Annotated in this window: 206 protein-coding genes and 11 pseudogenes (1 of these 217 only partly in view); 112 read left to right on the top strand and 105 right to left on the bottom strand. The window is 61.7% G+C overall.

Features of this window, described 5'->3' with window-relative positions; all coding sequences use genetic code 11:
* Positions 1–110 carry the beginning of a trypsin-like peptidase domain-containing protein gene (locus QFZ91_RS01375; RefSeq protein WP_429565964.1) on the bottom strand. The gene continues 1,390 nt to the left of window position 1, outside the view, so only the first 110 of its 1,500 coding nucleotides appear in the window; the start codon lies at positions 108–110; the stop codon falls past the left edge of the window.
* A 284-nt stretch (positions 111–394) separates the two neighbouring features.
* On the bottom strand, positions 395–1,306 hold the full coding sequence (locus QFZ91_RS01370) for a sterol desaturase family protein (protein ID WP_429565963.1): 912 nt from the start codon (positions 1,304–1,306) through the stop codon (positions 395–397).
* Positions 1,307–1,691: 385 nt separating this feature from the next.
* On the opposite strand from QFZ91_RS01370, the gene QFZ91_RS01365 reads away from it, so the two are divergent.
* Together QFZ91_RS01365 and QFZ91_RS01360 are read left to right on the top strand one after the other, a co-directional pair.
* The gene (locus QFZ91_RS01365) at positions 1,692–2,522 is read left to right on the top strand and encodes a 3-keto-5-aminohexanoate cleavage protein (protein ID WP_429566627.1); all 831 of its coding nucleotides are present in this window, start codon (positions 1,692–1,694) and stop codon (positions 2,520–2,522) included.
* A 204-nt stretch (positions 2,523–2,726) separates the two neighbouring features.
* Complete coding sequence (locus QFZ91_RS01360; RefSeq protein WP_368599236.1) at positions 2,727–3,635, top strand: LysR family transcriptional regulator; 909 nt, start codon at positions 2,727–2,729, stop codon at positions 3,633–3,635.
* Between the two features lie 39 nt (positions 3,636–3,674).
* Here QFZ91_RS01360 and QFZ91_RS01355 read toward each other — a convergent pair whose 3' ends face one another.
* The 4 genes from QFZ91_RS01355 to QFZ91_RS01340 form a co-directional block, all read right to left on the bottom strand.
* Positions 3,675–3,989 carry a four-helix bundle copper-binding protein gene (locus QFZ91_RS01355; RefSeq protein ID WP_429565962.1) on the bottom strand — a complete coding sequence of 105 codons (315 nt, stop codon included), beginning with the start codon at positions 3,987–3,989 and terminating at the stop codon, positions 3,675–3,677.
* 137 nt (positions 3,990–4,126) lie between these two features.
* Complete coding sequence (locus QFZ91_RS01350) at positions 4,127–4,273, bottom strand: hypothetical protein (protein WP_176122769.1); 147 nt, start codon at positions 4,271–4,273, stop codon at positions 4,127–4,129.
* Positions 4,274–4,371: 98 nt separating this feature from the next.
* A complete protein-coding gene (locus QFZ91_RS01345) occupies positions 4,372–4,632 on the bottom strand; it encodes a hypothetical protein (protein ID WP_429565961.1) in 261 nt (86 codons plus the stop codon).
* A gap of 397 nt (positions 4,633–5,029) precedes the next feature.
* Positions 5,030–7,321, bottom strand: coding sequence for an FdhF/YdeP family oxidoreductase (locus tag QFZ91_RS01340; RefSeq protein WP_429565960.1), 2,292 nt, complete (start codon positions 7,319–7,321; stop codon positions 5,030–5,032).
* 168 nt (positions 7,322–7,489) lie between these two features.
* Here QFZ91_RS01340 and QFZ91_RS01335 point away from each other — a divergent pair, with 168 nt between their 5' ends.
* Positions 7,490–7,915, top strand: coding sequence for a CBS domain-containing protein (locus QFZ91_RS01335; protein WP_429565959.1), 426 nt, complete (start codon positions 7,490–7,492; stop codon positions 7,913–7,915).
* 62 nt (positions 7,916–7,977) lie between these two features.
* Here QFZ91_RS01335 and QFZ91_RS01330 read toward each other — a convergent pair whose 3' ends face one another.
* The 11 genes from QFZ91_RS01330 to QFZ91_RS01280 all read right to left on the bottom strand — a co-directional run bounded on the left by QFZ91_RS01330 (position 7,978) and on the right by QFZ91_RS01280 (position 15,864).
* Positions 7,978–8,220, bottom strand: coding sequence for a hypothetical protein (locus QFZ91_RS01330; RefSeq protein ID WP_176365457.1), 243 nt, complete (start codon positions 8,218–8,220; stop codon positions 7,978–7,980).
* 55 nt (positions 8,221–8,275) lie between these two features.
* Entirely contained in the window at positions 8,276–8,767 is a 492-nt protein-coding gene (locus QFZ91_RS01325; protein WP_176365456.1) for an Hsp20/alpha crystallin family protein, read from the bottom strand.
* 216 nt (positions 8,768–8,983) lie between these two features.
* Complete coding sequence (locus tag QFZ91_RS01320) at positions 8,984–9,316, bottom strand: Rieske (2Fe-2S) protein (RefSeq protein ID WP_429565958.1); 333 nt, start codon at positions 9,314–9,316, stop codon at positions 8,984–8,986.
* Position 9,317: 1 nt separating this feature from the next.
* Positions 9,318–9,674, bottom strand: coding sequence for an SUF system Fe-S cluster assembly protein (locus QFZ91_RS01315; protein WP_429565957.1), 357 nt, complete (start codon positions 9,672–9,674; stop codon positions 9,318–9,320).
* A 26-nt stretch (positions 9,675–9,700) separates the two neighbouring features.
* The gene (sufU, locus tag QFZ91_RS01310; protein WP_429565956.1) at positions 9,701–10,150 is read right to left on the bottom strand and encodes a Fe-S cluster assembly sulfur transfer protein SufU; all 450 of its coding nucleotides are present in this window, start codon (positions 10,148–10,150) and stop codon (positions 9,701–9,703) included.
* Positions 10,147–11,400 carry a SufS family cysteine desulfurase gene (locus tag QFZ91_RS01305; RefSeq protein ID WP_429565955.1) on the bottom strand — a complete coding sequence of 418 codons (1,254 nt, stop codon included), beginning with the start codon at positions 11,398–11,400 and terminating at the stop codon, positions 10,147–10,149. Before QFZ91_RS01305 ends, sufU begins: the two co-directional genes overlap by 4 nt.
* Complete coding sequence (sufD, locus tag QFZ91_RS01300) at positions 11,397–12,722, bottom strand: Fe-S cluster assembly protein SufD (RefSeq protein ID WP_429565954.1); 1,326 nt, start codon at positions 12,720–12,722, stop codon at positions 11,397–11,399. Before sufD ends, QFZ91_RS01305 begins: the two co-directional genes overlap by 4 nt.
* A 52-nt stretch (positions 12,723–12,774) precedes the next feature.
* Positions 12,775–13,548, bottom strand: coding sequence for a Fe-S cluster assembly ATPase SufC (gene sufC / locus QFZ91_RS01295; RefSeq protein ID WP_429565953.1), 774 nt, complete (start codon positions 13,546–13,548; stop codon positions 12,775–12,777).
* A gap of 14 nt (positions 13,549–13,562) precedes the next feature.
* Positions 13,563–15,011 carry a Fe-S cluster assembly protein SufB gene (sufB, locus tag QFZ91_RS01290; RefSeq protein WP_429565952.1) on the bottom strand — a complete coding sequence of 483 codons (1,449 nt, stop codon included), beginning with the start codon at positions 15,009–15,011 and terminating at the stop codon, positions 13,563–13,565.
* A gap of 107 nt (positions 15,012–15,118) precedes the next feature.
* A complete protein-coding gene (locus tag QFZ91_RS01285) occupies positions 15,119–15,271 on the bottom strand; it encodes a hypothetical protein (protein ID WP_176380499.1) in 153 nt (50 codons plus the stop codon).
* A 275-nt stretch (positions 15,272–15,546) separates the two neighbouring features.
* Positions 15,547–15,864: a hypothetical protein gene (locus tag QFZ91_RS01280; RefSeq protein WP_429565951.1), complete on the bottom strand. Its 318-nt coding sequence runs from the start codon at positions 15,862–15,864 to the stop codon at positions 15,547–15,549.
* A 593-nt stretch (positions 15,865–16,457) separates the two neighbouring features.
* Between QFZ91_RS01280 and QFZ91_RS01275 the strand changes: the two genes are divergently transcribed.
* The 3 genes from QFZ91_RS01275 to QFZ91_RS01265 all read left to right on the top strand — a co-directional run bounded on the left by QFZ91_RS01275 (position 16,458) and on the right by QFZ91_RS01265 (position 20,008).
* Entirely contained in the window at positions 16,458–17,600 is a 1,143-nt protein-coding gene (locus tag QFZ91_RS01275) for a porin (RefSeq protein ID WP_429565950.1), read from the top strand.
* 12 nt (positions 17,601–17,612) lie between these two features.
* Entirely contained in the window at positions 17,613–19,340 is a 1,728-nt protein-coding gene (locus QFZ91_RS01270) for a tannase/feruloyl esterase family alpha/beta hydrolase (protein ID WP_429565949.1), read from the top strand.
* 152 nt (positions 19,341–19,492) lie between these two features.
* Entirely contained in the window at positions 19,493–20,008 is a 516-nt protein-coding gene (locus tag QFZ91_RS01265; RefSeq protein ID WP_429565948.1) for a hypothetical protein, read from the top strand.
* Between the two features lie 267 nt (positions 20,009–20,275).
* Here QFZ91_RS01265 and hmpA read toward each other — a convergent pair whose 3' ends face one another.
* Positions 20,276–21,490 (bottom strand): NO-inducible flavohemoprotein, encoded by a 1,215-nt coding sequence (gene hmpA / locus QFZ91_RS01260; RefSeq protein ID WP_429565947.1) that lies wholly within the window; start codon positions 21,488–21,490, stop codon positions 20,276–20,278.
* A 79-nt stretch (positions 21,491–21,569) separates the two neighbouring features.
* Entirely contained in the window at positions 21,570–21,776 is a 207-nt protein-coding gene (locus QFZ91_RS01255; protein WP_176380435.1) for a hypothetical protein, read from the bottom strand.
* Positions 21,777–21,871: 95 nt separating this feature from the next.
* Between QFZ91_RS01255 and QFZ91_RS01250 the strand changes: the two genes are divergently transcribed.
* Positions 21,872–22,756: a manganese catalase family protein gene (locus QFZ91_RS01250; RefSeq protein WP_176380494.1), complete on the top strand. Its 885-nt coding sequence runs from the start codon at positions 21,872–21,874 to the stop codon at positions 22,754–22,756.
* Positions 22,757–22,783: 27 nt separating this feature from the next.
* On the opposite strand, the gene QFZ91_RS01245 is transcribed toward QFZ91_RS01250, so the two are convergent.
* Positions 22,784–23,047 (bottom strand): hypothetical protein, encoded by a 264-nt coding sequence (locus QFZ91_RS01245; protein ID WP_429565946.1) that lies wholly within the window; start codon positions 23,045–23,047, stop codon positions 22,784–22,786.
* Positions 23,048–23,322: 275 nt separating this feature from the next.
* On the opposite strand from QFZ91_RS01245, the gene QFZ91_RS01240 reads away from it, so the two are divergent.
* The 4 genes from QFZ91_RS01240 to QFZ91_RS01225 all read left to right on the top strand — a co-directional run bounded on the left by QFZ91_RS01240 (position 23,323) and on the right by QFZ91_RS01225 (position 24,917).
* A complete protein-coding gene (locus QFZ91_RS01240; protein WP_368599217.1) occupies positions 23,323–23,520 on the top strand; it encodes a hypothetical protein in 198 nt (65 codons plus the stop codon).
* 86 nt (positions 23,521–23,606) lie between these two features.
* Entirely contained in the window at positions 23,607–23,864 is a 258-nt protein-coding gene (locus tag QFZ91_RS01235; protein ID WP_429565945.1) for a hypothetical protein, read from the top strand.
* A gap of 49 nt (positions 23,865–23,913) precedes the next feature.
* Positions 23,914–24,231 carry a hypothetical protein gene (locus QFZ91_RS01230; RefSeq protein WP_429565944.1) on the top strand — a complete coding sequence of 106 codons (318 nt, stop codon included), beginning with the start codon at positions 23,914–23,916 and terminating at the stop codon, positions 24,229–24,231.
* A gap of 86 nt (positions 24,232–24,317) precedes the next feature.
* A complete protein-coding gene (locus QFZ91_RS01225) occupies positions 24,318–24,917 on the top strand; it encodes a hemerythrin domain-containing protein (RefSeq protein WP_368599214.1) in 600 nt (199 codons plus the stop codon).
* A gap of 31 nt (positions 24,918–24,948) precedes the next feature.
* On the opposite strand, the gene QFZ91_RS01220 is transcribed toward QFZ91_RS01225, so the two are convergent.
* Both QFZ91_RS01220 and QFZ91_RS01215 read right to left on the bottom strand, forming a co-directional pair.
* Positions 24,949–25,236, bottom strand: a complete 288-nt coding sequence (locus QFZ91_RS01220) for a hypothetical protein (protein WP_176380489.1) — start codon at positions 25,234–25,236, stop codon at positions 24,949–24,951.
* A 101-nt stretch (positions 25,237–25,337) separates the two neighbouring features.
* Positions 25,338–27,155, bottom strand: a complete 1,818-nt coding sequence (locus QFZ91_RS01215; protein ID WP_429565943.1) for an HAD hydrolase family protein — start codon at positions 27,153–27,155, stop codon at positions 25,338–25,340.
* 138 nt (positions 27,156–27,293) lie between these two features.
* Between QFZ91_RS01215 and QFZ91_RS01210 the strand changes: the two genes are divergently transcribed.
* From QFZ91_RS01210 to QFZ91_RS01200, 3 genes are read left to right on the top strand one after another with little or no spacing between them, the layout of a single operon-like run.
* Positions 27,294–28,730 (top strand): cytochrome ubiquinol oxidase subunit I, encoded by a 1,437-nt coding sequence (locus tag QFZ91_RS01210; protein ID WP_429565942.1) that lies wholly within the window; start codon positions 27,294–27,296, stop codon positions 28,728–28,730.
* Positions 28,711–29,727 (top strand): cytochrome d ubiquinol oxidase subunit II, encoded by a 1,017-nt coding sequence (gene cydB / locus QFZ91_RS01205; protein WP_176380486.1) that lies wholly within the window; start codon positions 28,711–28,713, stop codon positions 29,725–29,727. Before QFZ91_RS01210 ends, cydB begins: the two co-directional genes overlap by 20 nt.
* Position 29,728: 1 nt before the next feature.
* Entirely contained in the window at positions 29,729–29,836 is a 108-nt protein-coding gene (locus QFZ91_RS01200; protein ID WP_176122794.1) for a DUF2474 family protein, read from the top strand.
* A 51-nt stretch (positions 29,837–29,887) separates the two neighbouring features.
* On the opposite strand, the pseudogene QFZ91_RS01195 reads toward QFZ91_RS01200, so the two are convergent.
* The 4 genes and pseudogenes from QFZ91_RS01195 to QFZ91_RS01180 all read right to left on the bottom strand — a co-directional run.
* A pseudogene (locus tag QFZ91_RS01195) lies at positions 29,888–30,373 on the bottom strand (membrane-bound PQQ-dependent dehydrogenase, glucose/quinate/shikimate family); the annotation flags it as partial.
* 137 nt (positions 30,374–30,510) lie between these two features.
* Positions 30,511–30,693 carry a hypothetical protein gene (locus tag QFZ91_RS01190; RefSeq protein WP_429565941.1) on the bottom strand — a complete coding sequence of 61 codons (183 nt, stop codon included), beginning with the start codon at positions 30,691–30,693 and terminating at the stop codon, positions 30,511–30,513.
* Complete coding sequence (locus tag QFZ91_RS01185) at positions 30,686–30,907, bottom strand: DUF2795 domain-containing protein (protein ID WP_176380485.1); 222 nt, start codon at positions 30,905–30,907, stop codon at positions 30,686–30,688. Before QFZ91_RS01185 ends, QFZ91_RS01190 begins: the two co-directional genes overlap by 8 nt.
* Positions 30,908–31,312: 405 nt before the next feature.
* Positions 31,313–32,344, bottom strand: coding sequence for a glycosyltransferase family 4 protein (locus tag QFZ91_RS01180; protein ID WP_429565940.1), 1,032 nt, complete (start codon positions 32,342–32,344; stop codon positions 31,313–31,315).
* Between the two features lie 161 nt (positions 32,345–32,505).
* Here QFZ91_RS01180 and QFZ91_RS01175 point away from each other — a divergent pair, with 161 nt between their 5' ends.
* Positions 32,506–33,048 carry a DUF4142 domain-containing protein gene (locus tag QFZ91_RS01175; RefSeq protein ID WP_429565939.1) on the top strand — a complete coding sequence of 181 codons (543 nt, stop codon included), beginning with the start codon at positions 32,506–32,508 and terminating at the stop codon, positions 33,046–33,048.
* Positions 33,049–33,100: 52 nt separating this feature from the next.
* Here QFZ91_RS01175 and QFZ91_RS01170 read toward each other — a convergent pair whose 3' ends face one another.
* Entirely contained in the window at positions 33,101–34,087 is a 987-nt protein-coding gene (locus QFZ91_RS01170; RefSeq protein WP_429565938.1) for a hypothetical protein, read from the bottom strand.
* Between the two features lie 340 nt (positions 34,088–34,427).
* Here QFZ91_RS01170 and QFZ91_RS01165 point away from each other — a divergent pair, with 340 nt between their 5' ends.
* The 3 genes from QFZ91_RS01165 (at position 34,428) to QFZ91_RS01155 (ending at position 37,421) form a co-directional block, all read left to right on the top strand.
* The gene (locus QFZ91_RS01165; protein WP_429565937.1) at positions 34,428–34,832 is read left to right on the top strand and encodes a DUF427 domain-containing protein; all 405 of its coding nucleotides are present in this window, start codon (positions 34,428–34,430) and stop codon (positions 34,830–34,832) included.
* A 330-nt stretch (positions 34,833–35,162) separates the two neighbouring features.
* On the top strand, positions 35,163–36,845 hold the full coding sequence (locus tag QFZ91_RS01160; RefSeq protein ID WP_429565936.1) for an alkaline phosphatase family protein: 1,683 nt from the start codon (positions 35,163–35,165) through the stop codon (positions 36,843–36,845).
* 189 nt (positions 36,846–37,034) lie between these two features.
* Entirely contained in the window at positions 37,035–37,421 is a 387-nt protein-coding gene (locus QFZ91_RS01155) for an MAPEG family protein (RefSeq protein WP_429565935.1), read from the top strand.
* 160 nt (positions 37,422–37,581) lie between these two features.
* Here the strand turns inward: QFZ91_RS01155 and QFZ91_RS01150 are convergent, their stop codons facing one another.
* Positions 37,582–37,740, bottom strand: coding sequence for a hypothetical protein (locus QFZ91_RS01150; protein ID WP_429565934.1), 159 nt, complete (start codon positions 37,738–37,740; stop codon positions 37,582–37,584).
* A 740-nt stretch (positions 37,741–38,480) separates the two neighbouring features.
* On the opposite strand from QFZ91_RS01150, the gene QFZ91_RS01145 reads away from it, so the two are divergent.
* On the top strand, positions 38,481–39,518 hold the full coding sequence (locus QFZ91_RS01145) for a glycosyltransferase family 2 protein (RefSeq protein WP_429565933.1): 1,038 nt from the start codon (positions 38,481–38,483) through the stop codon (positions 39,516–39,518).
* A gap of 146 nt (positions 39,519–39,664) precedes the next feature.
* On the opposite strand, the gene QFZ91_RS01140 is transcribed toward QFZ91_RS01145, so the two are convergent.
* Entirely contained in the window at positions 39,665–40,330 is a 666-nt protein-coding gene (locus tag QFZ91_RS01140; protein ID WP_429565932.1) for a class I SAM-dependent methyltransferase, read from the bottom strand.
* Positions 40,331–40,426: 96 nt separating this feature from the next.
* Entirely contained in the window at positions 40,427–41,869 is a 1,443-nt protein-coding gene (locus QFZ91_RS01135; protein WP_429565931.1) for a N,N-dimethylformamidase beta subunit family domain-containing protein, read from the bottom strand.
* A 617-nt stretch (positions 41,870–42,486) separates the two neighbouring features.
* Between QFZ91_RS01135 and QFZ91_RS01130 the strand changes: the two genes are divergently transcribed.
* The 3 genes and pseudogenes from QFZ91_RS01130 to QFZ91_RS01120 all read left to right on the top strand — a co-directional run bounded on the left by QFZ91_RS01130 (position 42,487) and on the right by QFZ91_RS01120 (position 47,556).
* Complete coding sequence (locus tag QFZ91_RS01130) at positions 42,487–44,874, top strand: filamentous hemagglutinin N-terminal domain-containing protein (protein ID WP_429565930.1); 2,388 nt, start codon at positions 42,487–42,489, stop codon at positions 44,872–44,874.
* 120 nt (positions 44,875–44,994) lie between these two features.
* Positions 44,995–45,219: pseudogene (locus tag QFZ91_RS01125) on the top strand (IS6 family transposase); the annotation flags it as partial.
* Positions 45,220–46,014: 795 nt separating this feature from the next.
* Positions 46,015–47,556, top strand: a complete 1,542-nt coding sequence (locus tag QFZ91_RS01120) for a phospholipase C (RefSeq protein ID WP_429565929.1) — start codon at positions 46,015–46,017, stop codon at positions 47,554–47,556.
* An 82-nt stretch (positions 47,557–47,638) separates the two neighbouring features.
* Here QFZ91_RS01120 and QFZ91_RS01115 read toward each other — a convergent pair whose 3' ends face one another.
* Both QFZ91_RS01115 and QFZ91_RS01110 read right to left on the bottom strand, forming a co-directional pair.
* The gene (locus tag QFZ91_RS01115) at positions 47,639–47,809 is read right to left on the bottom strand and encodes a hypothetical protein (RefSeq protein ID WP_429565928.1); all 171 of its coding nucleotides are present in this window, start codon (positions 47,807–47,809) and stop codon (positions 47,639–47,641) included.
* Positions 47,810–48,140: 331 nt separating this feature from the next.
* Complete coding sequence (locus QFZ91_RS01110; RefSeq protein ID WP_429565927.1) at positions 48,141–48,758, bottom strand: hypothetical protein; 618 nt, start codon at positions 48,756–48,758, stop codon at positions 48,141–48,143.
* A gap of 510 nt (positions 48,759–49,268) precedes the next feature.
* Between QFZ91_RS01110 and QFZ91_RS01105 the strand changes: the two are divergent.
* From QFZ91_RS01105 to tatA, 3 genes and pseudogenes are all read left to right on the top strand, one after another.
* Positions 49,269–49,628 (top strand): annotated as a pseudogene (locus QFZ91_RS01105) (integrase core domain-containing protein); the annotation flags it as partial.
* A gap of 659 nt (positions 49,629–50,287) precedes the next feature.
* Entirely contained in the window at positions 50,288–52,573 is a 2,286-nt protein-coding gene (locus QFZ91_RS01100) for a hypothetical protein (protein WP_429565926.1), read from the top strand.
* A 388-nt stretch (positions 52,574–52,961) separates the two neighbouring features.
* Positions 52,962–53,174 (top strand): Sec-independent protein translocase subunit TatA, encoded by a 213-nt coding sequence (gene tatA / locus QFZ91_RS01095; protein ID WP_429565925.1) that lies wholly within the window; start codon positions 52,962–52,964, stop codon positions 53,172–53,174.
* A gap of 1,354 nt (positions 53,175–54,528) precedes the next feature.
* On the opposite strand, the gene QFZ91_RS01090 is transcribed toward tatA, so the two are convergent.
* Entirely contained in the window at positions 54,529–54,888 is a 360-nt protein-coding gene (locus QFZ91_RS01090; RefSeq protein ID WP_429565924.1) for a hypothetical protein, read from the bottom strand.
* Positions 54,889–54,981: 93 nt separating this feature from the next.
* Here QFZ91_RS01090 and QFZ91_RS01085 point away from each other — a divergent pair, with 93 nt between their 5' ends.
* Both QFZ91_RS01085 and QFZ91_RS01080 read left to right on the top strand, forming a co-directional pair.
* The gene (locus tag QFZ91_RS01085) at positions 54,982–55,314 is read left to right on the top strand and encodes a hypothetical protein (RefSeq protein ID WP_429565923.1); all 333 of its coding nucleotides are present in this window, start codon (positions 54,982–54,984) and stop codon (positions 55,312–55,314) included.
* 812 nt (positions 55,315–56,126) lie between these two features.
* Positions 56,127–56,315: an MbcA/ParS/Xre antitoxin family protein gene (locus tag QFZ91_RS01080; RefSeq protein ID WP_429565922.1), complete on the top strand. Its 189-nt coding sequence runs from the start codon at positions 56,127–56,129 to the stop codon at positions 56,313–56,315.
* A 178-nt stretch (positions 56,316–56,493) separates the two neighbouring features.
* Here the strand turns inward: QFZ91_RS01080 and QFZ91_RS01075 are convergent, their stop codons facing one another.
* Complete coding sequence (locus tag QFZ91_RS01075; protein ID WP_429565921.1) at positions 56,494–57,453, bottom strand: LysR substrate-binding domain-containing protein; 960 nt, start codon at positions 57,451–57,453, stop codon at positions 56,494–56,496.
* An 80-nt stretch (positions 57,454–57,533) separates the two neighbouring features.
* Here QFZ91_RS01075 and QFZ91_RS01070 point away from each other — a divergent pair, with 80 nt between their 5' ends.
* Together QFZ91_RS01070 and QFZ91_RS01065 are read left to right on the top strand one after the other, a co-directional pair.
* Positions 57,534–57,932, top strand: a complete 399-nt coding sequence (locus QFZ91_RS01070) for a nuclear transport factor 2 family protein (protein ID WP_429565920.1) — start codon at positions 57,534–57,536, stop codon at positions 57,930–57,932.
* Positions 57,933–58,182: 250 nt separating this feature from the next.
* Positions 58,183–58,808 (top strand): annotated as a pseudogene (locus QFZ91_RS01065) (tyrosine-type recombinase/integrase).
* Between the two features lie 101 nt (positions 58,809–58,909).
* On the opposite strand, the pseudogene QFZ91_RS01060 reads toward QFZ91_RS01065, so the two are convergent.
* A pseudogene (locus QFZ91_RS01060) lies at positions 58,910–60,017 on the bottom strand (IS30 family transposase).
* 241 nt (positions 60,018–60,258) lie between these two features.
* On the opposite strand from QFZ91_RS01060, the gene QFZ91_RS01055 reads away from it, so the two are divergent.
* The 5 genes from QFZ91_RS01055 to QFZ91_RS01035 all read left to right on the top strand — a co-directional run bounded on the left by QFZ91_RS01055 (position 60,259) and on the right by QFZ91_RS01035 (position 64,432).
* Entirely contained in the window at positions 60,259–61,263 is a 1,005-nt protein-coding gene (locus tag QFZ91_RS01055; protein WP_429565919.1) for a dienelactone hydrolase family protein, read from the top strand.
* A 401-nt stretch (positions 61,264–61,664) separates the two neighbouring features.
* Positions 61,665–62,648 (top strand): ABC transporter substrate-binding protein, encoded by a 984-nt coding sequence (locus tag QFZ91_RS01050; RefSeq protein ID WP_429565918.1) that lies wholly within the window; start codon positions 61,665–61,667, stop codon positions 62,646–62,648.
* A gap of 747 nt (positions 62,649–63,395) precedes the next feature.
* Positions 63,396–63,596: a DUF2905 domain-containing protein gene (locus tag QFZ91_RS01045; RefSeq protein ID WP_429565917.1), complete on the top strand. Its 201-nt coding sequence runs from the start codon at positions 63,396–63,398 to the stop codon at positions 63,594–63,596.
* Between the two features lie 138 nt (positions 63,597–63,734).
* Positions 63,735–64,079, top strand: a complete 345-nt coding sequence (locus tag QFZ91_RS01040; RefSeq protein WP_429565916.1) for a response regulator — start codon at positions 63,735–63,737, stop codon at positions 64,077–64,079.
* 20 nt (positions 64,080–64,099) lie between these two features.
* The gene (locus QFZ91_RS01035) at positions 64,100–64,432 is read left to right on the top strand and encodes a response regulator transcription factor (RefSeq protein ID WP_429565915.1); all 333 of its coding nucleotides are present in this window, start codon (positions 64,100–64,102) and stop codon (positions 64,430–64,432) included.
* Positions 64,433–64,453: 21 nt separating this feature from the next.
* On the opposite strand, the gene QFZ91_RS01030 is transcribed toward QFZ91_RS01035, so the two are convergent.
* Both QFZ91_RS01030 and QFZ91_RS01025 read right to left on the bottom strand, forming a co-directional pair.
* Positions 64,454–66,580, bottom strand: coding sequence for an ATP-binding response regulator (locus QFZ91_RS01030; RefSeq protein WP_429565914.1), 2,127 nt, complete (start codon positions 66,578–66,580; stop codon positions 64,454–64,456).
* 235 nt (positions 66,581–66,815) lie between these two features.
* Positions 66,816–68,759, bottom strand: a complete 1,944-nt coding sequence (locus QFZ91_RS01025) for an ATP-binding response regulator (RefSeq protein ID WP_429565913.1) — start codon at positions 68,757–68,759, stop codon at positions 66,816–66,818.
* 1,003 nt (positions 68,760–69,762) lie between these two features.
* On the opposite strand from QFZ91_RS01025, the gene QFZ91_RS01020 reads away from it, so the two are divergent.
* Positions 69,763–70,020 carry a hypothetical protein gene (locus tag QFZ91_RS01020; protein ID WP_429565912.1) on the top strand — a complete coding sequence of 86 codons (258 nt, stop codon included), beginning with the start codon at positions 69,763–69,765 and terminating at the stop codon, positions 70,018–70,020.
* 256 nt (positions 70,021–70,276) lie between these two features.
* Complete coding sequence (locus tag QFZ91_RS01015; protein ID WP_429565911.1) at positions 70,277–70,843, top strand: hypothetical protein; 567 nt, start codon at positions 70,277–70,279, stop codon at positions 70,841–70,843.
* Positions 70,844–71,084: 241 nt separating this feature from the next.
* On the opposite strand, the gene QFZ91_RS01010 is transcribed toward QFZ91_RS01015, so the two are convergent.
* Together QFZ91_RS01010 and QFZ91_RS01005 are read right to left on the bottom strand one after the other, a co-directional pair.
* Entirely contained in the window at positions 71,085–71,366 is a 282-nt protein-coding gene (locus QFZ91_RS01010) for a hypothetical protein (protein WP_429565910.1), read from the bottom strand.
* Between the two features lie 308 nt (positions 71,367–71,674).
* Positions 71,675–71,884, bottom strand: coding sequence for a hypothetical protein (locus tag QFZ91_RS01005; protein WP_429565909.1), 210 nt, complete (start codon positions 71,882–71,884; stop codon positions 71,675–71,677).
* Between the two features lie 804 nt (positions 71,885–72,688).
* Here QFZ91_RS01005 and QFZ91_RS01000 point away from each other — a divergent pair.
* Positions 72,689–73,824, top strand: a protein-coding gene (locus tag QFZ91_RS01000) for an IS3 family transposase (protein WP_429566626.1) whose coding sequence is annotated in 2 segments (ribosomal slippage) — positions 72,689–72,953 and positions 72,953–73,824 — 1,137 coding nt in all. Because the reading frame shifts where the segments join, the coding sequence is not laid out codon by codon here.
* A gap of 124 nt (positions 73,825–73,948) precedes the next feature.
* Here QFZ91_RS01000 and QFZ91_RS00995 read toward each other — a convergent pair.
* Positions 73,949–74,614, bottom strand: coding sequence for a site-specific integrase (locus QFZ91_RS00995; RefSeq protein WP_429565908.1), 666 nt, complete (start codon positions 74,612–74,614; stop codon positions 73,949–73,951).
* Positions 74,615–75,345: 731 nt separating this feature from the next.
* On the opposite strand from QFZ91_RS00995, the gene QFZ91_RS00990 reads away from it, so the two are divergent.
* The 4 genes from QFZ91_RS00990 to QFZ91_RS00975 all read left to right on the top strand — a co-directional run bounded on the left by QFZ91_RS00990 (position 75,346) and on the right by QFZ91_RS00975 (position 77,105).
* A complete protein-coding gene (locus tag QFZ91_RS00990) occupies positions 75,346–75,681 on the top strand; it encodes an ArsR/SmtB family transcription factor (RefSeq protein WP_176111653.1) in 336 nt (111 codons plus the stop codon).
* On the top strand, positions 75,674–76,153 hold the full coding sequence (locus QFZ91_RS00985) for an SRPBCC family protein (protein WP_176380470.1): 480 nt from the start codon (positions 75,674–75,676) through the stop codon (positions 76,151–76,153). The genes QFZ91_RS00990 and QFZ91_RS00985 overlap by 8 nt, the downstream gene beginning before the upstream one ends.
* A gap of 117 nt (positions 76,154–76,270) precedes the next feature.
* Entirely contained in the window at positions 76,271–76,699 is a 429-nt protein-coding gene (locus QFZ91_RS00980) for a VOC family protein (protein ID WP_429565907.1), read from the top strand.
* Between the two features lie 157 nt (positions 76,700–76,856).
* The gene (locus tag QFZ91_RS00975; RefSeq protein ID WP_176121607.1) at positions 76,857–77,105 is read left to right on the top strand and encodes a hypothetical protein; all 249 of its coding nucleotides are present in this window, start codon (positions 76,857–76,859) and stop codon (positions 77,103–77,105) included.
* Between the two features lie 29 nt (positions 77,106–77,134).
* Here QFZ91_RS00975 and QFZ91_RS00970 read toward each other — a convergent pair whose 3' ends face one another.
* The 5 genes from QFZ91_RS00970 to QFZ91_RS00950 all read right to left on the bottom strand — a co-directional run bounded on the left by QFZ91_RS00970 (position 77,135) and on the right by QFZ91_RS00950 (position 79,742).
* Positions 77,135–77,419: a hypothetical protein gene (locus QFZ91_RS00970; protein WP_176380468.1), complete on the bottom strand. Its 285-nt coding sequence runs from the start codon at positions 77,417–77,419 to the stop codon at positions 77,135–77,137.
* 144 nt (positions 77,420–77,563) lie between these two features.
* Entirely contained in the window at positions 77,564–77,890 is a 327-nt protein-coding gene (locus tag QFZ91_RS00965; RefSeq protein WP_429565906.1) for a DUF190 domain-containing protein, read from the bottom strand.
* 365 nt (positions 77,891–78,255) lie between these two features.
* Positions 78,256–78,927: a 4-carboxy-4-hydroxy-2-oxoadipate aldolase/oxaloacetate decarboxylase gene (locus QFZ91_RS00960; RefSeq protein ID WP_429565905.1), complete on the bottom strand. Its 672-nt coding sequence runs from the start codon at positions 78,925–78,927 to the stop codon at positions 78,256–78,258.
* Between the two features lie 23 nt (positions 78,928–78,950).
* Positions 78,951–79,541, bottom strand: a complete 591-nt coding sequence (locus QFZ91_RS00955) for an RraA family protein (protein ID WP_429566625.1) — start codon at positions 79,539–79,541, stop codon at positions 78,951–78,953.
* A gap of 15 nt (positions 79,542–79,556) precedes the next feature.
* Positions 79,557–79,742, bottom strand: coding sequence for a hypothetical protein (locus QFZ91_RS00950; protein ID WP_429565904.1), 186 nt, complete (start codon positions 79,740–79,742; stop codon positions 79,557–79,559).
* On the opposite strand from QFZ91_RS00950, the gene QFZ91_RS00945 reads away from it, so the two are divergent.
* The 3 genes from QFZ91_RS00945 to QFZ91_RS00935 all read left to right on the top strand — a co-directional run bounded on the left by QFZ91_RS00945 (position 79,704) and on the right by QFZ91_RS00935 (position 81,516).
* Entirely contained in the window at positions 79,704–80,012 is a 309-nt protein-coding gene (locus QFZ91_RS00945; RefSeq protein WP_176380439.1) for a hypothetical protein, read from the top strand. The two genes, QFZ91_RS00950 and QFZ91_RS00945, sit on opposite strands and share 39 nt — an antisense overlap.
* Positions 79,958–80,089: a hypothetical protein gene (locus QFZ91_RS00940; protein WP_429565903.1), complete on the top strand. Its 132-nt coding sequence runs from the start codon at positions 79,958–79,960 to the stop codon at positions 80,087–80,089. The genes QFZ91_RS00945 and QFZ91_RS00940 overlap by 55 nt, the downstream gene beginning before the upstream one ends.
* Positions 80,090–80,151: 62 nt before the next feature.
* Positions 80,152–81,516 carry a GLUG motif-containing protein gene (locus QFZ91_RS00935; protein WP_429565902.1) on the top strand — a complete coding sequence of 455 codons (1,365 nt, stop codon included), beginning with the start codon at positions 80,152–80,154 and terminating at the stop codon, positions 81,514–81,516.
* Positions 81,517–81,814: 298 nt separating this feature from the next.
* Here QFZ91_RS00935 and QFZ91_RS00930 read toward each other — a convergent pair whose 3' ends face one another.
* Positions 81,815–82,237, bottom strand: coding sequence for a DUF3224 domain-containing protein (locus QFZ91_RS00930; protein ID WP_429565901.1), 423 nt, complete (start codon positions 82,235–82,237; stop codon positions 81,815–81,817).
* 571 nt (positions 82,238–82,808) lie between these two features.
* Here QFZ91_RS00930 and QFZ91_RS00925 point away from each other — a divergent pair.
* Positions 82,809–82,991 (top strand): hypothetical protein, encoded by a 183-nt coding sequence (locus QFZ91_RS00925; protein WP_429565900.1) that lies wholly within the window; start codon positions 82,809–82,811, stop codon positions 82,989–82,991.
* 503 nt (positions 82,992–83,494) lie between these two features.
* Here the strand turns inward: QFZ91_RS00925 and QFZ91_RS00920 are convergent.
* The 4 genes and pseudogenes from QFZ91_RS00920 to QFZ91_RS00905 form a co-directional block, all read right to left on the bottom strand.
* Positions 83,495–84,460: an alpha/beta fold hydrolase gene (locus QFZ91_RS00920; RefSeq protein ID WP_429565899.1), complete on the bottom strand. Its 966-nt coding sequence runs from the start codon at positions 84,458–84,460 to the stop codon at positions 83,495–83,497.
* A gap of 81 nt (positions 84,461–84,541) precedes the next feature.
* Complete coding sequence (locus tag QFZ91_RS00915) at positions 84,542–84,943, bottom strand: muconolactone Delta-isomerase family protein (RefSeq protein ID WP_429565898.1); 402 nt, start codon at positions 84,941–84,943, stop codon at positions 84,542–84,544.
* A gap of 94 nt (positions 84,944–85,037) precedes the next feature.
* Positions 85,038–85,514, bottom strand: coding sequence for a hypothetical protein (locus QFZ91_RS00910; RefSeq protein ID WP_429565897.1), 477 nt, complete (start codon positions 85,512–85,514; stop codon positions 85,038–85,040).
* Between the two features lie 80 nt (positions 85,515–85,594).
* Positions 85,595–85,684 (bottom strand): annotated as a pseudogene (locus tag QFZ91_RS00905) (Tautomerase enzyme); the annotation flags it as partial.
* Between the two features lie 54 nt (positions 85,685–85,738).
* On the opposite strand from QFZ91_RS00905, the gene QFZ91_RS00900 reads away from it, so the two are divergent.
* From QFZ91_RS00900 to QFZ91_RS00890, 3 genes are all read left to right on the top strand, one after another.
* The gene (locus QFZ91_RS00900) at positions 85,739–86,464 is read left to right on the top strand and encodes a DJ-1/PfpI family protein (protein WP_429565896.1); all 726 of its coding nucleotides are present in this window, start codon (positions 85,739–85,741) and stop codon (positions 86,462–86,464) included.
* A complete protein-coding gene (locus QFZ91_RS00895) occupies positions 86,412–86,531 on the top strand; it encodes a hypothetical protein (RefSeq protein WP_429566624.1) in 120 nt (39 codons plus the stop codon). The genes QFZ91_RS00900 and QFZ91_RS00895 overlap by 53 nt, the downstream gene beginning before the upstream one ends.
* Positions 86,532–86,796: 265 nt before the next feature.
* Positions 86,797–88,155 carry an alpha/beta fold hydrolase gene (locus QFZ91_RS00890; protein WP_429565895.1) on the top strand — a complete coding sequence of 453 codons (1,359 nt, stop codon included), beginning with the start codon at positions 86,797–86,799 and terminating at the stop codon, positions 88,153–88,155.
* A gap of 145 nt (positions 88,156–88,300) precedes the next feature.
* Here the strand turns inward: QFZ91_RS00890 and QFZ91_RS00885 are convergent, their stop codons facing one another.
* On the bottom strand, positions 88,301–90,328 hold the full coding sequence (locus QFZ91_RS00885) for an alkaline phosphatase family protein (RefSeq protein WP_429565894.1): 2,028 nt from the start codon (positions 90,326–90,328) through the stop codon (positions 88,301–88,303).
* A gap of 600 nt (positions 90,329–90,928) precedes the next feature.
* Here QFZ91_RS00885 and phnF point away from each other — a divergent pair.
* The 18 genes from phnF (at position 90,929) to QFZ91_RS00795 (ending at position 106,436) form a co-directional block, all read left to right on the top strand.
* A complete protein-coding gene (phnF, locus tag QFZ91_RS00880) occupies positions 90,929–91,660 on the top strand; it encodes a phosphonate metabolism transcriptional regulator PhnF (RefSeq protein ID WP_429565893.1) in 732 nt (243 codons plus the stop codon).
* Positions 91,661–91,778: 118 nt separating this feature from the next.
* The gene (gene phnG / locus QFZ91_RS00875) at positions 91,779–92,255 is read left to right on the top strand and encodes a phosphonate C-P lyase system protein PhnG (protein ID WP_429565892.1); all 477 of its coding nucleotides are present in this window, start codon (positions 91,779–91,781) and stop codon (positions 92,253–92,255) included.
* A complete protein-coding gene (gene phnH / locus QFZ91_RS00870; protein WP_429565891.1) occupies positions 92,248–92,823 on the top strand; it encodes a phosphonate C-P lyase system protein PhnH in 576 nt (191 codons plus the stop codon). The genes phnG and phnH overlap by 8 nt, the downstream gene beginning before the upstream one ends.
* Positions 92,823–93,953 (top strand): carbon-phosphorus lyase complex subunit PhnI, encoded by a 1,131-nt coding sequence (locus QFZ91_RS00865; protein ID WP_176378577.1) that lies wholly within the window; start codon positions 92,823–92,825, stop codon positions 93,951–93,953. Before phnH ends, QFZ91_RS00865 begins: the two co-directional genes overlap by 1 nt.
* On the top strand, positions 93,950–94,870 hold the full coding sequence (locus tag QFZ91_RS00860; protein WP_429565890.1) for an alpha-D-ribose 1-methylphosphonate 5-phosphate C-P-lyase PhnJ: 921 nt from the start codon (positions 93,950–93,952) through the stop codon (positions 94,868–94,870). Before QFZ91_RS00865 ends, QFZ91_RS00860 begins: the two co-directional genes overlap by 4 nt.
* Entirely contained in the window at positions 94,867–95,697 is an 831-nt protein-coding gene (locus QFZ91_RS00855; RefSeq protein WP_429565889.1) for an ATP-binding cassette domain-containing protein, read from the top strand. Before QFZ91_RS00860 ends, QFZ91_RS00855 begins: the two co-directional genes overlap by 4 nt.
* A 9-nt stretch (positions 95,698–95,706) precedes the next feature.
* Complete coding sequence (gene phnL, locus QFZ91_RS00850; RefSeq protein WP_429565888.1) at positions 95,707–96,429, top strand: phosphonate C-P lyase system protein PhnL; 723 nt, start codon at positions 95,707–95,709, stop codon at positions 96,427–96,429.
* On the top strand, positions 96,426–97,580 hold the full coding sequence (locus QFZ91_RS00845; RefSeq protein WP_429565887.1) for an alpha-D-ribose 1-methylphosphonate 5-triphosphate diphosphatase: 1,155 nt from the start codon (positions 96,426–96,428) through the stop codon (positions 97,578–97,580). Before phnL ends, QFZ91_RS00845 begins: the two co-directional genes overlap by 4 nt.
* 10 nt (positions 97,581–97,590) lie before the next feature.
* On the top strand, positions 97,591–98,148 hold the full coding sequence (gene phnN / locus QFZ91_RS00840) for a phosphonate metabolism protein/1,5-bisphosphokinase (PRPP-forming) PhnN (protein WP_429565886.1): 558 nt from the start codon (positions 97,591–97,593) through the stop codon (positions 98,146–98,148).
* Positions 98,145–98,954, top strand: a complete 810-nt coding sequence (gene phnP / locus QFZ91_RS00835; RefSeq protein WP_429565885.1) for a phosphonate metabolism protein PhnP — start codon at positions 98,145–98,147, stop codon at positions 98,952–98,954. The genes phnN and phnP overlap by 4 nt, the downstream gene beginning before the upstream one ends.
* 90 nt (positions 98,955–99,044) lie before the next feature.
* Positions 99,045–100,490: an MFS transporter gene (locus tag QFZ91_RS00830; RefSeq protein ID WP_176378570.1), complete on the top strand. Its 1,446-nt coding sequence runs from the start codon at positions 99,045–99,047 to the stop codon at positions 100,488–100,490.
* Positions 100,491–100,883: 393 nt separating this feature from the next.
* Positions 100,884–101,411 carry a Na+/H+ antiporter subunit E gene (locus QFZ91_RS00825; protein ID WP_429565884.1) on the top strand — a complete coding sequence of 176 codons (528 nt, stop codon included), beginning with the start codon at positions 100,884–100,886 and terminating at the stop codon, positions 101,409–101,411.
* On the top strand, positions 101,404–101,664 hold the full coding sequence (locus tag QFZ91_RS00820; protein WP_176378568.1) for a monovalent cation/H+ antiporter complex subunit F: 261 nt from the start codon (positions 101,404–101,406) through the stop codon (positions 101,662–101,664). Before QFZ91_RS00825 ends, QFZ91_RS00820 begins: the two co-directional genes overlap by 8 nt.
* A gap of 3 nt (positions 101,665–101,667) precedes the next feature.
* On the top strand, positions 101,668–101,910 hold the full coding sequence (locus QFZ91_RS00815) for a hydrogenase subunit MbhD domain-containing protein (RefSeq protein ID WP_018433708.1): 243 nt from the start codon (positions 101,668–101,670) through the stop codon (positions 101,908–101,910).
* 3 nt (positions 101,911–101,913) lie between these two features.
* On the top strand, positions 101,914–102,258 hold the full coding sequence (mnhG, locus tag QFZ91_RS00810) for a monovalent cation/H(+) antiporter subunit G (RefSeq protein WP_176111604.1): 345 nt from the start codon (positions 101,914–101,916) through the stop codon (positions 102,256–102,258).
* Entirely contained in the window at positions 102,255–102,956 is a 702-nt protein-coding gene (locus QFZ91_RS00805; RefSeq protein WP_429565883.1) for a Na(+)/H(+) antiporter subunit B, read from the top strand. Before mnhG ends, QFZ91_RS00805 begins: the two co-directional genes overlap by 4 nt.
* A gap of 16 nt (positions 102,957–102,972) precedes the next feature.
* Positions 102,973–103,347, top strand: a complete 375-nt coding sequence (locus QFZ91_RS00800) for a sodium:proton antiporter (RefSeq protein ID WP_013093972.1) — start codon at positions 102,973–102,975, stop codon at positions 103,345–103,347.
* Entirely contained in the window at positions 103,341–106,436 is a 3,096-nt protein-coding gene (locus tag QFZ91_RS00795) for a complex I subunit 5 family protein (RefSeq protein WP_429565882.1), read from the top strand. Before QFZ91_RS00800 ends, QFZ91_RS00795 begins: the two co-directional genes overlap by 7 nt.
* Positions 106,437–106,529: 93 nt before the next feature.
* Here the strand turns inward: QFZ91_RS00795 and QFZ91_RS00790 are convergent, their stop codons facing one another.
* From QFZ91_RS00790 to QFZ91_RS00770, 5 genes and pseudogenes are all read right to left on the bottom strand, one after another.
* Positions 106,530–107,207, bottom strand: a complete 678-nt coding sequence (locus QFZ91_RS00790) for a hypothetical protein (protein ID WP_429566623.1) — start codon at positions 107,205–107,207, stop codon at positions 106,530–106,532.
* Between the two features lie 33 nt (positions 107,208–107,240).
* Positions 107,241–108,672: pseudogene (locus QFZ91_RS00785) on the bottom strand (cytochrome-c peroxidase).
* A gap of 106 nt (positions 108,673–108,778) precedes the next feature.
* Positions 108,779–111,175 carry an alkaline phosphatase family protein gene (locus tag QFZ91_RS00780; protein ID WP_429565881.1) on the bottom strand — a complete coding sequence of 799 codons (2,397 nt, stop codon included), beginning with the start codon at positions 111,173–111,175 and terminating at the stop codon, positions 108,779–108,781.
* A 432-nt stretch (positions 111,176–111,607) separates the two neighbouring features.
* Entirely contained in the window at positions 111,608–112,282 is a 675-nt protein-coding gene (locus tag QFZ91_RS00775) for a PQQ-binding-like beta-propeller repeat protein (RefSeq protein WP_176121558.1), read from the bottom strand.
* A gap of 14 nt (positions 112,283–112,296) precedes the next feature.
* Positions 112,297–113,526 (bottom strand): helix-turn-helix domain-containing protein, encoded by a 1,230-nt coding sequence (locus QFZ91_RS00770; protein ID WP_176121557.1) that lies wholly within the window; start codon positions 113,524–113,526, stop codon positions 112,297–112,299.
* Positions 113,527–113,693: 167 nt separating this feature from the next.
* On the opposite strand from QFZ91_RS00770, the gene QFZ91_RS00765 reads away from it, so the two are divergent.
* The 3 genes from QFZ91_RS00765 (at position 113,694) to QFZ91_RS00755 (ending at position 115,753) form a co-directional block, all read left to right on the top strand.
* Positions 113,694–114,455 (top strand): DUF899 domain-containing protein, encoded by a 762-nt coding sequence (locus QFZ91_RS00765; RefSeq protein ID WP_429565880.1) that lies wholly within the window; start codon positions 113,694–113,696, stop codon positions 114,453–114,455.
* The gene (locus QFZ91_RS00760; RefSeq protein WP_429565879.1) at positions 114,455–115,288 is read left to right on the top strand and encodes a DUF2182 domain-containing protein; all 834 of its coding nucleotides are present in this window, start codon (positions 114,455–114,457) and stop codon (positions 115,286–115,288) included. Before QFZ91_RS00765 ends, QFZ91_RS00760 begins: the two co-directional genes overlap by 1 nt.
* A 198-nt stretch (positions 115,289–115,486) precedes the next feature.
* A complete protein-coding gene (locus QFZ91_RS00755) occupies positions 115,487–115,753 on the top strand; it encodes a DUF4148 domain-containing protein (RefSeq protein WP_176111596.1) in 267 nt (88 codons plus the stop codon).
* 153 nt (positions 115,754–115,906) lie between these two features.
* Here QFZ91_RS00755 and QFZ91_RS00750 read toward each other — a convergent pair whose 3' ends face one another.
* From QFZ91_RS00750 to QFZ91_RS00695, 12 genes and pseudogenes are all read right to left on the bottom strand, one after another.
* The gene (locus tag QFZ91_RS00750; RefSeq protein WP_018433696.1) at positions 115,907–117,349 is read right to left on the bottom strand and encodes an aldehyde dehydrogenase family protein; all 1,443 of its coding nucleotides are present in this window, start codon (positions 117,347–117,349) and stop codon (positions 115,907–115,909) included.
* 39 nt (positions 117,350–117,388) lie between these two features.
* Positions 117,389–118,576, bottom strand: a complete 1,188-nt coding sequence (locus QFZ91_RS00745; RefSeq protein WP_176378559.1) for a fumarylacetoacetate hydrolase family protein — start codon at positions 118,574–118,576, stop codon at positions 117,389–117,391.
* Between the two features lie 84 nt (positions 118,577–118,660).
* Positions 118,661–120,446, bottom strand: a pseudogene (locus QFZ91_RS00740) (IlvD/Edd family dehydratase).
* Positions 120,447–120,488: 42 nt separating this feature from the next.
* Entirely contained in the window at positions 120,489–121,895 is a 1,407-nt protein-coding gene (locus tag QFZ91_RS00735) for an MFS transporter (RefSeq protein WP_176378557.1), read from the bottom strand.
* Positions 121,896–122,074: 179 nt separating this feature from the next.
* Entirely contained in the window at positions 122,075–123,070 is a 996-nt protein-coding gene (locus tag QFZ91_RS00730) for a LacI family DNA-binding transcriptional regulator (RefSeq protein WP_429565878.1), read from the bottom strand.
* Positions 123,071–123,226: 156 nt separating this feature from the next.
* The gene (locus QFZ91_RS00725; RefSeq protein WP_429565877.1) at positions 123,227–124,111 is read right to left on the bottom strand and encodes an SMP-30/gluconolactonase/LRE family protein; all 885 of its coding nucleotides are present in this window, start codon (positions 124,109–124,111) and stop codon (positions 123,227–123,229) included.
* A complete protein-coding gene (locus QFZ91_RS00720; protein ID WP_429565876.1) occupies positions 124,108–124,875 on the bottom strand; it encodes an SDR family NAD(P)-dependent oxidoreductase in 768 nt (255 codons plus the stop codon). The genes QFZ91_RS00725 and QFZ91_RS00720 overlap by 4 nt, the downstream gene beginning before the upstream one ends.
* Positions 124,876–124,940: 65 nt before the next feature.
* A complete protein-coding gene (locus QFZ91_RS00715) occupies positions 124,941–127,346 on the bottom strand; it encodes a glycoside hydrolase family 3 N-terminal domain-containing protein (protein WP_429565875.1) in 2,406 nt (801 codons plus the stop codon).
* Positions 127,347–127,627: 281 nt separating this feature from the next.
* The gene (locus QFZ91_RS00710) at positions 127,628–128,758 is read right to left on the bottom strand and encodes an ABC transporter ATP-binding protein (protein ID WP_368718126.1); all 1,131 of its coding nucleotides are present in this window, start codon (positions 128,756–128,758) and stop codon (positions 127,628–127,630) included.
* Between the two features lie 69 nt (positions 128,759–128,827).
* Positions 128,828–129,658 carry a carbohydrate ABC transporter permease gene (locus QFZ91_RS00705; protein WP_429565874.1) on the bottom strand — a complete coding sequence of 277 codons (831 nt, stop codon included), beginning with the start codon at positions 129,656–129,658 and terminating at the stop codon, positions 128,828–128,830.
* Between the two features lie 3 nt (positions 129,659–129,661).
* Positions 129,662–130,579, bottom strand: a complete 918-nt coding sequence (locus QFZ91_RS00700; RefSeq protein WP_368367179.1) for a carbohydrate ABC transporter permease — start codon at positions 130,577–130,579, stop codon at positions 129,662–129,664.
* Between the two features lie 63 nt (positions 130,580–130,642).
* Positions 130,643–131,938 carry an extracellular solute-binding protein gene (locus QFZ91_RS00695; protein WP_176365350.1) on the bottom strand — a complete coding sequence of 432 codons (1,296 nt, stop codon included), beginning with the start codon at positions 131,936–131,938 and terminating at the stop codon, positions 130,643–130,645.
* A 245-nt stretch (positions 131,939–132,183) separates the two neighbouring features.
* Here QFZ91_RS00695 and QFZ91_RS00690 point away from each other — a divergent pair, with 245 nt between their 5' ends.
* Positions 132,184–133,260 carry a LacI family DNA-binding transcriptional regulator gene (locus tag QFZ91_RS00690; protein WP_368367178.1) on the top strand — a complete coding sequence of 359 codons (1,077 nt, stop codon included), beginning with the start codon at positions 132,184–132,186 and terminating at the stop codon, positions 133,258–133,260.
* On the opposite strand, the gene QFZ91_RS00685 is transcribed toward QFZ91_RS00690, so the two are convergent.
* The 10 genes and pseudogenes from QFZ91_RS00685 to QFZ91_RS00640 all read right to left on the bottom strand — a co-directional run bounded on the left by QFZ91_RS00685 (position 133,239) and on the right by QFZ91_RS00640 (position 143,228).
* Positions 133,239–133,628: a type II toxin-antitoxin system VapC family toxin gene (locus QFZ91_RS00685; RefSeq protein WP_429565873.1), complete on the bottom strand. Its 390-nt coding sequence runs from the start codon at positions 133,626–133,628 to the stop codon at positions 133,239–133,241. The genes QFZ91_RS00690 and QFZ91_RS00685 overlap by 22 nt on opposite strands.
* Positions 133,628–133,858, bottom strand: a complete 231-nt coding sequence (locus QFZ91_RS00680) for a type II toxin-antitoxin system Phd/YefM family antitoxin (protein ID WP_368716858.1) — start codon at positions 133,856–133,858, stop codon at positions 133,628–133,630. Before QFZ91_RS00680 ends, QFZ91_RS00685 begins: the two co-directional genes overlap by 1 nt.
* An 859-nt stretch (positions 133,859–134,717) precedes the next feature.
* Positions 134,718–135,848 carry an ABC transporter ATP-binding protein gene (locus tag QFZ91_RS00675; RefSeq protein WP_176378549.1) on the bottom strand — a complete coding sequence of 377 codons (1,131 nt, stop codon included), beginning with the start codon at positions 135,846–135,848 and terminating at the stop codon, positions 134,718–134,720.
* A 115-nt stretch (positions 135,849–135,963) separates the two neighbouring features.
* Entirely contained in the window at positions 135,964–137,301 is a 1,338-nt protein-coding gene (locus QFZ91_RS00670; protein ID WP_429442586.1) for a GH1 family beta-glucosidase, read from the bottom strand.
* 58 nt (positions 137,302–137,359) lie between these two features.
* Positions 137,360–138,190 carry a carbohydrate ABC transporter permease gene (locus QFZ91_RS00665; protein ID WP_184227006.1) on the bottom strand — a complete coding sequence of 277 codons (831 nt, stop codon included), beginning with the start codon at positions 138,188–138,190 and terminating at the stop codon, positions 137,360–137,362.
* A complete protein-coding gene (locus QFZ91_RS00660) occupies positions 138,187–139,221 on the bottom strand; it encodes a carbohydrate ABC transporter permease (RefSeq protein WP_176121538.1) in 1,035 nt (344 codons plus the stop codon). Before QFZ91_RS00660 ends, QFZ91_RS00665 begins: the two co-directional genes overlap by 4 nt.
* Positions 139,222–139,353: 132 nt before the next feature.
* Positions 139,354–140,202 carry an ABC transporter substrate-binding protein gene (locus QFZ91_RS00655; protein ID WP_429565872.1) on the bottom strand — a complete coding sequence of 283 codons (849 nt, stop codon included), beginning with the start codon at positions 140,200–140,202 and terminating at the stop codon, positions 139,354–139,356.
* Between the two features lie 145 nt (positions 140,203–140,347).
* Positions 140,348–140,602 (bottom strand): annotated as a pseudogene (locus QFZ91_RS00650) (sugar ABC transporter substrate-binding protein); the annotation flags it as partial.
* Between the two features lie 188 nt (positions 140,603–140,790).
* On the bottom strand, positions 140,791–141,882 hold the full coding sequence (locus tag QFZ91_RS00645) for a LacI family DNA-binding transcriptional regulator (protein ID WP_429565871.1): 1,092 nt from the start codon (positions 141,880–141,882) through the stop codon (positions 140,791–140,793).
* A 191-nt stretch (positions 141,883–142,073) separates the two neighbouring features.
* Positions 142,074–143,228: a porin gene (locus tag QFZ91_RS00640; RefSeq protein ID WP_176111578.1), complete on the bottom strand. Its 1,155-nt coding sequence runs from the start codon at positions 143,226–143,228 to the stop codon at positions 142,074–142,076.
* 846 nt (positions 143,229–144,074) lie between these two features.
* On the opposite strand from QFZ91_RS00640, the gene QFZ91_RS00635 reads away from it, so the two are divergent.
* A complete protein-coding gene (locus tag QFZ91_RS00635; protein ID WP_176121534.1) occupies positions 144,075–144,383 on the top strand; it encodes a BON domain-containing protein in 309 nt (102 codons plus the stop codon).
* Between the two features lie 366 nt (positions 144,384–144,749).
* The gene (locus tag QFZ91_RS00630) at positions 144,750–145,913 is read left to right on the top strand and encodes an endo-1,4-beta-xylanase (RefSeq protein WP_429565870.1); all 1,164 of its coding nucleotides are present in this window, start codon (positions 144,750–144,752) and stop codon (positions 145,911–145,913) included.
* Between the two features lie 40 nt (positions 145,914–145,953).
* Here the strand turns inward: QFZ91_RS00630 and QFZ91_RS00625 are convergent, their stop codons facing one another.
* From QFZ91_RS00625 to QFZ91_RS00615, 3 genes are all read right to left on the bottom strand, one after another.
* Positions 145,954–147,519 (bottom strand): alpha/beta hydrolase, encoded by a 1,566-nt coding sequence (locus QFZ91_RS00625; protein ID WP_429565869.1) that lies wholly within the window; start codon positions 147,517–147,519, stop codon positions 145,954–145,956.
* A gap of 352 nt (positions 147,520–147,871) precedes the next feature.
* Positions 147,872–148,087 (bottom strand): hypothetical protein, encoded by a 216-nt coding sequence (locus tag QFZ91_RS00620; protein WP_429565868.1) that lies wholly within the window; start codon positions 148,085–148,087, stop codon positions 147,872–147,874.
* 11 nt (positions 148,088–148,098) lie between these two features.
* Positions 148,099–148,476 (bottom strand): hypothetical protein, encoded by a 378-nt coding sequence (locus tag QFZ91_RS00615; protein ID WP_176121532.1) that lies wholly within the window; start codon positions 148,474–148,476, stop codon positions 148,099–148,101.
* Positions 148,477–149,399: 923 nt separating this feature from the next.
* Here QFZ91_RS00615 and QFZ91_RS00610 point away from each other — a divergent pair.
* Both QFZ91_RS00610 and QFZ91_RS00605 read left to right on the top strand, forming a co-directional pair.
* Complete coding sequence (locus QFZ91_RS00610) at positions 149,400–149,876, top strand: helix-turn-helix transcriptional regulator (protein WP_429565867.1); 477 nt, start codon at positions 149,400–149,402, stop codon at positions 149,874–149,876.
* 2 nt (positions 149,877–149,878) lie between these two features.
* On the top strand, positions 149,879–151,204 hold the full coding sequence (locus QFZ91_RS00605) for a type II toxin-antitoxin system HipA family toxin (RefSeq protein ID WP_429565866.1): 1,326 nt from the start codon (positions 149,879–149,881) through the stop codon (positions 151,202–151,204).
* A gap of 42 nt (positions 151,205–151,246) precedes the next feature.
* On the opposite strand, the gene QFZ91_RS00600 is transcribed toward QFZ91_RS00605, so the two are convergent.
* The gene (locus QFZ91_RS00600) at positions 151,247–151,924 is read right to left on the bottom strand and encodes a FadR/GntR family transcriptional regulator (protein ID WP_429565865.1); all 678 of its coding nucleotides are present in this window, start codon (positions 151,922–151,924) and stop codon (positions 151,247–151,249) included.
* A gap of 222 nt (positions 151,925–152,146) precedes the next feature.
* On the opposite strand from QFZ91_RS00600, the gene QFZ91_RS00595 reads away from it, so the two are divergent.
* The 4 genes from QFZ91_RS00595 (at position 152,147) to QFZ91_RS00580 (ending at position 157,284) form a co-directional block, all read left to right on the top strand.
* A complete protein-coding gene (locus QFZ91_RS00595) occupies positions 152,147–153,931 on the top strand; it encodes a gamma-glutamyltransferase family protein (RefSeq protein WP_429565864.1) in 1,785 nt (594 codons plus the stop codon).
* A 68-nt stretch (positions 153,932–153,999) separates the two neighbouring features.
* Complete coding sequence (locus tag QFZ91_RS00590) at positions 154,000–155,427, top strand: MFS transporter (protein ID WP_429565863.1); 1,428 nt, start codon at positions 154,000–154,002, stop codon at positions 155,425–155,427.
* A gap of 40 nt (positions 155,428–155,467) precedes the next feature.
* Entirely contained in the window at positions 155,468–156,031 is a 564-nt protein-coding gene (locus tag QFZ91_RS00585; RefSeq protein ID WP_429565862.1) for a GAF domain-containing protein, read from the top strand.
* Positions 156,028–157,284 carry an MFS transporter gene (locus tag QFZ91_RS00580; RefSeq protein ID WP_429565861.1) on the top strand — a complete coding sequence of 419 codons (1,257 nt, stop codon included), beginning with the start codon at positions 156,028–156,030 and terminating at the stop codon, positions 157,282–157,284. Before QFZ91_RS00585 ends, QFZ91_RS00580 begins: the two co-directional genes overlap by 4 nt.
* Positions 157,285–157,355: 71 nt before the next feature.
* On the opposite strand, the gene QFZ91_RS00575 is transcribed toward QFZ91_RS00580, so the two are convergent.
* The 7 genes and pseudogenes from QFZ91_RS00575 to QFZ91_RS00545 form a co-directional block, all read right to left on the bottom strand.
* Positions 157,356–157,691, bottom strand: a complete 336-nt coding sequence (locus QFZ91_RS00575; protein WP_176111564.1) for an RcnB family protein — start codon at positions 157,689–157,691, stop codon at positions 157,356–157,358.
* A gap of 236 nt (positions 157,692–157,927) precedes the next feature.
* On the bottom strand, positions 157,928–159,118 hold the full coding sequence (locus tag QFZ91_RS00570; RefSeq protein WP_373685699.1) for an arginine deiminase: 1,191 nt from the start codon (positions 159,116–159,118) through the stop codon (positions 157,928–157,930).
* A gap of 119 nt (positions 159,119–159,237) precedes the next feature.
* Positions 159,238–160,660 (bottom strand): annotated as a pseudogene (locus QFZ91_RS00565) (basic amino acid/polyamine antiporter).
* A 377-nt stretch (positions 160,661–161,037) separates the two neighbouring features.
* Positions 161,038–162,381, bottom strand: a complete 1,344-nt coding sequence (locus QFZ91_RS00560; RefSeq protein WP_429565860.1) for an ATP-binding protein — start codon at positions 162,379–162,381, stop codon at positions 161,038–161,040.
* On the bottom strand, positions 162,378–163,118 hold the full coding sequence (locus tag QFZ91_RS00555; RefSeq protein WP_429565859.1) for a response regulator: 741 nt from the start codon (positions 163,116–163,118) through the stop codon (positions 162,378–162,380). Before QFZ91_RS00555 ends, QFZ91_RS00560 begins: the two co-directional genes overlap by 4 nt.
* 7 nt (positions 163,119–163,125) lie before the next feature.
* The gene (locus QFZ91_RS00550) at positions 163,126–163,248 is read right to left on the bottom strand and encodes a hypothetical protein (RefSeq protein WP_429565858.1); all 123 of its coding nucleotides are present in this window, start codon (positions 163,246–163,248) and stop codon (positions 163,126–163,128) included.
* The gene (locus QFZ91_RS00545) at positions 163,245–163,616 is read right to left on the bottom strand and encodes a GFA family protein (RefSeq protein ID WP_429565857.1); all 372 of its coding nucleotides are present in this window, start codon (positions 163,614–163,616) and stop codon (positions 163,245–163,247) included. The genes QFZ91_RS00550 and QFZ91_RS00545 overlap by 4 nt, the downstream gene beginning before the upstream one ends.
* Before the next feature lie 562 nt (positions 163,617–164,178).
* On the opposite strand from QFZ91_RS00545, the gene QFZ91_RS00540 reads away from it, so the two are divergent.
* Positions 164,179–165,222 (top strand): patatin-like phospholipase family protein, encoded by a 1,044-nt coding sequence (locus QFZ91_RS00540; protein WP_429565856.1) that lies wholly within the window; start codon positions 164,179–164,181, stop codon positions 165,220–165,222.
* Between the two features lie 2 nt (positions 165,223–165,224).
* A complete protein-coding gene (locus tag QFZ91_RS00535; RefSeq protein WP_429565855.1) occupies positions 165,225–166,721 on the top strand; it encodes a GntP family permease in 1,497 nt (498 codons plus the stop codon).
* A gap of 125 nt (positions 166,722–166,846) precedes the next feature.
* On the opposite strand, the gene QFZ91_RS00530 is transcribed toward QFZ91_RS00535, so the two are convergent.
* Positions 166,847–168,250 (bottom strand): replication initiation protein, encoded by a 1,404-nt coding sequence (locus QFZ91_RS00530; RefSeq protein ID WP_176121653.1) that lies wholly within the window; start codon positions 168,248–168,250, stop codon positions 166,847–166,849.
* Positions 168,251–169,297: 1,047 nt separating this feature from the next.
* On the opposite strand from QFZ91_RS00530, the gene QFZ91_RS00525 reads away from it, so the two are divergent.
* Together QFZ91_RS00525 and QFZ91_RS00520 are read left to right on the top strand one after the other, a co-directional pair.
* On the top strand, positions 169,298–170,509 hold the full coding sequence (locus tag QFZ91_RS00525) for a ParA family protein (RefSeq protein ID WP_429565854.1): 1,212 nt from the start codon (positions 169,298–169,300) through the stop codon (positions 170,507–170,509).
* Positions 170,506–171,480: a ParB/RepB/Spo0J family partition protein gene (locus QFZ91_RS00520; protein ID WP_176121516.1), complete on the top strand. Its 975-nt coding sequence runs from the start codon at positions 170,506–170,508 to the stop codon at positions 171,478–171,480. The genes QFZ91_RS00525 and QFZ91_RS00520 overlap by 4 nt, the downstream gene beginning before the upstream one ends.
* A gap of 602 nt (positions 171,481–172,082) precedes the next feature.
* On the opposite strand, the gene QFZ91_RS00515 is transcribed toward QFZ91_RS00520, so the two are convergent.
* From QFZ91_RS00515 to QFZ91_RS00500, 4 genes are all read right to left on the bottom strand, one after another.
* Entirely contained in the window at positions 172,083–172,220 is a 138-nt protein-coding gene (locus tag QFZ91_RS00515) for a hypothetical protein (protein ID WP_429565853.1), read from the bottom strand.
* Between the two features lie 235 nt (positions 172,221–172,455).
* Positions 172,456–172,614: a hypothetical protein gene (locus QFZ91_RS00510; RefSeq protein ID WP_429565852.1), complete on the bottom strand. Its 159-nt coding sequence runs from the start codon at positions 172,612–172,614 to the stop codon at positions 172,456–172,458.
* A gap of 1,055 nt (positions 172,615–173,669) precedes the next feature.
* Positions 173,670–173,954, bottom strand: a complete 285-nt coding sequence (locus QFZ91_RS00505) for a hypothetical protein (RefSeq protein WP_429565851.1) — start codon at positions 173,952–173,954, stop codon at positions 173,670–173,672.
* A gap of 11 nt (positions 173,955–173,965) precedes the next feature.
* Entirely contained in the window at positions 173,966–174,109 is a 144-nt protein-coding gene (locus tag QFZ91_RS00500; protein ID WP_429565850.1) for a hypothetical protein, read from the bottom strand.
* A gap of 155 nt (positions 174,110–174,264) precedes the next feature.
* On the opposite strand from QFZ91_RS00500, the gene QFZ91_RS00495 reads away from it, so the two are divergent.
* From QFZ91_RS00495 to QFZ91_RS00470, 6 genes are all read left to right on the top strand, one after another.
* Entirely contained in the window at positions 174,265–174,441 is a 177-nt protein-coding gene (locus QFZ91_RS00495; protein ID WP_429565849.1) for a hypothetical protein, read from the top strand.
* 841 nt (positions 174,442–175,282) lie between these two features.
* Positions 175,283–176,413: an efflux RND transporter periplasmic adaptor subunit gene (locus tag QFZ91_RS00490; protein ID WP_429565848.1), complete on the top strand. Its 1,131-nt coding sequence runs from the start codon at positions 175,283–175,285 to the stop codon at positions 176,411–176,413.
* On the top strand, positions 176,410–179,469 hold the full coding sequence (locus tag QFZ91_RS00485; RefSeq protein WP_429565847.1) for an efflux RND transporter permease subunit: 3,060 nt from the start codon (positions 176,410–176,412) through the stop codon (positions 179,467–179,469). The genes QFZ91_RS00490 and QFZ91_RS00485 overlap by 4 nt, the downstream gene beginning before the upstream one ends.
* Positions 179,466–180,968: an efflux transporter outer membrane subunit gene (locus QFZ91_RS00480; RefSeq protein WP_429565846.1), complete on the top strand. Its 1,503-nt coding sequence runs from the start codon at positions 179,466–179,468 to the stop codon at positions 180,966–180,968. The genes QFZ91_RS00485 and QFZ91_RS00480 overlap by 4 nt, the downstream gene beginning before the upstream one ends.
* A gap of 146 nt (positions 180,969–181,114) precedes the next feature.
* Positions 181,115–182,551, top strand: coding sequence for a basic amino acid/polyamine antiporter (locus QFZ91_RS00475; protein WP_429565845.1), 1,437 nt, complete (start codon positions 181,115–181,117; stop codon positions 182,549–182,551).
* Positions 182,552–182,619: 68 nt separating this feature from the next.
* A complete protein-coding gene (locus QFZ91_RS00470; RefSeq protein ID WP_429565844.1) occupies positions 182,620–184,047 on the top strand; it encodes a basic amino acid/polyamine antiporter in 1,428 nt (475 codons plus the stop codon).
* A 69-nt stretch (positions 184,048–184,116) separates the two neighbouring features.
* Here the strand turns inward: QFZ91_RS00470 and QFZ91_RS00465 are convergent, their stop codons facing one another.
* On the bottom strand, positions 184,117–185,013 hold the full coding sequence (locus tag QFZ91_RS00465) for a LysR substrate-binding domain-containing protein (protein WP_176111546.1): 897 nt from the start codon (positions 185,011–185,013) through the stop codon (positions 184,117–184,119).
* A gap of 154 nt (positions 185,014–185,167) precedes the next feature.
* On the opposite strand from QFZ91_RS00465, the gene QFZ91_RS00460 reads away from it, so the two are divergent.
* The 21 genes and pseudogenes from QFZ91_RS00460 to QFZ91_RS00360 all read left to right on the top strand — a co-directional run bounded on the left by QFZ91_RS00460 (position 185,168) and on the right by QFZ91_RS00360 (position 214,503).
* The gene (locus tag QFZ91_RS00460; protein ID WP_429565843.1) at positions 185,168–186,349 is read left to right on the top strand and encodes a M20 aminoacylase family protein; all 1,182 of its coding nucleotides are present in this window, start codon (positions 185,168–185,170) and stop codon (positions 186,347–186,349) included.
* A 77-nt stretch (positions 186,350–186,426) separates the two neighbouring features.
* A complete protein-coding gene (locus QFZ91_RS00455) occupies positions 186,427–187,614 on the top strand; it encodes a porin (protein WP_429565842.1) in 1,188 nt (395 codons plus the stop codon).
* A gap of 31 nt (positions 187,615–187,645) precedes the next feature.
* Complete coding sequence (locus QFZ91_RS00450) at positions 187,646–187,834, top strand: hypothetical protein (RefSeq protein WP_429565841.1); 189 nt, start codon at positions 187,646–187,648, stop codon at positions 187,832–187,834.
* A gap of 51 nt (positions 187,835–187,885) precedes the next feature.
* Positions 187,886–188,275, top strand: coding sequence for a BON domain-containing protein (locus QFZ91_RS00445; protein WP_429565840.1), 390 nt, complete (start codon positions 187,886–187,888; stop codon positions 188,273–188,275).
* 527 nt (positions 188,276–188,802) lie between these two features.
* Positions 188,803–189,453 carry a response regulator gene (locus QFZ91_RS00440; protein WP_429565839.1) on the top strand — a complete coding sequence of 217 codons (651 nt, stop codon included), beginning with the start codon at positions 188,803–188,805 and terminating at the stop codon, positions 189,451–189,453.
* 254 nt (positions 189,454–189,707) lie between these two features.
* Positions 189,708–190,244 (top strand): fimbrial protein, encoded by a 537-nt coding sequence (locus QFZ91_RS00435; protein WP_429556145.1) that lies wholly within the window; start codon positions 189,708–189,710, stop codon positions 190,242–190,244.
* Between the two features lie 100 nt (positions 190,245–190,344).
* Positions 190,345–191,109, top strand: a complete 765-nt coding sequence (locus tag QFZ91_RS00430; protein WP_429565838.1) for a fimbria/pilus periplasmic chaperone — start codon at positions 190,345–190,347, stop codon at positions 191,107–191,109.
* A 12-nt stretch (positions 191,110–191,121) separates the two neighbouring features.
* A complete protein-coding gene (locus QFZ91_RS00425) occupies positions 191,122–193,962 on the top strand; it encodes a fimbria/pilus outer membrane usher protein (RefSeq protein WP_429565837.1) in 2,841 nt (946 codons plus the stop codon).
* A gap of 12 nt (positions 193,963–193,974) precedes the next feature.
* Positions 193,975–194,595, top strand: coding sequence for a fimbrial protein (locus QFZ91_RS00420; RefSeq protein ID WP_429565836.1), 621 nt, complete (start codon positions 193,975–193,977; stop codon positions 194,593–194,595).
* A gap of 24 nt (positions 194,596–194,619) precedes the next feature.
* Complete coding sequence (locus QFZ91_RS00415) at positions 194,620–195,309, top strand: DotU family type IV/VI secretion system protein (RefSeq protein ID WP_429565835.1); 690 nt, start codon at positions 194,620–194,622, stop codon at positions 195,307–195,309.
* Positions 195,306–196,991 carry an OmpA family protein gene (locus QFZ91_RS00410; RefSeq protein ID WP_429565834.1) on the top strand — a complete coding sequence of 562 codons (1,686 nt, stop codon included), beginning with the start codon at positions 195,306–195,308 and terminating at the stop codon, positions 196,989–196,991. The genes QFZ91_RS00415 and QFZ91_RS00410 overlap by 4 nt, the downstream gene beginning before the upstream one ends.
* A gap of 209 nt (positions 196,992–197,200) precedes the next feature.
* The gene (gene tssB / locus QFZ91_RS00405) at positions 197,201–197,734 is read left to right on the top strand and encodes a type VI secretion system contractile sheath small subunit (RefSeq protein WP_176378512.1); all 534 of its coding nucleotides are present in this window, start codon (positions 197,201–197,203) and stop codon (positions 197,732–197,734) included.
* A gap of 46 nt (positions 197,735–197,780) precedes the next feature.
* Positions 197,781–199,283 carry a type VI secretion system contractile sheath large subunit gene (gene tssC, locus QFZ91_RS00400; protein ID WP_176121500.1) on the top strand — a complete coding sequence of 501 codons (1,503 nt, stop codon included), beginning with the start codon at positions 197,781–197,783 and terminating at the stop codon, positions 199,281–199,283.
* 108 nt (positions 199,284–199,391) lie between these two features.
* Positions 199,392–199,874, top strand: a complete 483-nt coding sequence (locus QFZ91_RS00395; protein WP_176111536.1) for an Hcp family type VI secretion system effector — start codon at positions 199,392–199,394, stop codon at positions 199,872–199,874.
* Between the two features lie 141 nt (positions 199,875–200,015).
* On the top strand, positions 200,016–200,561 hold the full coding sequence (tssJ, locus tag QFZ91_RS00390) for a type VI secretion system lipoprotein TssJ (protein ID WP_429565833.1): 546 nt from the start codon (positions 200,016–200,018) through the stop codon (positions 200,559–200,561).
* A gap of 5 nt (positions 200,562–200,566) precedes the next feature.
* A complete protein-coding gene (tssK, locus tag QFZ91_RS00385) occupies positions 200,567–201,916 on the top strand; it encodes a type VI secretion system baseplate subunit TssK (RefSeq protein ID WP_429565832.1) in 1,350 nt (449 codons plus the stop codon).
* Entirely contained in the window at positions 201,913–203,247 is a 1,335-nt protein-coding gene (tssL, locus tag QFZ91_RS00380; protein WP_429565831.1) for a type VI secretion system protein TssL, long form, read from the top strand. The genes tssK and tssL overlap by 4 nt, the downstream gene beginning before the upstream one ends.
* Before the next feature lie 13 nt (positions 203,248–203,260).
* The gene (gene tssM / locus QFZ91_RS00375; RefSeq protein WP_429565830.1) at positions 203,261–207,226 is read left to right on the top strand and encodes a type VI secretion system membrane subunit TssM; all 3,966 of its coding nucleotides are present in this window, start codon (positions 203,261–203,263) and stop codon (positions 207,224–207,226) included.
* A 33-nt stretch (positions 207,227–207,259) separates the two neighbouring features.
* Positions 207,260–209,479, top strand: a pseudogene (locus QFZ91_RS00370) (type VI secretion system Vgr family protein); the annotation flags it as partial.
* Between the two features lie 1,306 nt (positions 209,480–210,785).
* On the top strand, positions 210,786–211,052 hold the full coding sequence (locus QFZ91_RS00365; protein WP_176111993.1) for a PAAR domain-containing protein: 267 nt from the start codon (positions 210,786–210,788) through the stop codon (positions 211,050–211,052).
* 145 nt (positions 211,053–211,197) lie between these two features.
* Complete coding sequence (locus tag QFZ91_RS00360; protein WP_429566622.1) at positions 211,198–214,503, top strand: RHS repeat-associated core domain-containing protein; 3,306 nt, start codon at positions 211,198–211,200, stop codon at positions 214,501–214,503.
* On the opposite strand, the gene QFZ91_RS00355 is transcribed toward QFZ91_RS00360, so the two are convergent.
* The 8 genes from QFZ91_RS00355 to QFZ91_RS00320 are packed head-to-tail and all read right to left on the bottom strand — an operon-like array spanning position 214,408 to position 222,985.
* A complete protein-coding gene (locus QFZ91_RS00355; RefSeq protein ID WP_429565829.1) occupies positions 214,408–215,811 on the bottom strand; it encodes a GlcNAc-transferase family protein in 1,404 nt (467 codons plus the stop codon). The two genes, QFZ91_RS00360 and QFZ91_RS00355, sit on opposite strands and share 96 nt — an antisense overlap.
* Before the next feature lie 40 nt (positions 215,812–215,851).
* Positions 215,852–216,952 (bottom strand): fimbrial protein, encoded by a 1,101-nt coding sequence (locus tag QFZ91_RS00350; protein ID WP_429565828.1) that lies wholly within the window; start codon positions 216,950–216,952, stop codon positions 215,852–215,854.
* Positions 216,936–218,006, bottom strand: coding sequence for an ImpA family type VI secretion system protein (locus QFZ91_RS00345; protein ID WP_429565827.1), 1,071 nt, complete (start codon positions 218,004–218,006; stop codon positions 216,936–216,938). The genes QFZ91_RS00350 and QFZ91_RS00345 overlap by 17 nt, the downstream gene beginning before the upstream one ends.
* Positions 218,003–219,070 carry a type VI secretion system baseplate subunit TssG gene (gene tssG, locus QFZ91_RS00340; protein WP_429565826.1) on the bottom strand — a complete coding sequence of 356 codons (1,068 nt, stop codon included), beginning with the start codon at positions 219,068–219,070 and terminating at the stop codon, positions 218,003–218,005. The genes QFZ91_RS00345 and tssG overlap by 4 nt, the downstream gene beginning before the upstream one ends.
* 2 nt (positions 219,071–219,072) lie before the next feature.
* Entirely contained in the window at positions 219,073–220,953 is a 1,881-nt protein-coding gene (tssF, locus tag QFZ91_RS00335) for a type VI secretion system baseplate subunit TssF (RefSeq protein ID WP_429565825.1), read from the bottom strand.
* Position 220,954: 1 nt separating this feature from the next.
* Positions 220,955–221,473, bottom strand: coding sequence for a type VI secretion system baseplate subunit TssE (gene tssE / locus QFZ91_RS00330; RefSeq protein ID WP_429565824.1), 519 nt, complete (start codon positions 221,471–221,473; stop codon positions 220,955–220,957).
* Positions 221,470–222,306 carry a type VI secretion system accessory protein TagJ gene (locus tag QFZ91_RS00325; protein ID WP_429565823.1) on the bottom strand — a complete coding sequence of 279 codons (837 nt, stop codon included), beginning with the start codon at positions 222,304–222,306 and terminating at the stop codon, positions 221,470–221,472. The genes tssE and QFZ91_RS00325 overlap by 4 nt, the downstream gene beginning before the upstream one ends.
* On the bottom strand, positions 222,290–222,985 hold the full coding sequence (locus QFZ91_RS00320; protein WP_429565822.1) for a TagK domain-containing protein: 696 nt from the start codon (positions 222,983–222,985) through the stop codon (positions 222,290–222,292). The genes QFZ91_RS00325 and QFZ91_RS00320 overlap by 17 nt, the downstream gene beginning before the upstream one ends.
* Before the next feature lie 484 nt (positions 222,986–223,469).
* Between QFZ91_RS00320 and tssH the strand changes: the two genes are divergently transcribed.
* Positions 223,470–226,160, top strand: a complete 2,691-nt coding sequence (gene tssH / locus QFZ91_RS00315) for a type VI secretion system ATPase TssH (RefSeq protein WP_429565821.1) — start codon at positions 223,470–223,472, stop codon at positions 226,158–226,160.
* Between the two features lie 14 nt (positions 226,161–226,174).
* Here tssH and QFZ91_RS00310 read toward each other — a convergent pair whose 3' ends face one another.
* The gene (locus QFZ91_RS00310; protein WP_429565820.1) at positions 226,175–226,348 is read right to left on the bottom strand and encodes a hypothetical protein; all 174 of its coding nucleotides are present in this window, start codon (positions 226,346–226,348) and stop codon (positions 226,175–226,177) included.
* A 239-nt stretch (positions 226,349–226,587) separates the two neighbouring features.
* On the opposite strand from QFZ91_RS00310, the gene QFZ91_RS00305 reads away from it, so the two are divergent.
* Together QFZ91_RS00305 and QFZ91_RS00300 are read left to right on the top strand one after the other, a co-directional pair.
* The gene (locus tag QFZ91_RS00305; protein WP_176111522.1) at positions 226,588–226,971 is read left to right on the top strand and encodes a PLDc N-terminal domain-containing protein; all 384 of its coding nucleotides are present in this window, start codon (positions 226,588–226,590) and stop codon (positions 226,969–226,971) included.
* Positions 226,972–227,087: 116 nt separating this feature from the next.
* Complete coding sequence (locus QFZ91_RS00300; RefSeq protein WP_429565819.1) at positions 227,088–227,642, top strand: hypothetical protein; 555 nt, start codon at positions 227,088–227,090, stop codon at positions 227,640–227,642.
* Between the two features lie 8 nt (positions 227,643–227,650).
* Here the strand turns inward: QFZ91_RS00300 and QFZ91_RS00295 are convergent, their stop codons facing one another.
* A complete protein-coding gene (locus QFZ91_RS00295) occupies positions 227,651–229,237 on the bottom strand; it encodes a phospholipase D family protein (protein ID WP_429565818.1) in 1,587 nt (528 codons plus the stop codon).
* Positions 229,238–229,527: the final 290 nt, after the last annotated feature.

The raw sequence follows: 229,527 nt of genomic DNA, 5'->3' as shown, positions 1-229,527 counted from the left end.
GAGGCGTTGTCGGCGGCGAGCGCAGCTGGCAAGAGGCACGGACAGCCGCCCAGAAGTCCAGCTACCACCGCAGCATGGAGCAAGGTGCGATTCAAGGTCCGGCGGAACACGGCGCCTCCGAGGCGGTCGTCATCGCAGCGTATCGAAGTCTGAAGCGACCAAGGCTAACAGCGATGGCGAACAGGACAGACGCTGATGAAATAATTCTATGCCTCTGGCGGCGCTTCGGTGTGACACGGCTCACCACGAAAGCAAAATCACCCAGTTCTGGCGCGCCAGAATATAGAGAATGACGTGGATGGCCGAGACAGCTCGATACAACCCAGACCAGCTACGGATTTCGCGAGTCGCTTGACCACGGACCGGTGCAATTTCGTACTTCCTGACTAAAAGCTTAGCCGTTGACCGCTCCCGCCGCGCCGGGTTGTTTGCTCTTGCGGCGCAGTTCTTCCGTCGTTTCGCCTCCGCCGTGCGGCAGCCAGCCCGGCGGCTGGATCACGTGATTGATCGCGATCCACGGGCTCTTCGCGTTGACCATATCGCGAATCAGCGTGGCCCAGTGCTCGAACTCGACGACGAGCGGGTTGCGCGACGTGGTCGGCGTCACGAGACCGTACCGACACGGTTCGTCAGCGCGTTCTTCCACGTAGGTGCCGAACAGCCGGTCAAAGATGATCAGCACGCCACCATAGTTCGCGTCCAGATAATCGACGTTCGATGCATGGTGCACACGGTGGTGTGACGGCGTATTGAACAGATATTCGAACCAGCCCAGCTTGGGAATGTACGTGGTATGCAACCAGCCCTGGTACATGAGATTGAGGAACAACGTGAGCAGCACGACCTCGGGCTTGATCCCCAGCCATACGAGCGGCGCGAAGAACAGCGTCGAGCCAGTCAGTTTGCCGGTCAGGCCGAGACGATAGGCCGTTGAAAGCGTCAACTGGTTCGGCGAATGGTGCACGGCATGCGTGGCCCAGAAGAAGCGCACGCGATGCGACGCACGGTGATACCAGTAGTAGCAGAACTCCATTCCGATGAAAAGCGCGAACACCATGAGCGCGCTATTGATGCCGACCGTAAAGATGCGATGGTCGTAGACGAAGCTGAAAACTGGCGTCGCGACCGAGATCGGCAGCAGCGACATCAGCCTGCGCGCGGCCAGGTCGAACAGTGAGATCCACACCTCGTGCCAGGCAAATGGTGAGGACGCACTCTTCCTGCGGCTCAGCACGACTGCTTCGATCAGCGAAACGACAACGACGACGCCGGTGACGACAAGAAGAAGATTTGTGAAGGATTCCATGACGATGCCATATCGGGTGGTGGCGGGAGGTATCGTCTGCGGTGGTGAGGGGTCAGTGCATCGCATCGATACGCGCACTTTAGACAGGGTTCGCGTGACTGGCTACGCAAAAGGTATTTCACCGCGTGTCATGGGATCACTATTCACGGGTCGCGGCGAACAAGGCGATGTGCCGCCGCTTCGCCCTCGTTGACTTCGAGAGCATCCTACCGAATTATTTCAACAAACTTACATCGTGACTGCGCGATTATCGGCAATACGGCACGCGTAGCCTTCCCGAATCTTTTATTCACAGACGCGAGCCTGTCCCCTTCCCCGGCAATATAAGTTGCACCCTTTTGAACTAGACTTGGAAAATGGAAAATCGGGAACGGGAGTGTTGGCCATGAGTGAACCGTGCATCATCTCCGTTGCGATCACTGGCTCAGTTCCGCGCAAGAAGGACAACCCGGCTGTGCCGATCACGATCTCCGAGCAGATCGAAAGCACCCAGGAAGCGTACGAAGCCGGGGCATCCCTCGTTCATCTGCACGTGCGCGACGAACAGGAGAACTCGAGTTCCGACCGATCGAGTTTCGCCGCACTTCAGGACGGCATCCGCAAGCACTGCCCTGACATCATCATTCAGTTTTCGACAGGCGGTCGTGGCCGTTCGTTCGAGCAACGCGGCGCGATGCTCGACCTGCGCCCGGATATGGCGTCGCTCGCAACAGGCTCCGTCAATTTCCCGACTACTGTCTATGAAAATCCGCCGGACTTCGTGCGCGCGCTTGCGCAAACGATGCTCGACTACGATGTCAAACCGGAAATCGAAGTCTTCGATCTGGCGATGTTGTACAGCACGGCAGATCTCGTCCAGCAGGGGCTGCTGAAGTCTCCTGTGCACGTTCAATTCGTGATGGGTGTAAAGAACGCGCTGCCTGCGCGCCGCGAGATTCTCGAGTTCGAGGTCCAGCAACTCAAGACGCTATTGCCGGATGCAACATGGACCGCCGCTGGTATCGGACGGCATCAGTTGGAGGTCAATCATTGGACTCTTGAAATGGGCGGGCACTGCCGCACCGGTCTCGAAGACAATGTGCGCTGGGACAAGGACACGCTGGCAAAGAGCAACGCGCAACTCGTTGCACGGGTGGCCGCTTTGTGTGATGAATACGGCCGGCCGGTGGCAAGTGCGGCCAAAGCGCGCGAAATTCTCGATCTTCCCTCGAGATAGGCCGACTGGGCGGGCCACTCGCTCCCGTCCGGCGTCCGCGTGAGGGACGCCTGAATGCGCTACTCAACCCGACCGGGGCTCCGAGCCGTAGGTATTCGCTCAATGCTCCCGGCGTCGGCTGTCGCTACCTTTCCAGGTTTGGCAGCCCGACCGCATAATCGCGCTACGATACGCGTCGCACTTTGTCGAATCTCATACCCCCTCATGCTCGAACGCTTTCATCTCACCCTGATCCGCGAAGTGGACCGGCAGGGCTCGCTCACGGCGGCAGCCGGTGCGCTGCATCTGACGCAATCAGCGTTGAGCCATACCGTCAGGAAGCTCGAGCAGCAGCTCGGCACACCGGTCTGGGACCGTGACGGCCGCAACCTGCGCCTCACCCAGGCAGGCCAGTATCTGCTGTCGCTCGCCGACCGGCTGCTGCCGCAGTTTGAGCATGCCGAAGCGCGCATGAAGCAATACGCGAACGGCGAGCGCGGCACACTGCGCATCGGCATGGAATGTCATCCGTGTTACCAGTGGCTGCTGAAGGTCGTGTCGCCGTACCTCGCGCGCTGGCCCGATGTCGATGTCGACGTCAAGCAGCGCTTCCAGTTCGGCGGCATCGGCGCGCTGTTCGGCTACGACATCGACGTGCTCGTCACGCCTGATCCGCTGAAGCGGCCCGGCCTCAGCTTCGAACCCGTGTTCGACTACGAGCAGGTGCTGGTGGTGGCCGACGGGCATCGGCTGGCCAACGCGCGTTACGTGGAGCCCGAACAGCTCGTCGATGAAACGCTGATCACCTATCCGGTCGACACCGACCGCCTCGACATCTACAACCTGTTCCTGCGCCCCGCCGACGTCGCCCCGCGCCGTCACAAGACGATCGAGACCACCGACATCATGCTGCAGATGGTCGCAAGCAAGCGCGGCGTGGCCGCGCTGCCGCGCTGGCTCGCCGAGGAATACGCCGACCGTATGCCGGTGGTCAGCGTGAAGCTTGGCAAGGCCGGCATCGCCAAGCAAATTTTTCTCGGCACGCGCGATGCGGATGCGTCGCTCGACTATCTGGCTTCGTTCGTCGAGTTCGCACGCAAGTCGAACTGGAAGGGCTCGAAGCCGCGGCGCTAAAGGTTGCATCTCGCGGGTCACACGCGGACCCGCGTTCCGTCATAGCGCGCGGCACGCTTCCGCGCAACGGCGACACGCATCGCTGCAATCCTGGCAATGCTGCGCCGGATGACGCGCGCATTCGTCGCCGCAGACATCGCACAGGCGCGCGCAGAGGTCGCAGAAATCGCGCATGAACTGCGTGTCGCGCGCGAGGGCCTCCGAAGTCAAGCGGCACAGCGACGCGCAATCCATGTCGAGCCGGATGCATTTTTCCATTTCATCGAGATGCCGCTCAGCGATGCACGCGGAGTAACACCGGGTACAGGCGCTCGCGCAACGGTCGAGCGCGTCGATACAGTCCTGGGGGGTCATTGCGGTTCCTTGGCAGCCTCGTCGCGCAGTAGAACAGCAATCACCATGCCGTCTCGCGGTCACACCGTGCGACGCGTGAGCAGTTCGCCGATCGCGCGCGGCGGATTGATGGTGCGGCGAGTCCGCGGCTGCGCGCGTCAACCGTCCTCGCCCACTTCCTGCGGCTCGGGCAGATCGGGGAGGTCTTCGGTGGTTGGCGGCTCCGGTTCGCCCGGCATGTTCGGCAGGTCCGTGTCGTCGTCGTTGGCGGGCGTCTGTTGCACGGAATGCTGCGTTGCGCTCATGGTCTGCTCCTTCAGGTTTCGTTCGATATGCCTGTCAGTGAGCATGCGGCAGACCCGCGACCACAATCGGCCAGGGACGCCGATGCGGCGCATGTGCGTCATGGGATCGGCATCGGGCGATTGGTTGCCGCTCTGTCCCGAGCGCCGTTTTCGAGTGTCAGCAGGCGGCCTATGAGCTCGCCCTTGAGCTGATGCAGCAGCGACAGCTCCCGGCGAGTCGTGTCGAGCGCATCGCGCAGCAGGGGCTCGTTGCTCCGGGCGAGGCTTCCTTCCATTTTGGCCAGCGCGGATGTTCGCACCCTGATCTCGGTGCTTACGTTGATCATTTCCGCCAGCACATCTTCAATCCGTTCCGTCATCGTCTCCCCCAACCTTCGGGTTATTTACCTTCGCATTCGACGCGTAAGCCTCCTTCGAGCGGTGCTCCGTGAAAAAAGGCGATCACCCGACATTGCGACGTGATCGCCATTAAGCGTTTCTGGAGAAACGCTGTCCCCGAATCCGTAGGGGACGTCGCAGTATACGAACACTATGTGGCGTCGTGCCATGTCCTTAAGTGACGGGTAACGGACAATCTGCGTGCCCGACATCCGTCCGCAACTCATGAGTTATCAACACCCGATGCGTATGTCCGCGCGCCGCTGGGGCGACTATCATAAAAGTGGGCACGCGCTTATCATGCCCTTCACGCGCTGCCCGGGTGTAATTCAGCGGCCGGCACAGGTAACGATGCCGGCCTTTTTGTGTCAGCGCCGTTCACCGCGTGGCCGCCAGCACGCGCACTGGAATCGATTTGGCCCCCGGCACCTTGCTCTCTTTCGCGTAGTGCCACAGCGGCAGCAGCGGATTGCATTCCGGGTAATAGCCGCCGATGCATCCCTGCGGCACATCGAACGGCACCACGCTCAGCCCGTCGACGCGGCGCTCGACGCCGTCGTCCGCGATCGTCTCGAGGCCGATGCGGTCACCGTGCGCGAGCCCGCGCTTCTCCATGTCGGCGGGATTCATCAGGATCACCATGCGCGAACCCTTGATGCCTCTGAAGCGGTCATCGAGGCCATAAATGGTCGTGTTGAACTGGCTGTCGCTGCGCAGGGTCATCAAGCGCAGCGAATCGGGCTCACGCTCGGGCATGTCAGGATCTTCGCCGATCGAAGTCGGCACCATGAACTCGGCCTTGCCGCTCTTGGTCTTCCACTTGCGCTCGCGCGCGGGCAGCGGCCGTATCACGCCGCCGGGTGTCCACATGCGTGACTCGAAATCATCGAACATCTCGGGCCACGTCTTCGCCATTTCCAGCCGTACCCGCGAATAGTCGTCGCGCCATGCATCCCAGTCGACGCTGGAGCGCTCGCCGAGGGTCGCCTTCGCGATGCCCGCGACGATGAACGGCTCCGAGCGGATCGTCGGCGCGGCCGGTTCGACCATGCCATGCGAGCCATGAAAGTGCGCCGTGCTGTCTTCCATCGATACCGCTTGCGCGCCGCCCGCCTGCCGGTCGATCTCGATGCGGCTCAGGCACGGCAGCAGATACGAGCGCTGGCCGTGCACAAGGTGGCTGCGATTGAGCTTGGTCGCCACATTGACGGTCAGCCCGAGCGCGGCCCACGCCGGTTCGGTGCGCCCCCGGTCGGGCACCGAGCGCACGAGGTTGCCGCCGAGGTTGATCATCGCGTTGACCTTGCCATCGAGCATCGCCTCGAAGGCCTCGACGATGTTCATGCCTTTCTCGCGCGGCGGCTCGAACGAAAACTGTTTAGCCAACTGATCGAGGGGCGCGAGTTCCGGCTTTTCGGTGATGCCGACCGTGCGCTGACCCTGCACGTTCGAATGGCCGCGCACCGGCGAGGGCCCCGCGCCCGGCTTGCCGACATTGCCGCGCAGCAGCAGCAGATTGCACAGCATGCGCACGTTTTGCACGCCCATCCGATGCTGCGTGAGACCCATGCCATAGTGGATCATCACCGCGTTCGCCTTCATGTATTCGTCGGCGGCCGCTTCGAGCGCGGCGCGCGGCAAGCCGCTCACGCGTTCGATGTCGTCCCAGCTCGCCGCGCGCGCGTACTGCGCGAACTGCTCGTAGCCGTTCGTATGCTCGCGGATGAAATCGACATCGACGACGCGCGCGCCGCCCGTACTGACCGCGCGATCGTCCGCTTCGATCACGAGTTTGCACATGCCGAGGATCGCGGCGGTATCGCCACCCGTCTTCACCTGATGGTATTGCGTGCTGATCTGCGTATCGGTGGGTGTGAGCATGTCGACCGGTGACTGCGGATTTGCGAAATGCAGCAGCCCCGGTTCGCGCAAAGGATTGAACGTGATGATCGGCACGCCGCGTTTACGCGCGTCCTGCAACTGATGCAGCATGCGCGGGCTATTCGTACCGACGTTCTGGCCGAAGAAGAACATCAGGTCGGTCTTCTCGAAGTCGTCGAGCGAGACCGTGCCGACGCCAACGCCAATCGCTTCCTTGAGCCCGACGCTGGTGCTCTCGTGGCACATGTTCGAGCTGTCGGGCAGATTGTTGGTGCCGTACATGCGCGCGAAAAGCTGCAGCATGTACGAGGTTTCCAGCGATGCACGGCCCGACGTGTAGAACACCACGCTGGCCGGGTCGAGCGTGCGCAGCTCGGCGCCGATCGCATCGAATGCCTGCTGCCACGACACCGGCACGTACCGGTCGGTAGACGGGTCGTAGCGCAGCGGCTCGGTGAGCCGCCCCGCTTCCTCGAGATCGTGATCGTGCCACTTCGCAAGCTCGCTGACAGTGTGGACCTCGAAGAAATCCGGCGTTACGCGTTTGGCCGTCAGATCCCACGCAGTGGCTTTCGCGCCGCTTTCGCAGAACTCGAACGTATGCGGATCGGCCGGCTTCGCCCACGAGCAGCTGACACACATGAAACCGTCGGGCTTGTTCTGATGCATCAGAACCTGGCTATCCTTCAGCGGTGCTTTTTCCCGAAGCAGGATCGTCGCGACCGCCTTGACGGAACCCCATCCACCCGATGCGTAGGGATATGCAGCGCTTTTGGCTTCATTGCTCATGAGTGCCCCCGTCTGGTCAAAAATGTCACGTCATGATGGGTTAGCACGTCACGTTCCTGGCTGCGGCATCGGGGGGTACGGTGATTGCTGCGCCGCTGATTGCGGTGATGAAAGACCGGTTCGACAGGCTGTCGCCAGACAGCATCGGCCCACTGGAAGGAGAAGATCATGACAACTGTTGCAGAAGTGATGACACGCAATCCAGCGTCCATCGGACCCCGCCTGACCATACGAGAAGCTGCACAATTGATGACCGAACTGAATGTCGGTGTGCTACCCGTTTGCGAGGACGGCGAGGTGGTGGGCATGCTGACTGACCGGGATATCGTGACGCGCGCGGTAGCGCTAGGAGCGTCGCCCGAGGAAACGATAGAAGGAATCGTCAGTGGTGAACCGAGCTGCTGCTACGAAGACGACGACGTCCAGGCCGTCAAGGACAGGATGGCGGACGCGCAAGTCCGCCGGATTCCCGTCGTGGATCAAAGCGACCACCTGATCGGAATCCTTTCCCTCGGGGACCTTGCCACGCGCTCCGACGACGAAATTTCTTCTACGCTGGGGGCGATTTCAACGCCTTGCGAACCGGAGCGCTAAAGCAGCTATACGCGCCGCGAATTCAACAGCCAGGCATTCGACGGGTGCCGGCGTCGCCTGATCTATCCCCGGCGCACGTAGTGATCGGACACAACGTGGCGCCCGTCGATCCATGCAATCGCGAGTTCCGTCGCCTGGACGTGGGCGTCGTTCGGCTCCGCGAAATCGCCGTCGACGCCCAACGTCCGCGTTTCGCCTGTCGGGTCGGTCACGATGGCTGCCGCCCTATAGCGATCGCTGTCCGCGGGAGTGACGACTGAGCGGATCAGCAAACCTCGGTACTTGGTAACTTGATCGGTTTTCATAGAGCCTCCGCCGAATACTGTCGCGCGGGCCGCGGATGCGGCCCGTATGCTGCGATCAGCCATTAACCGGAATACGCCGCACATGGCTCTGCGCGTCGGGTCGTTTTGCAACAGTTACTGTGAGCACGCCATTGCGAAAGTCGGCCGTGACCTTATCAGGGTCTGCATCCGGACTGAGCTGTACGGAGCGCTGGAAAGTGCCCTGCCAACGCTCGCTATACACCGCGCCGGCCGACGATCCCTTCTTTTCACCGCGGATGGTGAGAACGTCCTTGTTCAGCGACACATCGACGTCCTTCTGTTCCAGTCCGGGCAGTTCAGCTACGACCTTGATCTCCTTGTCGGTTTCGCTGAGTTCGATGTTCGGCCAGCCAAAAGACGGCCCAAACGATGAGCCGAGACGCGCCGGCAGCTCAAATCCCCGGAAAAAGTCGTCGAACAGACGGTTCATTTCGCGATGCAGCGCGAACATGGGGTGATCGTCGCGTTGATGAGCGCTCGGAAGATTGCTGTCGCGATTCCACGGAATAAGGTTTCTGAAGTCCATCTTTCACCTCCGTCACTAGCAGGCGAGCGAGCCACGGCATGCCGCCTGTCCGTGCTCCTTGCCTATACGCACGAATAATCGAAAACGGACCCGCGGCATTGGCCCGGCCCACACGGTTGACGTAGCAAACGGCATATGCCGACAATCTGACGCGGCCTCGCCCGGCCTCGAGTTCAGCAACGCTCATACCCTGGCAAGCGCTATTGCTGAATGCTTTCACGAAGCGCTGTCCTCCTCGCGCGCGTCGCGCACCTGCAGGACTCCAGCCTCGATGCGCACCGGAAACACCGCCACGTCTTCGTAGGCCGGCGGAGCCAGCACCTTGCCGGTCCTGATACAAAAACGGGCGCCATGACGAGGACATACCACCTCGTCATCCTCGACGGGACCGCCCGTCAGGATGCCGCCGTCGTGCGGACAGGTATCTTCGATCGCGTAGCAGACGCCATCAAGATTGAACACCGCCACCTGTGTGCCGTCCACGTCGACGCTGCGCACCGAACCAGGCGGGAAATCCGTCATCGCCGCGACATCGACCCAGTTTGTCATGTCAAAGCATTCCCAATTGCAGACGGGCGGCTTCCGACATCCGCTCTTTCGTCCACGGCGGTTCCCACACCAGCTCGACTCGTACCGTATTGACGCCCGCCACCGAATAGACGACATCTTCGATCGTCGCCGGAAAGGTCTGCGAGACCGGACAGCCCGGCGCCGTTAGCGTCATGCGTATGGACACGTTGCCCGTATCGCCGTCGACTTCCAGGCCGTACACCAGCCCCAGATCGTAGATGTTCACGGGAATCTCCGGGTCGAACACCGTACGCAACGCGTCGATCACACGCGAGCGCAGGTCGCCGTCGCCGGACTCCGGCCCATCTGCCCGTTTCAGCCAGTCGAATGCGCTCATCCTGTTCACCTCACTACCTCCACTAATCATTCCGTCGAGATGGTGCCGCACACGTCATGCAACGCTGCATGGAGCGTATGCCATGCGAGCGTCGCGCACTTCACGCGCGCCGGAAATTCCCGCACACCCGAGAACACCGCGAGCTTGCCGAGGTGCGAAGACGCGTCCGCCGGCGGCGCCGTCATCATCATGTCGTGAAACGCCCCGAAGAGCGCCTCCATTTCCGATTCCGTGCGCCCCTTGAGCGCTTCGGTCATCAGCGATGCCGATGCGATGGCGATTGCACAGCCGACTCCCTCGAACCCAACGTCCGCCACGACGCCATTCTCGATGCGCAGATACAGCGTGATGCGATCTCCGCACAACGGGTTATAGCCCTCCGCCTTGTGATTGGCATCCGGCAGCCGGTGACGGTTTCTCGGTCTCCGGTAGTGGTCGAAAATCACTTCCTGGTACAGGTCGCGCAGACTGCTCATTGCCCAAATACCTCCTGGACGTGCGCCATTGCCTTGACGAGCGCGTCCACGTCGGCTCGCGTGTTGTACAGCGCGAATGACGCGCGCACGGTTGCCGGCACGCCGAAGCGCTGCATGACGGGCATCGCGCAATGATGGCCGGCGCGCACCGCGACGCCGTACTGATCGAGAATCGTACCGACGTCGTGTGCATGCACGTGGTCGAGCACGAACGACAGAATGGCTGCCTTTTCGGTTGCGGTACCGATCAGCCGCAGATGTGGTATCGCACGCATTGCATCGGTCGCATACGCGAGCAGCGCGGCCTCATGTGCGCCGATCGTTTCGCGGCCGATTGCATTCACATAGTCGAGCGCCACCGCGAGCGCAATCGCCCCGCTAATGTCCGGTGTGCCCGCCTCGAACTTCCAGGGAATGGCGTTATAAATGGTCTTGTCGAACGTCACCGAGCGGATCATGTCGCCACCGCCCTGCCACGGCGGCATCGCTTCCAGTCTGTCCGCCTTGGCGTACAGCACGCCGATTCCCGTCGGTCCATAAGCCTTGTGCCCGGAGAACGCATAGAAATCGCAATCGAGCGCGCGCACGTCGACAGGCAGATGTGCAACCGCCTGCGCGCCGTCGATCAGGACAGGCACGTCGCGCGCGTGCGCGGCCTCGATCATCCGCGCGACCGGGTTGATCGTACCGAGCGCGTTCGATACATGCGTGATCGCCACGATGCGCGTGCGCTCGGCGATCATCTGCCGGTAGGCATCGACATCGAGCGCGCCGCTGTCATCGATCGGCACGACCTTCAACACCGCGCCCGTCTGCTCGCATACGAGTTGCCACGGCACGATGTTCGAGTGATGTTCCATCGCGCTGATCAGGATCTCGTCGCCGGGCTTCGCAAGAGGACGCACATAGCTCTGCGCAACCAGGTTGATCGCTTCCGTCGTGCCGCGCACGTAGACGATTTCCTCCGCGCGCGCCGCATTGATGAAGCGCGCAATTCGTTCGCGCGCACCTTCGTACGCGTCCGTGGCGCGCTGCGACAACTCGTGCACGCCGCGATGTACGTTCGCATTTGCATGCTCGTAGTAGTCGCGCTGCGCGTCGATCACGGCCGAAGGTTTCTGGGTAGTCGCGCCGTTGTCGAGATACACCAGTGGATTGCCGTGTATGAGCTCGCGAAAAATCGGGAAGTCGCTTCGCCAACGCGCCACCGTGTCTTCGTCCGGGATCATCACAGGTTCGATCGGTTTCATACCAGTCCCCGAATGCGCTCACCTTCCGGCGTGCGCGCGAGCAGCATTTGCGTCAGTCGGTCGCGCACCGCCTCGATACGCACGTGCTCCAGACTGCTGCGCGCAAACGCCCAGATGAGCAAAGCCCGCGCCACGCGCTCGTCGATGCCGCGTGAGCGCAGATAGAACAACTGGTTCTCGTCAAGCTGGCCAACGGTTGCGCCATGCGTGCACTTGACGTCGTCGGCATGGATCTCCAGTTGCGGCTTCGTGTCGATCTGCGCATCGCGCGACAACAGAAGATTGAAGTTCGACTGATGCGTGTCGGTCTGCTGCGCGTGACGATGCACGATCACGTTGCCGTTGAAGACGCCATGTGACGCACCGTCGAGCACCCCGCGGTAGTGCTCGCGGCTCGTTCCGCGCGGTTTCTCGTGATCGATGCGCGTGTGATGATCGACATGCTGCCTCGCGCTCGCGATATACAGCCCGTTCAGTTCGGCGCGGGCATCGGCGGCCTGCAGCCGGGTGTCGATCTGCGTACGCGAGAGTGCCCCACCGAATGCGAACGAGTGCGACGTGAAGCGGCTCGCCCGCTGTTGCGAGACGTCGACATGCGCAATATGGAACGCGCTGCGTGCTTCATGGTGGACGCGGCAATGCTGCACATCGGCCTCGTCGCCCGCCACGATCCTCGTGACGGAATTGACCAGATACGCGTCGTCGGAGAAACCGGCAAACTGCTCGACGATCGAGCACCGCGAGCGCCTATCCGCCAGTACCGTGTTGAACGGATGTATCGCGAGGCCGGCTTCGTCGGTCAGGAACAGCATGACGAGCGGCGCATCGATCGCACAGTCCGGCGGCAGCAGGACCACGTAACCGTCGCTCAGGAACGCCGTGTTCAGGGCCGCGAAGCCATCGGGCGCTGCCTGATGCGCAATGACGGCTTTCAGCCGCTCCGGTATCTCACGAATGGCACGTGTGAGACTGCCGACAAATGCGCCGTCCGGCAAAGGCGGCATGCGCGACAGCTTCGGCATATGGCGGCCGTTGACGAACACGAGCCGACCCGCGGTCCCGTAGGGCACGAGATCGTCGACGATGCGCTCCATATCCAGGTCGTCGCTGCGCCGCGACGTGAAATGCCATGCCCGCTTCGCGATGGTCGCCACATTCGTGTACTTCCAGTCTTCCAGCCGAGTTGTGGGAAAGCCAAGCCCTTCGAATTTTTCGAACGCCTGGCGCCTCGCGCTGCGCAACCACGGAAGTTCCGCGCCGGGCAGCGTACTCGACAGGGTCTGGAAAGCCTGATGGAGGTACTCGAGCGTCGGTTCACTCATTTGACGTCTACTCCTCGCGATATCACGTATGACCGCCTCGTTTTAGTACGGGCTAGGTGGCCCCAGAATTCGGCCCATTCGGCGCATCGGCATCGAGCCATCCATAACCCTTGCGCTCCAGTTCAAGTGCCAGCTCGCGCGTTCCGGATTTCGCAATACGCCCCTTTGAAAGCACGTGCACGCAATCAGGCACGACGTATTCGAGCAAGCGCTGGTAGTGCGTCACCAGGACGATTGCGCGGTCCGCATCGCGCATCTGATTGACGCCTCGCGCAACCACTTGCAACGCATCGATATCGAGCCCCGAATCGGTTTCGTCGAGAATCGCGAGGCGCGGCTCCAGCACCGCCATCTGCAGCACCTCGTTGCGCTTTTTCTCACCCCCTGAAAACCCTTCGTTGACCGCGCGATGCAGCAGGCTTTCGTCCATCTGCATGAGCGCCATTTTCTCCTTCACCAGTTGCAGGAATTCCATTGCATCCAGTTCGGGGTCGCCGCGGTGCGTGCGCTGTGCATTCAACGCGGCCTTCAGCAGATACACGTTGCTGACACCCGGTATTTCGACAGGATATTGAAACGCGAGAAAAAGCCCTTCGCGTGCACGCTCTTCCGGCGCGAGCGAGAGCAGGTCACGGCCCCCATACTGCACGCTGCCACCTGTTACGCGGTAATGCTGGTGGCCCGCCAGCACGTTGGCAAGGGTGCTCTTGCCCGAACCGTTCGGGCCCATGATGGCGTGCACCTCGCCAGCGTTCACACACAGATCGACCCCGCGCAGAATCGGCTTGCCTTCTACTTCAACGCTCAGTTTGCTGATTTCTAGCATGACCGTTGTCCCTGTCAGCCCGTGCTGCCTTCAAGACTTACGCCGAGCAGCTTTTGTGCTTCGACGGCGAACTCCATGGGCAGCTCCTTGAGGACCTCCCTGCAAAATCCGTTGACGATCATCGACACCGCTTCTTCCTCCGAAAGCCCTCGCTGTCGGCAATAGAAGAGCTGGTCCTCGCCGATGCGCGACGTCGATGCCTCGTGCTCGACCTTCGCGGTCGGGTTTTTCACCTCGATATAGGGAACCGTGAGTGCACTGCAGCGATCGCCGAGCAGCAGCGAATCGCACTGTGTGTAGTTGCGCGCGTCCTCCGCCGAGCGGGCAATTTTCACGAGCCCACGATAGGCGTTCCTGCCGTGGCCGGCGGAAATGCCCTTCGACAGGATCGTGCTGCGCGTATTGCGACCCAGATGCGTCATCTTCGTGCCGGTGTCGGCCTGCTGATAGTTGTTGGTGAGCGCCACCGAATAGAATTCGCCGACTGCGTTGTCGCCTTGCAGGATCACGCTCGGGTATTTCCACGTGATGGCGGAGCCTGTTTCGACCTGAGTCCACGAAATCTTCGAGTCCGCTTCACGGCAATCGCCACGCTTGGTCACGAAGTTATAGATGCCGCCGCGCCCGTGCGCATCGCCCGGATACCAGTTCTGCACCGTCGAGTAGCGGATTTGCGCACCCTCCAGCGCGACCAGTTCCACCACTGCAGCATGCAACTGGTTCTCGTCACGCATCGGCGCGGTACAACCCTCCAGATAACTGACGTAGGCTCCCTTGTCCGCGATGATCAGCGTTCGCTCGAACTGTCCCGTGTTCTGCGCGTTGATGCGGAAATACGTCGAAAGTTCGATCGGGCAACGCACGCCGGGTGGGATATAGCAGAACGACCCGTCGCTAAAAACCGCGGAGTTCAGCGCAGCGAAAAAGTTGTCGGTATGCGGCACCACTGAGCCGAGGTATTGCCGCACCAGTTCAGGATGGCTCTGCACCGCTTCCGAAAACGGACAGAACACGATGCCGAGCGCGCCAAGCTTCTCACGAAACGTCGTCGCGACAGACACGCTGTCGAACACCGCATCCACCGCGACGCCCGCGAGCATCTCGCGCTCCTCCAGCGGAACGCCGAGTTTCTCGTACGTGCGCAGCAGTTCCGGATCGACATCCTGCAGACTCTTCGGGCGATCCTTCGGAGCAATCGGCGCCGAATAATACGCAATGTCCTGATAGTCGATAGGCGGGTGCTCAACCGATGCCCAATGCGGTTCGTTCATCGTGAGCCAGTGCCGGTAGGCCGAGAGGCGCCAGGCGAGCATGAAGTCGGGTTCATTCTTCTTTGCTGAAATCAGGCGGATGACATCTTCAGACACACCGCGCGGCAACGTATCCGACTTTACATCGGTCACGAATCCGTGCCGGTATTCGCTCCGGATCAGCTCGTCGATTCTCGATACACTTGAACTCATGCAGACCTCCGCTTTCAGCGTTGCGGCGGCCGGATCGTGCGCTTGGGGCGATCACGGAATCACGTGTGCGTAGCCGCTGGCGGGCTGTCTAGACGGCTCCAATTGCGTCAAACAGCGTGATCCGCCTGGCGACTGCCGTAGCCAATAGCGGATAGCCGTGCATCGGCGAGGCTGCCAATACTCTCCACGGTGTCCGGATCGCGTGCCATTGTGATCGTGATCACCGTGACATAGTCGGCAAGCGTGCTCATGCGCAACATGATTAAGCCTCCGCGAACCGTACCTGTCTGGTCTGGTTTCACATTCAACCCTAGCACCGCGCCGCCGCTGATAAAAGAAAGACATCACTGCGCGTGTACGTTCTCGCTGCTGTCGTCAACTCGGCCTTGTCGCGGCTTGCGTCGAGGTATGACGATTGCCGAGCTTGAACTCCCGCGAAGGTGTCTTCTGATCTTTGACACCAGAGAAGCGTAGTGCGCCGGACCATAGCGTAGTCGAATGCCGGTGCTCGGACCGGATCACGCGTCGAGGCGAATTACCGGGAACAACGTTCCAAAACAGCTACTGCCCTGTGGGTCGCTTCGACGATTTCCACGCACTCTGCGTGACGACGGGTCTGCTCGATCGCTGAACACTCACCGGCGCGGCTCACTTGCGCCAGATCGGCGCGAGCTTTTTCCAGCGCCGCCGACGGTGACCCATTGTCTGCAATCAGCTTCGCCAGATCGAAGACCGTGCCGGAAGACAGTTCCACGTATGCCGGGCAAGCAGCGCTGGCGGCGCCGCTGTACACCCAGAACCCCGCAATGGCAAATACGACGCGTCGTGCGACGCTAGTAGTCAAATTACTCATGGCAGCATCCTTTGCTCCTTACTGGGCCCAAGCCGATTCGTGTGTTGTTTGTATAACTCCAGCGTCCACGAAACGGCCTGCAAAAATACCCGCGTCAGTGCCGAAATTCCCCGCAAGCCTGCGCCCTCACTTCCAACCTGGCGCTCCATGGCCGCCGCATCCTGCATTCCCGCTCCAACTCTACGAGATGGAAGATGCGCGCTACCAACGGACTAAAAGCTTACTCGGACGCAGGGTTGTGCGGGTCGATCGGGGCGCTGGAATGTTGCGGTGACGCCCGACGTGGCGGTGCGATGGGTTTGGCGCTTAGGGGTTCGCGCCGGAATGTAAGACACCGTCGAACTAGGGGAATCTACCGAATACTTCGCGCTTGCGTTGTCAGGGTACCTGATATCAAATACGGAACATCATGACGGACGGACGGGCGCGTTTTTCAGGACGCGCTTAATTTTAAACATAATATCAGCCTACCTGATATTTAATTGCCACGCTCAGGCCGCTGCGCCGGCTCGGAGCGAAAGACCAGGTCGTACCCAAGATCCACAACCGCAGCTCAACAAAAAAAAGTAAACAACAGGTCCGGAGATATCACCATGCAATTGAAGTCGACTCACGTCCTCATGTTCGGTGCGCTCTGCGCGCTGAGCGCAGGAGCCTCGGCGCAATCGAGCGTCACGTTGTACGGCATCGTTGACACAGGGATCGAGTATGTCTCGCACGCGAACGCGAAGGGCGACAGCGTCGTTCGCATGCCATCCGTTACCGGAGAGTTCCCATCGCGCTGGGGGCTGCGTGGCAACGAAGATTTAGGCGGCGGCTACAGCGCTGTGTTCACTCTCGAAAGCGGCTTCAACCTGCGCGATGGCAGTTCCGGACAGGGCGGCAGGCTGTTTGGACGCCAGGCGTTCATCGGCGTGAAGAGCCCGTATGGGACGCTCGCGTTCGGCCGTCAGTACACGATGACCTATCTCGCGGTCCAGGGCGCCGACATCATCGGTCCGGACATTTACGGCATGGGCTCGCTGGATGCCTATGTGCCCAACGCGCGCACCGACAACTCGATCACCTATCTCGGTTCGTACAAAGGCTTTACGTTGGGCGTGGGTTATTCATTCGGACGGGACGCTGCGGGTACCGGCAACTCGCCGGGACAGGGAACCTGTACCGGCTCCGTTCCAGGCCACGCCACGGAATGCCGCGACTGGTCCGCAATGCTCAAGTACGACTCGCAATATTTCGGCGCTGCCGCGTCGTACGAGGAGCAACGAGGCGGCGCGACAGCAGCCGCCAACTTCTTCGACGGTGTCGCGCCGACACCGCTGATCAACGCCGCGGACAAGGACGCCCGCACGCAACTGAGCGCCTATGCGCAGTACGCAGGCGCGAAGATCGGCGCAGGCTGGATTGGGCGCCGCGTAGTGACCCAGTCGCCGGCCGTACCCAATATCCGTTCGGACCTGTTCTTCCTCGGCGCTTCGTACATGGTCACGCCTGCATTCCTCCTCGATGGCGAAGTGTTTCGCATCATCAATAGCGACCACGATACCCGCGCCACGATGGGAACGTTACGCACCACCTATCTGCTGAGCAAGCGTTCGTCGGTCTACGCGCAGGCAGCGTATCTGGCGAACAGTGCGAAGGCGCGCTATTCGGTCAGCGGCGGCGGTGGCGGGACCACGCCGGGCGCGGGCATGGGTCAAACGGGCGTGATGGTCGGCATCAAACACATGTTCTGATACGGGTCGAAAATGAAACGAACTTCAATTGCTGTGTGCGTATCGGCCGTGTCCGCGATGCTGGCGGCCTGCGGCGGCGGTTCCGACTCCCTCTCCACCAGTGCGACGCAATTGCCTCGGCTCTCCGCCGCACAACCCGCGACGCTGTCGGGAGACTGCGCCGCGCTCGCCGCCAGGTTGACGTTTGCCAACACGACCTTCACCTCCGTCACCGACGTGCCGGCCGGAACGCTCACGGTGGCGGGAAAGTCCGTCCCCGAACATTGCGTGATCGAAGGAAAAATGAATCAACGCACGAGCGCCGTTGACGGCCGGACTTATGCGATCGGTTTTGAAATGCGGCTGCCAATTGCGTGGAATGGCCGCTTTTTCTATCAGGCCAACGGTGGTCTCGACGGCAATGTGACGCCGGCGACGGGAGTGCTCAGTGGCGGGGGCCCGCTGAACAACGCGCTGAACATGGGCTTCGCCGTGATCAGTTCGGATGCAGGTCATTCCGGGTCGCAAAACCCGTTGTTCGGTCTCGATCCCCAGGCGCGTCTCGACTATGGCTATAACGCCGTCGCTACGCTCACGCCGATGGCCAAGCAGGTGATCAGGTTGGCCTATGGCAAGGGCCCCGACCGCAGCTACTTCGAAGGCTGCTCGAACGGCGGCCGTCATGCGATGGTGGCGGCAGCCAGATCTTTCGCGGACTACGACGGCATCATTGCGGGTGACCCCGGCTTTCATTTGCCAAAGGCGGCGATCGGGGAGTTGTGGAGCGCGCAACAGCTCGCTACCGTCGCGACCGCGACGACCTCGTCGGGCATTGCCGATATCACCACCGGCTTGACGACCACTGAAAGGCAGCTGATCGCATCGAAGATCATCGCGAAGTGTGATTCGCTCGATGGTGTGGCGGACGGAATGGTCCAGGACATCAAAGCGTGCCAGGCGAACTTCAATCTGGCCACCGACGTACCGACGTGTTCGAGCAATGGGCGCGACGGCAGCTGTCTTACGGCGGCTCAAAAGCAGGCGGTTGGAAACATTTTCTCCGGGGCGAAAAATAGCGCCGGCACGGCGCTCTATGCGAGCTTTCCGTATGACGTCGGTATCAACGGATCAGGCTGGGCCGCGTGGAAGCAAGGCAATTCCATCAGCCTTGATCCGGCCGCGGCAGCCTTCGTATTCACGTCGCCGCCGCAAAGCGCTTCGATCCTCGGTTCGATGGGTGCCTACGGTCTGAACTTCAGCATGGACAATGATGCGCCGAAGATCTTCGCCACCAGCGGGGTCTATTCCGAGTCTTCGTGGTCATTCATGACCCCGCCGAACGAGACCGATCTGAGCGGTCTGCGCAGCCGGGGCGCGAAGTTGATCGTCTATCACGGAACGAGCGATCCGGTGTTCTCGTCGAACGATACGACCGACTGGTATCAGCGCCTATCGACGGCTAGTGGCGGAGACGCAAGCAATTTCGCGCGGCTCTTCACGGTAGCGGGGATGAACCACTGCAGCGGCGGTCCGACGGCCGATCAGTTCGACATGCTGACGCCCATGGTGGCATGGGTCGAGCAAGGGCAAGCACCGAACCAGGTCATCGCAACGGCTCGCGACACCAGCAACGCGATTCCGAATAGCGAAGTGCCGACTAGCTGGGGTGCCGGGCGCACGCGTCCGCTGTGCGCCTATCCGAAGGTGGCCCGCTACACGAGTGGAGACGTGAACTCGGCGAGTAGTTTCACTTGCAGCTAAGGCACTGACTCTGACCTGGCGAGGGAATCGGCGCAGTTGGCCCCGGCCGATGCGCTGCCCCGTCCCTGCGGAACGCGCGATGCTACTCCTTGCGCATACCTCTGTCCGCGATCATCGGGCGTGCGTTTGCGCGCCCGCACTGGAGCGCTGCCATGAAAATGCGCGAGTACAAAATCGGTACGCCGTGGTATCAGGCCATCCGTGCGACGCTACGCCGGGCCGTCCCATCGGGGCTGTTGTCCGGGTGCCTGTCGGCGGCGACAGCCTCGGCGGCATCCGCGGACGCATCGGGCAGCCCGCTCGCGCCGATCAATGCGGTCACCCACTCCATGTGGCCGCAACGCGCGTTGCGCGAGCGCGGCTTCAGCTTCCGCCATACGGTGACCGGCTTCGCGATCCATCAGGCGGCCGCCATCTTCTGGGCATTCCTGTTCGAGCAACTCGTTGACCGGATGGCCGGCCCTGTCCCGTCACGACGGCCCGGGGCCGCCGCGCTAGCCGCCGCCGCGACGGTGGCAAGCGCGTATGTGGTCGACTACAAGGTGGTGCCCAACCGGCTCACGCCGGGATTCGAGGCGCACCTGTCGCGTCGCTCGCTCGGCAACGTCTACCTGGTGCTCGGCGCCGGCCTGCTCGCGGCCGCGCTGCTGCGGCGGCCGGATCGATGAAGGCTGCGCGCGCAAAAAAAGCGACCAGCCTTTGACCGGCATGGTCGCCACAAGCGCATTTGAGAACGCTGTCCCCACGAGTCCAAGCGGAGGACAAATCGAGTATAGGAAACAGGTCCGCACCGCAGTCTGTCCGTAAGTCCTGCGTCGCGGACAGTTCTCTACGCGAAACGCGTCGCGCACCATCATGCCGCACTCCCCGTCTTGGTAACTCCATTCCCGCTTGACGCTTCCGCGGCAGCCGTTGCGCGGCACTCGCCGCATGCGTCATTCAGCGAACAGATCCGGTCCGAACACCTCGTAGTGAATCTTCGACTCGTGAATGTCCAGGTTTTTCAATGCGTCGTGCTGTAGCCGCATGAATGGAACCGGACCGCAGATGTAGTAGTCGGCGTCGGGCAACAGGATCTCCTCGCGCAGCTTGCCGAGGTCGATGAAACCGGCGTTGTCGTAGTCGCGGCCCTGCACGTCGGTATCGAGCGGCGCGTCATAAAACACGATCGCGCGGAAATTCGGCTGGGTGGCGGCGGTCTGCTGCAGACGGTCGCGCATCGCGTGCACCGCGCCGTTGCGTGCACCATGAATGAACACCACGCGCCGCTGCGGGTCCTGAATCGCGCGCTTCAACATGCTGACCATCGGCGTCAGACCGACGCCGCCGCTGATCAGCACGATCGGCGTCTTCGCATGGACATCGATGTAGAACGTGCCGTATGGCGCTGCCAGCTTCACCTCGTCGCCGACGTTCACATGATCGTGCAGCAGCGAGGACACATAGCCCGCCGGCCGCCCGGCCTCGCCGCTCTCGCGCTTGACCGAGATCCGATAGCTATGCCCATTCGGCACGTCGGACAAACTGTATTGCCGGATCTGCTGCAGGCCGAGCGCGGGCACATCGACGGCAATGCCGATGTACTGTCCGGGCTCGAAGTTGGCGACCGGCTGTCCATCCGTCGGTTCGAGGATGAACGACGTGATCACGCTGCTCTCGGGCCGCTTCTCCTTGACGACGAACGTGCGCCATCCGGTCCAGCCGCCTAGCTGCGCCGCGCGCGTTTCGCGCAATTCGGACTCCATGCCCATCAGCACGTCCGCGAGATTGCCGTATGCCTGCGCCCACGCGGAGATGATGTCGTCGGTCGCGGCGTCGCCGAGCACGTCCTTGATCGCGCCGAGCAGATGTTCGCCGACGATCGGATAGTGCTCCGCTTTCACGTCGAGGCTCGCGTGCTTGTTGGCGATATTGCGCAGCACCGCGGCGAGACTGCCGGGGTCCTCGATGTTCTCGGCGTACGCGTACACGGCGCGCGCGAGCGCTTCCTGCTGCTGCCCCTGCTCCTGATGCGCCATGTTGAAAACGTTTTTCAGTTCGGGATGCGCTTCGAAGAGCCGTCTATAGAAACGTTGAATGATCGTATAGCCGTGCGCGGCCAGAACCGGGGCCGTCGCTTTTACGATGTCCTTGGTTTTCTGCGTCAGCATTTCTTTCCTCCTGCAGTAGGACGACTGGTTACCTCGCTCGTGCGCGTAGCAGCGCGACTATCTGAGTCGAGTGCCTCGCTCACATGCAAGTTCCTGGGGCATTCGCCCGCTGCTTCAAGCCTATCCAGGCGACCATGCTGCTCAAACCGATGCCGGCTGTCCATATGCCGAAGGCCACGGACACGCCGATGACGCACAGCGTGCGCACGAGGTAGGCGATATCGGCCGCCGCGCACGCCATCGCGTCGGCTGACGACGCGATGCGAGCCGGCCAGGAACGCGGCATGCGCAGACGGATTCGCGCCGTCCAGCCGCGACGGCGCTCCGCATGCGTGGCACGGCGGATGGAAGACCCAAGTGCCAACTCCAATGGAGGTCACGATGTTCATGCACAACAAACGGCTGCAATACACGGTTCGCGTCGGCACGACCAATCCCGGGCTCGCGAATCTGATGCTGGAGCAGTTCGGCGGGCCGCAAGGCGAACTGGCCGCCGCAATGCGCTACTTCACGCAGGCCGTTGCGGAAGAAGACCCCGGGCGCAAGGACATGCTGTTCGACATCGCCACCGAAGAGCTGAGCCATCTCGAGATCATCGGCTCGATCGTCGCGATGTTGAATCGCGGCGCGAAGGGGGAACTCGCCGAAGCGGTCGAACAGCAAGCCGAGCTGTATCGCAAGCTCAACGGCGCGGGCAACGACAGTCACCTTACCCAGGTGCTATATGGCGGCGGACCGCCGCTGACGAACTCCGGCGGCGTCCCGTGGAGTGCCGCGTACATCGACACGATCGGCGAGCCGACCGCGGACCTGCGCTCGAACATCGCCGCCGAAGCGCGCGCGAAGATCATCTATGAACGGCTGATCAACGTGACCGACGATGCCGGCGTGCGCGAGGCGCTGGGCTTTCTGATGACCCGCGAAGTCGCGCATCAGAAGTCGTTCGAGAAGGCGCTGTATGCGATCACGCCGAGTTTCCCGCCGGGCAAGCTGCCGCCGAGACAGGAATTCGCGAGCGTCTACTACAAGATGTCGCACGACGGAGCGGTGATCAACACACCGTGGAACAGTGGCACCGGTCTCACGATACGGACCGGTGAACCGGCGGTGGATGGCGGCGACGGCAGTGCGTCGGTGGGACTCGAAGCGCAACAGGAAACCGCCGTGACTGCGATGGCCACGCGTCTGCGCTCCGACCCGTCGAGCGATCCGACGACCGGTGCCGAAATAGGCAGCGAAGTCCCGCGCAGCAACGAGGGCGGGTGATCGCTCAAGGCGCTGCCGCGGGTATCGTCAAGGTCCGAAAAACGTGTTGCAGAACTTGCCGGCCACGTTGCAGGCCGGTTGACCCGAAGGCTGCGCGGTGCCGGGTTCGGGCGGCGTCGCGCACGCGGCCGTCGCGGCGATCGCGAATGTCATGACGAGCGCTGTGCGCAGCGCCGCCGCGGGACGGTTTTTCGCAGCGCGCGCCGCGTCGCGGTTCGGATTGCACCTCGCGGAATTTTCGCGCTCCCGCGCATCGATGGCGCGAGGGCAGCCTCGTCGGACGTCAGGCATTGCGCCCTCCTTCAACCGCCATTCACATTGACTACACTACGCCAAATCGGTCGCGAAAGGGTTTCTTCGAATTCGCGCGAAGGCGGGGCCGCGCGTCCCAGCATGGCTGTCCGAAATGTCAGAGTTTCGGACATACGCCTCTGTGCACCTTCTTGCGGTTGCCGGCGTATGCTGATTCCGGCGTTTTCCGACACGTCGACAGACCGGTACGACTTACTGTCCGATAACGCGAAAAACGTAGGTTCCGTGAAAAATTGACCGCTCCAGGAAAGACCATGCTGAGCCCTCATGAATTTGCGGTTTTGATGCTGGTGAAGGCATCGCCGGAGTACACCGATATAGAGCGCGAAGAATTCAACGCGCTGCTCGAGCGCCAACTAGTCGCGCTCGAAAGCACACCGTCAGGCGCGCATCGTCCGCGCGTGACGAACCACGGCGAATCGTTGCTCCAGACTCTGATGCGAAAACGTTGAGGCGGTACAGGCGCGCCGAGCGAGCGACGCGGTATGGTCGAAACGCTGACTCACGACAACGACTAACAACAAATCGGAGAGAACCTGTGAATGCCGCGCGTAACTATAACGACGCCGCCAACGAACTGAAGCACATCAGCACGATGGTCCAGCGCCTCGAACAACTCGTTAAACGCGACCGCCTCGACTGGCAGGGCACGGTAGTTGCAACGCCCGCTTACTGGCGCGCGCGCATCGAGGCCACTGCCGAGCTGCCGCCGGCGCTGCAACCGCAAGCGCGCCTGCTGCTAGCGCGGCTCGCCACGCTCGAAGCACACAGCGAGCGCCGTGGCCGTCGCGCATGATCGGCGCGCACCGGCGCGATCACACACTTACGCGACGAAGGACATGATGATGCGGACCTACGAATACCACGGGTTCACGATCGAGGTGACCGTCGAGGCGGATTTCACATTGCGCCCCGCCGGGCGCGCGGCGGTACGCACGCGCTATGCGGCGGTGGTTCACATCTATCAGGCGGGTGCCGCGGTTGCCACCTTCTCGCCGCTGCGCTTCGACATTGCCGGCGGACGGCCATTCGACACCGAGGCCGATGCGTTGATGGGCGGTTATAGCGCGGCGCGCCGAATGGTCGACGACCTGTTCGCCCATGCGGCGGATGCCGCGGACTCCGCGTTGAGCGCCCTTGCGAGCAGTAAAGAGCTCCGCTAGCGGGCGCCGGCATCCGATGGACCGATCGTCGGCATCGGGAATGGCGCATGCGGTATCCGCGAGCACCCGTTCCGTGGAGAAACGCCATGTCCAATGACGCCTCATCGTTGTCGCCGTCGATTACGTCGATGATCCGCCTCGACCATATGCACGTGCTCGCCGCTTCGCACCGATACCATGCGTCCACGCCGTGGTGGCGAAAACGCGCGATCGTCAATGGCGTGTGCGATGCGCTTGAAATCCACGCGCAACTGGAGGAAGAAATTTTCTACCCGGCGCTAGACCGCGCGCTGGGCAACGACGAGACACTGACGAAAAGTCGTTCCGAGCACAACGAGATGCGCGCGACGATCGCAAAGCTGCGTGCAATGGGCCCCGAAAACGCCGCGTACGACGGGCTGTTTCTTCAACTGATCCGCGAAGTCGCCCATCACGTCGCCGACGAGGAAACCATCCTGCTGCCCGACGCCGAGCGCGTGCTGAAAAACGAACTGCAGTCGCTCGGCGCCGCGATGACGCGCCGCCGGATGCAGCTGCTCGGAGAGCGTCCGATGAACATTGCGATGAATGCGGCGGGCACGTTTCCGATCGCCACGCTGCTACTGGGATCGACCTTATTGCTCGCGTTGCGGCGCAGCCTGCCGAGGTCGCGTCGCGCGGCACGGACGCAGCGTCAATATGAATAGCGGATGCGCGAACGACCGGCGCAAGCGGGCATCAACGATTCGCGCCGGGCGCCGCCGGCGTCCGCGCGCGCCGCTGTTTCGTCTTGTCGAGCGTGCCCGGGTCGACGAGCGTGGCCGCGACGCGGCGCGCATTCTCGGCCGCGATGTCCTGCGCGTCGCCCCACGACACGTGGCCACACGTCCCGCGTCGCTCGAAGACCGTGCCATGTCCGCCGCCCCGCTCGGTCACGAGCACGATCCATTGGAAAGCACCTTCCGAATCTCTGATGACGGTCCAGCTTACGAGGAAGTCGGCCATCTCTATCGCCTGCACACGCATGTTCGGCTCCTTCGGTCCGTTGCATCGGACCGTTTTGAGCGGAGATGCGCATTGCGCGTGCCTGGCGCGGGCCGCGCGCGCGTCGCGTTGCAATCCCCGCCTCACGGCCGCTGATCCGTGTCGGACCGACGCGAGTCGGGCTCGTCGCGACTTTGCGGCGAGCCTGTCAACACCGCGGGCAGCGAAGGATTCTCCGGTTGGGTGTAACGCGCGTGGATCGCCGCGCGGATGCGCGCGAGGCTTTGCGCGGCATCGAGCGCGCTGTCCTGCTCGATGCCGCGTGCTTCGTCGGCCAGGTCCGCGTCGCCGATCTGCTGTTCGAACCAGCGCGAATAGTCGCCACGCTGGCGATGAAACTGCCATGTCGCCGCATCGACACCCTCGGCAATCTCGACGAACAGCACGAGGTTGTGCGCGCGCAGGTTCAGCGCGTTGTGCTCGCCGCGAAAGTAAAAGCTGCGCTCGGGAATCAGCAGCCCCTCAGCGTACTTGCGACGATGCCGGCGCTTTTCCTTGCGACCGGGCCCGAGCCGCACGAGCTGCGGCGGCGCGGCGGCGCTGACGCGCCATGACAGCGCGTCGCCTTTGGCCAGTTGCGCCCCGTCGCCGCTCGACGCTGGCGGCTCACGTCCACTTGCCGCAGCAAAGCGCTGCAAGGCCGCATGCGCGCCGTCGCCCATCGCGAGCACCGTGCCGACCTGCTGCAGCAACACCGGCGATAACTGCTCCGGCGACACGGTGACCGCGAGCGCCGTTTCCAGCGCATCCGGAATCGCCTGGTTCGCGCCGGCCCATTGCGCGGGAAACACGTGATGCGCCTCTTCGAACACCAGCCAGTGCGGCCGCCCGGTGCGCGTGCGCAGACGCTGCACCTGCAACAGCAGATTCGCGCAGAACAGCGGCCGATCCGACGGCGGCACCCGCAGCAGATTGAGCGCGATGGCGGGCCGCGCCGGACGGCGCAGCAACTGCATCGCCTCGTCGATCGACGGTGCATTGCCCGCATCGCCGAGCACGAAGGTCGCATCGTCATTGTCATAGTCGCCTTCAGGATCGACGATGCACATCTGGCAGCCCGCGCCCGCGAGCCGTTCGAGCAGGCCCGCCGTCGCGGTGGACTTGCCGCAGCCCGATTCACCGACGAGCAGCACGACGCTGCCGTACGCGGGCAACGACAGCGGCTCGCTGTCCGGCGCATCACAACGAGGGCCGAGCACGATGCGATTGCGCGGCGACGCGTCGGCGATGCTGCGCAAATCGTCGGCAACGAGTGCGTCGATTAGTTCGGCGACGCCCGCGCCCGCGACGCCGCCCGTCACGATATCGGCGTGCTTCTTCAACTCCGGCAACGCGTTCGCGACAGCCGCCGCGAGGCCGCACGCGTCGAGCAGCGCATGGTCGTTTTCCGCGTCGCCGATACCGGCCACGTTCAGCGGCGACAGTTCGAGATCGGCGAGCGCGGCGCTCAGACCGCTCGCCTTCGACACGCCCGGCGCCACGATCATCACCGCGTCGCCGTTGAAGATGATCCGCAACTCCAGCCCAAGGTCGCGAATCACATCGAGCGCGACATGCTCATGGGGCTTCATCGTCGCGACCAACGTCTGGCTGACGCTGAAAGCGTTGGGTGCGCGCCGCCGTAACTCCGCGACGAAATTCTCCGGCGGTGCGGGTGCGAGCAGACGGCGCGCGCCATCGGCCGGGCAGTACAGCACGCCGCCATTTTCCGCGACCACGCGCGAAAACAGCTCGATGCGCGGGCAGATCGCGAGCAGGTCGTCGAGCTCCCGTCCGCTGACGAGGATCGCGTGACGGCCCGACGCGCGCAGGCGTTCGAGTGCGGCCCACGTCGAATCGGCGACCTGGCCGTCGCTGGCGAGCGTGTTGTCGTAGTCGGTTGCGAGCGCAAAAAATCGCATGGTGCACGACTCCTTCGATCGATTTATGCGTGCGCTCAGCAAGCGCTGTACCCCGTGACCCGCGCCCAACGGTATGGTGCTTGCTGCGGGTCGTGTCGAAGCGGCGGAGCCGCCGCCAGCCTGCCCCGAGGAACCCTGATGTCCATGCCCATCGATGCCGTGACCCTCGCGCGAATGCAATTCGGCTTCACGATTGCTTTCCACATCATCTTTCCGGCGCTGTCGATCGGTCTCGCGAGCTACCTCGCCGTGCTCGAAGGCGCATGGCTCGTCACCCACAAGCCCGTATATCTCGCCGTCTACCGCTACTGGCTGACGATCTTCGCGGTCGTGTTCGGCATCGGCGTCGTGTCGGGGCTCGTGATGTCGTATCAGTTCGGCACCAACTGGGCGGGCTTTGCGTTTCGCGCGGGTCCGATCGTCGGGCCGCTGATGGGCTACGAAGTGTTGACCGCTTTCTTTCTCGAGTCGGGCTTTCTCGGCGTGATGCTGTTCGGCATGAAACGCGTCGGCCCGCGTCTGCACTTTCTCGCGACCGTGCTCGTCGCAATCGGCACGCTAATGAGCGCGTTCTGGATTCTCGCCGTGAATTCATGGATGCAGACGCCGCAGGGCTATGCGATCGTCGACGGACGCTTCTTTCCGGCCGACTGGTTGCGCATCATCTTCAATCCGTCATTTCCGTTCCGGCTCGTACACATGGTGCTGGCCGCATATCTGAGCGTCGCGTTCCTCGTCGGTGCGGTCGGCGCCTGGCATCTGCTCGGCGATTCGCGCAATGTCTGCGCGCGCCTGATGGTGTCGATGGCGCTATGGATGGCCTGCATCGTCGCGCCGATCCAGATGGTGGTCGGCGACCAGCACGGTATCGACACGCTCAAGCACCAGCCGGCCAAAATCGCTGCGCTCGAAGGCGACTGGCTCGCGCGTCCCGGTCAGCCGTTGATTCTGTTCGGGTTCCCGAACATGCGCACGGAGACGACCGACTATGCGCTCGAAATACCGCATCTCGGCGCGCTGATTCTGACGCACACCTGGGACGGCTCGATCGCCGGCCTCAAATCGTTCCCGCCGTCCGAGCGCCCGTTCTCGCCGGTCGTGTTCTGGGCATTTCGCCTGATGGTCGGACTCGGCGTCCTGATGGCGCTGCTCGGACTGGGCAGTCTCGCGTTGCGCTATCGAAGGACCCTGTACGAAGCGCGCTGGATGCAGCGGATCATGGTCGCGATGGGGCCGGCTGGTCTGATCGCGTTGCTGTGCGGCTGGACCGTCACCGAAGTCGGCCGGCAGCCGTACACGGTGTACGGTCTGCTGCGGACGGCCGACAGTGTGTCACCGATCGCCGCGCCCGGCGTCGCGGTATCGCTCGCGAGCTTCGGCGTGGTGTACGCGATCGTGTTCGGCGCGGCCGTGGTCTTTCTGTTCCGGCTGATGGCGGCGACGCCCACGCTCGACACGCCCGGCCCCGCGAAGGACAAGCCGCATCGCAGCGCCGGCATCACACCGGGCCCAGCACAGGCACCGTCCGTCCCATCAACTCCGGGGAGTCACGCCGATGACGACAGGAACGTTTGATCTCGCTTTGGTATGGGCCGCGATCCTCGCGTTCGCGGTGCTCGCATACGTGCTGCTCGACGGCTTCGATCTCGGCGTCGGCATCCTGTTCGCGGTCGAGCACCACCGCGACGACCGCGACGTGATGGTGAATTCGATCGCACCGGTATGGGACGGCAACGAGACGTGGCTCGTGCTCGGCGGCGGCGGCTTGTTCGCGGTGTTTCCGCTGGCCTACGGCGTGATTCTGCCGGCGCTCTATCCGCCGATCATCGCGATGCTGCTCGCGCTGGTGTTCCGCGGCGTCGCTTTCGAATTCCGCTTTCGCGCGATAGGTCGCGGCCGCGCATGGTGGGACGCCGCGTTCTTCGGCGGCTCGGCGCTCGCGGCGCTGTGCCAGGGGCTCGTGCTCGGCGGCCTGCTGCAAGGTATCGAGGTCTCGGGGTTCTCGTATGTGGGCGGCTGGTGGGACTGGCTGACCGGCTTCACGATCCTGTGCGGTCTCGCGGTGATGGCCGGTTACACGCTGCTCGGCTCGTGCTGGCTGATCTGGCGCACCGAAGGTCCGTTGCACGAGCGTTGCCGGCGACACGCGCGCACGATGGCCGTCGCCGTGCTCGCGCTGATCGTGGTGGTCACGCTATGGACGCCGATGCTGCCCAACTCGCTGACGGCGCGCTGGTTCCGCTGGCCGGACCTGCTGTTCACCGCCTGGGTACCGGTGCTGGTCGTGCTGCTGGCCTTCGGATTTTTCCGCAGCCTGTCTGCGCGCCGCCATCTGTTGCCGCTGCTGTTTGCGTACGGAATCTTCGTGCTGTGCTACGCGGGGCTCCTGATCAGTCTTTATCCGAACCTCGTGCCACCGTCGATTTCGTTCCGCGCGGCGGCAGCGCCGCATGCGAGCCTGCTGTTTCTGCTGGTCGGCGCCGCGATCACGGTGCCGATGATTCTCGGCTATACCGTGTATGCATACTCGGTGTTCAAGGGAAAGATGCGCGCGGGCGAGGGGTACCACTGACATGTGGCGCCGCCTTGCGTGGTTCGCCGGCCTGTGGCTCGCCGGCGTCGTCGCGGTCGCGACGGTAGCGGGCGTATTGAAGCTTCTGCTGCGCGCGGCCACGCATTGAGCGTGGCGCGCGCTTGCAGTGTGCGCTTGCAGTGTGATTACCGCGGCGCGACTACGGCAACGTATAGGCGACCACGGAGTCGCCCTGCTTCGTGCCGAGCGAGCCATGTCCGCCCGCTACCACCAGCACGTACTGCTTGCCGTTGCTGTCGGCAAAGGTCATCGGCGTGGCCTGGCCGCCGGCCGGCAGACGCGCTTGCCACAGTCGCGCGCCGGTGCGCACGTCATAGGCGCGCAGGTAGTAGTCGAGCGTGCCGGACAGGAACGCGACGCCGCCGCCGGTGGTGATCATGCCGCCGAGGCTCGGCACGCCGAGCGGCATCGGAATCGGCAGCGGCGCGCTATCGCGGATCGTGCCGTTCTTGTGCTCCCAGACGATATGCCCCTGGCGCAGATCCACGGCGGCCACGTAGCCCCAGGGCGGCGATTGACACGGAATGCCGAGCGGCGAAAGGAACGCGTTCAGTTTGAAGCCGTATGGCGTGCCGAGCGCGAGCTTGATGCCGCTTGTTTCGCTGCCCTTCTGTTCGCCGCTGTTCAGGTAGACCATGCCGAGCTTCTCATCGACCGAGAACACCGACCACATGTTCGGCGAGTTACCCACGTAGATCTGGCCCGATGCAATCGGCAGCGTCTTGTCCGGATTGCCAGCGTCCCAGTTCCATACGAGATGACCTAGTACCACGAGCCGCCGAGCATCGCGAGCCGGATACCGCCGATCGAGAGCAGCACGCCAATGACGACGAAGACGACGCCCGGCACCGCGAGCGCGGCCGGGAGCCGCGCCGCACGCGGGGACCGGGTCGCGGGTGAGCCTTGACCTGGCGGGGGCGGCGATGAAGTTTGCGGGTTATTCATTGCCCACGCCCTTCGAGACGTCGGCGGGGCTCTGATACTGCTGGTCGGGCAGATCCTGGAGCCGTTGCAGCACGTCGTCATCGGCGCCATTGGCTTTCGCGGTTTCGATGAGGCTGTCCTTGTCGGCGGGATAGGAAGCGCCCTTCAGCGCTTTCTGCACGTCGATGAACGGGTTCAGCGGGCGCTCGCCCGTGGTCGAACGGGAGTTGGTCATTTCGTTCCCCTGATGGGTTGCGTGGAAGGAAGGTCAAGTGCTGGCCGGGGGGGGCGCGTCACGGCGGCGCCGAGCCCGGTGCTTGCACGTCCGGCGTGTCGCGTACCGGCTGCTGCTCCGGCTGTACATCCGTGCCGGGCATCGCTTCGGGCACGCGCGGATGCTCGTGCCTTCGCATCCGGCGTGCCTGTAGGACGCCGGGCTGCGCGCTGCGATGCGCGCTAACGGTCTGCCCGACTCGTGCTCGCCGATCGCGATACGCTCGGGCCGCTGCGCGCGTGCACCCAGCGGCCGCGTGACCCGTGGATCTGTCCCATGCTCCGCAGCCGTCAGAGCCGATGGCGTTGGTCAAGAATGGCGCGCCGCGTTAGAAAAAATCCACGCTCGCGCAGGCGTCGTTGCGCTTCAACGCTTCGGCGCCAACAGCTTCCGGTACACCTCGATGTACTCGTCGGCCATGCGTGCCGCGGTGAAGCGCCGCTCGAAGGCTTCGCGACAGCGCGCGCGGTCCAGTTCGTCGATCCGGTTCACCGCATCGACGGCCTCGTCGACACTATCGACGATGAAGCCGGTCACGCCGTCGTCGATGATCTCGCGGACCGAGCCGCGGTCGAATGCGATCACCGGTGTGCCCGCCGCCAGCGCCTCGACCAGCACGAGCCCGAACGGCTCGGGCCAGTCGATCGGAAACAGTAGCGCTCGCGCGGCGCCGATGAAGCGATCCTTGTCACGACCACCGAGTTCGCCGCGATAGCACACATGCGGTTGCCGCATCAGCGACGCGACCTCGTGCTCGTAGTAGACGCGATCGCCGTCGTCGATCTTGGCCGCGATTTCGAGCCGCGCGTTCGCCCGGCGCGCGATCTCGATCGCGAGATCGGGTCGCTTGGTCGGCGCGATGCGGCCGACGAATGCCAGGTAGTCGGACGGCGTGCGGCTGAAGGTGTGAAGGTCGCGCGGCAGGCCGTGATGGACGGTGCGCTGCCACGCGAGTCGCGGCAGCGGCGCGCGCTGCGCGTCGGAGATCGATACCAGCGGCACGTCGCAAAACTCGCGGTACAGCGCCTCCAGACCGGGGATGTCGAGCCGCCAATGCAGCGTCGTCACGTGCGCGCAGCCGAGCCGCCTGCCGAACGGGAAACTCGTGTAGTCGGTATGGAAGTGCACGATGTCGAAGTCGGCCGAACGTTGCACGACCCGTTCCAGCATCGCGACATGAAACGCCTGCGGGTCGGCAGTGTTCTCGAGCTCGCGCAGCGGCCGCGGATAGACGGACACGAGATGCGCGCGCGTCAGCGAGTCGCCGCTCGCGAACAGCGTGACCTCATGGCCGAGTTCGACCAGCGCCTCGGTCAGCCACGACACGACGCGCTCGGTGCCGCCATAGGCGACGGGCGGCACGCGCTCGTAGAGCGTCGACACTTGCGCGATGCGCATGCGAGCCTCCGTCGTTCTTCCGCCGTGCAGACCTCCGTCGTCGAGCATCCACCATTCCCGACGCGCGGTGGACGATGGTATGGCGCTTGCGGGTTGTCGATCGAAGCGTGTCATCCGTCCCGCTTCGATTCATCCCGTTCCACTTCGTAGAGGAGAAAAACATGAAGCGCGTTACCGCCATTGCCGCACTTTGCTGTGGGCTTGCCGCTATCCCTCATATCGCCGGCGCGCAAACCGAGGCCGCCTCGACCACGAGCGCCAATCCGCTGCCTCAGGCCGACAAGGACTTCGTGCAGGCGGCGAGCATGTCGTCGTCGACCGAAATCGACGCGGCCAAGCTCGCGACGAAGAACTCCAGCGACAAGGATGTGAAATCGTTCGCGCATCACATGATGCTCGACCACACGAAGCTCACGATGCAACTGAAGATGGCTGCGCCACACGGCGTCGCGGTGCCCAAGGACAATTCCGACACCGCGGTGCTGGACTCGCTGAAGGGCCTGCATGGCAAGGAATTCGATCAGGCGTATATCCAGAAGGTCGGCTTGCAGGGACACGAGGACGCGCTCGGCGCATTCAAGAAAGAAATCTCGGATGGCCAGAACGCTGATCTGAAGAAGGCCGCGCAAAAAGCGCTGCCGACCATCGAGGAACACTACAAGATGGCGCAGGATCTCGCGACGAAGAAGGGGGTGACGAAGTAGCGCCGCAGGCAGGTACCCGCGCCGTTCGTGTAGTCCGGTAAAGCAGTCCGCGCTAGAAACTCATCGCGAATCCGAACGACACGCCGTGCACGTTGCGACCGAACACGTAGCGCACGATCGCGCGCGTGCGAGTAACGATGACGGGATACCTGCTGCTATCCAGTTCGAGGCCGACTCCCAGCGACGTGAGGTCGTTGAAACCCAGCACCCCGGCGCTGTCGCCGAAATAGTGCGAGTAAGCGGCTTCGAGCACATATCGGACTGGCCGGTCCAGCGCGTGCCAGCCGGTGGGCGCGCGCCAGCGTGTCCATAGGCTCACTTGCTGTGCGGTGGCCGAGCCCTGAACGGCTTGCGATGAACCGCCGAAACTGCGCAGGTAAATATCGGTCGCCCGCAATTCGGCGTCGATTTCGTAGTTTTCGCGGTAGTGCTCGTAGTCGAGCATCAGGGAGCCGCCATAGCCGTAGGCATCTAGCGAGCCGCTCTCGAGGAACTGCAGGTTGCTGTCGGTGACGTGATTGAACAGCGTCTGCCCCACCTTCAGGTCACTCGACACGCGCCCGATCGTACCGTTCAGGATCGGACGGAATGCCAATTCGTCGGTGATGCGGAAATCCCAGCCCAGGCCGACCGTGCCGCTGAAAGTGTTCCACCTGGTGGGCACCGCGCGCTGCTGGGCGCCATCCGTGGCGATGAAAACCGGATCATAGCGGCTGTAGGCCAGCGTACCTTCCATGTACAACGGAAACGACCTGCCGAGCGTGAAGCCGCCGCCGAATTGCGTCTGCCCGAAGCCGGGATTACCGGTCAGGCCGTTATTGACCGACAGATTGCTGGTCGTGACATCCGGGACCGTCGTGTAGCTCATGATCGCGAGTACAGCGTCCGCGTGCTGCTTTACATTGCCGCCAATCACGGTATTGCTCGACAATTGCCCCGGCACGACCTGCGCGTGCGAGGCGCAGGACAGCAGGCTCAAAGGCACAGCGGCACCGGCGCCCCATGCGCGAAGTGACCAACGCTTCCGAAGTCCCGGCATAGTCAAACAACCTCGCCATTTGTCGACGACGAGATTGCAGACTGACTTGCAGGCTCACTTGCACGCTCAGCAACGGCGTATCCAACCAGCATCATGCACTCCTGTCAGTCGGCCAATGTGTTCGTCTTCCGCGAAGTCGCGATTCCGCTGCACTGAAACAGGTGCACGCAGTCGATGCGACTCCGGCGGGCGTTGCGCCGCTCACAGCACCTGGAAGGTCTGCGCTAGTATGTATAGAAATACCCGAAGTGAAGTTGTACGGCAATACGGGCATATCTTCAGTCGCTTGCCTTGGCGCTCGGGCAAGCGACACCACCCACTTCCCCCACGGAGCATCGTTATGTCCACCCATTCGGTCCCGAACGACAAACCCGTCAAGATCCCCGGCCCGGACCATCCGATCACGATCGAGCAGCACCGCGCACGCGTGATCGTGATGGCTGGCGGCCAGGTGATCGCCGATACACACGATGCGTTGACGCTGCGCGAGGCCCGCTATCCGGCCGTGCTGTACATCCCCCGCAAGGACGTGGACATGAGCCGGCTCGAACGCACGGCGCACGCGACTTATTGTCCATACAAAGGCGATTGTGCCTACTTCTCGATTCCATCGGCCGGCGAGCGCGGCACCAACGCGGTGTGGACCTACGAGCATCCTTACGACGCCGTCGCGTCGATCCGCGAACACCTCGCGTTCTACCCCGACCGCGTGGATTCCATCACGCAGGAGCCGGTCGCTCATTAGGCGGACTCGCGCGGGTTATTTGCCCGGCAATCCGGCGCGGCGTGGCGGTCCCTGTTCCGCCACGCCCTCGCGGCATTTGACCACCGACCGACGAAGCGGCACGGACTGCGATAACCCGTGCCGTTTTTTATGCTTGACGACTCGCGCGGATCACGCGCGGAATCGAAGCCGATTCACAGCGCCCGCGCGTCGAACGGATCACACCGACCTTAACAAGACCTTAAGACTTCAGTATCGCCAAATAAAAAAACCAAGGTCACGTAAATGACTTTTTTACGGTTCAAATTCGTCCCGCTTTACCCAAATTCGTTGTCAAGCAAAGGACGAGACATGAAACCGATTACGAAATGGAAGCGTAAGCAAAGCGCAATGTGCGCCGCCGTCGCACTGCTCGCCGGGCTATACTCGGCAGTCGCGACCGCCGGCGACGATCACGATCACGGCCGCGATCACGAGCGCGATCGCGCGTCGGTCAAGCATGTGCTGCTGATCAGCTTCGACGGTCTGCATGAGCAGGACGTCGCGCGTTGCATCGGCGCGAACACCTGCCCCAACCTGGCGCTGCTCGCGAAGTCAGGCACCACGTACACGAACGCGCATACACCGGGACTGTCGGATTCGTTTCCGGGCCTCGCCGCACTCGTGACCGGCGGCTCGCCGAAGTCCGCGGGCCTGTTCTACGACGTCTCCTACGACCGCACGCTCTATGCGCCGTCCGATACCAGTTGCACGGGCCCGACCGGCTGGAATGTCGTGTTCGATGAAACGACCGGCATCGACGGCGAGAACGGCGGCGCGCTGATCCATCTCGACGGCGGCGGCGCGTTCAATCCGCAGGCGATTCCGCATGCGCTCGTCAATGGCGTCTGCACGCCCGTCTATCCGCACAACTATCTGAAGACCAACACGGTCTTCGAAGTGATCAAGGGCAACGTGAACGGCGCGCGCACCGCGTGGGCCGATAAACACGCGTGGGGCTACGACTGGCTCAACGGACCGTCCGGCACGGGTGTCGACGATCTTGCGCGCACCGAAATAAATTCGATCGATCCGGATACCAATACCAACTATCTCGACACGTACACGCACACGGAGAAGTTCGACAACTACCATGTGCAATCGCTGATCCATGAAATCGATGGCAAGGATTCGACTGGTCAAAAGAACGTCGCGGTGCCGACCGTGTTCGGCGCCAACTTCCAGACGCTGAGCGTCGCGCAGAAGGCCACGGTCGTGTCGGGCGGCGGCTATCTGGATGCGAGTTTCACGCCGGGTCCGCAGGTGGCCGGTGCGATTGCGTATATCGACGACGCGTTAGGACGCATCGTGTCCGAACTGAAGCAACGCAATCTCTATTCGTCGACGGCGATCATCGTGACCGCGAAGCATGGCCAGTCGCCGACCGATCATTCGAAGCTGGTGAAGAACGGCGATACGCTGACCAAGCTGCTAGAAGCCAACAACTATCTGGATTCGGGCGGCGCTTTTGGGCAAAACGCTACGACGAGCGGCAACCTGAACGATGGCACCGGGCTCGTCGGCACCGGCATGGTGCAGACCGACGACGTCGGTCTGATCTGGCTGCGCGATCAAAGCCAGACGGCCGCGGTCGTGAAGACGCTGAAAGACAATCTGAGCTGCAACGCGCCGGGGATTTGCGCGGACGGTCCACAGGCGTACATCCTGTCCGGCCCGCAACTGGCGAACCGGTTCGGCGATCCGTCGCGCGGCCGCACACCCGACATCATCGTTCAGCCGAACCCGGGCGTCATCTATACGTCGAGCAAGTCGAAGGACGAGGAGCATGGCGGCAACGCGCCCGACGACAGCCATCTCGGTCTCGTGATGTACGTGCCTCATGCGCATCATGCCGGGAAGGTCAACGACGAGCGAGTGCTGACCACGCAGGTCGCACCGACGATCTTGCGTCTGCTCGATCTGAAGCCTGAGCTGCTACATTCGGTCGCGATTGAAGGAACGCGTCCGCTGCCGGAGTTCGATCGCGAAGACTGAGTGCTTGCTGTAGTCGACGTATTCGAGTAGCGAGCTGCGCCGCGATCGGTGTTGGAACGATCGTGGCGCGGTCGTTTTTGCCGGGGTCCAGCCGCGCGGACCTCGCGTGCCGGCGCGTGCGAGAATGGGAGCCGCCTGATTTTCGCTAAACAGGCGTGCGTCGATCGCCTGACAAGGAGCCGCGCTGCCATGAACAACATTGCTCTCGGATGCGTAGCGGTGCTGGGGCTGCTGTTATTCGGCCTCGGCTTGTCGGTATCGATGCTGCGTTTTCGCGAGCGTACCACTGCGGGCTGTGCCGAGGATCCGGCCGACCTGCTGCACAAGCTGGTTCGGGCGCATGGCAACACAGCGGAATACGCGCCGTTTCTGGCGGTGCTATTTCTCTTTCTGGGCGCGAGATCGCCGTCCACGGTGACGGTGTCGCTGATGGTCATCGCGACCTTGTGCCGGTGCTTGCTCGTCGTAGGGCTTGTCGGGTTTCCGACGATGGCGAAGCCCAACCCTTTGCGCTTCGTCGGTGCGATTGGGACTTATGGCGCAGGGATTGCATTGTGTGTGGCGTTGATGCGCTGAGTCACGGTCCGGACCGACGCCCGCAATCAAAGGCCCGCAGCCAGTTCGTCGCGCCAACTCGTAATCGGGCGCCGGCTCACGCTTTTGCTAGTCCCTTTCAACACTTCGAATTCTGTGCTTCCGTCGGTTCGCGTGAACCGGATATCGAATATCTGCGCGCCTATCTTGAGGTTCGCAAGGTCAGCGTGTCGATCCAGGGGGGCAGCACCGGGTCGACATACAGTTGCCTGCGCGGCGCGTCGGGCTGAACACCCAGGATCGCATACACGAGCGAAAAAATCGATCCCGCGGCCCATGCCTGCGGCACATTTGCGCCCATGTACTGCACCGGAAAGCTCGCCTCCGTGCGCTGGAGGCCTGCAAATAGCTCGGGTAACCGGTTCAGCGGGAAATAGCCGCCTGCATCGCAGATGTCTTTCGCGATTCGTCCTGCCTAGCAGTTGAAGTGACAGCTGCCGGAACATGCGATCGGTCGGCTCATGCTTTCGAAACCGCAGCCGCTCGATCAGTGCCACGATCCATTCGGTGTAGTTCTTAGGCGGGTTTTTCGACAGAATCAACCCGAATGGGACGTTCGCTGTTGCGTTTCAACTGCCACTTACACTACTTACATATGGAAAGTGGCGCTTCACTCCGCTTCTGCGTTAAATTGGCTTCGACCTGTTTTGCATATGTTCAGGCCGCGCCAGGACGGTCAGATTTCATCTGACCTGCGTGTAAAACCGCCGTGGTGTTGGCAGGATCTCACAGGATTCCTCGGCCTGTTCATTGCCATCTGCAGTGCTGACACACCTATCCAGGACAAACCCGCACCATTCGATCGTTATCTGTGGGGGCGCGCACCGAGACCACCAAATATCTGTCGACTCAGCGGGGCTTTGCCTCTATTACTTGGGTTGTCCGACTGCGAGGGCATCGTCGCAGGCAACCCGTCGATCTGGAAAATCTCCACCCTCGCTTTGGGGTGCGATACGGCATCGCCCGCGCTATTTCCGCCTATCCCGACTTCAGCAGAACGCTGTCCGACAATCTTTGCAAACTTGTGTCAGAACCATGACTATGAGCTTAAAGGGCAAAAATCTCGCATCGGCGCCACTTCAAAGCAGTTTCGACGACAAGGAGCCAGCCACCGCGAATCGTACGAGCATTTCCGCGTTGGCACCTTCTGTCACTGTCGTGATGGCCAACTTCAATGGAGAGAACTGGATCGGAGAGGCGATCAGGTCGGTCCAGAGACAGAGCCTCGCGGATTGGGAACTGATCGTTGTTGATGATGCGTCAACCGACGCCAGCACTGAGATTGTCCGCGCCGCTGCTGCTAACGACCCACGTATCGTTCTCCTCACATCTTCTTCCAACGCGGGGCCCTCGGTCGCGCGCAACCGTGCGCTGGCATGTGCGCGAGGACGCTGGATCACGATCCTCGACAGTGATGATGTGTTTGCGGACGGACGCCTTCAGTCGATGCTTGCAAGGGCCGAATCGGACGGCGCGGGCATTGTAGCGGACGACTTGCTCATCATGAGCGAAAGCGGCTCGCTGACCGGGTATTCGCTGCTTGGCCTGCGGACCGCGAGGACCGTCGATGCCGTTGCGCTTGTCAAAGCGCCGCAACTCGGCTATCTGCAGCCCATGATCAGAACCGAACTGCTGTCCGAGCTTCGGTATGACGAGCGGGTTCGCTCCGCCGAAGACTTCGATCTTTTGTTGCGCATGTTGGTCAGGCACGAAGCGGAAATGGTCGTCTATCCGGCTATGGGTTACCACTATCGCAGACGTGATGACTCGCTTTCCACAGACAAGTCAGCGGATCGACGGGCGCTTCGAGGCATGCTCGAAGCAAACGCGCGTTTCCGCGCATCGCACGCGCTCTCAGGAAGATTAGCCCACGCGTGCGCGCATCGGCAGCGAACCCTCGAAACCCAGCTTCGCTGGGTCGATGTCACCGAGGCAGTTCGTGAAAGGCGTTTCGCACAAGCCTTTCGGCACACAATGCATCACCCTTGGGTCCTCAGTTGCGCCGCGCGATTCCTTGCGAAGCATTTTCACTTTCTCGTACTCAGAAACAAACGCCGCGCCGTGACATTGGGACTTTGAGCTGAGACGCGACGGATGCCGGCACGTCCGCAACGGAGGGTGCGGGCGTCCTTTGGGGCGCGGGCGATGCCTGCGATTTTCCAGAACAGCGTGGCTCGAGGCGGCCGCTCAGGGGCGGCATTTGATCAGATGCATGCGTGCAAAATTTACCGCAACTTCAGCACGGCCACGTCCCATTTGAACCGCGTCGACGCGTGTGTGATACGGACACGATCGAGTTCGTCGAAGGCCGCCTTCAACCTGTTCCACGTCCGTATTCCGTCGTCGTGATACCAGATACTGACGATCAATAGCCCACCGGGCGCGAGATAGCGCGCGAGTCGACGAATCTGTTCCTCCGGTTCTTCCAGGTAATAAAGCATCTCGTTGAAGACGATGACGTCGAATACCTGCGAAGGCTCGAAGGTAGCGGCATCGGCGACGGCGAACTCCGCTCCATCGATATTCGCCTGGCGGGCCTGCTCAATGGCGACTTCGGAAAGATCGACGCCGAAATAGCTAGAAATCGAGGCGCCCGAAAGCCAACTTGCAAGAACGCCAGCGCCGCATCCAACGTCGAGCACTCGCGCGGCGGGTTTCAGGTGCTTGCAATACCCGGCGATCACGCTATAGCGGGCAATCTCCTGCGTCGTCCCCAGATAATCCCAGGTGCCCGAGCCGTACGCCTGATTCCACGTCGCATCCGAGATTGAGACGCTGTGAGCCGGCAGTATCCTGGCCCTGATCGCCGGGGGGACAAACCTTTTAACAGGCCACTTTATGGCTTTACCGAGGAATCCGTACACTCCTCTTCTATCTGTCGGATCAAGCATGGTCGGCTCTCATGTCAAACCAACTGACGCTACGTGGCTTCTTCAGGCCAGCACCCGATATCCCCGCGCGACTTCAGGTGCGCGGCAGAATCGTCATTAAGCCTGTGCTGTAACGGACTGTCTGTCGCGATTGCTCGGATTGGCCAGCAAGCGTTCGAAGACGTTGCTGGTGATACGGTCGACGACAGCATGACTTTCGGCGTGCGGATCCATGAGGACGCGAGCCCAATCTGTCGTGCCTGCGTTGAAGACGATGCCCGGCTGAACTCCTCTTCCAGCCGCCCGCTGCAGCACGCCAAATACGCCGCGTCCGCCGACGTCCCATCCGTTCAGCGCGCTTGTCATGCCAAGCACGTGGAAACCATTGGGGTGCGGCGGCAAGCCGTCTACTTCGTAGCCCACCAGACGATCTTCGGCACCAAAAATGTCTCCGTTGTTCAACTCCGTACCGGCGAGCGCCCAGTGACTCGCGTCCTCGACCCGGAATCCGGTTGCTGGGCGCTCGCGCCGGATCCAACCACCACGCAGTAGACGCCATTCTCCCCACCAGCCGCCGCCATAACCATAACTGAGCCCGATCAGGTCGCTTTCGTCGTGACCGGGCCAATTTTCCGCGAGGCGAGTCACGCGCACATCGGGAGCATGAGGGCTGCCGCGCGAAAATTCGATTGGCCGATAGCAGGTGTTTCCACTAAAGATCGCGTAGTGTCCGCCGTTTGCAATGAAGCCGGCCATCCTGTCACGCATGCGCCTGCTCCAGTATTCATGATGACCCACGCTAAGCACGCAGCGATACTGGGTTAGATCAAGCCGGTCACCATCATCGAGATCGAGGTCGGAGTAGAAGTCGCAAGCAATGTTCTTCGCCTGCAGCCAGCGCACGAACTTCGCGTCCCAGTGTGGGAACTGTTGGCGCGGGGACCGAGGTTCATAGGGGTCGGCAGGCTCGCCGAACTGCGCCCCGAAGCCGCCACCTGGTCTTAGCAGGGTCACGGTCGTGACAGGTTTCTTACGTCGAACGGGATCGTGATAAAAACCGCCGCCGCCGATCGAGTTGTACGCTTGATACGTCGCGACAGGCACGATGTAAGCGACCGACGCCGATGGTCGCGGAGGGCGCGCGACCAACATTGCCATACTTCTGCTGTCCGGCGGCAGCCCGTATAGAGGCTCATGCGCGGCGCAGTTGCGCCCCAGCGGGCGCACGGGCTCGCCGTTGGCGCGCACCTCGTAAGCCACCGCGACATACACCCCCGACGTCGCATCGGCTCGATCGAAGCGAAACCGGAAGCTCGGCCACCGCCATGCAGCGTCGCAACGCGTTGCGGTTCGTCCGCGCGGCGAAGTCAGCACCCATTGGCCACTCACGCTGTCGCAATCCATCGCGCCGCGGTCCTCTACAAGGATGCCGCAGTGGAACTCGAGCGCTTCTCCGATGCCTTGCCGGTAGATTGCAACAGAAAAGCGGCGCCCTGGCTCGACGGCGAGTTCGAAAATGCCGCCGGCATCGTAGGCGGGCGCGAGCGGATATAACCTCATCGATCACTTTCTCCGATCTTTGACGAAGCTGCACGTGGACGAGATGGCGGGTCATAGTGGCAACCATGTGCCGCACCGGGCAATTTGACGCGGGGTTACTCACTGCGATGTGAATGCTTTGGGCGCCCTTTGGGTCTGTTCGGAATTGGCAAAATGATACCTCCCGCGCTCCGCTTTCAATTACACGGTATGCGACATAAGATACGCGGTATGCGCCGAGTGACCTCGAAATGCTTGATCACCGGGCTGTTCAACGCCATCAAGCGACATTCGCCCCTCCCGTTAGACGGACGTTCAGACGTCGGCACCGCATTGCAAATGGTCCTTGGCCTTTGGGACACGAATGCCGGTATCGTCCGTCGCCATAGACTGTCCACAGCACGTATCACAGTCGACTGCAGTTTCGCGTTGATTTCGTAAAAGCATCCGGAGATGCCGCTACGCGCCAGGCGCCCACGAGCGCACAGAATAAAAGGCGAAGAAGGCACAAAACGCAGAGATATCGGCATACATTTGCGACGCCAGCGGCTATCCTTCAGACGCTGCGACTAACGCGTTTCCGGTCGGCTCTGCTGGTCGTCGGCAGCCATTCCGCGTCTCCCGCGGAAAGGGGGGCTATGTCACGTCCAAAACGGCCCGCGCGACGCGCACTGCATCGTCGGCAGTCAATCGCACGCATCTGGCTCGTCATCGGTATTTCAGTTACCGGGCTGTGCTTTGCACATGCGACGCTCGCGGCGGGCGCCCTTCCACAAGGCGGCGCTTACGTGGCCGGCACCGGCACGATAGCAAGCCAGGGGAACGGCCTCGTGGTTACCCAACCGGGTTCGACGCGTGGCGTGATCGAATGGAACAGTTTTTCCATCGGCAGGAACAACAGCGTGGCGTTCGACAACGGCTCGGGCGCGACGCTGAACCGCGTGAAGGGCGGCTCGCCCTCAGCCATCTTCGGCAGGCTCAGTGCAACGGGCAGCCTGTATGTGATCAATCCGCAGGGCATCGTCGTGGGACCCTCGGGCGTGATCAGCACCGGTGGCCGCTTCGTCGCGTCAACCCTTGATGTCTGCGACGACGCGTTCATGCAGGGCGGTGGCTCCATTACGCTGTCGGGCGACGCGGACGCAAGCGTGATCAACCTCGGCAAGATCAGTTCGAGCGGCGGCGATGTGTTCCTGATCGCGCGGGGCGCCGTCATCAACGCCGGCAATATCTCAGCACCCAACGGCACGGCCGAACTGGCTGCAGGCGAACAGGTGCTATTACAGGACTCGGGCAGCAGCAAACAGGTGTTCGTGCAGACGGGCAGTCAGGGCACCGTGATCAACAGAGGGCACATAAACGCCGCGCAGGTCAGCCTGCAGGCAGCCGACGGCAACGTCTACGCCCTCGCGGGCGGCGGCACGCGTATCCGTGCGACGGGCACGGCGAATCGTGACGGCCACGTGTGGCTCGTCGCCGATGGCGGCCGTGTCGAGCAGTATGGCAAGATCGCCGCGAGCAACGCGGATGGCAGCGGCGGAACGGTCGACACGCAAGCGGCACAACTGGCCTTCGGCAAGCACGCAGCCGTTCACGCGGGCCAATGGAACCTGCTGACGCCTACTTTCACGATCGATGACGCCGCCGCGCGCACCTTGCAGCGCAGCCTGAACGCGGGCACGTCGATCGATGTCACGACGACAGGCGCGAACGGCGCAACGGGCGATCTGGGCGTCGCTTCGAGCCTGGGCTGGAGCGGTCCGGCTTCGCTCACGCTCGCCGCGTATCACGACGTGTCGGTGGCGACGGGCACGACCATCGCGAACTCCGGTGCGGGCAACCTGACGTTGCGCGGCGACGCAGCCGGCATCGACAACGGTGGCAGCGTTAACAACAACGGGACGATCGACTGGTCGCGCAGCACGGGCATCGTGAGTGCATTGCATGACATAGCTGGTGGATACTTACCGGGAAACATTCTCTCAAACAGCACATGGTCTGCCGCTCCAGACAGTGGTCTGGTGACGCAAGTTACCGCCTATGCGCTGGTGAATACCGTCTCCGATCTGGGCGCAGTTAACTTCAACCCTTCAGGCAACTACACGCTCGGCAGGAACATCGACGCCACGCCCCCGCCCGGTGAATTCAGTTCGACCGTGGCTTCGTTCTCGGGCCAGTTTGATGGCATGGGACACACGATTTCGAATCTTTGGTTATCTGAATCGCTTTTCGGGGACATCGGGTCTTCGGGCGTCGTTCGGAACCTCAACATTCAGGGCACTGCCAACTTGCCCAAGTCTGACGCCTGGGCGGGCTTTCTCGCAGACAGGAACGACGGCACGATCGCATCCGTGCATTCAAGCGGCAGAGTTACTTCAATCGGCCGTCTTTCAACTGGAGGACTTGTGGGCTTGAACTTCGACGGCACGATCACGCGTTCGTCAAGCACCGCCGACGTTTCGTCTGATTCAGCGACGGGAGGCCTGGTCGGAACAAACAGCTTCGGCGTAATCCGGCAATCGTTCGCATCGGGCGATGTCACCTCGACCCATCTTCAAGGAGCGGGCGGTCTGGTCGGCTACAATTTTGGCGTTATTACAGAGTCTTATGCGACTGGAACAGTTCATGTGCAGCCGCAATGTGACACCGTCAATGCGTGCGGGGGTGGGTTAGTTGGCGGGACTTCAGGCACGATCAGTCAGTCGTTCGCAACCAGCAAGATTGACGAGCCATCCGGACCTGCGGGCGGGCCGGGCGGCATCGCGGATTACAACGCAAATTACATCGCGTCTTCCCCGGGGACCATCACAAACGATGTCTACTGGGATACGCAAACGACAGGCGCGCCAGTCGGCGTCCGCACCACGATCCTAGGCGCGAACCTGGGTAACGCTCAAGGCTTGACTACTATGCAGATGAGCACGCCGTCCAGCTTCGGTTCGACATACAACTTTGGCCCAGGCGGTGTTTGGGCGATGCCCGTTGGAGCGACGCATCCGATATTGCAGTGGCAACTGGCGCAATGAGACGGGCTGCTATCCACAACCATCAGCGAACAGTCATCCTGTTGCATTGTGGCGGTAGTGGGTCAACCAGCAGCCGCGCCACGACTGCCTATCGGGTCAGTCAAGGTCGAAGACGAGTTCAACCGGGCAGAGAACAGCCATCAACCCACGCGGGAGCGCGAGCGGCGCATGCCAGGCTTTCGCGACCCGAAGCGTACGCAGGCCTTCCTGTCGAGCTTTGGTCCGATCCGGCAGCACTTCGCACTGGAACCACATGGGTTGCGCGCTTTTCTCTACCTCGCGGCCCGGTTCGTCGCGTGGCGCGAATTTACCAATGTCACCCAGACTCCGTCGAATGTCTTCTGAGCCGCAGTGCGTTATGGATCACCATCAACGACGTCGATCAAGTTGACAGTGCCGATCGAACCAGTCGAGCGTCTGGGGAAAATACTACTTGAGCGCGCTGCGCTTCCTGGACCACGTCACGCTCAAACGCGGGTGGTCGGTCGATGAACTCCCGATAGCACGCCGACGCCACGCAGACTCCCGGTCATCCCCCAGGACGAGATCACTCAGTTCCTTGAAGCGGTCCGTAGCGTCAAGCATCGCACCGTACTGATCGCTGCCTACGCGGCCGGCCTTCGCATTTCGGAAGCCACCCGGCCGAAGTTCGGCGATATCGACAGCAGTACCAACTCCTCCCGACAAACTGTCGAGATGGACGACATCGAGCGCGTGGCCTCGATCGGAATCTGAGCAGCTATTCGGCAGCCATTCGCGGGGTTAGCCTGCGCACCTCATTTGATGAAAAGCATAGTTTTCCTACGCAATCGCTGACGAGCGATGCAACGAGTGCGCGCCGGCCACGGTGCAGCCGCTTCACGAACGCCGGTAGAGATACGTCCTACCCGAAACGTGGAACCGCAATGGTTAGACGAGGATTGATCTGACGTTTGACTGCCACCGCGCCACGCTGTGAATGCTGGGTACGCAAAAATATTGAAGCAGCGTCACCAAAATGCCATTCCGCCTGATTACGCTGACTTGAGCCTCTCACGCTGGTTCCATCGCAGTTTCGCAAGCTGACTGCCGTGTCGTCCTCAACAAATCGCTTGATGGGTCAATCCTGTCGAATGGCAATGAATCTGAAAGAGTCCGAAAATGGAAACGCCGAAACCAAATCGAATTGCCCTTGCCGCACTGTTGGTAACTGCGGTGAGCAGTGGACTGCTGCTCTCGACACCCGCCCGTTCCGATAGTGAATCCTCCACCAGAACGCCTATCAAGCACATCGTCGTGATCTTTCAGGAGAACGTCTCCTTCGATCACTACTTCGGCACCTATCCGCACGCGAAACCAAACAGGGACGGCACGCGCTACTTTGGCAACCCGAAGGAAGATACGCCAAGGCCAAATACGCTATTGAGCGCGGGCTTGCTGACCAACAATCCCAACGGCCAGAATCCGTTCCGGATTGACCGCAGCGTACCCGTGACCTGCGATCAAGATCACGGCTACAGCGACGAACAGTTCGCGTTTCACGGTGGATTGATGGATCGCTTCCTCACGCACAGTTGCAACGATGCGATACTCGGTCCGAACAGCACACTGGGCTACTACGACGGCAACACCGTCACCGCGCTGTGGAACTATGCGCAGCATTACGCGATGAGTGATAACTCGTTCGGAACGAGTTTCGGTCCGTCAACGCCCGGTCTTCTCAACCTCGTGGCCGGCACGACTTACATGGGAACGATCACCAACAACATTCTGACGAGCGGCAACATTGCCAATGGCGGCACCAGCGGAGCGGTCATTGGCGATCCGGATCCGGCCGGTGACAAGTGCTCCGATCCCAAGCGCACTCAGATCACGATGTCAGATGAGAATATTGGCGATCGGTTGAATTCCGCTGGTCTTACCTGGGGCGCGTTCATGGGAGGCTTCGACAACTGCGCGGCGACCCATAACAACGTCGCCGGCGCCAGTGTCGTCGACTATATCCCCCATCATGCGTTTTTCCAGTATTGGAAGAGCACGCAGAATCCGCAGCACCTGCCACCGAGTTCCGATGCCGCGATTGGCAAGTTGGATCAGGCCAATCATCAATACGATTTGAATCGGTTCTACACAGCGATCGCGCATCACAACCTGCCGGCGGTGAGCTTCCTCAAAGCACGAGCGTTCCAGGACGGCCACGCCGGATATTCGGATCCGCTGGACGAACAGATGTTTGTCGTCGATGTGATCAACGCTCTCATGCATTCACCGGAGTGGCGTGAGACCGCGGTCATCGTCGCCTACGACGACTCGGATGGATGGTATGACCATGTGATGGGCCCCATCGTGTTCCAGTCCAACGTGCTGGATGACCAGCTTCTCCCGCCCGGAAACTGCGGTCAGCCAAAGGCCAACGATCCTGCAAGCGGTACCCAGAACGGGCGCTGCGGCTACGGCCCCCGGCTGCCGCTGCTGGTGATATCGCCGTGGGCCAGGACCAACTACATCGACCATCAGGTGACCGACCAGTCTTCGATCATTCGTTTCGTCGAACACAACTGGAACCTGCAGCCTATCGGCGGCGGTTCCGCGGATGCGGTTGCGGGGTCGTTGAACGGGTTCTTCGATTTTGACCATGGTCCGCGTGCGGGACGTCTGATTCTCGACGACCGCACGGGCCAGATCGCTTCGTTCGATCAGTAACTGCGGCTATGCGTGCGGGCGGCATCAGTCCTCGCACGCATCTCGGCGGCTCAATCATCATCCGCCTGAACAAAGGTCCTGACTATAAGCCGGCATCGGACGATTCGAACCTCTCGATTTTATTGCCAGCGAAGACAAGGTGGTCGGCCTTCTTGCGCGGCGCTTCGGCCTGCCGCTCGCGCCAGCGCCGCACGAACGAGCTGACACGGCCATCGCTGCCGGCATAGCCCTGTTCACGGATTGCCTCGAACATGAAGCGCGCCGTGCGCCGGTCACGCTTCGGTCGATGACTGTCCGCCCGGAGCCAACCCGTCAATTGCGCAGCCCAGTCATCGATGACACTGGGACTGGTGCGCTTCGGATACTTTGGATTCCCGTGGACTGCATAGAAACCGCTAGGTCAGAGACGACAGCAAGCACGGTCATTCCTGATCCGCCATCCCAATTTTGTGGCCACGCTTATTTCATCTATCGCGCGCAGCAACTCCTTTAACGCGAGTGGCTTCTTGAGACGTAGATCGCCAGGCCCGCGCTCGACTTGGACGACCGCATGGCGTTGCGTGCGGCGCTATTTCAGGGTCGAGCTAAAAAGGCGGCAAGCTCAATCGTCCTGCTGGCGCCGAACCGACAACCACGTCCCCGCCGGACAACGGAGCCAATAGCCGCTCCACACGCGGCCGCGCCACCGCCAACGCCATCCCGATCCCACCCACCAGCCCCACCCCGTACAAGGCTAGAAAGGCCGTATAGGACATCGCCGGGGCGATAAGGCGCGCCACGCCTACAAAAGACGCATAGAGCCACGACACCGAACTGATGGCCCCCAACAAGACGCATATCGTCGCCGCCCGACGTGGGCGACGCTGCGGTGTGGTCAGCATCGGAAACGCGACTCGATGCAGCAGCAAGCCGTTCGCCGTCAGCAGGCATACCACTGTCAGCTTTGCAGCCAGCTTCGGCTTGGAGACCAGCACAGCCATATGTAAGCCGGTGCCAAGCAGGATCATAGCGACGCCCGTTATCCAGAGCAGGCCGAGCAACCCTGCAATGGTACGTCCGGTGGCTTCCAGTCTGACGGCATCAATGCGCCGAGCTGTGAGCAGCGCCACGTCTTCCCGCAACACGCGCGCGATGGCGAAGGCGAAGACGAGGGTGTGGCTATATAACAAGAGCTGGCGAGCGGTGATGGTAAGCATGCTCATGACGGGCCTCACTTCCTTATGAGGGTTTCGCGGACCGACTCCTGGCCGGCGGTCGGTGATCGTTTTTTGAGGCGCGTGGCCTTCCAATTTCCGACCAGAGCCCACTGTGCCGACGATTGCATTTAACGGCTTGCCGACTCGACCGTTCTAATCGTCAGTCCGGCTGGTGAGCGTCGCGGCTACTGCTCGACAAAGCTTCGGGAATCTGGCCAGCTGCTCCCCGTATGATTTTCCGGCAGTTGCGGGCGCTTCGTTGCGGACACAACGAAGTCAACAGTTTTGCGAACTTGCTCACGGCAGGGTCTCTCATAGGTCCTGTCATTTTTTGATAGTGCAAGGAAGATGATAGATGGGCCATATGTTTTTGGTACGCACGTTGGGGAAAAAACCTGTTGTGTTGTTTGTGTTGTGTTGGAAAACGAACATAACGAGGACAAGTAAAAAACGGTTCTAGAGCTACGCGAGGAGGTTGTCTTCGCAATCTTTTCATTCAACAACAGCATATCTGTCCCGCTGCTGCGTGTGCTGACCGATCGCGGCACGGAATACTGTGGCAATCCCGAGCATCACGAATATGAGCTGTAGCTGGCCGTGGAGGATATCGATCACACTCGTACCAAGGCCAAGTCGCCGCAGGCCAACGGGATCGTCGAACGGCTGCACAAAACCATGCTCAACGAGTTCTATCGTGTGGCCTTCCGAAAGAAGATCTGCGAATCGATAGACGTGTTGCAGACTGATCTTGATGCGTGGCTCGACCAGTACAACAATGAACGTGAACATCAGGGACGATGGTGTTACGGCAAGGCCCCGATGCGCACCTTTCTCGATTCACTGCAACTCGCCAGGGAGAAACTCATTCCCCATTGATCGCGTCTTTTCTATCGGCCCAGACTACCTGTCAGATCGAGTTTCAGCTAACACACTTCAGCTATGGGATTCGTGAAACAGGGGCAAGGTCACTTTCGGCTCTGAACGCTCCCCAAGATCATTGGAAAGATAAGGAATTGGAAGCGTCGCAGCCGCAGAGCAGGCAGGACCGCCCCGTGGAACAGTGCTCATCGTCCACCACCCTCTGGACGTTCGTCGCTTCCGATTCGCAGACCGCGAAAAAAGTAACCTGCGGGCGCCTTTTTGTCGGAAAGATCAACCTATTTTCCGCCGTGCTCTAACCTCCGGCCCACTTCCTGCCGACATCCAGTAGTATCTCTTACCTGATGAGACGCTCGAAAAGGTAAGAATTACCTAATCACTGTCGCTTATTCCCTTTTTGCGAATTCGCTCGCTGACTGCGCAAAGGCAGGTCAAGTGAGGATCGCTCCGGTAATCGAAATCCCTCCGACAAGCAGTTCGATAGAAAACGCGGCGCCTTGATGAACGCCTGGGAGCCGTCGTCCGATCGTATTGCAGCGGTTTGATAAGCATACCGAATTAAAAGGTGCAACCACTTTCTGGCGCACGTCAGACCCGTGTGACTCGAGTGCTTACCAACTGAATTTGGCCGGGTCTTCCGGCTGCGGATTATTTCTGTGATCAATCGACGACGATTTCTCGGCTGCCTGACGGCAGCTGCAAGCAGCTATGTACTGGTGGCGTGCGGTGGCGGGAGCAACAGCGACGCCACTGCGCCTGGCAGCAACAGCAGTGCGGCCAAGGCAAACGCCAGCGTATCCACCTCACCTAACGGCACGACAACCCCGCCGGCAGCGTCCATTGTCGACGCCTCCGGCATCGTGTGGACGACCTCGAACGGGTATATCTACAGGAACGGGACCAAAGACCCCTACTCGTACAACGTCACAATGCTGCTGTGGTACAACGGCAGCGTCTTCCAGCAGAACACGAGCGGGGATTATTATGTGTGGCTTGGGACGGGGTGGACAAACTCTGTCGATCCGCGCCTCATTGCGGCCAACGGTACGACTTCTGCCAACGGCACGACAACCCCGCCGGCGTCCGCCATTGTCGACGCCAGCGGCAGTGTTTGGATGACCGCCAACGGGTATATCTACAGGAACGGGACCAAAGACCCCTACTCGTACAACGTCGTGATGCTGCTGTGGTACAACGGCAGCGTCTACCAGCAGAACACGAGCGGAGATTTCTATCAGTGGATTGGGTCGGGATGGACACCGGCTTCCAATCCCTGCCTCGGGGGCACTTCGGCCAACGGCACGACAACCCCGCCTGCGGCGTCCATTGTCGACGCCAGCGGCATCGTGTGGATGACCTCCAACGGGTATATCTACAGGAACGGGATCAAAGACCCCTACTCGTACAACGTCGCGTTGCTGCTGTGGTACAACGGCAGCGTCTACCAGCAGAACACGGGCGGGGATTTCTACAAATGGCTTGGGACGGGCTGGACACCCGCTGTCGATCCGCGGGTCGGGGGTAATATTTCGGCCAACGGCACGACAACCCCGCCGGCGACGTCCATTATCGACGCCTCCGGCATCGTGTGGACGACCTCCAACGGGTATATCTACAGGAACGGGACCAAAGACCCCTACTCGTACAACGTCACAATGCTGCTGTGGTACAACGGCAGCGTGTACCAGGAAAACACGAGCGGCAATTTCTATCAGTGGCTTGGGTCGGGATGGACGTCCTGTATCGATCCGCGCCTTGGCGGCACTTCGGCAGACGGCACGACGATTCCGTCCGCCGCCTACATCATCGACAAGTCCAGCAACATCTGGACGCTTTCGAACGGCTATATCTACAAGAACAAGGTCAAGGATCCGTCCTCCTCCAACGTGAGCCTGCTGTTGTGGTATGGCGGCATGATCTACCAGTCGGGGACGGGCGGGCAGTTCTCTGTCCTGACATGGAACGGCAACTGGTTACCGTGTACGGACCCGCGTATCGCCGCGGCGGCGACGCCGGGCGCGTTCTACGGCATCAACGGGCACTACGATTATACGTTTACGCCCGCGCAGGTCGTCGGCGCGCTGCGTGCGCTAGGATGCACGACGTATCGCGTCGGCGTTTTCAATACGCCGACCCAGATAAACGCGTTGGTAGCCCTGGCAAGCGCTTTCAAGTCCGCCGGACTGACGCTTTTCCCGCTCGTCGAATACGGGCTCCGTGACACAAACAACAACCTGTACACGAGTGAATCGGCGGCCTATCAGGCTTCATTCTCAGGGGCTGCGGCGATTGCCACGGCGCTGGCGCCGTATGGCGTCACGATGTACGAATGTGGCAATGAACTGACCCGCGACGGGGCGATCATCCTGAATTCGGCAACAGCCGGAACAGGCAGGGGCGACTTCAACAACGCGAACTGGCCGATCATGCGCGGCGCGATGCGCGGCATGATCGATGGCATCAAATCCGTGCAGCCGAACGCCAAGTGCGGTATCAACTTCTGCGTGGCGGACGTCGCCGCTTCCGACATGCTCTGGGATGGCCTGCAGCCGGATGGAACGAGCGGTTACCCTAAGGTTCGCTGGGACATCACGACGTGGCACAACTACCAGCCTTATGGCGATATCTTCGATGTAGGCTCGGACGGTGCCGGTCCAGGCTTCAACCTGCCGATCTACTGCAAGGCGCGCTATGGAGTGCCGTTCATCATCTCCGAATGGAACGCCGCCCCCGAAGATACCGAAGCGTTCCGCGCGACCTACGTCAGTCAGCAGCTCGGCGAATTCTATGCGGCGCGCAAGACGTCTGCGGTTCAGTCAGTGATGTACTACGACTTGACGAGTGGTGACCAGACGTTCGGCATCGTCTCGAACAGTCTGGTACCGATCCAGCCGACTTACGGTGCGTTCCAGAGCTTCGTCGCAGCGAATCCTGACACCTGAGCCGATGCGGACGCCAGAGTCGGTATTCGCGATCGTCCCGGCACTAGCATGTCTCGATATGCCGAATGTGCGTGAACGCTAGCGTTTTCACACCTGGCTTCTGCGTTTGAGAAGGTCCGCAATTGCGTCGGCAGCGAACGCTTCGAACGCTGCGAACGCAAATCACGGCTGGGACGACCGGAGCTTTCTTGAGTCTGCGGGTGACACGCATTGGTGGCGGCACATTGGTGGCGGCAATCACGGTTTCGATTGCGCAATTGGCTCAATGAGACGGGATCGCTTCGGAGTTTGACAATGGGGGCTACACCGGAACCCGCTACTAATTTCCGGGACGTGCGGAAAAGCTGCGCGTCATCGTTCAACGTTTTTCTAGTTCTAGAGGTTTGATATGGGAAGTCTCAGCATCGGTCATTGGCTAATCGTTCTGGCCATTATTGCGCTTGTTTTCGGCACCAAGAAATTACGTACCGCCGGTTCCGACCTGGGCGGTGCCTTCAAAGCATTCAAGGAAGGCATGGGTGGTGGGTCACCGTCGACCACTAATGCAGCCGCAGCCCAGCCGACGATTGATGTTCAGGCGAAGGATGTAGTCGCGAAGTAACGGACCCGCCACATTAGCATCCAGGGCCACCGCCTCCGGGTTATAGAAATTCGCTCGTTTCTGCGGTGTGCTCGGTACAAGCCCCGATCTCGCCGATATCCTGCCAGGCGGCCGCGCCCAGATCGTCCCACTCAATGTGAACAATAACGAGCCTGCGGTGCCGGCTCCAAAGGCAGTTGATGGTTGAGAGTGTGAGTTCGGCGATGCAGGTAGCAGGCGTCCGGCCGCTCGATAGCTCCACCGTCGGCAATCCGCCACATTGCTGACCTAAAATCCAGCCCGCTCCAATGTCGGCTCTGGCGTGCAATAGCCATCGCATCTCTCCCTGCCCGCAACCCTCGATAAGAGAACGTGACGCCCGCATAACGCTGACCCTAATGTTTCTCGCCCGCGAAGCGCCCAGCCAAGTCTCGACAGATTCCGTCATTAGCGCTCGGAACTTGAGGCATGTTGCGAGTTGGTACCCATGTGCCCCTCAGGGTGCGCCCCGCGATTTGTCGTGGCAGGGCCGTCACCTCACTGGAACCATAGTTGCACCCGGTAAGACCGTCAGTGTTCAGAGTCGGTGACAGCCAAATCCATCACTGATATACCGTTATGAGAGAATCTTCTCCCTGGATTTCGGTTCGGACTTCTTTAACGATTCTGCAGGTGCTTTCCTTATAAAATAGCGACGCGCTGCCTCGTTACTCAAATCTTGCGACGATGCTGCGGGGTATTCCCGTTGGACAACGTTTGCAAGCGACGAAGCCAGTTCCTGGGGTACTCCAAGCAGCATGAGTCGTGACACAGCATCAATCGCCGACTTCACGCATGTGTACGTCGATATCACCACGCGGAGACCGACGACTATCACCGACAGCTTCAAGACGGCGCTCGATAGGCTTCGATCGTACGCCAGCTGAAATACGTCCATCGCATGGATTTCTGGTCGCATGCTCGGAACGACCCCTTCGGAAACGCGGCGACTTCGTGCGGACTTCATTCGGGACGTGGATTACATGGCAATCGCACCGCAGGCCGTGCAGATGACTTCTTGTTCGGCGCGTCGCGTGACCTATCGCTCCATCAGTATTCCTCTATTATCTGGCCGCATTCCTCGACAGCGTCAACGTCCAGCATCGCGCCACTGCAGACTTCGCGGTTTCTGTTTTAAAAGCCCGCGTAGACGGCCTGTCTTCGATCCACATCATCCATTGGAGCGCCGACCATTTCCGCCGCGTTGTGCCGACGCAAGACCACTCGCTCGACAATCCGACATGCGCCGCAATTTTAGGTTCATCGCCGTAATTGCCCGACAGTTGTTTGACTAACCGCTCGGCAAAGCCCCGATACTTCTCCCACGGAATGGTCGTCACCGGCCGACCAGGCCCCGGCGTGCCAGTTCGCCGGCCAGGTCGTCGGACAGGTTTACCACCGCCTCAATCGGGCAGCGCAAGTCCTTGCGTCTCTTTCGAACGTCAGCATTCGCCAGTTTAGACAAGTCTTCCACATCATCGCGGTAAGTCGCGTATTCCCGGCTCCTGTAAGCCCTTTCCAACGCTGGGTAATTAACGACCTTTCCGTTCGGAAATTCCTTTTCAAAAGCAATTTTAAAAAGTTCCGCAACATGGCGTTTTACACCAGCAGTTAAATTATGTATTGCCTCGGCGTCGCTTTCGGGGTCGATGGTAAAGACGTCAGGGGCAATCGTGCGAAGCCAACTAAGCAGCATCGTCCAATCCGTGCTATCGCGCGAATCCGGTTCTAGCCTCAGAACTTTTCCAAGTAACCGGTGCCTGTCCTCTTGGGGGCGCGCGTTAAGCTTATGCAGCAGACTAAAGTTTGCGATATAGACAGCCGGGACCGGGACGGCGATTTGCCGCCGTGGCAGATCTATGAAGAATTGTTTGAAGCGGACGATGTCGTCTACCTTGAGTTCGAGGGTGTGAAAGTCGACATCACGATGATCGACGGGCCCTACCAGCGGGCAGTCCGGCTAGAGTTGCCCTCCGGGACTTCGCGGCAGCTTGGCATCCTGCCTCCTGACTGGAAACGTGACACGAAGTGGTCCGATCCTGACGCGATCCAGCGCGGCATCGAGCAGCTGTGGCGCCTGTCGCAGAAGAAGACCGACGAGGGCGGGTCGGAGGAGCCATGAGCACAAAAGTCACAATCGAGCATCAAGAGCGGGAGGACGGCGCGCCCGGCTGGCACTTGTATGAGGAGCTCCTGGACGCCGAGGACTTCGTGTAATTGGAGCTCGACGGTGTGCAACTCGACGTTGGCGTCGGCCGCGGCGGCTCGCTGGCCGGGTCTCCAGTCGACACGGTGCTGCTACGGTTGCCGACAGCTACAGCGGTGCGGCTCGGCTTACTGCCGCGTGGGTGGCCACGTAGAGCTACATGTAAGGTGACAACATGAGCTTGGAAACCGGTTTGTGATACCTCCTCGTCGCATTGAGATCTGAGCGCCGTCGGGCAACGACGTCCTTGTGGAGGTGACGACAATGAGTGGTACGAGAAGGTGTCGCTTGCCTGAGGCGGCGGCTTTGGTTCGGTGTTCGTGACGGCAACGAGTTGAGCCTGGACTTGTGCCAGCACTGCGTCAAGGAGACCCTTGGCGAGTGGATCAAGGTCGTAGACCCGGAGCTCGGCTCGCGCGAAGAATTTGACGAGCCCAAGGCAAGCAACGAATTCGTCGGAACGCATCGATTGCCCCTGTCGCCAGAGGCGTTCGGAGCGTTCCGCGTAGCCCTGAACGCGCCGCGGTGCCTAACGAGCGACTGGTTCGCCTGATGAGGAGCTGTTTCCCGGCCTGGGAACAAAAGAATGGAGTGTCGGTGTCGCGAGAGGACAGCGAGACGGCGCACCTGTTGCGCTCGCCCGCTAACGCGGAGCGTCTTGAGCGATCCATCACGGCACTGGCTGGCGCCGTGAGATTGCCAGTCACCTGGCGCGCCGGCTCGCGCAGGTGCTGAGGCTCGTGTGGCAATCCGACAGGGACGCCGCTGCGTGGCTCACGACCGAGCATCCTGAGCTGGGTGGACGCACGCCGCTCGAGGCAGCGAGGTCAGAATCGGGCGCGCGGCGTGTCGAGCAGATCCTCCTCCGGATTTTTTTGGCATCCCCGGCTAAGTTGTCGTCATCCCATTTTCAGTAACTTTCTGGAGCCTCCCGTCATCGGACCGGGTTCGGCCATGAACTGACGTTTGCCCGGCGCTTCGCTCGGACAGTCAAAAGGCCGCTACGCATCGACAAACGTGCATTCGATGACGCCCTTTTTACTGCTGTTTCTTCGCTCTGTTGGCGCCGGTGGAGTTGAGCGACTTGGCGCGCGCTTATCGGCCCGGTATCGACGGGTCCTCTTGCGCGAGCTGCGTCAAGACGTCAGCGAGTGTGCGAATCTTGATTTGTCCGGCTCGTTGCGAGGGAAAGACGAGGAAGTAGCCCAGACCGTTTTGCGCAACCTCATTGAACGGCATGACGAGTGCCCCCGCCTCGAGGCGTTCCTTCGCCATCCGAGGGTCGCCAATAGCAACGCCAAGTCCCTGTGCGGCGGCGGTGAGCGTTAATTCGAGGGTATCAAAGACGAGCCCACCTTCGGTGTCGACGTGGGTCGCTCCGACACGATCGAGCCAGCATCGCCACTCGCCGCGGTCCTGTCCCGGATGGAGCAAATTGACGCGAACAAGGTCCGCTACGGATTTCAGCGACGCGGCCAGTTCGCTCGTACACATCGGCGTCAGGCGCTCCTGAAACAACGGTATCGCGTTCATACCCGTCCAATGTCCGGCTCCACGCACAACGATGGCGTCGACGTCGGGCGTAGTGAAATTGGGCGCATCGTCTGCCGATGTATAGATGCGCAACTCTGTCCCGGGCAGCGCGAGATTGATCACTGACAGCCGCGGCAGCAACCACCGAATCGCAAATGTGGACGGTAGCCGCACGGTGAGAACAGACGCGGACTGTGCAAGAACGTCTGCGTGTCGAACCAGTTGTGTGAGCAGGTTCACGGCCACCGTCAACAGAGCATGTCCTTCTGCTGTCAGCGTCAGCCCTGAGACGTGGCGCACGAACAGCGCACATCGATAGTGGGCTTCCAGCTGCTGGACCTGGCGGCTCACCGCACCCTGCGTTCGACACAGATGATCAGCGGCCTTGCTGATACTGCCAAGTTCTGCCGCAGCGACGAACGCCTGGTACGCAGACAGTGGAGGCAAAGCGCGCGTGAGGTCTGCCAGAGGATATGCACGATTCGCATACCCGGTTTGCGAATTTTTCGATTGTTCGGTCATCGCTGCGTCGCTATCGTGGCTGCGTCAGATCGGCTGCCTTAGTGCGGGCAGATCTTTCAACAAACCTTCGGAGAACGATTGTGGATTCATCATCGGGAGCACTATACACGCGGCAGATTCGCACCTACCTGAGCGAACTGGAGCGCGGCGATGTCGCTGCAATCTGCGCCTTGTTCGCCGCGGACGCACAGATATTCTCGCCTTTTCTCGGCTGGATGCACCCCGCGCCCTTCTTTTCAAAGGTTGATGCAGCATCGGGAGACAGCCGGATCACACTCATCGATATCTGCGTCAGCACGACGGGTGCCCGACGCGCGACCGGTTATTTCGTCTACGACTGGGGGCTGAAAGACGGCTCTGCGGTGAAATTTGAGTGTGTTGACGTATTCGAGTTCGACGAAAGCGGCCGCATCAAGCAGATGATCATCGTTTACGACACGCATCCTGTTCGCAACACAGTTGGCGACAAATACGCGTAGCGGCGGCGGGACGGATCTTTGCCGCGCATGGAGTCGTTAAATGACGCGCCCGTCGTAATCTCCGCTAGCAAAGCCAGCGTCGTCGCTGGAGCCACCGGGATGCGTCCATGGACATTGAAGGAGGAATGTCCGCTTCACTTCCAGATGCGCCAATGATGTTCGTCACGCCGACGGTCCGCTCCGGGTCGGGTTATGCCCGGCGGCGCCTGGGTGCAGACTGATTCTCCAGTCCTTCGAAAGGAGAATCGTCATGGAAGCCACCATCAACCCGGGCGTCGGCGGTGTACCGTGGAACAAGGACAAGCTGACGGGGCAGAAGCCGCCACTGAAGCTGAGGGAGATTTGGGGAATCCGTATCCGCCTGCAGCTTGCTGGAAGAGCGCGCGAGCTCGCGCTGTTCAACCTCGCGATCGACAGCAAGTTGAGAGCGTGCGATCTAACGAAATTGCGAGTGAGGGATATCTGTCTTGGCTCACGTGTGGCACCAAGGGCGACCGTAATGCAGCAGAAGACCAGCGGCCGGTCCAGTTTGAAATCACTGAACAGACCCGGGAGAGCGCCGCTGCGTGGATTCGAGAGGCGGGACTGTCGTCGAGTGACTATCTCTTCCCAAGCCGCATTCACGGCTCAGCCCATCTTTCGACGCGCCAATACGCACGCCTTGTCCATCGCTGGATACGGTCGATCGGGCTCGACGAAACAGCTTACGGAAAGCATTCAATGCGTCGAACGAAAGCGTCGATGATTTACCGGCGCACAAAGAACCTGCGGGCGATACAGTTGCTGCTCGGCCACGCAAAACTGGTGAGTACCGTTCGCTACCTTGGCATTGAGGTCGACGACGCTCTCGAGATGGCCGAACAGACAGAGGTTTGAACGACAGGCGGCCGGACGGCACTCGGGCGCTGTCCGGCCACTACCGGCCACTCGCCAGCACGTTCGGATGGACGCTCAAAGATCCGCTTTACTTTGCGGATTCAACCGGTCGACGCAACGGTTTGATGAAATCGTTCGGCCGGTGTGTCGAAGTTTAGTGTTTTTCGGGGACGCTCATTGAGCCGCCTTGCCACGGCATTGAGCCTGGCCTGTGAATAGGAAGCGAGATCGATACCTTTCGGGAAGTATTGCCTCAGAAGCCCATTCGTGTTTTCGTTCGAGCCACGTTGCCAGGGATGCTGCGGATCGCAGAAGTAGACTTTGATGTCGGTCGCCACGGTGAAGCGCTTGTGGCCAGCCATTTCTTTGCCCCGATCCCAGGTCAGGGATTTGTACAGCTCCTGAGGCAGCTTGCCCGCATGCTTTATCAGAGCGTTGACGACGGTCTCTGTATCCTTGCTGGCGATCTTCACCAGCATGACGTAGCGGGTCTGGCGCTCGACGAGAGTAGCAATCTGGCTGTTCGCGCTGCCAAACAGCAAATCGCCTTCCCAATGTCCCGGTATCGCACGGTCTTCAGCTGTCGCGGGGCGTTCGCTGATCGATACGGTGTCGCAGATTCTGCCGTGGTCGTCCGTCTTCATGGTGTGATGACGTGAACGACGCATTGCTCGCGTTCGTCGCAAATGCTCCAGCAATTCCTTTTTTAGCGCACCGCGGGCCTGTATATAAAGGCTCCGGTAGATCGTCTCGTGCGACACCTGATAGTCCTTGTTGACCGCGTAAGAGTGCTTGAGCCAGCCGGCAATCTGTTCGGGCGACCACTGCAACTGGAGTTTATCCGCCACGACGCGGGCGAGCTCCAGATTCCTGACGAGCTTGCATTCCTTCGGGCGACGGGCACGATCCCAGGCAAGCGCATCGGCGTGGTTTGCCCGATAGCCTGGAGATCCGCTATTTCGCCGGATTTCCCTGCTGATGGTTGACGGTGCCCGTCCAAGCCTGCTGGCCACCGAACGGATCGAGTCCCCGGCTACCCAGTGAGCGTGAAATCTCCTCGCGCTCGGCCAACGTCAACGCCAGTCTGGAACGACGTCGTAGTGCCGGCCGTATTCCACCTGTCTGCGCCAGGATTCCCTGGTGTTGCGTCGACCGGTTGAATCCGCATTTTAGTGAACGGCCATCTCCAGTTGAACATGCTCGCCACACCCCTCGGCCCGGATAGTCACGCTGCGCGGTCCGACCACGCCGAAGATGTCGGTTTGCCTGTCACAGCCTGTTGCTGTCGAACCCTGTTAGCGGCGACCGGTGGACGTTGACCAACAACTGCTCAGTAACTGAGACGGCCGTACGACAAGAGCAGTTTGGCGGTCAGGGATCCTCTGTCTAGAATACCTGGGAGCCGACGCTGCGAACTTTCGCGCGATGTGAAGTTGAAGAAGGGGGCGCCATGAAGGCGGCAATTACTGGCTTCGTTGCCCAATTTGCTTTCCTATTTGCGCTCGCGTGTCTGTCGAGAGCCGGACTGGCGCAAGTGGTTCGGACCGAGGTCATTCCGGTCCCGTCTGTCACGATGACGGATCAGGAATTCCTGAACGGTCTCGAGGACGGGCGACCGGTCACGATCGCGGGCGAACTTCGACTTCCCAAGGCCGGGGTCGAGCGACTACCGCTAGTGCTCCTGCTGCACGGTTCAGGCGGAATTGGCAGTTCGGTGACCGACTGGGAGCAGGATCTACTCGCAATGGGCGTCGCCACTTTCGTCTTGGATAGCTTCTCCGGACGCGGCATCATCAACACAAACAACGATCAGGCTCAGTTGCCTCGTCTGGCGCAAGCCGAGGACGCCTACCGCGCGCTCGCAATTCTTTCGAAACACCCCAGGATCGACCCGGCAAGGATCATGGTCATGGGATTTTCGCGAGGCGGTCAAAATGCACTCTATGCAAGCTTGAAGCGGTTCCAACGATTGCATGCCTCACCCGGGACAGAATTCGCGGCCTATGTTGCGTTCTATCCAGACTGCACCTACACGTATCGTGAAGATAACGAGCTGGTTGTGAAACCAGTAAGAATATTCCAGGGCAGCGCAGACGACTACAACCCAGTTGCTCCATGCCGCGCATACGTAGAACGACTAACGGCAAAAGGTAACGATGTTCAGTTGACCGAGTACCCAAGGGCCAATCATGTCTTCGACTCGGTTGCTCTCAGGCAGCCGGTTCAGCTTCCGCAGGCACAAACGACTAGAAATTGCAGGACGATCGAGCTGGAGAATGGGCTGCTGGTCAACGCCCGGACGAGGGAGCCCTTTACATACAATGACCCTTGTGTCGAGCGCGGGGTGACGACGGCGTACGACGAACAGGCGGCAAGGGAGGCGAAGCAAGCTGTTCACGAGATAGTGATGACAGTGCTAAAGCCCAGCGTTGCCGCTTCAACGGCCCACCCGTGATATTGGGGCACGCCCCGGTCTGGGATGCGGCGGCGGCTTCCTTTAAAGGGATGACTGTTGTACCGCTCAAAGCTGTCGCACAGAAAGCGCCAAAGCGCCGAGTTCTACATCCCTAGCGGGGTCGACTAGAGCCGACCGCATCGGGCGGCAGTCGGCCAGCTAGAGACATTCGACCGGACGTACAGGCGGACGTTCGAACGTCGGCTCTTCTTCGGCTACGGGCGCTCGCCAGTCGAGTCGGGCGCGCCGCACATGCGCTTGCGCTGGACTTCGGGTTCGGGCGAAGATGCGTCGAGACCGGACATTGACTCAAGCTCGGTTTGGCCCAGCCGACGAACACGCGTTCGGTTTCTATCGGGGCCAGCGACGGCGGTTCTTAAAACAAATGGCATGCAATCCGAATGATGGTGCTGGCGATGTCTATCTTGGCTCGAAGCTGTCGTGTGATCGCGCTCGTCACCGCGCTCTCCGTTAGTCAAGGCACGGCTCAGAACATTCCGATGATGGCCTGGGTCGCCAACGTTAACGCAAGTCCAGATCGGCTCGCCATCTTCAAGAAAGAGCTTACGGTTCTTGGCTATGGCGAGGGCCGCAACATCAACATCGAATACCGAACTGCTACATTGGATGACGACTATGCACCAATCATGGCCGGGCTAGTCGCCTCCAAGGTCGACATTATCGTCGCAACCAACGCGCCTGCTGCTGTCGCGGCACGGAAGGCGACACACTCCATTCCGATCGTGATGGCCGCCGTGAACGATCCTGTCGGCCTGGGCTTGGTCAAGAGCCTGGAACGCCCCGGCACGAATGTGACGGGTACCACTATGTATGCTCCGCATTTGATCGGTGAACGGCTGCGAACGTTGCGGAAAGTCGTTCCGGGCTTGCACAGACTGGCGATGCTTACGAATGGCAACAACGCAAGTAATCAGGCTCAGTTTGCGATCCTGTACGCAGAGGCGCAGGCGGTCGGAATCGCGGTGCTGCAGCTTGACGTTCGTGCGCCGTCGGACGTCGAACCGGCGTTCCGGAACGCGGCAAAATTTGGTGCGGACGGGCTCCTGAATGCCGTTGATAGCTTCATCAACTCGCAACGTTTTGCGATAGCGACCCTCGCGGAGCAGTATAAGTTGCCATGCGTCTACACCGATCGTGAATATGTGCTGGCCGGAGGTCTCATGGCGATTGGTCCCGGTCATCAAGAAGGGTTCCGTGGCGCCGCCGACTATGTCGACAAGATTCTGCGGGGCGCGAACCCGGCAGAATTGCCCATCGCGCTGACGAAGTCAGTTGCATTCAGCGTAAGTCGTAAAGCTCTCGATCAAAGCGGCCTCAGATTGCCGAATGATGTCCGGGACCGTGTCAATGACTGGTTGGACTAAGGCGCAGTTCTGTATATGGCGTCACCAGACGGTAGGTCTACTTTCGAAAATCGTCGCCGCTCAACTGAACGGCGTTGGGTGTAGAGCCGTCGGTCACACGCTACTGGATGTCTAATTATGGGATCACCCGATCGGCTCACGAGCGACCGCCCGCCGACCACGCGGTGATTCCGCCGGTACTGACCGCAATGGTGCGAAAGCCGTCGGCGAACGGGTCGATTACCCAGAGTCAGGCCAGTACGGTACGAGATGCTCTGTAGCGCGGACGGCTTCGAGCGCATGCCCTTCAGGCTGCGAATGCATTGTGCCGCACCGCTTCCACCGCATCGGCCCTATGTGGATGGCTCAGTGCGGCAAAACGAGTTCTGGAAACATCCTAATCTTGCGGGCGCTTCCTTTCGATCTGGTGAACGACAAGCTGATTGGTTATGGAGAAATCAAACTTACGTTCGAGGTCGAGCAAGACGTCATCCTTGCACGGCTTAAGCCGCCTCACGAACTCACGGGTCTAAGCCTCCGCAGAGGCCGATGACTTGTCCTCCTAGCGACGGCACGGAATGACCGTTCCACTCCGATACCTACCCTTAGGACAGAGACTGCTCGACCGGCTGCAACGGGTCGTCAAGAGTCTGTCGTGCCGCAAGGGATCAGATAGTCGTCGGAGGGTGCGCCCGCGCAGCGGCTCTGGCAGGCGCGGCTGGGTGGGCCTATGATGACCGCATCGGCTACCGTGCGTGACCGCGCCCCATGAACCGTTTCCTAATCGTTGTTGGCATTCTTTGCATTCTTGTCGGCCTCGGATGGCATTGGCTCGCCCGCATCCCGTTCGGCCGGCTGCCGGGCGACGTTCATATCGTTCAAGATGGATTCAATTTCTACTTCCCGATCGTCACGTGCGTCGTGATTTCGGCTGTGGTCTCCGTGCTGTTGTGGTTGTTGCGGCGTTGAGCGCGGTACGCGTCGGAGCTCGCTACGAATTTCGACGGTCGGAGAATGCCAGTGTTCAAGTTAGCTATCAAGCGGTGCCGCGCACCGACATAGCCCGCGATCGATTGTTTTCTCTGAGATATTGAGGGGGAAGCGGCCATGAAAATTCTATGGGTCGATGACCACGAAATTCTTTGCGTTGCTCTTTCCGAATATGTCCAAACACACGCATCGGAGTTGAGCGTAGCCCCAATCGAAGTCACACCCGTATTCACGCTTGCCAGCGCGCTTGAAGAATTAAGCAAGGCACCTCCCCCAGACCTCGTATTCCTGGATCTCAATCTGGACGGTGAGAACCGTGGCGTCACGACACTTGAACATTTCCAGGCTGGCAATCCATGCAATGTTCCCGTGGTCATCTGCACGGGACTCGCTCCTGGAAACGATGATGAAGTTGAAATCTTGCGGATGTGCGTGACTACGCTGCTCGAGGAATCATTTTGAAGGGAGGCGAGCACAAAAAAATGTTCATTGGACTGAGCAGGATTTTAGAAGGTGAACTCTGGATTCCGGAAGAGGTCTTGATGCGTTTTGCCTGCCCGACACAAGCGCCATCGGTTATCCGGAATCAGCATCATCTTGGACTCTCCCCACGAGAGTGGGACGTGGCGCGTCGCATTGCAGGTGGCCTCTCAGGAAAACAGATCGCAAGAGAGCTTAATGTCTCCGAGGGACATGTCCGACAGGTTTCCTGTGTTATTTACAACAAACTTCAGGTCGGAAACCGCGTTGAAGCTGCACTTAAAGTCAGTGCAGAGCTGGCCGGTCGAAGTGGGCCAGCTAGGGGACTGCCGTGAAGATCTCGGTGACCCGACGCCTTACGTTCCACCGCCATCACTTGCACACCCGCCTTCGATCGATGTTTTTGGCTTATGTTTTGCCAGCAAGGTCAATAAGGTCTGTTCCGAGACCGGTTTCGACAAAAGTTTCATGCCACTGGCGGCTACTTTTTTGAGCACAGCCGACGACGTGTCCCCCGACCACAGGACCGCAGGGATCGAAGCGTCGGTAGCAGCGCGGACTGCCGCAATCGCGGCAATACCGTCCTCGTTTTTCAGCCGGTAGTCAGAAAGGATGAAGTGCGGACCACTTGCCAAAGCTTCGATACGCAGCTGCTCGATGACGTCGGATGATGATTCTCCCGCCACGACGTAGCAACCATGCTCGATCAGGCGCATCGATATTTCGATTCTCAGGTCGCTATTATCCTCGATGATCGCCACTACCATATCGGTCAAGTCCACGTCGCAGTTTTCAACCGCTTGAACCTCGAACAACCCTGGCGGTATGCGTCCTGCGAAGGGGACAGTAACCGAAAAGCGCGATCCCCGCCCTGGTGTCGAGTCCACGTCCAGTTCGTGACCAAGAAGGTTCGCGAGACCCTGAACGATGGCCAGGCCCAGACCGAATCCCTTTTCGCGATCCCTCTCGGGATTATCGACCTGTACGTAGCTTTTGAAGATATCCCGCTGTCTATCTTCAGGGATACCGATCCCGTTGTCCCAGACGCTTATCTTTACGAGGTTGCCACGCCTTTGACAACCCACCAGAATATGCCCCTTCTTTCCTCCCTGTTCGGAAGGCGTGTAGCGGACCGCATTGCTCACCATGTTCCGGACGATCCGGTCCAACGCATGCCGATCCGTATAGGTCAGATAGGGCCGGCTATGGACTTTTAACTTCAGCCCCTTCACCCGGGCCAGTGGCTGCATATCGGCAACTATGCCGTGCAAAAGGGAGGGCAGCACCACCTCCTGAATTTCTACGCTCCAAGTGCCGGACTCGAGGCGGCAGATATCCAGTGTGCCGTTAATCATCCCTTCCATCGCATCCACTTGCCTTTGCGCGATCGAGACGTCTTCGGCCAGCCTGGTTGATTCAATGTTCCGCTCGATATAGTTCAACTTCAAGCCGAGCGTTGTGAGTGGCTGGCGTAAATCATGGCTTATCGCGGCGATAAGCTGGTTCTTCTCCGCCTTTGCCGCTTCCGCCCGCGATCGCGCCTCCTTGAGAATAAGCTCTTTTACACATGCGCGCTTCTGGTTATGACAAAGCACCCATGCGATGAAACAATAGCCAATCAGTTGAGCCGTAAGCAACTCAAGCACAGCTGGCCGTTTAAGTAACAGGGTTTCTGCCAGGCTAAATCCGAATGGAATAGTGCCGAGCACGAGTGAACCTAAGGTTGCACGAAGACTCGGAGCGAGCAGCAGCACGGTAAATACATGGCAGATCAGCGTCAGCCTCAGGAAGAAGACCCTGCGAAAAATAATATGACTATCAGCGACCCAGGGCGGGAGAATGGGTGGCAGTGACTCTATCCCAAAGCTACCGGCGGCCCACCACAACGATGTCAGTATGACCAACGCAGCCCATGCCCAGTGCATCAGCTCAACCGCGTTGACGCCAGCGTGCTTTGGAAACGCCATTGTCTTTTTCAGTAAATATATTGCCATGGGAGCGGCTATCCCCCACAGTCCGAAGGTCCAGACGACACGGAACAAGAGATAGACGTCCGACGTCTTGATCCAATATCCAAATTTCAAGACGATCAGGCTTGTGAACAGCATTAACGCCATCCAATATACCGCTCGACGCGACAGGGATTCCAATAACTCGCGGTTGACAAGGAGATTCTGCTCGGTACTGAGTGCCGCAACCGGTTCCCGAACAAGATTCACAAATTGAACGAATGTGCGGCGCTCGATTTTGTGAGCCGTTTTGCCTGCGCTCAGTGACGGTCTGACCCCGGGCTTTTCGTCCGCGGCGCAATCACCTCGTGTTCGAGTACAGGACGCCATAGAAGGCCTCCGAGCATCAGCTCCAGCATGCGCTCCATTGTGCAACCGGTCCGCCAGCAAGTCGACGGACAGGCGTTCCGGTACATGCCGAACAAAAGTTCGTGGTGCACGCCAGGCGAACCACGCTCTTGCGACTTCCATCATTGCAGCAGACGATCCGGTCCCGTCCGGATGCACTCCAGATGGCACCCCGCCCGGCTTGCCTGGAGCGCCAACTTGATTACCTGCACCTCCTGTTCGTTGTGGCCATGCACATCGAACCTTCGTCGGTACCTGCACCAGGGAAGATCAGGAAGCGCTGGCCGGCATAAGGGGACCAGATAGGGCACTGTCGTGAAGAATTCTGCTCACTCACCACTCTATGTTCCTGCCATCACCTTCACCTGCCTTCGGTCGATGTCTTTTTTGGCCTATGTTTTGCCAGCAAGGTCAGTAAGGTCTGTTCCGAGACCGGTTTCGACAAAAGTTTCATGCCACTGGCGGCTACTTTTTTGAGCACAGCCGACGACGTGTCCCCCGACCACAGGACCGCAGGGATCGAAGCGTCGGTAGCAGCGCGGACTGCCGCAATCGCGGCAATACCGTCCTCGTTTTTCAGCCGGTAGTCAGAAAGGATGAAGTGCGGACCACTTGCCAAAGCTTCGATACGCAGCTGCTCGATGACGTCGGATGATGATTCTCCCGCCACGACGTAGCAGCCATGCTCGATCAGGCGCATCGATATTTCGGTTCTCAGGTCGCTATTGTCCTCGATGATTGCCACTACCATATCGGTCAAGTCCACGTCGCCGTTTTCAACCGTGTGAACCTCGAACAACCCTGGCGGTATGCGTCCTGCGAAGGGGACAGTAACCGAAAAGCGCGATCCCCGCCCTGGTGTCGAGTCCACGTCCAGTTCATGACCAAGAAGGTTCGCGAGACCCTGAACGATGGACAGACCCAGACCGAATCCCTTTTCGCGATCCCTCTCGGGATTATCGACCTGTACGTAGCTTTTGAAGATATCCCGCTGTCTATCTTCAGGGATACCGATCCCGTTGTCCCAGACGCTTATCTTTACGAGGTTGCCACGCCTTTGACAACCCACCAGAATATGCCCCTTCTTTCCTCCCTGTTCGGAAGGCGTGTAGCGGACCGCATTGCTCACCATGTTCCGGACGATCCGGTCCAACGCATGCCGATCCGTATGGGTCAGATAGGGCCGGCTATGGACTTTTAACTTTAGCCCCTTCACCTGGGCCAGTGGCTGCATATCGGCAACTATGCCGTGCAAAAGGGAGGGCAGCACCACCTCCTGAATTTCTACGCTCCAAGTGCCGGACTCGAGGCGGCAGATATCCAGTGTGCCGTTAATCATTCCTTCCATCGCATCCACTTGCCTTTGCGCGATCGAGACGTCTTCGGCCAGCCTGGTTGATTCAATGTTCCGCTCGATATAGTTCAACTTCAAGCCGAGCGTTGTGAGTGGCTGGCGTATATCATGGCTTATCGCGGCGATAAATTGGTTCTTCTCCGCCGTTGCCGCTTCGGCCTGCGATCGCGCCTCCTCGAGAATAAGCTCTTTTACGCATGCGCGCTTCTGATTGTAACAAAGCACCCACGCGATGAGACAATAGCCAATTAGCTGACCAATATACCAGTCAAACATTCCTGGCCGTTTAATTAACAGAATCTCTCCCACGCTAAACCCGAATGCGATAGCGCCGAGCACGAGTGAACCTAAAGTTGCACGAAGACTAGGTGCGAGCAGCAGCACAGTAAAGGTATCGCTGATTAGCGTCAGTTCCAGGAAGCCATACCTGCCGGAACCAACACCACTATACTGGAATTGGGGGGGGATTAATCCAAAGCTACCGGCGGCCCACCACAACGATGTCAGCATGATCAATGCAGCCCATGCCCAGTGCATCCGCTCGACCGCGTTGTCGCCAGCGTGCTTTGGCAGCGCCATGGTCCTTGTCAGTAAATATAATGCCGTGGGAGCGGCCAAGCCCCACAGTCCGAAGATCCAGGCGGTACGGAACAAAAGATAAACATGTGGCGTCCTGAGCCAATATCCATGTTTGAGCTCGAACAAGCTTCCGAACAACACTAACGCCATCCAATATACCGCTCGACGCGACAGTGATTCCAATAACTCGCGTTTGACAAGGAGATTCTGCTCGGTACTGAGTGCCGCAACCGGTTCCCGAACAAGATTCAAAAGTTCAACGAATCTGCGGCGCCCGATTTCGTGAGCAGTTTTGCCTGCGCTCAGTGATGTGCTGACCCCGGTCTTTTCGTCCGCGGCAGAAACACCTTGTGTTTGATTGCAGGACGCCACCGTAGGCCTCCCAAGATCTGCCGCAGCATGCGTTCCATTGTGCTACCGGGCCCCCAGCAAGTCGATGGACAAATGTTCCGTTACCTCCCGAACAAATGTTCATGGTCCCCGCAGGGTCAACCCCCTTGAGATTTGTGGCGGCTGTGCCGGGGAGCTGGGTAGAAGACGGTCAGAGCTGACACAATCGAGGGTAAGTTTGGGGCCGGTGCGCGGCGCCACGCAGTACCAGCAACTTGTCCTGGCCTCGAGCACGGCTCGCCCATCGCGCGACATTCGGCACTCGCAGCGTTTTTGTCGCGTCGACCTTTATCCGTTACCGGCGTGTGCCTGTAGTCCTAGGAAGTAACTGTAACGAATAGTCGCAAAGCGACACCGAACATTTGTTCGCCCATTAACGAGCATTTGATACCGAACACCAAATAATCGATATAGCTACAACTGACAAGGTTACACGGCGGAATAATGCAGCATAATTCCACACAACGAGGGCGTAATTCACCGCGCGATAATTCGAATTTTTCTCTTCTGGCATGCCTATTACGAGTACCACACTATTATCGAACGGTGGGGAACACGCAGTGCATACACGCGCACTGCCGGTTTTCCGAACAATCGCGGGTTAATCGAGGCGCGCCTGGTGGCTGGCGTCGGTTCCGCACGTTTGTCTGCCCGGCCCAGCCGATTGGCGACCACTGGTACGAAGACTTCCCACTCCCCACCCCAACCAATTTGATGGCTTCTGACCATGCCGCCGCCATCCAGGCGTCTGCGGCCCTACACGGACAAGGAGGTTGTGATGAGGCTCAGACGGTTTGTGCTCGCCGTGCTCGTGGGAGCAGGCGTTCTGATCGGTGGCGTCGTTTCGGCTTTTGCCTACCAGCCCCTGCCGATTGACGACCACTGGAACGAACCTCCCGACCGATGTGATTTCTTCTTGTCCCCCGGCCAACTTAAGAATCCTTGACAGCAAGGTTCGGACCGAAACATTTTGGGAGTACGTGACATGAAAACGCTTCGTATCGCGGCGACCTGCGCGGTCGTCCTCATCGTTGGTCATGCATCAGCGCAAGAAGACAAAACTGTTCCCCAAGATATAACACCTCCCGCCGCACAGGACGTCGGCGGCACGCCGCAGATGTCCGGTACCGCCTCGGGTTCTCCAATGAGGATCACACATCAGCAGGTCTACGACGAGATGGTCCGTGCCGAGAAATCCGGAGAAATGGCCAGGCTGCAAGGGGATCTGTACCACGGTAACTGATGCCGAGGGCACGTGTACGCAGCGGGGAGGCCAGTGCGATTGCCGTCATGGCAAACCCGTGCCCTCGGGTTGATGGTGGCATCGCGCGCGACGAAACCTCAATCAACGGGAAGCAGTGTCTGCCGACACCGGGAGCAATAGCCGCCTGGCGGAGCATTCACTATCACAACGTTGATCCCTGCAACGGCAGTGAGGCCACGAAACGGACGCAGAGGCCCTTTAACACTTTCGTTATTCCGATTTAGGGAACAAGGAGATGAACATGTCTGACTGTTTCTTCAATAAGGGAGTGGCAGCCGCGATTGCATTGCTGTCACTGAGCACCCTGGCCCACGCTGGGGATCACGACGGGTGCACAATCGCGACTCTGAAAGGCGCATACGGCGGCGAACTTCACGCGGAGCAGCTGGGAATCCTCACAGGGGCCGCACCAAATCAGGTACTCCATCGCTATGTCCCTCCCGTTCTTATCGACAACGTTTCCTTGGCGACATTTGACGGCGCCGGAACAGGCACGCAGGAGGACTTTACTGTACTCAACGGGGTAGCGGCCGGCGATTCTTTCGCTAAGGAAACTCTCTCCTACACTCTGAATGCGGATTGTACCGGTGAGCTGCGCGTCGCTTTTCCGAACGGCAATACGCTGACGCAAAAATTCGTCGTCGCCGACAACGGTAAGGAATTTTTCAGTGTCACGAGCACTCAGCATGTCGCGAGTGGCGGGGCTCCCGCGCACGATGGGACCCCTTGCGACCAGGGTTGCGACGTAGCCATCCAGGCAAGTCGTCATTCTGTCAGAGTCAGTCAGGACCGCGGTCACTGATTTCTCCTTTTATCAGGCTGTCGCAGCGTTTGCCGTTAACTCGCTGACCTCTCAGCGGCCCCGTAAGCGCTCGGCTGCTGGGTCTATTGAGCCAACGCGGGGTCGTTTCACTTTGCGCGCCAAAACAACCTGAGCTTGACCACTACACCACATGACAGACCCCGGCCCGAGAGAGTCGCCTAGCTGCGGTACTCTCCGGCTATTAGATATGCCATAGAAAAATGCCGGCAAAGATACGCGCTCAGATCCTGTAGCCAGCAGCGTTCATTAAATTTATAAGATTTGGAATTTCGCGCGGAGTTTTAAATTTTCGCTCGAGCGCCCGGCGGACTGGCGTTTTTTTATCGGAATTTTCAATTCCGTACTTGTACGTGTCGAGCGTCACTGTCAAACAATAGTTGTAAACCGCCTTAGCCGCCATGTTGAATGCCGCTTCCCGCATTTGCCTCAATGCAAAGATCTCATCCTTTATGCTATAAAGGTCGATCGTGGATCGCTTTCGCAAGGCCAGCAGTTGTTCCATATCCACATCAGCGCCCTTTGAGGTCCCAATGTAGGGTCCCAATAATTCTTTGTAGGAGCGGTGGGAAAGCAGGACAAATGACAGGTAATATATATATTGCAGATAGTATTGGCCAATTCTCGCGGGAGATCGCTCAAATCCCCATAAAGTCCTTGAACCATTTCGGCTGCGGATTTCAGTGCCGCTTGACTTAGATTGTTCATATCAAGCTCCTCGAATTTTATGTTAATTATCGACTAGGTCACGTAGCTTCTCCAGATGCAGCGGACCCTGCATTAGCGGGAACGTCGGGCGCCCGCGGCCTTCGTTCAAATTTGGGAAAGCCCGATCTCAAACGCTTCTTGGGCATATTTCTGATGCTGGAATTTCTCTCGCTCAATGGCTGCCAGTATCTCGTACCGAGAAAAACTCACCTCGTTATTTTTCTGAGACATTGCGTAGTGCATGCCTAGCCCACAATATCCCTCGAGCGTGCCTTCCATCCGTTGCCCCGGGAAACTCGCGAGCAAATCGCGCATAGAGTTCAGCGATTGAATAACCCGCCACGCAAGTTGCCAATAATAAGGTGCGCAGGACAAATCCGGTTTTATTCATTTTATCCCCGATAAATGCTTGAGAAGATCACGAGCGATTTCTTCTGAATCGTTACGTTTGCCGGACAAAATCTCTCGTCCAGCGGGATTTTTCTGAGAAAGAATCACGCAAGCTATAGGCCACCTCGTATCTGTCGGCCACGCGTCGCGCTATATGAACCCTTGGAGGTCGATCGCCCCTGACGAAAGAGCAAGAAATGTTTCACTATCGAATCATATTTGACAGACGGAGAACGTTTGCGCGCGGACTTCCGAAACGATCAAGGAGTCGTCGAGCTCGATCGGCGTGCACGACGGAGAAAAGTGCTTTCGCTCTTTTCATCTGCAAAAAGCGTTGCAAATCTGATTCGTTTCGCACCGCTTACAGGCTTCGGTGTAATGGACGTGGAGCTGACAACTAAGATCAGGGGCATTCGCTGGCGGATGGCTGTTGACGCTTGGAATCGGCCAGTGAAGTGACGCAGGGCCGAGTGGCCGGATCGGGTCGGCTGCGGAAGTTCGCCCATCAGGGCGACGCGCCCTGCATCTTCTGCCCATGGATTTCCGCGTTCGGCAATAAGCGGTCCGTGGCACGAACTTTCACGCGGACATTCGAACGGCGGCCTCGGCCAGACAACGGCCGCCGGCGCGACCACATCGAACAGAGGTGGCCGCGCAAATTCGGACAGTCGGGCAAGTGGAACGCTCGGGGCTTGAGCCAGGCATAATGCCGGCAAAGGAACCTTGAAGATGACGAAGAGAACCCGACGGACGCACTCAGCCGCGTTCAAAGCGAAAGTGGCGATGGCGGCGGTCAAGGGTGAGCGGACGCTAGCTGAACTGGCGCAGCAGTTTGATGTGCACCCGAACCAGATCACCGAATGGAAGCGGCAGTTGCAGGAACGTGCCGCCGACGTGTTTGGCGCAGGCGGCACGGCGTCGAGCGAGCCGCAAGTCGATTTGAAGGAGCTACATGCGAAGATCGGCCAGCTCACGCTGGAGAACGATTTTTTAAGCGGCGCGCTCAACAAAGCGGGATTGCTGAGCGCAAAGCGATGATCGATCGTACGCATGCATTGCCGGTCTCGCAGCAGGCGCGACTCGTTGGTATCGCAAGATCGAGCGTGTATTACCGGGCGCAACCGGTGAGCGAGGCAGACCAGTTGCTGATGCGCCGGATCGATGAACTGCACATGGAGTTTCCGTTTGCCGGAGCGCGGAGGCTGGCGCGACTGCTGCGTCGCGAGGGACACGAAATTGGCCGCAGGCGCGTGCGCACGCTGATGAAGCGCATGGGTGTCGAGGCGCTGTACTGCAAGCCGAACACGAGCCGACGCAATGCGCAGCACAAGATCTGGCCGTATCTGCTGCGGGGCATGACGATCAATCGGGCAAACCAGGTCTGGGCACTGGATACGAGTTATATCCCGATGGCGCGCGGCTTCGTGTATCTGACCGCCGTGGTGGACTGGGCCAGCCGGAAGGTACTGGCCCACCGCGTAGCGATCACGATGGAGGCGATACACGCTGTCGAGGCGTTGGAAGAAGCGTTCGCGAAGTACGGGCAACCGGAGATCGTCAATACAGACCAGGGCAGCCAGTTCACCGCGACAGGGTTCACCGAGGCCGCGCTTAGCCGGGGCATCAGCTTGTCCATGGACGGCAAAGGTGCCTGGCGAGACAACGTCTTCGTCGAGCGCGTGTGGCGAAGCGTGAAATATGAAGAGGTGTATCTGAAAGCCTATGAATCGGTCGGCCACGCCCGGCGCTCAATCGGCAATTACATCAATCTGTACAACCAGAGACGACCTCATTCGAGTCTGGAAGACCGCACGCCGGATGAGGCATACTTCGCGACGCTGTCTGCAATCAAATTGGCAGCATGACCGCCCCGGACATTCCACTTAAAAATCTCAGAAGACTGTCCGAACAAGTGAGGCCACCTCTCACGATGCGTTCGTGTCCGGGCGCAGAGATGCATCGTCGCTTTAGCGAAGGGATACCGAAAGGCTAACGAGGCACATCCACGCCTGTAAGCAAGGCATCCAGGTCGTCTCGCGCTGCCTGCAATTCTTGGGCCGCAACCGTCAGCCGAGCTATGTGCGGCGCGGCCGGTGTTCCTTCTTGCGACTTTCGGAAATGAGCTTTTAAGGCGAGCGACGCGGACTGCGCCTCCTGTGCAGCAATTGCCAATCGCTCGACCGCCTTTGCTTCTGCAACAAGGTTCTTCGCGGTTGATGGGGCGCTGCGGGCGGTTGACCGGACAAACTCGTGACCGAGGAACTCCTGCACTTCCGCCAGCGAGTACCGACCACACGTCAGTGCGCTTCGTACAAAGGTATTGCGCAAGACGCCCGCGCCGCCTCGCTGCGCTTCTACGTTGGCGTCTTTGAGCCAGCCGGATACTCGCCGATACAGCGCTGATGGACAAAGAGCGTTGCCTTTGCGCGTGGCGGGGCAAAGCAGCGGACCGGGGATAGAAAGACTTACGCGCTCCATAAGCCACTGATCCAGCCATTCTCTCCATGGCCCGTCCGGAAGCACGCGCGTGGTGTGTGCGCGATGCGGACCTTCCGGTACAACTCGCACGACGTAACGACGTTCATCGAAGCAACTCACTGGCAGTTGGATCAATTCGTTCGCCCGCAAGCCGGCGCCAAGAAGAAGTGCGGCCATCGCTCGGTCACGCCCTCCCTTCCATCCTTCTCACGCAGCCTGCTAGTCAACGCGTCGCGCTCAGCCCCTTCCAGCCATGCCGGAGGCGGGACGTCGGGCGGGCTCTCCTTGGCGATTTCGAGCGAAAGCGGATTTGTTTGTATCAGTCGGCATGACAAGAGATACCGGTATACCTTGTCTAGCAGTTGGCGGTAACGACGACGCGAAACTGGTTCAAGGACGTGCGTGTCGAAGAACCCGGTGGCGTCCATGGGCGTCGCCTCCAACACGTTTAGTCGGCGGTCCGCCAAATGCCGGACCCAAATTGCAAAAATTGAGGTGTATGCCTCCTGCGACGATTTGCGGAACTGCCGTTCAGGGGCGCGCTGACCATCGAGCCAAGAAACAAATGTTTTCTCTGGCTCCTGAACCCAGTTGGCAAGCCTATCCTCTTGGCGCAATCGATATGCACTTTTTATCGGGTTACCAGGTAAAGCATAAGTCGTCGCGCGTCCTGAAGGCGAGCAAAACGCTGGTTCGCTGCGTAAAAGCAAGGATCACTTTTGAAACATGCTGGATAGAGAGAAAAATTATCGTTAGGCCCGACTGACTTAATTGTTCTCCGACCGACTTAATTGTTTCCGTTCAGTTGTGCGCTCATATGGGACCTACGAGGCTTCCTCACTCTCCTTGACATGCAAGCAATCTCTTGCCTATAGTAAATGCAACAGATTACTTGCCTATAGCCGTTCATGGCCGAGCTCCCCGACGACACAGACCTGTTATTCAAAGCCCTCGCCGATCCGAGCCGGCGCAAGCTGCTCGACGTGCTGCATGCGCACGACGGCCAGACCCTGAACGACCTGTGCGAGCACCTCGACATGACGCGGCAAGGCGTGACGCAGCATCTGGGCCTGCTGGAAGCGGCGAACCTCGTCGTGACGGTGCGCAGCGGGCGCGAGAAATTGCACTTCCTCAATCCAGTGCCGCTGCAGCAGATCTACGAGCGCTGGATTGCCAAGTTCGAAAAACCGCGCCTGAAGGCGCTCTCTTCCCTGAAACGACGCCTGGAGAAAGGCAATGACTAGATCCACATTCGTCTACGTGACCTATATCCGCACCACGCCGGAACAGTTGTGGTCGGCGCTCACCGACGCGGAGTTCATCAAGCAGTACTGGTTCGGCATGCACTGCGATAGCGAATGGACAGCGGGCTCGTCGTGGAAACTCGTGTCGAGCGCGGGGGAGACTTTCGACGCGGGCGAGATCATCGAGGCTGTGCCGCCGCGGCGCCTCGTGATTCGCTGGCGGCATCAAAAACGGCCCGAGCTGCAGGCCGAAGGCGATTCGCGCTGCACGATGGAGCTCGAACCGAGCGGAACGGCGGTCAAGCTGACGCTCACGCATACGATCGAGCGCGATCAGTCGAAGTTCATCGAGGCGGTGTCGGGCGGCTGGCCGAAGATCATGTCCAACCTCAAATCGCTGCTGGAAACCGGCTCGATTGCGTTGCAGGAGGCTTATCCAGCCAATGGCGGCAATCATGCCGGGAAGGCATGAAGCGGGGGCACACTGAAGCGCGGCAGGCATTGCTTGATCGCAGGCTCGAAAGCCGTCCGTCCGCGAAATCGCGCTGATAGAATCGTCTGCTACCCCCGCCCGTCTCAGGAAACCAGCATGGAAATCCAACCCTACCTGTTCTTCAATGGCCGTTGTGAGGAAGCCATTGCGTTCTATCGTTCGGCGCTCGGCGCGCAGGAGTTGCTGAAGCTGCGCGCGAAAGACGCGCCGCCTGATCCCGCTCGCCCGGTCGCACCCGAACACGCCGACAAGATCATGCACGCGACGCTCGCCATCGGTAACACACACGTGCTGATGTCGGATGGCGATTGCCGCGGCGGCGATACCGTGCATGCGGGCTTCAGCCTGTCGGTCACCGCCGACGACCAGGCGTCCGGCGAGAAATATTTCAACGCGCTGGCGGATGGCGGACAGGTCACGATGCCGTTTCAGCAGACCTTCTGGACCAGCGGCTTCGGTACGTTGATCGACCGCTTCGGCGTGCCGTGGATGGTCAACGTGCGGCACGAGGAGCCCGCGGCATAGCCTTTGAAGCGGGCCTTCGTTGAGTCACCTGCTGCGCGCGGTTCCGCGTCCCGTTCTATTCAGGCGAAACCGGGACGAAATCGATAAGAGCAGGAGCCTCCGAGCGCGTGGAACGGCGCATGCTGCCCCGAAAGTGAACCAGCCAGGAGAACCGTCGATGCAGGAAGTTCATCTCCACCGCGGCTTCACCATCACCGTTCTCGTCGAGGACGACCCGGCCGGCGGTTCGTCGATCACCACGCGAATCGATCGCACTGGTACCGACGCTCGCGACCTCGAAGACTGGACCGCTCCGCGGCATGCGCGCTCCGCGCTGCGCGGCAAGCCTGCGATCGGCGAGGCCGTCGACAATGCTCAGCGCGCGATCGACTCCGCATTGGGCGACCCCGATCCGTTGGACGAATAGTTCTGCGATGCGCCGGGCCTGAGCGACGCCTACTGCGTCGCGGACGCCCCGCTCGCCGGCGTGCTGTGGACCGCCGCGGCGTGGCTCGCGGCGGGCGATGCGCTCGCTGCCGCGCCCGCCTCGCCGTTCGCACGCTTCGCCGCGTCGCTATCGCCGGGTGTGCCACGCGGGCTCGCCGAATTGCTCATCACGCCGCTGCTCATCTGGCCCGTCGAGATGCGGCCGTTCTCGGCCGACCGCTTGCAGCCGGATGCGCCCGCCATCAACGCAATGGCCGATAGCGCGATCAGCATGTTTGTCGCAACTTGTCGCATGATTCGCTCTCCCTGGGATGACTCGGCTCCAGTAGCGAAGCATTCGACATGCCCATCGCAGCCCTGTGCGGCTGGATACCCGCGCGCATACACGGACCAGGTCGAGAAAACGAGGTTCGGGACTTGCCATCGAGAGCGGGGCTTTCAGGCCCCGTCGTCCTCTCCGACGACGCCGAACTCGGCCGTCGTTTTCACGTAGAACAGATGCAAACCCTCAGCGCGCAGACGATCGAACAGCCGATCGGCTTCGTCGCTCGTCACCGCCATCACGACGGACAACGGTTGATCGGCAAGCTCGAAGAAGCGCGCGGAGTGAATGCGGTGATGATGGCCGATGCCTTCGCAAGCCGGAATCACGGTCGCGCCGCGCAGGCCGAGTTCGCTCGCGAGACGCACGAGCCAGTCGGCAAGCGGCTTGCCATGATGGCTGCGCCCCTGCTGGGTGAAGAACGTGATCTGAAAGCCTTGCATGTCAGTGCCTCCCCAATGCGGGTCGGGCCGGACAAGCGCCGGTTGCAGCCGATTCGCCATACCGGCTCGCCACATCATGGCTCAGGAAGGTCATGAGAACAGTTTAGATGTCGGGCCGCGCGAGTGCCAGGTCGAAGCTGGCCACGTGCCGCGCGGCCCCGGCTCACTGACCGTACACGTCGAAATCGGTGCCGGCAAAGAAACCTGGCTTGACGCCGCCAAACCTTATTTATTGGCCTGCTCAAGACCACGTCTAGAAACGTCGCGACGTCCCATTGACGCGCCCATCAAAAACAAATTGCCGTTCAGTCGCTTAACTGAACGGCATTACCGCTTCGGCGGGTTTTCTTTTTCCAGTTACGGGATCACTGATCCCAGCCGAAAATGGCGAGCGTGGATTCCCCTTCCCGGATGCGACGCATCTGATCTGCTTCCCTGGCCTCACGAGCTTGGGCAGCGGCAATCACTTCAGCAACACGGGCTACCGGAATCGCGACCACACCGTCTTCATCAGCGACGATAAGATCACCGGCTTCAACCGTGACATCGTCGAAGCGGGTCGGCGCATTGATCCAGCCACGGGCCCCGAAGTCCTTGCCCGTGCCCCGGATGCACAGGCCACGCGCATAGACCGGGAAACCCATTTCTGCGAGCAACCGCTGGTCGCGTACACAGCCATTGATCACGAGGCCGCCGAGACCGCGCGCAAGAGCCGCAGTGGACATGACCTCCCCCCAGTAGCCATACTCATAGGCGTCCCCCACGGACACAACCAGAACGTCTCCCGGGTCGGCTGCATAGATCGCACGATGCAGCCACAGGTTGTCGCCGCCCGGTGCGTGAATGGTGACCGCAGGTCCGCAGATCCTGAATCCGGGGGCCACGGGTTTGATCGCGGGGGGCATGACCCCGATCTTGCCAGCTGCTTCGTGGAGCGTCGCGGCAGGAAGACCAGAGGCCTGCGCCAGAAGATCCGGGCTCGGACGCCTGATATCGAGCCAGGTGGTCGTCTTCGGACTGAAACGGGGCTCGCTCATACCTGGTCTCCGCTGCGACGCGTCTATAACTGGTGATACTGGAACTGGGCGCGAGCGTCATCGAGGCGCATGCCGGTCGCGACCGCTTCGCGAATCGATTTTTCGGCGGCTTCGATTTCTTCGGCAGCGGCAAGCACGCGTTCTTCGTGTTCCTTCGGAATCGAGATCACACCGTCTGCGTCACCGCGCAGCAGATCGCCAGGCGCGACACGCACATTTCCTCTCGTGACCGGTACGTTTGTGCCCTCTACCTGCACGCGATCCTTGCCCGTGCGCATCCAGTTGTCTTTGGAGAACACCGGATAGCCGAGCGACAGGCATAGATGGACGTCGCGGTTGATGCCGTCGATCACTGTGCCCGCGATGCAGCGACGATGCGCGATTTCGGTCAGGATATCGCCCCATACCGTCGCATCTTCACGGCCGCCGTTGTCGAGCACGATGACCGATCCCGAAGGCACATCGTCGATGAAATCACCGACCGAACCAGCGGGCGAACCAGCCGGACCGTAGAGTACGGTGAACGCACGGCCGGCCATACGAAACAACGGGTCACGCGGTTTGATCTTGTAACACTGGCCGACCAGGCCCAGACGATCGAGTGCATCGCTCAGCGTCGCGGTTTCGAGTTATGCCGCGCGCTCGACATTCTTGTCGACTTCGATTTCAGACATGATCAATCCTTGAGCATGAATTCGTAGATATTCTTTGGTGCGATCCTGGAGCGGCTCCTCACTGGCTCGAACTTGCACACGAACCACGGAGGAATCCTTACCATGAGCACCAAAAGCGCCGCATATATCGCGAGGATCCACGAACATCTCATTCGCCGGGCCGACGGGCTGTCGACAGCCCAGATGCATGCGGACGTCGCGCGCGGCGTACTGGAGGACGACCCGGTGACGCTGCGTTTCTGCCGACGCACGATGGGCCGCCCGTGCGGGCCTTCACCACGTCTTGCGCCGAGGCCGCGCGGGCCTATTCGCAAGCGGCGCGCTGAGATGGAGGCGCAGTCCTGGATGCCGTTGGTGTGCGGCGTCACGACGTGCGCGGCTTTGCGATGGGTGTTGCTTCCCACGCCATAAGTACCGCCAGGGCGTTTGGGATCACTCTTGACGCCTTGACGCAATTTGCCGTCGGATCTTGTCGACGCGCAACATGAGTCCCGCCGCGTACCAGTCGCAAAAGTCCTGCCAGGAAGGTGCAATGCGCTGAGAAATCGGCATGCACCCGCGACGCCAACTGCTATTCTTCATATGCTGCGCGACGATCCGCGACACAGGTTCTGGCAACCTTACGCTGCGCGCGGACGCGACGGGCATCGATAACGGCGGCAGCGTGACGAACGGCGGCACGATCGACTGGTCGAAGAGCACCGGGACGGTCAGCGCGCTATACGACATGAACGGCACCTACACGCCGGGGACACTGCTCGCCAACACGACCTGGACGGCGCCGTCCGACAGCGGACTGATCACTCAGATTACCGGCTACCAGCTCGTCAATTCACTTGCGGATCTGGAAAACATTTCGCTCGATCTCGCCAGCAACTACGCGCTCGGCAAGGACATCGACATCAGCACGCCACGTTGCTGCGGCACAGGCGTTTATGTGCCGATCGGAACTGGCGCCGCGCCGTTCGCCGGACAGTTCGACGGCTTGGGCCACACGATCTCGAATCTGAATGCGTGGCAGAGTGTTCCCGCCACGGGCGATCCGGCGAATCCCGAGGCAGCCAGTGGTCTATTCGGTGTGGTCGGCGCGACGGGCGTCGTTCGCAACGTCAGCGTGAGCGGCTTCGTGAGCATCAGCGGCTATGGCTCCTTCGGCATCCTGGCCGGCGTCAACGACGGCCAGATCGTGCGCGCCCAGACGAGTGGCAGCCTTTCCTTATCTGAACCTTTCGTTTCGATCGATGCGATGAGCGGCGGTCTCGTGGGCTCGAATTACGGCACGATCACACGCTCGTGCAGCGACGCGGCGATGGTGAGCGAGGGCGTGTTGGGCGGCCTCGTCGGATACAACTTCAGCACCGGCGTAATCCGGCAGTCGTATGAATCGCAAAGCCCGGACATCCCGCCGTCGTTTGGGCCGGGCACCGTGAATTCCGCGGCTCACGGTCTGGGCGCCGGCGGTCTGGTCGGCACAAACGACGGTCTGATCACGCAGTCATATGCGACCGGCTCCGTTACGTATGCGCCCGACTACTGCGGTGGTGGTGGCGGCTTCCCCTGCTTTGGGTCGGGGAGCGCGGCGCTCGTTCAAAGCAACACCGGCACGATCGAGCAATCTTTCGCGACCGGCACAGTCACCCAAATGGTCCTGGCCGGTCGTGGCCCCCCGCCGTTCGGCCTGGCGCTAAGCAACACCGGCACGATCGCCAACGACGTCTACTGGGACACGCAGACAACCGGGGCCACGGTCGGCGTGGGCACGGGTACTCCGGTGCCGATCGCGAATGGACTCACCACTGCTCAGATGAGCGTGCCATCCAGTTTCGGCCCGACGTTCGACTTCGGCTCAACCGGCGTCTGGGCACTCCCGGCCGGCGCGACCCATCCGGTACTGCGTTGGCAACTCGGTCCTTGAGGGGAACGATCATCGCGGGGGACAAACAACCGAAGGGTATGGCTTCACGGAGTGACCCGAGGTACGCAGAGGTAGCCTTGGCTGAGGCGCTTAAGTCCAAGGGCTTATGCGACCGTTGTATCGCTACTGAACTGGAGCCACACGCAGGCCGGCCCGGGCTCGAATTGCGGCCGCCACCGAGTGTCCGAGTCCACAGACCGTCGATAGCCAGTGGATTGCCGAACTCATACTTCAACCGATCGACGAACCCGCCGTCATTGTCGAGGTGGGAAGAAACGTCTCTTTTGCATGCTCGGAATCATTCGAACCAGTAATCCAGCTGCGCCTCGGATCGTTCCCCGAACGTGCCCGCAAATCCGCCGACGCCGCACAACAGCGCAAGATCGCCTGTCCCCGATCCGGGAACAACGAACCATGTCGCCTTAATCTTGCCGTTCTCGACGATTCCGGACCCTTGAAGCACGAAGCTACCATTGCGCCCGCCCAGCTTTGCGCGAACCCTCTGCACGCTGACCATACTTGCGGATCGATCGTCGCGTCGAACCTGCAATGCGCGAACATGCGAGTCACCTTCAATGTCCCCAGAAAATGTTTCGTCAATGTTGATCTCTACCAAGGCGGGTTTCGCGGATTGATCGTAGGGCGTGGCCTCCAATGCTCGTACAGCGACTTTTGCCGAGGCACGCGTGCGCGGCGCCGCGTGGGGCCCTGCGGGAGCCATATTGGCCTCCTTCGCCGGCCGAGGGCCAGCCGACGGCGATGTGCCGAGACAGGCGATCAACGACGATGCAATAGCTCGGAAGCTAATCATATTTCTCCCTGCAATACAGATGATTGCGTCTCCGACCACAAGGTCAGCGCTCCGATCTACCCGGGGTTTGCAAACCCGTCAATGGATCAGCTTCACGCGTTGACCGGGCGCGTCGCGGTCACCTTCCAGCCCGCGCAATCATCGTGCCGAGGCGCCGGCGATCGACACTCAAATCCACGTGGCCCGACGGCGCGACGATTCATTTGATGGTATCCATCCACTTCCGACGAGACGAAGAACTTGACCGGGAAATGAAAGCTCGCACCCCGTACGGACAGTCAAAGGGCATGAAAGCAGCCCGTCGGCCCTGCGGGATTTCGCAACAGAACTGCGGTCCAGCCTCAAACGAGGCGCCGGAAGTCCGGCCAGCCTTAATTCTCAACCCTAACGACGCGGACGCTGGGAAACGGCCTTTGCTCCTCTTTCTCCGCCATGCTGTGGCACGCTTGCCGGCCGCCCAGTTGCCGCGCGGAGGGGAACCATGAAGCCCTCGATCGACACCAGGCTCGAGACGTCCTTGAACCTCGAGAGCGCGCACGTTTGCTTTGAAAAGGGCGGCCTCCTCTTCCTCGTGGGCCTCGAACACAAGGTCTGGCGTGTATTCGGCAAGGTCCCTGACATCCTGGACGTCGAAATTTCCACATCAGTCACCAGTTCGCGGTAAGGGAGGTGGTCGGCCGGTCGCAATCGCGGGCGATGCCACGCACATCCATTCGCCCGTGGCCGCGCGGGGTGATGAACCTTGGCATCGAGGACGCCTGGGTCTTCGCGCACTGCGCAGCCGACTTTCTGGCGAACCAGCCTGGGCGCCCCGAGGACCACGGGAGGCTTCACCACGCCGTACATGTAGGTCGTGAGCCCCACCAGGCTCCTGACGGAACTCGTGCGCGGACGGCCGAACCTCGCCGGCCTTCTGCGCGACAACCTGATACCGGGGCTCACGAAGTTCGGTTTGTCGGCGCACGCCTTGGTGGCGTTGCTGACCGGGCTCGATTCCGACGTGCGCCTGCACCGAGCGGCTTGGAAATGGGAGAACTGGATGGCGAACCATAAGCGGACGCCTTTGTTCTCTCGAGCAAGTCGCAGCCATGGTCGAACGAGCCTTGCAGGTGGCTGAGTTTGAATCACGGCAAACGAGGTATGGCGGTGTCGGAAACCTCGCCCTGGTCACACAGGATTGCTGCCCGCGCTGAACGCAGCCCGAACTTCGTTCACCGTCTGTTCAGGCGCTTGCAGATGCGGAAAGTGGCCGAGTCCAGGGAGGACCAAAAGCTTCAGACCGCTACGGTCGGCGTACTCGACGCCCATTTCCTTCCTGATATAGATATCCTGCTCACCCCATACCACCTTCACAGGGACCTTCAGCTTTGCCATATTGGCTTCGAAGTAGTCCTGGTCGCGGGTAAAGGATGAGTAGTAGTGGAAGAAGGCGTCTGCCGACGTGACATCACCGCCCCAGCCTTTCGCAATATCGTCCCTGAACTCCTGAGGCAACGCGTAGCGCTCCTCTGCCGACATGCCGCGGAAGAATGTGTTTGCCAGAATTTCGTCACGGTTCCTGTTCATCGCGGCACGCACGGCGTCGGACGAAGCCTTTGACTTCAGGCCCTGCAGGCTATCGTACATATACTGTGGGCGGTTGAATGGGGCAAAGTCGCCCACAATGATCTGCCTGGCGATATCGGGTTGCTCCAATGCCGCCAGCAGCGCGGGCAGGGCCCCGATATCGGTTGCATAGATCACCAGCTTCGAACTGTCGATGCCAGACGCCCGGATATAGTCTGCCAGCACGTTGGCATAATCCTTCGGCGCGTAAGCAAAGCGATCGGCGCCTGGACGCGAAGACTGTCCGTAGCCCGGCCAGTCGAACGCATGCACCTCGTAGTCGCTGGACAGGGATTCGGCAATCGGCTTCCAGGCATACATCGTCTCCGGGAAGCCGTGCAGGAACAGCACCGTACCTTTTGGATGCGCAGGCCGATAGACCATATGACGCAGCCTGATGTCCGGATTGACGTGCACCTCGCCGACTTCAAGCTTCGGCGCCGAGGATGACGTCGGCACAATCTTAGGTGCGGAAACGCTCAAAGCTACTGCGGAGAAGACTGTCGCCTTCGTTACAAGTTTGAACATGATCGTAGCTCTCGTTCAGTGCGAAATTCCATGGCGCGCCGAAAAGCGGCGGCGCAGCAACCCTGTAAGCCCCACCGCTTACTACTGGGGCGAAGGCGGATTCAAGAGCTTGCCCAACGGCTTCAGTGGACCCATTGGGAGCAGTGAGAATGTCATCAAATGCGCTTTCCCCAATGGAAGTGCCTCGAGCACTTCATGTGCTTGACTCACGTCGGTAACGTTCAAAATGAACGCCACCCCAGCCCGGTCCTGCAGTGAATACCACTGTTCAATCTTGCCCTCGAGGTAGAGTTGCGCCGTCTCGCGGGCTTCGGACGGAAGAATGTCTTGGACAAGCTGCATGTCCGTGCCCGGCGGAAAAGTACCAATCGCCAATATCTTCGTGGTCGGCGTGGCTGGCATCGGAGTGGTGTGGGCCATGGAAACTCCAGCAGAAGCGATCAGCACAGTGGCTGTCGTCAAGTTAAGAAGAAGCCGTTTCATCGCACGGCCTCGAACACCGTCGGTGAGTGCGGTTTCAGCCGTTCGATCACACCGGTCGTGCGATAGCGTTCGCGTACGCCATCAGGAGCATCTGTCATCGAGAAGTCGCTCCGGTGCAACCGTCCTCGCGTGAGGCCGGGCCCGATACCGTATTGAGTGCCGCTGCTTCCGGTCCGCTCAGGTAGCGATCGCGGAAGCGCTCATCGACGCGCTCCCACATCAGTTTCGAAAACAGCAGCACCGCGTTGAGCGGGCGATGACTGATGACCACGGACTCCGTCTCGCCGTGCTCGTTCATGTGCGCGACGACCACCGTCTCGATCGGCATGCCCTGGATCTGCGAGCGATAGGACTCCATATACAAACCATCGCCAATCGCGCCCTTGTAGCTGTGCTGTTGGAATTCGTAGAGCGAGACCGCGTGTTTGATGACGGAGAGAATATCGGCCCGTCCTTCGATCGGACGCTTCAGCACGGAGGCCTCGAGCGTCGCGTTTTCAGTGAGGTTCGTCAGCCAGAGCGGCGGACCGCCTGCGGGCGCCATTACGGGGGCTGTGTCGTTGAATTTCATGCCGGAACTCCCGTTACGATTTGCGCGCGATGCCTGCGCTGGTGGCCTCGAGCGTGAAGCGAGGCGGCGTCGCGCGAGCTGATGAGAATGTCGGTCGGTTCCTTGACGAGTCGGGCTTCGGCCTCAGGCGTCAAGGCGTCCTCGGGCCACAGTGCGTCGATCATCGGCATGTTGCTGCTCCTGTTTCAGTTGATCGGATGTGGCCATGATCGGGGTTTACTGGCGTGGCCAGAAGTGGCAGCATCGCCATTATTCGAGGAATTTCAGACACGCGTATGGCTATCGTCCGCATCTGGGTCTATGACGGAATCCTCGCGTCCGGCGTCGCGGGGCCTGTTGACGTCTTCAGCGCCGCTAATCAGTTCCATGCGCGCAGGACTGCAGCGGGCACGACGTCCGCACCCATGTTAGTGTGGCGCGTGGAATCGCTCGACGGGCGTCCCGTTACGGCTGCATCGGGTCAAACCATTCAGGTCGACGGAAAGATCGACCCACGCAAACGCGCGGACGCCGTTCTGCTGACAGCACCGTTTTTCTCGAACATCGACGAGTTCATCGGGCGCCGCGAACGGTTGAACGAGCTGTCTTCCGCACTGCGGCGCCAACGCAAGGCAGGCGCTGTTCTGGCGGCTTATTGCACGGCGAATTACCTGCTCGCCGAGGCCGGCCTGCTGGATGGCCGCGCCGCAACGACGCACTGGGCGAGAGCGTCGGACCTCGCGCGCCGCTATCCGCGTGTCGAAGTTCGCGCAAACGAACTTCTAATCGCGCAAGACGGCATCATCTCGGGAGGCTCCGTGACCTCGTACCTGAATCTCGCGGTGCGGCTCGTCGAAACATTCGCCAGCGCGCCCAATCGGGCTCGAGGCGGTGAGTCAACGTGTCGGTTATGGCGATATCAGCACATTTCGACAATTGTTCAAGCGCAAGACTGGATTGTCCCCGAGTGAATATCGAATGCGGTCTTCGCGTGGCCTGAAGAACATCTTAGCCGATCCGGACAGCAAAAGCGGCTGAGGCTCCGCTACATCGCCCCCCCCCCCGTCGTCACGCCCCTCCCTCTCGCCCAGGTCTTTCTTTGTATCCCAACGTATCTGCAAACAGACTGGATACTCGCGCTTACACACATCCAGCTCCCGGGACACAAACGCGATACGTTCATCCGGTCAAATACGCCCGTCGCGAGCCGAACGCCGGGCCGCGAACCGCACGCATGACTTCGTGAAGCTGTACGTCGCAGACTTCACTCGTAACGCGCTGATCAAGGCAGGAGATCGATTCCATGTCAAAACACACCCCACAATCCGCATCGCGTCGACACTTCGTCGGTGTGGCCGCCGCGGCGCTCGCCGCAGGCTCGCTGAGCCGCCTCGCATTCGCAGATACGAACCCGGAGGTCGGCAAAATCGTGGAACCCGCGAACGGCGACAGGTCCGCAATTCGTCCGCTCCACGTTCATGTTCCCGACTCGCAGCTCGTCGACATGCGGCGTCGCATCAAGGCCACGCGCTGGCCGGATCGCGAGACGGTGTCCGACGAATCGCAGGGTATTCAGCTCGCCACCATTCAGGGGCTCGCGCAATACTGGGCGACCGGCTATGACTGGCGCAAATGCGAGGCGCGGCTGAATTCGTATCCGCAGTTTGTCACCGAGATCGATGGACTCGATATCCATTTCATCCATGTGCGATCGAAGCACGACAACGCGATGCCATTGATCGTGACGCACGGCTGGCCCGGCTCGGTGATCGAACAGTTCAAGATCATCGATCCGCTCGCCAATCCGACTGCGTATGGCGCGCCGGCTTCGGACGCCTTTCATCTCGTGATTCCATCATTGCCCGGTTATGGTTTTTCAGCGAGACCAACCACAACGGGCTGGGGTCCGGAGCGCACCGCCCGCGCGTGGGTCACGTTGATGAAGCGGCTCGGATATCAGCGTTTTGCATCCCAGGGCGGCGATCTCGGCGGCATTGTGACGAACATCATGGCTAAACAGGCGCCGCCCGAACTGATGGGGATTCACGTGAACTTTCCTGCTTCCGTTCCCGCAGAGGTTCTGAAGTCGCTGGCCGCGGGCGACGCGATGCCTGCCGGCTTATCGGACGAGGAGCAGCACGCGTATGAACAGTTGAGCGCCAACTTCAAGAAGAAGCGCGGCTACGCATTCGAAATGGGCACACGCCCACAGACGCTGTACGGACTCGCCGACTCGCCGGTCGCGCTGGCATCGTGGCTGCTCGATCATGGCGATGGTTACGGCCAGCCCGCTGCGGCGTTGAGCGCTGCCGTGCTCGGTCATCCCGTCAACGGTCATTCCGCAGGCGCGCTAACCCGTGACGACGTGCTCGACGACATCACACTCTATTGGCTCACCAATACGGGGGTTTCGGCGGCTCGCTTCTATTGGGAATCGCACGCGAACTTCTTCCTCGCGGCAGACGTCAATGTGCCCGCCGCTGTGAGCGCGTTTCCGGGAGAGAACTACCAGGCGCCGAAGAGTTGGACCGAAAAGGCATATCACAACCTGATTTACTTCAACAAGCCCGAAACGGGCGGGCACTTTGCGGCGTGGGAAGAACCGATGATTTTCGCGAACGAAGTGCGCACGGGGTTAAGGTCCTTGCGCGCCCAAGTTTGAAGCGCTCTGACGAATGCGCCGGCGGCTCAGCGGTCGCTAGCAGCATCGCCTCAATAGTCCGCTCGCCCTGCGGATGAAACCGCCGCGCCGGGAGTGCGCGGCGGTTCCAGGTGGTGGTGCCCAGCGTACCTCGTACAGAACACGGTCAGAAAGGCCACCATCCCTTACCGCCGCTGCGATCGTCATCGCTGTCCGGCCTGCCGTGGTCATGATCGTGATCGTCGGATTCCCGCTTGAAATCGAACAGATCGAACAGGTCACCGATCGCAGGCGCATTCACCGGCACGTATGGGTTATGGCTGCGTTGGATCGGATTTGGCAGGTTGTCACGACTACGACCGGTGATCGGCGGCAACCCCCAGTTGCGCTCAATGAATTTGACGAGTGAAGCGTGATCGGAGTAGCTGTGGGAAATGCGTCCTCCGGTCGAGTATTTCGATACTGCGATCATCGGGATGCGCGAACCATCGCCAAAATAGTCAATGGGTTGAACATAGCCTGAATCGTAGTAGCCGCCGCCCTCGTCGGTGGTGATCAGGATCGCCGTCGTGGCCCATAGCTCCGGGTCGCTCTTTACCGCATCGACCAGTTTCCTCACGAACGCCTCGTAAAGTCCAAACTTCGACGATGTCGGATGTCCATCAAGCAAGCCGCCCGGCTTTACAAACGATACAGCTGGCAGATTGCCCGCGCCGATGTCCGCATACAGGTCCGGCAAATCTGCAAGATGCGTGTCCCGCACCTGCTGGTTCGTCATGATCGACGTCTCGTACAGGAACGGATTGCAGATGTTGCAGTAGACGCTTTTCGTCGGATCCTTGATGAAGCTCTGCCAGCCTTCCCCGTAATACTTCCAGGGGATGTTGCGATCAAGCAGCGTGTCCCCGATGGTGCGCACCGGTGACGGCGGGATCGTGAAAGGCGACTTCGACCTGTCGAGTTCCGTGCCGTCGCCGTTATATCCAGGGTTGTAATTGTTCAGCAGGTAATAGTGCTTTGGCGCGCAGTTCGCCTTGGGGTCGTAGGGCAACGATTCGAGGTATCGAAGGATCGCGCCGACGCCCGGCTGGCCCGGGTCCGAACAGTTGCTATAGCTGCCGCCTGAGTAACCATCCTGGGTGTACCAGTTGTTGGTGCCGGCCAACGGATCGGGATTTTCAATCTGATCCGAAGGTGGCGTTGCCGCGTTGCCGTTGCCGTCGGTGTAGTAGTACGCATCAGCGGCGCCGATCATGATGCTGTTGGCCCCCGTACCGCCCATCACCGGTTGGTGATAGTTGTCGCTCATCGCGTACTGCCGCGCCAGTTGCGTGAAGTACGGCATGTCGCCATTGTTCACGTTGTAAAAGCCGAGCGCATTCGAGCCTTCACCGGTGGTCTGATCGCTAAAAGGCGTCGGTCGCGGCTTACCGTTGCTGCCCGCGCCGATGGTAGTTTCAACCCACGCAAACAGGTCGCCCAGACAGCCACTCGGATTCTCGCGGCTCGCATGCGCGACGGCACAGTCCGCTTGCTGCCAGGCTTGATAGAAGCGGTGCACCGGACCACCCATGTACGCATCATAGAGCGGAGGCTGCAACAGGTACGGACCGTTCAGCAACGCATTGTAGTTGGCCACCCGCGAATCCTCTGCATGCGCCGGCAGCCCTGTCGCGCCGGTCAACAGTTGATCGATGTCGGACGCTTCGAGCGCCGTCCCCTCGGCCTGCGCGGCCGCATCGTGAGTCGCGAATGGTGGCGGGCTCGCATCGCTCGCCGCAGTCGGCGCCCCGCCGGTGTTGGGCGCCGGCAGCGTCCCGTACGGCGTTTTATTCGACGGGGCCAGCGCGAATTTGGCCGGCCCAATCAATTGCGCTTGATATTGCTGCGCCTTCGCGAAGTGTGGCCCAGGGGAGCCATCCGCATTGACGATGCCGCGCGACAGCAGGTTCCACACTGATTGGCCTTGCGGGGGTTGATAGGTGCCGAAAACGTGGTCAAACGTTCGGTTTTCGCCGACAACAATGATCACGTGCTTGATCGGCGTCAGTGTTCGGGACGTTCGATCGTTGTCTGCCGCAGATACGCCGGCGGGCAACGTAGCGAACGCTAACGCGGCCACTCCCGCGAAAGCTGCGATAGAAAGTCGTACGCATGCCTTATTGCATCGTTGTGACAGTTGGGACCTCACCATTTGTCGTCTCCTTACCGTTGATTACAACGGTAAGACCTTAGGGCCGTTCCATGAAGCTGGAGAGTCGTTGGCATTACAGACGGCTGTCGTCGTGCGCGCGAACCCGTTGGACAAAGGTCCAGACGACGGCTCGGTATTACAATCGTTCCGTGGCTTTTCGACACGGACGATCGAAGAGACTCCGCCCTCCGCGGTTGTTGCAAGGTCCCCGAGCGCGATGATGCCTACGACATGGCTTTTGGTCGGGAATCGCATAGTGCACATAGCAGACAATAAAGACGGCGAGCAATCCAGCGCTGAACGACATGGCCGTAATCATTTGACCTTCCTCTCCTGCAATACTCGCGATTTCGGATTGCCACTCGCTAGCCTAGAGCACGCCTGGTTTTCAAGCCGGTTGCAGCGGGCGCGTCGGCCATGAGGTGATCGTCAATATCGATCCTGACGACTGACGGTGCAAGGCGCGACCGTTATCGCGCAAAGCCCGACTAACGCGGAATTCGAAGCGTCAGTCGACTTCCGAGAACCTGCTCCCCGCATCACATCTCTGTCACATACCCTTTGTAGGATTCGGTTATCCACTTATCTAGATAACCGCATATGAGCTTGTACGCTGTCAATCGAGAGCAGGGCGAATCCTTGTATGCCCAGATCGCACGACAACTGGAACAGGAAATCGCCAACGTCTACGCACCTGGCGACTACCTGCCATCCGAGGGCGAACTCGCGTCACGTTTTGGGGTGAACCGGCACACGCTCCGTCGTGCCATCGACGAGTTGGTCGAGGCCGGCCTGGTGGAGCGCCGTCATGGCCGCGGCATCCTTGTGCTCGATAACCAGATCGACTACCAGATCGGCAAAACCACCCGCTTTACCGAAACCCTGAACGCTCAGGGTTTGCTGGCCGGAAACCGCATCCTGCGCAAGCAGACCTTGCCTGCCAGTGTGCGCGTTGCCGAACGCCTGGCCATCCTGGAAGGCGAGCCCGTGCATTGGCTGGAAACGTTACGAAGCGTGGACGGCAAGCCGATGTGCCTCATTTCGCATTTTTTGCCAGCACAACCCTTCGCCGATCTGCTGGTCCGTTATCAAGGCGACTCCCTTCACGCTTTTCTGAACGCAGAGTATGGCTGCCAGCTCCGTCGCGTCGATAGCGCCGTCACGGCAGTGCTACCTCAAGGTGACGACGCGCGAATCCTTGGCATGCCGCAAAACCGGCCAGTGTTGCGGGTCAAGAGCGTGAACTTGGATGAGCGCGACAACAAGCCGGTCGAGTATGTGATTACCCGGTTCCGCGCAGACCGCGTCCAGTTGCGCATTCCGCTGCTGTAAAGGGTCTCGGGTCATCCCTGAGCGAAAGGCCGCGGCCTTCGGGCCGCATGAATCGGCTAAGAAATCTAACTACTTCACAAAGCTTCTAGAGCTATATGTATATTCAGAAGGACAACTCATGAACGCGATAGCGTCGCAGCCCGCTCGCGGGGACTGGATGCGCTACTGGACGAACGTGCCGGCACAGCGCATTCGCGCACTCGCGCGTCAATTCGGTGAGCAATTTCAGGTGGAAGACCTGGAAATCCCGCAATCGGGCCTCGCCTTGGTGCCACTCACCGACGCTGCGATGGGCGAGACTTACTACCTCGGTGAGATTCCGGTCGCAAAGGCGCATGTGCGCCTGACCGACCCACAAGGCGGCACCGCCGAAGGCGCGGCGATCGTCATGGATGACCGCACGAGCCTGATTCGCGCACTCGCGGTTCTCGACGCGGTAACGGCTGCCGCCTGGCCTGGGCATGATGCGGCCGTGGAACTTCTTCGTGAAGGCAAACAGATCGTCGAGGCAACCGCGGCCGATCGCAAGAAGCTGCTGGCGGCAACGCGCGTGGACTTCGCGTTGCTCGCCGCGCAGGAGGACGATGATGAATGAGCTGCAGACGCATATCGTCTCGCATCCGGCCGACTGGACACCACTGGTTCAGCAGCGCGCATTTCGCCGCATCGTGGATGCGTTTTCCTATCCCGGGCGAATTAACGAACTCCAGACTCAGGCTACGCATGTGCTGCCACTCGTGCTTGCGACGCTGGCCGATCCCGCAACCACACTGGCCGATCCCGGCGAACTGGTAGCTGCGGCGGACCGTCAGCGGCTCGGTGCGAAGTCCGCCAGCGCGGATCAGGCCCAATTCGTCGTGATGCCGGGCAGTCAACTACCCGCTGTCGAGCCTGCTTTCGGCACGCTCGACAGCCCGGAAAGCGGCGCAACACTCGTACTGGTGGTCGATGAGATCAAGCAAGGTGGCGAGCTCGTCCTCAGCGGTCCAGGCATTCAAAGCAGCGTTTCGCTGCAGGTGTCGGGAGTCGACCCGCAGTGGTGGAAGTTGCGCAAGCAATGGAACAGCGGCTTCCCGCTTGGCGTCGATCTGGTACTGCTGGACGAGCGCAGCGTAGTCGCACTGCCCCGCACGATCAAAGCTGCCATCGAAGGAGGCCGGTAATGGGTTATGTGGCTATCAAGGGCGGCGGCCGGGCGATCGAGGGCGCAGAGCGTGTCGTCGACGCGTTGCGTACGGCCGAGGGCGAGCACGGCACGCCGCTGACCCTGCAGACGATCGAACATCAGCTTCGTTCGCTGACCTCGCGAGTGGTTTCGGAAGGCGGGTTGTATCACCCGCGCCTCGCCGCGCTCGCTATCAAGCAGATGCAGGGCGATACGCTCGAAGCAGCGTTCGCACTGCGAGCCTATCGTTCGACCAAGCCTCGACTGCTCGAGGCGCCCGTACAGCACACGGGCGAAATGCGCGTGATCCGCCGTATCTCCAGCGCGTTCAAGGACATTCCTGGCGGCCAGATGCTCGGTCCGACCAACGACTACGCGCTGCGCCTGATGCGCCTCGACCTCGCCAACGAATCACCCGAAGCGTTCCGCTCCGTTGCACGCACGTTTCTCGACTCGATCGACGAAAGCGATCTGCCCGACACCTTCCCGAAGGTCGTGGATGCACTGCGCGCCGAAGGACTGCTCCCGGCGCTGCAGCCGTCACGCATCGAGCCTTTCGATGTCACGCGCGATCCGCTGATCTTCCCGGTTCCGCGTTCCGCCGCCCTCGCGACGATGGCGCGCGCCGAAACCGGCTCGCTGCTCGCGATCGCTTACTCGAACATGCGCGGCTATGGCGATGTCCACCCGACTGTGGCCGAACTGCGTGTCGGCTATGTGCCGGTGCGGCTTCCCCATCCGGTCACGGGCGAACTCGTCGAGGCCGGCGAGGTGCTGATGACCGAGTGCGAGATGGTCGCGATGTACGAAGACGACGACAGCGGCGGCCCACCCGTCTTCACCCTCGGCTATGGCGCGTGTTTCGGCCACAACGAAGTCAAGGCGATCTCGATGGCCGTGCTTGATCGTTCGCTGCAGAACGGCATGCGAAACGGTCCGACCAATCCGTCGGAGGACCCCGAGTTCGTGTTACTGCATATCGACGGCGTCGATTCGATGGGTTTCGCGAGCCACTACAAGATGCCGCATTACGTCACATTCCAGTCGGACATGGACCGGCTGCGCACGACCCAGCAAAAGGCTGCGGACAAGCAGACCGAACAGGATGCACAAGGAGTCGAGCTATGAACGACCTCTACGAACTGCCGCTCGACGAAGCAGGTTACAACTTTGGCTTCCTCGATGAATACGCGAAGCGTGAGATCCGCCGCGCGGTGATTAAAGCGATCTGCGTTCCCGGCTACCAGACGCCGTACGCCTCTCGTGAAATGCCGATGGGCCGTGGTTTCGGTACGGGCGGTCTGCAGCTCACGCTGTCCCTCGTCGGTCCGGACGACACGCTCAAGGTGATCGACCAAGGCTCCGACGACTCGGTCAACGCGGTCAATCTGCGTCACTTCGTCGAACTCACCTGCGAGGGTGTACAGACCACCGAGCACACCAGTGAAGCCACGCTGATCCAGTCGCGCCACCGGATTCCCGAAGTCGCGTTGACCGAAGAGCAGATTCTCGTCCTGCAGGTGCCGTATCCCGATCCGCTGGTCGTCGTGGAACCGTCCGAGGCGCGCCGCAAGACGATGCACGGCGAAGGCGACTACTCGCGTCTGCTGACCAAGCTGTACGAAGACATCGTGCAGTTCGATGAAATCACTATCTCGCATCGCTATCCGACGCGTATCAACGGTCATTACGTGATCGACCCGAGTCCGATTCCGCGCTACGACGTGCCGCAGCTGCACATGTCGGCCGCGCTCGTGCTGCTTGGTGCGGGACGCGAAAAGAAGATTTATGCGGTGCCGCCCTATACCCGCGCGGACCCGCTCGCGTTCGACGACGTGCCGTTCCGCACCGAGGACTTCCACGACGAGCACGGCAATCGCCGCGCCTGCGTGCGCTGCGGCTCGATCGACAGTTTTCTCGACGAGATCATCGGCGAGGACGGCGACAAGTCGTACCAATGTTCGGATTCGGACTACTGCAACGACTATCGCAACGGCCGCACTCATCAGACGGCCAACGCAACGAACGAAGGAGCAGTCCAGTGAGCCCCATTCTTCAAGTGCGCGGCTTGACCAAGATTCACGGCACAGGCTGCGAGCGCTGCATAGAAAGCACCGGCCCGGAACAGGACACCAACATCTGCCCGCATTGCGGTTCGGTGGTGGCTGCCCACGACGTCAGCTTCGACCTGCGGCCCGGCGAGATTCTCGGGATCATGGGTGAGTCGGGGTCGGGCAAGTCGACCGTCGTCAAAACACTGTACTTCGATGAGAAGCCGACCGCGGGCACCGCGCGCTTCTTCGATGAAGACGATGACTGGGACCTGTTCGCAGCGAATGCCGCCGCACAGCGCTGGCTGCGCAATCATCGCTTCGGCATGGTGTACCAGAACCCGCACCTCGGCTTGAACTTCAACGTGTCGGCCGGCGGCAACATCGCCGAGCGCCTGTTGATGAACGACGTGACGCTGTTCGGCGAGATCCGGGAGCGCGCACGCGATCTGCTCTCGCGCACCGAGGTATTGCCCGAGCGTATGGACGAGTCGCCGAAGAAGTTTTCGGGCGGCATGCAACAGCGCGTGCAGATCGCGAAGGCACTCGCGACCCGTCCGCCTCTGCTGTTTCTCGATGAAGTGACGACCGGTCTCGATCTCTCGGTGCAGGCGCGCATCCTCGATCTGATCCTCGAGATCCAGCAGGAACTCGGCACGGCGATGATCGCCGTCACGCACGATCTCGGCGTGATCCGCTTGCTGGCGGGCCGCACGATCGTGATGAAGTACGGCCGCATCATCGAGTCGGGACTGACCGACCAGATTCTCGAAGACCCGCAGCATGCGTACACGCAGCGGCTTGTGGCCTCCGCTCTCTGAGGTAAACCAATGTCCGCGATCCTGACCGTTAAAAATCTGAGCAAGCACTTTGCGCTGCACGATCAGCGCAAGACCATCCCGTCCTGCGCGAACGTCTCGTTTGCCGTCGAGCCGGGCCGCCTGTCCGCGCTGATCGGCCCGACCGGTGCCGGCAAATCGTCGGTGCTCAAATGCATCTACCGTACTTACCTGGCGAGCGCCGGGAGCCTGCTGTTCCGCACCGCAGCCGGTGAGACGGTCGATCTCGCGCAGGCGTCCGAGCACGAAGTGCTCGCGCTGCGCAAAGACGAGATTGGCTTCGTCACGCAATTCCTGCACTGCCTGCCGCGCAAGGCCGCCGTCGATGTCGTGGCCGAGCCGCTGCTCGTGCGCGGCGCCGCGCGTGCCGAAGCGCGCGACAACGCGCGTGGAATGCTCGATGCGCTGCACGTGCCCGAGCGTCTTTGGGAAGTGCCCCCTGCGACCTTCTCGGGTGGTGAAAAGCAGCGCGTCAACCTGGCGCGGGGCCTCGTCGCTCGCCCGCGCCTGTTGCTCCTCGACGAACCGACCGCAAGCCTCGATCCGCGCACCACCGACAAGGTTGTGGAGATCCTGCAAGGGATCAAGGCCGAAGGTGTGGCGATGCTCGCCATCTTCCACCACCCGGACCTGGTAGAGCGCCTTGCCGACCAGGTGATCGAACTGGCACCGCCGGTTGTCCACTCCCCTGTTTCGGAAGCGATCACGCAATGAGCCGCCAACTCCTGACGAACGCAACCGTCGTTCTCGCTGACGAAGTGCGTGAAAAGCTCGCCGTACTCATCGAGGACGGCAAAATCGCGGCACTCGACCCAGAGCACACCGCCGGAGCGACCGTGGTCGACCTGCAAGAACATACGCTGATCCCAGGTATGATCGACCTGCACTGCGACTCGCTTGAAAAAGAGGTGGAGCCTCGTCCCGGCGTGTATTTCCCGATCGACTTCGCTTGCGCGCAGGCAGACAAGCGCAATGCGTCTGCGGGCATCACCACGGTATTTCATGCGCTGTCTTTCGCGAACCGCGAGTTCGGCGTACGCAACAACGAAACGGCAGCCGAGCTCGGCCGCTCGATCCACGCCTGGCAGGCGCATGCGCTGATCGACAACAGATTCCATGCACGCTTCGAGGTGACCGACGTCACCGCCCCTCCGGTTCTGTCGTCGTTGATGGACGAAGGTGTGATCGACCTGATCTCGTTCATGGATCACAGCCCGGGTCAGGGTCAGTTTCGCGACGTGGAGTCGTTCCGCAAATACCTTGCGAACGCCTACAAGGCCGACGATGCCACGCTCGACGAGATCATGAAGCAGAAGGCAGAGGCAGCCAGAGGCGCGATCGAACGCATGCAGCAACTGGCTGCGCTGGCGCGCGCCAAGGGTGTCGCAATTGCAAGCCACGACGACGATTCGGCCGCCAAGGTCGACGTGGTACGCGATCTCGGTGCGACGATCTCGGAATTCCCGATCAACCTAGAAACGGCCCAGGCCGCGCGCAGCAGCGGCATAGCCACGCTGTTCGGCGCGCCGAACATTCTGCGCGGCAAGTCGCAGTCGGGCAACATGCGTGCGCTCGATGCCGTGCTGGCAGGCGTCGCGGACTGCCTGTGCGGCGACTACTCGCCTGCCTCGTTGCTGCCAGCCACGTTCAAGCTGCCAGAGGTCGCGGACGTTTCGCTCGCGCACGCCGTCGCGCTCGTGACGCGCAATCCCGCACGGGCAGCCGGGCTAAACGACCGCGGCGAGATCGCGGTCGGACAGCGCGCCGATCTGGTCGCAGTCCAGCGGATAGGTGGGTTGCCGCATGCGGACCAGGTGTGGTCTCGCGGCAAGCTCGTGCTCGGCGCGAGCCGCGTGCATCACTGAGGCCGCTTCCATGTCAGGCAATCTGGTCTACGTAAGCGGTCCTTCCGGCAGCGGCAAGGACAGCCTGCTGCGCTATGCGCGCGAGCAGTTGTCCGGCCACGCCGGGATCTGCTTTGCTCATCGCTACATCACGCGCGCAGCGGACGCCGGTAGCGAGAATTACGTCGCGCTGAGTCCCGAAGAGTTCGCGGCGCGCAGCAACTCGGACCTGTTCGCGCTGAACTGGGCGAGCAATGGGCTGCAATACGGTATCGGGGCCGAGATCGACCATTGGCTGGATAAAGGGTTGACCGTCGTGATGAACGGGTCGCGCGAATACCTGCCGCATGCACGCACGCGCTACCCCCGCCTCGTGCCGGTGGAAATTGCAGTGCCGCAAGCGGTACTGCGTGAACGCCTTCTGGCGCGCGGTCGCGAAACGGTCGAGCAGGTGGAGCAGCGCCTGCAGCGCAACCATTTGCTCGAGCAGCGCTCCGGCAAAGTGGAGCTCATCCGCAATGACGGCGATCTCGAACAGGCGGGAGAGGCACTGGTTTCGCTGATTCTCCGCTGCGCGGAGCCATCATGATGCGCGTTACCTTCCTCGGCACCGGCGCGGCAGGCGGCGTACCGCTCTACGGCTGCAACTGCCCCGCATGTACGCGAGCGCGAGCCTTACCCGCTTGCGTTCGTCGCCCCTGCAGCGCGTTGATCGAAACGGACACGACCCGCGTTCTGCTCGATGCCGGACTGATGGACCTATCCGAGCGTTTTCCCGCTGGAAGTTTCGACGCGATCGTACTCACGCACTTCCATCCAGACCACGTGCAAGGGTTGTTCCATCTGCGCTGGGGCGTCGGGAAATCCATCCCGACCTGGGCTCCGCCAGACAGCAACGGTTGCGCCGATCTGTATCGCAACCCGGGCCTGCTCGCATTTAATCAGGCAGAGAAATTCGGCACGTTCGATCTCGGTGACCTGCGTTTCACGGCGCTGCCGCTGATCCATTCCAAACCAACGTTCGGCTATGCGATCGAAGGGCCGGCCGGAGAACGATTCGCCTATCTGACCGACACGATCGGCTTGCCGCCTTCCACGCTGGAGTGGCTGCAGGGATGGGGGGCGTTTTCGCTGGCTCTCGACTGTTCGTTCCCGCCAAAGGCTCAACCGGGCAACCACAACGACTGGAATACCGCTTGTGCGCTGATCGAGCAGCTGCGGCCAGTACGTACATGGATGACACATGCATCCCATACGTTCGATACGTGGCTACTTGAGCAATCAGAAGACGTCATGCCAGAAGGCGTTTTGATCGCGCGGGACGGCATGGCTCACGTGCTTCCCCGTGATTTTCGGACTGCACAGACGTCCGAGGGGGCCGCCATGGCCAGCTAATCCGCGCGGCATGAATCGCATGTGTCTTCAAGATGTCACTTTACTTAGTACGACGAATATCGCAACGAATCAGGAAAGGAACATATCGACATGACTTCCCGAACCACCATCAAGACCGACGCCTTAACCCGGCTCGATCACATGCCGTGGACCCGCTTCCACACCTTGCTGACGGTCGCGCTGGGAGTGGGCTGGACGCTCGACTCTTTTGAAACCAATATCATCGGTAGCGTGTTCGGCACGATCAAGGCGCTTTGGCACCTCGACGCGGCCCAAAGCTCACTGGCCGTAAGCGTGTGGGTGCTCGGCATTCTGGTCGGCGCGGTCGCGTTTGGCTACCTGGCGGATCGCTTCGGCCGCAAACGCCTGTTCCTGGCTACGCTCCTCTGGTATGCCGCGTTCAGCGTGGCAACCATCTTCGCGTGGGATTACCACTCCTTCCTCGTGTTCCGCGCGCTCACCGCGCTCGCCGTGGGCGGCGAATACTCCGCCGTGACGGCCACCATGGGTGAATTCATTCCGCGCCGCAATCGCGGACGTACCGACGCGCTGATCCTGTCGGGTTTTCCCCTCGGTGCCGTACTGTCCGCCGTTGTTTCGTACTACGCGCTGAATCTCCTGCCGCCCGACATCGCGTGGCGCGTAGGTTTCGGCCTGGGTACCACGATGGCCCTGATTTTCTTCTGGATTCGCCGCGTCATTCCCGAATCGCCGCGCTGGCTTCTGCAGCAAGGGCGCGTGACCGAAGCTGAAGCAATCGTCGATGAAATTGCCGCGTATGCAAAGGGTGCCGGGATCAGCGCGGCAACCGAAGCGCAGAAACGCTATGAGCCCACCGTGATCGTGCCTGCACACCCGACGTTCTGGCGCAACGTGAGTGAGCTGGTTGGCCGCTATCGCGGACCGTGCGGCCTTGCCAGTGCTTTGAACTTCTCGCAAGCCGTCGTTGTGTATGGCGTACTGTCGTTGATGGCGCTCGTCATTCTGCCGTACATGAAAGTGCCTGCTGCTGCAATGCCGATCTACTACATTTACGGCAACGTAGCGGCTTTGCTCGGTGGCTTCCTGGCATCGCGTGTGCTCGAGTCGTGGGGGCGTCGCTCGTCGCTGTTCACAAGCTACACGTTCACTGTGCTCGCTATTCTGGTGGTGTACTTTGCGCAAACGCTGCCTTCCATGGTGGTCGGCTATTGCCTGATCCAGTTTGGCGTCACGTGGGGCTATATCTCGGCTTACGTGGTTTCGTCTGAGATCCTGCCGACGCGGTTGCGCGCGTCGGGTTTGGGCGTGTCCGTTGCTTTCGGTCGAGTGGGCGCAATGATTACGCCGCTACTGTTGACCAGCGCCTTCAGCACGACGGGTACCCCTTCCGCACCGTTGCTCGTACTGCTGGCGCTTGCGCTGCCCGGTCCGGTTGCCGCCGCGATCTGGTGGGTCAAGGGACGCGAAACCCGGAATATTTCGCTGGAGGAAGGTAGCGATGATGCGTTGACGGAAGCCGCACCGCAGCATAATTTCCGAACGCGCGAAGCGTAGACGCCTGGAAAGTCAAAGGGCTGCGGAGAAATCTCTGCAGCCTTTTTTTCATTCTGGTTTCGGAATGGCCACCGTCGAGTCGTGCCCCGATACGAAGGAGGTACTTGCATGAGTGCACGGCATGCCCAAGGGCATCAGTACAGATTTCATTTGCAAATCCGTTTTGCAGCGCGCCCCGCACCAGACCATATCTGTTTGCAAACATGGAATTGCGGGGAAAGACGAATATTCATACAAAACAGTCACTTAGCGAGATAGGTCGGGACGGGTATTGTTTGCACACATCCATCTATCGCGGTTTTTTCAATCAACGAGTGCTGATCGGCGTCGGGTTTGATTTGCCATAAATTGTCACTTAGAATTTTCCGCAAGGCCTCCTTAGGAACCGATGACATGCCTTCGAACAACGGAAAACCGGTGTCGTCGTTCGTTCCTCGGGGAATGCCCGGCCTCTGGGTCATCCTGTTCGTCATCTGGATGGTCGCGAATGCATCGCTCGCGGTCGAACCCGCTCTTGTCGGTCTCGTCATTACCTTGGTCGTCGCGCGTGTCTTCGTATCGTCGAGCGAAGCATGGCGGCGCCTACGTCTAACGCCAGCCGCGCCGTATCACTTCGCCGCGTATAGCGTGACTTTCATCGTCGAGCTCGTACGCGCCAATCTGAATGTGATGGCGCTGGTGTACTCGCCGCGTATCGACATCAAGCCCGGCATCGTCAAGGTTCGCACCCGCCTCCAAACACCACTCGGCCGTCTCGCGCTCGCCAATTCGATTGCGCTCACGCCGGGCTCGCTCGTGATGGATATTCGGGACGACATACTTTTCATTCACTGGCTCGACGTGAAGACGACCGATATCGACGAAGCGACCAACGCACTCGTCACACCGTTCGAAAAGCATCTGGAGAAAGTCTTTGGCTGAGATCATGCTCCGGATCGCCGGCGTGCTGATCTTGTTCGCGATCCTGTTCGGCGTGATCCGTCTCGTGATCGGCAAGACACTCGTCGACCGCATCGTCGCGATCGACGTGCTGACGGTCATCTCGCTATCGCTGATCGCGCTGTATGCGCAGTTCTCCGGTCGTTTCGTCTATATCGACGTCGCGCTCGTGTACGCACTGCTCAGCTTTCTCGCGGTGCTCGCGATTGCGCGCTTTCTTGAAAGGGGGCTGTGAGCGATGCTCGAACTGCTCCTGCTGCTGATGTGCGCGAGCATCCTCGTGAGCGGGGTGCTGGCCGTCTGCCTGAAGAATCTGCTGGCCGCGATGGTGAGCTCTGGACTCGCAAGCCTGTTCGCGGCGGTCGCCTTCCTGCTGCTCGCCGCGCCGGACGTCGCGATGGCCGAAGCCGCGATCGGCTCGGGACTCACGACTTTCGTCTTTCTGTACGCGATCCGCAAAACCGGCTATCAGAAGGGCTAGCGCATGTTCGAACTGACCGGCAGCGTGTTCATCCTGTTGGGCGCCGTCTTTCTGTTCTCCGCCGGCCTCGGGCTGCTGCGCATGCCGGATGCGTATACGCGCATTCAGGCCGGCACCAAGGCGTCGACGCTCGGCAACATGCTCGTGCTGATCGGCCTCGCGTTCTACCACCCGAGCTGGACCTTCCGTCTGATCCTGCTGATCTACTTCGTGCTCGTGACCAACCCGCTGTCCTCGCATGCGTTATCGCGCGCCGCCTGGCTGATCCGCACGCCGATGACCCCGTCCACGATCACCGACGCGCTCGCCGACGAAGACGCGCGCACCGCCGGGAAGGCCGAATCATGATGCGTCGCGTGTTCGGGCTGCTGACGGTGCTGCTGTTCGCGGTCGTGTTCTGGCGAATTGTCGGCGGCTATTCGGAGTTGCAGGGGCTGCGCCCGCTCGCCTGGTACTACGTCGTCAGAGGGCCGCTCGAACTCGGCGCTCCGAACATCGTGACCGGCATCCTGATCACGTTTCGCGGCTTCGACACGCTCGGCGAAGTCGCGGTGCTGTTCATGGTCGCGGCGAGCGTCGGCGTGCTGCTGAAAGAGGAAAGCGCAACGCCCACCGCTGTGGCGGAAGAAGCCGCGCTTGCGCGCCGGCCCGCCGGCGAGATCGTACATACCGGCAAACAGGTGCTGCTGCCGATGATCTTCACCTTCGGCGGCTACGTAATCGTCAACGGCCATCTGTCGGCGGGCGGCGGCTTCCAGGGCGGCGCGATCGTCGCATCCGCGGTGATGCTGATGTTGCTCGCGCGGCCCCGCTCGACGCTGAACCTCGCGCTGCTGAGCGTCGTCGAATCGCTCGCGGGCGTGCTCTACGTGTGCATCGGCATTCTGGGCCTCGTGCTCGCGGGCGGTTTTCTCGACGCGCGCTTTCTGCCGCGCGGCGAATTCGGCACGTTCTTCAGCGCCGGCGCGATCCCGCTGATTTCCACGCTGCTCGGTGTCAAGGTCGGCGCGGAGCTTAGCGTCATCATCGACCGGTTCAGAAGCTGAACGAAAGGGAGAGCGCATGAGCACGGGCATCCCGGTTTCGAAGATCCTGCTGATCACGGGTTTCTGTCTTTCCTTGATCGGCCTTTGGGGCATGCTGACCCACCGCAACATCCTGCGCATCATCATCGGCTTCGCGGTGATCGACACGGGCCTGCACATCGTGATGGTCGCGACCGGCTACATCACGGGCGGCACTGCGCCGATCATCGATGCGGCGCTCAGCAAATCCGCAGCCGCGCACCGTGCGATCGATCCGATTCCATCGGCGCTCGTCGTCACCGCGATCGTGATCGGGCTATCGGTCACCGCCATCATGCTGTCGTTCGCAATCCGTCTTTACGCCGCCAAAAAGACGCTCTCCATCGACGCCTTCACCGAGTCGAAATGGTAGCCGCGCTGTTTCATCCGTTGCAGATCTTCATTCTCGGGCTCGGCGGCGGCTTTGTGATTCCGCTGCTGTATCGGCTCGGCAAGCCGTGGCTCACGCTCGGTTTCTTCATCGCGCTGTGCGGGATCGTGCTGGTCTCCGGCGTGTCGTTTTACGGCCTGCTCGATGGCGGCGACACGATCGAAGTGCTGACCGCGGGCGCGCTGCCGCCGGTGTCGATCAATCTGCGCTTCGGCTTGTGGGAAGGCCTTTTCACATTCAGCGTCAACGTGGTCGCGCTGCTCGGCGCCTTGCATCTGTGGGACCGTCTGCGCGGCAACTACGCGGCTTTGCTGCTGTACCTGATTCTGGTGATGGGCATCGACGGCATGGTGATGACCCGCGACCTGTTCAACCTGTTCGTGTTTCTCGAGATCGTGTCGATCGCGACATACGGCCTGTTCGGGCTCGAGCGCACACCCGCCGCGCTCGCCGCCGCGTTCAAGTACATCCTCGCGACCGTGATCGCGTCGACCCTGTTCCTGCTCGGCGCGGTGCTGCTCTACTACGTGAGCGGCACGCTGAACATCGACGAATTGCTGTCGCTGCGCGAGCAGATCGGCGGCCCGATCGGCACGGCCGCGATTCTGCTCGTGTTCGCGAGTCTAGTGATCGAACTGAAGCCGTTTCCGGCCAACGGCTGGGGGCTCGACGTCTACGAGACCGCGCCGAGCGGCGTCGCCGCGATGGTATCGGTCGGCGTGTCGGCGGGCGTGTTCTTCGCGCTGCTGAAGTTGCTGCCGCTATTCGACGGCCAACTCACGCTGCTCGCCGTGTCGGGTGGCGTCACGTTTCTGTTCTCGAACCTGCTCGCGATCAAGCAAACGAAACCGCAGCGCGTGCTCGGCTATTCGTCGATCGGGCAAATGGCGCTACTGATGCTGTCGCTCGCGTTGCTGCGCCAGGTCGGCGCGGACGCATCGATCCCGCTCGTCGTCGGCGGCCTGTTCATCAACCATCTGTTCGCGAAGGCGGGGCTGTTCTGGCTGACCGGCGTGCTGCGGCGGCATGGCGACGACGCACGCGCGATCGTGTCGCGCAGCCCATTGCTGATCGGCCTGCTCGGCCTCTTCCTGGTCGCGATCGCGGGACTGCCGCCGTTCCCCGGCTTCTGGGCGAAGTGGGAACTCGTGATGCGCCTGACCGCCGCCGGCAAGCCGTACTGGATCGTGTTGATCCTGACCGGCTCGCTGCTCGAAGCGGGTTATATGTTCCACTGGTTCGTGCGCGCGCTGGCTCCGTCCGACGTCGAGGCCAAAGCCCGGCCGAACCTCGCCGCACTGCTGCCGCTGTTCGGCGTCGCCGTGCTGCTGATCGCGGCGGCCTATATGGCGGCCGTGTTCTCGGGCGTCGCGTCGGCGTGGATCTTCTCGCCGCTCACGGCAGGCGCGCTGTTCTATGCGGCCGATCGTCTGCCGGGGCGCGTGAAAGGCGTGCTCGCGGTGATCGCGATTGGACTGATCGGCAGTCTGCTTTGCGAGGGCGCGGGCCGTATCGCCGGGCTGTTCGCCTGGCTGCTGCTCGCGGGGAGCCTCGTGATCGCCGCGGCGAGTCTCTATCGCGACGATGTGCGCCCCGGCTTCTATCCGATGCTCGTCGTGCTGTCGCTGTCGATTCCGGCGCTGCTGCGCTCATCGACGTCGCTCGAATTCTTCTATAGCTGGGAAATCATCACGCTGTCGTCGTGCTTCCTGATCGCGAAGTGCCGGCGCGCGGGCCCGCATGTGCTGACCTTCCTGCTGTTTTCGTTGCTGGCGGCGTTCTTCCTGCTGGCGGGTTTCGCCAACGTCGCGGCGATCGACGACACCATCGCACTATCGGCGCTGATCCATTCGGGGCCGGAAGCGAACTATGCGTTCGTGCTGCTCGCGGCCGGCTTCCTGATCAAGGCGGGCGCGATCGGCGTGCACGTATGGCTGCCGGGCGCCTACACCGAAGCGGAAGACGACGTGACCGCGATGCTGTCGGCGGTGGTCAGCAAGGTCGCGATGTTCGGCCTGCTGATCGGCACCTATCTGACGATACGCTCGGAGGTCGGCCTCGAACTCGCGCACGTGATGACATGGATCGGCATGCTGACGGCGCTGTTCGGCGCGCTGATGGCATTGCGGCAGAACGACTTCAAACGCATGCTCGCGCTGTCGAGCATGAGCCAGACCGGCTATATCGTCACCGCAATCGGCCTGATGAGCCATCTCGGCTGGGTCACCGCGCTGTACCTGGTCGCCAATCACATGTTCGTGAAGGGCATCCTGTTCCTCGCGCTCGCGGGTGTGATCTCGCGCACCGGCACGCGCAACTTCGCCGCTGTGGGCGGCCTCGCACGCGAGATGCCGCTGACGTTCGCGATGGTCGTGATCGCGCTCGTGTCGATGTCGGGCCTGCCGCCGCTGATGGGCTTCGGCGGCAAGTGGCTATTGCTGAGCGCGATGACCGACAAGGGCTGGTACGGGCTCGCCGTGTGCGGACTGCTCGCGACCTGCACCGGTTTTCTGTACATGCTGCGCCTGTTGAACGGCGTCTTCCTCAAGCCGCGCCCGCCGCAGCGGCCGCAGGTGCGCGAAGCGCCGGTGATGCTGCTGGTGCCGCAGTTCCTGTTCGTGGTCGGTATCGCGATCCTGTCGTTCTTTCCGAAGGTGTTGCTCGAACCGGTATCTGCCGCGATCGATCCACAGTTCGCGGCGACCCTGGTATGGGGCGGCATGTCGCTCGAAAGCATCTACGGGTTCTGGAATCCGACACCGGTCGTGATCGTCGTGCTGATCGTCACCGCGATCGTATTCGGACTCGGTGCGCTGTACTACCGCAGCCGTCGCGGCAACGCGCGCAACGCCCCGGACTTTTACCACTTCTACCGGCCGATGCTGAGCCGCACGGTGCCGCCGGTCGCGCAGATTTTCTGGCGCGGCCTATCGCACTTCGCGCTCGCGGCGGCGGCACGGATACGACGCGTCTATACCGGCGACGGGCAGACCTACGCGCTCTACGTGCTGCTGTATTTTCTCGTGATCTATTTCGCGAGCACGGGATTGAGTTCAGCGGGGACACCATAACGGTGCAGGTGGTCCTGGCGCGGCGGCACAAGCCGCCGCCGCGCGTCAGGTGGCGCGCGGTCTAGTCGTGCACCGCGTCGTCAAACTCGGCGATCAGCGAACGAAACATTCTTCCGCCACCCAGCCGTCCTTCGTCAAGCGCACACCCTCGCGCAGTTGCATGGTGCCGGCGCCTTCGATCACGCGCTCCACCATCGGGAACACTCGCTGGAACTCGGGAGTCCTCGCAAAAGGTACCGGGTCGATCTTATAGGTGTAGAGCACCGAGGTCCTGGTCTCGCCGTCGCGGGTCAGCGGCGGCTCCCAGCCCACCACCTTGTCCAGGCTCAGCGTGGCCACGCACAAGTCGGCGTCGTGCGTGACGCGCTTGGTAGCCGTTGCGACCACGACGGGCTTGTGCAGGAAGAACTTCTTCCCTTCATCGGTCAGTTCGTACTTGCGCCCCGGCGCCGACACCTTGGCGCCATCATTGTCCGTGCGCTCGACGGTCATGTCGGTGCCTTTGACCACTCCGAGCTTTTCCAGCACAGGCAATTGGACGGCGTCGCGCGAGTTCGAAGTCTTATCCTGGTCGGCCACGTAAATCGGCCAGTCGTATTTCGCGAGGCACAGGTTGCCGCGCTCACCCAGGTAGCTGCTAATGGTCTTGGTGAAATTCTCCATGCTGGGTTCGCTGAGGTTCTGTTTGCTTTGGCAAGCGCCTAGCAGCATCAACGAGAACAGGGAAACCGCAATACCCGCGCTACGCGCTGTAGTTGAAATTCGCTTCATCGTCAAAAAAACAATCGGTCCAAGGTTGAGGAATCAGTTTACGCACGTGCCGCTGGTCGGCTGCGTTGCGGGCGGCTTGTAGCCGTCGCTCAGGGTGTTCAGGAAGCAGATCAGGTCCTGCATATCGTGCTCGGTCATGATGGGCGTGCTGCCCTGCGCCCGCGGCTGGGTGCCGCTACCCAGGGTATTGCTGCCGCCGTCGCCGGTGCCCATCGGAAGTTCCTCGTCGACATTGCCCTGGAAGGCCGCCGGCAGGTCGTTGAACTTTTGCACCGTGGCACCCGACGCGTACTGCGGGAACAGCGCATAGCCCGGGTTTGTGATGAGCGTGCCGGTGCCCCCGGTGGCCGGGTACCAGTATTCCGGGTTGGTGTCTCGCGTATTGTAGAAATGCACGACCTGGACCAGCGAATGCAGGACCCCGTTATGGAAGAACGCGCCGCGGGTCGCCACGTTGCGCAGTGTGGGTACCTTGAACATGCCGCAGTAGGGATCGGGCGTCGCAATACCTGCCGTGCCCGGCTGATGGTCGGTCCGTAGCGGCCCGCACAGGCCCATGTCGTAGTAGGTCGGATCCTGGTTTGCCGGGATCGGCGACGGATTGTTCGGGATCGAAGTATCGTTGCGCGGCAGACCAATCGCCTGATAGGTAAAGTCCGTCATCAGGCCCTGGTTGCCGTCGAAGTTGGCTCCGGCATAGTGGCAGGCCGAGCAGTTGCCGATGGTGCCGCTGTTGAAGATCAACAGGCCGCGGGTTTCGGCCGCCGTCAAAGTTCCACCGATCTTGTTATGCACGTAGAGATCGTACTTGCTCGTGTACGGGTGGAAGCTGGTGTCTTCATGTTCATAGGCCTCGATCGCTTTGCCGACATCGGCGAAGGCGGCGTCGGGGTTGCTGAACACATCCGCGCCGAAGGCCTGCTTGAACAGGTCCACGTAAGAGGCGTTCTGCACCGCCTGTACCACGGCCGTTTTCGAGGAGTTCATCTCGACCGGATTGAGGAGCGGCATTGCGACCTGGTCGGCCAGCGTTGCGGCGCGGCCATCCCACATGAAGCCGCCTCCGGGTGGCATTGGAGGTGACGTTATCCGGATTCGCCGCTACGTCGTTATAAGGCGGTGTCGCGTCCTTGTAGCGCAACGAGGGCACGGCGCGTGCGCCGGCTTGCGTCGGATCGGAGCCCAGTTGCACGGACAGGCTGTTCGGCGGCCCATAGGCATAGGCAGGGTCATGGCAAGTCGCGCACGCCATGTTCTTGTTGCCGGACAGGTCCGAGTCGAAGAACAGTTTCTGACCGGCCTGAGCGGCAAGGCTCAATGTGCTCGCATCAGAAGTACTCGTGCTCCCCGTAGTCGCGCCTGACGCTGTGTTCGGTGCTGAAGCGTCGCCGCTGCCGTTTCCACAGCCGGCCACGCTCAGCATGATGGCCACGCACGCGACCGCGCGAAAAACTGTCTTACGCATCGTATTGTTCTCTTGATCTTATAACGGACAGGGGAGCGGTCGATACCGCTCCCCTGCGCCGCGTTATCTACCGCCTGATGGGGTAGCTTTAAGCATCACCACGCGCTTACTTCAGCGACCAGATGTTTTTCTGCGTTGCGTCCGGTCCCGTCTGCGTCGTCAGCGCGGTCGTGCTGATCAGGTTGCCGTTGTTGTCCTTGACGCCCGTGATGTCCGCCGGATTCAGCTTCTGCACGTGGCCGGCCGGGATCACATAGGCGTGGTTGATCGGACGAACGGAGTCGAAGTGCGTATCGGCGCTGCCCGTGAACTCGGGAAGGTTCGCGATGTTCTGCAGAATGAACGCTTCCGTGTACTTCGCGCGGTTCACGTACGAAGCATCGACAGCCGGATCGGCGATCTGGAACATGTCCTGCAGCGTGCGCACCAGCGAGAAGTGGCTGTAGGCGTCGCTGTCGACGATGCCCTTGGCCGCCGTACCGACGTCTTGCTGGTTGGTGATAACGCCGAAGATCGAGTTGCCGTGGCCGATGTTGCCGCTTGCGTAGCCACTCGGCGCCGTCGACTTGGTCACAGCGCCGTTGCTGATCACCAGCGGTGCTGCACCGGAGGTCTTTCCACCTGCGTTCCAGCCACAGCAGGACGTGGACGAACCTTCACCTTCGTCGAACATCACGACGATCGCAACGCGCTTCTGCGGGTTCTTCCAGAGCGCCGAGTTCTGGATCGCGGTGACGACATTGTTCAGATAGATGTCGGCCCGCGTGATGCTGGCGTTCTGACCGTTGTTGCTGTTCGCGCCGCCGTTACAGGTCTCCGTGTCCGTACCGACACCGTGCATGTCGTCGCACTGGTCGGGCACGATGAAGTTGATGTTGCCGACGTCACCCTTGGCCAGGTCGAGGCTGAACTGGTCGTAGATCCACTTCGACGTGTCGTAGGTGCCACCGTTGGCGCTCGAGTACGGAGACGTGCTCTTCCAGTCGGCTTCGTTGTACTGCGTGCCGAAGATCGTGCGGTTGTCCGCGAAGAACTCCGGCAGGCTGCGTGCATCCTGGAAAGCGATCGACGGACCGTGCTTGACCTTGTAGAGACCGCCCGGCATCGGGTAGGCCTGGCTGTCCTGGATAACCGTGCCGTCGATGGCGGTGCCGCTGTACGCCTTCGAGACGCTTTGCGCAACGCTGTCGGCGCGCGCGTCCTGACCAGGGTTCATCGATTCGCTGTAGGTACGCGCGGTCAAACCGGCCTTGGACAGCAGCGTGAACAGGTTGTCGCCGGGCACGTTGTGAACCGTACCGGAGGTCGGGTTGACGCTGCAGGCAGCGCCGCTGGTCGTGCTGAAACCAGCGAGGTGGGCGCTGTCCTGCGGCGGGAGCACGCCGGTAACCGGAAGCAGCTGACCGTCGGAAGCAGTGCCGCCGTTAAAGGCAACGTCCTTGATGGCGTAGGCGCCAGTGGCACCGCAGCCCCACCAGTTGTCGTCGGTAATGCCGTAGTCGTCGGCGCCGCCCATCGCCGTGTAGTTCGGCTCCGACGGGTTACCGGTCGAGTAGTAGGTCGTCAGCTGGTTGTACGTGCTGAGCAGCTTGTTGATCGCCGGGGCCCGCGAGTTGTTCAGAATCGCGTCCGTCGACTTGTTCTCTTCGACGATGATGAAGACATTGTCGTACGCCGGGATGCCCTCGATGTTGAAAGCGGCCTGCTGTGCCTGCGCGAACGTGATCCGCTGTTGGCTCTCGAGCGGCTTGACGAGGTTCGCCGCGGTGGCGCTCGTCCCGACCAGACGGGGATCACCGCCCTTGACCGCGAGGTTGTCCGGGTACATATCGCCACGATCGAGCTTCGTGGTGGCGTACGTGTAGCGGTTGGTCAGTGCGTTGTCTTCGAACAGCACGGCATACTGCTCGGCGCCGGACAGCGTGTTGACGTCGGCGAGGGCGTCGGCGCCGGAAACCGTCACCGACGCGTTGTTGAACGACGGGCCCGACAGACGGGTCGACAGATTAGCCTTCTCGGTCGCGTACTTGGTGCCGTTGGCTTCGACGAGGCGCTGCACTTCGCTCGACATCGGGCTGATCACGACTTTGCCGGCGCCCTGGTCAGCGATCTGGTCGACCGAAGCGCGCAGGATCAGGTGGCTCGCCACCTTCGCGCCCGATGCCGTGTTGGTGGCCGAGGTCGTGATGTCAGCGACGAGCGGACCCGAGGCGGTCGTGGTCAACGAGAAATGGCCGTTCGCGTCGGTTTTCGCCGAGGCTTCGCCGTTGTCGAGCACACCGTTGCCATTGGCATCGACGAACACGGTCGCACCGGCATAGTAGCCGGCCTTCAGGTTCGGGTTACCGGTCGCGCTGCCCGGTACGAAAGCAGCTGCCGCGACCACGCCCGAGTAGGTCGTGCTGGCGTTGTTGTTGCTGGAGGCGAGGCTGTCCGAATTTCCGCCGCAAGCTGCGAGCACGCAGGCAGCGGCAACGGACGTTAGACAAAGCGCTGGACGCATTTTGTGATGCGATGACATTTGGAGGACCCTGTGTGAGTTGTTTCGGCAACCGCTTCTTTTATCGGGGGCAAGACTTAGTAAAACGAGCGAATAATATGAAGGGATTGTGTAAAAAGTATGTCTGCCTACGATAAGGATTACCGTGACAACCTGACTCGGTTCAGTTCACATCTTTTTGAAAAGGCGCAATGCACGGGGAAGCAGAAAAAATACTCCCGATTCGCCTCAAGTGGGGCGAACCAATGCATAAAGGTTTGAAAAGACGATGCCTTTTCAGGCAACGACGCCCTCGCAGGAAGAGGGACGACAGGCGCGACAAGAGTAACGAAAAGAAATATTTCGTTTTCTTACTATCGATGAATTAAGTTATCGACGAGTAGAAATAAACCAAATATCAGGACCAATAACGACGCTGGCTATTTAAGTGATGACTCACTCGCTCGTCGAATCGACTGTCATTTGCGAACCGCTATCTCGCGCGGGACGCTGCACGACACGAACGAGCCCGCTGCCGCCGCCGCCGCAGAAGAACAGATCCGCGCCGTTCGATTCGAGTCCGGAGATACCCGCGCCGGCAGGCATCTCGACACTCTCGAGCACCTCGCCCGTGCGCGGATCGATATGCCGCAGATCGCTCTCGTCTCCTTCCCACGTGCCATGCCATAGCTCGCCGTCGACCCACGTAATGCCGGTCACGAAGCGATTCGATTCGATCGTGCGCAACACCGCGCCAGTGTCCGGATCGACCTGATAGATTTTCCGTTCGGGATACTGACCGACCCACAGCGAACCCTCGGCCCAAGTGAGCCCGGAGTGGCCGCCGTCGCCGGGCGCCGCGATCGTCGACAGCACACGGCCGCTCTGCGGATCGATCTTCTGGATGCGGCCATTCGCGATCTGGAACAGGTGCTCGCCGTCGAAAGCCGTGCCCGCGTCGGCGGGAACCGCGATCGAGCGCAGCGTCTCGCCGCTCGCCGGATCGAACGCGTCGAGTCGTTCGCCGGTCGCGATCCACACCTGCCGGCCGTCGTAAGTGACTCCGTGCACTTTATCGACGCCCGTAAAAGGCCCATATTCGCGGACGATTCTGGCGGCAGAGTGGTTCATGATGACCATCCTAATCACGAAGGGAACGGGGAAGGGAGTAACAAAGCCGTCGCGAATCCGGCGAGCGGCGGCGTCATCCAGCGGCGCGCGCGCCCCTCGCCCACCGGCTGCACCTTGCCGGCCGCGGCGAGCGTGTCGAGCGATCGCTGCACGGTGCGCTGACTCGCGCCGAGCACGAGGGCAAGCGCGGAACTCGACCACGATTCGCCATCCGCTAGAAACGCGAGCAGCGCCGCATGCTCGCCTTCGACTGGCGGCGCCAGCACGACGACCTCGCGCGCTTGCCGCGGGGCCAGCGCGAAGCCGCGCGTCGTCGCGCTGACGCTCGCGAGCGTGCCGAGCGCCGCGCGCAGCCGGCCGATCTCGACGCGCAGCCGCGCGCGATGCGATTCGTCGGCGCGTTTGGCGCGGAACGCGCGTGCGACGAGCGCGTCGCGCGGCACGTCGTCGGGCCATGCCTCGCCGAGCATGCGAGCAAGCGCGAACAACACCGGTCGGCTCGCCAGCGCAATCGCCGCGTTGGCGTCGCGGATCGCGTAGCGGCAAGCATCGACGATGAGCGGACCGCCCGCCTGGTTCGAGGTCAGCAGCTTCTCGATTTCATCGAGCAGGATCGGTTCTTCTTCGCCACGCGCGATCATGCGCGCCGCCGGCTCGCTCAGTGCGGCCGAAGCGCTTTCGACTTCCGCGATCAACGCCGGAATGCCGGCCTCGCGTGCCGCGCGTGCGGCCCGCGCCAGCGCGGCACGGGCGGCGCCGCTGCGCAAACGCCGCAGCGCGACCCCCGCGACCACCAGCTCATGCGCGGCACGCAACGCGGGCGGAAACGGCCGGGGATCCAGCGCGGCAAGCTTGCGCTCCGCTTCGTCGAGACGGCCGATCAGCAGCAGACGCCGCGCCGCCAGATACCGCGCATGCGCGGCATTGACGCGATCACCGTGCGCGTCGAGCGTGGCGGTCGCGGCATCGAGTGTTCTGGCGGGCCATGCGAGATCGCGCGACGCGAACGCGATCTCCGCTTCGGCGACCACGCAGCGCGCACGCGCGACCGCATGCTGCGCGCCGAACGCGCGCGCGGCGCCGCGCACCAGCGCCCTTGCGCGCACGAAATCGCCGAGCTGAGCCATCGCAATGCCGCGCAGCGCGAGCGCCGGCGCGTCGTCGCGCAACGCGACGCGGTCGAGCGCGCCGAGCGGATCGCCGGCCGCGAGCGCGCGCGCCGCCGCCGCAATCAGCGCGTCCACGGCGTGCGAGTCCGCGCGTAGCACGTCAATGCATCAAGCGAATCCCGCCACACTTGTCACTCCCATCCGATCGATGCCCGGTTCTAATCTAGCACGACCATCAACCGTCACCGACGCCTTCGGGCAAGAGCTCGCGCGGCGCGGCACGACCCACGGAGGAACCCACGATGACCACGCATCCGGTCGGAACACGCGAACAGTGGCTCGACGCGCGACGCGCGCTGCTCGACGCGGAAAAAGCCCACACGCGACACAGCGACGAGCTCGCGCGGCAACGTCAGGTGCTGCCGTGGGTGAAGGTCGATAAGGCCTACCGCTTCGATACCGACGAAGGCAGCGCGTCGCTCGCCGAGCTGTTCAGCGGACGTTCGCAGCTGCTCGTCTACCATTTCATGTTCGGGCCCGACTATAAGGCGGGCTGCCCGTCATGCTCGTCGATCGCGGACGGCTTCGGCGGCTTCGCCGTGCATCTCGCGCATCACGACGTGTTGCTGATGGCGGTGTCGCGCGCGCCGCTCGAGAAGTTGCAGGCGTATAAGCGGCGCATGGGCTGGACGTTTCCATGGGCGTCGTCGGCAAGCGGCGATTTCAATTTCGACTTCAATGTCTCGTTCACCGAAGCACAGCAGCGCGCCGGCGATATCGAATACAACTACGCACGCAACAGTCACGCGATGGACGTGAGTCCCGCGCCCGAACCCGTCGCGCAATTCGCGGCGACCTGCGGCACCGACGCGGCCACCTATTCGCGCGACCGGCCCGGCATGAGCGCGTTCGTGCTCGAAGACGGCGTCGTCTATCACACGTATTCGACCTACGCGCGCGGCGTCGATGCGCTGTGGGGCATGTACCAGTGGCTCGATCGCGCGCCGAAGGGACGCAACGAGACAGGCATCTGGTGGCGCCGTCACGACGAGTACGAGCGGTGATGGGCCCGCTCGTGCGCGCTGCCTGCATGAGCGGGCAGCACTTCTCCACGTGGCGCGCGATGCGCTTATCGCAGCGCGTGTTCGTCGGCGTCTGCGCGTTGGTGTTCATCGCGAGCGTCGCGGCGACACTGGCGCACAACGCGTCGATGTCGGCGATGGGCGCGCTGCCGATGCCAGGCGGCTGGTCGATGTCGACGCTGTGGATGCCGACCTGCGGGCGCACGTGGGCCCGCACCGCGGCATCGTTCATCGGGATGTGGATCGTGATGATGGCGGCGATGATGTTGCCGTCGTTGATGCCGACGCTGCTGCGCTATCGCGACGCGGTCGGCCCGCGGGCCAGCGCGGGGCGACTGGCGCTGCTGACGGTGCTGGTGAGCGGCGCGTACGCCGTCGTATGGACTGCGCTCGGCGTGGCGGTGTTTGCGCTCGGTGCGTCGCTCGCGGCGTTCGAGTTGCGGTGGCTAGCGCTCGCTCGTTCGGCGCCGTTAGCGGCCGGCGTGGTCGTCCTGCTCGCCGGCGCATTGCAGTTCAGCACGTGGAAAACGCGCCGCCTCGCCTGCTGTCGCGCGACACCGAGCCTCGCCGCCAACGCGGCAAGCGCGTGGCGCTACGGGCTGCGCATCGGGGTGGATTGTGCCGGTTGCTGCGCGGGGTTGACGGCGATTCTGCTGGTCGCCGGCATGACTGATTTGCGCTTGATGACTGCCGTGACGGCCGCCATCACCGCCGAGCGAGTGGCGCCGGACGGCGCGCGCGTCGCACGGGCGATCGGCGCCATAGCCATAGGCGTCGCTGGCTGGCTGCTTGTCCAAGCCGTGTCAGCCGGCTGATACACGCGCCCGATCCACCTTGGATCGCTTCGCAAATCGATGCTCGACAGCCTTGCCGCCCCAATATTGTTCTAGTTATGGAAACAGTGAGTTCAGGAATTAGGTATTTACCCTAGTTCCGGTTCCCCCTAGACTGTCATCACTGCTGCAAACAAACGGTTTCGCAGCCTAACAAGACAAAACCTGGAGGTAGTAAAAATGAAATCGCTCGTTCAAGCTGTCGTTATCGCCGCTACCCTCGCTGCTCCGGTTGCTGTTTTCGCTCAATCGAACCAGCCGCTGACCCGCGCGCAAGTTCGTGAAGAGCTGGTTCAGATCGAAAAGGCCGGCTACAACCCTGCGCGTTCGAACCCGAACGAATATCCGTCGAACATTCAGGCTGCCGAAGCCCGCGTCGCGGCGCAGAACAGCGCGGTCGGCGGCGTGACCAGCGGTTCGTCGCAACAGGGCCGCGCAGCGCAGTAAGCCGCGTTCCCGGTTGGAAAGTTGCCGTTGATGTAGCTGTACCTGCCGGAGCGCTTTGCCATAGCGCTCTTGCAGCTTCCCCTGCTGGCCCGCCATCGCGACTGAATGCAATGGCGGGCCAGTTCCGTTTTGGCAAGCCCCGCTAGTATCGCGTCAGACCGCGCCCGGGTTGATATACGCGGTCTTCACCGACGTATAGAACTCGCGGGCGTAGGCGCCCTGCTCGCGCGGACCATAGCTCGATCCCTTCCTGCCGCCGAACGGCACGTGATAATCGACCCCCGCCGTCGCGGTGTTGACCATCACCATGCCCGCCTGCACATGGCGGCGGAAATGACTCGCGTACTTCAGCGACGTCGTGCAGATGCCGGCCGACAGACCGAACTCGGTGTCGTTAGCGACCGCGAGCGCTTCCTGGTAGTCCTTGACCTTGATCACCGACGCGACCGGCCCGAACACCTCTTCGCGGTTGATGCGCATCGCCGAGGTCGTCTCCGTGACCAGCGCCGGCGCGAGGAAGTTGCCCGGCGTCACGCCTTGGACGCGCTCGCCGCCGAACACCGTGCCACCCTCTTCGCGCGCGATCGCCAGATAGCGCTCATCCTGCTCCAGTTGCTTGTCGTCGACGACAGGGCCGATCTGCGTGCCGTCCGCGAGCGCATCGCCGACCTTCAGTGCGCGCATGCGCGCCTTCATGCCGTCGATGAAGCGGTCGTAGATCCCCGCGGTGACGATCAGCCGGCTCGATGCCGTGCAACGCTGGCCCGTCGAGTAGAACGCGCCGTTGATGCAGGCTTCGACCGCGACGTCGAGATCGGCGTCGTCGAGCACGACCATCGGATTCTTGCCGCCCATTTCGAGCTGGAATTTCTTGCCCGACTCGAAGCACTTCGCGCCGATCGCGCGGCCCGTCGAGACCGAACCGGTAAAGCTGATCGCATCCACGTGCGGCGACGACACCAGCGCCTCGCCGACCACCGAGCCGCGGCCCATCACGAGGTTGATCACGCCCGCCGGCGCGCCAGCCTCGGCGATGATCTTGACCAGCTCCCACGTGCTGCCCGGCACCAGATCGGCCGGCTTGATGACGACCGTATTGCCGTACGCGAGCGCCGGCGCGATCTTCCACGCCGGAATCGCGATCGGAAAGTTCCATGGCGTAATCAGGCCGACCACGCCAACCGGTTCGCGCGTCATTTCGACCGTCATGCCCGGCCGCACCGACGGCACGATTTCGCCGCCGACGCGCAGCGCTTCGCCCGCGAAAAACTTGAAGATCTGGCCGGCTCGGCCCACTTCTCCGATCGCCTCGGGCAGCGTCTTGCCTTCTTCACGCGCGAGCAGCTTGCCGAGCTCCGCCTTGCGCGCGAGGATCGCGCTGCCTGCCTGGTCGAGCACGTCGAAGCGCTGCTGCGGCGTGGACAGCGACCACGTCGCGAAAGCCTTGCGCGCGGCGCTGATCGCGCGGTGCGTCTGCTCGGCGTCGGCTTGCGCGAATTCGCCGATCACGTCGTCGAGATTCGACGGATTGACGTTACGCGATACGCTCGCGCCGTCGACCCACTGTCCGTCGATGTAGTTTGCAAATTGACTCATGTCCTGATTCTCCTTTCGAAAATTGCAGCGACGATCCAGTTATTCAGCAACCAGCAGGCCACGAGCCGCGAGGTTGCGATAAAGCGCGCGCACGCCGAACGTCCACGGTTCGATTTCGGTGGACAGGCGCACCGTGTTGGTCAGCGCGCCGAGCTGCGGCGTCGAAATCGTCACGCGGTCGCCGAGGTGATGCGTGAAACCGGCGCCGGGCGCGTCGCGGTCCTTGATCGGCGAGAACATCGTGCCGAGGAACAGCATAAAGCCGTCCGGGTACTGATGGTGACGGCCGCAGGTCTGCGCGACGAGGTCGGCCGGGTCGCGGCTGATCTCGCTCATATGGCTCACGCCGTCGAGCACGAACTCGTCGTCGGTGCCTTCGACGCGCAGCGACACGCTCGCGCTGCGCACCGAGTCGAGCGAGAAGGTGTCGTCGAACAGCCGCACGAACGGGCCGATCGCGCACGAGCCGTTGTTGTCCTTGCACTTGCCGAGCAACAGCGCCGAGCGCCCTTCGATGTCGCGCAGGTTCACGTCGTTGCCCAGCGTCGCGCCGACGATGTTGCCGCGGCTATTCACCGCGAGCACGATCTCCGGCTCCGGGTTGTTCCACACCGACGCGGCGAGCAGACCGACGTCCGCGCCGAAGCCGACCGCCGACATCGGCTGCGATTTCGAAAATACTTCGGCGTCCGGACCGATGCCGACTTCCATGTATTGCGACCACGCATCGCGACGCTCGAGCTCGGCCTTCAGCTTCATCGCGGCCTCCGAGCCCGGCTTGATCTTCGACAGATCGGTGCCGATCGTCGATGCGATCGTCTCGCGCACTTCCTTCGCCTTCGCCGGATCGCCGCCGGCCTGCTCCTCGATCACGCGCTCGATCAGGCTCACCGCGAACGTGACGCCACAGGCCTTGATCGCCTGCACATCGCACGGCGCGAGCAGGCGCACGGCGGGGGTGCTCGCGCCCGGCAGGTTCGCGTCGATCAGTTGCGCGACCGGCCCGAGCGGCGCGCCCGGCGCGCTGCGCGCAAATTGCGCGGCATCGTCGCGTTCGAATAGATCGGCGGTGGTCGGCACGCTCGCGGTGATGTCGAACACTTCGCCGCCGCGCACGACGACCACGCACGGTCCTTCGTGCTGCTCGGTCTTGCGCCACACGCGGCCGATCAGCAGCGCGTCGTTCAGATCGCCGGGAAGAAAGCTGGAGGAGGAAGTTGCGGACATGGGATGGGCTCTTTCGAATAAGTGGAGGAACGGGCAAGGCCGGGCGTCGCGTTGCGTGCGAAGCCCGGCATTGTCACCTGCAGGTCAATGCGAATGCCGTGGATTGCCGCGCTCGGCAATCACCTTCAGATAAAGCGTCGCCGGTTCCAGACAGCCGCCGGTCGAAAGCTGGCCGACCGTCTTGCGGTACAGCTCCTGCCAACGGCGTTTGAGCGGCCGGAATCTCGAACTTCACGGTTTCGCGGCGTCGCGCGAGTTCGGCTTCGTCGACCAGTACGTTGACACTGCGCGAATTCAGATCGACACGGATGCGGTCATTCGTGCGCAACAGCGCGAGGCCGCCGCCCACCGCCGCTTCCGGCGACATGTTCAGAATCGACGGGCTCGCGGACGTGCCGCTTTGCCGGCCGTCGCCCAGTGTGGGCAGCGACGTGATGCCCTGGCGCACGAGCGCCGCCGGCGGCGCCATGTTGACGACCTCGGCGCTGCCCGGATAGCCGACCGTGCCGGTGCCGCGAATCACGAGAATGCAATGCTCGTCGATTTCGAGGGCCGGGTCGTTGATGCGCGCGTGATAGTCCTCGGGGCCGTCGAACACGATCGCGCGTGCTTCGAAGGCGTTCTCCGCACCCGGCTCGCTCAGATAGGTCTTGCGGAACGCATCGCCGACCACCGACATCTTCATGATCGCGCTGTCGAAGAAGTTGCCCGACAGCACCATGAAGCCCGCGCCGTGCTTCAGCGGATCGTCGGTCGTCTTGATCACCTCGCGATCCGGCGTCGGCGCGGCGGCCGCGATTTCGCCCATCGTGCGGCCCGACACCGTCAGACATTCCTCGTGCACGAGGCCGGCTTTCGCGAGTTCGTGCATCACGGCCGGCACGCCGCCCGCGCGATGGAAGCTCTCGCCGAGATACTCGCCCGCGGGCATGCAGTTGACGATCAGCGGCACCTGCTCGCCGACGCGCTGCCAGTCGTCGAGACTCAGCTCGACGCCCATGTGCCGCGCGATCGCGATCAGATGCGGCGGGCAGTTGGTGGACGCGCCGAGCGCCGATGCGACCACGATCGCGTTTTCGAACGCTTCTTTAGTCATGATCTTCGACGGCCGCACGTCCTCGCGCACCAGATCGACGATGCGCTTGCCGGTCGCGTAGGCCATCTGGCCGCGCTCGCGATATGCGGCCGGAATGCTCGCGCAGCCGGGCAGCGACATGCCGAGCGCTTCCGCGAGGCTATTCATCGACAGCGCGGTGCCCATCGTGTTGCAGTGACCGATCGACGGCGACGATGCGGTGGTCAGCTCCATGAAGCCTTCGTAGTCGATCTCGCCGGCCGCGAGCAGATTGCGCGCATGCCAGATCACGGTGCCCGAGCCGACGCGCTTGCCGTCGTGCCAGCCGTCGAGCATCGGGCCCCCGGACAGCACGATCGCCGGCATGTCGACAGTGGCCGCGGCCATCAGGCACGCGGGCGTGGTCTTGTCGCAGCCGGTGGTCAGCACCACGCCGTCGAGCGGGAAGCCGTGCAGGATTTCGACGAGACCCAGATACGCGAGATTGCGGTCCAGCGCGGCGGTCGGCCGGCGGCTCTGCTCGGCGAGCGGATGCACCGGAAACTCCATCGGAATGCCACCCGCGTCGCGAATGCCGGCTTTCGTGCGCGCCGCCAGTTCGATGTGATGCCGGTTGCAGGGCGCGAGATCGCTGCCCGTCTGCGCGATGCCGATGATCGGCCGGCCCGACTGCAGCTCTTCGCGCGTCAGACCGTAGTTCATGAATCGCTCGACGTACAGTGCCGTCATATCCGCGTGCGAGGGATCGTCGAACCATTCCTGGCTACGCAGCCGGCGCGGGGTGGATGCTGACATGATGCGTGTCTCTCTGTCTGGGTGAGGGTTGCTGATACGCGCTTATGCGTGCTCTGCGTGTTTCCGTGCGCGCGCCGTCTCGCGGCCAGGCGCGCTGTTTTCATTCGACGTGGCCCGCGTCAGCATCGTGCGCGGCACGAGCAGGATCAGCACGCAGCTGACCAGCAGACACGCACCGAGTGCGTAGGTGCCGTTGTTGATGTCGCCGGTCAGGTTTTTTGCCACGGCGGTGATCATCGAACCGGTAAATCCGGACAGATTGCCGATCGCGTTGATCATCGCGATGCCGGCCGCCGCCGCGGCGCCCGACAGCAACTGCCCCGGGAACGTCCAGTAAATTGGCATCAACGCGAGGATGCCAGCGGTGGCGATCGTCAGAAACGTGATCGCCCACACCACATGATGCGCCAAAGCTGCGCTCATGATCAGACCGACTCCGCCGATCAGCGCCGGAATCGCCGCATGCAGGCGCCGCTCGCCGGTCTTCTTCGAATGCGCGGCGTTCGCGAGCGTCGCGACGATCGCCACGCCGTACGGGATCGCGGTCAACAGGCCGATATGCAGCGGGTCCTGCACGCCGGTCGCCTTGATGATCGACGGCAGCCAGAACGCGAGACCGTAGAAGCCGGTATTGAAGGTGAGCAAGATCGCGACCAGCAGCCAGACGCGCGGATCGCGCACCGCGGAGCCGAAGCGCGCGGTCTTGTGCGCGCTTTCGCGCTGCAGATTCGCCGCGAGCAGGCTCTTTTCCTGGGGCGTGAGCCAGCGGGCGCGGTCGATGCCGTCGTCGAGCGAAAAGTACACGACGAACGCGGTCAGCAGCGACGGCACGCCCTCGATCAGCAGCATCCATTGCCAGCCCTGATAGCCGAGCAGGCCCGCCGTATGTTCCATCAGCCAGCCCGACACGACCCCGCCGAGCATCAGACTGACCGGCATCGCGATCAGAAAGCCGGACATCACGCGGCTTTGGCGCTGCGCGGGAAACCAGAAGTTCAGATACAGAATCACGCCGGGGAAGAAGCCGGCCTCGCAGAGCCCGAGCAGGAAGCGCAGGATGTAGAACATCGTCGCGGTTTCGACGTGCGCGATCTGCGCGAGCGGCGCGACGAACGCGAGCGCCATCGACACGAGCCCCCACGTGAACATGATGCGCGCGATCCAGAAACGCGCGCCGTAGCGATGCAGAAACACGTTGCTGGGCACTTCGAAGATGAAATAGCCCCAGAAAAACACGCTCGCGCCGATCGCGTACATCGTGTCGGACAGGCCGAGATCGTCGAGCATCTGCAGCTTCGCGAAGCCGACGTTCACGCGATCCAGATACGCAACCACGTAGCACAGCAACAGTATTGGCAGCAGCCGGCGCACGACCTTGCGATAGGTCCTTTCCTCGAACTCGTCGACGCGCGCGGTGGGCGCGGCGATGGCGGACGGTACAGCGGTCATTCGTTTCTCCATCAGCGTGTTTTGTTGGCAAATGCCGTTGCCGGCAAAGTTACCGGTAACATTTCTGGCTGTGGATGTTACGCCGGGCTTACCGTCCGGACAACCAAGGGATATCCCTGATCTGTCTGATTAAGGGTAGTTCGACGCATTCGCGGCTTGCGAATTCAGCGATGCGCCCATTACGCGCTATCGCGCGAAATCACCGTGAAATCGATCTTCACCGCTTTGCTGCGATGCACGCCGCCGGCTTCGCGGTCAGCGAGCGCCGCGAGCAGCGTCTCGCCGGCGCGCAGGCCGATGCCGTACGCATCGACCGATACCGTCGTGATGCTCGGCTGACAGCACCACGACACCTCGAAGTTGCCGAAACCGGCAACCGCGATGTCGCCCGGCACCGACAGCCCGCGCCGATGGCACTCCATGATCGCGCCGAACGCCGACATGTCGCTCACGCACATCACGGCCTCGGTATCGGGCCACGTGTCCAGCAACGCGCTGATCGCCGGCGCGCCGTGGCTCATCGTGATCGGCGAATCGCCAAGCCGGATCACGCGCGGCTCGCCGAGGCCCAGCGCCTTGACTTCGGCGACGTAGCCGCGCATCCGGTCGTGCCCGCGCCGGTCGCGCTCGCTGGCGCCCGCGATAAAGCCGATCCGCCGATAACCGCGCTCGTGCAGATGCCGAACCATCGCGCGCGCCGCCGCCGAGTTCGAAAAGCCGACGACCGTATCGATCGGATCGCTGGGCAAATCCCACATTTCGACGACCGGGATACCGGCGCGCTGCAACAGCATGCGCGTCGCGTCGGTGTGCCGGCCGCCCGTCAAAGCGACGCAGCGCGGCTGGTGGCGCAGCATCGAGCGCACCAGCAGTTCTTCCTGTTCCAGCAGGTAGTCCGTATCGCCGAGCAGCAGTTGCAGACCATGCGGATTCAGTGCGGCATTCAGGCCGCGCACGGTGTCGGAGAAGTTCGAGCTGGACAGCGACGGCACCAGCACCGCGACGAACTCCGAGCGTCCCGACGACAGCGCGCCCGCCGCCGCATCGGCGACGTAACCGAGTTCGTCGATGACCTTTTGCACGCGTTCGCGGGTCGCTTGCGACACGTTGCGGCCCGCGAGCACGCGCGACACGGTCATCTTCGAGACGCCCGCACGTTCGGCAACATCGGACATGCGGGGCGGGACTGGCGGCCTGGACGTCATGATAGGAATCGGGGCGAATGCGCGGAAGTCATGGAAGGCACATGATAGCGGGCCGCTCCTTGCGGAGCGACCAGGCAACGTCAGGGTTGCGTATTGCGGCTTGTCCTGTCGCTGTGTTTTTTCGTTTTAACGCTCGAAGCCCACCGTGCAGCGAGCATGAACCTGTCCCGCCACTGGTGCTCGGAACGAGAACAGCCCGCCCGCCTGCGGCTGATGCTGGCGCTCGACGGCAGTCAGCCCCTTCCATGCGGTCGTCACATAGACGGTTTGCAGATCGTCGCCGCCGAACGCGAGCTTCGTCACGTTCGCGCACGGCAACGGCACCTGATCGACCAGTTCGCCCGCCGGTGAGTAACGCTCGATCCGCCAGCCGCCGAACAGCGCGATCCACACGAAGCCGTCGGCATCGACGGCCATGCCGTCGGGATGGCCGTCGCCCGAGATCGCGGCGAAGATGCGCTTGCCCGACAGCGTGCCGTCCGCGGCGACGTCGAACGCATAGACCACGCGCCGCATCGTGTCGTTGTGATACAGCGTGCGGCCGTCCGGGCTCATCGCCGGGCCGTTCGTGATCACGTAGTCATCGTCCTGCGCGATCGCCGAGCCTCGCTCGTTCACGCGATAGAGCGTGCCGCTCGGCGCCTCTTCGGCATCGTCCATAGAGCCGAACCACAAGCGCCCTTGGGCATCGACGAAACCGTCGTTCAGGCGGTTGCCCGGCAGATGCGGTTCGACGTCGACGAGCTTGCTGAACTCCCCGCTCGCCGGATCGAAGCGATGCAGGCCGCCTGGCAGCCCGCACACGAACGTGCCGTTAGCGAGCGGCGCCAGAAAACCGGGCTGGTCCGGCGCCTGCCACGTCCGCTGCTCGCCGCTCGCGACGGACAGCCGATGAATCCGGCGCCCCTTGATATCGACGAAATACACGGCGTTCTCGGCAGCCTGCCACAGCGGCCCTTCAGCCAGTTCGGCGCCGACCGCCCATACGCACACAGGTACCTGCATGCTCATTCTCCGTACCACCCTGCGTCGACGAAGTAATCACGGCCGGAGCAGCGCGACGCGTCGTCGGACGCGAGGAACAACGCCATGCGCGCGACGTGCTCGGGCTCGATGCGCAGTTGCAGACACTGACTCGCGACGACCTTCGCTTCGCTCTCCGCCGATTGCCACAGCTGCATTTGCCGCGGCGTCTTCACCGCACCCGGAATGATGCAGTTCACGCGGATGCCCGCGCCGCCCAGATCGCGCGCGAGACCACGCGTGAGCCCTTCGATGCCCGCCTTGGCCGTCATATAGATCGCGAGGTTCGGCAGCGCGACATGCCAGGACACCGAGCCCAGATTCAGGATCACGCCGCGCCCCGCGCGACGCATGCCGTTCGCGGCGGCCTGCGCGCAGAAGAACTGGTGGCGCAGATTCACCGCGATACGGTCGTCCCAGTAGCTCGCGGTGAGATCGCCGATTTCGTGCCGGTCGTCGTTGCCGGCGTTGTTGACGAGCACGTCGATCGGACCTGCCGCTTCGACGATGGCCGCAAACGTGCTTTCGATTGCATCGACATTTTTCAGGTCGCAGCGGCGGAACAGCGGTTGATGCTTCGCGTGGTGAAGCTTTTCCTGCAGCGCGAGCGAATCGTGCTCGGCGACGTCGAGGAAGAACACGCGCGCGCCTTGCTGCGCGAAGGCCTCGACGATCGCGGCGCCGATCCCGCTGCCGCCGCCGGTTACGACAATGGTTTTGTCCGCCAGGCTTGGATAGGTTGCGTACGACATCAGATTTTCCACTTGTAACGAGTAGGACCACACACAGGGCGGCACTCGCCGCCCCGACCCGCCGCTTAGGCCACGATCTCGACTTCGCTCAGCATGCGCCAGTTGCGTTCGAGCGTTCTGGTCGCGGAGCCCGCGACCGCGACCGTGGCGCTCAGATGAATGTCGCGGCTCGAACTGCCGACGAGCAGATCGAAATCACCGGGCTCGACGATACGCTCGCCGCGCGCGTCGGTGAAGTTGAGCATATCGACCGGCAGCTTCACGCGCACACGCGCCGAGGCACCGACCGCGAGCGGCACGCGCGCAAACGCTTTCAACTCGCGCACCGGCCGCGCGACCGACGCGTGACGGTCACGCACGTAGATCTGCACGATCTCGGTGCCGTCGCGCGCACCGATGTTGTCGAGCGTGAAGCTCAACTCGATCGTCCCGTCTGCGATCGGCACTTCGCTGTGCGCGAGCGCGAGATCGCCGTAACGGAACTGCGTATAGCCGAGACCGAAGCCGAACGGATAGCGGCAACCGAAATGGTATGCAATCGGCGTTCCAGCGCTCTTCAGACGATGGTTATACACGTACGGCACGGCGCCCGCGCTCTTCGGCACCGACAACGGCAGACGGCCGCTGAAGTTGGCGCGGCCCACCAGCAGATCGGCCAGCGCTTCGGCGCCGCGCTCGCCCGGCGCGAACGCCATGATCTGCGCGGCGATGCGATCTTCGAGGCCGCCGAGATTGTACGGGCGGCCGCCCGTCATCACGACGACCGTCGGCGTGCCGCTGTCGACCACCGCCTGCAGCAACGCCTGCTGCACGCCCGGCAGGTCAAGGCTGTCGGTATCGGACCCTTCGCCGACCGTGCCGGACTGGAACAGGCCGGCCAGATCGCCGACGAACACCAGCGCGACGCCCGCTTGCCGCGCGGCCTCGACCGCCGCCGCGATGCCGTCGGTGTCCTTGCTGATCAGTTCGTCGCAATGCGCGTCGCCGGTCAAATCGAGCGACACGTCGCCCGGGAACACCGGCGCGCCCGCGCGGCGTTCCTTGATGATGTCGCAGCCCTGCGCGTGAATCACGCGCTCGTTGCCGAGCAACGCGCGCAGCGAACGCAGCGGCGTCGAGATCGAAGCAGTGGACTGCTCGCCGCTGTTGATCAGATGCACCGGGAAGCTATAGCCGGCGAGGAGCGCGAGCGGATCGTCGGCGGTCGGGCCGATCACCGCGATCTTGTCGGCGCCGTTCGCGTCGAGCGGCAGCACGTCGCCCTGATTGCGCAGCAGAACCGCCGATTCGAGCGCGACCTGATACGCGGTATCGCCCGCGGCCGCGCTCTTCACGTCGACGCGTTCGGGATCGACATACGGATTCTCGAACAGGCCGAGCTGGAATTTCACGCGCAGCACGCGCGTGACGGCGGTGTCGATCGTCGCTTCGGTGATCTCGTTGCGCTCGAGCGCCTCCTTCAGATGCACCGCGCACTCGTGGCCCGGCAGCTCGACATCGAGGCCGGAGTTGAACGCGAGAGCCGCGGCCGAAGCGCTGTCGCGCGCCACCGCGTGATGGCTGTAAAGCAGGTCGACGCCCGCGTAATCCGCGACGACGAGACCGTCGAAACCCCACTTCTCGCGCAGCGTGTCGTGCAGCAGCGTGCGATCGCCATGGCAGGGCACGCCATCGACGTCGTGATACGCGGGCATCACCGAGCCCGCGTTCGCGAGCTTTACGGCCATTTCGAACGGCAGCATGAACACGTCGTTGAGCTCGCGCGGACCGACATGCACCGGCGCATGATTGCGGCCGCCTTCGCTCGCCGAATGACCGACGAAATGCTTGAGCGTCGCGAGCAAATCGCGCTGTTCGCCTTGCAGGCCTTTCACGTAATGGCACGCGAGCACGCCGACCAGATACGGGTCTTCGCCGAGCGTCTCCTCGGTGCGGCCCCAGCGCGGATCGCGCGACACGTCGAGCACTGGCGCGAGCCCCTGGTGACAGCCGATCGAACGCGCCTGCTCGCCGATGATCGTGCCGACTTCGCCGACCAGTCGCGGATTCCACGTCGCTGCATAGTTCAACGGCGACGGGAAGAGCGTCGCGTCCTTGATCATGAGGCCGACGAGGCACTCCTCGTGCGCCATCACCGGAATGCCGAGGCGCGTGTCTTCCACCATCTTGCGCTGCAGTTCGTTGAGCGCGCGCACGCCTTCCTTCGGTTCGACCGTATGCGTGCCGAGCGGACGCGTGATCTGGCCGAGGCCATATTGCAAGATTTCGTCGACCGTGATCTGGTTGGCACTCTGCGCGAAATCGATGCTACGCGCCTTGTGATTGCCATCGGCCGACAGCACCAGCCACGCGGCATGAAGCTGCGCAATCTTTTCGTCGAGTGTCATGCGCGCGAGCAGATCGCCCACGCGCTCTTCCACGGCTGCGGCGGGATTGCGGTAGAGCGGCATCTCACTTTGGCGAAGCAACATCGAAAACTCCTTTTATTTATCCTGGTGTACGAAGCGCATGAAGCGCCGACAAATCCGTTGTTCCTGACAAGCGTGCGGCAGGGCGTTGCTTCGGCCCGGAGCCATCCGGTTCCATTTCAGATAACTTTCCGTACTTCGCAGTCCTGCTAATCGACCGAACGCGGCCGCGATTCTAGATTCGCGGTGTTTGATCGGCTGCGGGTCGTTCGGTGCGACTAGCGACGCGGTTCAGTAGGACCGCGCTTGCCTGCTTCGCGCAGCAAAGCGCGGTCACAAGCGCATCAGTGCAGACGCGGCAGCGCGAAATCCTTGTCGTCGAATACGTGGCACGCGTGGGGTGCGAACGCCAACTCGACGCGTTCGTCGTGGTTCACGCCACCGTCGCCGGGCAGTTTGGCGATCATCGTGTTGCCGTCTCGCACGCCACCGTCCACGTGCACGTAGCTGTGCTCGCCCATCCGCTCGACCAGACGCACGGCGCAGCGAATCGACTGCACGCCGGGCTGCGCCGACGGCAGGGCGAGATGCTCCGGCCGGATGCCGAGCGTGACCTGCGAGCCGACGCGCTGCCTGCTGCCGTCGACCTCGGCGCGCACGCGCTCGCCCGTGGTCAGTTCGACCTGAATGCCCTTTTCGTCGACCGCGAGGACCGTGGCCGGCATGAAGTTCATCTTCGGCGAACCGATGAAGCCCGCGACGAAGCGGCTCTTGGGCCGGTGATACAGATCGAGCGGCGCGCCGATCTGCGCGATGCTGCCGTGTTTTTCCATGTCCGCGCCGGCGTGCAGCAGCACGATCTTGTCGGCGAGCGCCATTGCTTCGATCTGGTCGTGCGTGACGTACACCGCGCTCGCACGGTTGAACTCGCGATGCAAACGGGCGATTTCAGTACGCGTTTGCACGCGCAGCGCGGCGTCGAGATTCGACAGTGGCTCGTCGAACAGGAACACGCCCGGCTCGCGCACGATCGCGCGGCCGATCGCCACGCGCTGGCGCTGGCCGCCGGACAGCGCAGCGGGGCGGCGCTCGAGATAGCTGTCGAGTTGCAGTGCGGCAGCGGCGCTGCGCACTTTCTTGTCGATGATGGCCTTGTCGACTTTCGCCTGACGCAGACCGAACGCCATGTTCTCGTACACGCTCATATGCGGATACAGCGCGTAGTTCTGGAATACCATCGCTACCTGGCGCTTCGCGGGTTCGACGTTGTTCATCAGTTCACCGTCGATGCGCAGTTCGCCGTCGGTGATCGATTCGAGGCCGGCAATCATGCGCAGCAGCGTGGACTTGCCGCAGCCGGACGGCCCGAGGAACACGCAGAATTCATCCTTGCCGACTTCGAGGTTGGCGTCGCGGATCACCGAGTTACCGCTCGTATAGGACTTCTGTACGTTAGTGAGAGAGATGCTTGCCATGTCGTTTTTGCGAAGTTCGGTGTGCGGGCCACTGCGGCCCACACGATTCGAGGTGGTGTGCGATGCGGATCAGCCCTTGAGCGAGCCAGCCATCATCCCCTTGATCACGCGCTCCTGACCGAACGCGTAGGCAACGATCAGCGGCAACGAGGTGAGCACGAGGACGGACAGCATCGAAGGAATGTTCGACGCGTATTGCCCCATGAAGTCCCAGATCGCGAGCGGCAGCGTACGGTGCTCGGCCGTCGACGTGAGCATGTACGCGAAGATGAACTCGTTCCAAAGGCCAATGCCGTTGAAGATCGTCACAGTGGCGAGCCCCGGTGCCGAAAGCGGGAAGAAAATCCGCCAGAAGATGCGGAACGGACTGCAGCCGTCGAGCTGCGCCGCTTCTTCGAGCTCGCGCGGAATCTGGCGCATGAATTCGGTCAGGATGAAGATCGACACCGGCAGACTGAGCGCCACATACGGGCCGAGCAGCGCGAACGCGGTGTCGTAGAGGCCGAGGTTGCGCGTGAGCAAGTAGATCGGCACGAGCGTCGCATGCAGCGGCACGATCATGCCGGCGACCACCAGTCCGAACAGCGTCTTGTTCAGCGAGAAGCGCAAGCGCGCAAACACGTAGGCCGCCATCGCACTGATGATGACGATCAGCAGCACCGACACGCCCACCGTGAACACACTGTTACGGAAATAAGTGAAGAACGGCCCGTGCAGCACAGCCGCGTAATTGCCCCAGTACAGGTGGCTCGGGGGCGCCCACACGGACGTCGCGAAAGTCTCCTCCTGGCTCTTCAGGCTCGACGCGACCATGAAGAGAAACGGAATCGTCGTGACGGCCAGCCAGATCAATGCCAGCAGAGGAATCCCGACGCGGGGGAAGCGTAGTTTCTTGTTCATGGTTCAGACCTCGGTTGCATAACGGCGGGTGAAGTACATCGACACCGCCGCCACCGTGATGACGATAAGGAACATCGCCGAGCCGATGGTGCTGCCGTAGCCGAGTTGGAACGAACTAAACACCGTGCGATACATGTAGGTGGCCATCACCTCGGACGAGCCTTCGGGGCCGCCACCGGTCATGACGAAGACGAGATCGAAGTAACGCAGCGAGCCGAGCACGGACAGCAGCACTGCCGTGCGCACCGTGCCCTGCAGATGCGGCAGCTTGATACGCCAGAAAATGGTCCACTCGGATGCGCCGTCGAGCAGCGCAGCCTCGTTGACTTCCGCCGGCATCGACGAGAGCCCGGCGAGGAACAGAATCATGTAGAAAGGCGCGTTCTGCCAGATGATCACGGCAATCGTCGCGCCCAGCGAAAAATGCGGGTCGCCCAGCCAGTCCTTCGCGAGGCCATCGAGCCCGAATGCCTGCAGCGCGACGTTGACCGGACCGAAATTGGGATCGTAGATCTGCTTGAACAGCACGCCGATCGCCACGCTCGACATCAACAGAGGAAGGAAATAGAGAACCTTCAGCAAGCGCGAGCCACGGCCGGCCTTTTCCAGCAGCACGGCGAGCGCGAGCGCGATCGGAAGCTGGATGACGATCGACGAGACAGCAAGAATCACGTTGTTCTTCAGCGATTGCCAGAACACCGTGTCGTGCGCGAGCCGCTCCCAGTTCGCGAGCCCGATATAACGGGCAGTGTTGCCGAGGCCGTTCCAGTCGAGCAGCGACAGCCGCAGGCTGGAGACGAGCGGATAAAGCAGGAACACCGCCAGCAGCAGCAGCGACGGCGCAAGAAACACGACCGTGACTAACGTTTGCGACGAGAATCTCAGCCGGCGTTCGGGAGTAGCGGTAATTGCAATATTCACGGGCTTGTATGCCGACCGGCACCTCGCGGTGCCGGTCGGACTTTTCTTTGAGACTGGAGAAGATCAACCGCCCTTCTTCGAAGCGGCTTCCATTTGCTGCGCAGCAGCTTCAGGCGTCACCGACAGGCCGAACAGCGCCTGCGTCGTGTCCTTGTGCATTTCACCGAGAGCCGGCGGCAGTGCCTGGTCGTACCAGAGCTGCACGCTCGGAGCCGCGGCAAGCAGCTTCTGCAGACGCTGCGTGAACGGATCGTCGATCTTGACGTTATTGACCGGCGGGAGCTTATGGTCATCCGACGCGCGAGCCTGCATCGCCTGTTCGTCGGTCAGTGCCTGAATCAGCTTGAACGCTGCTTCCGGCGTCTTGCACTCGGCCGAGATGCTGAGGAAGCCATCGCCCACCGTGCCGATCAGATCGCGCGGATCACCCTTGCCACCCGGCACGCTCGGGAACGGGAAGAAGTCGAGATCCTTCGAGAACGTCGGATTTTCGTTGGCGATCGTCGAAGCTTCCCAGGCGCCCATCAGCTCCATGGCAGCCTTGCCGGTGTACAGCAGACGGCGCGAAGCGCCCGAGTCGTAATCAAGACCGTTGATGCCCGGTGCGAACGCGCCAGCCTTCACCAGTTCCTGAATGCGCTTGCCGGCTTCGACGAAGGCCGGATCTTCGAAGCCCTTGCCCTTGCCTTCGATCGCATCCTTCACGACTTGCGGACCACCGATACGGTCGACCAGGTACATGTAGTACATCGATCCGGTCCACTTGTTCTTGTTCGCGAGCGAGAACGCTGCAACGTTGTGCTGCTTCAGCACGTCGACGACGTGCATCAGTTCATCCCACGTCTTCGGCGGCGTGATGCCGTACTTCTTGAAAACTTCCTTGTTGTAAAAGATCACCGCGGCCGCTGCGTTTTCGGCAGCAACACCGTAGGTCTTGCCGTCGAATGTAGTGACATCCCACGACGATTGCATGAAGCGGTTGCGATACGCCGGGTCCTTGGTCAGGTACGGGGTCAGGTCGGCGATCTGGCCGGACTTCACGTACTCGTGCAGGCCGCCGCCGCCCCAGTTCTCGAACACGCACGGCGGTTGGTTCGCGCCGAAAGCGACCTTCAGCTTCGTCTTGTACGCTTCGTTCAGCACGTGCGAATTCTCGACCTTGTAGCCCGGAACCGCCTTTTCGAATCGATCCGACGCGTCGCGAATGATCTTGCTCGACGACGCATTGGTCTGCTGGTCCCATACCGTGATCGTCTTGGAGTCCGCCGCTAGGGCGTTCGAAACAACTGCAGACAACGAAAACAGCAGCGCCGTCGCGCCGACAATGGACCGCGCCTTAAACAACGCCGGGTACGCCATGTGTGTGTCCCCTCTTCTGGATTTTTAAGAAACCGCCGAAACGTTAACGTTAGCCTTAACGTTAGTGAATGTTAGGCCGATGCGGGAAGTAAGGCTATGCGGGATTTTACCTGGTCTCGGCGGGCTGCGACGCAACACTTGTATAAGATTGATTGATTGCGGGAAAGCGGAAATATACAGGGTTCTGCTAGAATAGCGACTACATAAACGGTATCGCTAACGCGATTAGCGAGTCGACCCATCCAATGACCTCTCGCACAGCTCCGACCCGCATGGCAAGACAAACCCCCACACTTGAGCACGTCGCCAAGCTTGCCGGGGTGTCCCAGATGACCGCATCGCGCGCTCTGAACGGCCGTCCTGGCGTGTCGCGCGAAACCCGTGACGAAGTACTGAGAATCGCGTCGGACATCGGTTACGTCGTCAACCGCACCGCGCAGAAACTGTCGGGTGGCCGCAATGGCATCATCGGCATCATCACGCCGACGCTCGACACGCAATTCTCCAGCGAACTGATTCTCGGCGCGGGCCGCGCGGCGCGTGGCGCGGGCTGCGAGATGCTGGTCTACACGGTGTTCGACGAAGATCGTCATACGCATCACGACCTGCTCGGACTGATCCAGCAATTCTCCGACGGCATCCTCGCGATTCTTCCGCGCGAGTCGCTGTGCCTCGAGGCGCTCGCCACCGCGAAGGTGCCGGTCGTCGTCGTCGATCAGCGCGGCACGCTGACGGGCTTCCCGTCGGTGTCGGTCGACAACTACGGCGGCGCCTGTCTCGCGGTCGAACACCTGGCGGAACTCGGTCACAAGCGCATCGCGTTTCTGGCGGGCGACGAAACGATCGAAGGTGTGCGCGACCGGCAACGCGGCTATCACGACACGCTGGCTCGTCTCGGCCTGCCGCGTGAAGACTCGCTGGTCGCCGCGGGCGACCTGTCGCAAATGATGGCGTTCGACGTCACGTTCGATCTGCTGAACCTCGCCGAGCCCCCCACCGCGATCTTCACGGCCAACGACCAGAGCGCGTTCGGCGTAATCGCCGCAATTCGCGAAGCCGGCCTACGCGTGCCGGACGACATCTCGGTGATCGGCTTCGACGACATCCCGATGTCCGAGCAGTTTCACCCGGCGCTCACCACGATCCGTCAACCGTTCCAGCAAATGGCGCGCTCGGCGGTCAACACGCTGCTCGCGCAAATCGCCGGGATCGACGCTGCTTCGCAGCGCATCACGCTGCCGGCGGAACTGGTGGTGCGCGATTCCACCGGCCCTGTCCGCATCAAGCAGCGCCGCGGCCGTCACCAGATCGTTTCGACGTAAGTCGCCGCGCGCACCTTCGCATCCGAAGTCACGAGCGTGCCGCCATGCGTGCGCGCGGTCGCGACGATCAGGCGTTGATGCAAGCTGAGCGAAGGCGGCAGCGTGGCCGCGCGAAACGCGATCTCGGTGTCGACCGGAATCATCCGCACGCCGTCTAGCGACAGAAACGTCGACATCCAGCTGCGCGCGTCCATCGACAGCCCGAGACTGCCGACCTTCACGAACTCCGCGATTTCGAACGCGCTGATCGCCGAGATCAGGATCTCGCCGCCGGCGAGCTCCCGATCGATCGCATCGTGCGCGGCCTGGCTCAGCGCTTTCTGCCTGCCGAGCCAGCACACGAGCGCAAGCGTGTCGAGCGTGATCATTACTCTTCCTGGTCGGCCGTGACCGGTTGCAACGCGCGTTTCAGATTGAAATGCGTAATCGACGCGCGCAGCAGCTCGAGCGGATTTTCCTGTTTGCTGCGATACGGCCGAATTTCGATGGTGGGCTGCCCGCGGTCGGTGACGACCACGGTTTCGCCCAATGCCTCGACCTGACGGAACAGCTCGCAGGCCCGGGACTTGAAGATGGCTTTAGATACTCGCTTTTCCATGACGCTCTCCACCCAGCAAAATTCCAACGGTTATTTTTTGTGTCGGGCCGACGCGCCCGCATCCGAACGCCCGCGATGCGCGGCCCGACATTCTTTATCAACCTTGCTCTCAGGCACTTCTTCCCAACCTACTGCCAGGAGCTCCCTCGAACTCCCGTCCGACTCGCGGCGACGATTGCCGTAACCGCGACACAGCCCGCACCGGTAGCGCCAATCCCTGCGCGCAACCGCTGCGCTTCCATCTAATCAATACGTTTTACGCAGAACGCTCCGGCCATACAGGGTCGTGCCGGATAGGAGCGCGACGCGTCTCGGGTTTCAATGTCTGCTCCGTGTTTTAGCTCTTTGAATAGATGTAAACAGCCGGAACGTTACCCTTAACGTTAGCGGATGTTAATGGCCCCTACTCGCCACCGCCATGCGGAGTTAACCTAAGTTCGGACCCACTATTCGGAACCACCCGACCCGGCCCCCAAAGCCAGGCCCAGCAAGGATGAAGCTCCGTGCAAGGCATAGACAGCAAAGCGTAATATTGATGCAAACCAACTAACGACATCCCTGCTTGTGCCTCACTCTTCGTCGTCCGATGCAGGCGGCCTCGATGAAGGCTCCGCATCGAAATGTACGATCCACGCATGCAGCGATTCGCGCGGCTTCTTCAACCTTCCTCGCTGCTGCGGCGCTCGTTCGATAGCCGATTGCCCGCGGTCCGCGGCAGCCGCCGTTTCACCAGGCGTCTGCGCATTCCGCTGCCCGGACGGGCCGCTAGCCGCGGCCTCGCCATCGTCCTTCGCTACATTTTTCTCCATCGCGCTATCCGCCATCGGTGTGCTGGTGCTCGCTCGTCGGCATCGGCCTGTCAAACGACCGCGCCTACGTCCTCGCCGACTTTGGGTCGCGAGAGACTCACCGCGGCGCCGTTCGCATCGAACAGCGTGACCGACGACGACGCCACCTTGATCCCGACGCGCGCGCCGACCGCATGCTGCGCGTCCTTCTTGTCGAGCTTCAGCGTGATCGCGTGCGCCATGCCATCGAGTCGCGCATGCAGCAGCGACACGTCGCCGAGATGCTCGACCAGTTCGACATGCGCGGCGAGACCGTCGTCGAGCGAGCCGATGTCCAGATGCTCGGCGCGCACCCCCAGCGTCAGCTCGCCGCTCAGCGACTGCGCCGACCGGCCGGGCAGCACGATGCGCTGGCTCGCGCCGGCGAGCGCCACGACGGTTTGCGTATCGCTTTGCGACACCAGCGTCGCGGCCAGCATGTTCATCTGCGGCGAGCCGATGAAGCCGCCGACGAAGCGGTTCGCCGGTCGCTCATACAGTTCGAGCGGCGCGCCGGTCTGCTCGATGTGGCCTTTGTTGAACACGACGATCTGCTGGCCGAGCGTCATCGCCTCGACCTGATCGTGGGTGACGTAGATCATCGTCGTGCCGAGTTCGCGATGCAGCTTCGCGAGTTCGATACGCATCTGCACGCGCAGCGCCGCATCGAGATTCGACAGCGGTTCGTCGAACAGGAACACGCGCGGCTTGCGCACGATCGCCCGTCCGATCGCGACGCGCTGGCGCTGGCCGCCCGACAGCGCCTTCGGTTTGCGCTCGAGCAGATGCGTGATCTGCAGAATCTCGGCAGCACGGCCCACCGCCTCGCGCACTTCGTTTTTCGACTTGCCCGACAGCTTCAGCGAAAAGCCCATGTTTTCCGCGACCGTCATGTGCGGGTAGAGCGCGTAGCTCTGGAACACCATCGAGATACCGCGATCCGTAGGCTGCAGATCGTTGACGCGTACGCCGTCGATCAGAATGTCGCCGCCCGTTATCGACTCGAGCCCCGCGATCATGCGCAGCATCGTCGACTTGCCGCAGCCCGACGGTCCCACGAAGACCGTGAACTGGCCGTCCGGGATATGCAGATCGATGCCCTGAATCACCTGCGGTCCTTCGCCATACGTCTTCGAGACGTTGCGCAATACGAGTTCGCCCATTTGATGCCTCCTCCTCCTCAGTCCTTGTACTTGCAGACCCCGCGTGACGCTATCCCACTGCCCCACTACTGTCGCGCCACGCGAGGTTCGGTGCGCCCGCCGCCGGGCGTGCGCGTCAGCGCACGGCCGCGACGCCGGCGTGTTGCGCGATCACGTCGCGATACCACAACGCGCTGTCCTTCAGCGTGCGCTCCTGGCTCGCATAGTCGACGTAGACCATGCCGAAGCGCTTGTCGTAGCCCGACGCCCATTCGAAGTTGTCCATCAGGCTCCAGGCGAAATAGCCGGCCACGTCGACGCCCTGTTTCACCGCGTCCGACAACGCGGCCAGATGCAGGTCGTAGAAGCGCACGCGCTCGGCGTCATGCACGCGGCCGTTAGCCAGCACGTCCTTGGCCGCGCAGCCGTTCTCGGTGATGTAGATCGGCGGCAGCTTGTAGTCGGCGTTGATGCGGGTCAGCAATTCGGTGAGGCCTTGCGGATAGACTTCCCAATCCATGTCCGTGAAGCCGAGCACGCCCGGCGGACGCTTCTCGCCCGATGCGCTCGCGAAGATGCGCGTGTAGTAGTTGATGCCGAGGAAGTCCATCGGCGTGCCGATCACATCGAAATCGCCGCTCAGGATCGCCTCTTGCGGACCGTTCGCGCCGTACCATTCCAGCGCCTCGGCCGGATACTCGCCCTTGAACAGCGGGTCCATGTACCAGCGCACGAACTTCGCGTATTCGAGCGACGCGGCGGCCTGGTCTTCAGGCGAATCCGTCGCGCCGTGCGCCGGCGACTGGTTCAGGACGATGCCGAGCGGCGCCTTCACGCCATCGGCGCGCAACGCCTGCAACGCGAGACCGTGCGACAGCAGCAGATGGTGCGCGACGTGCGCGGCTTTCTTCAGATCGGCGTTGCCCGGCGCGAAATAGCCGGTCGCGTTGCCGAGCCATGCGGTGCACCACGGCTCGTTGTGCGTCGCGATCGATGCAACGCGGTCGCCGAGCACGCTGCCGATCTTGCGCGCATAGTCCGCGAAGCGATAGGCGGTGTCGCGGCTTTCCCAGCCGTTTTGCGTATGCTGCAGCGACAACGGCAGGTCCCAGTGATAAAGCGTCGCGAACGGCTGGATGTCGCGCTCGAGCAATCCGTCGACGAGGCGCTCGTAGAACGCGAGACCCTTTTCGTTGAATGCGCCGCGGCCGGTCGGCTGCACGCGCGGCCACGCGATCGAGAAGCGATAAGCATTGACGCCGAGTTCAGCCAGCAGATCGAGGTCTTCCTCGAGAAGGTGATAGTGATCGCATGCGACATCGCCGTTCTCGCCGTTCACGACCTTGCCCGGCACTTGGCAGAACGCGTCCCAGATCGACGGGCCACGGCCGTCCTCATGCGCTGCGCCTTCGATCTGATAGGAACTGGTGGCCACGCCCCAGACGAAGTCTTCGTTGAATCGATACGTCGACATAAATGTTGTTGTCCCGAATGGTCATGCCCGCCAGGGCGTGAAAATGAAAGGAAAAATCTCAGGCCTTGACCGCGCCGGTCGTCAGACCGTCGATCAAACGCCGCGAGGTGAACGCAAACAGCACGAGCAACGGCAGCACCGCGACCGCGGAACCCGCCATCACCGCGCCCCAATCCGAATTGGTCGGGCTTTGCAGAATGCGCAGCGCGAGCGGCAGCGTGTACATCGACGGCGAACGCAGCACGACCAGCGCCGACAGAAAGTTGTTCCATGCCTGAATGAAGCTGATCAGCCCGAGCGTGCCCAGCGCCGGTCCCAGCAGCGGCATCACGATGCTCCAGTAGATGCGGAATTCACCGCAGCCATCGATGCGCGCCGCCTCGATCAGCTCGGATGGGATCGCCGATGCGACGTACTGGCGCATCAGGAACACGCCGAGCGCGGCGGCCGCGCCTGGCACATACAGCGCGCGCGGCTGATCGATCCAGCCGAGCAGGTTCATCGTCATGAAGGTCGGAATCATGCTGAGGAACGGTGGCACCAGCATCGCGGTCAGCGCGATCGCGAACAGCGTCTTCTTGAAGCGGAACTCGTACATCGCGAACGCGTAGCCGGCCATCGACGTGACCAGCAGCGTCAGCACGGTTTGCATCGCGGCCGTATAGAAGCTCCAGCCGAGATTGCGCCAGAACGGAATGTGCCGCATCAGCGAGGCCATGTTGTCGAGAAACGCGCTGCCGAACCACAGCGGGGGCGGCATCGAGAAAATCTCGGAGCTGGTGTGCGTCGCGAACACGAACATGAAGTAGAACGGCGAGAACATCAGCAGCGCGCCGGCCACCACGATCGCATAGCCGATATAGCGGCCCTTGTTGTTCGACGATTTCATCGCTGTGTCTCCTCGTTCATGCCGCTGCGGTGAAAGATCCGCGTGTTCAACCACATCAACGCACCGATCGAGATGAACAGCAGCCATGCGATCGAACTCGCGGTGCCGAAATCACCGTCGTGGAATGCGGTGCGATACATATAGACGGCCGTCGTCAGGCCGGACTGGCTGGTACCCATGCCTTCGTTCGGCAGCAGGATGAACGGCTCTTCGAACAGTTGCAGCCCGCCGATGATCGACAGCGTGACCGCGAAGAAAATCATCGGCTTGATCAGCGGAATCGTGATGCGGGTGAACTGTTGCCAGCCGTTCGCGCCGTCGATGCGTGCGGCCTCGTACAGGTCTTTCGGAATGGTTTGCAGCGCCGACAGATACAGCACCGTGTTCCAGCCGACATAGCGCCAGAAGATCACCACCGACACCGCCGGCTTGACGTTCTTCGGGTTATATAGCCACTCGATCGGATGCGCGGGTACGATCCAGTGCAGGCCGGGCAGCTTGCCGAGCTCGGCGATCGCGAGATTGATCATGCCGAAGTCGGTCGAATACAGCGACGAGAAGATCAGTGCGATCGCAACGCTCGACGTGATGAACGGCAGGAAGTACAGGCCGACCATCAGGTTGCGCCAGCGGCGAAACGCGGTTTGCAGAAAGAACGCCAGCGGCAGCGCCACCAGATGCTGCGGAACGCCGGACATGATTGCCATCGACGCGGTGTTGTACAGCGACTTCCAGTACCACGGGTCGGTCAGCGTGAACGTGAAGTTCGACAGACCCACCCACTTCATGCTCGCGAGCCCTGCCGTCGCGTCCCAGCTCTGGAACGACAGGTACAGCGAAAACAGCAGCGGAAATGCCATGAACAGCGCGAACAGCAGGAAAAACGGGCCGAGAAACAGGTAGGGTGCGACCTTCACCGGATCGAGCCGCGAAGTTTTGCGCGGCGCGGCGAACGGCGTGGGCGAGCTCAGCACATCGCTCACGCGTGCATCGCGGGCGACCTCTTCGGTCGTGGGCAGCGGAGTGTTCATCAATAGTTCCGTCCAGTCGGGCGTGGGGCGGGTCTTCGATGACCGGCCACGCTGTTTGCAGCAGACTTGCAGCGCACTGCGAGACACTTCGGCCGCGGCACGCAGCGTGCCGCGACCTTGCGTCAATACCGCTTAACGGCGGACCCGATGGGCGATCTGGTCCTGCGCTTCCTGCAGCGCGGTATGCACGTCTGCGCCATCGTCGACGACCTTGTCGAGCGCCGAGTGCACCGCTTCCTCGGCGACCTGGTCGAACTTGCTGCGCTGGATCGCCGGGATGTGCGATGCCGCATCACGCCAGATCAAACGCGCCTTCTCGTCGCCGAGGAACGCGACCGGCTCGGCGAAGAACGAATCGGTCTGCGCGGAGAGCAGCGACGGGAATGCGTCGATCGAACGGAACGAGGCGAGCTGCGTTTCCTTGCGGGTCGTCAGGAACTTGATGAATTCCCACGACATCGGCTTTTGCGTCGCTTTCACCGGAATCGACCAGAACGTGCCACCGAACGATGCGTACGCGTTATTCGGCAGATTGGCCGCGCGCCACAGGCCCTTCGTGTCCGGTGCGATCCACGACGACAGGTGGCCGCCGAGCCATGCGCCCATCATTTGCGTCGCGACGGTGCCGCGCTTGAAGCTCTCGGCCCATTCGTTCGACCACGGCGTGATCTTCGCGTCGAGACCGAGCTCGCGCGCTTTCTTCGCGAGTTCGAACGCCTTCACGAAACGGGGTGACGTGACGATCGGATTGCCGGCCTTGTCGAAGTACACGCCGTCGCCTTCCTTCAGGTCGGCGCGAATGTAGATGTCCTCGATATCACGCGACGATGCCATCAGATACGCACCCGTCGCCTTCTTGATCTTCACGCCAGCTGCCAGATACGAGTCCCACGACTTCGTCAGATCGGCTTCGGTCACGCCCGCCTTGTCGAGAATGTCCTTGCGATAGAACAGCGTGCCCGGACCGATATCGGCCGGCATGCCGACGATCGAGCCGTCCTGCGTGGTCGCCTGCGCGAACGTGTAGTTGATGAACTGGCTCTTGTACTGGCCCGCCGCTATACGGCGCCTTCGACAAATCTTCGAGACCCCCGCCCGCCGCAAAGCGGCCGATGAAGCCGACCTCGACCGCCATCACGTCGGGCAGATTCGAGCTCGTCGCGAGAGCGGTGGTCATCGCGTTGTGGTGATCGGCGATCTGGAGCGACGACACCTTGACGTCGACGTCCGGATGCAGCTTCTTCCACTCCGGCAGCGCGTCCTTGATTTCCTGATCCAGCTTCGGAAAGACCGCGACGTTCAACGTGGTGTTGGCGTGCGCGCCGACTGCGGCCAGGCTGAGCAGAACGGCGGCGGCAGAGCCTGAAAAGCGGAATTTCATTACTCGTCTCCTAAAAAACCTGTTTGAACTGCATTTGATGAATACCCGGTTGCTGCGACCTGCTTCCCCTGTTGTCTTTGGTGCTGCTTTGCTTGGTGCTGCTTTGCTTGGTGCCGAATGTGCTGCTGAATCTCTGCTTGACTGTCGATACCTGAAAGCGCTTTCACGCCGAGGCGAAAAAAGAGCCGCTACACATGCGTATCCCCCCGCTCTACCGGCGGGGTGATTCGCCGCGTGGTTTCACGCGTCACGAGCGTGAGCGGGATCGGGCTGAGTGCGATCGACTGCTTGCGGATCATTTGCACGATGCCCTGCGCGGCGAGTCGGCCGATTTCATAAGTCGGCTGGCGAACCGTCGTCAAAGGCGGCGTCATGTACGACGAAGTCGGCAGATCATCGAAGCCGACCAGCGACACGTCGTCCGGCACCCGCACGCCGCGGCGGAACATCGCGAGGCGCGCGCCGTACGCGGTCTGATCGTTTGCGCAGAACACCGCGCTGAACGATGGATGGCGCGCCATTAGGCGCTCCATCGCGGCGACGCCACCCGTTTCGAGGTAATCGCCCTGCTCGACGAGGTCGGCATCGAAGCCGATGCCCGCTTCCTCGAGCGCGGTCCGGTAGCCGACGAGGCGCTCGATCGCATCCTCGTGACTGGCCGGCCCTGCGATGAACGCGATCTCGCGATGGCCTTGCTCGATCAGATGATGGGTCGCGTCGCGCGCGCCCTGCATGTTGTCGATCGGCAGGCCCGCGAGCGTTGCGCTGTTGTGCACCGAGCGGCCCAATACGAGCATCGGTGCGTGCCGCGAGTAGTCGGTCAACGTCGACTCATCGAGTTGCGCGTGCAGCAGGATGATTCCGTCGACGCGCCGCGCGATGAACTGTTCGAGGCGCGCCTTTTCGTCGGCGATGTTCCAGCGGCTGCTCACGAAGATTGGCGTAAAGCCTGGCTCGGAAAGCGACTCTTCGATACCGCGCAGCCACTCGGCGTAAAACGGGCTCGATACGGCCTGTGTCAACACGCCGATCGTTTCGGTCCGGCCGCTCGCGAGACTGCGCGCGAGCACGTTCGGCCGATAGTTGAAACGCGCGATTGCCTCCTCCACCGCCTGCTGCTTGGCGGGAAGCACACGCGCAGAACCGTTCAGGATCCGCGATACGGTGCTCGGAGAAACGCCGGCCGCGCGCGCGATGGCCTCGAGCGTCACGTTGGGCGCAACGGGTACGTTGGGTACCTTGGGCGCGCCGGGGTTGTCGTTTGAGCCGTCGTGGGTCATGAGTTCTGCCCGAATCCTGTGATGAAAGCGCTTTCAGATATGAAGAAACGCAGTTCGTCCGATGATGAAATCGAAAAAGCAGCCGATGCGACGAGGGTGGAGGAGGCGTCGCACCGGCCTCTCTATGAAAGAGAAAGAAACAGTCCTTGAAACAAAGAGATCACTACGATTGCTGATCAGGCAACCTCAACTCAGAACGAATGCATGATCCCGGCGAAGACCCCAGTCTGGCTTTGACCATAGTTCGGGTTGCTGTTCGACGACGTGCCCGTCACCGGATTGAAGTTGTTGTTGCCGTACGGCCCGTTACCGAGGTTCAGGTTCGACGTCGAGCTGTTGTGCACATAGCCCGCTTCCGTGTACAGGAACGTGCGCTTCGACAGCGCGTACGTGCCGGCGAGCGTGAACAGCGTCGCGTTGCCGTTGCCGTTGTTCGCGTTCGCGTGGTAGACCGCGGCCGTCAACAGCGTGGGTGCCGTGACCTGCCATGCGGCGCCGAACCATTCGTGGTTCACACTGGTCGGCGCGCTGACGCCGAGCGGCTGCGACGCATTGGTCACGCCCACGCTCGCGTTGGTTGCGTCAGGCGCGCTCAGGTGCTGGTAGCCAGCGTACAGCTTGACCGGACCGAGTACGTACGTACCGCCCGCGAGAACGTAGCGCGAAGCGGAGTACACGTTGTTGAACGTGCCGTTGGCGCCGCGCACTTCGTCGTAGATCACCCGGAAGTCGCCCGAGCCCCACGTATAGATACCCTCAACCGCGTTCGTACGACCTTGGCCGGTCGGCACGCCCGCCGCGTTGACCGGCGCCGAGTTCCAGCTCGTGTTGTTGGTCAGCGAATACTGGCCCTTCAGCACGAGGCCGCCGAACAGCACCGGCGAGTTGTACTCCGCGCCGTTGCTGGTGCTCGTCCAGTTACGGCCGCGCACCAGGGTCGAGATCGCGTAGCGCTGCATCACCTGTGGGTCGGTGCCCCAGCTGTCCTGCGCCAGTTCGCCGGCGCCGAGGTTACCGATCTTGAACAGACCCCAGCTGTCGTTCGTAAAGCCCACCGTTGCGTGACGGCCGAACAGATTGCCCGCCGATGCACCAGTCATCGTATTGAGCTGACCCTCCAACTGGAAGATCGTCTTCGTGCCGCCGCCGATGTCTTCAGAACCGATGAGGCCAAACCACGAGCAACCCCAATCGCCGCTTTGGGCTGACCACTGGTGGCCGCCCGGGAGGCCGGTTTCAAACTGGATGCCGTTGTCGATACGGCCGTACAGGGTGACGCTGCTCTGCGCATGAGCCACCGTCGTCGCGGCTGCCATCACAGCCACAGCAATAAGCTTCTTCTTCATTTAGATATCCTATATATATTTTGGCGTCTCCAAGCCGCACAGGACGCACGCGTTCTCACACGTTTCCCCTCTTGCCGAAATGTTCGCGTCGTATCCGCATCACATTTCGAGGCGATTATAGGGATGACCTTGCGCCGCGCATCGAACTAACGGCTCAGGGAAAACGCTGTTATCGATAACAGTTGCGCGCCGCCCGATCCCGCAGTAGCACCCTGCTTTGTGACCATTACGTGATGGTCACAAGCGTCGGAACTCCGTTTGAATTCACGAACCGAGAGGATGCGCAAACCCGTCTCGCGCGTCGCTCAGCACTCGCTTAACAAGGGAAGCGCACTCAAATGCAAGAAAAATCTCGCGCTTGTTGTTGCGAAGATGCAACGACCCGGCTGGCGTGCATTGACGGTTTGCGCTTGACGAACCGGCGTCGGAGCAGTCAGCAGCGGCGGACATTAGCGACTATCATCAATGCATACGATGCCGGGCAACGAGCCGGGCTCAGCCGCATTGCAGGCTGAGTGCGGGATTGTCAGCGCATCCGTCTGGCTCTCGCGCTCCGTCACGAACGCTCCAACCAGCTCCCATCCCTCGGCTCTCGCTGTTCCCCGCCACGCCGCGCCTGCGGCGTCCCGCTCGAACACGCTGCCCTTGCGAACTTTTCTGCGGGCGACGGCTTGACCGCCCAACGCCCCCAACTGGCCAAACCTCGACGCGCAATCGCGATAACCGCGACGCAAGCAGTGAAAGAGGGGTTTTGTCCAATGCACTTCCGAGGCCTCGCATTGAGTCGGACCGGAAGATTTGCCGGCGGATTTTGCCGGCACACCTTGGTGCTAATAAGGAGGTATCGTGAAAACAACCCTTGTTTCTACGCTCGCGTTGCTGATTTCAGGCGCAATCGCGCCGGTTGCCTATGCCCAGGATTCGCAAGCCACCGACCAACAACTCGCTCATAGCGTGCGGGTTGCGGAGGCGCACAGCGGCGTCGGGATGTCACATGTGTTTGTCTTTGCCCACTCCGGGCAAATCATGCTGCTCGGATTTGTGCCCGAGCGGGAGCATGTCGCGCGTGCCGAACGGGCTGCGATGTCGGTGCCCGGCGTCACCTCGGTGGACAACCGGCTCACGCCCGACGGTGGCTCGTTGAACGGGCATTGAGATCGAACTGAATCGCGGCGCGCGGACGACGATTGAAGCAGACCCCGCGCGTTGAAGGGATTCGGTTTTTCTGTTCCGCCAGTTGGATTGGATGACTGGCGCCCTGTTTTCGCACGGTCAGCCGCGCGGCCGGTTTGTGCACCCCTACCTGAAAGCGCTTTCATCCCGTGCCGGGTCAAACCGGTCGACTCGACGCTCATCTACCTTTCGTCATCCCCTTGATCTGTCGGGTAAATCCCTCATAGCGGGGACGCGGCACGCTGCTTAACATCGTCACTGTTACCGATAACGTTACAAGTAGTTAGAAAAGCAGCCGAACCGGCATTTGCTCACAGGAGACCAGGAGTGCGTCCTCTAAGGACCTCGATGCGCATGCTCTGCGCAGCCGCCACCATTTGTACGCTCACATGCACCGCAAGCTGCGCGCTCGACCAGGCGGCCGTCGCTCATGACGGCCCGCCGCTCGCCGCGGCGCCCGCCGAAACGCTGCCGCCTCTGCGCAATATGATGGCCGCGCACTTCAAGGTCGGCGCGGCCATCGAACCAGATTCGATCGACAGCCCCGCCGACGCGACGCTGATCGCCGCTCAGTTCTCGAGCCTGACCGCCGAGAACAAGATGAAGCCGGGCACGATCGGCGTCGCGGAAGGCAAGTACAACTTCGAGCCGGCCGACAGGATCGTCGCGTTCGCTCGGGCGCACGGCATTGCAGTGCGCGGCCATACGCTCGTGTGGCACTTCAGGGCCGGCGGCTGGACCGAGGCGCCGGACTGGTTCTTCGCCGGCGATCCGAAAGATCCGCACTATCGCGACATCGTCGCGAAGCGGCTCGATCGATACATAACCGACGTCGTCACACACTTCCGAGGCAAGGTTTATGCGTGGGACGTCGTCAACGAAGTGATCAGCGATGATCCGCATCAGGTCTATCGCGAAGACAGTCCGTGGTATCGCGCTCTCGGCAAGGACTACATCGCGATCGCGTTCCGCGCGGCGCGCGCGGCGGACCCGGACGTGAAGCTCTATATCAACGAGTACAACACCGACGACCCGCTCAAGCGCGCAAAGCTGGTCGCCGTGATCCGCGACTTGCGAGCGCAGGGGGTGCCGATCGACGGTGTCGGGCATCAGATGCACATCAGCGTGAACTGGCCGCCACTGCCGAACATCAAGCAGGCATTCGACGACGTCGCCGCGCTAGGCCTCGAAAACCAGGTAACCGAGCTCGACATGAGCCTCTATGCCGATCCGGGAGAATGCTGGAGCAATCCGCATGCGTGTCTGCCAGACCTCGGCCATCCGGTTCCGAACGACATCATGCGTGCGCAGGCCGAGCGTTATCGCGCGGTGTTCGCCCTATTCGAGCAGGAGCCAAGCATCAAGGCGGTGACGTTCTGGGGCTACTCGGACAAGCACACGTGGCTGACGTCGGAGCCGGTGCCGCGCAACAACCTGCCGCTGCCGTTCGATGCGAACCTGAAGCCGAAAGCGGCGCTGTGGACGATCGTCGATTCGTCGTATCAGCCGTAATGTCGGTCCTCGCGCGGAAGAGCGGATGGCGATCCACACCTCAAGGCTCGTCCGAGCCCGCCTCCTCGAGCGCGTTCAGGTCTGGCGCGAAATCGTCGCGCGGACCGCCCGCCGTTTCGTGCGTGCGCGGCGGTGACTTGACCACCGGCGGCGGCATTTTGCCGATGCCTTCGTCGATCCGCTGCAGCAGATACGGGAAGAACGGATTCGACGCGATGCGGAACATCGAATCGAGCGTCAGAATCAGCGTGCCGCGTTCGCCGCGCGGCGCGAGCGTGCCGAGGTTCTCGTTGAAGTTCTCCGAATCGTCCGGCGCGATGCCGTACAGTGCGTCGGTGATCGGGAAAGGAATCGCCACGTGCGACAACGAGAAAATATCCTGTGGATAATCGATGTCCAGCGGCTTCTCGCGTTTTTGCACTTCTCCCGCATAAACGCTGCGCTCGACGGTATGCGCCGAATCCGGCGACACGTTGGCGATCACCGTCGTGCGATAGTTCTGCGGACCGATGCGCAGCAGTCGCGAGAGCGCCGTGTACGACGCGTTGCGTAGGAAGGTCCTGAAACGCACGCTGCGGTTCACGTCGAACAGCACGACTTCGCTGCCGTTCTCAGGCAGTTTGTCGTAGAGCAACGACATCACCGCCGGCGTGCTGACCGTGAAATCCGTCACCGACTGGAACGTCAGAATAGGAGGCAACGAATCGAGCCGGTTCTCGCGCTCGAGGCGCGCAATCTGTTCCTGAATCACGCTCGTGAGGAGATAGGACTGCCGCGCGCCATTTACAGGAAACGAGTTGTACTTGAACGGGTTGAACTCCGGCACGATGCCGAGCCACGCGGCGCGGGCGAAGGCCGGCAGCACCGCGGGCAATCCGGCGAGACCGGCAAAGCGCGCGTAGCGCGTAACGCCGATCATCGGCGAGATCAGCACGACGCGTGTCGGACGCGCGAGCGCGGGATTCTCGATCGCGTCGAGCGCATATTGCAGCGCGAGCGCGCCGCCGTTCGAAAACCCGACCAGCTCGATCGGCTTGTCCGGCCCCACGCGACGTCGCGCTTCGCGTACCGCGAGCCGCGTGGCTGCGGTCCAGTCCTTCCAGTGCACGTCGGTGAGCCCCGCCGGCACCGTGCCATGTCCCGGCAAGCGGATGCCGATCGCGACAAAACCGCGATCGCGATATCGACGCGCGATATGCCGCATGCTATACGGCGCATCCGTCATGCCGTGCAGCAGCACGACCGCACCGACGGGTGGGCCCGACGGTTCGAGAATGTACGAGCGATTCCAGTTTTCGGCGAAATTCCACGGAAAGATCGGCGAGCCCTCGTAATAACGGTTCGCCGCAATGCGCTCGGACGGCCGGATCTTATCGACGACATTGACGCGCACGTCTTCGAAAATCCGGTTTTCCGCCTTGATGTACGCGTTCCAGTCGGCGGTGTCCATTTCTTCGACGGTCATTTCGCGCGGCACATAGGTGTGCCATACCGACAGCTCTGGCCCGCGCTGCGAATACCACGCGCGTAGTCCCAATGCGAGCACCGCCAGCAGCACCACGACCCATGCACTTATCTTTATTACCTTCAGCGACGTGCGCAGCATTCGTGTTCTCTTGATGAGATGAAGGTTGCACCGCGCGCAGGCTGCTCTCTGCGTGGTGTGCGCATGCCGTCATCGCGACGGCTTCCGGTGTGGATATCCTAAGGGCTTTTAATCAGCGGTTCAAACTTTGTCGTCGGAGCGCGCGGCGCGGCATCGACGAAGACTGTGTATGACCGGATGATTGGCACGGCATGCTGGAGAGGCAAGATATGCCCGCGATGCTTCCGAGCTCGCTTCGCCCGACGCCTATGTGCTGCCCATCAAGGCCACATCATCGGGCCGTGCGCGTCAATAACGAAAAGCCGGCACGCAATCCGTGTCGCGCCCCGGCTTGCCTGCTCGCTGGCAATGACTAACGGCCGCGGATATTGCCGGCCACGCCGCCCGCCGCGCCGCCGATGATCGCGCCGGTCCACGCGTCGCCGCCAGAGATCGCCGCGATGCCCGCACCGGCGCCCGCGCCGAGTGCCGCGCCGCCTATCGTTCCCTGCGTCCGCGGGCTCATGTCCGTGCAACCGATCATCGCAGCCAGCGCGCTAATACTGACGATCCACCCAAGTCGTTTCATGATCGTTCTCCTTATTGATTTTTCTTCAGGCCGGGCACGACCATCTGGAACCAGAGAGTCTCGATCACCGGGTGCTGGATCATCGTGGGATTGGCCGCGTAGTAGCTGTCGAGGCCTTGACGCACGCTGTCGAGTGTCTGGCCTTGCATGCCCTTGCCGAAGCGCTGCGCGATGTCATTGCTGTTCGCCGTGTTGCCGGCATAGGCGCGCTCGATGTCGATCACATTCGAGATACCGACCAGATACGCTTTCTTCTGCTCGTCGGTCGACTGCATCCATTGCTGACCCGTGACGATTGGAATGTTTTCCGCACGCGCGACGTTGCCCATCATTGCCAGCGACAGAAAAGTCACAGATAACAGCGTTCGCCATTGTGGTTTGCTTGCCATCACATACTCCAGGGAAGTTATGTTCTCCAGCGGCCGGCCGGCGACCGCATCCGGCGGTGTCGATCGCGTTATTTGGAAGAGTGGTCCGTGGGTCTCGTCGATTCTCCTTTCAGGTTCATCGGTCGGCGTAGTTCGCCGGTTCAGGTTCTATTAGCGTTGAGTCGTATCAGCGAATAGACACCTTGATGGCAGAAAATCTCGTGACGGATTGGAGTGATTTGCACACATGCTGTGTGCGCGCAACGATTGGAATCGCGTTGGCATCGCCGCGTAACGCACGCTATAGAGTCTACAGCCTTTTCTGCAATTTCCAAGCTCATTTCCGCTCGATGCACGCCGCGTGAAATTTGCGTCAATTTCATTCGACGAGCGAAACGAATGCGATGCAATGCGCGTCAACATTCATCGGTTATCCTGCGCTCGATTGGGCGCTGGCGATATTGCTGGCGATTTTTATCGATGGCTATTCAGTGTTCTATCCACGCAATCCGAACACGGTTTCTTCTTCCTTTCGTGAATGTTCGTCTTCCTGATTGGATCGCATTAATTGAAAACGATGTGAATCTGTCGATTTACGTTCGGGACGCTTGCGTTCTGGCATTACATGCGATTTTCTATTGATGCGTTTGTCCATCATCTTCATCGGTGAACAGCGGATCTCAGGCCGTCGTCTGCCGGCTAACGGGGCTCCGGTCGATCACACCTTGCCTGCGGCGGTTGGCTGCGCAGCAGCGAAGGGGTGGCGGTGCGCGGTTGACCGTTAGTTGCGTGATGGCTGGCGTGAAAGGGACAGCGTTTCAAATGATTCCGCGCTCACCATTAACAGTCTTTAGCTTGTATTTGCTAAATACAGCATATAGACTGTATGCGCAATCTACAGGTTTTGACCTGTTACGCCGCCGCAGCCGAACCGGAGATCCACCGTGGACTACGCGATCAAGACACTGAGCCAGCTCAGACCGATCCTGCAGGGCTTCAGGAAGGCCGCCGGGCTCACTCAAACCGCGATGGCCGCCCATCTCGGCGTCACCCAACAGACCTACGCGCAACTCGAAGCGAATCCCTCGGCCGTCAGCGTCGAACGGCTTTTCAGGGTGTTACGGGTCTTGCAGGTCGATCTGAAGCTCACTCCGAGCGGATCGACGCAAAGCGTGGCCGTGGAAGACGCGCCGCCGGCCGCAGCAAAAGGCAACGCCATACGCGCCACGCGCACGCAAGCTGCGGCGCAGCGCGCGGCGACGACATCGCCCGGCGAGGCCAGCGACCGCGCCGCAGCCCAGGCATCGGGCACCAGCGCCAAAGCGACCAAATCCGCCAGCACCGCCCAAAAGCCCAAAGCGGTCAAGCCCGCCAAGGCAACCAAAGCGGCCAGCACGAGCGAGAAACGGGAGGACTGGTAAGCATGGCGCGCAGCACACCGAACCGTCTGAACCTATGGATGAACGGCCTGCGGGTCGGCGCCTGGGAAACGGCACGCAGCGCCGAACGTCTGACCTATGCCGACGAATGGATTGACGATCCGCAAGGACGGCCGCTATCGCTATCGCTGCCGTTCACACCAGGCAATCAACCGTATCGCGGCCAGATCGTCGCCGACTATTTCGACAATCTGCTGCCCGACAGCGAACCGATCCGGCGCCGTATCGCCGCGCGCTACCGGACCGGCAGCACCACGCCGTTTGCGTTGCTCACCACGCTCGGACGCGACTGCGTCGGCGCTCTGCAACTGCTGCCGCCGGACGAAGAGCCGAATGACCTGACGAGCATCCACGGCCGCGAACTCAGCGACAGCGACATCGCGGCGCTGCTGCGCGGCACGACGACGGCGGCGCCGCTCGGGCAGCACGATCCGCTTGAAGACCTGCGTCTGTCGATCGCCGGTGCGCAGGAAAAAACCGCGCTGCTCCGTCATCACAACCGCTGGCTGCTGCCCGAAGGCAGCACGCCGACCACGCACATCTTCAAGCTGCCGCTCGGGCTCGTCGGCAACATGCGCGCCGATATGCGCACGTCGGTGGAAAACGAATGGCTGTGCTCGCGGATCGTCGCGGCTTACGGCCTCCCGGTCGCGCGTTGCGAAATCGCGCGATTCGACGAACAGAAGGTATTGATCGTCGAGCGCTTCGATCGCCGTTTGTCGAGCGACGCCACGTGGATCGTGCGTTTGCCGCAGGAGGACATGTGCCAGGCCACTGGTACGTCGGCGCTGCACAAGTACGAGTCCGACGGCGGACCGGGCATCGAGGCGATCATGGAGATACTCGCGGGCTCCGCCCGCGCGACGACGGACCGCCGCAACTTCTTCGCGACGCAGTTGGTTTTCTGGCTGCTCGCCGCGACCGATGGCCACGCGAAGAACTTCAGCATCGCGCATCTGCCCGGCAATCGCTACGAAGCCACGCCGCTCTACGACGTGCTGTCCGCGCATCCGATCATCGGCAGCGGTGCGGGACGTCTCGCGGCGCAAAAAGTAAAACTGGCGATGGCGGTTCGCGGCAAGAACGTCCACTACCTGCTCAATCAGATCCAGCGCCGGCATTGGGTCGCAGAAGGACAGCGCGTGGGCTTTTCCGCCACCGATGTCGATGCGCTGGTCGATCAGTTGAGCGCGCAAACGGAGACGGTGATCGATACCGTCTCGTCGCGACTGCCCCCCGATTTTCCGCTGGACGTGGCCGATGCGGTCTTCGACGGCATGCGCCGGTTGAACCGGAAGCTTGCGCAGTAAAGCTCCGCCATCGCCTGACCAGCGCGCGGCACCACGGCAACCTCACGCACGCCGCGCCGCCGCTGCATCGGTCTTCGCCGACGCGCGCCACTGCACACTCAGCAGATGCTCGCGCATGCATTGCGCGGCCGCGTCCGCATCGCGCGCTTTCAGCGCATTGACGATCACCTGATGCTGTTGTGCGAAAAACTGCCGCGTCTCCTGCGCGGACGTTTTCTCGCGAACCTCCGGCTTCACCCGCATGCCGTTGATCACCTCCATCAAAGCGATCAACGCGGGATTACGCGTGGCATGTCCGATCAGCAAATGAAAGCGATGATCCCATTGCTGCCACTCTTCGTCGTTTTTCGCGGCGGCATTTTTGCGTGCGCATTTCTCCAGTTCCTGCAGATCGTCGCCACTCGCTTTCGTAGCGGCCAGCGCGGCCAGCGCCGGCTCGAACAACAGCCGCATTTCCGCGATATCCGCGGGACTTGTACCGGCGCGCAAGCCGCGCAGCGTCGGCGCAAACTTCAGCGGCCGCGCGCCCAGATAGGTGCCGCGGCCGACGCCGCGCCAAACGCGCCCCGACGCCTCGAGTGAAGCGAGCGCCGCGCGCAACTCGCGGCGGCTCACGTCCAGTTCTTCGGCGAGCTTTCGTTCGGGCGGCAGCGCGTCACCGTCCTTCAACTGATGTTCGGCGATGTAGTCAAGCAGTAGACGCAGTACCGGTTTTTCCATGTCGTTCCGTGAACCAATTCGTATTGGTCTCAACGATACCAGAATCGCAGCGACTTGACACGGCAGCTCCCGGTGATTTTTGATTCGCTATACTGGCTCGCGACTCACGGGTTAACACCGGGTGCAACCCAGCTTCGTTAGACTTACGCTTTCATTTTCTCTAGTCGAACCATTAAATGTTGGTTCGAATCGTTCGGAGCCGTCGTCGCTAAGGAGTCGCGCATGTCGTTTACAACCCGTCCAGAACTGATCGGCACCTTCGGCATGGTGGCCTCGACGCACTGGCTCGCGAGCGCATCGGCGATGGCGGTCCTCGAAAAAGGCGGCAATGCGTTCGACGCCGCCGCTGCCGCCGGCTTCGTCCTGCAGATCGTCGAGCCGCATCTGAACGGTCCGGGTGGCGAACTGCCGGTGGTGTTCTACAGTGCGCGCGAAGAACGCGTGCGCGTGCTGTGCGGACAGGGCGTGACGCCCGCGCGCATGACCATCGAGCGGATGCGCAAGATGGGGCTCGACGTGGTGCCGGGCACGGGCCTGCTGCCCGCGGTCGTGCCGGGCGCGTTCGGCGCGTGGATGGCGCTGCTGCGCGACTATGGCCAGTTGCCGCTCGAAGACGTGCTGAGCTATGCGATCGGCTACGCGGAAAGCGGCTATCCGGTGCTGCCGCGCATGGCATCGTCGATTCTCGCGATTCAGGAGTTCTTTCGCACCGAATGGACGACCTCCGCCGAGCAATGGCTGCGCAACGGCGAGGCGCCGATGCCGAACCAGTTGTTCGCGAATCCCGCGATCGCCGAAACCTACAAGCGCATCCTGCGCGAGGCGAACACACGCAGCGATCGCGCCGAGCAGTGCGAACGCGCGCGCGATGCCTTCTATCGCGGCTTCGTCGCCGACGCGATCGACCAGTACTTCCGTTCGACCGCCGTACTCGACACCTCGGGCCTGCGCAACAGCGGCCTGCTCGATGCGGGCGACCTCGCGCGCTGGGAGCCGACCTACGAAGACCCGGTGTCGTACGACTACGCGGGCATGCGCGTGCACAAAACCGGCCCGTGGGGCCAGGGCCCGATGTTCCTGCAGCAGCTCGCGCTGCTGAAGGGCTTCGATCTCAGCGCGATGGACCCCCTCGGACCCGATTTCGTGCACACGGTGATCGAGTGCTCGAAGCTCGCATTCGCCGATCGCGAAGTGTTCTACGGCGACCCGGCGTTTTCCCATGTGCCGATGGACGTGCTGCTCAGCGACGCATACAACGGCGAGCGGCGTCGCCTCATCGATCCGCGCCGCGCGTCGTTCGAATTCCGCCCCGGGCTGCTCGGCGACAGCGAGCAACGCGCCGCGCGCATCGTCGCGAACGCGGGGCGCGAGCAGGCCGGCGGCTTCGGTCAGGGTGAGCCGACCTTCGCTCCACTGCCCGAATTGCGCGGCGACACCGTGCATCTCGACGTGGTCGACCGCTGGGGCAACATGGTGTCGGCTACGCCGTCGGGCGGCTGGCTGCAGGCATCGCCGGCGGTGCCGGGTCTCGGCTTCAACGTGACTACTCGCGCGCAGATGTTCTGGATGGAAGAAGGCCTGCCTTCATCACTCGGCCCGGGCCGCCGCCCGCGCACCACGCTGTCGCCGACCCTCGTCACGCGCGACGGCAAGCCGTACGCAGCCTTCGGCACGCCGGGTGGCGACCAGCAGGATCAGTGGTCGCTGCAACTGTTCCTCAAGCACGTGCATGGCGGAATGAACTTCCAGGCCGCCGCCGATGCGCCGTCGTTCCAGACCTCGCACTTCCCCGGCTCGTTCTATCCGCGCGCGATGCAGCTCGGCAAGATGTCCGCCGAGTCGCGCTTTCCGGACAGCACGCTCGCCGAACTCCGCGCGCGCGGCCACGATCTCACCGTCACGGAGCCGTGGGCGCTCGGCCGGGTCTGCGCGGTCGCGATCCGCAACGGTTTGATGCGAGGCGCGGCCACGCCGCGTCAGATGCAGGCTTACGCGATCGGCCGATAAGCGGCCCGAAGCAGCCATCAGCACAGAACGCGCGACCTCGTCGCGCGATTTCCTCAGGAGAAGTTGCCGTGTCCGCCGTCGCTGCCCGTCTTGAAAGACTTCCGATATCGAGCTTTCACCGCAGACTGCTGCTGATCGGCGGGCTCGGGTACATGTTCGACGGACTCGATTCGTCGTCGCTCGCGTTTCTGCTGCCGGTCGTCAGCGAGCTGTGGCAATTGACGAGCGCGCAGACCGGCCTGGTCGCGAGCAGCACCTATATCGGCTATTTTTTCGGCGCATTCCTGTCGGGTGTGCTCGCCGATGTGATCGGCCGACGCCGCATCATGATGAGCGCGCTCGCCATCTATTGCGTGGCGTCGCTCGCGAGCGCAACCGCGCAAGACTGGCACACGTTCTTCGCATTGCGCGTTGTCGCGGGTTTCGGTTCGGGCGCGGAGACCGTCGTGATCGCGCCGTTTCTCGCCGAGTTCGTGCCGCGCCGCTATCGCGGCATTTTCTGCGGCGCGCTGGTCGGCTTCATGTCGTTCGGCTATCTGACCTCGTCGATTCTCGGCTTCGCGGTGGTGCGCAACTTCGCCGACGGCTGGCGCTATCTGGCGGTGATCACGTCGCTGCCCGTCGTGATGCTGCTGTGGTGGCGCCGCACGCTGCCCGAATCCCCGCGCTGGCTCGAAAGCCAGGGCCGTGCGGACGAGGCGAACGGCATCGTCGGCCGCATCGAGGCGGCGTTCGTCGAGCGCGGCATTGCGCTTGCTCCCGTGAACGCGGCCAACGCGCTTCACGCGGTGCCCACGCCGGCCTCGACGCCGAAGCGCGGCAACGCGTGGCGCAACGTGCTCGCGCTGTGGTCGCCGCGACTCGCGCGCACGACCACGGTCAGTTGGCTGATGTGGTTCTCGGTTGCGTTCGCGTACTACTCGTTCTTCTCGTGGATCCCGAGCCTGCTGGTCAAGGAAGGACTGACGATGACGAAGAGCTTCGGCTATTCGATCGCGATCTATGGCGCGCAGATTCCCGGCTACTTCTCGGCGGCGTGGCTCAACGAGAAGATCGGGCGCAAGGCGGTGGTCGCTTCCTACATGCTGCTCGGCGGGATCGCTGCGATCACGCTAGCGGTTTCTCACACCGGCATACAGATCATGACCGCGGGCATCGCGCTGTCGTTCTTCATGAACGGCGCATTCGCCGGTGTCTACGCTTATACGCCGGAAGTGTTTCCGACCGCGGTGCGCACCACGGGCACGGGTTCGTCGTCATCGTTCGGCCGCATCGGCTCGGTCAGCGCGCCGATTCTCGTCGGCCTCGTTTATCCGCTGTTCGGCTTTCTCGGTGTGTTCGCAATGACCACGACGGTGCTGGTGATCGGCGCATGCGTGGTGTTCTTCCTCGGCGTCGAAACGCGCAACCGCTCGCTCGAAGATATCGAAGCGAGCGAACTCGAACCGGCTCACGACGCGCGAGGCCAGTTGAACTCCACCCGCATGCACAGCTGAATCGCACTGCGACTCTTCACATTTCCCAATCCAAAACGCGATGCAAACGATGCAAGGCAACCTGACCGAATCCGCACCGCACGATACGCAGACGCTGGATATCGCGGACCTCGAACGCCTCGCGCTAGCGATGCGCGTGAAAGGCCAGCCACTTGAGCTGTTCCGCGCGGTTCACGCGGTGGCGGCAAAGGCGATAGGCCTGAGCCTGATTACGATCATGTCCTACGATGCGCAGCGACACGAGGTCGAACGGGTCTACACGAACATGCCGGACGTCTATCCACTGGGCGGCCGCAAAACGAAGCAAGGCACCGCGTGGGCGCGGCAGATACTCCAGGAGCTGAAGCCATTTCGCGCCGCCACGTCGAAAGGCATTCGCGAGGCCTTCGACGATCATGCAGTGATGACAGGTATGGGTCTCGGCTCGATCCTGAACATCCCGATCGCCTATGACGGCGTGTGCATCGGTACGATGAACCTGACGCACGAGGAAGGCTGGTACACCAGCCGCCATGAAAGCATGGGCCTGCTGATCGGCGCCTTCCTTGCCCCCGCTCTCATCAAACAGGGTACGCAATCCCCCGCTTGCGTCGCGCGTTCATGAAAACACCATCCGATCTGCAACACTATCCAGCCGTGCCCCATCCGGCCGTCTCGCAAGGCCGCTGGGTGCTGGTCTTCGTGCTCGGCTACCTCGCGCTGATCGCCGATGGCGCCGACGTGATGATGTACGGCCTGACCCTGTCGCGCATCAAGGACGACTTCGGGCTGACCAACGTCGAAGCGGGCGCGCTCGGTAGTCTGACCTTGCTCGGCATGGCGATCGGCGGCATTGCCGGCGGTTGGGCGAGCGATCGTCTGGGCCGCGTGCGCGTCGTCGCGTGGGCGCTCGCGCTGTTCTCACTCGGCGCGGGGATGCTCGGGTTCACGCACAGCTTCGTCGAATTCGCGGCGGTGCGCTTCATCAGTTCGCTCGGCATTGGCTGCATGGTGCTGGTCACCACGCTGGTGGCCGAATACGTGCCGACCGAGCGGCGCTCGCTGGTGCTCGGCATGCTGCAAACCGGCATTTCGGCCGGCTATATCGTCGTGATCGCGCTCAGCAGCTGGATCCTGCCGCAGTACGGCTGGCGCACGCTGTACTACGTGTCAGCCGTGCCGGTGCTGCTCGCGTTCGCGATCAAGTTCGCGGTTCCCGAACCGGCCGCATGGCTCGCGAGCCGCGCCGCCGACCGCGCGAACAAGACGCGACTCGTCGACAATCGCTACGCGCAGATTTTCCGCGACCGCCAGGCACGCACGATGTTCATCCTGTGGACCTTCGCGTCGATCTTCGTGCTGTCCGGCTTTTACGGTCTGAACAACTGGCTGCCGACGTACCTCGAGAAAGAACTGCACATCAAGTTCAGTTCGCTGACCGGCTATATGATCGGCACGTACGTGGTCGCCTTCATCGGTAAGATCTTCGCGGGCTGGCTCGGTGATCGCTGGAGCCGGCGCGGCGTTTACGTGCTCGGCTGCATCGGTGCGGCGCTCTTTCTGCCCGTGATCATTTTCTGGCACACGCGCGACAACATTTCCACGCTGATGCTTTTCTTCGGCTTTCTGTACGGCGTGCCGCTCGGCACGATCGGCACGTTCATGTCCGAGAGTTTCGCGACGTCGGTGCGGGGCACCGCGGTGGGCGGCTCGTATAACCTCGGGCGCTTCTGTTCGGGGGCGGCGCCGATCGTCATTGGTTTTATCGCGACGCAGTTCTCGATCGGACTCGGCTTTCTCGTGGTCGGCGCGGTGTTCTTTTTGAGCGGCCTGACTGCATTGTTCGTTCCTGACCGGCTATACGATACGCAGCAGTAAATGTCAAAGAAATGCCCAGGGCCCGGCGCTAAATCCTGGTCGCCGGATTACCTGGGCACCGCGATGAAGCATTATTCGTTTCCGGCGACGATGTTGGAGATGGTCCAGTTGTTCGTCGTTACGAGAACATAATCACCATTGACGCCTAGCCATTTATGCCCGCGCGGCGGCGCATTGAGACCGTGGCCGCGCCAGTCGTCCATTATGAAATTGTAATGACGGTATTCGGTCGGCACACGTTGGCCTTTGTGCCAGTCACGATGCGGAATCGACGGCATCACCTGCTGACGGCCAGTACCGGCCATCTGGCCGCCCTCGTCCTGCGGCTGCGGTCCAGCCGCAATCGCGAACGCCGACACCCCGGCAAACGACAAGGCGACGAGTTGCGCAACAAAGCGATTATTCATGTTCGAACCTCCGTGCGGTGGAAGAAAGCTCCGGGCATTCACGTGATTGACGTGAAAAGTAATCGTCCAGCTACTCGCAGATTCATTAACTCGAACTTCATTGCAGCGAACGCTGGTCTATCGAACGTAATCCTTGCAAATCGCGAGATGCCAAATTCGATATTTCAGGCCTGCCTCTAAGTCGTTAAAAAGTATAGTAAAAGGAAGTTCGACTTCAAGCCGGACCGCCTGGCTGATCAATAGTCGACCGCATCGCGAATGATCGGGCAGGTCATGCAGTGACCGCCGCCACGTCCACGGCCCAGCTCCGCACCGACGATCGTAATCACCTCGATGCCCTGCTTGCGCAAAAGCGTGTTCGTGTACGTGTTGCGGTCGTATGCATAGACGACGCCCGGCGCCGCGCACACGAGGTTCGCACCGCTATCCCACTGCGTGCGCTCGCGCTGATAGTCGCTGCCGCCCGCCTCGACTACGCGCAGATGCTTGAGCCCGAGCGCCTCGGCGACGACATCGGTGAACGGCTTGTTTTCGGCGTGCAATTCGACGCCACTCGGATGACTGCTCGGCCGATACGAATAGGTGCGCGTCTTCGCCATGAAGTCCGGGGCCACCAGCACGCAATCGCGATCGGCGAACGTGAACACGGTATCGAGGTGCATCGCCGCGCGAATCTTCGGCATCGCCGCGACGATCACGCGCTCGGCCGCGCCCTTCTTGAACAGCGTTGCCGCCAGTTGACTGATGGCCTGACGCGAAGTGCGCTCGCTCATGCCGATCAGCACGACGCCCTTGCCGATCGGCATCACGTCGCCGCCTTCCAGCGTGGCGAGACCGTGATCCTGGGTCGGATCGCCCCACCACACGTTGACCTTGCCCGCGAAGTCGGGGTGGAACTTGTAGATCGCCGTGGTCAGGATCGTCTCTTCGTGACGGGCCGGCCAGTACAGCGCATTCAGCGTGACGCCGCCATAGATCCAGCAGGTCGTGTCGCGCGTGTACAGCGTGTTCGGCAACGGCGGCAGCAGATATTCGGTACCGCCCGCCGCTTCCTTCGCAACTTCCAGCGCCTTGCCGCCGTGCGCTTCCGGGAAGTCGTGCGTGGATAGCCCGCCAATCAGCGTTTCGGCCAGCTTGCGATTGTCGAGCCCTTCCAGATAGCTTCTCAATTCATCGATAAAGCCGAGGCCGACCTGGTTCGGCACCACCTGGTTGTCCAGAATCCATTTCTTGCCTTCGTGCACCGCGACCGTTTCGGAGAGCAGATTGTGCATCTCCACCACTTCGACGCCACGGTCGCGCATCTTCGTGACGAAGTCGAAGTGGTCGCGCTTCGCGTTCTCGACCCACAGTACGTCGTCGAACAGCAGTTCATCGCAATTGCTCGGGGTAAGACGCTGATGCGCGAGCCCCGGTGCGCAGACCATCACTTTGCGCAGCTGCCCGACTTCCGAATAGACGCCCAATTCACCCGCTTTCGCGTCCGTGTTCGCCATGATGACCTCCTGAATATCAGTGGTGACCCACTCTGATCAATCTGATGTCATTAGATTGTGATCCTTCCGGTTACGAGGGCGTAGATGCCGGATGATCGCGCCAATGACGATGACGGTAAAGATGAACCAATCGGAAATGATGAAGACGTTCTTGCTCTGCTCTCGTCGCGCCCAAAAATAAAGAGCTGTGCCGGGCGCGTACAGCACCGCGGCAAGCAGAATGAACTTCAGGCCGCCCGCGAAGATCATGAATGCGGTATAGATCACGGCGATCGCGGCCATGATCAGGTCGCGCCGGCGCTCGTCGGCGCGAAGGTCGTAACCGTCGCCGCGATTCGCGTTCATGCATCCGAACAGCGCGACGAGCAGGTACGGAATCAACGACATCGCGCTCGTCAGATTCAACATCAGCGCGAATGCATCACGCGAGAAGTACGTGCTGATGACGAGCAACTGCACCACGATGTTGGTCAGCCACAATGCATTAGCCGGCGTCTTGTTGATGTTTTCCTTGCCGAAGATCGCAGGCATGTCTTCGGTCCTCGCCGCCGAGAACAACACTTCGGCGCAGATCAACGACCAGGCCAGATAAGCGCCGAGCACCGAAATCAGCAGACCTATGCTGACGAAAACGGCGCCCCAGTGACCGACCACCGCTTCGAGCACCGCAGACATCGACGGCTGCCGCATCGCCGCAATGTCCACGCGCTCGAGCACCGCATAAGGCAGCATCGTCACGAGCACCATCAGCGAGGTGACGACGACGAAGCCGAATATCGTCGATTGCCCGACGTCGGAGCGCTTCTTTGCATAACGGGAATAAACGCTCGCCCCTTCGATGCCGATAAACACGAACACGGTGACCAGCATCGTGGCCCGCACCTGCTCGAAGATATTGCCTTCGAGACCGCCGCCGTAGAGGTTGGCCTGGAACAGATCCATCCGAAAGCCGAACAACAGGATCAGAATGAACACCAGAATCGGAATGATCTTGGCGACCGTAACAATACTGTTGATGAAGGCCGCCTGCTGCACGCCTTTCAGGATCATGTAATGAAATAGCCAGATGCCGATCGAAGCAACGACGATCGCGACGACCGTATTACCGTCGCCGAACACCGGAAAAAATGCGCCGAGTGTGGACTTGATCAGCACCCAGTAAGAAACATTGCCGATACAACTGCTGATCCAGTAGCCAAATGCGGAAAGAAAGCCCGGATAGTCGCCAAAGCCCGCTCTCGCATACGCAAACACGCCGGCGTCCAGTTCTGGCTTTCTTTCCGCCAGCGTCTGAAACACGCGCGCCAGCATATACATGCCCGTGCCCGCAATCAGCCATGCGATCAGGGCGCCCAGCGGACCGGTGGCGTCGGCGAAGGTACGCGGTAGGGAAAATATCCCGGCTCCGACCATGCCGCCCACGACCATCCCGGTGAGTTGCATTTTTGAAAGCTTTTGTGGAGTGGACGCCATTCGGATTCCTTTTTAGTGACCCAACACGGATCTGTAATCAGATTCGAACGAAACGTGTCTCTCGGCCAATCTTGCTATCGATCAGCCGCGTTACTCTGCAACCACCACACGAAAAGAATGGTCTGTCCGTTGACGTTTGTCAATTTATCGCCGCGTGCATCGATAAGTCGCATTCAATATCGATGATTTAACAATGATGCGACGTGTCGCATCACCAACGCGGTTTTCTCGAATGATGGGGAATCGCTGAAGCGAGCTGAAAATGTGGTCGCTCAGAACTACTGATAAGCAGCTGAGCGACAGCTCGGAATGACGCGCGAACGTCATCAATGGTCCAAACCTGATGACGATCTCGCAGTGGCGGGTTTTGGGTCCAACTATGACTCGCGCAACTTCCTCAACGTCAGCCGCGCTTCGAGGCCACCGCCAACGCGGTTGTGCAGCGTGAGCGTCGCATCCATCGCGAGCGCGAGTTGCCGCGCGATCGCGAGCCCCAGCCCCGTGCCGCCCGTTTGACGATTGCGCGAATCTTCGAGTCGCACGAACGGCTCGAACACCGTCTCCAGCGACTCGGCCGGAATGCCGGGACCGCGATCGAGCACCGACACGGTCGCCTCGCCATCGTGCAACGCGCCGATCTGGATCTGCGCGGCGCCGGCGTACCTCAGCGCGTTATCGACCAGATTGCCGACGATGCGCTTCAACGCCTGTGGACGCAACCTCAGCGACTGGCCGAACTGGCCCTGCAGCGACACTTGCTGGCCGGCGTCCACGTAATCGCAGACGAGGCTATCGAACAGTGCATCGGGATCGATGCGGCGCGGCACTTCGGTCGTGCCGTGCATCGTGCGCGCATAGGTGACCCCTTCCTTGACCAGCGCCTCCATTTCCTGCAGGTCCTGGCGCAGCTTCGCGGCTTCGCTGTCGTCGTCCATCGTGTCGACGCGCAGACGCATGCGCGTGATCGGCGTCTGCAGATCGTGCGAAATCGCAGCGAGAATCTGCATGCGCTCGGTCATGTACGTGGCGATCCGATCCTGCATCGCGTTGAACGCGCGCGCGGCGCGCGCCACTTCGGACGGACCGGCTTCGGGCAGACGGTCGGCCTTCAGGTCGGGGCCGAGCGTGTCGGCCGCGACTGCGAGCTGATTCAGCGGGCGCGTCGCGAGCCGCACCGCCAGCCAGCAGCAGGCGCCGAGCACGAGCAATTGCAGCGTCAGCACGAGCGGCAGCCAGCGCGACAACGGTGCGCCGGGCATCGGCCGCAGGTCGATGGTGAGCGGCGTGCCGTCGCTCAGTTTCAGGTGCACCTGCAGACGCTCGCGATCGCCGGGTACCGCGTTGACGGTCAACGGATAGCGCGTGCCGATGCCGTCGCCGATCGATTGCGCGACGCGCGCCGACAGGCTTGCGTCGACCGGTGCGCCGGCCACGCCCGGGCCGAGCACGAACTCGTAGCTGCGCCGCGCAAGGCGCGGCAGCCACTGGGCGCGTTCGTCGGGCGGCAGATGGTCGAGCAGCGCGACCGAGCTCGCCACCTCACGCTCGATGTAGCCCATCATGATGTTGGTCATCGTCTGGTCGCGCTCGGTCATCGTGAGCCAGAACGACAGCGCCTGCGCGAGCGCGAGCCCGACGAACAGAATCACCGCGAGCCGCGCGAACAGCGTGCGCGGCCAATGCGGCCAGCGCAGCAACGACGGTGACACAGATACGCTCATTGCGGATCTCCGATCGCGGTGACCGCTGCCGAAAACACGTAGCCCTCGCTGCGCAGCGTCTTGATGTAGCGCGGCTCGCGCGCGCCGTCGCGCAGACGCTGACGCAGGCGGCTCACCATCAGATCGATCGAGCGGTCGAACGGATCGGCCTGGCGTCCCTGAGTCAGGTTCAGCAGCTGGTCGCGCGTGAGCACGCGCTGCGGGTGATCGAGAAACACGCGCAACAGACGGTACTCCGCGCCGCTCAACGCCACTTCGGTGCCGTCCGCGTCGAGCAGATGGCGCGCGGTCGTGTCGAGCCGCCAGTCGCCGAAGCACAGCATCGGCGCCGACTCCGTCACCTCCATGCCGGGCGGCAGCATGCGCGCGCGGCGCAGCACCGAGCGGATTCGCGCGAGCAGCTCGCGTGCGGCGAACGGTTTGGTCAGGTAATCGTCGGCACCCATTTCGAGCCCGACGATCCGGTCCGCTTCCTCGCTGCGCGCCGTCAGCATCAGAATCGGCACCGTGCGGAACTTGCCCGCGCGCAGCTCGCGGCACAGCACGAGGCCGTCTTCGCCGGGCAGCATCAGGTCGAGCACGATCAGGTCGGGCGCGCCGTTCTCGAGCGCGGCGCGCATCTGGCGGCCATTGGCCGCGAGCGTGACGCGCACGCCGTTTTTCTCGAGGTATCCCGCGAGCAGTTCGCGGATACCGCGATCGTCGTCGACGATCAGTACGTGGTCGGAGGTTTCCATCGACGGATTATCCGCCGCGGCGTTTGAGTTGCACGCCGCTCGATTGGATCAGTGAACACTGCAACGGATGCGCGAGTTCCGCCGCGAAGCCGCCCACGAGGAACACGGCGATGGCAAACAGGCGTTTCATGCGTCCTCCAGCACGGAAAGACTCGCGCCGTCGGCCACGCTGGCTTCGAGCGCATAAGGATCGACCCCGTCGAGGCAGCCGATATTGACGCGCCATTGCAGCGGATCCTTGCGCGTCTGATGGAAAGGATAGATGCCGCAGTGCTTGCAGAAGTAGTGTTTCGCGACCTTCGTGTTGAACTGGTACAGCGTCAGCGAATCCTCGCCGCTCAGAAGCTTCAGTTGACTGGCGGGAAAGAGCGGCGTCATCAGCGCGCCCTTGCGGCGGCACAGGCTGCAGTTGCAGCGGCCGGCGGGAACGATTTCGGTGCGAACTTCGAACTTGACGGCCCCGCAGTGACAGGACCCTTGCAGCAACCCGGCGCTCATGGTGATCTCCGTGATTTGACGATGCCTGCTTTATAGCCTGGTTCATCAGTCGAATTATGTCGTAATGTATCCGGCCGCCAAGACGATACATTACATTGCAATAAGCCGTGGCAATTGGCGCAAGGCGAAACAGCGAAGTTTAAGCGCGCGCGAATTAGCATTTAAGCGGCACGCGCAAAATGGATAATGCGGGTTGATTCATTGCCGCCGCATTGTCGCGCTCCCCCTGCAAAGATACTCCGCTTATCCATGATTATGTGAGCGCCTCGGCGGGGCGGGCCAGCCGGCCTCCTTACACGCTGTTTTTGGCCTCGGCGTGACCAACCGGCTTTCTCTGTCCCGCCTGACTGGCCGGCATTGCCAGGCACAATCGCGCGGCGCCTCGAATACGCTTGACTTTTAATCACTAGCCACTTCCAATACCAATGGTGCAGTGCGATGCTTCACCTCTGAAACACGCCTCACGTCATTCGGTAATTCAAAGCATTGGCCAGCAGTTCATTCGTCCGCCGCGCATGCGGCGTCAGCTCGAAATGGAGCACTCCTCATCACGGGAGTCGTCTTGGCTGCAAGAAAAAACCAACCTTCTCGCCGCGAACCCGCCCTTATCGATCTCGCATTGCAGGGTGGCGGTTCGCACGGTGCTTTTACATGGGGCGTCCTCGACCGTTTGCTCGAAGAGTCGTGGCTGCAGATCGAAGGGATATCGGGTACGTCGGCTGGCGCGATGAACGCCGCGGTGCTGGTAAGCGGCTACCAGGTGGGTGGCGCGGCCGGCGCGCGCGCCGCGCTCGAAGCGTTCTGGCGGCGAGTATTCGAAGCGTCGGTGTACAGCCCGTTTCGCCGCAGCCCGTTCGACGTGTTGATGGGCCGCTGGACGCTCGACTACTCGCCGTTCTTCATCGCGATGGACCTCGCGGCGCGGGTGTTTTCTCCGTACGACCTGAACCCGCGCGGCGTCCATCCGCTGGCGAAGATTCTGCAGGACTCGATCGATTTCGGGCATCTGCGCGACGCGCCGATCAAGCTGTTCATCACAGCGACGCGCGTGCGCACGGGACAGGCGCGTGTGTTTCGCAATGGCGACCTGACGCCCGACGTGCTGCTCGCCTCCGGCTGCCTGCCCACGCTGTTCCAGGCCGTGCAGATAGACGGTGAGTACTACTGGGACGGCGGCTACGCCGGAAATCCGACCATCACGCCGCTGGTACGCGAATGCACGTCGAGCGATACGCTGCTGATCCAGGTCAATCCCGTCGTGCGGGATGAAACACCACGCACCGCGCGCGACATCATCAGCCGCCTGAACGAAGTCGCCTTCAATGCGCCGCTGCTGAAAGAGCTGCGCATGATCGCGCTGCTGCGGCGCGCCGCGGACGCCGGCAGCGACGAAGGCCGCCACTGGGCGGCGATGCGGATCCATCGGATCTCGAGCGAGCTGATGACCGAACTCGGCTACTCGTCGAAACTGAACGCCGAGTGGAGCTTTCTGACGATGCTGCGCGACGAAGGCCGACGCGCCGCGGACGCGTTCCTCATCGAGCACGCCGATTCGATCGGCGTGCGCTCCTCGCTGGATCTCGACGCGTTGCTCGAGGGAGTCTGACCATGGAAGTCATCACCGTGTCCCCGCTCGCGATCGGTCTCGGACTCTTTGGCATGCTCGCGAGTCTCGCGCTGCTGATCGCCTTCGCATACCGCGGCTGGACCGTGCTGCTGCTCGCGCCGTTCGCCGCGATGCTGGCCGCCGCGATTTCGGGCGAACCGATTCTCGCGCACTGGACCCAGACCTTCATGCTCAGCGCCGCGCGCTTTCTCGCGCAGTTCTTCCCGTTGTTCCTGCTCGGCGCACTGTTCGGCAAGCTGATGGAAGACAGCGGCTCCGTGAAGGCGATCGCCAGTTACATGACGGAGAAGCTTGGCGCGCATCGGGCGATTCTCGCCGTCGTGATCGGTGGCGCGCTCGTCACCTATGGCGGTGTCAGCCTCTTCGTCGCGTTCTTCGTGCTCGCGCCGATGGCCACCGCCCTATTCCAGGCCGCCGATATCCCGCGCCGTCTGATGCCGGCCGCGATCGCGCTCGGCACGCAGACGTTCACGATGTCCGCGCTGCCGGGCACACCGGCGATCCAGAACGCGATCCCGATGCCGTTCTTTGGTACGACGCCGTTTGCGGCGCCCGGGCTCGGCATCGTCGCGAGTATCGTGATGGTGGCGTTCGGGCTGTGGTGGTTGTCCTTGCAGCAATCGCGCGCGAAGGCGGCCAACGAAGGATTCGACGGACTCAACGCGGCGGTGAAATCCACCAGGGCGTCGGCCAGCGACAACCTCGTGCGCGAACGCGCGAGCGTCTCGCAGAGTTTCGATCCGGAGGAAGCGAAACGCGGGCACCTCAGCGAGGATCTGCCGTCGTTCGGCGTCGCGCTCGCGCCGCTCGTGCTCGTCGTGCTGACGAACTTCGTGATGAACGTGATCGTGCTGCCGCGCATCGACGCGGACTATCTGGCCGAAGTCCGTTGGGGTGAGACGTCGCTTTCGGCAGTCGCCGGAGTGTGGGGCGTGTGCGTGGCGCTCGTCGTCGCGATCGTGGTGCTCGTGCTGCTCAATCGGCGCCGCCTGCCGGCGCTGCGCGAGACGATGGACGCGGGCGCGAATGCATCGGTGCTGCCTGTGCTCAACGTCGGCAGTCTGGTCGGCTATGGCGCGGTGATTGCCGCGTTGCCCGCGTTCGCGCTCGTGCGCGAATGGGTGCTCGGCGTCGGCGGTGGTCCGCTAGTATCGCTCGCGGTCGCCACGAACCTGCTCGCGGGATTGACCGGTTCGGCTTCAGGCGGTCTCACGATCGCGCTCGACGCGCTCGGCGGCACCTATCTTCAACTGGCCGCGCAACACGGCATCGACCCGGCGCTGCTGCATCGGGTCGCCGTGATGTCCTCCGGGACACTCGATAGCCTGCCGCACAACGGCGCGGTCGTGACGCTGCTTGCGGTATGCGGCTCGAACCATCGTGAGAGCTATCGCGATATCGTGATGGTCGCGATTCTCGGCGCGTTGCTCGCGCTGGTTGTGGTGATCGTGCTGGGCTCGCTGCTTGGCACGTTCTGAGGGTTTTGTGCTTTCTAAAGTATCGAGGGGTCTTGCGCTGACGTTGCTGTTCGTCAGTGCAAGACCCCTTTCCTGTTGCTGCTCGGCCGAGTCTGGATTGCTTGCCTGCTGACTAGCCGCTCACTTCACGCTGCCGCGCGCGCCGCATTCATCCGGCCGAACACGAACTGCCCCAGATACCAGACCAGCTCCGTATTCGCGAGGATCGCATCTTCGGTGACCGTCGACGGTTCGAGCTTCATCCGACGCAGCATCAGCTTGCCTTCGCGCGATGTCGTCCACGCATGCATCAGTTCCTTGCGCGTCTTCGCATCCGCGGCGTTGAAATGATCGCGGCCCTTGCGCGAATCCTCGTTCATGCGCGCACGCACTTCTTCTTCACGCGTCGCGATGCTGTTCGCCAGGGTCTTTCTCGTTTCGGTCTTGGCTGCCTGTTCCTGCGCCTCGTCCGCGAGCAGTTTGGCTTGCACGTCGACCATCGTGCGCTCGGCGTCGGAGATCTTCCAGTTGTCGCGTAGCGCGCGCATCAGATAGCCCGCGGGACTCTTCTTGACCTGGCCGCGCTTGATTCTGAAACGCGTGTATTCGACGGCCTGCTGAATGCGTTCGTCGGTCCACAGTTCGCGGTTCTCCGAAATCTCGCTGAACTGCTTGGTCGACAGCCCGAACTCGTCGGTGAGAATCTTGTACAGATGGCTCGCGTCGGCGAGGCTCGCGAGTACCGCGTCGGCTGTGTCCTTACGCTTGAGCAGGAAGCGGATGCGGTCGATTTTCTTCGACGTGGTGGATTCAGTTCGCGTCTCGTAGGACATCTCGACGTCCGACACTTCGTTGATCTCGCGCACCGCCGGTTCGAGCCAATCGCGCTTGAAGTATTTGAAGATGGCGGCGTTCGCGCCCATTTTGCCGGGCCAGTTGCGCATTTCCTCGAGCTGGATCCAGTCGGTGCGTCCTGCGGGAACGTTGGGCAAAACCTTGTCGTAGATCGCGCGCGCGAGACTGCGCGTGAACGCGGTGGAAATGCGCAAGCTCAGCCAGTGAGATTTCTGCGGATCGCGGATATGCGGCACGAGCCGTGGATGGACGTCGAAACGCATACGCCCGCGATGAAAGCCGACCATACCGATCAGTTGGACCTGCACCCACAGGTCGTCTTCATTGGGATCGCGGTCCGCGGGCGTATTCGTCACGCGGACTTTCGCGTTCTGAGCTTCGTCGGCGATCGTGCGCAAATGCTTCAGGTTGCGGCTATCGTAGCGCATCAGCCACTTGAAGTAGTTGAGTTCGACGTCGTACTGATCGCGTTGCTCGGGCTCCTGCGCGACGATGAAGTACGCGGCATCGAGAAAACGCCGCGCCGGCAGTCCCATGTTGACGATCTCGGTGAAGAAATCGTTGCGCTGATAACCGATCTCGCGATTGGCCTCGTTGATGCGCAATCCCTGATCGAACATGTCTTCGAACAGCGCGAGCGCCATCTGGCGTGACGTCGCTTTCGACTTGCCCTCTTCCGGATTGTCCGCGGCCATGTTCTTCATCCACTTTTTAGCTCCCGGGACTGTAAGCATGCGGTGGTGAGCTGTCAACACACAGAACCTCACCATCGCAACGACGGCGGCGGTGGCCGCTTTTTCGCCCATTCCGCGATTTGGCACACAGAACCTCACCATCTACACAAGCAACCTCACCTTGCTAGAGGGACTTCCGCGCGGCGAAGCCTGATGGGACGGCCCATCCGACCTTCATTTCCTGCAGATGCACAACCCACCTCACCTTCGGAATTCGACGCACAGTCAAAGACATGGAACCGCACCTTGGTGGGGAACTGGTCTCACCTTGCTGCACAGCCAACCGCACCTCTCAGCACAGCGAACCTCACCTTCGACACAACACACCTCACCTTTTCAGACCTAAGTCTTTGAATGAATTGAATATCGTTTTGGTATGTAGGTTTGTAGGTTTGTTCTCGGTTTAAAAAAACCTACCAACTAGGACCACATAGCAAATTGGCGGAAAGATTGCGCAATGCAGCATGGTGAGGTCGATTGTGCGATGCCTGGGAGCTTATGGACGGGTGCGTCAACAAGGTGAGGTTGGTTGTGCTTTCACGGTGATCTGCAAGGATTGGTAACATGCTGGGCTCGGGCTGGCCGCCTGTCGCCGGGGGAAATCAGCGGTGCTAGGTGAGGTTGATTGTGCTTTTGTGCTGCAAGCGGACGGAGTGCTCGCCGGAAGGTGGCGACAAAACTGATAATGGTGAGGTCCGTTGTGCTGCAATTCGCCGGAGTGGGCTTCGCGGAAATGAGAGAGTGCACAAATGACCTCACCCGGTGCTTAAGTATTGAGCAAGTTCGCCGAGTCGGCTGGCCCTATTACGAGGGAAGGTGAGGTCATTTGTGCCTTCGAGCACGCGGTGTTTCTGGGCCTGTTTCGTTTCGACGACAGTTCCGCTACCGAAAACGCAGTGAAAACATGGAAATTTTCAGAAAATCTACATTAAAACAGTAATTTAAAAAGCTATTTTCAAGTATTTCCTGTATTCTGAGGTTTCTGGAATTTTATGGATAAACCTCAGAATGGTCAGAACGAGCCAACTTCCTGCCGTAGACCGAACCGTTCACTTTGAGCAGATCAGTGAGTTCGCAGAAAAAGTCACCATTTTCACTAATGAGCTGCGTGACACGATTCTGGCTCCACGTCCTCGAAAAACGGCTCCCGTCTTCAAGACTGGCGAAATTGCCGAGATGTGCAACATCTCGCACTCGCAGGTTCAGTATCTCGCAACAAAAGGCGACGGCGAACTGCCTTCGGGCACGGCGGCCGGCACGGGCCGTACCCGGACCTTCACACTGGAAGAAGCGCGGATCTGGGTACAAAAGATTTCCGACATCTACCAGACTCCACTGGTCACTCGTCTGAAGGAACCAGACGGGAAGATCATTATCACCGCGCAGCTCAAAGGGGGTTCCGCCAAGACGACTACGACGATGTGCCTTGCCCAAGGGCTGTCGCTACGGGGGCGGAAAGTGTTGGTGGTCGATCTCGATCCGCAGGCGTCGCTCTCGGAACTGTGCGGACTGTACGCGGAAAAAGACGTGTCGCCTGAAGATACGGTGTTGCCGTATGTCTACGACCAGGACATCGAGGGCGGCCTCGAGGGTCGGATTCAGTCGACGTACTGGGATGGCATCGACGTGATTCCTGCGCATACGGAACTGATCGGAGCAGAGTTCCATCTGCCAGCGATGCAAAAGGTTCGGCCAGGTTTTCGTTTCTGGACCGTGCTTCGTCAAGGGCTCGAGCCGCTGCGCAAGAAGTACGACTACATTCTGATGGATACGTCGCCGTCGCTGTCGTACCTCAATCTGAACGCGCTGATGGCCGCGGATGCCATGGTGATGCCGATGGTGCCGGAAAACCTGGACTTCATCAGTTCGCTGTCGTTCTGGCGACTCTTCTCAGACGTGTCCAAAAGCTTCATCAAATTCGAGAAGGAAAAGAAATACGACTTTGTGTCGCTGGTGTTATCGCGGGTCGATTATGGGCGGAACTCGTCGGCGCCGATCGTACGTGCGTGGGCGCAAAGCGCGTACGAAAACTGGTTGCATTCGATCGAGGTACCGGCGAGCTCGGTGATGAGCACCGGGGCGTTGGCGTTCTCGACCGTCTTCGACATTAGCAGCAATCACAGCGCGGCCAAGTCGCTGCAACGCGTGCGGCAGCCTCTCGTCGATTACTGTCGCTGGATCGACGAGATCTATTCGGAAAAATGGAGGAACGCGCAATGAGCAATATGCGAGAACAGTTGCTGGCCAAGACGTCCGGCATTCGCAAAACTTCGTCGATCAACGAGGACGAGGTGAAGCGCAGCAACCGCACGCAAACGGCGCCCGGCCTTGCCGGCGCGCTGGCCGTTGCGCAGCTTCGCGTGCAGGAATTGGAATCGACCGGCGTTGCCTCGCAACTGCCGGTTGCGGGTATCTTGCCGAACCCGTGGCAGCCGCGCCGCGTGTTCAACGAAGCAAAGTTGGCCGAGCTAGCGGAGTCGATCCGGGAAGTTGGGCTGATGCAGCCGATCGTGGTCCGTCGTGTCGCCGACGACTATCAGATCGTCGCTGGTGAACGGCGTTGGCGTGCGCACAAGATGCTGGGGCAGGACACAATCAAGGCAGTCGTCGCGGATTGCTCCGACTCGGATATGGCCGTGCTGGCGATGGTCGAAAACATCAGCCGCGACGACCTTACTGACTATGAAATCGGCGTTGCGATCCGTCGATCGGAAGCGGAGTTTCCGAATCGCAAGCGACTGGCGGAAGCGATGGGCTTGTCTCGGGCGGGTCTGTACCAGTTCTTATCGTTCGATAATCTGCCGGACTTCATCAAGAAAGATCTCGATATTCAACCGCGACTATTGGGCGGGACTGCTGCGCAAGCAATCGGGGCGGCCATCAAAAAGCACGGGGAGGATGGGGTTAGAGCGGCTCGTGAAATTTGGCCGCTGTTGGTGAGAGGCGAAATGGATCAAGGCAAGGTCGCGGCGGCAATCACTGCCTTGGCGACCCGGCAGACGACGTCGGCTGGTACCAGCGGACGCAGCATCGAGAAGTTTTTCGCGGGGCGGGAGCACGCTGGTAGCATCACGAAGGATGTCAGCAATTTCACGATCAAGATCAAGACCGGGGTGATCACCGAGGCGCAAGAAGTTCAGATACGACAGTTGATCGGACAGATGTTTCAGTCGCAGCCAAAAACGAGTTGATTTGATGTCTGGTTCGTAGCGTAGAAAGGCCCGCCAAGTGCGGGCTTTTTTTCGGCCAATCAAAATGGTCCGAGCTTAGAGAGTGTCTAGAGTCTAGACACTCTCTAAGCTGCCACGCATCAGCGTCCATCCGAGTGTCTAGACTCTAGACACTCTTGCCGGCGGAAACCGACGTCGATATCAGAGCGCCGCCCCGTGCGGACGAACATTCATTGCGCCTTGGGCGGTTCACGGGGAGATTCGCGTAGTAGCGCCTTCGCGGGGCAATCTTGCAAGAGCGGGTTGCTGGTCAGATGCTGAACATGAGCGAGCTCGCAATTGGCTCGGGATTTATGAGGCAATCCGGGAGCTGGCTTCGACCGACTCGCTGATGGGTCCTATCGTCGGAGGCACAGCCAAAATCGTTCGATGGCGATATGACGGCAGGAATGCTGGGCCAGCTATCTCTCCTTTGAAAGAGAATGTTCTCCGTCAAGCCATCCACGCTCATTCTCAACCTCGCGCTACGATCCGGCTATTGTCCGCGTGCCTCCGCTTGGCCACCGACGGCTCGCTCTTGCTAATGAGAAAAATCGGTGCCCTTGAGATCGACTCGCCGCTCGTCAAACGGACGCCACTGGCTTGCCGGCAAACAGGTGAAATATCGCGGGATACGCCGACAATGCTTTTCCATAAAGTGTCGAGTTCATGATGGCGCTGCCGGCCGCAGCGCATTGGTGAATGTCGTCGACGCGTTGCACGGTCGCTCCGATGTTCGAAAGCACCTATGGCCACGGACACCTGGCGCTCACACCAACGCTTATCGACCATACAGTCAGCGGCATTTCTGCCGGCAAATCCCTCCCATACGATTCGCGATGGAATCCGGATGGACTGACGCGCAAAGAAAGGCCGTGCATCTGGCCTGCCCTCAGCGGACAGACGTCATACATAAAGGTGCGGCGGGAGCCAGCCCCGCTATTACTCAATACCGCGCTACGCGATGTCCGCATTTGGTAGCGCGATCCCATTAGACTTAAGTAGATCAAACCTACCGTCAGCGGTGTTCGCATCTGATTCGAGCGGCGCAAGCTTGCCCTGGAACATGTCCCATTGCAGATCCTGCCAGTCGCCCGACGGCCAGAAGTCGATCACCAACACCTCCCAACTGCTACGCATTTGACGGTTCGTGCGTTAAGCCAAACTCTGCCCGTTGTTAGTGACAAGACCCGTTCGGATAAGTAATCGCGGTCGACAAAATCTGCGGATCGATGCGCGCCCTCACGGGATGCCCGGCTCGTCGTTTTCGAAGGCATGCATCGCGACCGCGCCGATCATCGTTTGGCTCGGCACTTGAGCAATGAGCTAATCGGCAGCAACGGATGGTTTCCGTCTGGTCTCATATGTCGAGGCTACTCGGTGAGCCGCCGCCAGACCACGCGGTCAGCGCGAAATCAAAAACGCAGCGCTCGGCTTATCGGCAATAAACCCGCTGGACGATGGTTGGCGGGATGGGCGGGGACAATCGCGAAAGTCATCGTGGACGGAACGAGTCGTCGGCCAGCTCGCTCTGTGACATTGATTGGCGAGACGGTTGCGCATCACATGATCCCCAACGCGAGCTACTATTTATCGCCGAGCACGTCAACAACTTGAGCGTCAACACATACCACAGTCGTCCATGGACAATCTAATAACATACGGCGCCTGAGCATGTGGGCAACTTCTACGAACTTAATATCGAAAAAGGACCGAGTATTAGCCAATCCGAGCGCGAACCGCGGATTCCGCAGCCGATCTCGCCAACGGGAGTCTCGTGAAACATTGGGAAATGTCTTTCATATATCATAACTCCTTGTTTTGAAAGGTATTTTTCAACTGATCGAAGCATTGTTTCACGCCGATCAATCAAATTGGTGCACGATACCCCGTCACTTCCATCCATCGCAGACCGGACGCAGGAATGCACCCACGCGACCCAACGATCCGTAACGTTCGATACGTAATTTGTAGCGAATGAATTGGAGTGGCTCGCGCTGACCATTTGAACGTTTCGCTGACTTGATCGATCTCGCCAAGCCCACGCCGTCGCGAAAAAACTCCCGGCTGCTCCGCCGTCACTTCGCCCACGATAGCGCGCCCGCGAGATGCGCGCTGCGATAAGGAACGAGGCCATCGTCGGAATCTTCGCGCGGCCCGCTTTCGCGGCATCACGCGATGATCGAACGGAAGCAAACGTGAGGGCCGATCGGCAACTTCGAGATCGCGCGGATCAACGGATCGATTTCGCCCGACTGTTCGACGCTGTTCGGCGCGTGGAAGGTCTGTTCCTGCGCTTCGATGTTCGTCGCCGTCCCCATCACTTCCTTGAACTCGTTTAACAGGGCAAGCGGCAGACGTACGAGGTTGGCCGTCCAGCGCGACAGCCGGTTGCTCGCGAACGGTGTGCCTCGGTGGGGTACCGCGATAAATATGGCGCGCTCGACGTGCTGCATCGGTGTGATATTCAGTAGCCAATCGAGCCGCCCGTCCTCACGACCTGTTCGAGCGTGCCCTCGCTGAACCAGCTCAACGTGGTGACGTTCGGCGACGGCATCTCGCTGAAATAGCGCGACGCCGGCTTCGGCCGTCCCGCGGTCGGTGACGACACACCGCTATCGGCTTCGGCATTGTCATCTCCTTCGCCACCGGCATCGCCACCCGAGTCGGCGTCCCGGCGAACGACAGCCGCGACGCCGGGAGGACTTCGCGCGGTTCGCGCACGCCTTCGGGGCGCCGGGTCCGGTCCGGCTGAGGTCAAGATGAATGGACCAGCCTGCGATGTACTGCGTGCTCGGCACGTCCTTGCCGGCATCGGTCGCGAGCGCGCCGCGCAGAAACAGCGCGCGCAAGCTTTTGCACCGCGTAGTTCTAATGGTCACGGACCTGCGTCTGACGATCTTCGAATGCACGGTCGCCAGCAGTGCGTTCACCAAGCAATAGAAACGCATACGCGAATCGCGCGGCCCTGAGCCAAAGATCGAATCGCGCGTCGCTCCATTCGCAGGCGTTGGCCGGTGTGTTCGTGATGGCCATCTGCAACGACAGTTCGGCGAGGCTCGACAAACGCCAGTCGGTATTGATTCCGCCGACGGTCGAGACGGTATTGATGTAATCCAGCGGCTCGCGTTGGCAGGTGTTTCCATCAGACGCCCGGTCGACAGAATATCGCCGCGGCGCATCGCGATGGAGGATCCGGTGGACTCTACGCCCGGCAAATCGCTGGTGCGACCGATGCCGTTCGCCATAATGCGTATTGGCTCCAATGAGAAAGAATCCCGATTTAACTAATCACGGCTGCTCCTTCGGCGAACAAATTCCTTGAGACCTATAGCGTTCTTTCCGAGTGCACCATGGAATAAATCTGTATGCCCGACGTAAGTCGCGAATCGATTGACGGCTAGCGCATGGATCGGCCATGATGCCCGGTGACGAACCGTGAAAGGGGACAATGACGCACGCGTGACACGGGCAGCCCATCAGTGAACTGCGCGAAGTCATGAACGCCCTGTTGATCGTGCTGGAATCGCCGTCCATCCCATACAGGGCGGACTAGTGAATTTCCTCAGTGTTTCTTCGGCGCGGCGAAGCAGGTTGGCAGTTACACAGGATGCCTGATAAACGGAGCCTCAATGAGGACGCGTAACGTTGCCGGTCCGACAGAAGGGATGCGGACCACTATGAATCCACGAGCAACCTGTAGAGCCTCGTAATCGCCGGCCCGCGAGCTACGTTGCCGCCGGGTGTGCGACATGGGTTGCGCCAGCAGTCAGCCGAGGACGTGATGACCGCAAACCGTTCCGAAGCACCGCAGCCAGGCAGATCAGCCAGCGTCTCATTGACCGGCGTATTGTCGTGCGCGTTGGCCTACGCGCTCGTCGGTTCGCTGTCGGGCTGCCAACGGCAGACCGAAACACAGAACGGCGAAACGAGGCCAGCCGTGCAGCTCACCAAGGTCGAACCGGCCGACGCCTCCGCCATTCGCATATTTACCGGGCGAGTCGAGCAGACTAGCATCTCGCCGCTCGCCTTCGAAGTATCGGGCCGCGTCGTGCAGATCGCGGTGCTCGAAGGCGCGTCCGTGAAACGCGGGCAGGTGATCGCGCGTATCGATGAAGAACCCTACAAGCTGCAACTGCAACGCACGAACGCGCAGTATCAGCAACTGAGCGACAACCTGAAGCGTCAGGCGGTGCTGCGCAAGGACGGGATTCTGTCACAGGCTGCTTATGAGCAGCTGTCGGCTGCCACGGACGCCGCACGCGCAGCACGCGACATGGCGAGCCGCGACTTGCGCAATAGCCGGCTCGTCGCGCCATTCGACGGCCGGATCGCTCGTCGCAACATCGAGATCCAGCAGGTCGTGCAGGCTGGCGCACCCGCTTTCAATCTGGAAAACATCGGCCGTGTCGATGTCGGCGTCGATCTGCCTCAGAGCATTGCCGAACGGCTGTTCGTCGACAAGACGCTGAGAGCCGAGGCGTGGCTGCCCGAGCGGCCGCAGAACCGCTTCCCGCTAGTGTTCCGCGAACGGACCACGCAGACCTCGCCGACTTCGGCCGCCTACCGGCTCGTGTTCTCGATCGAGGGACCGCATAGCGCCATGCTGTTACCCGGCATGGCGTTGCGGGTACAGATTTCCGACACGGCCCGGCAAGTCGCGCAAAACGACAATCAAGGCTACTTCGCGATTCCGATCGCGGCGGTGTCGATCGGCGCGGACGGTCAGCGCAGTCTGTGGCGCTACGATGCGGCGTCCGGCCGTGTGCATGCGGTGCCGGTCAGCGTGCGCGAAATTCGCAATGACGATGCGGTCGTCGCGGGTGCGGTCGCGGAGGGCGACCGGGTGGTGGCGGGCGGCTCGCAGTTCATGAAAGAGGGAATGGCGGTCCGTCCAATGGATGTGCCTCAATGAACCTCGCGCGCCCCCTGATCGAAAAGCCGTTGATCGCATGGGTTCTGACGCTGATCTCGCTCTTGGGCGGCCTTTTTGCGTACTACAACATCGGGCGGCTCGAAGACCCGAAATTCACGATCAAGACTTCGGTCGTCGTGACGCTGTATCCGGGGGCGAGTGCGCACGAGGTCGAGCAGGAGGTGACGGACCGCCTCGAAAGCGCGATCCAGCAGATGCCGCAGGTCGAGAAGCTGACCTCGCGTTCCATGCCGGGCTACTCTGAAATCCGCGTCCAGATTCGCGACCAGTACACGTCGGCGCAATTGCCGCAAGTGTGGGACGAATTGCGCAACTCTGTGTCGGATGCGCAGGTACGGTTGCCGCCGGGGGCGGGCCCGACACTCGTGCTCGACCGCTTCGGCGACGTCTACGGGATGTTCTACGCGCTGACCGGCGAGGGCTATACGCAGGCGCAACTGTATGCGTACGCGCGCGAACTGCGCCGCCAGTTGCTGACGCTCGACGACGTGTCCGACATCGTGATCGCCGGTCAGCAGCAGGAGCAGATCTCGGTCGACGTCGACCAGTCGCAACTGATCGCGAACAATCTTTCCACCGACGACCTCGCGCAGACGCTGTTCCTGCAGAACGAGGTGCGGCCCGCGGGCCGCGAGCGCGTCGGCGACTTGTCGTTGCGGATTGCGCCGACCGGCTCGCTCGATTCACTGCAGGCCATCCGCTCTCTGCCCGTCAACAATACGCCCGGCCCGCTTCTGCTCGGCGACCTTGCTCGCGTGAGCCACGGCTACGCGGCGATTCCGAACCAGGTCATTCACTACAACGGTGAGCCCGCGGTCACGATCGGCATCAGCGCGCGACCGCGCGTCAACGTGGTGAGGGTCGGCGAGCGCATCACGGCGAAACTCGCCGAACTCGAGCGCGACCGCCCGATCGGCATCAAGCTGTACTCGCTTTACGATCAGCCGCAGGTCGTCGATGAGAGCGTGCGCGGTTTCATCTTCGACGTGTTCCTGTCCGTGTCGATCGTCGGTGTCGCGCTCGGCATCGGGCTTGGATGGCGTGCGGGGATCGTGCTCGGCGTCGAGTTGTTCCTGTCGATTCTTGGCACGCTGCTCGTCATGTACGCGGCGGGGATCGAGTTGCAGCGCATTTCGCTCGGTGCGCTGATCATCGTGATGGGCATGCTGACCGATAACAGCATCGTGGTGGTCGAGGGCATGCTCGTGAGGGTGCAGCGAGGCAAGTCGCATCTCGAGGCGGCGACCGAGATTCTCAAACAAAGCCAATGGATTCTGCTTGCGTCGACCATCGTGGGGATTCTGGCTTTTTCGGGCATCGGTCTGTCGCCGGATGCGGTCGGCGAATTCTGTGCGTCGCTGTTCGCCGTCGCTGCGATTTCGCTGCTATTTAGCTGGGTGATCGCCATCGCGCTGACGCCGCTGTTCGGCACGTATCTTTTCAAGCCTGCGGACATCATCGATGAAGACCCGTTCAAGGCGAAGCTGTACAAGCGTTATGGCGAGTTGTTGTCATGGGTCACCCGACGGCGCGTGCTCGTGGTGATCGGCCTCGTCGCGCTGACGGTACTCGCCGGCTGGGCGTTCCGTTTTGTCGAGCAGAGCTTCTTCCCCGCGTCGACGACGCCGATCTTCTATGTCGATATGCGTTTGCCGCGCGGCGCCGATATTCGCGCGGTCGTCGAAAAGAGTCGCGAAGTCGAGAAGGTGCTGCTCGAGCATGCGGACGTCAGCAACGTGCAGACGTATATCGGCTCCGGCGCGACGCGCTTCTTCCTTGTCTACGATCCGGAGACGCGCGATCCGTCGTACGCGCAGTTCATCGTCGGCGCGAAGGACCTGCGCCTGATCGACGTCATGCTTCCGGACATCGAAGCGGATCTCAAGAAGCGCTTCCCCGAGCAGCACTGGACGGTGACGCGGCCGAACTTCGGCCCCGGCGGAGGCGCGGCAATTCAGGCGCGCTTCTCCGGTCCCGATCCGGCCGTGCTGCGTCGCTTGTCGCAGGAAGCGCAGAACGTGCTGAAGGCCGACGGCCGCATCATCGCGATCCGCGACGACTGGGAGAACCCGATCAGCATCGTGCGGCCGGAATTCGACGAGTCGCGCGCGCGCTCGCTCGGTGTGACGCGCCGGCAGGTCACCGACACCATGGCTTATGCAACCGAGGGCCTGCGCGCGGGCATCTATCGCGAAGGCGATCAGTTGCTGCCGATCGTGCTGCTCTCGCCCGACTACACGCGCGGCGTCGCGGGTCTGCAGGACTTGCAGGTGTTCAGCGCCGGTCTGCGCCGTTACGTGCCGCTTGGCGATGTGGTCAACGGCTTCACGGTCGGGACCGAGGAAGGCCAGATCGCGCGCGAGGACCGGATTCGCACGATCACCGTATCGGCGAACCCTATCTATGGGCAGAACAGTGTCGACGCCTTCAACCGCATTCGCTCGGGCATCGAGGACATCAAGCTGCCTTCGGGCTATCGCTTCGAATGGGGCGGCGAGCACGAATCGTCGACGCGCGCGCAGCAAAGCCTGTTCCGGCAACTGCCGCTCGGTTTCATCGCGATGGCGCTGCTCGTGCTGATGATGTTCGGACGCCTGAAGCCCGCACTCGTCGTGCTGCTCGTCGTGCCGATGTCGATCTGCGGCGTGACGATCGGTCTGCTGCTGTTCCGTGGCGCGTTCGGCTTCATGGCGTTGCTCGGTCTATTGAGCCTGATCGGCATGCTGATCAAAAACGGCGTCGTGCTCGTCGAAGAAATGGATGCGCAGGTCGCCGCCAGCGTACCGCGCATGCAGGCGGTGACCCACGGTGCGATGAGCCGCTTGCGTCCGGTGATGCTGTCGGCCGGCACGACGGCGCTCGGCATGGCGCCCCTGTTGTGGGACCCGTTCTTCAAGGACATGGCGATTACGATCATGTCGGGCCTTGCTTTCGCCACCGTACTGACGATGGTCGCCGTGCCGGCGCTGTACTCGATGCTGTTCTCGATCAAGCAGGCGGAATGGGAGCCGGGCCGACACCCGGAAGCAAAATGATCCGCGCGCGCCACTGTCTTCTCGTCGTCGCGGCGCTGCTGCTCGAAGCAGGTTGTTCGGGTTCGTTGCAGCTGGAAAAGCCCGCCGCGTTTCCGCCGCAGTATTCGGAGGCCCAACCGGACGCGGCAACCCCGATGTCCGCGCAGGACCTCGCCGCATGGTGGACCCAGTACGACGATCCGACGTTGAACAGACTGATCGAACTCGCGCTCGCGCACAACTTCGACATCGCCACCGCTTACGCGCGCGTTGATCAGGTGCAGGCCGGGATTCGGTTGGCTCGCTCGCAACTGTTGCCATCGCTCGGTGCGAGCGTGAGCGGCGCAAGGTTTCACGGCGGCGAGACGCAACTCGAGTTCGCGCAGTTCCTCGGCATCACCAATACCGATGCGCAGTTCTTCCGAGTAGGCCTGCAGGCGCAATGGGAGATCGATCTGTTCGGCCAGGGACGCTCGCGGCTCTCGGCGGCACGGGAGCAGGTACGCGCGGCAGCGGGCGATGCGGAAGCGGTGCGCCTGAGCGTGGTGTCGGGTGTCGCGGATCTGTACGTCACGTATCGCGGCCTGTTGCGTCAGCGCACGATCCTGTTGCAAAGCCGCGCGATCGCGGACGACTTCGTCGACATCGCCGAAAAAAGTTTTACCGCGGGCCTCGTGATGAGTACCGACATCGAAGCGGCGCGCGCTGGCCGTGCGCAGGTCGATGCGCGTTTGCAGGACTTGGAGAACGGCATCGCTCAGGCGCGGCTGAATTTGCAGAATCTGTGCGGCGTGCAGCCAGCGGAGTTCGCGGGAATCCTCGATGAAAGCGACACGCTGATGACCGCGCTGCCGCATATCGAGCCCGGCCAACCCGTCGATCTGCTGATGCGGCGGCCGGATCTGATCGCGGCGCAGGCCCGCGTGAATGCGGCGGTCAGACAGTCGGATGTCGCGCGACTCGACTACTGGCCGACCATATCGCTAAGCGGCATGCTCGCGCGCAACGGTTGGGAGTTCGCAGGTCAAAACCTCGGGACCAGCACGTTCTGGCTATTCGGCGCGGCGATGGCGATGCCGCTGATCGACTTCGGCGCGCGGCGCTCGCAGGTGGAGTCGTCGGATGCGCAGGCGCAGCAGGCGATGTTCAACTACGAAAAGACCGCGCTCGGCGCGTTCTATGACGTCGAGCGTGCGCTGGCGCGTTTGAACCGGCAGGACGAGTTGTTCAACGCGCGCAATGAAGAAGTCGCGCGTCGTACCACGCAGCTGAACCAGGTACGACGTCGCTACGAGCTCGGCGATACCGGCCGCGTCGATATCGATCAGGTGCGGGTTGCGCTGCTCGAAAGCCAGTCGTCGCAGGCGAGGGAAGAGGTCGGCAAACTGCAGGCACAGTTCGCGCTGTTCAGAGCGATGGGGGGCGGCTGGTTGGCCAATCCGCCAGTCGCTGCGAATCCACAAACGCCGACGGGGCCCGCGGCCGCCGCCGGGAACGCACCGGCGCCGGCGTCACAATGAGCGACGACGAGGCACCGCAAACGCACGAAACATTCGCAAGGCCGTTGGCTTCAGTCGGGAGGACTAACAGGAGATGCGCAACGTACGCGTACCTGCTCCGCGTAAGTCCCTTTCTGGAAGAAATCAGCTTCTCTGAAGGGTGAACGATGGCAACCCAGGTCGAGACGAAACTGTCGTTACCCGCATTGACCGCGATGGTCGTCGGCTCAATGGTGGGCGCAGGGATTTTCTCGTTGCCGCGCAATTTCGCACGCGCGACCGGACCGTTCGGAGCCGTCATTGCATGGTGCGTGGCGGGCATCGGCATGTATGCGCTGGCGCGCGTGTTCCAGGCGCTCGCACAGCGCCGGCCCGAACTCGATGCCGGCGTGTTCGCCTATGCGCGAGCGGGCTTTGGCGATTATGCGGGCTTTCTATCCGCATTCGGCTACTGGATGGCCGGCTGCTTCGGCAACGTGTCGTACTGGGTGCTGATCAAATCGACGCTCGGCGCTTTCTTCCCCGTCTTCGGCGAGGGCAATACGGCGACCGCGATCATCGTGTCGTCGGTGGGCATCTGGCTGTTTCATCTGGTGATGCTGCGCGGTGTCCAGCAGGCCACGATGATCAACACGATCGTGACGGTCGCGAAAGTGATTCCGATCGTGCTGTTCATCGTGATACTGATCGCGCTGTTTCGCGCCGACATGTTTCATGCAAATCTGCGGGAAGGCAACGATCAGCTCGGCAACGGCCTGTTCTCGCAGGTTCGCGCGACGATGCTCGTCACCGTCTTCGTGTTCGTCGGTATCGAAGGTGCGAGCGTGTACTCGCGCTACGCGAAAAAGCGCTCGGACGTCGGCGCCGCGACGATCACCGGCTTCGTCGCCGTGCTGTGTCTGCTGGTGCTGGTGACTCTGCTGCCTTACGCGAGCTTGCCGCGCGCCGATCTCGCGGTGATGCGCCAGCCGTCGATGGCCGCGGTACTGGGCGCGCTGCTCGGCCCGTTCGGCGTCGTGTTCATCAGCGCCGGTCTGATCATTTCGATCCTTGGCGCATACCTCGCATGGTCGCTGATCTGTGCCGAGGTGCTGTTCGCCGCTGCGCGTCTCGAGACGATGCCGCGCATCTTCGCGCGACAAAACGAGCGCAAGCTGCCGGTCGCGGCGATCTGGCTCACGAGCACCGTGGTGCAGTGTTTCGTCATCAGCACGTACTGGTCGACCGATGCGTTTGCGCTGATGCTCAATCTGACGAGCTCGATGGCGCTGATTCCGTATTTCCTCGTGGCTGCGTACGGCATCAAGGCTGCGCGTCGCGATAGTGGACAGAATGGCGGCACCTTGAGCGGTGCGTTGCGCACCGAGTATTTCGTCGCGATGTTCGCGACGTTCTATACGGCCTTTCTGCTGTTCGCGGGCGGCCTGAAGTTCCTGATGCTATCGGCACTGCTTTATGCGCCCGGTACGGTGCTGTATGTATTGGCCAAACGCGAGCGCGGCATGCGGGTGTTTTCGAGAGTCGAGTGGGTCATCTTTGCCGTCGCGGCCTGCGGCGCGATTGCCGCGCTGATCGGCCTCGCGACCGGCACGATCGTCATCTGAGCGGTTGATCATCGTAGTCGCGCGAGCGCGGCTCGATCGGAACGTGTTCGCGGGAGAGCGATCGCAGCATGGACAAGCGCGTCAGACTTTCAGCGCCGGGCCTGATGGCGATGGTGATCGGCTCGATGGTCGGGGTGGGCGTCTTTTCGTTGCCGCAGGCGCTCGGCAAATATACCGGCGTCGTCGGGTCGTTGATCAGCTGGACCATCACCGGTTCCGGCATGCTGATACTCGCGCTGATCTTTCAACGGCTCGCATGGCGCAAGGCCGAGCTCGACGTCGGCGTCTATACATATGCGCGCGTCGGGTTCGGACGCTATACGGGATTTCTGTCGGCGTTCGGCTACTGGTGCGCCAGCTGTCTCGGCAACGTGGCCTATCTCGTGCTGATCAAGTCCGCGCTCGCGAGCGTCGTACCCTCGTTCGGCGCCGGCAATACGTTTAGCGCGATCGTCAGTTCCTCGCTGATGATCTGGGTGTTTCACTATCTGATTCTGCGCGGCGTGAAGGGCTCGTCGATTGCGAATGCGTCTATGACGGTCGCCAAGTTGCTCGCGCTCGGACTGTTCGCGGTGCTCGTGCTGTCGAGCGTCGAGCGGCGGGTGTTCGTCGCGAATCTGTGGACCGGTCCCGAGCCGTCGGCGACCGGTCTTTTCGATGAGGTGCGCAAGACGATGTTGGGGACGGTCTTCGTGTTTCTCGGCGTCGAAGGCGCGAGCGTTTATTCACGGCACGCGCGCGAACGGCGCGACGTCGGCGTCGCGACCGTGCTCGGCTTTCTATGCGTGCTTGCGTTGATGGTCATGGTCACGTTGTTGTCGTATGGCGTATTGCCGCTCGAGCTGCTGGGTACGCTAAAAAATCCGTCGATGGCTGGCGTGCTGAGCGCCGCGGTCGGTGCGTGGGGCGCGGTCGTGGTCAAGCTCGGCCTGTTGATATCGGTACTCGGCTCCTATCTCGCATGGACGCTGATCGCCGCCGAAATTCTGCACGCGGCGGGCAAGAGCCGTACGATGCCCGCGTTTCTCGGCCGAGAAAACCGCAATCACGTACCGGTCGCCGCGCTATGGATGACGAGCCTCGTGATTCAGGCGTTTCTGATCGTGACGCTGTTTTCTAAAGAAGCGTTCACGCTGGCCAAGGAGTTCACGACATCGATGAGCCTGATTCCATATCTGTTCGTCGCCGGCTATGGATTGAAGCTCGCCGCGAGCGGCGAATCGTATGCGGGGCAGGCGTGGTCACGGCGCATCGATTTCATGCTCGCGCTGATGGGCTGCGTCTATGCGCTCTTTCTCGTGTACGCGGGCGGCCTGCATTATCTGTTGATGTCGACCGTGCTTTACACGGCGGCGACTGCATGGTTCTACATCGCCGAGCGTCGCAAGGGAAAACGGCCTGTGTTTACGGTGCTGGAACGCTGGCTGTTCATCGTGGTTCTGCTTACCGCGCTGGTCGCGTTCGCCGATCTCGTGCGCAATCATTTCGGGGCTTGAGCATTTCAGTGCCGCTCGCAGGTGAGGGCGGTGCTCAGGAGATAGCTTGCCGCGCGCGCGCCGTGGGGCTCACATCAGCGCGGCCTCGCGAATGCAGCGAATGAAATAGTCGGCCGGGCGGGTGTGAATCGCGCCTTCGCGCTGCATCAGATGCAATCTCGCAGTGCGCGACGTTTCAACGAAATCCAGCCTTTTCATATGCCCCGTCGAGTTCACGAGTTCGAGCGTGTGCGAAGCCCAGGCCATCACGGCGTCGATGCTGAGTGCGAGGCTGTACATCAGCGATTGCGACGTGCAGCGAGTGATCCGGCTCGGCACCGGCAGGCCCTGACGGTTGAACAGATCGGCGACGAATTGCGGATAGTCGTCGGTAGTGTCGGAGTGGACCCATTCGACATCGCACAGATCGGCGAGCGAACTGGCCTTCGCGAGCGCACCGTTCGCGCGCACTGCGAACGCCAAGGGATAAGACAGTAGTTCCGAACATTCGATCGACGAATCGGCGGACGATTCGGTCGCCGCGGCGAGCGCGAAATCGAGCGAACCCTGGCGCAACCGATCCTGTAGTTTCGTCGCGTGAAATTCGAGAAATTCGACTGTGATGTGCGGCATATCCAGGCGAAACCGTGCATAAGCATCGGGCAGCAGCGTAAGTGCCGCGAGCGGCGTCACACCGATCGTCACGCGGCCTTCCTGCGCGCCTCGCTCCATCGCCATCTGCTGCTCGGCGCGCCCGAGTTCCCCGACGATCAGCCGCGCATGCCGCAACAGAGATTCCCCGGTGCGCGTAAGAGCGACGCCATTGACGCTACGGCCGAATAACGACATGCCGATATCGGTTTCCAATTCCCGAATGGCTTTGGTAACGGCTGGCTGACTGACGAATAGCGCCCGCGAGGCGCCGACGATCGTGCCATGATCCGCGACGGCGACCAGTGCGCGCAATTGATGAAGCTTAATTGCCATTAACCTTATTACCTCAGGGTAAATACCATAACTAACGGTTATTGGCATAAAACTTTATCATGTTTTTATTCGCCGCCGCTCTCGTAGACTGCCTCTCAATTCGCGCCGAGCTTGATCCAGCGCGTGTCAAACGGGTCTGTCAGAGGAGACGGCGTTGTCCCATAACATCAATATCGATCCCACAATTCGCGAGCAGGCGGCCGAATTCGTCGAATTACGCCGGCGCATTCATGCGCATCCGGAACTGGGATTCGAAGAAGTCGAAACGAGCCGGCTCGTCGCCGAGAAACTCAAGGAATGGGGTTATCAGGTTACTGAAGGCATCGGTGGTACGGGGGTGGTCGGCCGTCTGAAACTCGGCGACGGCACGCGCGCGATCGGCATTCGCGCGGACATGGACGCGCTGCCGATCATCGAGGACACCGGTCTGCCGTATGCGAGCCGGGTGCACGGCAAGATGCATGCATGCGGACACGACGGACACACGGCAATCCTGCTGGCGGCCGCGCATTACTTTGCACAAACGCGGCGCTTCGACGGCACGCTGAACCTGATCTTCCAGCCGGCCGAAGAGGGGCAGGGCGGCGCCGTGCGGATGATGGAAGAGGGTCTGTTCGAGCGCTTTCCGTGCGACGCGGTCTACGCGCTGCATAACGCACCGGGCGTGCCGGTCGGCATGTTCATCGTGCAGCAGGGCGCGATGGCGGCATCGGCCGATCTGGTGACGGTCACACTGACCGGCAAGGGCATGCACGCGGCGATGCCGCATCTGAGCCGCGATCCCGTGGTGGCTGCCGCGAGCATCGTGATGGCACTGCAGACCATCGTCGCGCGCAACGTGCCGCCGGCCGATGCCGCGGTGCTGACCGTCGGTGCGATCCAGGCCGGCACCGCGCACAACGTCGTGCCCAACACGGCGACGATCCTGCTGACCGTGCGCGCGCTCAGCAACGAGGTCCAGCAACTGATCGAAACGCGCTTGCGCGAGATCGTCGAGAGCCAGGCGGCCAGCTTCGGCGTCAGTGCGCACATCTACTATCAGCGGGTCACGCGCGTGCTGATGAACACCGCTCAGGAGACCGCGCGCGCTCGCGAAGCGGTTGCCGCGGTGGTCGGCGCACAGAACATCCTGCCGCTGCCGCCGGGCATGATGGGCGGTGAGGACTTCTCGTGGATGTTGGAGAAAGTGCCGGGCTGCTACGTCGCGCTCGGCAACGGTCACGAAGGTCATGGCAGCTGCATGATCCACAACCCCGGCTACGACTTCAACGATCAGGCGCTGCCGATCGGCGCCGCCTACTGGGCCGCGCTCGTCGAGCAATACCTCTCAGCCTGAACTTCGCCTATTCGCGTTTCGCCGACCCGGTGTGCTGCCGGGCCGGTGGCCAGACTACGTCCATATCGGGGATTCACATGAAATATAAAAAGACCGTTTGCGCCGCGGCCGTGGCGCTGATGTCTCATGCGGCCTGGGCCGACTCGTACCTGCAGCAATGGCTGTCAGCGTGGCCGTCGATGGGAAGCGCGATCCAGCAGAACGGCGTTCAGCTGTACGGCGCCGTCGACATGGGTCTGAACTTCCAGAGCGTCAGCGGCACCTCGAAGTGGCAAACGCAGAGCGGCGGCGTGCATACGTCGCAATTCGGGTTGTTTGGCCGCGAAGATCTCGGCGGCGGCCTGAAGGCGGAATTCAACCTCGAAAACGGCTTCATGGCGAACAACGGCGCGTTCGGCACCAGCAATACGCTGTTCGACCGCACCGCATGGGTCGGGCTGAACTCGGCGACATGGGGGGGGGTGCGCCTCGGCTTGCAACCGACCGCGAACCTGCCGGAAGTCATCGACCCATTCGGCGAAGTGACGACGAACTCGGTTGTCGCGTGGCTCGCCGGCGGTGCGGTACAGACGCCGAAGGGCGTCGGCTACAACGCGGACCTCGGGCCGGGTTCGAGCCAGGTGCTGGTGCGCGCGAGCAACGCGGTGACATGGACCACGCCGCGGGTGATGGGCTTCGGCGCGACGTTCCTGTATGCGTTCAACAACCAGGCCGGCGTGTCACCGAATGCGTCGAACCAGGGCGTGGTCGCGTCGTGGACGAACGGCACGTGGTACCTGTCGGGTGCCTACAACCGCGTCTGGAGCTCGCCGGTCGAAACCTCGGCGGGCAAGCAAACCGTGCGCAACGATATCTACGGGGTATCTGCGATCTACGACGTCGGCAGCTACGTGCTATCGGCCGCGTTCGCGCAGGTGGCGCCGAAGCTCGCGGGCAACGGCATCGCGCGCTCGTACATCGTCGGCGCGACAGTGCCGTGGGGACGTCACGCGGTGCGCGCGTCGGTCGTCTATCGCGATACATCGGGAGTGCGGGACAGCGCCGGCGATCCGGCGAAGGATTCGGCGCTCGGCGCGATGCTCGGCTACGACTACTCGCTGTCGAAGCGCACGTCGCTGTATGCGCGCGCGGGCTTTATCCGCAACTACGGGATTTCGAGCGTGATTCTGAACAGCAATCCGCTGCCGCTGCAAACGGGCACCGCGTCGCCTGAACTGGGCACGACGCCGATGACGGCGTCGCTCGGCATCTATCACCTGTTCTGAATCGAGACACGGCGAAGGGTTTTCGCGCGCAATGCGCGGGCGATCGCTCGGGATCATCTACAGCGTCGGCGTGACGCTGTTCGTCGGCTTCGCCCCGGTCGCGACGACGTGGTTGATCGGCGCGACGGGCAGTGCCTATGCGCCGGTCTGGCATATGAGCGCGTGCATACTCGTCAGTCTCGCCGCGCCGACCGTATTCGACGAGCGCATTACCGATTAACGGCCGGAGTCGTCGTCGATGTCATCCGGCCATAGACGACAGGAGAACAAAATGAACGCACGGAAATGGGTGAAGCTGGTTGGCGCGAGCGCGGTCGTATTCGCTTGCCTGAATACGCACGCGCAACCGCAAGAGGGTGGGTCGGTTCCGACGGCGCAAGCGGAGGCGGCTTCCTCGCCAACCGAGGGCGAGATCAAGGCAGCCAACCGGCAACTCGTGCGGGACGTACGCCGCGCATTCAGAAACGCGCGAAGTCAGGGGCTGCGGGCCAGCAACATTACAGTGCGCGCGAATAACGGCGTCGTGACGTTGACGGGCAGCGCGCCGACCGCCGACCAGGTCGATCTCGCCACCAACATTGCGAAAGGCGTACCCGGTGTTCAGTCGGTGACGAGCCGCGTCGCGGTGCGCAAGGAATTCAGCACACGGGGCAGCAACTAGCGAGAAATCGCGACGGGTCCGACTGGGGCTAGATGTTGACTCGAAGCACGACGTTGCTCATCGCCCAGTCATTGCTGCTTCTTGTGGAACGCTCGACGTACTTGCCGCTCGCAAGCGTGTCTGGAGAGCACCTTGAGCCAAGCACTCCTTGTACCTATGACGCATATAGGAATTCTCCGATTTTTTTCCTGTTAGCGCCCCGTACAATCCGGCTAAGTTGAAGGCGGGAGTCTTTTAAATGCTCGCCGCTGAGCGGGGCGCGTTGCGCTATCCCGTCTTCATGATGGTCCATGTCAGGTTGCATGCGAAAAATTACTTTGTTTCTACCAAAAGCGCACCGACCTGCTCAGCGAATTCAATTGATTCAAATAAACAGTGGCTCAAAAACCTCCGACGAGTGGCATGGGCGAGATATCCCCGCGCCCTTCCCGTCATGTAACGGCGTGAAATGACATCGTACTTTGGCAACAAAGCATGCAGGTGTGTCGGCAGGAGAAAGGTATTCACCAGCGTGGTATGGAGTGCGAGTGAACAAAATCAGAGTGGCTATTGCCGACGATCATCCATTCATTCTCCTCGGCGTCGAGCATCTTCTCCAGCGTTGTCCGGATATTCAGGTCTGTTTCAAAAGCGAAACGATTGGCCAGCTTCTCCAACTATTGGTTGAAGTACCAGTCGATGTGCTCGTGTGCGACTATGAATTCGAAGGCGATCCGTATGCCGATGGTCTCAATCTTCTTGACCGCATCCGGCGTGTCGCTCCAACCTTACGAGTAGTGTTCCTGAGCACGCACTCTTCCACGCACCTCATTTCGGCTGCGCTCGATGCGGGGGCGGCCGGCTTTGTCGGTAAAGGGCCAGAGGGCTTTGTCAGCCTTACCGCTGCCATTCGTGCCGCCAAAAATAAGAGCGTCTTTCTGCCCGATTCCATTGCGAACAAGATGTTGCGCGCAACGGCGCGCGCAGCGGAAGGCGGATCTTCTCTCAATTTGCTATCTAAAAATGAGTCGACAGTCGTGCGAATGATCTGCGACGGCATGTCGATCGCCACAATTGCCGAGCGGCTCAATCGCAGTCCCAAGACCGTCAGCAATCAGAAGAACGCTGGCATGAAGAAGCTGGGTGCCAGAAACGACGTAGAACTCGTCACGATCGTGCGCGAGTGGTCCTGCTCGTAGCTATTGCCGCGATCCTCAGGCGGATTCTGTAGCTCTCCTAGCGCCTTTCCCTATCGGATGGCGGTCCTGACATCGACTCAGTTCGAGGAATCGACACGCCGTTTGTCGGCTGTCCCATATGGTATTTCATTTTGGGTATCGGCCCATTAACACCGATCTTCTTCAATGACATCATTCCTCTGCCTTGACGATCGCTGGGGAGCTCCGGCTTCACAAGGGTGTGTAGTTTTGAAATAGCAACAAAGAGGAATCTCATGAAAAAACAAGTGACGCAACTCATGATCGCGGTGGCCGGCCTGTCCGTCGCGCCGATGGTTTTCGCTCAAGCCGCACCGGGCACAGGTCAGGTAACGTTCAACGGCGAACTGATCGACGACACCTGCGTGATTAACGCTGGTGACGACGACAAGACGGTCACGCTGCCTACCCTGTCTACCCAGTCGCTGGTTGCAGCTGGCCAAACCGCCGGCTCCAGGATGTTCGAAATTTCGGTGTCGCAGTGCCCGGCAACGCTGACCAATGTCGCGGCGCATTTCGAGACCACGAACATGGACCCGGCTACGCGTAATGCCATCAATCAGGCAAGCACTTCGCCGGCTTCCAATGTCGAAGTGCAATTGCTTGACAGTGATGGCAATACGCCAATTCTTCTGGGTAGCACGGGTTCGTTCGTTCCTGTCGCGAGCAACGGCACCGCAACGATGAGCTACGGCGGCCGGTACTACGCAACGAACAAAACTACGGCCGGTAACGTGACGGCTGTTGTTCGCTACACGCTGGCATATCAGTAAGCCAGTCCAAGCCGAATGGCATCGGGTTGCGCTTCTTTTCTGAAGGCAACCCGAAGTGACATTCCGCTTATCGGTCGCGTGGGAGGAGCGAGTGTCTTCAATGAAATTCTCTAGATATCTGGCTGCGGCCATAGCGTGCAGTGTCGCGTCGTTTGCTGCACAAGCTGCTATCACCATTACCGGTACGCGAGTTATTTATCCGGCGCAAAACCGTGAAGTCAACGTTCGTTTGAACAATGTTGAGAGCCGCCCGGTCCTGGTCCAAGCGTGGCTGGACGACGGCGATGCGGCAGCTGCGCCGAATGAAATCAAGGTGCCGTTTACGTTGTTGCCAGCCGTATTTCGAGTCGAACCTCACCGAGGTCAGGCTTTGCGCATCATGTTCGCGGGCGGCGACCTGCCGGTTGACCGTGAAACAGTCTATTGGTTGAACGTTCTGGAAATTCCGCCGAAGCCTAAGGACGCTGATGACCGGAACATGATTCAGCTCGCGTTCCGTACGCGTATCAAGATGTTTTACCGGCCCACATCGTTGCTCGACGACCCAACGGCGGGGCGAGCTCAACTTAAGTGGCATGTCGAGTCGGATGACAAAGGTCAGAGGGTCGTTCGTCTCGACAACCCATCGCCCTACTACATTTCCGTCGGCATGGCGGAAGTAGAGACGGCAGGCAAGAAAGTCGCTCTTTTGCCCACTATGGCACCTCCGTTCGGGCACGTTGATCTCCATCCACAAGAAGGAAAGCTGGATATCAAAGCTCCTGCCACGGTTTCCTACACAGTTCTGAACGACTTCGGCACAGCGATCAAGGACTCGGCGGTGGTGGTAGGAGTGCAAAACGCGGAAGCGCAAAAGAATCAATAATTGGAATACGGTATGTCGGGCGTGCGGAATAGTAAGACGGCGGTTGCAACAGTATTCACTAATGTCCCTTTCCGATTCCACCCACTGGCGTGGGCGGCAATCGTAGCGTCGGGCTGGGTCTTTTCCGCGAATTCCGCGGTCGCCGCATGTGCGCCGGATTCGGGCGGGGCGACGCCGCCCAGTGACTGCTCGGCGTCCGAACTGCCGCAGCAGGCAGTTGGTGCCAACGTAGAAGCTGCGCATACAGATGCGTCATCTGACTTGCCGACATCGAATGCGCCGTCTGTGGAAGCTCCGCAAGAAGTCGAGTTCAATCCCGCGTTCTTCACGGGCAACGTCGCCGATCTGTCGCGCTATATGCGAGGTAATCCTGTTGCTCCGGGTGTTTATCCGGTCGACCTGCTCGTCAATGGTAAGAAGCGTGGACGCTTCGATGTCGTTTTTCAGGCGGTGCCGGACTCGGATATCGCCAGGCCCTGCTTCACGATATCCAGCCTGGACCGGGCTGGCGTAGATACCGAACGCGTGATCCAACGGCTAACGGAAACCGGAAAGGGCGACGTCGACGATACAGATGCGTCATCGCAATGCGTGCCTCTGGCGGAAGCCATACCAGGATCGCTGGCATCGTTCAACACCGCCGATCTCCAACTCGATCTGTCGATTCCGCAGATCGAGCTGCGCAAGGAGGCTGCCGGTTATGTCGATCCATCCCGTTGGGACAACGGGATCAACGCAGGCTTCGTGCAATACAGTCTCGCCAGCTATACGACTCATCAGAACAATGGGAGCGGAGACTTCAGCAGTGCCTACCTCGGTCTGCAAAGCGGATTCAACGTGAACGGCTGGCGTTTCCGGCAGTGGGCCACGGCAAGCTTGCAGAACCGGAGTCCCGACGCGCATTGGCAAAGTGTCGCGCTGTTCGCGCAGCACGATGTCACGGCGCTTAAGAGTCAATTGACGATCGGCGACAGCTCGACGAGCGGTGACGTCTTCGATTCGTTCAACGTGCGTGGCGTCCAGCTTTCGAGCGACGACCGCATGTTGCCGGATTCCATGCGCTCCTACGCACCGGTTGTGCGTGGCGTGGCCGATACCAATGCACGCATCATCGTCCGTCAGAACAACGTCATCGTGGCGGAGACCAGCGTACCGCCGGGACCATTTGAATTGAGCGACCTGCCGGCTACCGGCTATGGCGGCGACCTTCAGGTCACTATTGCAGAATCCGACGGCCGCCAGCGGACTTTTCTGGTTCCGTTCGCGTCAGTCCCGCAGTTGTTGCGGCCAGGTGTTTCACGTTTCAATCTGACGACCGGTGTCTATCGCGATACCGTGCTGGATAGCCATCCGTGGGTGGCGCAGGCGGTTTATCAGCGCGGCCTGACAAACCTGTGGACCGGCTACACCGGTGCACAGTTTGCGGAAGGTTACTGGGCAGGGCTGGTCGGTGTCGCGCTCAATACGCCGCTCGGCGCATTCGCGTTTGACGTAACTGCGGCCGGAACGAGTATTCCCGGCATGTCGGGTGGTCGTCCCGGCTACAGTACCCGGATCAGCTACAGCAAGCTTCTTCCGGGGCCGAACACGAATTTTTCGGTTGCGGCTTACCGCTACTCGACCGCACGCTTCTATAGCCTGCGTGACGCAATGTACGCGCGATATGGCTCGCGAGACATCACGGGTCAGTATGACTACCGCACGCGCAGCCGTCTGCAACTGAACGTCAACCAACCGATCGGCGAGTCTAGTTCTTTTTATATCGCCGGCAGTTCGCAGAACTACTGGGGCGCGTCGAAGGGCTACGATCTGCAATATCAGGTTGGCTTCAACAGCGCGTACAAACGGGTGTCCTACTCGCTGTATGCGCAACGCACGCGCCTGCAAAACTCGAAGATCAGCACGCAGGTGGGCTTGAACCTGACGATTCCGCTCGGTAAGGTCGACTCGAACGAGCATCGTATGTTCGACTATCTGACCACCAACGTTGCGCGCAGCTCGAACGGGGACAGCACGATCCAGGCCACTGCGTCGGGCAACACGACCGGAGCCACGCCGATCAACTACGGTGTCAACGCATCGAGGATCGTCGCCGGTGACAATCGAACCGTTTCCGCAGGCGGTTACGCGATGTATCGCGCGCCGTTCGGTACGTACAACCTCAATGCATCGATCAGCAATCAGACCCGTCAAGCCGCATTCAACGCCGACGGCGCGGTCGTCATTCACAGCGGCGGCGTCACGCTGAGCCCGCCACTCGGTCAGGCGTTCGCGCTCGTCGAAGCGAAAGGCGCAGAGGGTGGCCGGATTATCAATGGCCAGGGCGCGCGAATCGACGGCCACGGCTATGCGGTGGTGTCTTCGTTGACGCCATACCGGGTCAACACGGTCGCGCTGGATCCGAGCGACGTGCCGCTCGACGTTGAACTGGGCAACACGAGCGAAGAAGTCGTGCCGCGCGCGAATTCGCTGGTGAAGGTGAAGATTGCGACGACGCAGGGCACACCTATCTTCGCGGAGGTCATGAATCGGGAAGGCAAAGCCATGCCGATGGGCGCCGAGTTGTTCGATGAATCCGAGAAATCGGTGGGCATCGTCGGTCAGGGCGGTCTCGCGTATCTGCGCGGCCTCGAGCACGAAGGCAAGCTGCTGGTGCGCTGGGGCAACCGCGCAGCGGAGCAGTGCGTGATGCCGTACACGGTGCCAGCCGACGACAAAGCGGACAGCAGCCCTCACGCGGGAATCGTTGCGCGCATCAAACTGAGCTGTGATCCAGCGCTTGTCTGGTCTGCGCCGGCAAAGCCCGTCGCGCGGCGTTCAGCGGCCGCGGCGCTTGTCAGTTCGCTTCGCTGAAGGCGAAGGCCGATGCCCGGTCAGCGCCAGCGCTGCGGCTCAGATGATTCCGCCGACAGTGGAGGTCAGAAAATGAAAAATATTTGCAGATACTTTCGAATTGCCGGACCAACTGCCGGGTTGATCGCGAGTGCGCTGTTGGGATCAGTTTGCGTATATGCGCAAGGATCGCCCTCGGTCACGCTCAACTTTAGTGGCACCTACAACGCGACGACGTGTTCGCTGGTCAGTTCGCCCGACATGACGGTCACATTGCCGAGGCTTTCGACGCAATCGCTGCCGAGAGCCGGAGTGGCGGATGGCTCAAAGGTCTTCACCATCACGATCCGATGCCCACGCGGCGAGACGGGTGCGCGCGTGTATTTCGAGAGCGGTTCGTCGACCGATCCCAATACGGGAAATCTGGACCTGCAAAACGCGGGCGGCACGACATCGGCAAAGAATGTACAGGTCATGCTGGCGAATGCGGACGGATCGCGGATCAAGATCGGCGACCGATCCACGATGAAGGTCATTCCGATTACGTCCACGGATCCGACGCCGGTGGATTTCATTGCCAGCTACTACGCAACGGGTCGAGCCACGGCTGGCACTGTGAGTACATTCGTCACCTATGTGGTCGAAATGCCCTGAGGGTGCTGGCGCGCATACGTTTATATGATGTTTGATTCAACGGTCGCGCTGATGCGAGCGACAGCGTTGCATGCGGCACTGCTGTCCGACGGCGCGCAAATGCCGGCTGTTCCTTTTTGGCGCGCGCGTTGTAGCACGTTGATCGAAACGCTACAGCAGCAAATGCAGGATCGGAACTTTCCGCCAACGGATATCCAGGAAGTCAGCCTCACACAGTGCGTTCTGCTGGATGAGCTGACGTTGCATGCATTGCCTTCCAACCAGCACGAAGAATGGTTGCGTGACCCATTGCAGAGGCGTTTTCATGGCGTGCGCGATGGCACTGCATTGGTTTGGGAACGGATCGAAACGGTGCTGGATGGCGGCGGCCGAGATCTCGCCGGACTCGAGTTCTACAGCATGTTGCTGGGGTTGGGCTTCGACGGCGGACGCAGAGACGCGAACGCATATCTGGAGCGTGCGAGATCGAAGTTGAACTGGCATAGATGTGATACGGCGGTGTTGTCCACACCCGAAGCACCGAAAACCGCCATGACACCGTCCAATTCGATTCGGCCGGCGGACATATCACGCATCACACTTTCGCGCAGGACCGCCGGCGTGCTCATTGCTGGCGCGATTGCCGTCGCGTCACTATGGGCGGCGCTGGACGTTAGCCTGGACGTTGCGATAAGTGATCTACCTGAATCATCGTCCCCGCAGAGTACGCAATGATTTCCGCAAACAGTTACCGAGCGGCGCTGATCTGGGTCGCTGTCTCCGTTGCCGGCCTGATCTGGCTGTGTTTGCCGCTTGCTCTTCAACCGTCGTGGCCCGTTGTGCTTAGCCTTGTTCTGGTGACGGCGGTGGGCACGGCGGTATTGCCAACTTGCGGGCGATCGAAGCCGACCCACGAGGACCAGCACGTTCAGACCGGGAACATGCGCGAGTTATCGATCGTTCTTGTCGCCGGGCCACATGCCGGTGCGTTGTTTGCGCGCGATGGCCAAGCAGCCACGCTGCGCCGAAGCGTTGATGCCGTGTGGTTTCATGTCACGTCCCCCGGGGCGCTGTCCAGCGTGTTGGCCACGGTGATGGAGTCGTATCAACGTCCGCCGGATGCTGTGTTGATGCCCGTTGTTCCCGACGCTGAGTGCGACGACGCGGTGATTCGCCGCGAATTTACCCGCTGGAAGCATGAAATCGCCGCAAGCACCGCTCCCCGGGCGTTCGTATTACCTTGCTATCTCGCGATCTACGCTTATCTCGGCGCGAATCGCGACCGCGCAGTGGAACCGGTCTGGTTCGGCGATGCAAGCAGTTTGTCGACAACGCCACTCGCGACCGCAACCGCTTGGCAACATGCGCAAGCACTCAGGCAACAGCTGGACCAGGCATGGCTCGCGGTCGCACAGCCGCAACGTGCCTCGCGTGCCGGCTTGGGACACGCAGTGTTCGACTGGCTAGAAGATGCGGCGCTGTTGTCGATACTTTCGTCGCTCGCGAACACCGCGCCGCTCTCGCTGCGTGGCTTGCTGTTGGCCGATATCGGACACCCGCCGATGCGTCCCGGCGCCTGGTCGCGATGGCTAACCGGAAAAACCACGCTGCGGCCGCCGCTGATGACGCCGAAGGCGCAGCCGCAGCCGCAGCCGCTGTCTCTACCCTTACTCAGGACCATTGTGCGGAACGAGAGCGTCCGGTTCTCGAAGAGCGAGCGGGGCCGACCGTACTCCGCAATGCTGCACGCAGTGGCTGCGTCGGCCGTCGTCCTGATGGTATCGGTTGGTGTGTCAGCATGGTCGAACAGCAGATTGGTCGCGCGAGTCGCGGACGACCTCGAGGTGTACACGCATATACCCACAGCCCGTGCCGACGCGAAGCGTGAGCGATTCGAATCGCTGCGCAGGCATTCCGCCGAGCTGGCTCGCTATGCGAGCAACGGTGTGCCGACGGGACTCGGCTGGGGACTGTATCGGGGCAAGCGGTTGCAAGTCGCGCTTGAACGCGTGACCGCCACATCGCATTCCCCATCGATTCCCGCGCATTCGCCGCCGTTCGCTGTGACGATCGACAATTTCCTGTTGTTCGACAGCGGCAAGACGACGCTGAAGCCAGGTGCCGAGCCGAGACTCAAAGGCGTTCTCGATCTGATTCGCGCCAATCCCGACAAGCGGATCCTCATCGCGGGTCACACGGACAACATGGGTCCCAGCGTCGCGAATCAGAAGCTGTCCGAGGCACGCGCACAGGCCATCCGCGATTGGTTCGTCAACACTGCTTCCTTGCCCGTGACACGTTTCGCCATTCAGGGATATGGCGACACGCGGCCGATTGCCAGCAATGAAAATACTCAGGACCGCGAGAAGAATCGTCGTGCCGAAATTACCCTTATTCCCGATTCAGGCGCCCAATAAAAGTACTCGTCGCGGGTATCCGTCCAGGTCGCGGCATTCGTGGCACGTCAAACCCCTCACTTGTTCTTGCAATCGAGACCGAATTTTGGGCAACCGCCCATATCGTCACGCTGCTTAGAGACATACCATCACCGGATAGCGTATTTCCTAAGTGAAAACGAGCGGTGCCACCGCTTCTTATTTTATTTGAGCGATAACCTCAGAGCACTATGTCGGCTTCTACCAGTTCTCAAAAATTCATCGCACGTAATCGTGCTCCTCGCGTCCAGATCGAATACGACGTCGAAATTTACGGTTCCGATAAGAGAGTCGAACTCCCGTTCGTGATGGGCGTCCTCGCCGACTTGTCGGGCAAGCCGCTCGAACCGTTGCCCGCCGTCGGCGATCGCAAGTTCTTCAATATCGACATCGAGAACTTCGACGAGCGAATGAAGGCCATGAAACCGCGTGTCGCGTTCGCGGTGCCCAACACGCTGTCGAACGAAGGTCAGCTGATGGTCGATATCACGTTCGAAAGCATGGACGATTTCTCGCCCGCAGCCGTCGCGAAGAAGGTTAACGCGCTCGCGCAACTGCTGGAGGCGCGTACGCAACTCGCCAATCTGCAAACGTATATGGATGGCAAGAGTGGCGCGGAAAATCTGGTCAGCAAGGTGTTGAGAGACCCTGCATTGCTCGAAGCGCTTGCCAAGGCGCCCAAACCAGAAGCGGCATCGACCGGCGAGCCGGTGACCGACGAATGATCTTTGCTTTCCGCACGAAAGCACAGCCTGAAACAATGGGGAAATGATGGCCGAACTTCAAGCGAATACGCGCGCCAAGGCAACGGCGAGCGTGACCAATCAATCCGATTTCAATGCACTCCTGTCGCGCGAATTCAAGCCCAAAACGGAGCGCGCGCGCGAGGCTGTCGAGGGGGCTGTCCGAACGCTCGCTCAGCAAGCACTGCTTACATCGGCAACAGTGTCGGACGACGCCTACAAAAACATAGAGTCGATTATTGGGGAGATCGATCGCAAATTATCCGAGCAGATCAACCTGATTCTTCATCACGAAGATTTCCAGAGTCTTGAAAGCGCATGGCGTGGACTTCACCACCTCGTCGCGAACACGGAAACGGATGAGAAACTGAAGATACGCTTCATGGACGTGTCGAAGGACGATCTGCGCCGCACGATGAAGCGCTATAAAGGGATTGCGTGGGACCAGAGTCCGTTCTTCAAGCAAATCTACGAGGAAGAGTACGGGCAGTTGGGAGGCGAGCCGTACGGCTGTCTCGTCGCTGACTACTACTTCGATCACACACCGGCCGATGTCGACCTGCTGGGCTCGATTGCAAAGGTGGCGGCAGCATCGCATGCGCCGTTCATTAGCGGCGCGGCGCCGTCCGTGCTGCAGATGGACTCGTGGCAGGAACTCGCGAACCCACGCGACCTGACGAAGATCTTTACGCAAAATCTCGAGTACGCGCCTTGGAACTCGCTGCGCAGTTCCGAAGACGCGCGTTACATCGGCCTTGCAATGCCGCGTTTTCTTGCGCGTCTGCCGTATGGCGTCAAGACTAATCCCGTCGACGAATTCAATTTCGAAGAGGCGACCGACGGCGCGGATCATCAACGCTATGTATGGTCGAACGCGGCCTACGCAATGGCGGTGAATATCAACCGTTCGTTCAAGAACTACGGCTGGTGCACGCTGATTCGCGGCGTGGAAAGCGGCGGTGTGGTTGAAAACCTGCCGTGTCACACGTTCCCGACGGATGACGGCGGGATCGACATGAAGTGCCCGACGGAAATCGCGATCTCCGACCGCCGCGAAGCGGAATTGTCCAAGAGTGGCTTCATACCGCTCATCCACCGCAAGAACACTGATTACGCGGCGTTCATCGGTGCGCAATCGTTGCAGAAACCGGTCGAGTACCACGATCCGGACGCAACTGCTAACGCGAATCTATCGGCGCGTCTTCCGTATCTGTTTGCATGCTCGCGCTTTGCGCATTACCTGAAGTGCATCGTGCGCGACAAGATCGGCGCATTCAAGGAGCGCGACGAAATGCAGCAGTGGCTCAACGAATGGGTCATGAACTACGTCGACGCCGATCCCGCGAATTCGTCGCAGGAAACCAAGGCACGTCGACCGCTGGCGGCGGCCGAAGTGGTCGTCGAGGACGTCGAGGGAAATCCTGGCTATTACCAGGCGAAATTCTTCCTGCGCCCGCATTTCCAGCTCGAAGGTCTGACGGTTTCTTTGCGTCTCGTCGCGAAGCTGCCGCTCGTGAAGGAAGCCGCCTGATCCGGCGTCTACCGCTTATGCGGTGATTGAGCGACGGACAGGCGCTCACTAAATATGCCTGGCTTTCATTGAGCAACTCAAAACTAACGTGTACCAAGGAGTACTTTTATGGCGCAAGACATCTTTCTCAAGATTAACGGGATTGATGGTGAGTCGGCAGACGCTAACCACAAGGATGAAATCGACGTTCTGAGCTGGGGGTGGGGCGTTACGCAGCAATCGAATATGCACGTTGGTTCCGGCGGCGGCGCCGGCCGGGCAACGGTCGAAGACTTCACGTTCGAGCATTTCATCGATCGTGCAACGCCCAATCTGACGCAATACTGCCTGACCGGTAAGCACATCGATGAAGCGAAGCTGGTCGTGCGTAAAGCCGGCGGCAATCCGCTCGAATACATCAAATTCACGATGAGCGACGTGCTGGTTACCTCGGTGCATCCGTCCGGCGTCAGCGACAGCGAATCACGTCCCCGCGAAACGGTGAGTCTGTCCTTTGCTCGCCTGAAGCAGGAATATGTGGTGCAGAACGCGCAAGGTGGCAGCGGCGGTGCGATCACGGCGACCTTCGATATCAAGAAGAACAAAGCCTAAAGTCGCACAGATTCCTGAATCCTGACACCACCACTCTTTTGTCCGGTGGACAGTGTCAAGACTGTTAGCCAGGATGCCGGGCTGGATGCAGGCATCCTGGTTCATTCAGGACTACGTGCGAGACCTCCTTGATGCCGTCAGATGGTTTCGATCTTTCTTTCTCGCTTCGCGATATGGCTGAGCATCGGGGGCTGGCTAGCCCTAAGCGGGGTGAGCGCATGGCTGTCCGGGTGCGCTGGCGCGCCGGCTCCCGTTATCAAGGAGCGAACGACCCTCCGGCTTCAGATCGCGGCAAACGAGAACGTCAATCCGAACGAGTGGGGAACGGCGGCGCCGATCCTCGTGCGGATCTACGAACTGAAGTCACCCACCGCGTTTCAAACCGCCGACTTTTTCACGCTGCAAAGCGACGACAAAAAAATCCTTGGCGAGGACGCGCTGATCGTCGACGAATTCATTCTGCGTCCCGGCGACACCCGCGAGATCGTCCGCAAGTCGAATGCCGCCACTACCGCAATTGGCGTGCTGGCCGGCTACCGGGATCTCGGGAAATCAGTCTGGCGCGGGGTGTACCGGTTGCCAGTCGCGCCCGACGCCGCATGGTACAGGATGGCTCTTCCAGACAAGGAACAGAAGCTGACGATCCAGCTTGACCAGCGCACTGTTTCGATTTCAAAGTCAGACTAATATCGATGAGTTGGTATAGCAAAGTTGTTTGGAGCGAGGGACTTTTCCTGCGCCCGCAATTGTTTCAGCAGCAGGAACGATGTTTCGAGTCGTTCGCGCATCGCCGCAGTGCGCCGCTGAGCCCGTTTTTCTGGGGCTTCAGCCGTTATGAAATCGATCAGGAATCGCTCGCGTTCGGCAAGCTGGTATTCAAAAGCGGGCTCGGCGTATTTCCGGACGGCACGCCGTTCGAGGTGCCGGGTCTGACGCAGCCGCCGCCCCCACTGACGATCGGACCGGAACATCAGGAGCAGGTGATTTACCTGGCGATCCCGCTTCGCCTGCCGAATACCGAGGAAACCGCCTTCACCGAGCAGAGCGGGTCGCTGGCCCGTTACCATGCGTACGACACGGAACTGCGCGACAGCAATGCGATCGGCCAGGGCCCGAAGCCCGTCCAACTGTCGAAGCTGCGCCTGCGGCTGTTGCCCGAGAAAGAGCTGACACAGTCCTGGATCGGTGTTGCGCTGACGCGCGTGAAGGCGCTGCACGCGGACGGCGCCGTGTCGCTGCATAGCACCGACCACATTCCGCCCGTGACCGGCTACGGCGCGAATCCATTGCTGCGCGAATGGGCGATGCAGCTGCACGGCCTCGCGCGACTACGCGCCGACGCGCTCGCCGCCCGGCTGTCAGGTGCCGATGGTCGGTCGGGCGCGGTGGCCGAAGTGGCCGACTATCTGCTGCTCCAGGTGCTCAATCGCTATGAGCCGCTGCTCGAACATATTTGCCGGCTCGAGGAAACAGCGCCGGTAAACCTGTATCGCGAGCTCGCGCTTTTTGCCGGCGAGCTTTCGACCTTCGTGCGTCCACAAACGCGTCGTCCGCGGCCGGCTCCAGGCTATGACCACGCGCAGCTGTACAGCAGTATCAGGCCGCTCGTCGAGGAGGTTCACTATCTGTTGAACCAGGTGTTGATTCGCGGTGCGCAGCCGATTGCGCTTACGGAGCAGGCGCACGGCATCCGCACGGCCGCCATGTTGCCGAACGAACTGGCAGGCTATTCGAGCCTCGTGCTCGCGGTGGGCGCGCAGATGCCTTCCGAGTTGCTGCAGCAGCAGTTTCTTGCCCAAACGAAGATCAGCCATCCACAGCGCTTGCCGGAATTGATCCGTTCGCATCTGCCGGGTCTGACCATAGCCGCGCTGCCGGTTCCTCCGCGCCAGATTCCGTTCAACTCGGGCTTTATATATTTCGAACTGTCGCGTACCGGACCGTTCTGGGAGCAGATTGCACGGCACGGAGGGCTTGCCATGCATGTCGCCGGACACTTCCCGGAACTCAAGCTTGAACTGTGGGGCGTGCGTCAAAAATGAGTACCGGCGCATACGGGGAGGATGCGTTCGACTTTCTGCTGAACCCCGAGAACTCCGCTTCTGGCCAGAGCCTGCCGTCTGGATTGCCCGCTGGCCGTCCCGCAACCGCGGCCGCCGCCAATCAGGAAGCGGTCGTCGATGCGACCGCCTTCGATCCGCCGGAAGAGGTGCAGACGCGCCTCGAGCGCATGAAGACCGCGCGCAATCCATTGCGTGAAGCCGCGCAGCCTTTGTTGCGCATGCTGGCAGACATGCCGGCTTCGCTCGATTCGTTGGCCGCGGTCGCTAGCTTGCGCTCGCTGCTGGTGCGTGAGGTCGCCGCATTCCAGAAGGTCTGCGACAAAGCAGGTTTGCCGTGGAAACATGTGGCGGCTGTTCGTTACGCGCTGTGCACCGCGCTCGACGAAGCCGCCAACCGCACGCGTTGGGGGAGCGGTGGCATCTGGGCCGCACGGGGTCTGTTGCTGAACTTCGAAGGAGAAGTGGACGGTGGCGAGAAGTTCTTCCTGCTGATCGGCCGCATGGCAACCGACCCCCAAGAGTACATCGACGTGCTCGAGGTGCTGTATCGCATTCTCAGCCTGGGATTCGAAGGACGCTACAGCGTTGCCGCGGACGGTCCACGTCATCTGGAGCAGATCCGGCAGCGGATGCTGACGCTCATCAGCGGCACGCGCGACACGCTGCGGCTCGAACTCTCGCCGCATTGGCGCGGCGAGGAGCCGGGCAGGATGCGGCTGCTGAAAAGCGTGCCGGTCTGGGCGACGGTGGGCGTCGCCGCGCTATGCGTGTTCTCGTTGTTCACCTGGTACGAGTATCGGCTTCTGGCGCAAAGCAATGCGCTGCAAGCAAAGATTCTCGCGATCGGAGTGCCGATCAAGGTCGCGGCTCCGGTCGTTCACGAGCGCTTGCGCCTGTCCGTTCTGCTGAAGGATGAGATTGCTCGCGGCCAGGTCCTGGTCGAAGAGAACGAGCGCAGCAGCCGGGTCGTGTTTCGTGGCGACTACGTGTTTCTTCCGGGGCAAAGCCGCATTCGCCCGGAACTGGATCCAGTGCTGAGCAGGGTTGCGCAGGAGGTCGCGCGGGTCGGCGGCCATGTCACGGTGACCGGGCACACCGACAACCAGCCGATCCATACAGCGGAGTTTCCCGACAACCGGGTGTTATCGGAACAGCGCGCGGCGTTCGTCGCCGACGTATTGAAGGCGCACGGCGTGCCTGCCAATCGCATCCTGGCCGTCGGCAAGGGCGATGCACAACCTGTCGCGGACAACACTACAGCGGAAGGTCGTTCCCGCAATCGACGCGTGGAAGTCTTCGTCACGCACTAACGGGAAAGCCTTGATGTCTTATTTGAACCGCTTATCGAAACTGGTGCTGACGCGCCAGACGCTGGTGCTCGCCGCGATCCTCGTGGCGGCTGTGGCTGTCTGGTTCGTGGGGCCTCTGATCGCTTTTGGCGACTACCGGCCGCTCGACAGCGTGTTCTCGCGCGCGCTGTCGATCGTCGTGCTGTTGTTGCTGCTGTTGTTCTGGCTGCTCGGCTGGTCGCCGGGCGTCATCGGCGTCGCGTTGCTGTGTGTCGCGCTCTGGTTTTTCGGACCGATACTCGCGTTCGGCGAAACGCATCCGCTAGGCACCACATGGTCCCGCGTGCTGCTGATCTCGGTGCTGCTTGCCTGCTACGCGATCTATGGGCTGTATCGCCTGTGGCGGGCAGTGCGCAGCGACGACGTGCTGCTGCAGCGCGTTCTGAACCCGTTCACGAAGAAGTCGGCCGCGACCCCTGTCGCACGTGACGAAATCCGCGCGCTTCACGCGGTCGTCGCGAAGGCCATCGACAAACTCAAACGCATGCGCGGGGGACCGGCGGGGCTGCGTCGTCTGCTCGAAAGCCAGCGCTATCTGTACGAACTTCCGTGGTACATGGTGGTGGGCTCGCCGGGCGCCGGCAAGACGACGTTGGTCCTGAACTCGGGTCTGGATTTTCCGGAGGCGGAGCAGATGGCCGCAGCGTCGCTGAGAGGCCGCGTCGAAACGGAGAATTGCGACTGGTGGTTCGCGAACGAGGCGGTGCTGATCGATACCGCTGGCCGTTATACGGTTCAGGACGCAGCATCGCAAGACGCCGCGAAGATCGACGTCAAACCGGAAGACCTGAAGAGCGCGAACGAGGCCGAATGGCGCGGCTTTCTCGGACTGCTTCGTAAGCGGCGCCCGCGCGCGCCGATCAACGGTGCGCTGCTGGCCGTTTCGGTCGAAGAGTTGTTGACGCGCCCCGCGTCCGAACGAAAGGCGCTCGCCGCGTCGATGCGTGCGCGGCTTGGCGAGCTGCGCCAGCAGTTAGGGATTCGATTCCCCGTCTACGTACTCGTCACGAAGCTCGATTTGTTGCCCGGCTTCGGGGAGTATTTCCAGTCGTTGACGGCGGAGAGCCGCGCGCAGATTTTCGGCTTCACACTGCCTTATCAGGAGGAGCCGGAACAACACGGCCGCGACACATTGCGCGTGACCTGCGCGGCCGAGATGCGCGAGCTGGAGCAGGGACTCGAAGACAGCATCAACACGAGGCTGCAAGAGGTGTACGAGGTCGATCTGCGCAAGAAGCTTTATGCGTTGCCGTCTGAATTTCGTAGCCTGTGCGCGGAACTCAATGAACTGCTTGCGCTGGTGTTTCTCGATTCGAAATACGACGACACACAATTGAACAGCACGCTGCGCGGCGTCTATTTCACGAGCGCGGCGCAAACACACGGGGCCGTGTCCGCCGACAGCACCACACTGTTGCAGCGGCTGCGTCGCGGGCTTGCGGGTTTGTTCGGCGCCGCGCCGAAAACGGTCTCGCCGTCATCCGGTGGCGCTACGCCTACCGCCTATCGCGGCTATTTCCTGCGCAATCTGTTTCAGCACGTGATCCTGGCCGAAGCGCATCTGGTGCGGCCAAACCTGTACTGGGAAATCCGTTTCCGCGCGTTGCGTGTTGTCGGGCATCTGCTCGCGATCGTCGTCGCGGTGTGGCTAGTCGGTGCGCTCGTCGTTAGCTTCGGCAATAACCGCGAGTATCTTGCCGCGATCGACGCCAAGGCCAATGGGCTCGCCGCGCGGGTCCTGTCGCAGCGCAAGGCGCCGCAGCCCGGGGCGATGGGGTCGATGCTGTCAGCGTCGCGTGACCTGCCGCAGTTCGAGGGCATCGAACTCGACAGTCCCGGTCTCGCATGGCGCTACGGGCTGTACACGGCGCCCGCCATCAGCGCCGCCGCCGGCGAGACCTACGACGATCTGCTCAAACAGATGTTGCTGCCGCAAGTCATCGGCCGGCTCGAAACGGTGCTCGATACACAAATCGGCGCGCAGGACGCGGACGGCGTTTATCGCACGCTGACGGTCTATCTGATGCTGTTCGACCGCTCGCACTACGACGCGAAAGCGATCAAGGCTTGGGTGCTCGGCGACTGGGAGCACGCCAACAGCGTCGCACCGCTCGGCGAGCGCAGCGTGATGGCGCGACACCTCGACGCGCTGATCGGGGAAGGGGTGCCCGCGGTGCCGGCAAAACCGGTGAATGCGCAGCTAGTGGGTCGCGCGCGCGAGTTCCTCGGCCGCAATCCGGCGTCCGGACGGCTCTACGAACGCGCGATGAACAGCATGGCGCCGGAGGCGCCCGAGAACGTCACGCTGCTGAGCGCCGCGGGTCCGCAAGCCACTACCGTGTTCATGTTGGCCAACGGCTCGACGCTCGCGCGAGGCATCCCCGGTCTCTATACCTACGACGGCTATCACGCGGTATTCAACAAGCGCCTGCCGGAATTTCTCGAGCAGGCGCGCAAACAGGACGCGTGGGTGATGGGCGAGGCCGATACATCGACGCGGTGGCGGCACATGGCAAACGGCAACGCGCTGCGCAAGGACAAGCTCGCCGACGATATCCGTCGCCAGTACTTGACCGACTATGGCAACTATTGGAGCCAGTTTCTCGACGACGTGAGACCGGTGTCCGTCAGCGAAGGCACGCTGGCGCCCGATCTGCAGACGCTGCGCACGCTGGCCGCGCCGGATTCGCCGCTGGCGAGACTCGCGCGAACCGCCGCGCGCGAGACGTCGCTGTCGGTCGCTGACGGCGCGGACGAATCGTCGGCCGCCGGGAGTGCCATCAACGGGATCATGCGTCGCTCGCAGGCGGCGCGCGCCGCGAGCGCCGTGGCCGCAACCGCCACCATCGGTCAGCTCGCGCAGCAGAAGATGGAACGTGAACTGGTCGACCGACGCTTTGCCGCGCTGCGCGAAGTCGTGACCGGCCAGGCCGATAGCGGGAGCGCGCTGCCTGGCGGCAGCGGCGTGCTGCAGCTGGGCGGCGTCATCGGGCTGATCAACGAGCAGTACACGCGATTGACGACCGCCGGCGACGTGCTCGCCACCAACAGCATGCCGCCCACGGACGACCTCGGCGCCACGATGCAGCTCGAGGCGCAGAAGCTGCCGCCGCCGTTTCGGGCCGTGCTCGTGGGACTCGCGACGCAGTCGATGCGCAAGGTGGACCGCAACGTCGGCTCGCTGCTGACGATGCAGGTCGAATCGAGCGTTGGCGCGCAATGCCGCCGTGCTGTCGAAGGCAAATATCCGTTCGTCGCGAGCGTTCAGGAAGTCGACATCGACGATTTCAACCGCGTTTTCGCGGCCGGCGGCCTGCTCGACGACTTCTTCCACAAGACGCTTGCCAGCCGTGTCGATACGAGCATACGGCCGTGGCGCTATAAACCGGTCAGCCCCGGCATGCCGCCCATGCAGGGACCGAGCCTCGAACCGTTCGAGCGCGCCGCGGCGATCCGCCAGACATTTTTCCGCGATCCCGGCGCGAGCCGGATGTCGTGGAATGCGGGCCTCAAGGTCGTGTCGCTGGACCCCGAGATTACCGATCTGCTCATCGACGTCGACGGGCAAAGCCTGCGCTATGCGCACGGTCCGGTCACGACATTCCCGATCACATGGCCGGGGCCGCGCGGCGGCTCGATGGCCGGCCTCACCGCGAATCCGCGCGTGCGTCCGGACACGTCGACCGTGATGACCGAGGGTCCGTGGGCGCTGTTCCGTCTGATCGACCGGGGTCGTGTGACGTCGACATTGTCGTCGAGCCGCTCGGCAGTGGACTTCAATTTCGACGACCGGCACGCGGTTATCGAACTGACATCGGGCGGGCAGTCGGGACCGCAACTCACCGCGTTGCTGCGGGATTTTCGTTGCCCTGGCAGTGGAAACACGCTGGCAAGGCGAACGGACGCGTCGTCAGGCACCGCATCGTCCAATGAGCTGTAGCGCCTTTTCGATAAAGAGAACTTAGAGGAGTGCATGTCAAGTAATCCCTTGAACGCGATAGGTGTGCAAAGCCGCGCAGTGACCGTATCCAGCGCGGCGATACCGAAGTGGCCGGCTCAGAGCGCGGACGGACTGACGCAGCCGGCGCTGCAGTTCATGTCGCTGAACGGCGACGAGCATCTCGGCAAGCTGTTCGAATACGAACTGCTGTTGCGCACGCCCGACGATTACACGGTGCCGCTTGCCGTCAGTGCGAATCTCGACCTGAAGGCGCTGCTAGGCAAGGAAATGACCGTCGCAATCGACCTCGAGCCGAGCGCCGATCCCGAAGCGGCTCAGCGCGAAATCACCGGACTCGTCGCCGCCGCGCAATACCTGCGTCGGGAAGGCCGCTACAACGTCTATCGTGTCGTGCTGAAGCCTTGGCTGTGGCTGGCCACCTTGACGACCGACTACAAGATTTTCCAGAACAAGACGGTCATCGAGATCATCGACGAGGTTCTGAAGGACTATCCGTATCCGGTCGAAAAGCGTCTCGACGTGAGCCGCTATGCGCTCGAGGGTGAGAGTCCGACCAACGAGCCGCGCGCGTTCCAGGTCCAGTACGGCGAGACCGACTACCACTTCATTCAGCGCCTGATGGAGGAGTGGGGCATCTACTGGTTTTTTGAGCATGCCGACGGCAAGCACCGGCTCGTGCTGTGCGATCACATCGGCGCGCACCGCCAGTCGCCGAACTCCGCATACCGAACGCTCGCGTTCCAACCGCAGAACGGCAAGACCGACACCGAATACATCAGCGCGTTTTCGACGGCGGAAGTTTTGTGCACCGGTCACTATGTGACGAGCGACTTCGACTTCACGCGTTCGCGTGCCGACATGCGAGCGATCAATCAACAGCCGCGCGATACCAGCTGGAACCTGCTCGAGCGCTACGACTGGCCGGGCGACTACACCGACGGCAACCACGGTGAACTGCTCGCGCGTACGCGCATGGAAGCGCTGCGCGCGCCGGGCACGCGAGCGCAAGGCGAAGGTAACGTGCGCGGACTCGCGTGCGGGCAGACGTTTGCGTTAACCCACTACGACCATACGGCTGCGAACTGCGAATACCTCGTGATCGGTACGAAACTCGCCCTGATCGGTACGCCGGATGAATCGGGTAGCGGTTACGAGTACACCTGCCGCAACAAGTTCGACGTACAGCCGACGAGCGAAGTGTTCAGACTGCCGCGGGAGACGTCGAAACCGATCGTCAGCGGGCCTCAGTCGGCTGTCGTCGTGGGTCCCGAGGGCAAGGAATTGTGGACCGACGAATTCGGTCGCGTGAAGGTCCGCTTCGTCTGGGACCGCTATGGCCGCAACGTCGAAACCGACTCCTGCTGGGTCCGTGTGAGCCAGGCGTGGGCCGGTCAGGGTTTCGGTGGCATCTATATTCCGCGCATCGGCCAGGAAGTCATCGTCGATTTCTGGAACGGCGACCCGGATCGTCCGCTGATCACCGGGAGTCTGTACAACACGGTGACGCGTCCGCCTTATGAGTTGCCAGGCAACGCGACGCAAAGCGGTTTCATGAGCCGGTCGATGGAAGGGGGCTTGCAGAACTACAACAGCATTCGCTTCGAGGACAAGGCGGGTGCCGAGGAATTCACGGTGCAGGCTGAGCGGGACATGAACCGCCTGACGAAGCTCAACGAATCGCACGTGATCGGTGCCGACTACACGATCGGCGTGGCCGCGGCGCACAGCATGACCGTTGGGGCGACTTCCAGCACGGTCGTTGGCGGCACGTATTCGATGAGGGTGAAGAATGTTGCCTTCCATTCCGTGGATCTTGGACAGTTCGTTTCGATCGGGGGGCTCGACGAGACTGCGGTTGGGGGTGCCTCCACTCTGACGGTAGGCGGGGCACGTACGGTCACGGTCGGTGGCGCGTCAACGCACGCGGTGGGCGGAGCCTATTCGCTGTCGGCTGGAGGGGTGCTGTCCATCGTGTGCGGCAAGTCGTCTCTGACGATGAACAAGGATGGCGAGATCAAGCTCATCGGTAAGTCGATCCGCATCCAGGGTGACACCCGAGTTGTGGTGCAAGGCACGCCGCTGGACCTCAACCCCGGTGACATGGAATGCGGTAGCGCAGTGACGGTGCCGGTTCCTTTAGTGGTGCTTGATGCGCTGGACGTTCCAATTATTCCGCCGCCGCCTTCGGAGGAACCACTTCCGACGATAGATCCACTTCCGACGGAAGAACCGCCGCCATCGGAGGCGCCGCCGCCGTCGGAGGAGCCACCGCCATCGGAAGAGCCGCTGCCTTCCGAGGAGCCACCGCCATCGGAAGAGCCACCGCCATCGGAGGAGCCACCGCCATCGGAGGAGCCACCGCCATCGGAAGAGCCGCTGCCTTCCGAGGAGCCACCGCCATCGGAAGAGCCACCGCCATCGGAGGAGCCACCGCCATCGGAGGAGCCGCCACCGTCGGAAGAGCCGCCGCCGTCGGAAGAGCCACCGCCGTCGGAAGAGCCGCCGCCTTCGGAGGAGCCACTGCCTTCGGAAGAGCCGCCGCCGTCGGAAGAGCCGCCGCCGTCGGAAGAGCCGCCGCCATCGGAAGAGCCGCCGCCGTCGGAAGAGCCGCCGCCGTCGGAAGAGCCGCCGCCATCGGAAGAGCCACTGCCTTCGGAAGAGCCGCCGCCGTCGGAAGAGCCGCCGCCGTCGGAAGAGCCGCCGCCATCGGAGGAGCCACCGCCATCGGAGGAACCCCCGCCATCGGAGGAGCCCCCGCCATCGGAGGAGCCCCCGCCATCGGAGGAGCCCCCGCCATCGGAGGAGCCCCCGCCATCGGAGGAACCACCGCCATCGGAGGAGCCACCGCCGTCGGAAGAGCCACCGCCATCGGAGGAGCCGCCGCCATCGGAGGAGCCACCGCCATCGGAGGAGCCACCGCCGTCGGAAGAGCCACCGCCATCGGAGGAGCCGCCGCCATCGGAGGAGCCACCGCCGTCGGAAGAGCCGCCGCCGCCGTCGGAGGAGCCACTGCCGTCGGAGGAGCCGCCACCGTCGGAGGAGCCGCCACCGTCGGAGGAGCCGCCGCCATCGGAGGAGCCGCCGCCGTCGGAGGAGCCACCACCGTCGGAGGAGCCGCCGCCATCGGAGGAGCCGCCGCCATCGGAAGAGCCACCGCCGTCGGAGGAGCCGCCACCGTCGGAGGAGCCGCCGCCGTCGGAAGAGCCGCCGCCATCGGAGGAGCCGCCACCGTCGGAAGAACCGCCACCGTCGGAGGAGCCGCCGCCATCGGAGGAGCCGCCGCCGTCGGAGGAGCCGCCGCCGTCGGAGGAGCCGCCGCCGTCGGAAGAGCCACCGCCGTCGGAAGAGCCACCGCCATCGGAGGAGCCACCGCCATCGGAGGAGCCGCCGCCGTCGGAAGAACCGCCGCCGCCGATTGAAACACCGCCGGCAACCGGCAACGACGCGTAACAGCGTATTTCGCAATACCGTGCAGCCGGCGAATGCCTTCGCGCATCGCCTGCACGGTCTTTCAATTTTCATTAGGAGAAAATCGATCATGTTTCCAGCGGCTCGCAAAGGCGATGCGATCGGACATGGCGGTTCGATCGCCGGGGGTTCCCCGACGGTCTTCATCAATCAAATGCCTGCGGCGCTCGTCGGTATGAGCTCTGCCGTTTGCACGCTGCACCCGGGCTCCCAAGCTGTGGTCGCGGGTTCGGGGACGGTGTTGATCAACAACCTGCCGGCGGCATTGGTTGGCGGCAAGGTTTCGTGTGGCGCGCCGTGTTCCGCTGGTTCGCCAGACGTGCGCATCGGTTCATGATGACGACTGTAGCCACGTGACGACGGGTCTCGCGGGAATCGGCGCCGAGCTGGTCAGACTGCCCGGCGTCGTACTGCCCGTCGCCTGTGTCGGACCGTTGGTCGATCGCTGTGAGCGCCTCGGCGACCTGGTCGACCGCTTTCGAATGCGTCGTGCGCTGTCTGGCATTCTGTGCGGCTCGGTCGATGTGATCAGCGGCAGCAAAATCTGCCTGCCTGCCGACGAAACCGACTTCCGGCTGCGAGGCCGCCTTCCGCTCGCATGGTCGCGTTGCTATTCGAGCGCGCAGCACGCGCTCGGACTGCTTGGCGTCGGTTGGCGCACGAACTGGGAAGTCACGCTGCATAAGCGGGACGATCAACTGCTCTATACCGACGAATACGGCAGCACGCTCAGCGTGCCGTGTCCCGAGCGGGGGACACAGGTAATAGCGTCGGCTGCGCAATTGCACATCGCGCATCGGAGCGACGGACGCCTCGTCGTTGCGGATCTGACGCCGCATTACCGCGTGTTCGGCGACTTCGACGCCAACGGAATCGCACGGCTCAAATACGTCGAGGATCTGCGTCAGCAGCGGATCGGCCTGATCTGGGACCCCGACGGGCGCTTGCTGCGCATGCGTGGGACCTGCGGCCACGAGCTGCGCATGCACTACGAAGCGCGGATGGGACCGCGTCTGAGCGCTGTCGAGTGTGTCGACGGCGGTCCAACCGGCGCGCTGGTTCAGTACGGCTACAGCCAGCATGGCGAACTCAACGAGGTGCGCAACCGGGTCGGCGAAATCGTGCGTCGCTTTGCATACCGCGATGGGCGAATCGTCGAAGAAGGCGACGCGCTCGGCATGGCAACACGCTACGTATGGCAGACGATCGGCGGGGCCGCGCGCGTGGTTCGACGAGTCACGTCGGAAGGCGCGCGTGATCGCTTCGCCTACGACTTCGATGGCCGGACCATTCAGGTCAGCGATGTCTTCGGCAACGCGGCGCATTGGCAATACGACGAGCAGGGCCGCGTGCTGTCGCACACGGATTTCGACGGCCGACGCTACCGGTTCGGCTACGACGCCGCCGTCGCGCCGGTCGCACTGCAACTGCCCGGCGAGCGGGAGGTTCGCATCGAATACGATGCGCTCGGACGCGTCGCGTGCGAGGCGGACCCGCAGGGCGCCACCCGCTCGACTCAGTATGCGTTTGCGTCACGCGAGCCCGTGTCGGTCGCGTTGAGCGATGGCCGTGCGTGGATGTGGGCACGCAACGATCGCCTACAGCCATTGCACTATCAGACCCCGTCGGGAGAATTCACGCGTTTCGAATATGGCGACGCTGGCGACGTCGTACGCTCGACGGATGCGCTGGGGACCGTCACGACCTTCGCGCATAACGCTTGGGGGCAGGTGACGCGTCGTACGGGAGTCGGCGGGAGCACAACGCGCTACGAGTATGACGTCAATGGTTACGTCGTGAGCGTTACCGACGCGCTCGGCGCCGTCACGCGAATCGAGCGCGATGGCCTCGGCCGGCCGTTGACCATCACGCGTCCGGACGGACAGGCCGAGCGTCATGGGTGGAATGCGGCTGGCCAGCGCACGTCGTTCGTTGGCCCGAGTGGCCGAAGCCGGCACTGGTATCGAGACCGGCGCGGCAATGTCCTACGCGCGGTCGACGAAGAGGGTCACGTGATCGTGCGTCGGTACGATGCACATGGGCGTCCGGTTCGAATCGAAGGCGCGAACGGCGCGGTGCAGGTGCTTCGGTGGAATGCGAGCAGTTGCCTGTCGATCACGGACGCCGATGGCGTGCAACGCAGCTTCGACTATGCGGCTAGCGGGCAGGTCCGTTGTCTCACGTGGAAGGCGGGCGAGCAACAGCGTTGCGAAACGTTCGACTACGACCGTGCGGGCCGTCTGACCCAGCGCGAAACCGCGCATAACCGCTATATATATTGCTACGGGCCGGGCGGATTGCTCGACTGCGTGATCCGCGAGCCGACACCGGAAGGCGAACTACTCGGTATCGGAGCGGATGAGATCCGCTTCGAACACGACGCCGGTGGCCGTCTGATCGCCGAGCACGGCGCAAACGGCACACTGCGTTACACGTACGACGCCGCTGGACGCGTTGTCGCGACTCAGCTGCCGCAGGGGCAGGAGCTGCGTACGCGCCGCTTCGAAACCGGCGACATCGCGTTCATCGAACTGGACGAACGGCAGATTGCGCGCTTCTGGTATGACGCGATGAGGCGTCCGGTTGCGCGCACGCAAGGTCGCTTGCGCACGCATACGGGCTTTTCGCCGCTCGGCTTGCCGGTGTGGTGGCGCTCGGTGACGGGGCGCGACGTGGCTACGCCGGGCTCCGCGACAGAATCTGTAACCGCATTGTGGCGCGAAGCCGATTACAGTCCCGCTGACCTGATCGTCAGGACAGGCGGCGAGAGCGACGGTCAGATGTGGTACGACTACGACCGGCGTGGGTGTCTGTTGCGATCGGTGTCGGAGAACGGGGACATCGAGTATTTCACGTGGGACGCCGCTGGCAATCTGCTCGATACGCCTGGCGGCAGCTGGTTCCCGGCCGTGTATCCGGACCACCGGTTGCGGGAATGCCGGGGACATCGTTACGACTACGATGTGTGGGGACAATTGGTGCGTAGAAGCGGCCGCGACCATACGCTATCGCTTGATTGGGATGCGGAGGGGCGCATCATCGCCGCGCATCGCAACGGCTATACCGTGCGCTACCAGTACGACGCAATCGGTCGGCGTATCGCGAGGCGTGTCGAATCCACTGCGTCGCGGCGCACGCAGCAGCTATCGATGCCGGAGCGCGACGAGCTCACGCGCTTTTTGTGGCAAGGGCACAGACTGATCCAGCAGCACCGCGCGATGGAACTGCGCACCTACCTGTATCAACCCGAGCCCGACGGCTCAACCGGCTTCGCGCCGCTCGCTCGCGTGGACCAGACCCTCGCCGATGATGGCGCGATCAAGAGCACGCAGGTCTATCACTATCACACTGACGTGGCCGGTACGGCCGTCGCGCTCACGGACGAGACGGGCCGGGTGGTATGGCGTGGGCGTTATCGTGCGTGGGGCGGTCTCGTGACGCCGGAGTGGCAAAGCAGCGACGCGTTTGCGCAGCCGCTTCGCTATGCCGGCCAATACGCCGACGATGAAACCACGCTGTATTACAACGGCGCGCGTTTTTATGATCCTCACGCGGGCCGCTACATCAGCCCCGATCGCAACGGCGAAGCCGGAGCCAGTCCATACCGCTACGCGCCGAATCCGCTGACGTGGTGCAATCCTCTTGGCCGCGCGACGCCGGAAGCGTCTTGGTGCGTCGTCGTCGCGGACGCGTCATGCATCGATGACGCGTCGGACCCGGCTCAATACGTTGCCGGCGTCGTCGAACAACTCCACGACGTAACTGGCTGGGACCCGGCCAAGTTCTGATTCGAAAGTCAGATGGAAGTCGAGCCAGTCGTTTTTCCGGTATCGGGAAAGACCGCTGGCGTCGACGGTTTCCCGGCGCAGCTGCGTCTCGCCATTGTCGTAGATCACCACGGCAACCGACGTTGCGGCCGGCAACGCGTGCTCGACGCCGGGCGTGAGCACATGCCTGTCGAATCCATTCCGATGTATGCACACACGGACGTCGTTTGCGCGTAGCAGAGAGGCCTTCCATGTCGCTTCGTCGGGACGTTGAGAGCCCGGGACAGGCGGATCGTCGTCCAATACCGACTGCTGAACTCCGCGCCACTTGAAGCTGATGCCCGCGTAGGCCTCATAATCGGCGAGCGTGCGTTCGGCCCCGAGTCCATACTCGCCGAACTCGGCGTCAGCCAGCGTTTGTCCGTCGATACCGAGCAGCGCACGATTGCGCTGCAATGAGCGCTCGTTGCGCTCATGCCAGGGCTCGTCGATTTCGCCCCGTTCCTTGGCCTCGTGACTGTGATCGTTCCACATCTTGACGCGGTAGGAACGCAGATATTCGTGCCACCCGATCAGCCTGTGCGGACTGTACAGGTCATAGCCGTGGGTGAACGCACGGACGGCAAGCGAAATTTCTTCGCCGTGAAAGAAATAGTCGGGATCGTGCCGGACCACTTCGGCAAAGTGACCGTCGGCAAATGCGAAGTGTGCGCTGAAGAAGCGCGAACGGACCGGGCGAGCCCGGGTTCTCCAGTCGGAAAGTGTCTTCGAGCGGAACAGGACGACCCCTTCCCTGGAAAACCTCGCATAGGCCAATATCCTCGGCTCGTCGCTCGATCGCGCATCGTCGTTTTCGGGGTCGTACATCGGAAGGTAAGCGGTCAGAACCGGTTTCGGGCTTTCATCGCGTAGCGATTCGAGCATCTCGATTGCGAGCGTGTCCCATCCGTCGACGAAGCGGTGGTGCGAGTCGAGTTGCAGCGTGTAGCGCTCACCGCTGTATCGCTGCTGGACCAGATTGCGGGCCCAGCATGCGCCCTGCGTCATCATGTGGGGGACGTCGATCAATTCGACCTTCGCTTCACGATGACCGAGATGGTGAACGGTCCAGTTGTCGGCCTGTTCGGCTCGCCAATCGCCAAAGCCCTGCTGCCAGAACTGGATCATCGTTTCGTCGTGCGCATGCTGCCAGCAGACGATGATCCGCAACAGATCTGGCCTTCCAGCTTTGTCGATCAAATCCAGCAGGGTGGGGACCAACTGCGGGTCGCGATAACTCGCGATTTGCACGAAGATCGAGTTCGGTGGTGCGACGGGTATCTCGGTCATGCTAGTTGCTTCTGGTAGACGTTCGCCGTTGACAGTCGGCTTAAAGAATGGTCATCGTGACTGTTGCGGTTGCCTGGATCTTGCCGGCGGTTGGCGTCGCTGTGCCGACGCGCAGCACGGTCGCCTCGAGTGCGAACGGCGATTGCATCGCGCCCCGCGGTGCGTGGACGAGGGTGCTCGACGGATCGTTGGGCCGGAAAACGGTTTTGCTTGAAACGTCCCGCAAACGAATCGCAAGATGCGTCGCGCCGGTGTTCTTCAACATGCTGCTATCTTCGGTATCGGGGGTTCCGGAAAGTGCAGCGGTGATCGAAGCCGGTGGCGTGGGACCGGTGCAGAGCACCGTAAAGTCGACTGGCTGGGTCGGCCCGCTCGTGGTCGACACATCGCTTAGGCCGAACGTGCCGAAATCGATGTTCAGTGCGCTGGTATTGACCGAGCAACTCGGAAGAACCTTGACGTTGATGCTGCCGCCTGTGATCGTCACGACCCGACTGCCGTCACCATCGGCAATGCCGGTTCCCAAGGTGTTGAACATCACGTCGACGTTGCTCGCGATGTCGCCGGTTTTGACCAGTTCGATCAGGAACTGCGAGCCAATGCCGAAGCGACCGTAGATCACCTGATTGGGCTCGCCGGCGGGAAAGGATGGCGTAAACGGAAGTGGCGAATTCGTGCCGCTCGCGCGAAGGTAGGTCACACGAAAGCCGATTCCGGGAACGTTGGTGTTATAGACCCCTGACATCGTGGACGGCGTTGCGTTGAAATAGCCGAATGTGACCGTGCCCCCGTTGGTGCAGTCCGCGAAGTTCCCATAGGTAGCGTACGCCGGCGACAAGCCCGTGGCGATCACCGAGCCGACCGGTAAGCCCGGATCGATCGATACCGAGCTTTCCTGAAACGGTATGTTGACCGCTATTGGATACCCCGCGATGTAGCCTTGAGACAGCAGTTCGGAGATTTGTGCAGGCTTCAACTGGGTGCAGGTGGCGAACGCGAAATGGGGTATCGCGAAGCAAATCAGGATAAAAAATTGAACGAGTCTTTTCATTGGAGCTTGTTGGTTGACCGGCGGACTGTAGGGGCCGACAGCGGAGAAAGTACGCAGATGCGCGCACATTGCCTCAACCGTCGAACTCATCCCATTTAGCGAGTAAATCGGCGGGAATGATATGGGCGAGTTCTGAAAACCGTTTGCCGACCATTCGTTCCGACTGGCGCAGCAAAACAATGACGGGACTGCTCGGTTCGTTTTGCTCGAACCACATGCGTGTTTCCTGAATGGCTGCGAGCGCGCTCCAGCGATCCGTTGGACACGGCGCGGTGATTGGCGGATCGGCCGGCGCGTCGGACTGCGCCAGGGTTGCCGTAGCGACGCTAGCCGGCGCCGGTCCACGCACGATATCGTTGTCCTGCTCGTTGGCGTCTCGGGGGGCCGCAGGCGCCGGCGCGGACGCGCCGCCGCCGTCCACCCGATGCTGCGCGAATGGCTGCAGCGCTCGGGACAACGCGCCGAGATCGGGCGCATCGACGCCGAGCGTCTCATCGCACCAGGCAGCGATGCGCTGCGTCAGACCCTGCGCTTCGACCAATGCGGCAATCGCCGCGTCGCGTCGGCCCCACCATTCCTTTAGCAAGCGGGCGACGGATTCAGGGGCGAGCGCGTCCTTCTGGCGCGGCGTCGCGAATGATTTTTCGATATCGCGCAAATGCAGTTGCAGCCCGGCCGCCCGCGGCATCGGGATGTCGCGCGCATCGGCCAGCATGCCATCCGGTTCGACGAGTCCGCCGATCGCGTTGGCGAACATCGCCGGGTCCGGTTCGCCTTCGAACACCGGCAGCGGGTGGAGCGCTTCGCCATAGCATTCGAACATCGCCAGCAGCAAAGCCAATCCGTCGCGCAGGCCGGCCGCGCCGTCGAGCCGGGTTCGACAACGCAGCAGGATCACCGCGAGGCGGATGTCTTTCGTGCGCAGCAGCAGCGCGCGGCAATCGCGTTCGATGTCGGCCCAGTTGGCCGTTGGCGGCACGTCGACGAAGTCGCCGTACTGCGCTTCGGCGCGTGGGGCCGCGGCCGCCTGGAGCATCACGAAAGCCGGATCGTATTCGAGATCGGGACCGCAAGGCGCGTGCGCCGACACCGGTTCGAGCAGATCGGCGTAGCGCAGCACGACGGCGGGAGTGTTGGCGTTCATGCGAAGGAACTCCGGGGTCGGTCGTTGTACTGTTCAGGTTCGAAAACCATGCCGACGACCGGAAGGTCGTCGGCGGAATCACCGAGCCACGTCGAGTAACCAAGTCTCTGAGACGTGCCGATGCAGGCGGGTGGCGCCGCGCGCGGGTTGACGAGCAACTTGACCTCCCACGCGTATTCATGGCCGACGAAGGCCCGCACCCATTCGACGAACGTCGGCAAGTCCTCGCCATGCGGCGTGAGGCGCAGATACTGATCGAGGTCGAGCGGACCGACGACGAGCCGGAACTTGTGTTGCCGGTCGGGAATGGCCTCGCCGAGCTGCGCGCATTCACCGATGATCGCCGCGGGCCCCGGCACCCCGAGCCTCGTATGTTCCGATGCGCACAGGTGGATCCAGTGCGGCACGAACTCCTCGATTGTCATCGGAACACCGAAGTAATGCGAGAGCGTCGCCTCGATGCCGTGCGGCGTTCGCGCCTCGCGCACGAGGTGCGCCGCCGCGCTGTAACGCGAGTGCGTGGGCAGACAGGACTGCCCCGCCTCGGCCGGATCGACGCCGATCAGACTGGCGACGTAGAACGAAAACGTTTCGTCGCCGGCACGGTCGAGCGACGCGGTGGCTTGCCCTGAAGCCCACGCGCGATAAAACTGCGACAGTGCGCGGTGATGGAACAGATCGACGAGCCCGACGAGCGCATGATCCTGGTGGCTTTCGACACGACTGTGCGCCAGCTCCGTCATATGCAGCGGCAGCGGCCCTTGCGGCCCCCACAGGCCGAGCCCGAACAGCCGCACGTCGAGGCGGCCGTCTCGCGTGCCGAGCGACGCGATTTCGCGCGGCGCAAAGGCCAGTGTGGGCTGCTGACCGATCCGGAACGGCTCTTCTTGCGGCAGGCTCGCGGTGCCCGGCAACGGCATCAGCGGGTCGCGCGCGGCGATCGCGCGCAGCAGGCTCAGGAAGCCGGACTGCCACGGCGTGTCGGGATCGAACCAGGCGTCGAGCGATTGCGGATCGAGCGATGATCGCGTCGGCGCAACGTCGCTCGCAAATGTCCCAGCCATGCTCATACCGCTCCGCGTCCGCCCATGCGCGGCCGCCATTGGGTGATCAGGCCACGTTGCATCGAACGAAGTTCGGTTTCCGTGAACACGTTGATCGAAACGTGGCGCGCGAGGTAGTGCTCGAGCACCAGGCCGAACAGATAAGGGCTGATGCCTGAGAAGCCGGTTTCATCGACCGTCAGTTCGCAGCGCACGCCACGCCCATAGACGAGGAGCCCGTCGCCCGGCAGACGCCGCACCACCGGTTCGGTGCGTGCACCGACCAGTGCCTCGATTTGCCGTGCCTGTTCGCGCTCGCCCGGCGCGATGAAGAGGCCGAGCATGTTGCGCAGCGCCTGGCCGCCGTCGCCGTGGTCGAGTTCGGCGAGCGGCATGTAGTTGAAGCTCAGCTGCCGGATCAGACGCCACGCCGTTTCACCGCTCGCGTACGGCGCGCGCGGCGCGCTCGGTGCATGCACGAGGCGTACGCCTTCGATCGGCACGGAGTCGGACATCGTGAGGTCGGATTTGCCGTTACGCGGAATCAGACGCGGCAGGTCACGGTTCGTGACCCACGCCTCGACCGACAGGTAGCGGATGTCGTCGGCGTACGGCGCCTCCACCTGATCGACGAGCGACACGTAGACCTCGGTGCCGATATACGGCGTGCGGGTGCCGTACCTGCGCGCATTGGCCGACAGCGCGCGCTGCTCGCGACGCACCGAAAAATAGCGGCCGTGGTTGCCCACGTCGCTATGCAGTGTTTGATAGAGCGGGTTGAATTCGACTTCGAGCGATGTCTGCGCCCGTTGACCGAATACGCGGGACACCGAAAAAATCTCATAGTCGAGCGGCCGGGTGCGGTCGGCGAGCAGATGAAAATCGGTTTGCGCTCGATTGATTTCGACGCGATCGGTGCGTTTGCGAAACAGGTTGATGACCGGTGTACAGAACAGCAGGAAACGCGCTGCGTCGACGTGCGTGGCAAGCTCTTCCGGCAGACGGTCGAGCAGCAGCACGATCTCCGCTTCCTTGCTGTCCACGCGCGCGAGACCGGCCGCGAGCTGCGTCAGCGCGAAGAAATAGAAGCGCTGGCGGCATGCGAAGTATTCCTGCAGCAGGTTGTGGCCGTGAAACGTATTCCAGGTAAGCGGCAGCAGGCACTGCTCCGCTTGCAGACCTTCGAATGTGACCGGCGTTTTCGCGACCACGTGCCCTTCGTCTCGCGACGCACCATACGCGCGCACGACCGAAGCGACGCTACCGGCATGGATCAGCTCGAACAGATGCGAAGCGATACGTTCGTCGCCACCGATGTAGATGGGCAGCCGGTCGAACTTCGTCATCTGGCTGAACTTCACTTCGCCGGTTGTGCGCAGGCGCAGCCGCAAAGCGCCGCGCAATTGCACGTGGGGCAACAGATGGCGATCGGTGTCGGGGATATCCGGCGGCACGGCGGTAAGCCGGGCTTCAACGATCTCGATAGGCCAAAGCGTGACGTCCTGGCTGCTGCGGAATTCGCACGCGGTTTGCTCGCCGGGCGGGATGGCCGAGCGCAGCATGCTATCCCGGGGCACTTTCAGCCCTTTCGTGAAATCGCCTTCACGCAGGCTCGGACGCAACTGCGCGACCGCGATCGCCGGCGTCGGCGCGACGTAATTCGGATAGACTACTTCGAGCAGGCGCTGCGTAAAGCGCGGAAACTCGGCATCGAGTTTGATCTGCGTGCGCGCCGACATGAAGCAGAATGCCTCGATTAGCCGCTCCACGTAGGGGTCGGCAACGTCGATGCCCTCCATGCCAAGGCGGCGCGCGATTTTCGGGTGCTGCGCGGCAAACTCGCCGGCCATTTCCCGCATGTACGTCAGTTCGCGGCTGTAGTAGTCGAGAAATTGCGGGTCCATGTCAATTTCCCCTGCCGGTATCCGCGTCGAACGTGACGTGATTCGTTTCGATGTCGAATGCGCTCTGGATGCGAAATTCCAGTGGATAGGGCGACCAGCGCATGAGGCCGTGAATCTCGAACACGAGCTGGCTGTAGCGTACGGGGTTCTCGCTATTGAGCGGCCGGATGCGCAGCGACTCGGGAATCAGACGCGGCTCGAAGCGCACGATTGCGTTGCGTACCATCTTCTCGACGGTCTCCCAGTTGCGACTGGCGAGGTAGCTGCCGGACAACGCGGGGATGCCGTAATTGACGACCGATTCGGCTAGCATCGGGTAGCGCGCGATGTCCATTTCGTCGTCCAGGTTCGTCGTGTTGAGCAGCAGGCTCAGATCACGCTGGATGATGCGGCGCATGCCTTCGCTGTTCGGCGCATAGGCGTCGGGCCGCTCGCTGCGTCGCGCGGGCGCGTCGTCGAGCAGGCGGTCGATCAGCGACGGCATATAGGCTTGCCGGTGCCGCGCGTCGGACCTGGTCATACGCGCTCGTCGTGATTGAACCGGCATTCGGCGATGTCGAGCAGGCCGATGTCGCCCTTGTCGGTGCTCCAGGTTTTCTGGCCGAGCGCGATCACGCCCGTTTCTCCAACGTCTTTCCAGGTGGTTTCGCGCGCGAGCCGGGTGGCAGCGGAGCCAGTTTCCGAGCCGGGATAGCGCACCGGCAGATAGCCGCGCAGGACAGTCGCGTCGCGTAGGCCCACGACGGCCGAGCGCCAGACGAGGTCGGTCAACGCGGTGACCGGACCGAGTGTCAGCGATTTCATCGAGTCGAACGGCACCCAGCGATAACCGCCGGCGACGGTCAGCTCACACACCGGACCCAGCCGGCTATCGCTATCGGTTAGCCACTCGAAATCGCCGATCTGCGCGCTTTCGCCGCGCGTGGCCGGCGCGGCGTCCAACGCGGCGCCGCGCAGTTCGTCGGCGGCAGCGAGGTTGCCCTCGCCGAGCTCGAGGTTGGCTTGCAGCAGTGTTTTCACCCATTCGGGCAGCGGCTCGATCTCGCCCGGCGTGCGCTGACCCGCGAACACCTCGGCGCGGAACATCTCGCTGCGGATCAGCCCGCGATACATCTGGGCGCGCGATGTGCCTTCCGGCTCGAGCGTGGCCCACGTCTGCAACTGCTGTAGCGCGCGGTTCCATTCGCCGTCCAGGCACAACAGCTCGAACAGCAGCCAGCGTTCGCGCACGTTCGACGGATGCTTGCGCACTTTGTCGACGGTTTGCTCCTTCAGTTCGCCGTAGGTCTGCGCGTCGAGCAGGCTGCTAAGGGTTGGAGGGTCCGACTTGGGCAGGTCAGCGGTTATGTTCATCTGAAAATGCAGGCTCTTCGTATTCGATCGATTCAGGCATGGCGATGTGGCTGTCCATGCTCACCAGGTGATGTTCTTCGCGTGCGAGCAGCGCGGTCCTGCTCGCACGGTTTGCGGGAATTCCGCGCGGCGCGAGCAGCGCGAGGATCTCGTGCGTTTGGTCCGCCTCGAAAATCTGCTCGGCGCCGAACGAGTCAAGACCATCGAGCAGGGTGTCGATGTTCTTCCCCTGCGTCAGCAGGTCGAACACGGACGCTTCCGTCTGCGACGGATCGACAAGTTCGGCGAACGGATCGGGAGGTGACCCGATGATCGACTCGCTCTGAGCTTCGGCCGACGCCTTGGGCTCGGGCCCGTTCTCGCTCTTCCGGTTCAGCAGCGCGTCACGGTATTCGAGCGTGAGCGCGGCGAGCGGGTCCGCTTCATTGATGTCGGCTGCCAGAAGCTTTGCCATGCCGTCGTGTCCGCCGCGTTCCGCTGAATGCGGTTCGCGCCGCAACTGCAGCGGATCGTCATCGTCCTCGTCGGCTAGTGCGATCAGGTCGCTGAAGTCATCCGGCTTCGTGAGCACGGGCTCGATCCGGTCCGCGGGCGGATTCACGCTCGACGGTGGTGTCGGGACGGATTCTTCAGGCGCGTTCGTATTTTCGAGAGGCGGGTTCAGTAACAAATCGGGCATAAGCTGAAGGTCGGGATGCGCGCTCGGAACAGCGTCAGACGGACACGCCACGCCGACGTGACCGTTTCGCGAAGCGGTACGAACGAGCCCGAGAGACTGGATGGTTCGTGCGAACGTCCTGAGCGCACCCGCTTCGAAAGGCGAATGGTCCCAGCGAGCGTGATATCCAGTCATGGCTTGGCCGGTATGCAATGGCGAATCAGATCTGCCTGTAAAGCGCGCATTGGTAAAAGACTCTCCCGACGCAGAAATAAAAGGATCACCAACTAAAAATGCGGTTGGCGCCTGGCAGATGTGAATGCTACTTCGCGCACCTCGAGCGGAATATGGGCGACGGCCCAAATACACGCAGCGATCGACCGGCTATCATTGTCGCTCGATCAGTGTGGCCAGCACGCTTTTTCGGATACCTGCGCGCGGTGTGCCGGATGCCACGGCAGAGCCACGCCTTTCCGCAACAAACATCTTTATTTGCAACGTCATCATGTCCATTTCACGCCATGCGTTGTTCGGCAAGCTCGGCGCGACGCTCTTCAGGAGCATCGAATCCGCTACGGCGTTTTCTAAGCTGCGCGGCAACCCGTATATCGAGCTGGTGCACTGGCTGCACCAGCTGCTCGCGCAGTCCGATAGCGACCTGCACCGCATCGTCAGACACTGCGGCATCAGCCGCGAACTGCTCGAGCGGGACCTGCAGAGGGCACTTGCCGCGCTGCCGTCCGGGGCGAGCGCGCTCACGGATTTTTCGCATCATGTCGAGACGGCAATCGAGCGCGCGTGGGTCGTCGCGACGCTGGCATTCGGCGACGGGCGGATTCGCGGTGCATGGCTGATGGCGGCGCTTGTCGAAACGCCGGACTTACGGCGCTTGCTGCTGGCCATTTCGCCGGAGTTCGGCAAGATTGCCGTCGACGGCCTTCACGATGCGTTGCCAGCCTGGATCGACGGTTCCCCCGAAGAGAAGGACACCCCGTACGACCAGAGCGACTTTTCGTCCGCGGTGCCGGGCGAGGCGTCCGGTGCGCTTGCAGCCTCGGCGAAGGGCGCGGCGGCACTTGCGCAGTTTTGCGCGGATCTGACCGCACGTGCGCGCGCCGGTGAAATCGATCCGGTGGTTGGCCGCGAAGTCGAGATTCGCACGATGATCGACGTGCTGTTGCGGCGGCGCCAAAATAACCCGCTTTTGACCGGCGACGCCGGGGTTGGCAAGACGGCGGTCGTCGAAGGTCTCGCGCGCGCAATCGCGGCCGGCGAAGTCCCGCCGAAACTTGCCGACGTGCGGCTGTTGAGCCTCGACGTCGGTGCGCTGCTTGCGGGCGCGAGCATGAAGGGCGAATTCGAGGCCAGGCTGAAGTCGGTACTCGAGGAGGCGGCGAAGTCGGCGGCTCCGGTCGTGCTGTTCGTCGACGAGATTCACACGCTGATCGGCGCCGGCGGTCAGGCCGGCACAGGCGACGCGGCAAACCTGCTGAAACCGGCGCTCGCCCGCGGCACGTTGCGCACGATCGGCGCGACGACGTGGGCCGAGTACAAGCGGCACATCGAGAAAGACCCGGCGCTCACGCGGCGCTTTCAGGTGCTGCAGATCGCCGAGCCAGAGGAGCCGTCCGCGATCGACATGGTCCGCGGACTTGCGCGCACGCTCGCGAGCCATCATGGCGTCGTGGTTCTCGACGAAGCGATTCGCGCCGCCGTGACACTGTCGCATCGCTATATTCCGTCGCGTCAGTTACCGGACAAAGCGATCAGCCTGCTCGACACCGCCTGCGCGCGCGTCGCGCTATCGCAGCATGCGCCGCCGCGCGAATTGCAGCGGATTCGCGAGCGCTTGCAAGCGGCGCGCGTCGAAGCCGAGCTGCTCGGGAACGAGGTGCGTATCGGGCTTGGCAGCGAGGCCGCGCTGGCCGACGTCAACGCGACCATCGCAACCCTCGAGTTCGAGGATCGTATTGTCGAAACCGCCTGGCAGACCCAGTCCGAGGCGGCGAAGGCGCTGGCGGCCGCGCGCGAGGCCGTGAGCGCGCGCGCCGCAGCAGGCGGACCCGAGGCCGACGCGCGCGATAGCGCGGCGAGCGAACTGCAGACGTTGCGCGAGCTGGAGCGCACGCTATCGAACCTGCAGGCGGCTACGCCATTCGTGTTTCCGGAAGTCGGCGAAGCGATCGTCGCCGACATCGTCTCTGACTGGACCGGTATTCCAGTCGGACGCATGATCACCGACGAGGTGAGCGCCGTGCAGATGCTGCCCGCCACGCTAGCGGCGCGCGTGATCGGCCAGCACGACGCTTTGCAACAGATCGGCGAGCGCGTGCAGACGGCGCGCGCCGGGCTCGCGGACCCGCGCAAGCCACTCGGCGTCTTCCTTCTCGCGGGACCGTCCGGCGTCGGCAAGACGGAAACCGCGCTCGCGTTGGCGGAGGCGCTCTACGGCGGCGAACAGAATCTCATCACGATCAACATGAGCGAATATCAGGAGGCGCATACGGTCTCGGGACTCAAGGGCGCGCCGCCGGGCTACGTCGGTTACGGCGAGGGCGGTGTGCTGACCGAAGCGGTGCGCCGACGTCCGTACTCGGTCGTGCTGCTCGACGAAATTGAAAAGGCGCACGGCGACGTGCATGAAATGTTCTACCAGGTGCTGGACAAGGGCTACATGGAAGACGGCGATGGTCGCTATATCGATTTTCGCAATACGACCATCCTGATGACCAGCAATGTCGGCGCCGATCTGAGCGCGAGCCTATGCGCGGACGAAATGCTTGCACCGGATTTTGACGGTCTGCGTTCCGCGCTTGCGACGGAATTGCTGAAGGCGTTTCCGGCCGCCTTCCTCGGGCGTGTGACGCTGGTGCCATATCGTCCGCTGGGCTCGGATTCGCTCGCGCGGATCGTGCGTTTGCATCTCGATCGCGTCGTTCGGCGCATGGCGGATAACAACGGCATCGCGCTGAGCTATGCGTCGGAGGTGGTCGACTACATCGTCGGGCGCTGCCTCGTGCAGGAGACCGGGGCGCGTCTTTTGATCGGCTTTATCGAACAGCACGTGCTGCCGCGCCTCGCACGGCAGTGGCTCGATGCGTTTGCAGCGAAAAGCGCGCTCACGCATATGACAATCGAGGTGACCCATCCGGCTGCGGCACCTGCCGATGCGCTCGTGGTCCGGGCTAGCTGCTGACGCATGCTCCGAATTTATTCGGGTTTCTTTACGACAGTTAATGAAGGCTGCCATTCAATCGATGCATCTCGCAAACACTCTTTTTGGCATTTTTTTTGCATAGCAATGGCGCTCGCGTTTGACATCGTTTTCACATGATGCATGTCCAATGCCAGCGGCACGATCGCCAGATCGTCAGAAATCGCCAATCGAAGGGAATCCTTAAAAATTGCTCGCGTTCCTTGAACGGAATAGTCTATAAAGACAAAAAGTTCCGCATCATGCGCATGTCTTTCATACAGTATGAATGCACGTGCCCAATCGACATGCGGTCATGGTAGATTTTCAGCGCTGCCATGCTAATCGTATGCGCCATCCATAGCAGGCAACCATAGGTCGAAATCCGTTACGCCTTTTCAATTGCAACCGGAATGACTGGAGAACAACAATGCTCTTCTTTAATGATGGTTTCACATTCCCGAATTTTCTGGCCGACGTTTTTTCCATCTTCATCTTTATTCTGTGGTTCTGGCTGTTGATCACGGTGTCGAGTGACCTGTTCCGCCGCCATGACGTGTCCGGATGGGGCAAGGTTCTGTGGGTGATTTTCCTGATCATCCTGCCGTATATCGGCATCTTCGCGTATCTGCTCACGCAGCATCGCGGCATGGCGGAACGCGATCAGGCGCGGGCCAGGCAGATGCGCGAAGATTTGCGCAATGTGGTGGGCTTCAGTGTCGCCGATGAAATCGACAAGCTCGACAAGCTGAAGGCGTCCGGTTCCATTTCTGCGGACGAGCACTCGCGTCTGCGCGCGAAGCTCGTGCAGTAAGCGTCGGTTACCTCAGTGCAGCCATCGGCGAGCGGGCGCATTGCCCGTGTCGCCTTGGCTTTTGCGCGGTGAGGGTTTCCCGATCGACGCGCGATCGAACGTAACGGGAGGAACCCATGCTTGCCCGAGTCGCCCACGTTCGAAACGCTGGTGCGCGAACGGCACGGGCGCCGCTGGTTTTGCGCCGCGCCGCGCTCACGTGCGTGACGGCGTTGATGCTCGCGGCTTGCGCGCAACCGTGGCAGCAATTCCAGGCTGGCCAGGATCAAGCGGCGATCATAGCCCGCATGGGTCCGCCGCGCGAAACCTATGACCTGCCCGGAGGCGGCCGCAGGCTGATGTGGCCGACCCAGCCGATGGGCTCGACCACCGTCGCCGCCGACATCGACGCTATAGGCAAGATCGTGAGCGTGCGTCAAGTGTTGCAGTTGAGCGAATTCAATCGCGCGGAAATCGGCAAATGGACGCGCGAGGATGTGCTGACCAATTTCGGCCGCCCCGTGCAGACGCAGTTTTTCCGGCTCTCGCAACGCGAAGTCTGGTCGTACCGTTACATCGAAAACAACATCAACCACATGCTGTTCAATTTTGCGTTCGACACCAACGGCGTGTTGCGCGCGACGCAGCGCTCGCCCGATCCATTGCGGGATCGCGATTTGCGACGGTTCTGAACCGCAAGCTATAGCAACGACTCAATTGGCATAATCGACAGCATCCATACACCGAGCCGCGCGTACCACGTCGCATTCGGTTCGGTATCGAGGCGGGTTTCGACGCCGTCGTTGGTTTCGATCCAGTACAGCTTGCCGTTTGCGTCGAGATGCACCGCGTACGCGACTGTCGGCAGCAAAGCGAGAAATTTTCGATCGACCCGCGTCGCGAGATCGGGGCTGTCGATCACGAGGCCAAGCTCGGTATTCAGATGCGCGGAGCGCGGATCGAAGTTGAACGAACCGACGAAAACCCGCTGGGAATCGGCGATGAAAGTTTTCGCATGCAAGCTCGAACCTGAGCTGCCGAACGGCCCCGGCGACTGTTCTTTCTTCTGGGTGACGCCCGCCACGCGCCGCAATTCATACAGGTGCACGCCGTTTTGCAGCAACTCGACGCGCCGCCTGATATAGCCCGAGTGCACGGCGGCGACATCGGTCGCTTCGAGCGCGTTCGTCAACACGCGCACATCGACGCCCTGGGCGGCGAGGCCGCTCAGAAACTGCGTGCCCGTATTCGCCGGCACGAAATAGGGCGAGACGAGGTCGAGCGACTTCGTCGGCTGGCCCATCACTTCACGTAGCTGGTGCGGAATCAGCGCTTCCGGCGGCGCGTCGTTCAAGCCTTTCGCGGGGTCGTCGCTGATCATCTTCGTTTTGGCCCAATCGAGCGGCAGCTTGTGGTCGAGCAGGTTCTGCACGACGCGCGGACCGCGCAGCGCTTCCTTGTACTCCGCGGCGGCGGGGGCCTGTTCGATCGCCTGCGCATCACGCTCGAGCGTGGCCAGTTCATCGACGCTCTCGTGCGGCAGAATCTTGTCGACCGGATACGCCGACGCGCTGGCCCAGTAGCGGTCGAAATCGCGCGACACATCGGCCGCGGCCGGTCCGATCGCGAGGACATCGAGGTCGGCGAAGACGACGCCGTCGGTGGCATCGAAATACTCGTCGCCGATGTTGCGGCCGCCGAGGATCGTCGCGGTGGCGTCGGCGGTCAGTGACTTGTTGTGCATGCGCCGATTGGCGCGCGAGAAGTCGGTTACAAAGCCGAGAAATTTCGGGCTGCGCACGACGAACGGGTTGAACAGGCGTACCTCGATGTTCGGATGCGAGTTGAGCGCCGAGAGTGTCGGGTCGAGCGCGGACGCGATGCCGAGATCGTCGAGCAGCAGGCGCACCCGCACGCCCCGGTCCGCCGCTTCGTGGATCTGTTCGAGCAGCAGCGTGCCGGTCAGATCGTCGCGCCAGATGTAGTACTGGATGTCGAGCGTGCGTTGCGCGGAACGGATCAGGTCCATGCGCGCGGCAAACGCGACATGCGCATCCGCCAGCGGATAAATGCCCGCCAGCCCCGTGTGCGCGGCCAACTCGGGCGCGACCGCGCGACCGAGATCCGTGGTGGCCGCCACCGCGGGCGACAACGCATGCGACTCCTTGCGGTCCTCGAGCGACGGTAACCGCGCGCAGCCGGCGAGCAGGCTTGCGCACAGCAGCGCGCACAGCGCGCCCTTCCATCGACGATGCGGAAACGACGGGTGGGGTATCTGCGCTTGCATGGAGTCCAGGTCTTCCTTTGGGTCGCGCGTTCTTGCACGCAGCTTGCATTGGTTGAGAAGAATACTATGAGCGCATATCCATCGGTGCGCCGCCCGACGCTCTTGTTGCGCCAGGCGCTTTGTCCGATGATACGAGCAGGCTGCGCGAATTCGAACGGGGGCCAACCCGGCTGCGCATCGGCCGCACGGTTTCCGTGCGAGCGAGCGTGATCCGCTTCGCGTCAGCGTAAAGGGTCGCCAGGAGGCGTAAAAGGTCCGGTTCACGGCGCCTTCGAGTATTTCGCCCCACT

Source organism: Paraburkholderia sp. JPY419, assembly GCF_050435705.1.
Classification (GTDB): Bacteria; Pseudomonadota; Gammaproteobacteria; order Burkholderiales; family Burkholderiaceae; genus Paraburkholderia; species Paraburkholderia youngii.
This window is presented reverse-complemented; position numbering and strand designations above follow the sequence as displayed.

Bases quoted from the DNA above. Each gene is read 5' to 3' on its own strand.
- QFZ91_RS01370 (WP_429565963.1), bottom strand. From the start codon at position 1,306: ATGGAATCCTTCACAAATCTTCTTCTTGTCGTCACCGGCGTCGTCGTT.
- QFZ91_RS01365 (WP_429566627.1), top strand. From the start codon at position 1,692: ATGAGTGAACCGTGCATCATCTCCGTTGCGATCACTGGCTCAGTTCCG.
- QFZ91_RS01360 (WP_368599236.1), top strand. From the start codon at position 2,727: ATGCTCGAACGCTTTCATCTCACCCTGATCCGCGAAGTGGACCGGCAG.
- QFZ91_RS01355 (WP_429565962.1), bottom strand. From the start codon at position 3,989: ATGACCCCCCAGGACTGTATCGACGCGCTCGACCGTTGCGCGAGCGCC.
- QFZ91_RS01350 (WP_176122769.1), bottom strand. From the start codon at position 4,273: ATGAGCGCAACGCAGCATTCCGTGCAACAGACGCCCGCCAACGACGAC.
- QFZ91_RS01345 (WP_429565961.1), bottom strand. From the start codon at position 4,632: ATGACGGAACGGATTGAAGATGTGCTGGCGGAAATGATCAACGTAAGC.
- QFZ91_RS01340 (WP_429565960.1), bottom strand. From the start codon at position 7,321: ATGAGCAATGAAGCCAAAAGCGCTGCATATCCCTACGCATCGGGTGGA.
- QFZ91_RS01335 (WP_429565959.1), top strand. From the start codon at position 7,490: ATGACAACTGTTGCAGAAGTGATGACACGCAATCCAGCGTCCATCGGA.
- QFZ91_RS01330 (WP_176365457.1), bottom strand. From the start codon at position 8,220: ATGAAAACCGATCAAGTTACCAAGTACCGAGGTTTGCTGATCCGCTCA.
- QFZ91_RS01325 (WP_176365456.1), bottom strand. From the start codon at position 8,767: ATGGACTTCAGAAACCTTATTCCGTGGAATCGCGACAGCAATCTTCCG.
- QFZ91_RS01320 (WP_429565958.1), bottom strand. From the start codon at position 9,316: ATGACAAACTGGGTCGATGTCGCGGCGATGACGGATTTCCCGCCTGGT.
- QFZ91_RS01315 (WP_429565957.1), bottom strand. From the start codon at position 9,674: ATGAGCGCATTCGACTGGCTGAAACGGGCAGATGGGCCGGAGTCCGGC.
- sufU (WP_429565956.1), bottom strand. From the start codon at position 10,150: ATGAGCAGTCTGCGCGACCTGTACCAGGAAGTGATTTTCGACCACTAC.
- QFZ91_RS01305 (WP_429565955.1), bottom strand. From the start codon at position 11,400: ATGAAACCGATCGAACCTGTGATGATCCCGGACGAAGACACGGTGGCG.
- sufD (WP_429565954.1), bottom strand. From the start codon at position 12,722: ATGAGTGAACCGACGCTCGAGTACCTCCATCAGGCTTTCCAGACCCTG.
- sufC (WP_429565953.1), bottom strand. From the start codon at position 13,548: ATGCTAGAAATCAGCAAACTGAGCGTTGAAGTAGAAGGCAAGCCGATT.
- sufB (WP_429565952.1), bottom strand. From the start codon at position 15,011: ATGAGTTCAAGTGTATCGAGAATCGACGAGCTGATCCGGAGCGAATAC.
- QFZ91_RS01285 (WP_176380499.1), bottom strand. From the start codon at position 15,271: ATGTTGCGCATGAGCACGCTTGCCGACTATGTCACGGTGATCACGATC.
- QFZ91_RS01280 (WP_429565951.1), bottom strand. From the start codon at position 15,864: ATGAGTAATTTGACTACTAGCGTCGCACGACGCGTCGTATTTGCCATT.
- QFZ91_RS01275 (WP_429565950.1), top strand. From the start codon at position 16,458: ATGCAATTGAAGTCGACTCACGTCCTCATGTTCGGTGCGCTCTGCGCG.
- QFZ91_RS01270 (WP_429565949.1), top strand. From the start codon at position 17,613: ATGAAACGAACTTCAATTGCTGTGTGCGTATCGGCCGTGTCCGCGATG.
- QFZ91_RS01265 (WP_429565948.1), top strand. From the start codon at position 19,493: ATGAAAATGCGCGAGTACAAAATCGGTACGCCGTGGTATCAGGCCATC.
- hmpA (WP_429565947.1), bottom strand. From the start codon at position 21,490: ATGCTGACGCAGAAAACCAAGGACATCGTAAAAGCGACGGCCCCGGTT.
- QFZ91_RS01255 (WP_176380435.1), bottom strand. From the start codon at position 21,776: ATGCCGCGTTCCTGGCCGGCTCGCATCGCGTCGTCAGCCGACGCGATG.
- QFZ91_RS01250 (WP_176380494.1), top strand. From the start codon at position 21,872: ATGTTCATGCACAACAAACGGCTGCAATACACGGTTCGCGTCGGCACG.
- QFZ91_RS01245 (WP_429565946.1), bottom strand. From the start codon at position 23,047: ATGCCTGACGTCCGACGAGGCTGCCCTCGCGCCATCGATGCGCGGGAG.
- QFZ91_RS01240 (WP_368599217.1), top strand. From the start codon at position 23,323: ATGCTGAGCCCTCATGAATTTGCGGTTTTGATGCTGGTGAAGGCATCG.
- QFZ91_RS01230 (WP_429565944.1), top strand. From the start codon at position 23,914: ATGCGGACCTACGAATACCACGGGTTCACGATCGAGGTGACCGTCGAG.
- QFZ91_RS01225 (WP_368599214.1), top strand. From the start codon at position 24,318: ATGTCCAATGACGCCTCATCGTTGTCGCCGTCGATTACGTCGATGATC.
- QFZ91_RS01220 (WP_176380489.1), bottom strand. From the start codon at position 25,236: ATGCGTGTGCAGGCGATAGAGATGGCCGACTTCCTCGTAAGCTGGACC.
- QFZ91_RS01215 (WP_429565943.1), bottom strand. From the start codon at position 27,155: ATGCGATTTTTTGCGCTCGCAACCGACTACGACAACACGCTCGCCAGC.
- QFZ91_RS01210 (WP_429565942.1), top strand. From the start codon at position 27,294: ATGTCCATGCCCATCGATGCCGTGACCCTCGCGCGAATGCAATTCGGC.
- cydB (WP_176380486.1), top strand. From the start codon at position 28,711: ATGACGACAGGAACGTTTGATCTCGCTTTGGTATGGGCCGCGATCCTC.
- QFZ91_RS01200 (WP_176122794.1), top strand. From the start codon at position 29,729: ATGTGGCGCCGCCTTGCGTGGTTCGCCGGCCTGTGGCTCGCCGGCGTC.
- QFZ91_RS01190 (WP_429565941.1), bottom strand. From the start codon at position 30,693: ATGAATAACCCGCAAACTTCATCGCCGCCCCCGCCAGGTCAAGGCTCA.
- QFZ91_RS01185 (WP_176380485.1), bottom strand. From the start codon at position 30,907: ATGACCAACTCCCGTTCGACCACGGGCGAGCGCCCGCTGAACCCGTTC.
- QFZ91_RS01180 (WP_429565940.1), bottom strand. From the start codon at position 32,344: ATGCGCATCGCGCAAGTGTCGACGCTCTACGAGCGCGTGCCGCCCGTC.
- QFZ91_RS01175 (WP_429565939.1), top strand. From the start codon at position 32,506: ATGAAGCGCGTTACCGCCATTGCCGCACTTTGCTGTGGGCTTGCCGCT.
- QFZ91_RS01170 (WP_429565938.1), bottom strand. From the start codon at position 34,087: ATGCCGGGACTTCGGAAGCGTTGGTCACTTCGCGCATGGGGCGCCGGT.
- QFZ91_RS01165 (WP_429565937.1), top strand. From the start codon at position 34,428: ATGTCCACCCATTCGGTCCCGAACGACAAACCCGTCAAGATCCCCGGC.
- QFZ91_RS01160 (WP_429565936.1), top strand. From the start codon at position 35,163: ATGAAACCGATTACGAAATGGAAGCGTAAGCAAAGCGCAATGTGCGCC.
- QFZ91_RS01155 (WP_429565935.1), top strand. From the start codon at position 37,035: ATGAACAACATTGCTCTCGGATGCGTAGCGGTGCTGGGGCTGCTGTTA.
- QFZ91_RS01150 (WP_429565934.1), bottom strand. From the start codon at position 37,740: ATGGGCGCAAATGTGCCGCAGGCATGGGCCGCGGGATCGATTTTTTCG.
- QFZ91_RS01145 (WP_429565933.1), top strand. From the start codon at position 38,481: ATGAGCTTAAAGGGCAAAAATCTCGCATCGGCGCCACTTCAAAGCAGT.
- QFZ91_RS01140 (WP_429565932.1), bottom strand. From the start codon at position 40,330: ATGCTTGATCCGACAGATAGAAGAGGAGTGTACGGATTCCTCGGTAAA.
- QFZ91_RS01135 (WP_429565931.1), bottom strand. From the start codon at position 41,869: ATGAGGTTATATCCGCTCGCGCCCGCCTACGATGCCGGCGGCATTTTC.
- QFZ91_RS01130 (WP_429565930.1), top strand. From the start codon at position 42,487: ATGTCACGTCCAAAACGGCCCGCGCGACGCGCACTGCATCGTCGGCAG.
- QFZ91_RS01120 (WP_429565929.1), top strand. From the start codon at position 46,015: ATGGAAACGCCGAAACCAAATCGAATTGCCCTTGCCGCACTGTTGGTA.
- QFZ91_RS01115 (WP_429565928.1), bottom strand. From the start codon at position 47,809: ATGTTCGAGGCAATCCGTGAACAGGGCTATGCCGGCAGCGATGGCCGT.
- QFZ91_RS01110 (WP_429565927.1), bottom strand. From the start codon at position 48,758: ATGAGCATGCTTACCATCACCGCTCGCCAGCTCTTGTTATATAGCCAC.
- tatA (WP_429565925.1), top strand. From the start codon at position 52,962: ATGGGAAGTCTCAGCATCGGTCATTGGCTAATCGTTCTGGCCATTATT.
- QFZ91_RS01090 (WP_429565924.1), bottom strand. From the start codon at position 54,888: ATGCTGCTTAGTTGGCTTCGCACGATTGCCCCTGACGTCTTTACCATC.
- QFZ91_RS01085 (WP_429565923.1), top strand. From the start codon at position 54,982: ATGCAGCAGACTAAAGTTTGCGATATAGACAGCCGGGACCGGGACGGC.
- QFZ91_RS01075 (WP_429565921.1), bottom strand. From the start codon at position 57,453: ATGACCGAACAATCGAAAAATTCGCAAACCGGGTATGCGAATCGTGCA.
- QFZ91_RS01055 (WP_429565919.1), top strand. From the start codon at position 60,259: ATGAAGGCGGCAATTACTGGCTTCGTTGCCCAATTTGCTTTCCTATTT.
- QFZ91_RS01050 (WP_429565918.1), top strand. From the start codon at position 61,665: ATGATGGTGCTGGCGATGTCTATCTTGGCTCGAAGCTGTCGTGTGATC.
- QFZ91_RS01045 (WP_429565917.1), top strand. From the start codon at position 63,396: ATGAACCGTTTCCTAATCGTTGTTGGCATTCTTTGCATTCTTGTCGGC.
- QFZ91_RS01040 (WP_429565916.1), top strand. From the start codon at position 63,735: ATGAAAATTCTATGGGTCGATGACCACGAAATTCTTTGCGTTGCTCTT.
- QFZ91_RS01035 (WP_429565915.1), top strand. From the start codon at position 64,100: ATGTTCATTGGACTGAGCAGGATTTTAGAAGGTGAACTCTGGATTCCG.
- QFZ91_RS01030 (WP_429565914.1), bottom strand. From the start codon at position 66,580: ATGATGGAAGTCGCAAGAGCGTGGTTCGCCTGGCGTGCACCACGAACT.
- QFZ91_RS01020 (WP_429565912.1), top strand. From the start codon at position 69,763: ATGAAAACGCTTCGTATCGCGGCGACCTGCGCGGTCGTCCTCATCGTT.
- QFZ91_RS01015 (WP_429565911.1), top strand. From the start codon at position 70,277: ATGAACATGTCTGACTGTTTCTTCAATAAGGGAGTGGCAGCCGCGATT.
- QFZ91_RS01010 (WP_429565910.1), bottom strand. From the start codon at position 71,366: ATGGAACAACTGCTGGCCTTGCGAAAGCGATCCACGATCGACCTTTAT.
- QFZ91_RS01005 (WP_429565909.1), bottom strand. From the start codon at position 71,884: ATGCGCGATTTGCTCGCGAGTTTCCCGGGGCAACGGATGGAAGGCACG.
- QFZ91_RS00995 (WP_429565908.1), bottom strand. From the start codon at position 74,614: ATGGCCGCACTTCTTCTTGGCGCCGGCTTGCGGGCGAACGAATTGATC.
- QFZ91_RS00990 (WP_176111653.1), top strand. From the start codon at position 75,346: ATGGCCGAGCTCCCCGACGACACAGACCTGTTATTCAAAGCCCTCGCC.
- QFZ91_RS00985 (WP_176380470.1), top strand. From the start codon at position 75,674: ATGACTAGATCCACATTCGTCTACGTGACCTATATCCGCACCACGCCG.
- QFZ91_RS00980 (WP_429565907.1), top strand. From the start codon at position 76,271: ATGGAAATCCAACCCTACCTGTTCTTCAATGGCCGTTGTGAGGAAGCC.
- QFZ91_RS00975 (WP_176121607.1), top strand. From the start codon at position 76,857: ATGCAGGAAGTTCATCTCCACCGCGGCTTCACCATCACCGTTCTCGTC.
- QFZ91_RS00970 (WP_176380468.1), bottom strand. From the start codon at position 77,419: ATGCGACAAGTTGCGACAAACATGCTGATCGCGCTATCGGCCATTGCG.
- QFZ91_RS00965 (WP_429565906.1), bottom strand. From the start codon at position 77,890: ATGCAAGGCTTTCAGATCACGTTCTTCACCCAGCAGGGGCGCAGCCAT.
- QFZ91_RS00960 (WP_429565905.1), bottom strand. From the start codon at position 78,927: ATGAGCGAGCCCCGTTTCAGTCCGAAGACGACCACCTGGCTCGATATC.
- QFZ91_RS00945 (WP_176380439.1), top strand. From the start codon at position 79,704: ATGAGCACCAAAAGCGCCGCATATATCGCGAGGATCCACGAACATCTC.
- QFZ91_RS00935 (WP_429565902.1), top strand. From the start codon at position 80,152: ATGCACCCGCGACGCCAACTGCTATTCTTCATATGCTGCGCGACGATC.
- QFZ91_RS00930 (WP_429565901.1), bottom strand. From the start codon at position 82,237: ATGGCTCCCGCAGGGCCCCACGCGGCGCCGCGCACGCGTGCCTCGGCA.
- QFZ91_RS00925 (WP_429565900.1), top strand. From the start codon at position 82,809: ATGAAGCCCTCGATCGACACCAGGCTCGAGACGTCCTTGAACCTCGAG.
- QFZ91_RS00920 (WP_429565899.1), bottom strand. From the start codon at position 84,460: ATGTTCAAACTTGTAACGAAGGCGACAGTCTTCTCCGCAGTAGCTTTG.
- QFZ91_RS00915 (WP_429565898.1), bottom strand. From the start codon at position 84,943: ATGAAACGGCTTCTTCTTAACTTGACGACAGCCACTGTGCTGATCGCT.
- QFZ91_RS00910 (WP_429565897.1), bottom strand. From the start codon at position 85,514: ATGAAATTCAACGACACAGCCCCCGTAATGGCGCCCGCAGGCGGTCCG.
- QFZ91_RS00890 (WP_429565895.1), top strand. From the start codon at position 86,797: ATGTCAAAACACACCCCACAATCCGCATCGCGTCGACACTTCGTCGGT.
- QFZ91_RS00885 (WP_429565894.1), bottom strand. From the start codon at position 90,328: ATGGTGAGGTCCCAACTGTCACAACGATGCAATAAGGCATGCGTACGA.
- phnF (WP_429565893.1), top strand. From the start codon at position 90,929: ATGAGCTTGTACGCTGTCAATCGAGAGCAGGGCGAATCCTTGTATGCC.
- phnG (WP_429565892.1), top strand. From the start codon at position 91,779: ATGAACGCGATAGCGTCGCAGCCCGCTCGCGGGGACTGGATGCGCTAC.
- phnH (WP_429565891.1), top strand. From the start codon at position 92,248: ATGAATGAGCTGCAGACGCATATCGTCTCGCATCCGGCCGACTGGACA.
- QFZ91_RS00865 (WP_176378577.1), top strand. From the start codon at position 92,823: ATGGGTTATGTGGCTATCAAGGGCGGCGGCCGGGCGATCGAGGGCGCA.
- QFZ91_RS00860 (WP_429565890.1), top strand. From the start codon at position 93,950: ATGAACGACCTCTACGAACTGCCGCTCGACGAAGCAGGTTACAACTTT.
- phnL (WP_429565888.1), top strand. From the start codon at position 95,707: ATGTCCGCGATCCTGACCGTTAAAAATCTGAGCAAGCACTTTGCGCTG.
- QFZ91_RS00845 (WP_429565887.1), top strand. From the start codon at position 96,426: ATGAGCCGCCAACTCCTGACGAACGCAACCGTCGTTCTCGCTGACGAA.
- phnN (WP_429565886.1), top strand. From the start codon at position 97,591: ATGTCAGGCAATCTGGTCTACGTAAGCGGTCCTTCCGGCAGCGGCAAG.
- phnP (WP_429565885.1), top strand. From the start codon at position 98,145: ATGATGCGCGTTACCTTCCTCGGCACCGGCGCGGCAGGCGGCGTACCG.
- QFZ91_RS00830 (WP_176378570.1), top strand. From the start codon at position 99,045: ATGACTTCCCGAACCACCATCAAGACCGACGCCTTAACCCGGCTCGAT.
- QFZ91_RS00825 (WP_429565884.1), top strand. From the start codon at position 100,884: ATGCCTTCGAACAACGGAAAACCGGTGTCGTCGTTCGTTCCTCGGGGA.
- QFZ91_RS00815 (WP_018433708.1), top strand. From the start codon at position 101,668: ATGCTCGAACTGCTCCTGCTGCTGATGTGCGCGAGCATCCTCGTGAGC.
- mnhG (WP_176111604.1), top strand. From the start codon at position 101,914: ATGTTCGAACTGACCGGCAGCGTGTTCATCCTGTTGGGCGCCGTCTTT.
- QFZ91_RS00805 (WP_429565883.1), top strand. From the start codon at position 102,255: ATGATGCGTCGCGTGTTCGGGCTGCTGACGGTGCTGCTGTTCGCGGTC.
- QFZ91_RS00800 (WP_013093972.1), top strand. From the start codon at position 102,973: ATGAGCACGGGCATCCCGGTTTCGAAGATCCTGCTGATCACGGGTTTC.
- QFZ91_RS00795 (WP_429565882.1), top strand. From the start codon at position 103,341: ATGGTAGCCGCGCTGTTTCATCCGTTGCAGATCTTCATTCTCGGGCTC.
- QFZ91_RS00790 (WP_429566623.1), bottom strand. From the start codon at position 107,207: ATGAAGCGAATTTCAACTACAGCGCGTAGCGCGGGTATTGCGGTTTCC.
- QFZ91_RS00780 (WP_429565881.1), bottom strand. From the start codon at position 111,175: ATGCGTCCAGCGCTTTGTCTAACGTCCGTTGCCGCTGCCTGCGTGCTC.
- QFZ91_RS00775 (WP_176121558.1), bottom strand. From the start codon at position 112,282: ATGAACCACTCTGCCGCCAGAATCGTCCGCGAATATGGGCCTTTTACG.
- QFZ91_RS00765 (WP_429565880.1), top strand. From the start codon at position 113,694: ATGACCACGCATCCGGTCGGAACACGCGAACAGTGGCTCGACGCGCGA.
- QFZ91_RS00760 (WP_429565879.1), top strand. From the start codon at position 114,455: ATGGGCCCGCTCGTGCGCGCTGCCTGCATGAGCGGGCAGCACTTCTCC.
- QFZ91_RS00755 (WP_176111596.1), top strand. From the start codon at position 115,487: ATGAAATCGCTCGTTCAAGCTGTCGTTATCGCCGCTACCCTCGCTGCT.
- QFZ91_RS00750 (WP_018433696.1), bottom strand. From the start codon at position 117,349: ATGAGTCAATTTGCAAACTACATCGACGGACAGTGGGTCGACGGCGCG.
- QFZ91_RS00745 (WP_176378559.1), bottom strand. From the start codon at position 118,576: ATGTCCGCAACTTCCTCCTCCAGCTTTCTTCCCGGCGATCTGAACGAC.
- QFZ91_RS00735 (WP_176378557.1), bottom strand. From the start codon at position 121,895: ATGACCGCTGTACCGTCCGCCATCGCCGCGCCCACCGCGCGCGTCGAC.
- QFZ91_RS00730 (WP_429565878.1), bottom strand. From the start codon at position 123,070: ATGTCCGATGTTGCCGAACGTGCGGGCGTCTCGAAGATGACCGTGTCG.
- QFZ91_RS00725 (WP_429565877.1), bottom strand. From the start codon at position 124,111: ATGAGCATGCAGGTACCTGTGTGCGTATGGGCGGTCGGCGCCGAACTG.
- QFZ91_RS00720 (WP_429565876.1), bottom strand. From the start codon at position 124,875: ATGTCGTACGCAACCTATCCAAGCCTGGCGGACAAAACCATTGTCGTA.
- QFZ91_RS00715 (WP_429565875.1), bottom strand. From the start codon at position 127,346: ATGTTGCTTCGCCAAAGTGAGATGCCGCTCTACCGCAATCCCGCCGCA.
- QFZ91_RS00710 (WP_368718126.1), bottom strand. From the start codon at position 128,758: ATGGCAAGCATCTCTCTCACTAACGTACAGAAGTCCTATACGAGCGGT.
- QFZ91_RS00705 (WP_429565874.1), bottom strand. From the start codon at position 129,658: ATGAACAAGAAACTACGCTTCCCCCGCGTCGGGATTCCTCTGCTGGCA.
- QFZ91_RS00695 (WP_176365350.1), bottom strand. From the start codon at position 131,938: ATGGCGTACCCGGCGTTGTTTAAGGCGCGGTCCATTGTCGGCGCGACG.
- QFZ91_RS00690 (WP_368367178.1), top strand. From the start codon at position 132,184: ATGACCTCTCGCACAGCTCCGACCCGCATGGCAAGACAAACCCCCACA.
- QFZ91_RS00685 (WP_429565873.1), bottom strand. From the start codon at position 133,628: ATGATCACGCTCGACACGCTTGCGCTCGTGTGCTGGCTCGGCAGGCAG.
- QFZ91_RS00680 (WP_368716858.1), bottom strand. From the start codon at position 133,858: ATGGAAAAGCGAGTATCTAAAGCCATCTTCAAGTCCCGGGCCTGCGAG.
- QFZ91_RS00675 (WP_176378549.1), bottom strand. From the start codon at position 135,848: ATGGGCGAACTCGTATTGCGCAACGTCTCGAAGACGTATGGCGAAGGA.
- QFZ91_RS00670 (WP_429442586.1), bottom strand. From the start codon at position 137,301: ATGTCGACGTATCGATTCAACGAAGACTTCGTCTGGGGCGTGGCCACC.
- QFZ91_RS00665 (WP_184227006.1), bottom strand. From the start codon at position 138,190: ATGAAATCGTCGAACAACAAGGGCCGCTATATCGGCTATGCGATCGTG.
- QFZ91_RS00660 (WP_176121538.1), bottom strand. From the start codon at position 139,221: ATGAACACTCCGCTGCCCACGACCGAAGAGGTCGCCCGCGATGCACGC.
- QFZ91_RS00655 (WP_429565872.1), bottom strand. From the start codon at position 140,202: ATGCCGGCCGATATCGGTCCGGGCACGCTGTTCTATCGCAAGGACATT.
- QFZ91_RS00645 (WP_429565871.1), bottom strand. From the start codon at position 141,882: ATGACCCACGACGGCTCAAACGACAACCCCGGCGCGCCCAAGGTACCC.
- QFZ91_RS00640 (WP_176111578.1), bottom strand. From the start codon at position 143,228: ATGAAGAAGAAGCTTATTGCTGTGGCTGTGATGGCAGCCGCGACGACG.
- QFZ91_RS00630 (WP_429565870.1), top strand. From the start codon at position 144,750: ATGCGCATGCTCTGCGCAGCCGCCACCATTTGTACGCTCACATGCACC.
- QFZ91_RS00625 (WP_429565869.1), bottom strand. From the start codon at position 147,519: ATGCTGCGCACGTCGCTGAAGGTAATAAAGATAAGTGCATGGGTCGTG.
- QFZ91_RS00620 (WP_429565868.1), bottom strand. From the start codon at position 148,087: ATGAAACGACTTGGGTGGATCGTCAGTATTAGCGCGCTGGCTGCGATG.
- QFZ91_RS00615 (WP_176121532.1), bottom strand. From the start codon at position 148,476: ATGGCAAGCAAACCACAATGGCGAACGCTGTTATCTGTGACTTTTCTG.
- QFZ91_RS00605 (WP_429565866.1), top strand. From the start codon at position 149,879: ATGGCGCGCAGCACACCGAACCGTCTGAACCTATGGATGAACGGCCTG.
- QFZ91_RS00600 (WP_429565865.1), bottom strand. From the start codon at position 151,924: ATGGAAAAACCGGTACTGCGTCTACTGCTTGACTACATCGCCGAACAT.
- QFZ91_RS00595 (WP_429565864.1), top strand. From the start codon at position 152,147: ATGTCGTTTACAACCCGTCCAGAACTGATCGGCACCTTCGGCATGGTG.
- QFZ91_RS00585 (WP_429565862.1), top strand. From the start codon at position 155,468: ATGCAAACGATGCAAGGCAACCTGACCGAATCCGCACCGCACGATACG.
- QFZ91_RS00580 (WP_429565861.1), top strand. From the start codon at position 156,028: ATGAAAACACCATCCGATCTGCAACACTATCCAGCCGTGCCCCATCCG.
- QFZ91_RS00575 (WP_176111564.1), bottom strand. From the start codon at position 157,691: ATGAATAATCGCTTTGTTGCGCAACTCGTCGCCTTGTCGTTTGCCGGG.
- QFZ91_RS00570 (WP_373685699.1), bottom strand. From the start codon at position 159,118: ATGGTCTGCGCACCGGGGCTCGCGCATCAGCGTCTTACCCCGAGCAAT.
- QFZ91_RS00560 (WP_429565860.1), bottom strand. From the start codon at position 162,381: ATGAGCGTATCTGTGTCACCGTCGTTGCTGCGCTGGCCGCATTGGCCG.
- QFZ91_RS00555 (WP_429565859.1), bottom strand. From the start codon at position 163,118: ATGGAAACCTCCGACCACGTACTGATCGTCGACGACGATCGCGGTATC.
- QFZ91_RS00550 (WP_429565858.1), bottom strand. From the start codon at position 163,248: ATGAAACGCCTGTTTGCCATCGCCGTGTTCCTCGTGGGCGGCTTCGCG.
- QFZ91_RS00545 (WP_429565857.1), bottom strand. From the start codon at position 163,616: ATGAGCGCCGGGTTGCTGCAAGGGTCCTGTCACTGCGGGGCCGTCAAG.
- QFZ91_RS00535 (WP_429565855.1), top strand. From the start codon at position 165,225: ATGGAAGTCATCACCGTGTCCCCGCTCGCGATCGGTCTCGGACTCTTT.
- QFZ91_RS00530 (WP_176121653.1), bottom strand. From the start codon at position 168,250: ATGGCCGCGGACAATCCGGAAGAGGGCAAGTCGAAAGCGACGTCACGC.
- QFZ91_RS00525 (WP_429565854.1), top strand. From the start codon at position 169,298: ATGGTCAGAACGAGCCAACTTCCTGCCGTAGACCGAACCGTTCACTTT.
- QFZ91_RS00520 (WP_176121516.1), top strand. From the start codon at position 170,506: ATGAGCAATATGCGAGAACAGTTGCTGGCCAAGACGTCCGGCATTCGC.
- QFZ91_RS00505 (WP_429565851.1), bottom strand. From the start codon at position 173,954: ATGCAGCACGTCGAGCGCGCCATATTTATCGCGGTACCCCACCGAGGC.
- QFZ91_RS00495 (WP_429565849.1), top strand. From the start codon at position 174,265: ATGGACCAGCCTGCGATGTACTGCGTGCTCGGCACGTCCTTGCCGGCA.
- QFZ91_RS00490 (WP_429565848.1), top strand. From the start codon at position 175,283: ATGACCGCAAACCGTTCCGAAGCACCGCAGCCAGGCAGATCAGCCAGC.
- QFZ91_RS00485 (WP_429565847.1), top strand. From the start codon at position 176,410: ATGAACCTCGCGCGCCCCCTGATCGAAAAGCCGTTGATCGCATGGGTT.
- QFZ91_RS00480 (WP_429565846.1), top strand. From the start codon at position 179,466: ATGATCCGCGCGCGCCACTGTCTTCTCGTCGTCGCGGCGCTGCTGCTC.
- QFZ91_RS00475 (WP_429565845.1), top strand. From the start codon at position 181,115: ATGGCAACCCAGGTCGAGACGAAACTGTCGTTACCCGCATTGACCGCG.
- QFZ91_RS00470 (WP_429565844.1), top strand. From the start codon at position 182,620: ATGGACAAGCGCGTCAGACTTTCAGCGCCGGGCCTGATGGCGATGGTG.
- QFZ91_RS00465 (WP_176111546.1), bottom strand. From the start codon at position 185,013: ATGGCAATTAAGCTTCATCAATTGCGCGCACTGGTCGCCGTCGCGGAT.
- QFZ91_RS00455 (WP_429565842.1), top strand. From the start codon at position 186,427: ATGAAATATAAAAAGACCGTTTGCGCCGCGGCCGTGGCGCTGATGTCT.
- QFZ91_RS00450 (WP_429565841.1), top strand. From the start codon at position 187,646: ATGCGCGGGCGATCGCTCGGGATCATCTACAGCGTCGGCGTGACGCTG.
- QFZ91_RS00445 (WP_429565840.1), top strand. From the start codon at position 187,886: ATGAACGCACGGAAATGGGTGAAGCTGGTTGGCGCGAGCGCGGTCGTA.
- QFZ91_RS00435 (WP_429556145.1), top strand. From the start codon at position 189,708: ATGAAAAAACAAGTGACGCAACTCATGATCGCGGTGGCCGGCCTGTCC.
- QFZ91_RS00430 (WP_429565838.1), top strand. From the start codon at position 190,345: ATGAAATTCTCTAGATATCTGGCTGCGGCCATAGCGTGCAGTGTCGCG.
- QFZ91_RS00425 (WP_429565837.1), top strand. From the start codon at position 191,122: ATGTCGGGCGTGCGGAATAGTAAGACGGCGGTTGCAACAGTATTCACT.
- QFZ91_RS00420 (WP_429565836.1), top strand. From the start codon at position 193,975: ATGCCCGGTCAGCGCCAGCGCTGCGGCTCAGATGATTCCGCCGACAGT.
- QFZ91_RS00415 (WP_429565835.1), top strand. From the start codon at position 194,620: ATGATGTTTGATTCAACGGTCGCGCTGATGCGAGCGACAGCGTTGCAT.
- QFZ91_RS00410 (WP_429565834.1), top strand. From the start codon at position 195,306: ATGATTTCCGCAAACAGTTACCGAGCGGCGCTGATCTGGGTCGCTGTC.
- tssB (WP_176378512.1), top strand. From the start codon at position 197,201: ATGTCGGCTTCTACCAGTTCTCAAAAATTCATCGCACGTAATCGTGCT.
- tssC (WP_176121500.1), top strand. From the start codon at position 197,781: ATGGCCGAACTTCAAGCGAATACGCGCGCCAAGGCAACGGCGAGCGTG.
- QFZ91_RS00395 (WP_176111536.1), top strand. From the start codon at position 199,392: ATGGCGCAAGACATCTTTCTCAAGATTAACGGGATTGATGGTGAGTCG.
- tssJ (WP_429565833.1), top strand. From the start codon at position 200,016: ATGGTTTCGATCTTTCTTTCTCGCTTCGCGATATGGCTGAGCATCGGG.
- tssK (WP_429565832.1), top strand. From the start codon at position 200,567: ATGAGTTGGTATAGCAAAGTTGTTTGGAGCGAGGGACTTTTCCTGCGC.
- tssL (WP_429565831.1), top strand. From the start codon at position 201,913: ATGAGTACCGGCGCATACGGGGAGGATGCGTTCGACTTTCTGCTGAAC.
- tssM (WP_429565830.1), top strand. From the start codon at position 203,261: ATGTCTTATTTGAACCGCTTATCGAAACTGGTGCTGACGCGCCAGACG.
- QFZ91_RS00365 (WP_176111993.1), top strand. From the start codon at position 210,786: ATGTTTCCAGCGGCTCGCAAAGGCGATGCGATCGGACATGGCGGTTCG.
- QFZ91_RS00360 (WP_429566622.1), top strand. From the start codon at position 211,198: ATGCGTCGTGCGCTGTCTGGCATTCTGTGCGGCTCGGTCGATGTGATC.
- QFZ91_RS00355 (WP_429565829.1), bottom strand. From the start codon at position 215,811: ATGACCGAGATACCCGTCGCACCACCGAACTCGATCTTCGTGCAAATC.
- QFZ91_RS00350 (WP_429565828.1), bottom strand. From the start codon at position 216,952: ATGAGTTCGACGGTTGAGGCAATGTGCGCGCATCTGCGTACTTTCTCC.
- QFZ91_RS00345 (WP_429565827.1), bottom strand. From the start codon at position 218,006: ATGAACGCCAACACTCCCGCCGTCGTGCTGCGCTACGCCGATCTGCTC.
- tssG (WP_429565826.1), bottom strand. From the start codon at position 219,070: ATGGCTGGGACATTTGCGAGCGACGTTGCGCCGACGCGATCATCGCTC.
- tssF (WP_429565825.1), bottom strand. From the start codon at position 220,953: ATGGACCCGCAATTTCTCGACTACTACAGCCGCGAACTGACGTACATG.
- tssE (WP_429565824.1), bottom strand. From the start codon at position 221,473: ATGACCAGGTCCGACGCGCGGCACCGGCAAGCCTATATGCCGTCGCTG.
- QFZ91_RS00325 (WP_429565823.1), bottom strand. From the start codon at position 222,306: ATGAACATAACCGCTGACCTGCCCAAGTCGGACCCTCCAACCCTTAGC.
- QFZ91_RS00320 (WP_429565822.1), bottom strand. From the start codon at position 222,985: ATGCCCGATTTGTTACTGAACCCGCCTCTCGAAAATACGAACGCGCCT.
- tssH (WP_429565821.1), top strand. From the start codon at position 223,470: ATGTCCATTTCACGCCATGCGTTGTTCGGCAAGCTCGGCGCGACGCTC.
- QFZ91_RS00305 (WP_176111522.1), top strand. From the start codon at position 226,588: ATGCTCTTCTTTAATGATGGTTTCACATTCCCGAATTTTCTGGCCGAC.
- QFZ91_RS00300 (WP_429565819.1), top strand. From the start codon at position 227,088: ATGCTTGCCCGAGTCGCCCACGTTCGAAACGCTGGTGCGCGAACGGCA.
- QFZ91_RS00295 (WP_429565818.1), bottom strand. From the start codon at position 229,237: ATGCAAGCGCAGATACCCCACCCGTCGTTTCCGCATCGTCGATGGAAG.